A 187025-nucleotide genomic window follows, 5' to 3' on the forward strand; every position below is an offset into this window, starting at 1 on the left:
GGAACAGGCCTTTCAACGGCCTCCAAGTGCCATCGAAATTGCTAGGGAACTTGATATCAGTACCGCGCAGGTTAAACTCGCAATGAAAAATTCAGGAAAGCATTTATCTATGGACGCTCCTTTTCAAGAAGGGGAATCTAGCAACCTATACCATGTACTGGCATCGAAAGATGCACCTAGTCCTGATGCCACGATGATGAAAGATTCCCTCAGAACGGATATCAATCAAGCATTAAAGGTACTTCCCGACAGGGAAAGTGAAATTGTACGCTTATACTATGGTATTGGAGAGCAGACCCCCAAGAGCCTGAGCGAAATTGGCGAACTTTTTGACATCACCAGGGAGCGTGTGCGACAGATAAGAGAAAAAGCAATTCGCATTTTGCGGAACAAATCCAATAATGCAGTCTTGCAGGGCTATTTGTAAGATTAGGGTAAATCACTCATTTTTAAAGAAACAAGCACAAAAAAAGCCGTCTCGTTTGGTTTCGAGACGGCTTCTTAAATGAAAACCACTTATAGTTTTATACTTATTTTTTGGCAATAAGTACATCATTGATTACGTGTACGATTCCATTTGAAGCCTCAACATTTCCAAGGACTACTTGGGTCTTGTTGCCCTTTTCGTCCTTAAGTATAATCTGATCCCCTTTAAGGCCAGCCTCCAATTCTTTTCCACTTACCGTCTTGAACTTGTATTTTCCTTTGGCCCCATTGATGGCTTTTACCAGCTGGTCGGACGTGATTTCGCCGGCTACAACGTGATACTTTAAGATATTGGTCAGTAGCTCTTTGTTTTCCGGTTTTGCTAGCTCCGCAATGGAAAGATTTTTCGGTAATTTTTCAAATGCATTGTTTGTCGGTGCAAACACAGTGTAACTTCCCGGTTCGGAAAGCATTTTGTCAAGCCCTGCGGCCTTGACCGCGGATACTAGGGTGGAAAGCTCGGCATTTTTTCCGGCTACCGCTGCGATACTGGTCGCCATCATTTCTTTCTTTTTGGCTTCTTCCTTTGTTTTTTCCGCTTGCGCTTCTTCCATGGCGATTTTATCCTCCGCAGCTTTTTTATCGGCATCTAGCTTGGCCTGGTCTTTACATGAGACCATCGCGAGAACCGTACAGAAGGTTAAAAATAGGATTTTTGTGTTTTTCAGTTTCATAATTAATTGATTAATCTATTTGTACCTAAAGTAGTTCGATAAATCTTCCTTTGAGTCCTTAGTCTTATTAAAATTATGTTAAATATAGGGCCGGTATCCGACAACGATATGACCGTTGGGTTTATTATGAATTGCAAAAGAATTAGTCTTTCACAAAAACCATACAATGCTGCCAAGGCAAATTATCGATATTCCGTTCCAGCTTCATTCCGGCGGCTTTCATTTCCTTTACAGCCTGCGCCTCCGTCATTTTGTGGAGTTGTTTGATGGGTACGCTCTCGTCTTCGCCGCGATATTCGATCAGGTAGAGCTTCCCGTCAGGGCGAAGGGCCTTTTTTACGGAGGCTATCATGGCTACGGGATAATTGAATTCGTGGTAGACATCGACCATCAATACCTTATCTACTGAGTTTTCGGGGAGGTTGATGTTTTTTTCGCTTCCTTTTACGATGGATATGTTTTTGCTGGCCCCGGCTTCCTTTTTATCGCGGAGGGCGGCCAACATTTCATCCTGTATATCAACGGCATAAATCAATCCCTTATCGGCCAAGGTTGCCATTTTGAACACGTGATAGCCGCTGCCCGCACCGATATCGGCTATGGAGTCGCCGGATCGAATGGCCATATCACGCAGTAGTTTCGTTGTATTTTCTTCTTCCTCACGATTGGAACGTTCCAACCAACTCATCCCTTGAAAACCCATTACGTGGGCAATTTCCCTCCCCATATACCACTTGCCAATGCCATCGGGATCCCCAGTTTTGTAGGTATACTTTACGTTGGTTTTATCGTCTTTACCAGACTGACCCATACACTGATAGAGCGGCAGTGTAATTACCAATAAAAATAGGAAGCGCAACATTTTTCGAAGATGTATCATAGCATTTGAAGTTTTTACAGGAAAGATAACAAGAAAAATTGCCCCTTCCCCTACTCCTGCTTAATAACCTTCTCGAGAATCTGTGCATGGGTCGCTCTCTAGTACTAATTCAATCTTCCCGAAAGGCATCCTGCTGCATCAATACTTCCCCAAAGGAGATTTCTTCCGCGGCCAAGACCATTACAGTGGTGGGCAATGATCGAATACGCTGCTGCAGCTTCGTGTAGTAGTCTATAAAATGAGCACCCGGAAGGGCCATTCCCATAAATATAAGATCTGCATCGGCGGAAGACTCGTGTAACACGGTGTCAAATGAACGTCCGTCGGATATGATCACTTCAAGTACCGCCCCGGTCCTTAATTTCTTGATTACCGCAGATAAATTACGACGTGCGTCTTTGGCCGCTTTTTCGTTGGGAACCATCATTTTTATTCTCACCTTGGCATCGTACCAAGCCAAGCTGCTTTGCATAAGATAGGCCAGCAGCATTAGCAGCCCGCCATTTCCCTTGAGGCCACCCCACCATAAATCGATACGCTCCCGGTTTCCAAATCCCTTTTCCTCGTTATCGTGTACGATGATTACATTGCGTTTCAGCGTATGGAATTGCGCAATCATATCACAATATTCTTGCCTGATGGCCTCATTTTCGCTATCTCCCAAGATAATGGTATTGGGCACGATACTGCCCAAGCCGTAGAATTTCACAAACTCCGCAGCACCTTTGAAAGGATTGGGAGCGGAGATGACACGGGCGAAGCCCCTCGCGCTGCGCTTGGACAAAAAATCCTGAATATTGTATTCCATCCTTTTTCGGCGTTCATTGTCGATCTGGTTTCCCGTGAGTACCGTGGCGACAGTCAAGATACCCCGGTTATGGGTAATGGAGGCCGCGAAATCGATCAAATGCCAACGTTTTGTGGGCGCTCCGGAAAGCACCAACGGATTGGGCCGCCAGGTTTTGGATTCCTTCTTTTGCCCCAGGCTAAGCAATCCAGCGCGTATAACGGCCATCCAGAGACCCCTGCGAACGTCTCCCCAAGCGGTTTTCATCTCCCTGCTTTGCAGCCAGAAAAAAACCACCAGTATAAAAGCGAGGGCCAGTGCCGTTGCCAGTGCATTAATTAGCAACATTACTGCAATACAGCCTAGCGTACCCAGCAACGAGAATATCCAATGCACCTTGAACGATGGCCGGAACGATGGACTGTCGAGCACGCCTTCTATGCCCGCTGCGGCATTTAAAATGCCGTAGGTGGTCAGAAAAAACATCGTTAAAACGGGGGCGAGAATGTTCAAATTGCCCATATAGACAGCGACCAAAGCAATGGCCAAAGTGAAGACCGTACCATAGCGGGGGGCATCGTCATTGGCGGATCCCTTGCCCAACCAGCCCAAAGACCTTGGCAGTACGCGATCTCGTGCCAAAGCCTGAAGTACCCGGGGGGCGCCAAGAATACTCCCTACTGCGCTGGATAAGGTTGCGCCCCAGACCCCTATTAAAATGGCATCGCCCCAGTACGCCATCTTGCGCATGATCATGGGATCATCTATTAGCGAAAGGGCATCGGCGCGGTTGGCGAGAATTATGGGCAAAATCATGTAAATGACATAGCCGACCCCAATGGCCGCAAAGGTGCCGCGCGGGATGGATTTTGAAGGATTTTTAAGGTCTCCAGACATGTTTATACCGGACATAATGCCGGTTACAGCGGGAAAAAATACGGCAAAAACGACCCAAAAGTCCTCTGAATTACGATCGGCGGCTCCCCACATCTCAATGGTCGTATCTTCGATGGGACTTCCGAAAAATAGGGATATCAGGGACAGTACGATACCGAACATGATAAAATATTGGGCCCGTATAGCCACTTTCGCCGATATGGTGGCCAAGGTGGCAACCCCTAAAGTAGTAACCAGACCTACGGTCTTAAAATCCAGGGAAGGGAACACACTGGTCACGCTTTCCGCAAAGCCGACGGTATATAGGGCCACGGAAAGGGCAAGCGCTATATATAATGGAATACCAATCGCCCCACCGATCTCAATACCCAGCGAACGGCTGATCATGTAGTAGGCACCGCCCGTCCGAACCTGTTGGTCGGTCGCAATGGCAGCTATGGAAAGTGCCGTTAAAAAAGTAATCGCGGTACCTAGGGTCACAATAATCAGGGTGCCCAAAAGCCCTACGTTTCCTACTACCCAACCAAAGCGTAGGTACATGATAACGCCGAGAATGGTAAGCAGGGAGGGCGTGAAAACACCTCCAAAAGTTCCCAGACCGGTCTTTACGGAGGGAACAACCTGTTCCCTATCCGGCGCATTTCGCCGAAAAGGATTTTTCATTTACTATTATTTGTTGGTTCGGTTCGGAAGTTAATTGGCATCAAGTTAGGGATAATAAAAAAGCCTTCCCAATGGAAGGCTAATTTTTTGCAAATAGTGTTCTATTTGATCCTGTATAATTCTTGAAGTTTCCGAGTGCTAGCAATATCGCAAGCGAGTGGATACTAGAAAAAAAAGACCTACATATCCTCGGTCACTATCTTGTTTTTGGCCACCCCCATTTTGCTTAAGCTACCTACAACGTCATCGATCATCTCTGGCGGGCCGCAGACATAAAAGTATTGGTCAACATCGGAAATTTGGGCCTTTAAAAACTCAAAATCCATTCGACCATGGGCATAGGCATCCGTTTTTTCTTCGGATAGGATGTTGACAAAATCATCTCCCAACCAATTCTCAAAATGATCTTTAAAGAATATATCGCGTTGTTTTTTGTTTGCAAAAAGGAGCTTATTGCCTTTAATATCCCCATTTTTGGCCAAATCTCGAAGAATGGCAATGAAAGGTGTTACACCTGCCCCACCGGCTATAAAAACACCGGGACCTTTATATTGGATAGTGCCCCAAGCATCGCCGATGATAAACTGATCCCCAGGTTCCAAAACAGGTATTTGTTCGGTTACTCCATGGTGATCGGGATATACTTTGATTACAAATTCAAGCGTATCTTCTTTTGGAAGGCCGGTAAAGGTAAACGGACGCTTTTCATTCCTCCATTTGGGATGCGTCAAGGCGAATTCGGTGGCTTGACCCGGCGTAAAGCTGAAATCTTTGGGTCGCTGGGCGACCAGATGTACTACATTATGATTCAGATAGGTGATGCTATCCAAGGTTATATTTCTTTCCATAGTATTTTTTTTAATTTTTCAATGAAGCCATATCGATTACAAAACGATACTTAACGTCATTATCCATTACCCGCTTATAGGCTGTATTGATATCTTTCATATCGATCATCTCAACATCGGAAACAATATTGTGCTCTCCACAAAAATCCAACATTTCTTGGGTTTCCTTGATACCTCCGATCAAAGAACCGGCGACACGTTTTCTGCCCATAATCAATCCGGCTCCATTGAAAGGATCCAAGGGTTCTACCGATCCGACCAATACCATAGTGGCATCCCTTTTAAGCAAAGCGATGTAGGGATCCATCTTATGACCCACGGGAATAGTGTTCAATATAAAGTCGAAACTGCCCTGATGTTTTTTCATGGCATCCTTATCCTTGGAAATCAAAACCTCATGCGCCCCCAAACGTTCGGCGTCATCCGCCTTATCAGGCGATGTGGTTATCATCACGACATGTGCGCCCATGGCATTGGCGAACTTCACACCCATGTGGCCGAGACCGCCCAGACCGATTACGCCTACCTTGTCGCCTTTCTTGACCTTCCAGTTTTTCAGGGGCGAATAGGTAGTGATGCCCGCACATAATAAAGGAGCAGCTGCTTTCTCATCGATATTCTCGGGAATGCTCAGAACGAATTCCTTATCCACTACAATAGACGTAGTATACCCGCCGTGGGTGTGGTCGTCCATGTGTTTATCCTTACTGCCGTAGGTCATGGTCGCCCCGTTTTCACAGAATTGTTCCATGTCGTCTTTACAAGCGGAACAGGTTTGGCAGGAATCCACCATACAGCCGACACCGACCAATTGGCCTTCTTTAAAATCGGTTACGCCATCACCTACAGAAACTACGCGCCCAACAATTTCGTGCCCGGGGATCATCGGATAGACTGAATTGCCCCAGTCATTATGAACGGTATGAATATCACTGTGACATACGCCACAATAGGTAATATCGATTTCCACGTCATCTTTTTGAATGTCGCGTCTATTTATGGTCATCGGCTCAAGATCTGCTTTGGAATCTTTGGCTCCGTATGCTTTTACATTTTCTTTCATAAAATTTTTTTATTTGTGTTATTTGTGTTGTACTTGATTTTGACGGATTTGCCTTAAACCTTCAATTTAGCATCCAAGGTAATCTCCGTATCCAATAATTTAGAAACGGGACAAACCTCTTTGGCTTTTTCCGCGATTTTTACAAATTCATCTTCCTTAATATTAGGGACCTTACCGGATACACTTAAGGCGATTTTCACGATTTCACCATCCTTGAAAGTCACCTGGGCATCGGTATGGAGTTCGTCGGGGGTATAGTCGTTCTCGCCCAGCAATCCACTGAGCTGCATGGTATAGCAACCCGCATGCGCCGCACCGATCAGCTCTTCGGGATTGGTGCCGTTTTCGTCCTTAAATCGGGTGCCAAAGGCATATACCGCTTTTTTCAAGGCTCCGCTGCCCGTAGTTATATCCCCTTTTCCTTCTTTTATACTTCCCTGCCAACTCGCAGAGGCGTTTCTTGTGAAATTCATAATGATGTATCTTACTAGTTAGTACTAATTGATCTGTAGCGCATAATGCCAAAATAAATGCAATGCGCCATTTGTAAGAACGATGCTTGGCGAAAACCGTTCAGCGCAGGGCATTCATCGCTAATTATGGGTTGCAAAGCGATGGATGAGAAAGCTTTAAACCGCTTTCATACCCGCTTCCGCAACGGCGTGATCGTCTTCGACGGTACTTCCGCTGACGCCAATGGCGCCGACAATATGCCCGTCTTCGTTTTCAATGGGAATGCCCCCCGGAAAGGTAACCAAACCCCCATTGGTATGTTCAATATTGAAAAGGGATTTTCCTGGTTGGGATATTTTTCCGATTTCCCCGGATGGCATATCGAAATATCGCGCGGTTTTCGCTTTCTTGATCGAGATGTCGATGGAACCCAACCAAGCACCGTCCATTTTCGCAAAGGCGACCAAATTAACGCCGGAATCTACAATGGCGATGTTCATCTTAACGTCCATTTCCACCGCTTTTTTCTGGGCGGCCTGAATTGCTCTTTCTGCTTTTTCTAGTGTTATATTCATTCTTACTATTTTAGTTACTATTTACTTTGGATATTTTTATGTATTCGGAATCAACTCCCGCGTTTTGGCTTCATAATCCGTATATCCTTCTTTTCCGGGCGTGTAAAAACTGTCCTTGTTCCAATCGGAAACGGGAACATTTTCGCGAAACCGTCCTACCAGATCGGGATTGGAAACATATAATTTGGCGAAGGATACCAAATCGGCATGGCCATCGTCTATTACCCTATTCCCTTTCTCTTGGTCAAAGCCGGAATTAATCATTAGGGTACCCTTATACTTGGGGCGATAATGCTCGGCGATGTTGGTCACGGCAAAATCCAAACCGGATACATCGGTAAAGGGCTCGGATAGATGAATGTACGCCAAATCATATTCCTTGTCCAACCGCTCTATAATATAGTCGAAGGTGGGAATTGTATCTTTATCCATGGTCATTCCGAATACACCGTGAAGCGATGGATTAAATCGGGCCCCTATCCTATTTTCAGGCATCACCTTCTTAATTTCATCCAAAACCTCGAAGAAGAAACGGGCCTTATTTTCTTTACTCCCGCCATACTGATCCTCTCGATGGTTGCTGGTGCCATTAAAAAATTGATGGAAAAGATAGCCATTGGAAGAATGGATTTCGACACCATCGAATCCCGCTTCCATCGCATTTTTGGCAGCCTGAACAAACTCGTTTTGTGTTGTTTTAATATCTTCCAAGGTCATGGCCTTTGGAGTAACCGTTTTCTTTTGACCTTCGGGGGTGAATACTTCGGCATCGGGATTCAAGGCCGAGGGGGCCCAAGGCAATTCCCCATTATGAAAATCAGGGTGCGAGATGCGACCGACATGCCATAATTGTGCAAAAATACGCCCGCCAGCTTGATGTACGGATTCGGTAACTTTCTTCCAACCGTCGATTTGTGCCTGGTTGTGCATGCCCCCCGTATTGATATAGCCCACTGCCCGTTTTGAGACTTGCGAGCCTTCCGATATGATAAGGCCTGCGGTCGCCCTTTGGGTGTAGTATTTTACGTGAAGGTCGGTCGGTGCATCATCATTATTTACCGCACGACTTCTGGTCATGGGAGCCATTACTACGCGATTAGGTAATTGAATATTGCCCATTGTGTATGGGGTTAAAAGGGATTGCTCTTTCATTAAAATTTCATTTTAAATTATACTATTTATAAATCATTTTAGAATTCATGTATGGCATGCTATCACATAGGATGTTGTTATTGTCAAATTGGAATTTAAAACAACTAGGCGCAATTGGAGGTTACAATCCAGAGGGATTTTGACGTGTTCGATATGGAAAAAACGAACTATCGACAAAAGGCACTATTTATTCTTAGGTAAATCTTTGATAGCCCCACTGTAGCGAATGGGAAACCGTTGCGAACTGCTTACGCTAATCATACTTGTAAGGTTCGGGAATAGCGTAATATTGAAGTTGAAATTTTCGGAATCGTCCTTCATCTTAAACCTGAGGTCGTATCGCTGTGTAACCTTATCTTGGGTGATTTCCATTTCTGTAGGAATTCCTTCGAATTCAATTCCCGCCCCATCGGTATCGTAACCCCCGCCCATCTGTCGTTCCCCATAATAAGGAAGATAAACGGCGACGCTATCGCCCAATATTCTAAGATAATTGGAATTTCCGATAAGGCTAATCTGCCCTGCGGAACTTCCTGGGGGTAACAATCCCGCGTTCGAGATGCTGTTCAAACTGGCAGTGGCTAAGGGAAACGCCCTATCCGATATAATTTCGAAATTTTTGCTCGATACTAAATCGTCCAATTGTTTGCCCTTGCTATCCGTGATTTGGGAAGAACTACTACACGAAAGCATCAAACCGGCCAAAACACAAACCACAAAAATACGGTTCAAAGATGCTATTCCTTTCATTTTCCATATTTTGACCAAGATAACGACAATCTTGTCAACGGCTGCTTAAAATTATCATAAACTGATTACATTCCTTTTATGATATTTTGTCCAAAGCCTCATCGATAAGAACATCACCTGAGACCATCTCGAAAATGGCGTTTGGACCCTTAGCATCATGTAAGGAGGCAACCAAAGTCCGGGCAACGTCTGCTCTTGGAATTTCCCCAGCGGATTCCAGTTCTCTCTTTAACTTGATTTTACCGGTGCCTTCATCATTGTTCAATGTGCCCGGTCTAACTATGGTATAATGGAGCCCACTATTTTTCAGATACTCGTCCGCATTGTGTTTCGCCTTGAGGTAATCCTTTAGCTGATCGGCTTTTTCAGGATGCCCTGCCCCGATAGAACTTAGCATCACAAACTTTTTTATACCTGCTTTCTTACTGGCATCAATAAGCCGCTTAGCACCTTCTTGATCGACCTCGACCACTTTCTCTCCCCCGGAACCGGCCGCAAAGATTACCTTATCAATATTTTTCACAGCCTGTGATAGGTCATCCTCAAGATTGGCCACTACCGTTTTTACATCCTGACTTTTGAAAAAGTCTACTTGTTCATTCACCCTGACCATCGCAATCGGTTCGAAATCTTCCGAATTCTTTAAAATCTTTATTATTTTCTGCCCTGTGGTGCCATGTGCACCAGCTACTAATATATTTTCCATATCTTCTTATTATTATTTGGCACTAAATTTAGGGCTATTGCTTATGATTTTGTAATGCAAACCACTTTAAGATCGACGGATATGGACGTGAAAGATCCACTGCGTAAATATCTCGACAAAAACACACACCTAACTGGTAGAATCGAACTCCCAATCCCTTGCGGGGAAGTTTATAGAGCGAATTTTACCAATTACTTAAAGCAAACCCGACTTTCATGCCAGATGAATATCTTTGCCAACTTAAAACTAGCCAAAACATGTTTTCTTCCAAGAAAAAGTTTCTATCCCTACTATTTTGCAGCTTCTATGCCATAACGAATGCTCAACTCGTCAATATCGAGTCTAAACGCATGCAAAAGGATTCGGTTCGCTTTGCGCTTAAAAGCGATGTACTATTCGATTATACGGACAATAACGGGGATTATATTATCGAGATAGGCACAAACCTGACCACTCAATTGAAGTCTAAAGATTTGAAGAAGATTTTGTTTTTTATCGGCAACTACGATTTGATCCGGAGTAAGGAACAGGATTTTCAGAATTCATGGTTCTTTCATTTGCGCTACAACCAGAAGCTATCCAATCTGTTCCGTTTGGAAGGCTTTCTACAAAATCAGAACAACACCCTGCTGACCATTACCTCCAGAAATCTCATCGGTGCGGGCGTTCGGCTAAAAGTTGTTTCTACCGAGTCTACCAAGTTGTATTTGGGCAATGCCTATATGTACGAAATTGAGAAAAATGATGCTACAAACGAACGTTTTTTCAATCACCGCAACAGCAGCTATTTATCGCTATCGCACGCCTTTGAAAAAATCAAACTCGATCTAACCGGAACAGTTTATTTCCAGCCTCTATACGACGATATCGGCAACCATCGCATTCTCAATCAAATAAAGGCGGAACTACCCATCTCGAAAATCGTTAGTCTTTCGGCCCTTTATAATTATTTTTATAGTAGTTTTTCGACCACAACGGCTATCGACCGGTCTTCGAAATTGAGCGTTGGACTTACTTTTGGTATTTGAAACGTATTTGTAGTTATGAATCAACTATCCCCACAATTTGTTTTCGAAGGAGTATCCAGCGTACAACGCCACTTTCGGCTTCCCATACTTCAATAATTCGTAGTGCTATTTTAACCATCATCGAAGGGTCCTTAGAGCGAAGGTCTATTTTTCAAATGCATAACCGCTCTTACGTACGGAAAAGCCTATTTTTACCATCTATTCTTTCTATCATTTATGGATTTACTAACGGCATTAACATTTGTATCTTCGATCTCATTTCTATGTTTTGGAGCCGCCTGTCTATTTGATGCACGCATGAAAGATGAATTCATTCGGTACGGACTGGCGGACCAGAGAAGGCTGACGGGATTTCTTCAAATTTTTGGGGGAATAGGGCTATTGACAGGATGGCTATTTTCTTCCCTACTGGCCCTTTTCTCATGCTTAGGCCTCACCCTGTTAATGGTTTTAGGTTTCGGGGTGCGAATCAAGATTAAAGATACGTGGCTACAAGCCATACCTTCGTTAATCTATGCTTTACTTAATGCCTATTTAGCTATAAAATACTTTTCTATACCCTGATTTAAGATAGGTAGATTAGGACCAAACACAGTATCAAAAAAAGAAAGGCAGGAAACGATTTTATCAAGGGGTCCTTGATTTTCAGGTGCATGATTATGGAGCCTAGAAGCAGAATCGCCAACGCAATTGCTGCCGGTTTAATTAAGAAGGGATAAAATATGCCGGCCAGTAAAACAAGGGAGAGGCTTACCTTTAAAAACCCTACGACGTAACACATCCAAACCGGTAGCCCGTAGACTTGAAATTCCTCAGTCAGGGTTGTGGCGTTGCCTCCCCTCCAGCGTGTGGGTTTTTTGTTCTGTAGGAGCCAAACGTTCAATAAACTCAATCCAACAATCAGTTGGAGTATAATTCTTACATATTCCATAACCTATTTTTGTTTAAAGTTAATGAACTCATTTCAATTTATTGTTTGGAACCGAAAATATTGGCTTTTGACGTCAGATAAGGTCAGTTTTTAACAGTATAACAGGGCCATGGTTATCAAAATGAGGAAATAAGCTATCAAAATGTGATATTCGTAGGTAAAAGAAAAAGTCAATATGAGTTCGATAGTAAGAGAAGTATTAGCATCGTTTTATGGAAGAAGTTTTGACGGTGTTCCTTTTCTCTTTCAAGCCTTATTCTTAACCTTTGTACTTCTATGAAACATCTACATTACAAACTCTACAAACCTTTTGGAATGCTGAGTCAACTCTATTCGAACGATGCGAGGCAGAACCGTAAAAAGCGTTTTTTGACGGAACTCCGTGATTTTCCGGACGGTATTATGCCCATAGGCCGATTGGACGAAAAATCGGAAGGTCTTCTTTTAATGACGACGGATGGAAAAATCAGTTATGCCATCAATCGCAACGGAGTGGAGAAGGAATACTACGCGCAACTTGACGGAGAAATATCCGATGAGGCCATTGCGTTGTTGTCCAATGGTATTGATATCGGACTTCAAGGTACAACCTATGCCACAAGACCTTGCGTTACACATCGATTGAGTGCAAATCCCCAACTTCCAGAACCGAATGCTACTTTGCGATTAGGTCGCCACCGCCCAACGTCTTGGATTTCAATCGCCCTAACGGAAGGCAAGTTCCGCCAAGTACGCAAGATGACCGCTGCAGTAGGTTATCCAACCTTGCGACTGGTGCGCGTGCGGGTGGGTACGATTTCAATAGATAATTTGGTACCGAGAGAGGTGAAAATGGTAACGCAAACTCAAATCGATGCTGTGGTGCAATCGATTTGAAAGCTACTTAACACCGGCGTAAATACTATATGCGCTTCACACGAACGGCATTCATGCCTTTCATACCTTTCTCGAGCTCAAAGGAGACAGCGTTGCCTTCGTCGATTTCGTCAATAAGACCACTTACGTGTACGAAATATTTCTCGTTGTTTTCGGAATCGATGATAAAGCCGAACCCTTTGTTAAAGTCGTAGAATGAAACTTTACCGTTTCTTACCGGGTCAAACTTTTCTTCGTCGCCTTCTTCCTTTTTGGGTATTCCCAGTATGATGTCGTCCGCATCTACTTTCACCTTTTTAGCGGGATCGGGTGGGGTGTCAACCAGGTTGCCCATGTGATCTACATAGGCAAAAGGTATACCTCCGCCACTATCTTTATCCGCCTTACGGGCTTCTTTTTTCTTCTGTTTTTCTTCACGCTTTTTCAAGCGTTTTTTTTCTTTTTCAGTTTTACTATACGTCTGCTGCGATTTAGCCATTCTTTATTTTATCCTTTTAAAATTTAGGAGGATAAGGTATGTATTTTATTTGATCCCCACTACAATAATCGGCCTTTTAGTCGTTTTTCTATTTTTTGCTTGATGGCGGTCAGGCGTTTCATCACGTCCATCAGCTGTTTGTCTTTCGTTTTCTTATACTCTTCATTGATCGATAAAATCAATTGCTTTGCCTCCCTTGCGGCGTTTACACGGTCACTGGTTGTCAATCCGGACCATTTTCTGTTTTCAAAATTGGAAGCTCTCTCTAATATCTCCATAGTACATAAAAATTTATAATAAAACTACTGATTTTCAATTTGCACTGTTTTAGCCGTGCTCAAAGAGAATATAATAATAATACAAAATTTGGAGATAAAAAATTCTGTTTATTGTTTTTAACAATAGTTTAAACAATAAACCCTCATCCAACGCGGATAAGGGTTCTTTTTCCATTATAATAATAGGATACCTATTTTTTCAAAGAAATATCCTCTTTACTACCATTAGGATAGGCCAATTCAGCTACGGTATCGCAACTGCCGTCGCCAAAATCTACGGATACTTCGAGGCCATTTTTGTTCAACAGCATGAGTCCCTTTCCAACATAATCACAACCGAAATTGGCTTCAAGCAGCTTGGGAACGCTTACAGCATAGGTATTGCCATCGGCCTTTAGGGTCCAATCACCCTCTAGAGTAAGCATTCCATCGCCGAATTGCTCGCCAAAAACGATGGCAAAGGTCTTGCTTCCCTTTTCGGAGATGACCCCACCATCGGCCATGGTGATCGTCATGTCACTAACGACATCAAAAACGATTGAATTTTCCTGTTCCAAATCGAACGCGAAACTTCGGGTACCGTCAATACCGATTTTGCCGACCATTAAATGGTCGAAATTTACGGCATAGGCGTAAGATTCTCCTTCCTTTCCATATACTACGGATAAGGAACCGTTTAAGATTTCCCCATTTTCTTCTACACTGCAATTATCAAAGGAGACAGAATAACCGGTTTCGGAATACACCGCTTGATAACAAGCGTCGACTTTTGCACTTTTCCCGGTTTTATTAGTATTGAACAAATCACGTACGATATTGTCGGCGGCACTGGAAACTTCATCGATTTCCAAAACCGTCTTCACTTCGGCCTGCGATAGCTCCGTCTCCTGTTCTACCGCGTCTTTATCATCTTTACTACAACTGTAAACGACCAATACCATACTGCCTAACAGTAAAAACTTTCCGATTGGGTTACTTACTTTTTTCATATTTAAAACATTTGGGTTTATATTGTATAAACGTAATGGCCAAGACTTTAGTGTTTGATTACCGTTTATTCGACAAACGGTAGTCCCATCGTTTTGTTTAAAATTCCACCAATTTTAAAAATAGAATATACTTTTTAAGATTTCGCTACGTTGTAGAATCGTATACGATATTCTATATTTACAACATGTCAAATAAGACCAACGTTAGGGACAAGGTTCGGGAACATCTTTTGGAACAAATGCAGGAGGGCAATCTAGAGGCCGGACAAAGTATAAGTTTGGCGGCCCTGGCCAGAAAGCTAAAGGTCAGTGTCACCCCAGTAAGAGAGGCGCTTACCCAATTACAGCAATCACAAATCGTTCAAGCCATACCCAATCGCGGTTTCAGTATTGCGAAGGTAAACCCCGAGGAGGCCAAAAACCTGTATGAACTCGTAGCCCATCTAGAACTGCTTGCTTTAGAGGAATCTACCTTCGATGAAGCGGCCATAGAAAGGCTGAAGAACCAGCGTGATGTGGTGGCCAAGGCCGAGGATTCCCTAGAACGGGTCAATGCATATATGGAATTCCATCGTTTATTGACCGATAACTATAACAATTCTGTGGTTCAACAGATTTTAACCGATCTCAAGACCCGTGTCTTTTTTTATGAGAGGGCATTTATGGCCAATGACTCCTTCCATTACAATTCTAATGCCCAACACGACGCCATTATTTCCGCCATTGAAGAGGATAATATTCCCTCTGCATCCCTTTTTCTTAAAATGAATTGGATGCTCATTCAGAGTTATATCGAGAAGCAGTTGGTGGTGTTGTAGGGAAAATGCCAAACTTTAAATGCCTCCCAAAATTTCGGGATTAAATCCATCTGCAAACATGGCGGCTCAAGATGAAACCCGCTTTATCGTATTAGGAGAAGGAATACACTTCAATATAGCATGAAGAATACACTTCAACCCTAATGTCATAATGAATGAAGTTGGTAATCCATACAGTTGTACTCCGGGTAGTCGGCGGCAGGGAAGACATGTGCTAAAGGCATGAACATATAAGCTCATTTATTTTTCTTGGAAATTGTAGCTATAAATTGCCGAATGGGCAGGGGTAGGTTCTTTTCGTCATAACGGGCCTCGTGTTCTTCTTCGCCGTCGATCAGTTTGAGGTGGTATTGGAAACCATCCCTTAACGCGGTGTTTACTGATTTCTGTTTACCTTCGAAGGCCTCAAAAAGGCTTTCTTTTGTTTTATCTTTCAAATGGATATCTCCTTTATATTCTTTGGGAATACCCGTAAAACCGCCTTCTATCAAAATTTCGTATTTCATCTTTCTTGTTCCGTATTTCTTAATTGTTAGCCGGAAGGATGGTTTTTAACTTCCCAATGCGCCCTTCCTATTTCTAATTTCATGGTTCCTCAAGCTATAATTGGGGTAAGTCCGACTTTAGAAAAACTTTTGGCAATGGCATCTACGGCCGTGTCGGATACTTTTTTCTCTTGGGTCAATCGTTGTGCGGTAGCTATCGTGGTCTCCAACATATCATTAAAATTGGCAGTCCGCCACAGCGCTTTTAAGGTGTCGAACCAAATCAACGCACATTCGTCAATTCCGATTTCTAGACAACTGAGATAAAATGCCTTATTGGGAATACCTGAATTGATATGGACTCCTTGATTATCGGAGGATCCTGAATAATAATTGTCCATGTGATCGGGTTGGGTGTCAAATTCGTTGGCGGTACCGGGCGCCTTCATCGACCGGATGGCCACCCCCGGAAAACCCTCGCTTACCACGGAATCTCCGATAAGCCAGTCCGCTTCAGAAATATCCTGTTTTAAGTATTTTTGCTTGATTACCGTACCGAATACATCCGAAAAATGCTCGTTCAAGGCACCCGGTTGGCTTTGATATTCCAGATTGGATAAAAATTGGGTCACCCCGTGCGCCAGTTCATGTGCCACTACATCGATGGCACTGGCGAAATCGGTAAACTCCTTACCATCACCGTCACCATAGGTCATTTCATCGCCGTCCCAAAAGGCATTGTTGTAGGCTTCGCCATAGTGTATGTTGGAGATAATATCGAGTCCGTTTCCATCGATGGAATCCAATCCGAACGTATCCTTAAAATAGTCCCGGACAAAGCCAGAGGTCTCATAGGCCTTGTTCGCCGTTTCGTCTTGTGTAGCGACATCACCTTCTTTACGTACCAAGACCAGCCTTTGTTCGTTTTTATTCTGGGAATCGTATATAAAACGCTCGCTATTCCCGTCTTCGAATTCCCGGACCAGAAGATTGTTGAGGATGGTACGCCGCCTTTCCAAAAAACGTTTGGAATCGTTAAGCGCCTGCTTACAACTAATATTTCCACGTTTGGCGAGTTCTTCTAGTATATGTGGCGGTACGATAAAGCAGTAATGTTTGTTACACATGGGAAATGGGTTAAAAGGTTACTGGCAAATCGGTTCGGGGTTTTGGCCGATTAACATTGGATTTTTACTAAAATTACACTTCTTTAGGAACGAATGCCAATTTAATCGCGTTAACGCTTTGCTAAAATTGAGGTGTTCTTTGAAGGGCTGCTTTATCAGCAGGATTTGAACAAAAGGTCTTCGAATAGGATACTATCCACAAAAAAAGCTCCCGTTACGGGAGCCCTCTTCTATTCATCGTTTGTTGTGTTATCCCGGTCTTAGCGGACCGGCACCCAGCCTTGTTCTATTTTGCCAGTTTGGCCTTTAAAAATAGCTCTGCTGCCAAGGTTGTGTTAGGTCATCTTTTAATGACCATCTGTTTCGTGAACTTGTTCCCGTTGTTATCCTCTGAATGTATAAAATACAGACCCTCTGATAACATCGATACATCGATGGGGTATCGGCCATCGGAAGGAACTACTTTCGGGTTCAACGTTTTCAACAATCTTCCGCCCCGGTCAAAAATTTGGATAACCGCTAACACGACCTCATTGGCAAAGCCCAAAGTAATCTCTGAAGAAGCGGGATTGGGAAACAATACGAGTACATTGTCTTCCACTGAAGGACTACCACCCGGCCCTGTCGCCTCGATAACGGTAATTGCTACCGTATCGGTTGATGTCTGGCCCTGCGCATCCTCTACCGTAAGGGTAGCCGTGTAGACCCCTACTTCGGTATAGGTATGGCTAACCGTCGCGCCGGATACATTGGGACTACCATCTCCGAAATCCCACATATAGCTGGTTATTTCCTGGTCATCGGCCGAGTCGCTACCATCGAAGTCCACTTTCAATGGCCCCTCCCCTTCCATTGGGGTCGCGTTCGCTATCGCTACCGGTTTTCCGGTGTTGTCAACGATCCAACTGAACTCCGTGGTGCCGGGATTATCCGGTAGGCTTGGATCGGTAACGCTAACCATTACCTGATACGGACTTTCACCGGAGGCACCCGCAACGATCGTACCGGTAATCAGACCGGTAGTGGCATCGATAGCTAAGTCTTCAGGTAGGCCGCTGGCACTGTACATCGAACCTTCGCCCGTACCGGACGCCTCTATCTGTAGGGAGATGACATCGCCCTCGGCGTTGTATTGTGTTGCCGGTTTGGTAACCGTCGGTGCCGACACCCCACTTCTTAAAATGATATCGAGCGTGGAATTCGCACCATAGTTTATGGTCAGCACCGCTTCGGCCCCTTCGCCATCGCCGTTTAAGGCAACTGTCACGGCTCGTGAATCTTGGCCGTCCAACAAGGCATTTTCCAATACCCCATCGGTAATACTAAAGTTGGCGGCATCAGCCCCGGTAATTTCCATGGAACGGATAATGATACCCACATTTCCGCCCGATACGTCCAGATTGAATTCCTGTGATGCGCCTACCCCAACGGCAACTTCCTCAGGGGCGGTTAGCGTGCTTGCCGTACTCGGTGTGCCCACAGGATTGTCCAAGCCCAGATATTCCATGTTTTTTTGGTTGCCCCCGCCCCGCTGTGGGGAACCCGCGGTAACATAAATACCGTTGCCGGAAACAATGGCCTGGGTGCCGTGTCTTTCGCTGTTCAGATCGGCCAGGCGCGTCCATTGCTGGGTCGCAGGGTCGTATTGCTCCGTAATTTTTAGGGCATCATCTACTATTTCACCGTAGACCTGTTGATTCTCGACTTCGCCGCCGATGACCACTAGTTTATTGTTAAAACTGGCCACGGCAGCTGCGCCTCTCGGGGTCGGGATATTCTGATCCGTTGGAAGGGTACTCCATGTATTGGTCGTGAAATCGTATACATCGACCTCGGCGATGGTAGGACTGAACGTGCCCCCGTCCCCGCCGGAAAGACGTCCCCCGGCCAAATACATTTTGTCGCCGATAAGGCCGGCATGAAAATGGTCCCTCGCCCTTGGGGCATCCGCCAATGGCGTCCATATACCCGTCGCGGGATCGTATTCGTCGAACCAGGCGACATAACCGCCATCATGGCCTTTGGTATTCCCTCCCGAGATATAGAATTTATCATTGTGGACGACCAGACCGGTGGATCCCCTTCTTCGGTCTTCCGGTATTTCGGGACCTTGAATCCATTCTTCGCTGACCGGATCGAACGCCCATATATTGTCCGCCGGGGCCTCGTTCGGGAAAACATTGGTCTTAAAGGCACCGATTACCCAGATCAACCCCTTATATTCCGTGGCCTGAAAATGGTTAAATTCCACTGGGGGGGAGTCCGGAATCTGCGTCCAAGTATTCGCCGTATAGTCATAGACATCGATGGTCTTGGCGTTCTCGCGCCCGCCCATTAGATAGAACTTGTCGCCTGCCTGTACGAACGAACATTCGTGGCGGGCGGTATAGTTTTCGGCTTCATCCTTATTGTTCCAGATCAATTCGGCTACAGTCCATGTAAATGCTATGGTGACCGTTTCCGACCCGGGTTGGGAGACCTCGACAACGACGTTATGAACGCCATCGGTGTTAGCACCCCCCTGAAGGGCCTGCTGTGTGATGGTACCAAATATCTGCCCGTTGGTCGGTTCGATACCGATGCCGTCCGGTTGCCCTGAAATGGCATACGTGAAATTGTTGGAATTTCCGCCACTGGCGCCTACGGCCAATTCGGACATATCGCCCACTTGGCTAAATTGATCGGCTATCGGCTGCACCGTAAACTGTCCGTTATCGGCACCGGCGCCCAATACTTCCAAGGCCTGCAAAACCGGGTTCTCTGCCCCGGCATGATTAAACAGCACGTTCAGTTCCCCATCGGCTACGGTCACATTGTACGAAATCATTCCGGCATGGAATTCGGTATCCGTAGCGTTTCCAAAGAGTTCCACCACGTCTATATCATCACCTTTCAACTCGCCTTCCAGAAGGATGTCGAAAATCCGGTCCCCCACACCGTTGGCGGGGGCGTAGGCATTACCTGTATAAATATTCACGACGTAATCGCCGTTGGGTACGGGAAGCTTAAATTCCATTTCCTCGCCACTGGAGGTATCGTACCGCTCTTTGGCAAAGAGGGTATTGAAAGTGCTTTCGTCGATATATGCGGGGATGGAGGAGTGCCTGTTCGCATATTGGAATTCATTGGTAAAGGCGGGTACCGTACCCGTATTTACGGAATAGCCCGTTCCATTGACCGGGCCGTTGCCTAAATTGGCCTCCCAATTTTTCTTGCCGTCGGTGGCAGTGACCATAGTACCTCCGGCATTGATCCTTGCGATCACATTGCTGACTGCGGCCCCCTCACCCAAAACGGCGTTCAATGGGACTATGTAAGGGGAATTGGCACCTGTATGTTCGATGACCAGATTGGCGGTCTTGGCACCATCAACGCTGTTCGGGGTAAACTTTAAGGAAAGATTTTTGCTCGTTCCAGGGCCGATGTTCAAAGGTAGGGTCGCGACACTTTCAAAAAGAGCGGCATCCGTGCCGGTTATTGAGATAGCGGTAACTTCAACGGCCCCAGCGGAGGGTCCGCCTTCGTTGGTCAGGGAAGGCACCAACTGTACCTGACCGGATCCCGCGGCCAAGTTTCCAAAATCCACAGGGTCTTCTGAAAGCGCAAGATTAGCTTCGCTGTCACTGATGATGTTTAAAAAGTCCCAAGTGGCGAAGAATTCGGGACCAGGTCCTGCGGAGGTAGCTATCAATCCGACCGCCAAGCCTTGGTTGTCGTTAGCATCTAAAAAACCGGTCGGCAAAGCAACTGGATTTCCCAAGGCAATCACGTTTTCACCTCCGTCGATGGAATAATAGGGTTGTGCCATGTTGGCCGCGGGATTTACATTGATATAAACATCTACCCCTGCTCCTTCAAGAACACCAGGTACATCATATGTTTGGGAGGAAAGATTCAGAGGGCCGTCTTCCAACAAGACCTCAAAACCATAGATATTGTCCGTATTGTTTGTGCCTTCCGTAATAGCGACTTTCAAATAGTTATCTTGATCACCGGAGCCGATATACATGCCAATGGAAAGGCCGGTAACCGGGGTTACGTTGGCAAAAGGGTCCTCGATTTTTGCATGTGCGGTAAAAGGGTCGGAATTGCTATCTACATTAATACCTACTTGAAATGCATTTTCCTGCGTGTTTGCAGTGCCCCTGGCATCACCTTCACTTATGGCATCGACCGTGGCCTTGCCACCTGCACCACCGAAGGTAAGATTGTTGGCATCAAATTGGTCCAAATAATCCGTATTGCCACTGGGGTCTAGCATCAGCCCCGTAAAACCAAGACCAAATAGGCCGGTTCCGGGATCGTTGTTCCAAAACGGGTATACGATGGGAAGATTGGTAGTAGTACCATTATCTGGATCCACGGCGAAGGTATCCTGTACATCAAGAATACCGTCATTATCATCATCGGGGTCGAGCAGATCGGATATCTGGTCTCCATCATTATCGGTGGGCTTGCTTCCACCCGAACAGATATCCGTTCCGTTGGCAACCTCGTCGTCATTGGTATAGCCGTCGGAATCATAATCTTCCGTACCGACATAGCCCGGTTCGTTAGGTTGGATACAGCCCGCAAAATCGGCGGGTTCGAACACGGTTATGTTCTTTGCGCCGTAAGTAGCGGCCCATATAGTTCCCGGAAAAGGATCCGTATCGCCCTGTGCGATAACATCAAGTGGCTGAGATCCGAATCCGGACAGGAAATTATTGTTTTTGCCGACCAGTCCGGTGCCGCTGGCATCGAGTTGATACCTATTTATATATCCTTGGTTCGCATAGGAAGCGGTCAGGATATCGCCTTGCATAGCCCCGTTGAAATTACTGGCGGTGTATTCACAAATACCGTTGGTGGAGAAATTAACTACGTCAAGGATATTAACCCGCGGATCGTTCTCGGCATTGGCAAGATATTCGCCCTGCCGCGGATCATTCGGAAAATCAGAGATGTTAAAGCTGGAGTTAAAATATCCTGATACTCCGACCAACAACTCCCCGAAATTAAAGTCGGAAGTTTCCTCCCACTGGGCATTGTTACCTTGGGTTACAAAGGAGTATACCTTTACACCGGCCCGCGACGGAAATGCCCGGGTCGGTACAGGATGCCCCCCGTAATAGGTGCCGTTCGGATCGTTTATAGTACCTACGTAGTGCAAGGCATCACCATGGGCGCCACTATTCGCCTCGTTAAAATCGTTTTTAACATAATCTCCGGCGGAAGCATTATAGTTTCCGGTTTTTGGATTGTCATTACTATCGTAAATCACGGGTGTTCCGCCCCAGTTCGTATTAGGGCCGTTGTCACTAGTATATATTCGTCCTTCGGAAGCGACCACTACATCGTAACCATTGCGATATCCGGGAGAAAAGATTTGAACTGGACCGCCCGGTTCCGTAAATGCTTGGTTCAAACTATTGTTTCCGCCGAAAGGATCACCGACATCAATGGTAGCAGTGAACAAGGGATGGCCTGCTTTGTAGGGAAAATTGGGACTTGCATTGGTTATATCGGGACGATCAGGATCATTGAGCGTAGGCAAATCGTAAATATATTGCGTGGTGCCTTGTCGGGTATCTACATACGGGCCACCGTTGGCGGCTTCCATTTGCTCTAATTGGGTCAGGTTGATTATGAGCATTGAGGCGGACAGAAAGGTTTCCGAAGTACCTGCAAAATTGTTGCTAGGTGCGCCTTTGTTGGCGTTGCCCCCCTGCTGAAGCAAAAGATAGGTATTGCCGCCGCGTTCAAATATATCCATACCGTTGGTGGAGTGGTTTTCCTCGCACCGGGGAAGGCCCCTAACGAGGTCGACCTTGTCCCAGGCACTTCCGGTCCAGGTCAAGCGGGAAAGTATCCCCGAACTGGTATCCAAATTGGAATCCCCCTTGCTGGGACCACCGCCGATTCTCGAATCCGAAGAGCTTACGTACAAAACAGGAGTTTCAGCCGTTCCGGTAGCCAAAAGGCCCGTCACCTGACGTGTTTTTATTGTATTTATAGAACCGTCATCATTGTGGTTCGGCACCCCGGTCTTTATAATATTAATGGTTTTTGAATCGCTAATGGAATAGGTACCCTGCCCGGCATCGGCACCGTCACGGGAAACGGTATATTCGAAAAGGGTGCCGTCTTGCTGAGAAACATACAGTTTGCCGTTGGGTCCGAAATCCAATGAGGTAGGGTTAACCAGGTTTACGCCATCCAGCCCAGAAGCACTGAAACTTTGGGCATAGGTAAAGCCTGAAAGACAAAAGGAAACGACCAAGCATGAGAATAGGCTCCCTAAAGAGTAAGCATTTTTCATAAAGCAAATTTTAAATCAGAAAAAAAAGGTCGGCCTGGTAGTGATGGCAAAATTAAACTTATTTGAGTAAATCGGTAATGGATTCCGTTAAAATCGTTCATTTCCAGCTTTTATCGCTAAGCGGTTAATTTCTGTAAGTCATCCTCTTGGATTTGTGGCCATAAAATCTTTTTTCTTCTACTGAATTTTGAAAATTTATTGTAAGATTAAGTTATCAGGGGTTGAACTTGCCGTCTTTACCGTTTGATGAGCATTGGGGCATGATACGCTTTGCCATCCATATCTTGAGAGCCTATAAAATATAATCCCTCGGACAATAAGGATACGTTAATGCGGTATCCCCCCTCGAACTTCACATATTCAGCGTCCAAAGCCCTCATCAACCTGCCTTCCATGTTGTATATGTATATATTTTGAAGTTCGATCTCCGGGTCAAGACCGAGATTTACTACCACAGAGGCAGGGTTGGGAAATATCCGAAATTCATCCCCAGTTTCCGAAGGCGCAGTTTCCGAAGGCGCCGTAACCGTTATTATCACCGAGACCGTCGAGGTTTCGCCTTCTGTGTCCGCCACGGTCAGCCAAACGGTATATTCGCCGGGCTCGTTGAACGTATGTTCTACTGTGGCACCGGAGGCTATGGGACTACCATCACCGAAACTCCATTCGTAGTTGGCGATGCCTTGGTCATCGGTAGAATCAGTACCATCAAAATTGACCGTAAACGGCGCAATTCCTTGGGTTCCGTCACTCACGGCATCCGCCTTGGGTGCCTCGTTGCCATCGACTATTACTACCTCCGCAAAGACGACCTCTAGGGAATGATCCTCCACCACATTGGTAAAGGTATAGCTATCGGCAATCGCTATGGATGTACCGTCGACCTTGATATCGGCGATCTCAAAACCGGTATCGGCCACGATAGAAAAGATTTGGGTACCCTCTTCGGTTACGGCGATACTTCCGTTGGGCGAAAGGGTACCGCCGGTAGTCGCCGTAGCCGTTATCGCATATTCCGTATCCGCAATAGGCCTGAAAATTGCCTCGATCGTATGGTTTTCGCCAAGGTTTTGAAACTCGTATTCCGAAACATCCGGTACGACAGCACCGTCTACCAAAAAGTAATCGAAGGTAAATCCCGTATCCGCCGTAACGGAAAATGATAGGGAACCGCCTTCCAAGACGTTAGTGGACCCCTCGGGGGAAATAGTTCCGCCCTCGCCGGCATTGGAAGTGATGGCGTACGTTGGTATTTCCTCAAAAATAGCCTGTATGGTGTGTGGCCCATCGACTTGTGTAAATTCGTAGGAATCAACAGCCCCTTGGGATACATCGTCCACTAGCACATCGAGGATACGGAAACCGGCGTCTGGCAATATACTATAGGGCATATCATTGCCATTCGTTATAAAGTTGGTACCCTCAGGATCGATACGTCCACCCGCTGTTGAAGAGGCGGTAATCACATACTCCGCGAGCCCAAAAGACGCGGTTATGGTATGCGGGGCGTCCACTGCGTTAAAAGTAAAGGTATCAATCGCACCTTGCAAAATTCCATCGATGCTTACTTCTGTTATGGTATACCCCTCGTTCGAGGTTATCGTAAACGCCTGATCGGCCCCTTCGATCACCTCGATTTCCCCATTCGGTGAAATGCTTCCGTTTTCACCTGCCACGGCGTTTATGGTGTACACCGGTTTCGGATCTACAACAATCTCGAGGCTTTCGATATCAGTATTCCCATCGGCATCGGTCACCGTCAGGGTTACGTTAAAGGTACCCGGTTCAGTAAACGTAAAAGAAGGGTCGGCCAAATTTGAGGAAGAAGCGGACTGATCACCAAAATCCCATTCATATTCGGCAACAGTTGCATCGTCTAAAGAACCGCTTCCCGTGAAGGAAACCGCTAAAGGTACCTGACCTGTCAACGGACTTGCCTCCGCCCGGGCGATGGGAATACCCGAATTATTGATGATCCACGTGAATTCCACCGTACTTGAATTGGCCGCGGTGGTATTGTCCGTAGCGGTAACCCTTACCTGATAGGGGCTGTTCGCCGCGGCACCGCCGCTGGAAGTGCCCCCGCCCCTAACCGATTCGGCTACGGCTGTCAGTTCGGTATCGGAATACTCCCGCCCATCGAGCTTGTAAAGTGCCATTTTATCGATGGTATGGCCGGCGGAACGTTCCGAAATTTCCATGGTATAGGTACCCGGATTTACGAACCGGACATACACATTATAAGGGTTATTATCAAAGGTCTTGGCCTGCCAATCATATGTTTTCGATTCACCACTGCTTCTGTAAATTTTGAAAAACCCTTGACTTCCAGCCCCATCCGGTGTGGTTTCCGAAGTAATTCTCGAACTACCTTTCGGGAAAACAATATCTTTTTGTTCGCCCTCTAAATTATCGATTACTGACGCCTCATCGCCCGGATTGCCTTTATATCCAAAGAACCAAACATCGGCGTTGTTCGGAAAACGGAGCCAGTTGTCGTTTTCTTCCGTGGAATTACTACCCGTAAAGAAACTTCGCCAATTGAAGTGGTAGATGCCCGGTGTAGTTACGGTAATCTGATAGGGAATGGTTCCCCCGCCTATACTATTAAAGCTATTCGTTCCAGCGGCTATTCCCGTAGCCCCGCCCTCACTGGTCTCCGTCCATCCGGGTACGATGTCGCCCGATTCGGCTTCGATGACCAAGAGTCCGTTTGCCTCTTGAAAGGCACCGGTAGCATTTTCTCCAGATGAAACCGTACCGCTGATCACACCGGTGGAAGCATTGATAGTCAAGTTAGGAGGCAGTACTGTTGCACTATAGGTAAATGCACCATTGTTATTTTTACCTTGTATAGGTAAACTGACGGAATCATCCTCCTTATTGTATTGGGTTCCGGGATTATCTATTCCGGTGGAAAGTTCACCATTTTTTAGGAGGATGTTTAATTCGGAAGAGGCTCCGTATGCAATGGTCAATACAGCGTTGTTATTCTGGCCTGAACCCGTGAGGGATACCGTAATCGTACGAGAACTTTCCGGATCTAAAAATGCATTTTCCAACGCCCCGGAAGTCAGGCTAAAGTTCGCTGCACCGGCGCCTGTCACAACCATGGAACGGATAAACATTCCCATGTTTCCACCCGTTACCCTCAAGGTAAATTCGGTCGATGCGCCAGGCTCGAGGTCAATGACATCAGGAGCCACAAGAGAGCTGGCGGTGTTCGGTACCCCGATCGGATTATCTTCCCCTAAATACTCCATGTTCATTTGATTGCCGCCTCCCTTATTGGGAGAGCCGGCGAGAACAAATATCCCGTTACCGGAAACAATGGCCTGGGTGCCATGCCTTTCACTGTTCAGGTCGGGCAGGCGTGTCCATTGCTGCGTGACGGGGTCATACTGCTCCGTTATTTTTAGGGCATCATCGACCGGTTCGCCATATACCTGTTGATTCTCCACCTCCCCGCCGATGACCAGCAGTTTACCATTAAAACTGGCCACTGCCGGGGCGCCCCTAGGGGTGGGGAGATTCTGATCGGAGGGGAGGGTGCTCCATGTACCAGTCGTAAAATCGTAGACATCGACTTGGGCAATGGTGGGCCTGAACGTGCCCCCGTCCCCGCCGGAAAGACGCCCGCCCGCCAAGTACATTTTAGTACCGATACGGGCGGCATGAAAATGGTCCCTTGCCCTGGGCGCATTGGCCAAGGGGGTCCAGGTGCCCGTGGCAGGATCGTACTCGTCGAACCAATTTACGTATCCTCCGTTATGGCCAATCGTGTTTCCCCCGGCGATATAAAATTTGTCGTTGTACACCACCAAGCCCGCCGATCCCCGTTTTCTGTTTTCGGGAATTTCGGGTCCTTGAATCCATTCCTCGTTCACCGGATCGAAAGCCCAGATGTAATCCGCCGGCGTCTCACTAGGGAAATCATTGTTCTTAAAGGCACCGATTACCCAGATCAGCCCCTTGTACTCCGTAGCCTGAAAGTGGTTGAATTCCACCGGTGGGGAATCGGGAATCTGCGTCCAAGCATTCGCAGTATAGTCGTATACATCAATCGTCTTGGCATTCTCGCGGCCTCCCATCAAATAGAATCGGTTTCCTGCCTGTACTACCGAACATTCGTGGCGCGGCGTATAGTTCTCGGCCTCGTTCTTGTTCCTCCATTGATCAAAACCCGTCGTTCCTTGCGCGTGCGAAAAAAAGATAAACAATGGGGAAAGGATTAGAAATGCAAGTACGTGGTTCCGGGAGTAGCATTTTTTCATACACTAACATTATGGGTTGAATATACTACCAAAACGGGTAGGTATAAGCGAGCAAATATAAACCGAGAAAAGAAAACCTCCTAAAACACGGTACTTTTATCGTCTATTCCCTGTTTTTGCCCGACCAGAGGAATGTTTTCTCGCCAATTATTCGATAAATAGGTGAAATTCGGCGAAACAAGTATCGAAGGATGGCTTATATTCCTTGATTTCTCTATATTTAGAGTCTATATACTTAAAAGTAAGGAATACCTATGGATATCAACAGACGAAATTTTGTAAAAGGTACTACGGCCGCCATGGTACTCTCTTCCTTTGGCGCTTACGGCATCGACCTGATAAACAGCGACAAACCGATACGGGTCGGATTGATCGGAACGGGATGGTACGGAAAAAGCGACTTGTTCCGATTGATTCAAGTAGCCAATGTGGAAGTCGTTTCCCTTTGTGATGTGGACAAAAATATGCTTGCCGAAGCTGCCGAACTCGTAAGCAAACGTCAGAAATCCGGTGCAACCCCCAAGCTGTATGGCGATTACCGAAAAATGCTCGCCGAAAAAAATCTGGATGTCGTGCTTATAGGGTCGCCAGATCACTGGCATGCCCTTCAGGGTATCGAGGCACTAAAATCAGGCGCACACGTATATCTGCAAAAACCCATCTGTGTCGATGTTATCGAAGGGGAAGCCTTGGTCGCCGCACAGAAAAAGTATGGAAAGACCATCCAGGTCGGCACCCAACGAAAGAGCACGCCGCATCTCATCGATGCCAAAAAGAATATCGTAGATGCCGGATTATTGGGCAAAGTATCGCATGTGGAGATGTGCTGCTATTACCACATGCGAGCCAACGGCAACCCGCCTATACAGCCCGTTCCCGACTTTCTGGATTATGAAATGTGGACGGGGCCCGCTCCCCTTCGCCCTTATGATGGCCTTCCCCATAGACGCTGGTGGCGAACTTTTATGGAATATGGCAACGGTATTACGGGCGATATGTGCGTACATATGCTCGATACCGTCCGTTGGATGCTTGATCTCGGCTGGCCGAAACGCATAAGTTCTACCGGGGGTATCTATGTGCAAAAGGATGGAAAATCGAATATATCCGATACCCAAACCGCCCTTTTTGAATATGACGAACTGGATTGTGTCTGGAACCACCGCACTTGGGGCACGCCCGCCGACCCTGATTACCCTTGGTCCTTTACACTTTATGGGGACAAGGGAACCTTAAAGGGAAGCACCATGCAGGCCGATTTTATTCCCGAGGGCGATAAGAACGGCAAACCGATACATTTCGATGTTTTATATGAAAAGGAAAAATACCCAGAAGACCTAACAGAAAAGGATATCGAGCTGAACGCGGCCCCCGCGACCCGTGGCCACATGCTCGATTTTCTTGCCGCAATCGATAAAGGCACACAACCGGTAGCCAGCATACAGGAAGGTCATATCTCGACCGCCAGTTGCATCTTGGCCAATATGGCGATGGCCCTAAAAAGGCCATTGGTCTATGATCAAAAATCCATGACCGTACTCGATGACCCCGAAGCGACGCAATGGTTGCAACGGAAGTATCGGGAGGGATGGGAGCATCCATTGCCGGGAACGATCTAGGGCAAGGGCTTGCCTTGTAATAAATACTTTGCCTCGCCTGCGGCGTTTTGCATACGAGGTGCCTTTTTTAAGGATATAAATCCGTTGTCACAAGATTGGCCAATCTTTCAGCCTTCCTAACCGACATCTTCGTGTTCCTGTCGTTATATCGAAGATCTATTTCCGTAGCACAATCGATTATTTCATAAAAAACACCTCTTCCAAAGCCATGGATACCGGGGAATTATCGGGATTCGTTTCCATAATGTCGGCCATAAACGCCCACCATTTTTTAACCAAAGGGTTACGTGCCAAATCTTGCGAGCCACCATCACCTGCTATTTTTTGAAAGGCGAACAGCGTATCGGTTTCCTCATCGAGAAATATAGAATACTCGCTTACGCCCGAATCTCTAAGCAGTTTCTTAAGTTCCGGCCAGATTTCGTTATGCCTTTTGATGTAGGCTTCCCTCTGTCCGGCATTCAGTTTCATTTTAAAGGCCAATCGTGTCATTGGTATACCTCATTTTGGGGATCAACTATACTTCCGTTGCGTTCGCTTCAGTAATGCATCGGCTTCCGCATTGTGTTTAAATTGCTCTTTTACCGGATCCCAATCCAATGGCTCTCCTAACCAATAGGCGATATTGGCCACATTACAGACTGTTGCCGATCGGTGGCCTGTCTCTGCGGGACAAATGGTTTCACCCCTGGTTTTGATGGCGGACAGCCAATCTTGATAGTGGTTGTTCTGGTCATCGAATTGTTTCGAAGGATTTTCGAACGGCTCTTCATATACGATATTTAGGGGGAGGGATTCTAAGAAGCTACGTCCGACATCCAAAATACCCTCTGAGCCGATAAAGCGAACGGACCAACTTCTTCCGAAATCTTCGTGTACCATCTCTATTCCGTTATCATATAACATTCGGAGGCCCCTTACGGCTTGAGGGTCTTCGGGGGGCATAAATTTTACCGGACCGGTTTTGTCCATTCCCAAACACCATTGCGCAATATCGAACATGTGCGCGCCCCAATCGGCAAGGATACCGCCACCGGTTTCCTTATAATCCCGCCAATCAGGATATTTATCTACTACTTGGGGGGCGATCTTGCTGTTATAGGCCAGCAAAGGTGCGGGGCCACACCACAAGTTCCAATCGATACCCTTGGGCATGGGTTCTTCGGGAAGATCGTACGCTATCGCCGGGTCACCAACGTTGACCAATACTTTTGAAATTTCTCCCAATTTTCCGGAGCTGACGATTTCCTGTGCCTTTTTAAAGCGGTCCCAAGAGCGCTGCATACTGCCGGTCTGGAAAACGGTTTTATTTTTTTCTACCGCATCGACAAGGGCCCTACCTTCGGCTACCGTATGGGTCAACGGTTTTTCGCAATATACATCCTTACCCGCATTCATGGCATCTATAGCCTGAATCGCGTGCCAATGATCGGGTGTGGCGATGACCACGGCATCGATATCCTTTCGATCCAGAAGTTTTTGGTACTCCAAATAGGTTTTCACGCCCTTATAATCCGCTTGTCTCCTTTTTTCAGCGTAGAACCCGCTTACAACCCCTTCGAATGCATTGCGCTTGGATTTCCAGACATCGCTGCCGGCAATGATTTGGGCATCGGTGTTGCTAATAAATTTATTGGACAAGATGCCCCCCTGCTTGCCTAAACCTATATAGCCTAAATTAATTTTATCGCTTGGCGGGGTAAAGCCTTGGCCCAAAACGTGTCTTGGGATAATGGATATGGCACCAAGCGTTAAGGCAGAATTCCTTACAAACTTTCTTCGGGATAATATTTTTTGATTCTTCATTTTGTTCATCTTTTTATTATATAGTTGTTACTTCCTTTTTATTTCTCAAGTTTTAGCATTTCACTTCCGGCCAACAAAAATGCACCGGTGCCGAAATTCTGCCAGCTGTCGGCACTGGCGGGTTCCGGACTGGCACCGATGTTCTGCACCCATCCTACCCTTCCATCCTCATGCTGGGAGGCACGAAGCGCGGTCCATGCTTTCTGTACTACAGGCGTATACACTACCTTATCAAGTATACCCTTATTGATGCCCCAAGCCAGCGCAAACGTGAAAAAACCGCTACCGCTAACTTCGCCGTGGTCGTAGGATTCCGGGGACAAAAGACTGGTACGCCATAAACCATCTTGCTGCTGTAGCTGCTTAATTTTTACCGCCATCTCCTTATACAGGTCCAAATAAAAGTTTCTATGCTTGTAGTCTTCGGGCATATCGTTCAAAATCAATGCTAAACCGGCAATAACCCACCCATTTCCGCGGGACCAAAAGATTTTTTTACCATTTTCCTCCCTTAAATCCTCCGAATTCCCTTTCCAGACAAAACGGGTGTCCCGGGCAAAAAGATGCTCATCCTTATTATAAAGCAGATCATAGGTTTGCTTGTAGTACTTGTGCATGGCATCCAAATACTTGTCATCCTTTTTAAGCAGGGCATACTCAACGATGACGGGCGGTGCCATAAATAGGGCGTCGCACCACCACCAAAGAATGCTCCTTTCTGCATCGCTACCGTCAGTCCATTGATTGGATTCAAAGAGATGCTTATCCAGAAATTTTTCGGTTGGTTTTAGGTCTACCAAATCCTTTCGTTTGCCATTGACGTAGAGATAGGAATAGGCTATGGCGATATCGTCTGCGTGATAGAATCTAGGTGCCGTTTGCCAATCATTTTGCCATCCCATATTTTTTAAAGCGGCCAGATACACTTCATCATTGGTGGTCTTGTGCGCTTGAACTACCCCGGTATAATAGGCGCCATTGGTCCAATCGGTCGGTGCCATAGCATAGATAGGATGGGCCTCTTGCCACTCGAGCGCTTTTATCATGGCCTGTTGATCTGATGTTTTAGTTCCTTGCGCGTTGGAGTTGTGTGGTGCCACAAAGGCCAAGGTCAAAAAGACGGTAAAAAGTAAAGTGGATTTTATCATGTGTCTGCGATGTTAAATGGATGTGCTATTCGTATAATTTTCCAAATTGCCATAAAGGGTCAAAATGAATTTACGACCAATTCGATTTCATGCTTCCCCGGGGTTAGGCGGATGCTCCCGAAAGCGGAGTCCACTTTTTCACCATTATGCTTCAATACCTTATCCGATGAAGCTTCCACTACAAATTCCGCCACCATGTTCGCGGGGATTTCGATAGTATAGCGTTGTAACCTAGGGTTAATATATTCATATTCCGCAAGTATGGGTCCTTTTATCGTAGGCGTTTTGATACTGCTCTTTTTCAAATCGCCCATCTGCGGTCTGATACTGGCCACGCCAAAACCCGGGGTCGTCGGGGTGATGCCCCAAAGGCCACGGGGAATGATATTGGCGGGTACCGCGCCCCAAGCGTGGTTCCAGTCCGCATTCGGCTTGTATTTCATATCCCAGGCTTCCATGGTCATGGTGGCGCCGACACGGATCATGTTGTACCAACTGCGGTCGGATTCCGAGGTCAGCAGTTCCAAAGCATAATCGGCTTCCCCGGCGTTGTACAGGCCTTCCATCAGATACTGCGCTCCATAGACACTAGCGGCCATACCTCGGGATTTGATGAATTCGACCACCGATGCCTGGCGCTCTTTGGGTACGATACCGAATGCCAACGGAAACATATTCGCATGTAACGATGCATGTTGGGTACCTATTCCATCGACGTAAGTGCCGGTGCTTTTGTCGAACATTTGTTGGTTAATTGCTTTTTTGGCCTGTGCCGCGCGAAGTTCGAAGTCCAGTTTTTCATCGTCCTTGCCCAGCACTTCGGCGAATTCGGCCATAATCTGCATATTCCTGTAATAAAGGCTGTTGATGACAGTATTATAATCCTCGAACACAAAACCGTCGCGCTCGCCTATAACATTCGGGTCACCGCCCCATCCCGATGGTGGCCAGTCCACGATATCTTTAAGCGCTTCATCCCTATCCCCAAAACCTAGGTTTTTCATGATTTCGGAGGTTACTTTGGATGAGGTAATCAGGCCATGGTCACCCTCCAGTTCCATTAGGGTCTTGTACTTTAAATCATCGTAGTATTTCTCGATGAGTTCGGTATTGCCCGTATACATATAATCGGCGTAGAACATAAGCGCTACGTGCTGCTGCCATTCGGTGGGCCAAGTAGGCATTTGCATAAAATACTCGATGGTCTGCCGGGCAATGGCGTATTCTTGATCGGTAGTGTAATGGCTGAGCTGGTTCAGATAGGCATCCGCTTCATAGGGGATGCGTTCACGGTCGCCGTCAACGTAAAGCCCGGCAAAAGTGGTGGCTTTGATGGAATACTTGCAAAGTTCCCAAACCTGGTTCAAAATATCGTTGTCACTATTGAAGCTGCTCGCATCATCTTCCCAATAGCTGTGGAAAGCGAGTTGGGTGAAATCTTCGGACTTGACATCACTTTTGGGACTCTCCAGTTCGACATACTGGAAAGGAACGACCACTGGAAAAGAATCCGGAAGGGCTATCGCCTTGTTGGGCAGTGTATTGCGTGCATCAACATGAACGGGAAGTTGATATTTTTTTTGGTCCGGGGTGACCGGAACCTCTATCCTCTGATAGCGAATATGGCTTTTTTCGGCAGGCTTTCTGTTCAGGCGGTTCCCGTTCAATTGCTCGCCCACATGAAAGACCAAGGTTTCCTTCTTTTTGGCGGTGTAGGTAAAATCCATTGTTCCGAAGGCATCCTTACCAAAATCAATAAAATAAGAATCGCCGCGTTTCTCGAATACTTTTGGCTTGATACTGTCGATTTGGAAACTATTGGGAGTGGTCATAGTTTTCCCTTGTTTGGAAGCCATGGTAAAGGATTGTTCTTCGGAATATTTGGAGAGCCGGTTGTCTTGGTCCCAAATACGGACTTTCCAAAAATAGGACTCCCCTGCTTTAAGAGCCTGCCCATCGTGCTCTATTTCGGAGGATGCATTGCTGCGTACCTGTCCACTATCCCAAATATCACCAATATTGTTATCGCTGTTATCTTCAGAGGATGCGACTAGTATCTGATAGGCGGATTGGGTTACGGCACCTTCGGGAACTGCCCAACCATATTCGGGTTTTGAATCCAGGATTTTTACCCCTTTCGGTTGTCGGATGAATTCGACAATCAGATTATCGGGCCCGTCGGAATAGGAATCACTGTATTTGCCGATCAACTGGTCTGTTTTCTTGCGGAACGCCTTCAGCTTCTCCGCGTATTTTGGGTTGTCGGCAAGATTTTCGATTTCTTGCGGATCATTTTTGAGGTCGTAAAGTTCCTCGAAGGATTGGTCGTTGACGTATCGAAAATATTTCCAGGCTTTGGCACGAACCCCTTCGCTGGGCGGGATATGCTCAAATTCCCAGATGTGTTCTATAAGTACGGTATCTCGTTCCAAACTGTTCGTTTTGCCCGATACCAGTGGCATTAAGCTTTTACCTTGCCAAGTTTTTGGAGGTTGCACTCCGGCCAGATCCAAAATTGTAGGAGCAACGTCGATGTTCAAGGCCATCTCCTTACTGTCCTGATGTCTATTGATCCGCGGGTCGTAGACGACTAGAGGTACTCGAACGGAATTGTCATATAACAACCACTTGCCCGCCAATTGCCTTTCACCTAAAAAGTAGCCGTTATCGCCCATAAAAATAATGACGGTGTTCTTGTCCAGTCCTTTTTTCTTAAGTTCGGCACGGATTTTCGAAATTTCTCGATCAATACCCGAAATCATCCGAAAATATCCTTTGACGCTGTGCTGGTATTTTTCGGGCGTGTCGTAGCGCCAGGTCCAGCGCAGGCGGTTAAAACCGTCCCTCACGATTTTCGGTTGGGCCTCAAAATATTTGTCCTCCCCAAGTTTCGGATCCGGCATGGTCGTGCCCTGCAAGAGCTTGTCCGATTCCGCTTGCCAGAAATATTGGTCCTTGGCGGAATCATGGGCGTGCGGCGCACTGAAACTTAACGACAGGCAAAAGGGTTGTGAAGTATCGGCCTTATCGATATAGTCCAAGGCCTGTTGCCCAGTATATCGGGTCAGATGCACGGTATCTTTCCCCAAGGTTTTGTAGTAATAGCCGCGTCTATCGGCGTATGCATTGTTCCGGTCATACGATTCGAAGTCATGGAACTGTTTGTCGAGATTATCATAGCGAACGCCATATTTTCCATAGAAAGCCGTTTTGTAGCCGTTATTCTTTAGGATGGTCGGATAGGAATTCTCCATATACGAGGCCCGGATATTGCCCGTTTGAAAGTTGAAGTTATGGGTGCGTTCGTACAGTCCGGTCAAGATGCTGGCCCTGCTAGCCGCACAAATCGGCGTCGTGACCATGGCATTACTAAAATAGGTGCCCTCTTTGGCTAGCTTGTCCATTTCAGGTGTCGAAATCAATTCGTTTCCAGCATAGCCCAGGGCATCGAAACGTTGGTCGTCGGTGAGGATAAAGATGATGTTGGGTCTGTTAGCGGTTGTATTTGAATTCCGAACCTGCGCGGAAATAGAGTAATATGAAATTAGGTTAGCGAATAGTATAACTAATAAAAAAAGCTTCTTCATGAATTGCTATTTGGTAGGAGTGTAAGTTAGATTTTTTGAGTACAAACCACAACAGGTTTAAACATTTCCTAAAAATAAACCCAAATACCACCGAAACTATCCTGTACCTACCTGTATTAACTAACGCTTAGGGGCTGTAGGGTACTGTACCAGTTCTATCCACCGGATAGCCCCATTTTTGGATATACTCCATCCCGGGAAGAAATTCGTCGCCGTTTTCTTTTAGTCGTTCGGTCAAAAGTCGGTCCAGCTCGGATTGTATGTCGCTATACTGGTCATTGCCTACCAAATTGTTCATTTGATAAGGGTCATTTTCATTATCGAACAATAGCCATGGGCCGTTCAAATCGCGGGTGTAGGTGTAGTCTTGCGTACGTAATCCACGATACTCCCTGCCATTGTGCTCTACCCTGTTCCATTGTCCGAAGGGTTGCACGCAGGTAATCAGGGCAGCTCGGTCTATGTCTTCCTTGCCTTCCAAATAGCTTTTGTAATTAATTCCTTCTACCGTTTCGGGAATATCAATAGTGCACAATGCCAGTAGGGTCGGCAGAATATCTTCGGAGTTCAGCAAGGCGTCTTTCACGGCCGGAGCGATACCCAAAGTTTTGGGAATATACCATAACATGGGTACCCGTATGGATTCATCGTAAGGCTGCTGCTTTTTATAGGCGCCGTGGGACCCGAGCAGATCGCCATGGTCGGAAGTAAAAACGATTATCGTGTTATCCAACTGTCCGGTATTTTTCAAATTGGACATCAAGTTGCCGATCATATCATCGAGTGCCCCAATGTGGGCGTAATAGCCGGCCAAATCTTTTTTGACCTGTTCTTTCATCTCTTCCGGAACGTTCTCACGCAATTGTATGCTATCCGGATGAAAACGCATTTGGTAGGCTTCGGGAGCTGTTTGATAGGGGGCATGCGGCGTTCCGTAGGATAAAATCAACGAGAACGGTTTTTTTTCTGTTGTTTGACCCTTCATATAATCAATGGCGGCATCGGTCTGGGCAAAGGTGTCGTAACCGTCCCAAATCTTTTTTTCAGGGTCGTTGTTGGCGTAATACACCGAGTGGTTATAATCGTGCGTACATTCATTGCCCTTCCAGAAATCAAAGCCCTGTCTTCTTTCTCCAGGTGGGATGAATGAAAGTCGGCCATGCCCGTCCAAATGCCATTTTCCGATATAGCCGGTATCGTATCCTGCTTTTGAAAATAGTTTACCGAAAGTGACCGCCGCCGTATCCAATTGTACATCGTTCATAAAGACGCCATGGGTGAGCGGTCGCTGCCCGGTAATAAGGGAAGCCCTGAACGGCGAGCAAACTGGCATACCGGATACGGCATTCTTGAAATTGACGCTTTTTGCGGCCAGACTGTCCAAATTGGGAGTGCTAATATTGGGGTCTCCGGCGTAACCGGTGGCTTGGGCCCGCCATTGATCGGTAAGGATAATTAGTACGTTGGGGCGTACTTTTTGGTCTGCACTATTTACGATATCTTTATTTTGATGATTGCAAGCAACCGAAAATACAATGAACAAGCCCAACCTCCCCATTAATTTCTCCATTTCTAATTGCTTTATAAAGTGTTATACTCTATTCTTTTATGATTTTCAGATCTTCAGTTGCTTGCACCTCAGTTTGAACTTTTCAGGAATTATCGCGAAATATAAAATCATTTGAGCTAACGGGCATCCTGTACCGTGCTGTTCGATGGAAAAAAGAAGGATTGGGAAGCAATCAGGTAGGCCCAGGATACCTATCCTAAAATTTAGTTTTATTCCTACTCCAGTTTCCGGGTTAAAGAAAAATGGTCAAAAAATCAAGGGTAGTTCAGATATCAAGGTCTTGTCATCTAACGATGATGAAACCGTTTTGGAAGTTGTCTCTGGCAGCTATTCTTTTGACGGGAATTTTTCTGGACAATCATAAATTTTCAATGAATTCCTTTCAAAACAGGACAGTACAGGATGGGGCTTTTTTAAAATTATGGTAATATAGTCCTATGGAGCCTCATAACCTCCAGGTTGTTTGAGTTAGTTAGTTTATAGGGGGCGAAAAGAAAAATTTCGCCCCTTTTTTTATGCCAGGTTTAAAGGTTCTTTAAACGAATGTTCCGGTACTCAACGGTCATCGGAGGCCCTACGTGTACTTGAACTCCCAAATATCCAGATGATTTTCGGTTGATGGCATCGTCATCGGTAACATCGCTCATCAGCACACCGTTCACATAATGCTGTAATCGATTTCCTTTAACAATCAGGTGAATTTTGTTCCAGTCCTCACTGTTAATTTTTGTTTTTAGGGAGTCTGATTCCCCAAGGGATGCGACCACTTCCCTACTCTGCCAACAGTTTTTTTGAACATTGGCGCGTAAGGATCCGGCTTCTTCTGGATTATCTTGTGAATGTATGATGACCTTCTCCCCCCGATAGGCCAATGTTGTCCTTTTCCTCTCCTCGTAGTTCTGTCCGGTATAGGTGTTTTTTCCGTCAATATCGGCCTGATAGCCTCGTAGGGCGTGGGGGATAGTATCGATCTGTTCACTGCGATAGTTGATACCACTATTGCCTGTTTCCGCAATTTTAACGTCCAATTTCAGTTCAAAATCGTCGGGTTGGCCACCTTGCCAGATGATAAAGGTGTTGTTCTTGAGCAGCGTTTCGGGAGTGACCTCACCCGTTAAATTACCGTTTTTTACACTCCAATAGGTAGGGTCGCCTTCCCAACCTTCCAAGGTTTTACCATCGAAGATTGTTGTGAAACCATCCTTATCCTCATTTGTGGCAACTTCAGGTTTTTCGGTTGTTTTATCCTTCTTATTTTCACCGCAGGCTTGCAGTACGAAGCATAACGAAATGGTAAACAGCATTTGCAGCGGAATATTCAGTTTGGATTTTTTCATCTTTTTGATTTCAAATTTCAAGTCAATTTTCGCATTGAAGTTCGTTCATGCGCTCAACTTCTTTTATATCTTTTATTTAATCTTTCTCCTTGTTTTTGTTTCTTGGCGCTTAATGCTTGATTCTCGGCCCATTTATGGTCATTTTTGATCTACCCGTTCATTGTAATAAACGACCAATCCATCCTTGCCCGCCACTATAATATCTTTTCTACCGTCATCGTTTAAATCGGCAACGCTAAAATAGACACCAGTACCTTTTCCCACTCCATAGGCCCCATAGTCGATGACCTGTTTGCTAAAATTCTCACCATTCCAACGAAAATAATAGAGGCCTAATTCGTCGTTTCCGCCGGGATCTTTACCGTTGTGGGCGCGGTATCGCTTGCCGGTGATCAGTTCGTTGGTTCCGTCTACGTCCAAATCGGCCCATTCCATGCTGTGGTATTGGGAATTGAAAGGGTCGATAGCATGTTTTAGCCATTTTTTATCCTTGGCTTCTTCGGGAGTCTGTTCGTACCAATACAGGCCATAATCGTGCCCTTGTCCCACAATCAAATCGTTCAGTCCGTCTTCATTGACATCCACCGCAAGAACGGGGACGCTGGCCGTACCCAGTTCAAATTCGGAATGGAATTTCCAAAGGGCTTCAAAAGGTTTTTTTGGAGCTTCCAACCAGCCTGAAGGTATGACCAGATCTCCCCTCCCATCGCCATTGATATCTCCAAAGCCCAGACCGTGGCCGTGTTTATCGGTAATCGCAAACGATTTGAATTTTCCGGTACCTTTTCCCTGGTTATCCAAGATGAGACGAAAGATTTTGAGAGAATCATTGGGCGTATTGGGAACGATCTCTACAACGCCATCCCCATCAATATCCCAAGAACGGGTAGTCTCAATATTACCTACTTCGGCAATAACATGGTCTGCCCACTCGCCTTCATCTCCGGGATTTTCTTTCCATACCAATTTGCCCCCGAACCATCCACCGGTAACAAAGTCCATATGGCCATCACCATTGACATCCAAAGGAATCGTGGAAAAATCATCGTAATATTCACCATAGCGTTTGGCCGCGCCTATGGCCTGTCGGATTCTATATTCGGGACCCTCATACCAAAATCCGCCCGAAACTATATCGGGCACCTTATCGTTGTTCACGTCGAATACTCCTACGGATTCATAACTTTCAGAGGCGATTTTTTTCTTGGTAAAACGTATGGGTGGTGTATTGTTTTTCTGAGGAACATGACCCGATTGACCGACACCATAATTTGTCAACATAAAAAATAATAGAACTAAAATCGCGGCTTTCATCGGCGGAGCATTTCTTATCGCGAAGCCTGTGCCTGATTTCCTCCTTTTGAGTACACAGGGTTATCGGGATTACCACCTGCCTTTAGATAGGCCAACAAATCTTTCAGTTCATCAGGATTCATTCTATTGATCAATCCCGCTGGCATGAGGGAAACGGTGGACATCTTTTGGCTCGTTACTTCGCTTTTGGGAATTTTCCGGGTCAAATCGGGCGCATAGGGGTTTTGGGAAATGACGTAATTGCTATCATCTTCACTGATCAGCCTTCCTACCACCGTTTGCCCGTTCTTTAAGGAAAACTCCGTTGCATTATATTGGTCCGAAATGGTTTTGTTGGGTTCTATGATAGCTTCCATCATATCCTCGGGCGTAAATCGCGTACCCAACTGGGTAAGGTCGGGACCAATATTTTCGCCTTCACCGCGCATGGCATGACAGGTAACACAGGTCGCTGCGGCATACATGTTTTTACCATCCTCAAAATTCCTTCCCTCAAGGCCATCGGCCAATAAGGATTCTACATCCTCAGGCTGCCAGTTTCTTCCGGGACCTTCGGGCTGCTCGGCTTCCTGCACCAAATCCGTACCGGAACTTCCGAGTAACGAATCCCCGGAAATGGTATTGTAATATTCGAATTTGTTTTTGGGGACCTGTGATAAGGCAGATTCCCTAGCTTTATCGATAAATCCGATATAGCTGCGGCCCGCCTTAAATGAAAAGGCCTTGTAAAACCATTTGAAATATTCGTCACGCAGTTCGGGAGTCCAACCTGCATTGACACTGTCAAGAACGATACCGTAATAGGTATGCTGGGCCAAGGGCATATTTTTCAAGGTACTGGCAATGTCCATTCCGTATTGTGGGTTCCTCAATATTAGGTCAGAGGCGTCCGTAGCTGTATTTGCCATGACCGAGGCGTTTTCGCCTTCCTGTGATTGTAACAAGGCCAAGGTTTTACTCACGACCTTCGGATCATCCAAATAGGCGAGCGTTTTGCTCAAGGATTGGTTCAGTACATCGGTCTTCGCCGGGTAATGGCCTTCTAAATACTGTACGACTTTGTTACTCATTCCGGATGCGGGCTTGCCAAAACGGGAGATGGTAACCTCAAAGGCCCGCAGCAGGTCTACTTGCTGTATATCCGAAAGTCCATCGTATTTTACCTCCATCATCGCAATCAACATCCGGTCACGTTGGGATGCGTTTCCATGTCGGGCCAAAGCTATCATGCCTTGAACCATCGCTTCGGGGTCTTTTTCGCTGTATACCCGATCCTGCCATTCCTTTACGGGCTGATGCTCTATTGCTATTCTGGCGGCATAGCGCACAAAACGGTCGGTATGTTTTAAGTTGGGCCAAGCGAAATCGACCGCGCCTTCTATTGGTCCCATATGATAGGTTTCCAATTTTTTACGTAGTGCGTTTTCCTCGGTCTGTTCCGGAGCCGAAGTGGAAGCCAAGGCAGCTTCCTTTCCTTCTTCATCCTTATAGTACACCCGATAAAGATCGGATTCCAACCGGCGGCCACCGGTCATAAAATACATGGCTCCATCGGGACCAATGACACCATCGGTCAAGGGAAGTGGTATGCCAGAAACAAATTCCTCCTTTATTCCGGAATAGGTAGCGCCTTCCGGCTTTAGTTCTATGGCGTAGATGATACCGAAGCTCCAGTCAAAGGCAAAAATGCTATGCTTGTATTTTTCGGGAAATTTGGCATCTTTTCCATAAGAAACGCTGGTCGGAGAGCCTTGGCCGATATTCAACACTGGCGGCAGGTTGTCTGGATAGGCAGCAGACCATTTTTGGTTGCCCGTACGCCATCCGAACTCGGCCCCACTGGGTACATGACAGATCCGCGTCGGCCGGTACCAGGGCATGCCCAGGTCCCATTCCATATCCGAATCATAGGTAAACATATCGCCCAATTCGTTAAAGGCCAGATCGAAAGGATTCCGAAAACCGGAAGCGACTTGCTCCCATTTTTTTCCTTCGGGATCTATATGGGCGATCCATCCGCCCGGTGCGCCACGATCATTGGCATGGCCACGCGGATCTTTGATCAACGGAAATAAATTGTCGTCTTCCCATACCTTGGGAAGCCGATACGAATCCATTTCAGGCATATCGGTATGGTTGCCGGCGATGACGTAAAGGGATTTTTGGTCTGGCGCCATGACGATACTATGGGGGCCATGCTCGCCTGCGCCGTCCAATTCTTTGAGCAAGGTTATCTTGTCGTATTGGTCGTCGTTGTCCGTATCCTGCAAGCGGTATAGACCGCTTCCCTTTTCAAACTCGTCATCACTGCGGTGGTTGACCATTACATACAGACTGTTGAACGCATAGAGCAAGCCTTGGGCGTACCCCATCTGGATTACCGAATCGGCCACTTGTTCCCCGGTTTGAATCTTTAGTTTTTCAATTTTCGGAGTTAGGTTTTCAGAGCCAATCGCCGGTATTTCCATCCGGTATAGCGCACCGTACTGATCTGAGGTAATCAAACGGCCCTTATTGTCGAAGGTCATCGCCACCCAAGAACCTTCTTCCTCGTCGCCGGGACTATAGAGATGCTCCGCCTTAAAGCCCGGCTGCAGTTTCAGCTTGGCCAGTTTCGGGGGCAGGTTTTCGGGGGTTTCATTTTTCGAATCGGAATTAGTAGTACAGGAAATTGCCAAAAAAGCAATACCTATTAAAATTAACAATCTTCTGTTCATGCTGTAAATATTTTTTAACTTTTTCTTCTATGCTCCTAAAGTACTAAAAATTTGGGTTCAATGAGGATTCGGCTGCAGGAAGCGCATATCGCAGACTGATATTCGAAAATGCATTTGCACGGGGTTCTACGCCTTCGGGATAGTAGTATTCGTTGGGTGTGGCCTTTATTCGGTTTCCGTAGGCCGTAATTACCTCCACGGCACGACCGGTCCTGACAAGGTCGAACCAGCGTTTGTTCTCAAAGGCGAGTTCTACCCTACGTTCCCTATAAATAGCATCCAATAAATCGCCCGAGGCGTCACCGAGTCCGGCACGAGTTCGCACTTCGTTCAAAAAGGTGGCTGCTTCCCCCGATTTGCCCTGTTCCTCCAGCGCTTCCGCCATAAACAACAGCACCTCCGAATAGCGATATACCGGCCAGTTCATTCCAGTATTTCCATTCAGCGCATGCGGCTCAACATATTTTTTGATGATGGGGTACACCCCGTCTCTCCAGAAACTTTCGCTGGCCGTAATATATTGAATGGAGGCCTCTAGTCTTAAATCGCCTGGCTCATAGGCCGCTATAATATCCGGTGTGGGGATATTATTACCTTCGCCGTTAAGCGGTTGGGGGTTTGAAGTACCCGTAATCAATCCCACTTCATCGGCCGTCAGTGGTCGTGGCAGAAAATTGTAGAGAAAACTTCCGTTCAATCCCTCGGCACCTTCCTTGTACTGTACCTCAAATACCGATTCCATATTGTTTTTGTTGTCGGTGGTACCGGAAAATGCATCGGCATAAATCGGCATCAGGGTATATTCGTTACTGTCGATAATAGCCCTAAGCTGAGTTTCGGCGCCCGCCCAGTTTTTTTGAACAATATAAGCATTGGCCAATACCGTACGTGCTGCCCCGGAGGTGACCCTTCCGGCCTCCTGTTCCGATTTTGGGGGTAATAATTGTGCGGCCTCCCCGGCATCGGCTATGATTTGCACATAGATTTCCTCTTCGGATGACAGCGGTAATGCCGCATCTTCACGACCGGCAACCGGAACCAAATGAAGAGGTACACTTCCAAAGAACTGCACCAATTCTAAATAGGCGTATGCCCTGAGAAAAAGAGCTTGGCCCTTGAGATTATTCTTGGCAGAGGTGTCAAATTCGGCATCGTCGATAGTAGCCAATATTTGATTTGCGCGGGCAATTATTTGGTAATCCAGCACGTATTGCTGTCCTACCCAGTTGTTGGCGGTGATTCCGTTATCGCTGGGGATGGCAAAGTCGGCAATATCCTCTTGTTGCTCGGTTGCCCCAAAAGCGGTATTTCTGGCATAATAGGTGTTATCGGAATGCATTTCGGCCAAATAGGGCTTTGCTTGGTTGTTTATCTGACGTAAGGGTACGTAAGCCCCGTTGACGGCCTGTTCAAAATCATCTGCGGTCTTAAAAAAGGTAGGCTCGCTTAATGAATCCTCTGGGAAAATCGTAAGCTCATCCTCACAACCAACTGTTAGGACGCCCAAAACTAGGAGAAATAGGAATTTATTTTTCATTTTATTTGTTTTATATAGTGATATAAAATGGTTTCAATTATTAAATCCGAAAATCAGTTTTTTTCCCTTAAAAATTAAGATTAAGGCCAACGCTGAAAATACGGGGTACCGGATATCCGGAAATATCGACACCTTGGCTCAGGTTTCCGCCGTCTCCGGTCCCATCAGGCTGTACGCTAATTTCGGGGTTGGGGCCACCCCAGTATTTGGTGAAGATATACACATTTTGGATGGAGCCATAGATGCGGGCGGATTTGAAAAATCGATCCACGCCATCAAGGGTATATCCTAGCGTAATGTTCCTAATATTGAAATAGGAAGCGTCCGCAATGAAACGGTCGTTTATCCAATCCCTTTCAATACCGGTAACATTCCCACCTCCGACGGTGGTTCCATAAAACCCCCTACCCGGATTTTCCACCGATCGGAAACGATATTTCACATCGTTCACCAAATTGAACACGCCGTCAAGATTGGCCGTGCTGTACAAATGGCGGACCAGCAATTGGTTGCCTTGGGAACCTGTGCCTATTACCGAAAAATCAAAATTTCCGTATTTGATAGTGTTCGTTATACCGTACGTAAAGTCGGGAAACGGACTGCCCATAATGGCCCTGTCATCGTCGTCTCCCCCATTGGTAATGATACCGTCACCGTTGAGGTCCAACAATTTTATGCTGCCCACGGTAGAACGACCGGGTACCTGGGGCGAACTGTCAAGATCTTGCTGATTTAAATAGACCCCATCGGAAAGATGGCCATAGAATTGGCCGAAGGGCTCGCCGACCTTGGTAATATGGAAACGACCGTAAACACGGTCAATACCTTCTGCCAAGGCTACAACCTCATTTCTATTGAACGAGATATTGGCATTGGTCGTCCATCGAAATTTTCCGGTAGTGTTTATGGTGTTCAGCGCAAATTCGTGACCCCAGAAATGAATTTCCCCAATATTATCGCTGAAGTTAGAGAAACCCGATTCTTGGGGTACTTGAACATTATATAATAAATTCGTAGTGTTCTTGGTGTAATAGTCGTACAAAAATGAAACTCTATCGTTGAACAAGCTTACATCAATACCGGCATCGAACTGTTTGGTCGTTTCCCAGCCCAAGTTAGGGTTTGCCAAGGAGGTCACCGCCGATCCGGGAGCAAGGTCGTTTCCAAAAGCGGCGTTCACAGTATTGTCGATAAGCGCATATTGGGTGTAATTACCAATGTTATTGTTTCCTGTGACCCCGTAGCTGGCTCTAATTTTCAAAAGGGACACCGGTTCTACACTTTCCATAAAACCTTCATCGGAGATAATCCAACCGGCAGATACCGATGGAAAGGTACCCCAACGATTCTCGGAACCGAATCGCGATGAACCATCGCTACGTACCGATGCCGTAAACAAGTACCTGCCTTTATAGTTATAGGTCAGTCTTGAAAGAAAGGAAACCAAACTCCATTCCTGCACTCTATCATAAGTACCGTTTCGATCAATGTTAGCGGCCCCTTGGATGGTTGGCAAACGGTCGTCGGCAAAATTACTGGCTTGTACCCTATTAAAATCCCTACGGAACTTTTGAAAGGTAAATCCTCCCAAAAGTGAAAAATTATGATCTCCAAAACTTTTGGTGTAGGTCGCCAAGTTTTCGTTCAGCCAAGAAAAATCGTTAGTATCTTCCCAAACTGCCCGCGAATCCGTAGGAATGGGAACGTTAATACTAGAAGTAGCCGTAGTAGGACTAAAAAGCTCGTACCTTGAATTATACAGCTCGGCATTCAAACTTGTTTTTATGATCAGACCCTCAATCGGTTCGTACTCCAAAAAGGCGTTGGTCAATAAATTAACATCTTTGGTTTCATTAACAATCTGTTTGGCCGAGGTAATCCAGTTGGCGTAGGAGAAAATGTTACCTGTTTCCGCGGGAAACCTATTAAACTCGGTCAAAGAACCATCAGGCTTGTAGATGGGCATGATGGGCCAGGTGTGTAAAGCGTTAAATAGAATTCCTGTTCCTCTTTCCCCATCCGTTCTTGGCGTGTTATCTTTTATGTAGGAAGGTGCCACATTGAGACCGATTCGTATTTTATCGGATATTAGATAATCCATATTTGCCCGAAGCGAATAGCGGCGATAATCTGAATTTATGACGACTCCGTCTTGTTTAAAAAAGCCTGCCACCATGGAGCTACGAAGTTTTTCTTTGTTTGAGGTAATGGTCAGGTTATAGTTTTGCACCGGTGCCGTTCTCAGCAGGGCATCATACCAGTCATTGGTCTTACCTTCATATTGCGATGGGTCCTGGAAAATTTCGGGAACTGGATCGCCTTGATCGGTATAGTACTCCTTTTTAAATTGAGCGAATTCAACGGCATCCATCATATCGATCCTGCCCCGCTGCGGTACCTGCTGAATTCCCGTGGAAGTGTTGAAGCTGATGTTAGTCTCACCGGGAACTCCCGTTTTAGTGGTAATTAAAACAACCCCGTTAGCAGCTCTAGAACCGTACAAAGAAGTAGACGCGGCATCTTTAAGAACTGAAATATCTTGGATTTCATCAGGGTTTAAAGCACCTATTCCGCCAGTGATGGGGAAACCGTCTACAACATAGAGTGGGTCGCTACCTCCCGAAACAGATAACTGACCTCTTATACGTACCGACATACCCTGACCGGGTTTGCCTGTGGTTTGATTGATTTGAACCCCGGCCAGTTTACCTTGTAGTTTCTGTGTAACCTGTGAAACGGGAATGTCCGCCAGCTCTTGAGCATCAATTGTCTGTACCGCGCCCGTTACCTGTCGTTTAATTTGGGTACCATACCCCACCAGCACCACTTCGTCTAGCGCAGTCGCATCTTCTGCCATGGAGATGTCAATCTGTGTTTTACCGTTCACCGGCACTTCTTGCATCGCAAACCCGACATAGGTAAATACCAAGGTGGCGTTATCCCCGGAAACGGAAATGCTGTATTTGCCATCAAAATCGGTAACCACTCCATTCGTAGTTCCTTTTTCGACCACATTGACACCGGGAAGGCCCAAACTGTCATCTGCCGAGGTGATAGTGCCGGTAATAGTCTTGTCCTGTGCATGCGCCGGTAACCACAGGAGCAAGGCAAAAACAACGCATAGTGTTTTTAGACTCGTGTAGATTTTTTTCATAATAGTGTTCAGTAATTAGGTTAGAAATCCTTTTTTATTGAAATAAAAATTTATTGGATTAAGTTCAAATATATTCGACCAATTGAAACTTCGCATCCTGTACTGTCCTGTTAAAATTTTAAGGAACAAGAAAGATGGAGAAACAAATAAGCCAAATCACCCCCCTTATTTGTCTCTCAACGACAGTTTTACCGGTCCTAATAATCCAGAAGGCATCAAGGGAGATGCTGAAAGCAAAATATTAGGACTCTTTGACACTAAGCCTGAAACCGGCTTTCTTACCCTTTTTTCGTCTTTCTTCGATATTTTTTGCCAAGGTAGCTCGCTATGTTTGGCGAAAACCGCTCTAAAATCTGAAAACCTTCCTGCCAACGGGCAGAATTAATGAAATGATCCGTGACTTCTGTTTAGTGCTAACAGGCTCTGGTTTACAGCGATTCCCTATCGATAAAATTAAACGGATTCTTTACCTTCCCCTTGGTTTTATCCAAAATCATACGCGCTGCAGTCTCGCCCATCATTTTAAAATCCGTAGAAATACAGGTAATGCCCAAGAGTTCCTTTAGAGGCGTATCGTTATAGGATATTACCCCGATATCACCGCCCAAAGAAAATTCCTTTTCGCGGATCTGGTTGACCAAATTGACAAGATCAGATTCCTCTATCGTGATAAAAAGATCTCCCTTTTTAAGGATGATATCGTCGTAAATCTCTTCGAGTATCTCAAAATCAAGGGAGAATTCAAGGCAAAATTTTCGAAATCCGTGTAAAATCCTTCTCGGATAGGGATAAACCGAGTTTTCAGGATAGACCAAAAACAATTTTTCGTACTTCTTAATTTTTTGCAGCCCGTGCTGTAATGCATTGTAGATATCATTCTCAAAGTCCTGATAAATTTCGATAAAGGCCTTTTCAATGGCCAGTTTGTTATTGTCCATGATTACCAATTTATCCTTCGCGATTTTATTGATGGCCGTTACCACCTCGTCCGTATAACTAATATGCTTCAGGTCTTCGGTCTTGAAATGAGGCATGATGATGTAATAGTCATAGGCATTCCTGTTTTTTTCCAGCAGATTTAGGAACAAAGAATTGTCACAATGGTAGATATGCAGGTCGGTGTGCGAATTACCGCCGATACTATTTACAAAGCTGTTGTAGATACGCATCTTGTACGTGCTCAACTTATTAATCATAAATAGGATGTTAACTTTCGATAGCAACTTCGTACGGGTAATATAATAGCCTTTTCCCCTGATGGAAGTGATTATCTGTCGCTCTTTTAGGATGGAATATGCTTTTTCAACGGTATCTCTCGAAAGTAGATATTCTTCGCTGAAACTATTGATAGAGGGTATTTTTTGATCTATGTTCAGCTTGCCGACCGAAATATTATGGATGATAGAGTCAACGATTTGCCTATATTTAGGAATTCTCGATTGACCGTCGATTTCTACATACTTAAAAATGTCCATGGTTCTCGTCTTAGGAATCGGTAAGGTAACGAACTCTTTTAAAATAATGCATTCTCCCTTTATTTTACGATTACAGTACAGTACAGGATACAAACCTTAATTTCACATCTTATTTTAGCGGAAAGAAAAAAAATTAAATTAGCATTATGGGCAATACGGTCAAACAATTCAATTACGTAGACTACTTATGGGATGAAAAGAAAGCGGCAGAACTGGGCAACGATCAGGTCGAGCTGTTTTTATACCGCTCCAATATACTTGGTGCCGATCTGAGGATAACCAATTATGGGGGCGGAAACACAAGTTGCAAGACCATAGAAAAAGACCCCTTGACCAATGCCGAAGTTGAGGTGATGTGGATAAAAGGTTCCGGTGGCGATATCGGCACCTTGACCAAAAAAGGGATTGCGGGATTGTACACCGAACGCCTCCGCAACCTGAAGGATGTCTACGGGGGCCTTGAAGATGAAGACCGCATGGTCGGCCTTTTCAACCATTGTATTTATGATTTGGAGAGTAAGGCACCATCGATCGATACGCCATTACACGGCTTACTTCCTTTTAAACATATAGATCACCTGCACCCCGATGCCTTAATTGCAGTGGCCGCTGCGAAGGATAGTGAAAAAGTGACCAAAGAAATTTGGGGCGATACGATGGGATGGGTGCCTTGGCAACGTCCCGGTTTTGATTTGGGACTGCAATTGGAAAAATGTTTGAACGATAATCCCGGTATCCGGGGTATCGTTCTGGGCAGTCACGGCCTGTTTACTTGGGGCGACACTTCCTATGAATGTTATATGAACAGTTTGGAGGTCATCGAAACGGCATCCGAATATGTCGCAAAAAGAATCGAAGAAAACGCTAGTGTTTTTGGAGGCAAAAAAATCGAAAGCCTGCCACAAAAAGAACGTAAGGAAAAAGCGGCGCAGCTTATACCCATATTACGTGGACTCTGTTCCGCTGAAAATAGGATGATCGGCCATTTTAACGATAGTGATACGGTGCTGGAATTTATCAACAGCAACGATATGCAACGCTTGGCGCCCATGGGCACTTCTTGCCCCGATCACTTTCTACGCACGAAAATCCAGCCGTTGGTACTCGAACTTGATGCCAACGCCGACCTTTCTAATACCGATGCGGTTTTGAAGCAACTAAAACCGGCTTTTGAAAAGTATAAAAAGGAGTATGCGGACTATTATTCTTCCCATAAACACCCGAACAGTCCCGCCATGCGCGATGCCAGTCCCGTAATCATCATCTATCCAGGAGTCGGCATGTTCAGTTTTGCAAAAAACAAACAGACGACTCGGGTCGCCAATGAATTTTATGTCAACGCCATCAATGTGATGCGCGGTGCCGAGGCGATTACCGAATACACATCTTTACCGAGACAAGAAGCCTTTGATATCGAATATTGGTTGCTGGAAGAGGCCAAGCTACAACGCCAGCCCCAGGAACAACCCTTGTCCCGAAAAGTAGCTTTGGTTACAGGTGCAGGTGGCGGAATCGGAAAGGCCATCGCTGATAAACTGGCCGAAGAGGGTGCTAACGTGGTACTTACGGATATTGCCGAAGACCGTTTGCAGGAAGCCCTGAAAACCTTCGGAAAGGATACCGCCAGCTATGCCGTCTGCGATGTGACCCAAAACGAATCGATTGCCGATGCGTTCAAAAAGGCCTGTCTCGATTTTGGAGGCGTCGATATCGTTGTGCATAGTGCGGGACTCGCCATCTCAAAACCGCTCGAGGAAACCACTGAAAAAGATTGGGACCTGCTGCAGAACGTGCTCGTGAAGGGTCAATTCGAACTCGCCAAACAGGCCGTTGCTATCATGCGCAAGCAGGATTTGGGAGGGGATTTCATCAGTATCGCCAGTAAAAACGGACTCGTATCCGGCCCAAATAACGTGGGCTACGGCACCGCCAAAGCGGCGCAGCAGCACATGGCGCGTCTCTTGGCCGCCGAACTGGGCGGGGATAAGATCCGCGTGAACACGGTAAACCCCGACGGCGTTATCGTCGGCAGTAAGATTTGGGAAGGGGATTGGGCCGAAGGCCGGGCCAAGGCCTATGGTATTACCGTTGAGGAACTCCCCGCACACTACGCCAAAAGAAACCTATTAAATGAAATTATTTATCCCGAAGATATCGCCAACGGGGTTTTTGCCTTGGTCGGTATTTTAGATAAAAGCACCGGAAATATTATCAATGTGGATGGTGGAATGGCGAATGCTTTTGTACGGTAATTTATTAATGTCTGGCATATTTCCGGGCTGTTTGGAGCAATAAAATCTAACTTGACTGCTCTATTCCAAATAGGATAACAGGACAACATGGATAAGAACAGGCTAAAATGAATGTATATGAAAATAGACAAACAACATATAGAAGAAAGGAACCAACAATCCCTTGACGACCACCTTGAAAGTTTCGATTATATCGCGAACCGATTGACCAAAAACGGAATCGAGGTCGAGAATGTCGTTCAAAAACTGGCGGATTTCCAAGTCGCCATCCCCAGTTGGGCCTTAGGCGCTGGCGGTACACGCTTCGGTCGCTTCGGCTTTCAGGGCGAACCGGGTACTCTAGAACAAAAAATAGATGATGTCGGTGCCATTCATGCGCTGACCCAGACTGCAGGTGCCATTTCCCTACATATTCCTTGGGACGTTCCGAAAGATTATACCGCCATAAAAGAATTGGCACAATCTCATCAAATCAGTTTTGATGCGGTCAACTCAAACACTTTTCAAGATCAGAAAAATACCACAAAAAGCTATAAGTTCGGCTCCCTGAGCAATATCGATGAAGCAATTCGGGAACAAGCGGTCGAGCATAACAACGAAGTTATCAAAATCGGGAATAAACTGGGTTCAAAGAGCCTTACCGTTTGGTTGGCGGACGGAGCTTCTTTTCCGGGGCAGACCAATTTTCAATCCGCTTTAAAGCAAACACAGAAAAGTTTACAGGAAATTTATGCCAGCCTACCTGAAGACTGGAAACTTTTTATCGAATACAAACCCTACGAACCCAACTTTTACAGTACGGTAATCCAAGATTGGGGTACCTCCTTTATGTTGGCGAACGAATGTGGCGAAAAGGCCTATACTTTGGTAGACCTTGGCCATCACCTGCCCAATACGAACATCGAGCAAATCGTATCGACATTGATGATGAAAGGTAAACTCGGCGGATTCCATTTTAACGACAGCAAATACGGCGATGACGACCTGACCGTGGGCAGCGTAAAACCCTATGCGCTTTTCCTAATTTTCAACGCCTTGGTCTATGGAATGGAGAACAACCCCCAGAACCCCTACCCTGCTTGGATGATCGATGCCAGCCACAATATCAAAGATCCTTTGGAAGATATTATACAGTCTTTGGAGGCCATTCAAGAGGCATATGCCAAAGCTTTGCTAGTTGACCAAAAGGCATTGAACGAAGCGCAGCAAAATCACGACGTGGTCAAATGCCAAGAAATTCTTCAGGACGCCCATCGAACCGATGTCCGGCCTTTATTGCAAAAAGCCAGGTTGCAAAACGGGGGGGCCTTACATCCGCTGAAAACCTATCGCTCGTTGGGTATACGAAAACAATTAGTTGCTGAGCGAGGTGCAAATTCCGTAGCTACCGGACTTTAAAAATAGGACTATAGGAACACTACTATGCAAGAGGTAACCGCCATATTCGACATCGGCAAGACCAACAAAAAGTTCTTTCTTTTTGATTCGGAGTATCAAGAGGTGTATCGGGAATATATGCGTTTTGACCTGATCGAGGACGAAGATGGCCATCCTACAGAAGACCTGAAATCCCTACAAGTTTGGCTAAAGGAAGTTTTCGATCGGATTCTGACCTCCAAGAAATTCAACATTACGGCCATCAACTTTTCTACTTATGGTGCCAGTTTTGTCCATTTGGATGAAAACGGGAAGGTATTGACACCCCTTTACAGCTATACAAAACCATTGGATGAAGCATTGATAGCATCCTTCTATACCAAATATGGTCCGGAAACCAAATTCTCGACCCATACCGGATCGTCGAATTCGGGAATGTTAAATTCAGGCATGCAGCTGTACTGGCTGAAGCATAACCGACCTGAAATTTTTAAAAAGATAGCCTTTTCATTACATCTTCCACAGTACATCAGCTATTTGTTTACAGGTATTCCCATCAGCGAGTATACGAGTATCGGCTGTCATACCGCGCTGTGGGATTACGGTAAAAAGGACTATCACGAATGGGTCTATAAAGAGGGTATCCACCACATCCTCCCTCCTATCGTTTCCACGGAAACCAGCATCAATATGAACTATAACGGCAACCATATTAAAATCGGTGTCGGTATTCATGATAGTTCGGCGGCACTTCTGCCCTACTTGCGCAGCATTAAAGAAAAATTTATCCTGATTTCCACCGGTACCTGGAGCATAGCTTTCAACCCGTTTACCGAAACGGCGCTTTCTGAAAATGAAATGCAAAATAACTGTATCAACTATATGCGGATCAATGGAAAAGCGGTGAAGGCCAGCCGGATATTTTTGGGCAACGAATATAGCCTTCAAGTGTCGGCACTATCCAAAAAATACAATGTCCCAGACGATTCCCATAAGACGGTGGCCTTCGATGATGAGGTATTTTACGAAATCATAAAGGATTTTGAATACGCCTTTCGATGGATAAGTATCAACGATAAAAACATGCCCGTCGAGACCCATTTTAAATTCGATCGGTTCGAACATGCCTACCATCAGTTGATGATAGAACTGGTCTTGATTCAAGTGGAAAGCATCAAGATTGCAGCCGGTGGAGATCACATCGAAAAATTATATATCGACGGCGGTTTCAGTGATAACGATGTTTATATTAAATTGGTCTCGCATTACTTAAGAAATATGGAGCTACGTACGACGGATTCGTCTTTAGGATCGGCATTGGGTGCCGCTATTGCAATCTCGGATACGAAACTGAACTCCAAATTTTTAAAAAAGAACTATTCGTTAAAAAAACACATTCCGATTATTCTTAATGAAATCATTTAGAGGTATTTTTTGGAACCGAGAATATCGGCTTTTGAGGTCAGATGAAGTCATTTTCTAACAGCATAGCAGGGCTAAGATTTTCAAAAATGAGGAAATAGGGCCTCAAAATGTGATATTCGTAGGTAGAAGAAAAAGTCTAAAGGAGTTCAATTACTAATTAGTGGCTAATAACTTTAAAAAATAAATGGCGATGGAATTTAATTCCGATTATCCTTCCGTAGATGATTTAAGGAACAAGGCTAAAACCCGTGTTCCCAGATTTGCATTCGAATATTTGGATGGCGGCTGCAACGAAGATGTGAGCATCTCCCGAAATACTTCGGAAATACGGGAGGTAGAGCTACAGCCCCGCTATCTGAGAAATCAAGGCATAAGTTCCACGAAAACCAAGGTGCTCGGCATGGAATTCGACGCTCCTTTTGGAATTGCACCCGTGGGACTTCAAGGCCTAATGTGGCCCAATTCCCCCGCGATTTTGGCCAAGGCCGCCCACAAACACAACGTCCCTTTTATTTTGAGCACCGTTACAACGATGGATATTGAAAAGGCCAGCGAACTTACCGAAGGAAACGCCTGGTTTCAATTATATAATCCGGTGGAAGATGAAATCCGCAACGATATCATTGATCGTGCCGCTGCTGCCGGATGCCCCGTTCTAGTTTTGCTTTGCGACGTACCGACCTTCGGCTATCGACCGCGGGACTTCAAAAACGGACTGGCCTTGCCCCCGAAAATGTCCGTAACTAACATTCTACAAATTTTAGGCAAACCGACTTGGGCGTTTAACACCTTAAGATATGGACAGCCCACTTTTGAGACTTTAAAGCCCTATACCCCCGAAGGCTTAAACTTAAAGCAGTTGGGTGCGTTTATGGACAAAACTTTTTCCGGTCGCCTCAATGCCGAAAGAATAAAACCCATCCGTGATAGATGGAAAGGCAAGCTGGTGTTGAAAGGTGTCGCCTCGGAACGGGATACCGAAGATGCCATCCGCATGGGTTTTGACGGCATAATCGTTTCCAACCACGGCGGAAGACAATTGGATGCCGCACAGTCGACCATCCGTTCCATGCAGGAAATTGCCGCGAAATACAGCGATCAAATTGAGATTATGATGGACAGCGGGCTACGCTCCGGTCCGGATATCGCCCGAGCAATGGCCTGTGGGGCTAAATTCACTTTTATGGGCCGGTCCTTTATGTACGGAGCCGGGGCCTTAGGGAATTCGGGGGGAGATCATACAATATCCATATTAAAGACACAATTCAAACAGGTCATGGACCAGCTTTGTTGCGAAAGGGTGGAAGATTTACCCCAACATTTGATCACCAATTAAAAACCCAACCACCCATGAGCCAAAACCAACACGAAGAAGAACTGATCGAAGAAATAGCGGGGGGGGAATTCGAACGCGAACCCGTTCCCACTACCAAATTAAAAGGCTGGAAAAGCTTTTTGGGGATGTATGCCGGAGAACACGCCGCCGGAACCGAGTTTGTTATCGGACCCTTATTCCTGACCACTGGCGTCAGCGCTTTTGATTTGATAATCGGTCTTTTGCTCGGAAATCTCATGGCCGTTTTGAGCTGGCGATTTTTAACGGCAGAAATTGCGGTCAAAAGAAGGCTCACCTTATACTATCATCTGGAAAAGATTTGTGGAAAAAAATTAGTGATCGGCTATAATTTGGCCAATGGCGTATTGTTCTGTTTTCTAGCTGGTGCGATGATCACCGTTTCCGCTACTGCTGTCGGAATTCCATTTGATATGGAAATGCCCAAACTGACCGACACCATGCCCAATGGGGTCACCTGGGTGGTTATCGTTATTGTTATTGGTGCTGCCATATCATTGATCGCCTCAAAGGGATATGATACGGTGTCAAAGGCCGCCAACTGGATGTCACCGGTAATCGTACTTGCCTTTTTGGCCTGTGGCATCGTGGCTTTGCAACAACTCGGTGTAGGTAGCTTTTCGGAATTTTGGGAAATATGGGGCGAAGGCGGGGACCCCTTCCCAGGACAGATCAAATACACGTTCTGGCATGTTTTTTTCTGGTCGTGGTTTGCCAATGCCGCCATGCACATCGGGATGTCGGACCTTTCGGTATTCCGGTTTGCCAAAAAACCAAGTTCAGGATGGACTACCGCCGCAGGCATGTATGTGGGCCACTATATGGCATGGATAGCCGCCGCACTGCTTTATGCTGTTTATGTTAAGACCCCTGAGGCCCAGGCATTTTTAGCGCAAGGCGAAGCTCCTACCGTTGCACCAGGTCCTTTGGCTTACAACGCAATTGGCTTTTTTGGAATTATTGCCGTTGTTTTGGCAGGATGGACCACTGCCAACCCTACCATCTATAGGGCGGGGCTTGCTTTTCAAGCGGTGATACCAAAAGCATCAACCTTTTGGGTCACCATCTTAGCGGGCAGCATCGCCACCATAGCCGGTCTTTTTCCCGCTTTTGCCATGAAATTATTAGATTTTGTGGCCCTTTACGGCTTTATATTAGCTCCCGTGGGCGCCATCATCGTTTTTGAACATGTCTTTTACCGGCAAGCTGGTATTGCGCAAAACTATGCCGAAATCGCAAATTTGAAATTTAACAGGTCCGTGCTCTTGGCCTGGGCCATCAGTTTCGGGCTGTTCTACTTTATCTCTATACAATTCGATGTGTTTCTCTCGTTCGTCACGCTTCCGGCGTGGCTGTTATGCGGAATTTTATTCCTCGCTTTCAGTAAACGGTTTCAAAATCGTCCAAATTAGACCTATTTAGGCATTTTAAATCCGTACGAAAGTTTCTGTCAATTAGTCATTCAACAATTTATGGCCTTAGTTTTTGAAAAATTTCACATAAAAACTTCAAAAAATTAACATTGAATTAAAGATTCTTGTTATTTTTGGAGGAGACCTTCCAAAAGAATGTCAGAATTATACAGAGTAACTAAATACACTATTAATCCTATAGGTTGCCACGTAAGTAACACAGATTCCATTTGTGTCCCCAAAATTTAACCAATCTATAACCAATAATTTAAATATCAGGAACACGATAGAACAGTATAGTACTTAAAAATTTCATTCATCAAAACCTCAACCAAAAAATTTTAATTATGAAAGTAAAGGATTCGTTTTTCAAGCTGTTAAACGGCATGTTCAAAAAAGTATCCAAATGGCAACTTTCGCTTTTAGTTTGTGCCTTGGTGCTAAACCACATATCGGCAACTGCCCCTCTACATAAATTCCATCCGCAGCAAACCCCGATGACCGGTATAATTCTGGATGATACGGGCGCCCCGTTGCCTGGTGCAAGCGTAGTGGTCAAGGGTACTACGGTGGGCACCACCACCGATTTCGATGGTAATTTCGAAATTGTACTACCGGAGGGCAACAACACCCTAGTGATTTCCTATATCGGTTTTAAGACCCAAGAAATCGATGTTGCGGATCGGACCGATATAGAAGTGACTATGGTTATGGATGCCGCGGGGCTCGAGGAAGTAGTAGTGGTAGGATACGGTACGCAGAAAAAAACTTCCCTCACTGGATCGATTAGTTCCATCAAAGGGGAGGACATAGCAGTAGTGCCTGCCGCCAATATCTCCCAATCCCTGGCAGGGCGAATGTCCGGGGTAAGTATGAGGCCCAATGGAGGTACGCCTGGCAACGACAATCCCGATATTTATGTTCGGGGCGTAGTGTCCACTGGAAACACCAATCCTTTGATAGTGGTGGATGGTATACGAAGGGACAACATTAGCCAAATAAATCCGAACGTCATCGAGAGCGTAACCGTACTTAAGGATGCCGCCGCTGTGGCGCCCTTCGGCATTGGTGGGGCCAACGGGGTCATACTGATTACCACCAAAAAGGGAAAAACGGGCAAGCCCCAAGTGAGTTTAAGCACCTCATTTGCCTTTCAAAGTCCGACCTATCTTCCCGATATGCTCAATGCCCAAGATTACATGTCACTGCAAAACGAAGGCTACTTTAACCTGAACCCCAACGGAACGACACCCCCCAGCGACCCCAATCTCGTGTCCAACTACAACGCACTCCACCGGGAAGACCCGTTCAGATACCCGGACTCCAACTTTCTGGATGTTTTTAAAAAGAACGGTACCATGCTCATCGACAACTTGCAAATTAGTGGGGGTACCGACAATGTTCGATATCATGCCGGGTTGGGGTATTATGACCAAAAAGGGATCTTCGAACCCGTGGGATACAAAAGATATACTTACGACCTTAGTCTCGACGTTGATGTAACGCCCACTACCAAAATAGGTATGTCCTTATACGGTTCTATCGAGAATACCGATGGCATCGATGCCGATGAAGCAATGCCCCACCTCTTCAGAAGCTTCTATAAATTCGTTCCAACCCAAGCTTTGCTGTATCCCGGTGGGGATAGATGGGGAGAATCATCCGCGAATAGTCCCGTAGGCGTATTACGTTCGGACGGATATCGGAGGGACGGGGACAATACCTTGCTCAGCTCCATTTCCGTAGAACAAAAACTACCATTTATTGAAGGCTTAAGCGTAAAAGGCGTATTTGCCTATGATAATCTGGAGCAGAACAATAAATTGTGGCATATTCCTTATAAATATGACATCATCGACCTGTCCCAGACGCCATATACCTTTACGGAGGCCGTATCCCTACAAGAAGGTAATGGACAGCCTTATACTTGGCTGCAACTCGAAAATTATCGGTCTAAAAAGTTTACCTATCAGGGGTATATCAACTACGACCGATCCTTCGGCGACCATGAAGTCTCGGCTCTGTTCGTCGCGGAGGCCCGGGAGACCATAAATGACTTTTTTACCACTAGAAGAAACAACTTCGCCATTGAAATCGATGAACTGAGTTTCGGCAGTTCAGACAAAGCGGATTATGACAATTCGGGATCCTCCAGTACCGGCAGCGAGATCGGTTATGTTTATCGACTGGGCTATACCTACAAAAATAGGTATATCTTCGAGGCATCAGGGCGATATGACGGGCACTACTCTTTCGCTCCAGGCGAACGATGGGGCTATTTTCCTGCCTTTTCGGCCGGATGGAGAATTTCCGAAGAAAGTTTCATGGAAAACCTTACCGCGATTAACAACTTAAAGCTAAGGTCCTCCTGGGGAAAATCGGGTAACCTTCCTTATATCGATGGACAACTCGCCGCCTTCCAGTACCTCGCCGGTTATGATTTACGCGGCAACGCTTATGCGTTCGGAAACGGTTCCCTCGTGCAGGGCTCCCGAATACAAAATGAGCCCAATCCGAATATAACCTGGGAAATTTCCACTAAATTTGATATCGGATTTGACATGACCATGTGGAACGGACTGCTCAACGTAGAGTTCGATTATTTTCATGAAGACCGCACCGGGATGCTACTTACCCCGCAGGTTACTCTACCCGTGGAATATGGACTTGCCCTATCCCAAGAAAATAAAGGAGAGATGAATAACAATGGCTTTGAGGTAAGCATCGGTACCCAAAAGACATGGGATAGCGGTTTGCTGTTCAGTCTCTCAGCAAACATGAGCTATGCCGAGAACAATATGATAGAGGTGTTCCAAACCGATGCCCAAAGCAACAATCCTAATAGAACCCGCGTAGGACAACCTTTTGGCACCCCCTATGGTTATAAATCCCTAGGCCTGTTTTCCACTTCGGACGATTTGAACGCCGATGGTATTATCAATGCGGCAGATGGCTACGAGATTCAGCAATTTGGGGATCTTCACCCGGGGGATATCAGATATGCGGACCTAAGCGGACCTGACGGTGTACCTGACGGCATAATCGATTCGAACGATGAAACGGTGATCGGTTACCCGGTTTACCCCGCGATTACCTACGGTATGAACACTTCGTTAAAATACAAGGGATTTGATCTTTCCCTATTTTTTCAGGGCACCGCCAATTCCAACATCAATATTAGACAGTTTATGACTGTACCTTTCGAAAATAACGGAAGCAATACCGCCTATGAATATTTTGACAATCGATGGACGCCTGATCGTCAAAATGCACGATATCCCAGGTCAACCCCGTCCCCATACGCCAATAACACCCAGGGATCCGATTTCTGGATGGCAGATACCGATTACCTACGACTGAAGACAGCGACACTGGGTTACAGGCTTCCCAGCAGTATTACCGAAAAATTGAATATAGCATCCATTGGGTTTCATTTGACCGGCCAAAATCTGCTTACTTTCAGTTCCCTCGACCATATTGATCCGGAATTGGGTTACGATGACCGTGAGAATTCGTATCCGGTAATGAAGTCATGGGCTTTTGGAATGGATATTTCATTTTAATATAAAATTGTACATTATGAAAAGGTTATTTAATAAAAATTGGGTTACTCCCGCTTGTTCGATGCTACTATTGCTTTCCTTATCCTGTGAAAGCGAAACCTTTCTTGAGAACGAAGATAAATCAAAACTTACCGACGCTACCCAGTGGCAATCCGAATCAAACGCAGATATCTTTATCAACGATGTTTATAGCGAAATACCCAGGATTTCTACACTGGCCGAACAATTGGACTATTATACCGACGATTATAACATAAGCCATTACTATACGGCCTCTAACTGGCGAACAGGTATCTCCCAGGCCCCTGCACAAAGTAATGATAGCCCCTGGGGAGGCACCTATGGGCCTACCAACGCTTACACTTGGGAATCCTTTTTCGTAAAGATCAGGAAATGCAATACCGGAATTCAAAAACTGGAAGAAAACAAGGACAACTTCCCTGCGGAATACACCAATGCGCGCATCGACGAGCTACGGTTTTTAAGGGCTTATTTTTATAGTGAATTCTTTATGCAGGTCGGCGGACTTCCCATCCTTACCATACCTTTGGACCGCTCGACGATGACCGAGGAAGAGATGCTGATTCCAAGGAGCAGCTTTGAGGAGACTTTCAACTTCATGACGGACGAGCTAGGGGAAATAGTGGAAAATAATTATCTGCAAACAAAATACAACAATGGGGACGGTGATGCGGGGCGCGCTACTTTGGGCGCTGCCTTGGCTTTAAAAGGATGGTTGGAACTATTTGCCGCCAGCCCGTTGTTCAACAGCGGATCAGGCTATCTTCCCGATGCCAGCAACTTTGTTCATTTTGCATCTGCGGATGCCGGCAGGTGGGCAACAGCCGCCGCGACCAATAAAAAGTTTATCGACGAGTACGGCGGTATGTACGAACTGTTTGACGACCTCCCCAATTTGTGGAGGGCTTCCAACGAATATAATTCGGAAGTAATCTGGGATCGCCAAATAGTCGCGAATATCCCTGGTATGGGTACCAACTACGAAAGACGTGGGGGCCCTACCTACGTGCTGGGCCAGTATATGACCTGGGGAAATTACAATCCCACACAAGAATTGGTGGACGAATTCGCCATGGTCGACGGCACGCCCATTACCGATCCCGCTTCTGGTTACGATCCACAAAATCCGTATGCAAACAGGGAGAAACGGTTTTACGATTTTATCGTTTACGACGGAGCGCCTTACAGGCTGGATTGGATGCCAGCAACGGATACAATCTATACCCGGATCGACGAAACCTATGAGAACCCCGATAAGACCAATCAAATAGACCTTGCAGGTTCTACCGATGTTGGTGATTCAGGCTATTACCAGAAAAAAAGGCTCAACCCGGATGCTGCTCCCGGAAACGACGCCAGCGGCCAGAACGACCTTTTTTACCGATATGCCGAAGTTTTGTTGAATTATGCGGAGGCCCAAAATGAGGCTGTGGGTCCTGATGCCTCGGTTTACGAGGCGATAAACAAAATCAGGAACCGTTCCGAATTGCCTGACCTGCCTTCTGGTCTTTCTCAAGAGGGGATGCGCAATGCCATTTACTCTGAACGTAGGGTCGAGCTCAGTTTTGAGAATAAAAGATATTGGGACAACAAACGTCTCATGCAACAGGAAGAAAAAATGGGTGTCCCCAGACACAATATGATTATCAGAAATACGGTACCTTCTAACAATTCCGGTGTGTGGGTCTATAGTGTGGAACCGGAGGTGAAATTTACCCCTAAGTTCGAAAAGAAACAGTATATGAGTCCAATACCACAGAATGTCATCGACCAGAATCCGAACATACAGCAAAATCCGGGATATTAAAAGACAGATTTGAAATTTGTGGGAGAGTTTTCATAACTCATTTTTATGCCCTTTTAGGCAAAATTTTCTAGCATAGCAGTAACTACGGTATAAAATTTTAACGATGAAGGGTATAAAAAAACAATCGGTATATTTCCAAATAATCTCCAAATAATCTCTAAGAACCTTTGCTTAATTGCTTCCATCCTATAAAAAGCCACTTTTAATTTAAAGCTTTCTAAAATAAAGTTTAATTTTAGGCTTTCAAAAAAGGCATCGTGGCTGAACGGCTAGGCGAGACTCCGCAAGAGTCTATATAATGGTTCGAATCCATTCGATGCCTCAAGTGTCATGGCAAATTAAAACCAACACCTATACCAAAGTATCTTTTGCACCAAGTCTTGGTTAAAACATAATTCCGTAGCTACGATATGCAATTATTTTTGTCTAGACCTGCCACAAAATCTACGATTGTCTTAGGTGTCCTTTTAACTTTGACATGACACACCATACCTTATAACTAAATTTTCTGTCATGGCTAAAATCGAAATCAAGGGAACTCCCGAAAAATTGGAGCGTATCGCCATCTTTTTAAAGGCAAACAATATTCAACACGCCATAATCGATGATTATGGGAACCACTCCCAAGAAGACCTCGCCAAATATCGCGAGTTAATGACAAAGCATAACGCTTAGACTTGTTTCTGTCGCACGGGCGGGCAAGTTCCAAAAATTAAAGAGGATGGATTCGGATTACGAAAAGAAAACGGCTGCGGCCAAGTCATTAGATTGGATTAAGGAGGGTATGCTTGTCGGACTGGGATCAGGTTCAACGGCAGCCCATATGATCCGGGGCTTGGGAGAAAAGGTCGCTGCAGGCCTTTCAATAAAAGGAGTGCCGTCATCCGATACGACCGCTCAACTCGCGCGGGAAGCGGGTATTCCCCTTATTACTCTAGAAGAAGCTGGAAAATTGGACGTCAATATCGACGGTGCCGACGAATTCGATGCCAACCTGCAACTGATTAAAGGCGGCGGCGGTGCGCTTCTAAGGGAAAAAATTGTGGCTTACAATTCCAAATTCAACATCGTAATATCCGATTCGAGCAAGCAAGTAGAACGTTTGGGGAAATTTAAACTGCCCCTAGAGACCATCCCTTTTGCTACTAAAAATATCATTACAGAGTTGGATGAAATGGGATTGAGTCCCGAACTTCGAAAAAAAGGGGATGAAATCTACAAGACCGATGAGCAAAACTATATAGTAGATGTCGATGTTCTTGAACAAAACGATTTAGTAGCATTGAACAATATCCTCATAAATATTCCGGGTGTGGTAGAAACCGGGCTTTTTTTGGATACTACGGATGTGATCATTATGGGAAAAGATGAGGGTACCGTCATTTTTAAAAAGTGACCCATAAAAGTAAAATCATTCACACGCTATCATTTCGAGCGCAGTTAAGACCTAAAAGGCGTCTGCCGGTTTGAGTTCTCGACTGCCTGGAACGGACATGACCTCGGTTCTCGAAACGCTATTTTTTATAATTTCAGCGTGTTTTTAGAAAAAAATCATCAAATCACCGCATCTCAACGACAAGCGGATTCTTCAATTTCTCAGAAAATGCTTCCAAATAGTTTTCCCATTCCGTCCGGTTCATGAACTGTGCGCTTTTTTTCCAACCAAACCCGGCATAATAAACGGCCTTACCATCCTCATTTAATTTGATATGTGCGTATAGATTGCTCCGGTCTGTTTCTTCGGTTTCGTATTTTTCATGCCCTAACATATGGCCATTCGGTACAACGATGCCCGTACCAATTTCCGAATCGAAATGGGGTTCCCAATAGCTTATCCAACCCTCTTCCCCACCAACACCTATGGTACCTTCGTTCTCATGTAAGGCGAGTCCCGCTGATATCGTATCGGTTCCTTTGATACTAATTTCGAATTTCGAAAGGTTACTACCATAATCCAATGAAATGTGTTTTTCTTCGGATATTTGTTTTCCGGCAGCATCCCAATCCGCATAGGTCAGTATGAAACTGGTACGTATCGGTCCGTTGTACAATCGTTTCCAAGCCGTGAAATTTTTGGAAATGGAATAGGTATCGCCATCTTTGGATGCAATGCCCCCTACTCCCCTACTACTACCGACATGAAAACTATCAAGGCCCTCACCATCATCTTCGTGATAGGAACCATCCGTCTCCAACTCCTTTTTATACCATTTGTTGATGATGGGATAATCCACACGTTTTAGCCAAGCATCGATACCGCTGGAAAGCGTACCGCCTTTTACATCATCCTCCACCATTTTTTGGGCGGTCGGACCGTAAGTCCGAAATGCGACCCGGTCATTTTCCCAAGCATAATCGTCGGTGCGTTCCGGCACGAAACGGGAGTAACACCGCGTAACGCTGTCATTAGCGGTTGCTGCCGTAGAATCGCTGCTGGACACGGAAAATACCATTTCGGATGTCGCCTTAATCTCAGGCTGAAACAAAACCATATCATCGGTGCCATCACCGTCGGAATCGATGGTTTGACTGAGTATGGGTTTTTGCGTCGCATCATCAATAATAACAATTCTTCCTTTTTTGTCATCGGTCGCGTCAATGTCTAGGGAATCGATGGGAATGGAAACGGTTTCAAATTCCCGGTTCGTGTCCATGGTATTGCTCACCACGATTTTTTTCCTTACAGGGGCTTCTTTTTCGGCACATCCCATAAAAAACAATCCTGTTAAACAAATAAAGGCTAGTTGTTTTGAGTTCATACTGCTGGTTATAAATGGTATCTTAATTCGATGATTTTACTACCGTAGTTCCGTGATTTTGGCAACATCCATATCACCATAGTCCAAATTCTCGCCGGCCATGCCCCAGATAAAGGTGTAGTTAGACGTTCCGGAGCCACAGTGAATGGACCATGGCGGCGAAATGACCGCTTCGTGGTTCTGCATCCAAATATGACGGGTTTCTTTGGGCTGGCCCATAAAATGGCAGACGGATTGGCCTTCGGGCACATCCAAGTAAAAATAGACCTCCATGCGGCGATCATGAACGTGCGCGGGCATCGTATTCCAAACGCTTCCGGTTTTCAGTTCCGTCATTCCCATCTGTAATTGGCAGGTGGTGACTATTCCGCCGATAATCATTTGGTTGACCGTACGGTGATTTGCGGTTTCCAGAGATCCCAGTTCTAATTTATTGGCATCTGCCATGCCCACTTTTTTAGTAGGATAACTTTTATGCGCGGGGGCGGAATTTAGATAAAATTTCGCAGGCGTACCGGAATCCTTACTTTTGAAAACGACCTCTTTCGCACCTTGCCCGACGTACAACGCGTCTTTATAGGCAAGTTCATAGGCAGTTCCGTCGACCTCGACCGATCCGTCACCGCCAACATTGATGACACCCAGTTCACGACGTTCTAGAAAATATTCAGCTTTAAGAGGGTCGATAGCTTCTAATTTCAAAGGTTGATCGGGCACCGCACCACCAGCCATATAACGATCGTAATGGGTATAGGTGAGGTTGATTTTACCTTTTTCCATAAGATTCGAGATAAGGAACTCTTTCCGTAATCCATCGGTATCCAGTTGTTTCGTAGCTTCCGGATTGGTAGCGTAACGTGTTTCGAACTTCGTCGGCATTTTTTTTGAAATTTAGATATTAAACGTTAGATTTTTTGGTGTTTATACTTAGCAATTTACTGTGGATTGTCCTAAATATAAGAACCAACCTTACAATAAGAACCAACCTTACAATTTCGAGGGTTAAGATCAATTGCCTGACCTGAACTAGTTAAGGGTAAAAACATCGTTGCAGGATGTTTAAACGAATTTCACAAATATAGTAAATTTAATACAATCGATTGTATTTAATATAAAATCCATAACTTTGAAAGCATACCTTCTCAAAATTATTTGGGAGTTTTGTCCACCAGTCCATGAAAAAAACCACCATCCACGAGATTGCCAAGGCGTTGAACATAGACAGTTCAACGGTTTCACGGGCATTGAACGATAGTGACCGCGTGAAGGCCAAGACCAAAAAGAGGGTTATGGATAAGGCTAACGAGTTAGGGTATACGCGAAATATGCTGGCCTCTAACCTACGCCGTAACAGAAGCAATACCATTGGCGTAGTCGTGCCGCGGATCTCGCGCTATTTCTTTTCATCAACCATTGCCGGTATCGAAGAAATGGCCTATCAGGCAGGCTATAACGTGATCATTTGTCAATCTTTGGAAGAAGTGGATCGCGAGCGAAAAATCATAAGTAACTTAATGGCAAACCGTGTAGATGGTATCTTGATTTCCGTTTCGATGGAAACGCAAGACCATTCCCATTTGACCGCATGTGTTGAAAACGGTACACCTCTTGTCTTTTTTGATAGGCATGTCGCCGGAATGAAGCACACGGGCAAGGTTTTGATCGATGATGTGCGGGGCGGTTTCGAAGCGACGGAACACCTGATACAAAAAGGATGTCAGAAAATTGTACATCTCACCGCACCTCTTGACGTAGAAATCTATAAAAACCGGCACGAGGGATATCGACAGGCATTGGAGAAGTATAATCTAGACTATGATAAAAACCTGGTATTGGTCTCCAAACTGTCCAAAGCCGACGGCAATCGTTTGGCTGCTAAGATCTTGAAAGAACTTGATGGTGTGGACGGTATTTTTTCTGCCAATGATTTAGCCGCTATCGGAGTGATGGACTATTTAAAAAGTACCGGCGTAAAGATTCCTGAGGATATCGCTATCGCAGGCTTCAGCAACGAACCGACTTCGGCGGTCATCGAACCTTCGTTGACCACCGTGGACCAATCCGGTGAGGAAATCGGACGTTTGGCCTGTAATCTGTTGCTAGATTACTTTGAAAACGGCAATACGCTGGTCAATGACCGGACAATAATGGTACAACCGAAATTGATTGTGCGAGATTCGACGAAACGAAAGTAAACATATCCCCCGAAATCGCTGAGCCCTCCCGAGGATTCGGAACCAAAACATGCAAAAAATGTCTTCAAAACATAATTTACTCATTATACTTTTCTTCACCGAAGATTCAAAGACTCCGATATCCTGTTCAAAAGATGCGATTTTATTGCTACATTCGGGCTAGGGAATAAAATGAAAGAACTCACTTAAATATATAGCGTATGCTACCTAAAGTAAATCCTACCGAGACTTCGGCATGGAAAGACTTGACCGAACATCATTCAAAGATGAAGGCACTGCAGATCAAAGACCTTTTCACCGAAGACCCAAAGCGTTTTGAAACCATGTCACTTGTCTTTAAAGATCTGCTATTCGATTATTCGAAAAACAGGATTACCGATGAGACGATGAATCTCTTATTCGAACTGGCCGAGGAATGTCATTTGAACACGGCCATCGAAGCTATGTTTAGCGGTGAAAAAATCAACGAGACCGAAGACCGCGCCGTGTTGCATACCGCCCTTCGGAATTTCTCGGGGAAACCGGTTAGTACCGATGGAAAAGACGTGATGCCCGAAGTCGAAGAAGTACGCCAGCGTATGAAGGCGTTTTGCGAAAAAGTCCATTCCGGAAAATGGAAGGGATATACCGGAAAAACTATTAGACATATCGTCAACATCGGCATCGGTGGCAGTGATTTGGGTCCCGTTATGGTTACCGAGGCCTTGCGTCCGTACTGGAAACAGGGAATAGAAGCGCATTTTGTCTCCAATATCGACGGAACGCAGATTTCAGAGACACTGAAACAATTAAATCCCGAGGAAACCCTCTTTCTTATTGCATCCAAGACCTTTACTACGCAAGAGACCATGACCAATGCGCATACGGCCAGGGAATGGTTTTTAAAATCCGCCAAAGCCGAAAAGTACGTCGCTAAACACTTTGTGGCCCTTTCCACCAATGAAGAGGATGTCATGGCCTTTGGAATAGCTAGGGATAACATGTTCGGTTTTTGGGATTGGGTCGGCGGTCGCTATAGCCTTTGGAGCAGTATCGGACTTTCTATTGCCCTGACAATCGGTTATGATAATTTTGAACAATTATTAAAAGGAGCCGAGGCTTCGGACGTTCATTTCAGGACGACCCCCTTTAAAGAAAACATTCCCGTCATCATGGGCCTTATAGGGCTATGGTATACCGATTTTTTTGGAGCCCAAACCGAGGCCATACTACCCTATGATCAGTACATGCACCGCTTTTCCGCCTATTTCCAACAGGGAAATATGGAGAGTAACGGGAAACATGTAGATCGCAACGGCCATCCGGTCTCGTACCCTACCGGCCCCATTGTCTGGGGAGAGCCGGGCACTAACGGCCAGCATGCCTTTTATCAACTAATCCATCAAGGCACACCCCTTATTCCGTGTGATTTTATTGCGCCGGCCATCAGCCATAATCCCATAGGGAAACACCATCCCATTCTGCTTTCCAATTTCTTTGCCCAGACCGAAGCGCTCATGAACGGCAAGGACGCGGAAGAAGTGGCCGAAGAATTGCAAAGTATGGACGAGCAAGAAAGGGAAAAATTGGTTCCCTTTAAGGAATTCGAGGGCAACCGACCTACCAATTCCTTCCTCTTAAAAGAAATTACGCCTTTTTCCTTGGGTGCCCTTATCGCGTTATACGAACATAAAATATTCACCCAGGGCATTCTCTGGAACATTTTCAGCTTTGACCAATGGGGGGTGGAACTCGGGAAACAATTGGCCAAAAAAGTACTTCCCGAATTGGATGGGGATAAAAAGATTGACTCTCACGATTCTTCTACCAACGGTTTGATCAACCAATACAAAGAATGGCGGAAGTAAGTATTTTTTTAGTCCGCCAATTTTTTAAAAATTTGAAAGCAGAACAAGAATGAAGTATATTGTATGTGAAAAACCGGGTGAATTTGTACTAAAGGAAAAGGATACCCCCCGAAAAAAGCCAACAGAAGCTTTACTAAAGGTCAAAAAAGTGGGTATCTGCGGTACCGATTTACATGCCTATGCCGGCAATCAGGCCTTTTTTACCTATCCCAGAATATTGGGCCACGAACTGGCGACCCAAGTAGTGGAAATCGGCGAAAATCCACAGGGCATCAAAGTGGGCGATAATGTGGTGGTCATGCCTTATGTAAACTGCGGCAAATGTATCGCTTGCCGAAACGCCAAGCCAAACTGCTGTACTAATTTAAAAGTTTTAGGCGTACATACCGACGGTGGCATGCAAGAGTATATTAGTGTTCCCATTGATTTGCTGATACCGGCAAAACAGCTTGACAACGATCAAATGGCGGTGGTAGAGCCGTTGGCCATCGGGGCACATGCCATTCGCCGGGCCGCATTGAAATCTACTGAAACCATTGTGGTCGTCGGGTGCGGCCCCATCGGAATCGGGATTCTAAAACTCGCGCAGATTGCGGGCGCCACGGTGATTGCAATCGATATGAACGAGCAACGGCTAGCCTATGCCAAAAAAGACATAGGAGTCGATTACATAGTGCAGGCAGGTACGGAAGCCGTACACAAAGTCGCTGAAATAACAAATGGCGATATGGCCACGGTAGTGTTCGATGCCACCGGTCACAAAGGGGCCTTAGAAAGCGGGCCGGACTATATGGCGCACGGCGGTCGGTATGTGCTGGTGGGACTATCCAAGGGGGAACTTAATTTTAACCATCCTGCCCTACACGCTAAGGAGACGACGCTACTGTGCAGCCGCAATGCGACCTTGGAGGATTTCAAGCATGTGATTTCCGTCTTGGAAAAGGGAAGATTCCCCATTGACTCATTTATCACTCATAATGTCGGCTACAACGATATGATTGACAATTTCGACGGTTGGCTTGATCCCGCGAACGGGGTAATCAAGGCCACTGTAGATTTTTGAACCTGTAAAATTTGAATTATCATGGATTTACACTTGAAAAACAAAGTAGTCGTCATCAGCGGGGCGGCTGGAAAGGAAGGGAGTATCGGAGAGACCATACTGCAACGCTTGGTCGAAGAAGGTGCCATTCCCGCGGTTATCGATAGAAATGAGCGTGGGGGGGAGTACGTGGAGGAAATAACGAAAAATGGCATTGATGCGATTTTCTGCCAAACCGACGTCATGCGACCAGATGAGATAAAAAAAGCGCTGGATACCATTGCCCAAAAATATGGGCGTATCGATGTCGTACTCAATAACGTAGGAGTTAACGACGGTGTGGGCCTTGATGCCACTTACGATGAATTTATGGATTCCCTAAAGCTGAACCTGGTGAGCTATTTCCTTGTTGTGAAGCATGCCCTGCCCCTATTGAAAAAATCGAAAGGAAATATTTTGAACATCGGTTCCAAGGTCGCCTTGACCGGGCAAGGAAATACATCGGGCTATGCCGCCGCCAAAGGGGGCGTTCTCGGCCTGACCCGCGAATGGGCGGTCGATTTAGTAAAATATGGGATACGTTCGAACGCCATTATCATTGCGGAGAGTTGGACGCCCTCGTACGAAACTTGGATAAATAGCTTGGAGAACGGAGAGGAAAAACTGAAATCCATAGTTGATAAAATCCCGTTGGATAACCGGATGACCACCACCCAAGAAATTGCCAACACTTGCCTGTTTACCATTTCGGACCGTTCGTCTCACACCACCGGCCAGTTTATTTTTGTCGATGGTGGCTATGTCCATTTAGACCGCGCATTGCTGACAAAGTAAGTCCGATAACGGATTAGACCTGACGGAATGCCTTTATTGTACAACCTAACCTCCACTGACCACTGACTTCCAATGCGTAAACCATCTAAAATTCCCGTAGTAAGTAAAGAACTATTATTTCCATTTATCATCATCACTTCGCTGTTCGCCCTATGGGGCATCGCCAACGACCTCACCAACCCTATGGTCTCGGCCTTTAAAAAAGTGATGCCCGAACTTTCGAACGTACAGGCATCCTTAGTGCAGTTCGCGTTTTATTTCGGATATTTTTTTATGGCCCTTCCCGCAGCCCTATTCATCCGAAAGTTCAGCTATAAGTCCGGCATTATTGTGGGATTGGTGCTCTACTCCATAGGTGCCTTTTTGTTCTATCCTGCGGCGGCCTACGAAGAATATAGTTATTTTTTGATTTCGCTATGGGTGCTGACCTGTGGATTGGCATTTCTAGAAACCACTTCCAATCCCTTGGTATTGGCCATGGGCGCTAAGGAAACTGCAACAAGGCGATTGAATTTGGCACAGGCGTTCAACCCTATGGGATCTCTGACCGGAATGATTATTGCCCAAGTATTTGTAATCGGTGCCCTACGTTCCGATGACTATGCGCCCGATGCCTATGCGGCGCTTTCATCCGTAGAATTGTCCGCCATTAGAGAAAACGATCTGGGTATTATTAGCATTCCTTACATCGCTCTTGGAATTTTGGTGTTGGTCATTATGGGCATCATCCTTTTTACGAGAATTCCCAAAACCCCGGACCAAGAAAAAATGTCCGTTTCCAAATCCTTTAAAAAATTGCTAGGCAACAAAAACTATATCATGGGGGTTGTTGCACAAGCCTTTTACGTGGGTTCCCAAATCATGTGCTGGACCTATATTTTTCAATATGTCGACAATCTGAATGTGGGCCTTCCCGAATCGGAACAATTGACCGCCACTTGGTTCAACGTAACCGCCATGGTGCTCTTTCTGACAGGAAGATGGATCGGGACCTTGCTGATGAAAACGATCGACCCGTCCAAACTTTTGATGTACTTCGGTATTGGCGGGGTTATCATGTCCGCAGGGGCCATTTTGCTTCCGGGAATGATCGGACTTATATCGTTAGTAGGGATATCGGTCTTTATGTCGATCATGTTCCCGACCATCTACGGAATTGCGTTGAACGATATGGGCGAGGAGGCTAAAATCGGTTCCGCAGGTCTGGTCATGGCTATTGTAGGCGGCGCGTTGATGCCCGTTTTACAGGGAAGCATCCTAGATTGGGGCGGTGATGGTTTCGCGGATGTACAGGTTCTCGGATTTATCCCCGAGGTCAAATTTTCCTTTATCCTGCCTCTGATTTGCTTAGCTGTGGTCGCTTGGTACGGATACAGCAGTTTCAAATTTTCACAAAGCAACATCGAAGTTTGACCCAAGCGATACTTTTTTCGAACTCATTTAGAGGTATTGTTTGGTCCCAAGAATATTGGCTTTTGAGGGCGGATAAAGTCATTTTTTAATAGCATAACAGGGCTACAGTTTTTCGAAATCAGAAAATAAGGCCTTATGACTCTATCATCGTAGATAATAGAAAAAGTCTAAATATGCTCTTCATGAATTAAATATCAATTAGGCCAATCCGCATGTCTTTAATGATGTTCAGGGGGAACTCCTAGATACCCCGTAAGCCTGATATCAGCATTCCCATTAAATACGAATCAGCAAATAAAATTTGGATTACCGACCACAAAATCATATTATTTGGCTTATATTTTAGCCTAAATCTAATTTCAAGAAATCATACCTATTTTCAAATGATAAAAGAATTGACTAAATCACAGGAGCTCCTTAATAGAAGAAAGGAGGCTGTGGCAAACGGTGTCGGTGTGTTTAATACCGCTACGGTGAGCGAAGCTAAAGGGGCTATCATCATTGATGCCGATGGTAGGGAGCTTATCGATTTCGCAGGAGGAATAGGCGTTGTTAACGCAGGCCATTGTCCCGAGCCCGTTGTTGCGGCAATACGCGAACAGGCCGGAAAATACTTGCACACCAGTTTCAACGTAGTAACCTATGAACCCTACATACAACTCTGTGAGGAACTGGCAGAGATTTTACCGCATGGGGAAAAAACTAAGGCGATGTTGGTCAGTACCGGTGCGGAGGCAGTGGAGAATGCTATCAAAATTGCACGGCAAGCTACTAAAAAACCTGCGATACTTTGTTTTACCGGGGCCTATCACGGGCGCACGATGATGGCCATGACCTTGACAAGTAAAGTGAGTTATAAATATGATTGTGGCCCTTTTGCCCCAGAGGTATACCGACTTCCTTTTCCTAATTTTTATAGGTATCACGGTGCCCGTGATATGGATACATTTGTAGACGACGAACTCAAAAGGCTGCATGAGAGCGCGCTAAATTTGGTGGATATTAAGAGCGTTGCGGCCGTGATTATAGAGCCCATCCAAGGTGAAGGAGGATTTAATCCAGTGCCTCAAAAATATCTGGAAGGATTAAGGGCTTTCTGCGACACCCACGGAATTATACTGATCATGGACGAGGTACAGAGCGGATTCTGTCGCACCGGGCATTGGGCCAGTTGGCAACATTATGGCGTACAACCGGATATTAGTACGTATGCCAAATCCATGGGCTCCGGTTTACCCATTGCTGCCGTAGTTGGGCGGGCAGAAATTATGGACGCTGCGGCAATAGGCTCTATCGGAGGCACTTATATTGGCAGCCCCATTTGTTGTGTTGCCGCATCTGCCACCATCAAATACATGAAAGAAATTAATTTGAATGAAAAAGCCGTCCAAATAGGCAAAGTGATGATGGATAGGTTGCAGCATTTAATGGGGCAACATTCCGAGATTGGTGATGTTAGGGGCGTAGGCGCCATGATAGCCATCGAATTTGTTAGAAACGGGGATGCCACACAGCCAAATTCCGAAATCTGTCCTCAAATCGTGAAAGGCTGTGCTGAAAATGGGCTGGTCATTCTAAGTGCTGGGACCCATAAAAATATCTTGCGGATTTTATCCCCTTTAGTTATTACGGACAAACAATTAGAAAAAGGGCTATCCATTTTGGAGTCCCAAATAAAGAAAGCGATACATACTATATGAAACCATTTGCAATAGCAGGAATACAAATGAAAGTGTCGGCAGTCGCTTCCAATGTGGAAATGATGAAGCTGAAAATCGATATTACCATGAATCTTTACCCATGGATCGAAATGATCATGTTCAGTGAACTTTGCGCATTTGGTCCATTGACCCACACAGCACAACCCATTCCCAATAGCTTTGAATCAGAAATGCAGGCCATGGCCAAAAAATATGGCATTTGGCTGCTGCCGGGATCCATATTCGAAAAAAGTGAAGGGAAAATTTACAATACCGCTACGGTAATCAACCCTAAAGGGGAAATCGTAACGCGATACCGCAAAATGTTTCCTTTTTATCCTTACGAAGTGGGCGTAACCCCGGGAGAGGCGTATTGTGTTTTTGATGTGCCCGGTGTCGCCAAATTCGGAGTCTCCATCTGTTATGACATGTGGTTTCCCGAAACTATCAGAACATTGGTAACCATGGGTGCCGAAGTTATTATGCATCCAACCATGTCGGGTACCATCGATCGTGATATCGAACTATCCATTGTAAGGGCCATGGCCTCTATCAACCAATGTTATTTATTCGATGTAAACGGTCTGGATACAGGCGGTTGTGGCCGTTCTATTGTTTGCGGCCCCGATGGGCGTGTCTTGCATCAATCGGAAGGTACCGAGGAAATCATACCCCTCGAATTGAATATTGAAAGGGCAAAAAGAAGCCGTGAACTAGGTATACTGCGTTTAGGACAGCCCCTTAAAAGTTTTAGAGACCACCTACATGCCGGTCAATTTGGAATTTACCAACCCAATGTTCCTACGCCCTATCTTGATTCCTTAGGGCCGTTGATAAAGCCTTCACGTATAGATGCCATTACAGAATTAAAGATAAAAGAAGATACATTAGAGCAAAAAGGCTCGCCCGTTCACTATAAAGGGGATGGGGTAATTTAAACCAACAAATATGGGTGGAAGTCCACAAAATAAAAAGAAAAAAGATACGGCACCGACCGATTTTGTAAGTTGGTTTGAAATACCTGCACTCGATTTTAACCAAGCGGTACAATTCTATAACCACATTTTTGGAATTGAAATGGAGCAAAATATTACGGACGTGAATTCAATGGCCTTTTTTCCGGTCACTTCGGGTATTGGTGGCGCCGTAATTTCAGGCCCTGGCTCCATACCTTCCCCTATAGGACCATTAATCTATTTAAATGGGGGTAACGATCTTAAAAATGTACTTAACAAAGTAGAGCAGGCAGGTGGACGCATAGTGATGCCAAAGACCCTTATCAGTGAAGATGAAGGTTATTTTGCCATTTTTATAGATTGCCAGGGGAACAAACTGGCCTTACACTCAAAAAATTAAAAAGTGACTAAAATTAAATCAAAAAGTGCACCTTATTATAACATCGGACAACTTCGGGTCGATTTTTGGAACAAGTTAAAAATTGAAACTTCAGAATTAACTCGGTGTCGTAAAGGGTCAACAAATGAAAAAACGCACAAACAGAAGATAAAGGAGTTACTAAAAGACCTCAAAGGGGTGGAATGCTTTTTCGCATCTCCTGGAAAAGAGCGCTTGCGAAAGCTCGAAAACGCTTTTGCAAGCCATGAATACGCCTCGTTGTCCCATGCCGTATTGGAAACCACAAAACAGCTTTTCGGGGATAGTTATAAAAGTAATCCCGAATTCATCGATTTTGATGAACATAGCATAGATGCTGCCGAGGAACATGACCAACAAAACGGTGTCAGAAAAAATCATTTTGAGGTCTTGTTTATGGACAATATCTCTGAACAGGAAGAGCATAAATTAAAGCATAATCTAAAAGCCCTACGGACACCGAATGACAAGTTTACCTATGGCGTTGTTGTACAACGCTCTTTTCAGGATGCCCTGATTACCTTGTTGTTCAATCACAACATACAGGCCGTTGTCGTACGTTATGCACCCTCGTATCTTTCAAAGCTTAGTACACCGCTTATAAAACCTTATATCGACGAGCTTACTGAGCATGATTTTTCCTCCAAACCGGAAACGGATCTCGGCCCTATCTTGGGAGAGTTGATCAAACAACTACGTCCTGAGCTAGATACCTATTATGTTACCGATACTTCTTTGGGTCATCTAAAGGACAATACCATCAAGGGTTTTAGACGCATATTCTATCAAACGGAAGATATTCAAGAACTGCACCTCACCATAATGCGGGGTATTGAAGAACGGTATTGCACTCCTTTCTTTTCCGCGTTGGTAGAATACAGTCAAAAGCCAACCGGTGTTTTTCATGCCATGCCTATCTCCCGTGGAAATTCGGTTTTCAAATCAAGATGGATCCACGATTTTGGAGAATTTTATGGTCGTAATATGTTTTTGGCAGAAACCTCCGCAACTACCGGGGGACTTGATTCCCTACTACAGCCGACCGGGCCACTTAAAAAAGCCCAAGAGATGGCACGCGATGCGTATGGCTCCCAATACACCTATTTCGTGACCAACGGAACATCTACCGCCAATAAAATAGTGATGCAGGCCTTGGTAAAGCCCCAAGACGTCGTGCTTATAGATCGGGATTGCCATAAGTCACATCATTACGGCTTGGTTTTGGCAGGTGCCTATCCCGTTTATTTGGATTCCTACCCCATTGAGGAATACTCTATGTACGGTGCGGTTCCTTTAGCGCAAATAACCACCAAAATGTTGCAATTGAAGGAGGCAGGAAGGTTGGACAATGTGAAAATGTTACTCCTGACCAATTGTACTTTTGACGGCCTGGTCTATAACGTAGAACGTGTAATGGAGGAGGTACTGGCCATTAAGCCGGATATGATTTTTTTATGGGATGAAGCTTGGTTTGCCTTTGCAGGATTTGCTTATAACTATAAGCAACGTACCGGCATGTTCACCGCAAAAAAGTTATATGAAAAATACAACAGTGAGGCGTATAGGAAAAAATACGAAGAGCATATAAAAGGATTGAAAACGGGAGATCGTTCCGAATTGCCCGATCCGGATAAGGTCAGAATACGGGTATATGCCACACAAAGCACTCACAAGACCTTGAGTAGTTTTCGACAAGGTTCCATGGTTCATATTTGGGACGAGGATTTTAGGAGGAAAACTGAAAACACATTCCTTGAAGCGTACATGACCCATACGTCAACGTCCCCGAACTACCAAATGTTGGCGTCGCTGGATGTAGGAAGACGGCAAGTGCAACTGGAAGGTTTTGAATTAGTAGAGAAAAGTATTGAATTGGCCATGGTACTGCGAGCAAAGGTGAACGACAATCCCCAATTGAGCAAGTATTTCGATGTGCTTACCGTTCACGATTTTATTCCCGATAAATTCCGTGAAACCGGCCTAAAGGAATATTACACCAAACGCGAAGGGTGGAATCGAATGGACGATGCCTGGCAGAAAGACGAGTTTGTTCTCGATCCAACTAAAATCACCTTATATATTGGAAAAACGGGTGTGGATGGAGACACCTTTAAGAACAAATATTTAATGGATAAATTCAATATCCAAATCAACAAAACGTCTCGCAATACGGTTTTGTTCATGACCAATATCGGAACGACCAGAGGTAGCGTCACCTATCTGGTAAATGCACTTTTAAAAATTTCGGATGAATTGGATGATGAATTAAAGGCGTTAAACGACAAGGAAATGGAAATACGCGATAAAAGAATCTATTCCTTGACCCAAGAAGTGCCGCCATTACCTGATTTCAGTTATTTCCATCCATCATTTCAGGCCGTGCCCGGAGTCCCGGGCGGCAATTTAAGGGAAGCCTATTTCTTGGCGTATGATGAAGAAAATTATGAATATATTCCCCTGAACGAATGTTTAGCGACAATGGGCGAAGGCAGAAAGCTGGTAGCATCCACTTTTGTAATCCCTTATCCCCCCGGTTTTCCAGTATTGGTTCCGGGACAAGTGGTGAGCGAAGAAATTATCAATTTCATGACGGCATTAGATGTTAGTGAAATACATGGTTACCGCGCTGATCTAGGTCTTCGGGTATTTAAGGAAACCGTGTTGAACAGGCATAAAATTATTACTTCAATAGGCGGTATGTCTAAGGGAAAGCAGAAAAAACAATTAATATAATTATTGAAAATCATTTATATGACAGCTAAAAAAACAACACTAAATACAAAATCAACTAAAAACGTAAGCAAAAAAAAGGCGCCCGTAAAAAAAACACCGGTAAAAAAGGCAGCTAAGACCGAAGTGCTTGATGGCGTGTCGGATATACGACGTTTCTTCCATAAAAACGAGACACCGCTATATTTTATAAGTGCTACCAATTTTAATATGCTTGGTGCCGATGAATGGATAAAAGGCTTCAAATTTATCAGTCATATCGAATGCTTTGGCGGACAACATCCCAATGTATTTTCCCCCAAGGAGGAAATTCCCCATGACGACTTTACAAGTATCGAAGATATCAATAATTACCTGCTTCAACATCCTGAAGTCCAAGATTATCTGACGACCAGAAAAAAAGGACGGTCCGTCGGAAAGGCCATGTTTCTCATGTTCAATGAACAGACGGAGAAACTCGCAAAAAAATTAGGATTGCAGATCATGTTCCCCCCTGCAAAGATGCGGACCCTGATGGACAACAAAGTAAATACCAACCGGATTGCCGAAAAAGCCGGGGTATCCTGTGTGCCCTATGTGCTCTCGCCAGTTTCAGATTATGAACACTTGAATAAAGTCTCTAAGTCTCTCGGCACCGACCTGGTAATTCAAACCCCATTTGGCGATTCGGGCCACACCACCTTTTTTATCACGAACGAGGAAGAATTCAAAAAACATGAAGAGGAAATCGTAAAGGAGAAGGAAGTCAAGATAATGAAACGCATCAATTGCAAAGGTTCTGCTATTGAAGCCTGTGTCACGAGACATGGTACCATCGTTGCACCATTGATGACAGAACTCGTCGGTTTTAAGGCATTGACCCCCTACAAAGGAGGCTGGTGCGGCAATGAAATTTATCCCAACGCGTTTACTCCGGAAATCCGCGAAAAGGCTACAAAATATACCCAGTTATTCGGGGACCAATTACGTAAGGAAGGCTATAAAGGCTATTTTGAGCTGGATTTTCTTATCGATCAAGACAACGGCGAAGTGTATCTGGGTGAATTGAACCCTAGGGTAACGGGTGCAAGCTCTATAACCAACCATGCCGTATTTGCGTTGGCAGATGCCCCCTTATTTGTATTCCATATTATGGAATGGATGGGCGTGGACTATAAACTGAACGTAGAAGAGATTAATAATCGATGGTCCAGACAAGAAAATATAGACGGGTGGAGCCAATTGATCATCAAACACACCGAGGATACCATTGAATATGTATCGGAAGCACCACGATCTGGAATTTATAAGATGTTCGACAACGGCCATATCCAATTTGACAGAATGGATACGCATAGAAGGGCCGTGGAGACCGAAAATGAAGCATTTTTCCTCCACATTGCCAAAGAAGGAGATTATTTGTACGAAGGGGCCGACATGGGTATTTTAGTCTCAAGAGGTCGTATGATGACGGATGATTTTAAGCTTAATGCCCGTGCAAAAGATTGGATCAACGCCATACGCGGAAAATATACTTCCCAGATTGTAGAAGATAAGCGTGAACAAGTCGTACTTACCGGTAGCTTGACCAAATAATCCATATAATTTGATTAAAATACACTATGCAATTAAAATTTAGTACGGTCTCCGAGCCATCGATAGCAGGGGCCAAATGGAAAGGATTATTTGATGCCTATTGGTCAGGATACCGAACATGGTTTTTGTCGAATAACACCGCGTACACACCTGATTTAAAGACATCACAAGATGCCCTAAAAAAATACATGCCTAAAATGTGGGCCACTTACCAACAACTCTGCACGTTGACTAATGCCGACCCTGTTATAGCCAGATTTTTTACAGGGTTTCAGCCACCTGCGTATATTAGTGCCTGTGCGCAAGCGGTTATCAAAGCAGATGAAATTCAACTGGTCCGTAATTATGATTACCATCCTGATTTGCTCGAAGGTACCATACTATTAAGTAAATGGAACGACCATAGAGTAATGGGTATTTCTGATTGTTTGATCGGCTTGGTAGATGGCATGAACGATGCCGGACTTTGTGTTTCCCTCACATTTGGGGGTCGTAAAGAAGTAGGGTACGGCTTTGGCATCCCTTTCATTTTAAGATATGTCCTAGAATTTTGTACGAATACTGCGGAAGCCGTAAAAACATTGAAAAGTATTCCATCGCACATGTCCTATAATGTGACCGTTGTGGACAAAACAGGAGCTTCAAAAACGGTCATGTTAGCCCCTGATAAGGCAACATTGGTTACGAACGATGCATTCGCTACCAATCATCAGGGAATTGTAGATTGGCCGGAAAATGCCCGATTCAATCAAACGATAAAGCGGTACAATTTTATTAAAAACTACTTGAAATCGAAAAATATTAAGGCAAGTGAATTAGCAAAGGCCTTCTTGCATTCCCCGTTGTACAATACCAAGTTTACGGAGGGGTTCGGAACCTTATATACCTCGGTATATCAACCCAAAAACTTGATTATGAAAGTACTATGGCCCAATGAGGCTATAGAAAGGAGTTTCGATAATTTTGAGGAAGAAAATATTCTCATAGATTACAATGCTGCGGAACGGTTCATTATTCCTGATGATACCGAAGAGCAGGCGCCTGTAGCAAGTAATGAAAACCGATGGCAGGATGCCGTTGTGGATTCATTGGTGAAGGGAATGGCCGGGAAAAAAACAAAACAGAAACAACAGGAACTTCGCGAGCGTCTAATGCCCGATGGTGAAATAGCTTGGGAAGTTTTGATAGATTATTGGAACGAGCCCGTCGAGTATTAATAAATTTATAGATAAAAATGGAATTCAAAAGTATCAACCCTTATAATGGAGAGCAAGTTGGCTCATACACAGCACTAACGGAGGAGGCTTTGGTTGAAAAGCTGAACAAAAGTCAATCCGCTTTTGAATCTTGGAGAAAAGTGCCACTTGCCGAACGCTGTCGTCTTCTTAAAAAAGCGGGACAAGTATTGCGGGATAATGAAGAGGAATATGCCAAAATGATCACGTTGGAAATGGGGAAACCCATATCGGAATCCAGGTCGGAAGTAAATAAATGCGCATGGGTGTGCGACTACTATGCCGAAAATGCCCCTACATTCCTTGCGGACGAATACATATCCACCGACGCTGATAAAAGTTTTGTTCGGCATGACCCCATCGGAAGTGTCTTTGCAGTTATGCCCTGGAATTTTCCGTTTTGGCAGGTTTTTCGATATGCGGCCCCGACCTTGACCGCAGGAAATACAGGATTGTTAAAGCACGCTGCGAACGTTTTTGGATGTGCTGAGCAAATTGAAGGCGTTTTCCTTAAAGCGGGATATCCTTCGTACGTTTTCCAAAACCTGATAGTCCATCACGATCAAACGGAACGCATAATTGAACACAAGGGTGTAAAGGCGGTAACCTTAACGGGAAGCGAAAAGGCAGGTTCGGCCGTCGCCGAAATAGCTGGTCGCCACATCAAAAAATCCGTATTGGAACTCGGTGGTAACAACGCCTTTATCGTTTGGGAGGATGCTGATATTGATCAGGCAGTGAAAACTGCAATAACTGCCCGGATGCTTAATTGTGGACAAAGTTGTATTGCGGCCAAACGCTTTATTTTAGTGGAAGGTATCTACGAGGAATTCGTGACTAAATTTACCGAAGCCGTTAAACTACTGAAATCCGGAGACCCCTCAAACGAGGATATCAACATAGGGCCGCTAGCGCGACCTGACCTTGCCGATCAGTTGAACAAGCAAGTGAACGATTCGTTAAATAAAGGGGCTAAACTAGTATTGGGAGGGCATCGGAATGACTGCTATCACGAGCCGACCATTTTGGGAGATGTTGTACCGGGCATGGCCGCTTTCGACCAAGAAACTTTTGGACCTTTAGCGGCCATGATCAAAGCAAAGGATATTAACCATGCCTTTGAACTTTCCGAAAAATCCAAATATGGACTGGGGGTTACGGTATGTACCAAAAACACAGAGGAGGCATTGAAATATGCAGATCGGGTAAGTGATGGGGCCTATTTCATCAACGAACTGGTAAAATCAGATCCAAGATTACCCTTTGGAGGCACCAAAAAATCCGGATACGGCCGTGAACTCGCAAAAGATGGGATAATGGAGTTTGTAAATCGAAAAACGGTTTATATGAAGTCCTAATTGAAACGGTAACCCCCCGAATAATTTAAAACAGACACCAGAATCCGAATAAATTTTATCTAAAATGAGACAATATACCAAAGGACAGCTTAGAATGTTCCCGCTTTAGAACATCTTTAGATTTCAAATCTACTTTAGCCATTTGAAATTTAAAGTTTCATGCATGAAATTTATAGTCCTTTGGATACTGGTATTTTTTACGGCCGCCTCATTACATGCCCAAGAGGCCGATTTGGACTATTTCCTAAAAACGGCACAAAAAACGGACGATTCACTTTATAACACGGTAAACCTTCAAAAAATCGGGCAATTGCAGCAGCAAATCATCCTTGCCCAAAACAAGGCTCCACAGATAGATGCCCTGGCGAACGTAGTGGTCTCGCCCTATTTCAACAACAATGGCAAAGCGGTCGACATTACGACCAATCCATCGCCCGATGCCTTCGGTTACGATGTTGGCATCAGCAATGGTGGGCTTTATGCCGCACAGATAAAAGTAACGCAGCAACTTTTTAATCAGGCAGTCGTTGATAACCTCCAGTTTCAACAACGGATCAAGAACGAGGCCCTAGCTTTGACCTATGAAGCGGTATACCATAACCTTAAGAACAATATTACCCGGGTGTACGTGACCGCCTATGGATATCAACTGCAGCTTGCGCTCAACGAAAGCCTTATCGCCGAACTGGAAAACCGTTTAAAGGTAATCGAGGTACTTGTAAAGAACGGAATTCTACTACAGAGCGACTATCTTTTGCTGCGGGTCACTATTGACCAGAACAAAATAAACGGCGAACAGGTACGCAATACCCTTCGGGAGTCCCTCAGGCAGCTTTATGCTATTTGCGCAGTACCGCTTGTGCAGAACGTCGCCCTCACCTACCCCGGTCTGGTGATAATGCCGGAAAAGAAACAATTTTTTTATCAAAAACGCTTTGCCAACGACAGTTTGCAACTCGAGGCCGACCGCAAGGTTTTCGACAACAAGTATAAACCCAAGATCTCCGCCTATGCCGATGGTGGCCTGAACGCTGTGCAAATTCCAGGTATCGCCCACCGGATAGGGGCCAGTGCAGGCCTACAGCTTACCCTGCCCATTTACGATGGGCACCAGAAGCAAATCAATGCCGAGCAAAGCATGCTGCAACAGGAAAACCTGCAGAACAGCTTAAAAAACAAACGGCAGGTCAAGCAAAATGACCTGCTTAGCCTGACCGAAAGAATCGCCGCCCAGAACGAAAACCTGAATCTCATGGAGCAACAGCTGAAAAGACAACAGATCGTGCAGCAACTCTATAAGGCCAAGTTAGTGCAGGGCCAAGTATCCGTAATCGATTACCTCACCGTCATCCAAAATTACCGGATGATGGAAAACGCAAGGATACAGATGCAGAGCAATCTTTGGCTCCTCCAAAATCAATATAATTATTTAAACTGGTAATATGAGGCTTTTTAAACTTTGTAATCTATTCCCCGTTATATCGGTTCTGACTTTGGTTACTGCCTCGTGTGGCGGAGATAAAAATCAGGCCTCAAACAGCGAAAAACCAGCCATCGAAGTCGAGGCCGTCCTCGTGAAGATTCAGGATATCAGTGAATATCAGAATTTTAACGGAACGACCCAATATCAAAAAAAAGAAAGCCTGCGCGCCAATGTTACCGGCTATATCGCCTATCTACCCTACGAGCGCGGCAATGAAGTACAAAGAGGCGGTACGTTTGCGACCGTACGTACCATGGAGCAGAACGCTTTGGCCGATGCGGTAAAAATCGATAGTTCTCTGGCACAATTTGTTAAACCCTTGAGCATAACCAGCAATGCCTCGGGCATCATAACCAAACTCAACGTGGTCAAGGGCGATTATGTGGCCGAAGGGGATGTACTTGCGGTCATTGCGCAGCCCAAAACTCTGGTGGTAAAGGTGAATGTACCCTTTAGCGAAAAAAACGATATGGAAGTGGGGACGCCCTGCCAGATTATGATTCCCGGTCAAAATACAATTCAGGCCCAAGTCACGAGCAGGCTCCCGGTTATCGACTCGGTCAACCAGACGCAGGCTTTTCTCATCGCACTGCCGAACAGCCAATTGCCGGAACGGCTCAATGTAAACGTCAGGACAGTGCTCAAGCAGGACAGTACCGCACTGGGCATACCACATAAGGCTCTACAGACCAATGAGCTCATGACCGATTTTTGGGTGATGAAAATCTTTAATGACACCTTGGCCATCAAAGAAACGGTAAGACCGTTGCTACAGAACGATTCCGTAGTACAGTTCAGTTCCAAGAACGTAAAAAAAGGAGATTATGTGGTTACGGAGGGTAGTTACCAGATGCAGGATTCTACCAAAGTGAAAATCATGAAGTGATGAAAAATAAGTTCAGTAGTTATAAGTTCCCTTTACTCGCCATAGGGATTATGCTCTTGGTCGGAGGGTTCTTTGCCTACCAGAACCTGAATACAGGACTGTTCCCTAATATTACCTTCCCCAAGATCAAGGTGATTGCCGACTCCGGCCAGCAACCGATCGACAAGATGATGGCGGCCGTCACCATACCATTGGAGAACGCGATACGCAGAACCCAAGGGCTCAACTACATAAAGAGCACCACTTCGAGGGGGAGCTCGGAAATTTCGGTTTTCCTGAATTGGGACATGGATATCGACGTGGCCCGCTCCCAGATCGAATCCTTTATAAATCAGGCCAAGCCTAACCTATTGCCCAACACCAATTTTACAGTGGAGAAAATGAATCCGTCCATTTTGCCGGTGATGGGGTACTCGCTGGAGGGCGATATGTCTCAAGTGGATTTAAAGGTCATCGCAAAATACCAGATTAGGCCCTACCTCAGTGCCACTCCAGGCGTATCCGATATTGCTATAATCGGGGGAAAGGACAAAGAATATCGCATCATACTCAAGCCTGAGGCACTGAAAAATTTGGGGATTAGTCCGGCTACCGTGCAAAACGCGGTAAAGAATTCAAACATCATTCAATCTGACGGCTATCTGACCGATTACAACCGCATGTACCTCACGTTGACCGATAACTCGGTGAAGGGCTTGAAGGATCTCCAAAACCTGGTCATTAAAAATTCACCCACGCGCCTCTTCCAGCTGAAGGATGTCGCCGATATTACGGTCGATGCGGCCAAACAATATGTAAAAATCAATGCCAATGGCAAGGACGTACCCTTAATTGCCGTAATCAAACAGCCGGGCGCGAACCTAATCGCGGTGAACGACAGCATCGAGAAAAAAGTGGATGAGCTTGCCAAGATTCTGCCCAAGACGGTCAAGCTAGTGCCCTATTACAAGCAAGCGAATTTTGTGAATACGAGTATCAAGAGCATCAAAGACGTTCTTTGGATAGGTTTGGCACTGGCGTTGCTTGTGGTCATTGCCTTTTTGAGGTCCTTTTCATCGAGTATGGTGGTTCTTTTTACCATTCCAGTTACGCTGGCGCTCACCTTTATCGTGCTGGACGGTATAGGTTACACCTTCAATATAATGACCCTCGGGGCCATTGCCGCGGCCATAGGGCTAATGATCGATGACGTAGTAATCATCCTAGAGCAGATCTATAAAATACGGGAGGAGAAACCACAAGAGTCGGTATCTTCTTGCGCCCGTGAGGCCATCTCTAAATTGTTCCCCGCTATGGTCGGGTCTTCCTTGAGCACTTTGGTCATCTTTATCCCCTTTGTGATGATGACCGGCGTTGCCGGGGCCTATTTTAAGGTGATGGCATTTACCATGATCATTGCCTTGGCCTGTTCCTTTTTCGTTACCTGGTTTATGGTGCCGGTTCTCGCTATTTTGTTTTCACGGAATAAGCCCGTGGGCCACAAACATGAACCGAATACCAAATGGATACATCATATACTGGAGAAGCCCTTCATCGGAATCGTATTTGCGGCTATCTGTGTGGCCCTTATCGTGATTCTTCCTTCCAAGCTGCCCTCTGGCTTTTTACCTGAAATGGACGAGGGAAGCATCGTGCTCGATTTTAACAGTCCGCCGGGCACGACCCTGGAAGAGACAGGGAGGATGCTATCCATTGTGAACAATATCCTGAGCGATCAGCAAGAAGTAGAGGCGTTCTCCGCAAGAGCGGGCACACAGATGGGATTTTTCATTACCGAGCCGAATCGTGGCGATTATCTGATAAAGCTCAAAGATTCGCGCTCGAAGACCACTACCGAAGTCTCGGACGAGATACGCACAAAGATCGAGCAAAAATTGCCCCAGCTTACTGTGGATTTTGGGCAGGTAATCGGCGATATGCTAGGCGATCTGATGAGTTCGGTACAGCCCATCCAAATTAAAGTTTTCGGTGACGATAAGGCTAAATTGAGGCAGATATCCCAAAAAATCGCTTCAGAAATCGAGCAGGTCAAGGGCACGGCAGATGTATTTGACGGCATCGTAATCGCCGGCCCCGAGATCGAGATACGGCCCAAGGTTCCCGCACTGGCACAGTTCGGACTTACCCCCGCAGATTTTCAGTTACAGTTGCAGACCCAGATTACTGGTACGGTGGTCGGTAGCGTAATCGATAATATTAGGGTAATAGACATTCGTATGCTCTATCCGGATACCTATAAGACATCGGTACAGCAGTTGAAGGATACAAAATTACTGTTGCCGAACGGATCCAGCGTGCCCATTTCCCAAATGGCCGAGGTCGTGCTAAAAAAGGGAGTGGCCGAGGTGAACCGCGAAAATGAAAAAACGGTCGACTATATCACCGCCCGCCTTGACAACCGGGACCTAGGCTCCACATTGGCAGACATTAAGGACAGATTAAGCAAAAACCTCAGTCTACCCAGTAATTTCCATATGGAATATGGGGGTTCGTACGTACAACAGCAAAAGGCCTTTCAGGAGCTACTCATTATTTTGATATCGGCCTTCCTGTTGGTTTTTGTCGTGATTCTTTTCCTCTTCAGAAAACTGAAAATCGCCGCGGCTATCGTTTTTATCGCCATTTTTGGTGTGGCCGGTTGTCTTTTGAGCTTGTTTTTAACGGGTACGCCCCTCAATGTGGGTAGTTATACCGGCATAATCATGATTGTGGGGATCATAGGGGAAAATTCCATTTTTACCTATCGGCAATACCAAGAAGTGGATGAATCCCTTAGCCATGAAGAAAAGATAGAATATGCTATTGCGGCACGCCTGCGACCCAAATTAATGACCGCTTTTGCGGCGATCATGGCCTTGGTACCTTTGGCACTCGGCATCGGTGCGGGTGCCCAGTTGCACCAACCTTTGGCCATCGCGGTCATCGGGGGAATGGTATTCGCCCTGCCCTTGCTATTGGTGGTATTGCCTACGCTATTAAAGTTAATCAAAGAATAATTTCCTATGAATAGCATACTCGATTTTCTATTGCACCTTGACACCCATCTGTTTACCATGATCGTTGATTATGGCCCATGGGTCTATGCCCTATTGTTCGGTTTCATATTTATCGAAACGGGATTTGTGGTGATGCCCTTTCTGCCAGGGGATTCCCTTTTGTTCGCGGCGGGGGCTTTCTGTGCAGGCGTACAGAACGAAGCAGGTGAAACCGCACAGCTAAGTCTGGGAATTATCTTTGTATCGCTTAGCGCAGCTGCCATTTTAGGGGATAGCCTTAATTATTACTTCGGAAAGACTATCGGGCTTAGGGTTTTGGGATGGAAGATTGGCGGAAAGCAGCTGGTCGGGCAAAAAAACATCGAAAAGAACCATGAATTCTTTGATAAACATGGTCCGAAAACCATTATCATCGCCCGTTTTGTACCTATAATTAGGACATTTGCCCCTTTTGTAGCGGGTATCGGTGATATGCATTATAAGAAATTTATCCGTTTCAACATCATCGGGGGTACCGTATGGGTATTACTTTTAACGCTCGTGGGCTATTTTTTCGGGAACCTTCCCTTTGTGAAAAATAATTTTGAAGTGGTCGTTTTGGGTATCATTATCTTGTCTTTGGTACCGATTACCGTTGAATTCATCCGTAACAAGTTTAAAAAATAAAAATCCTAAGTGAGCGTTGCCGACCAAGGTTCTTTGGATCGCCCGCCTTTCGAATACGGTCCTAATTTTATCCTGTTGAACGGTTATAAAATGAATAAAAGATCTGAGAGGAAAGGGGTTTTTACAACTCATTGACCAATTATAATACAAGTTCGCTTAAGAATTTCCTTAGATTCGAATACTAATTTTATCCTTAAATTTATAGAGATGAAAATCTTGATCGCCGAAGACGAAATCGCCTTGCAGCAATCCATTGTTACCTATTTGGAAAAGGATGGCAACGTCTGCGAAGTAGCATCCGATTATAACGATGCCATTTACAAAGTGGACCTTTACGATTACGACCTGATTATTTTGGATATCAACTTAGCTACCGGCAGTGGCCTGGACGTCCTCAAAAAACTGAAAAAAGAAAATAAAGAAGCAGGGGTCATCATCATTTCAGCCAATAATTCCTTAGACGATAAATTGGACGGTCTCGACCTTGGTGCGGATGATTATATTACCAAGCCCTTTCATTTGGCCGAACTCAATTCACGGATCAAGGCGGTGCTCAGACGTGGCAAATTCGGGGGCGACGATACCATAACTTTCAACGAGATCAGTGTGGACACCAAATCAAGAACGGCCTATGTAAACGGCAAGGCCATGGCGCTGACCCGTAAGGAATATGATTTGTTGGTGTTCTTTATGACCAATCAGGGCAGGGTACTATCCAAAGAAATCATCGCCGAACATTTATGGGGCGACAATAGCGATTTGGCCGATAATTTTGATTTTATTTACGTACACGTCAACAACTTACGAAAAAAATTGACCGGCGAAGGAGCCAAATATATCAAGACCGCCTATGGTAGCGGCTATAAATTCATAGAAGACTAAATTGACCAAGACCACCAAAAAGGTTAGATTGAGCAGAAAAACATCCCAGAGCTTTCTCGGGATCAGTCTTATTTTGATGGTCGTAAGTACCATAGTATTATATTTTTACGTTAGCAACCTGCTACAGGACGAAGTGGAAGAGGCTCTTTTTTCTACGGAGGCGCGTATCGAGACCGCCTTAAAATCAAACTATGCTCCCTTTGACCTACCGCCCATCGTCGAGATAGGGACCGTTGCTGTACTTGGTGTTGAAAAAATCAAGGATACGATTATCTACGACCCCTCACAAGATGAGATGGAGGAATTTAGGGAACTCACATCGTTCAAGGAAATCAATGGTAAAAACTATCGTATAACGGTGCGTGACCTTGTGGTTGAATCAGAAAATATTTTGATGGCCGTAGTGGTATCCTATATTACCATTATTCTTTCGGTATTCGTATTCCTTTTCTATTTCAGCAAAGCGCGAAACCAAAAACTCTGGCAGCCATTTTTCACCAATTTGGAAAAGATGAAAAGATTTTCGTTGACCTCTGATAAACCGATAGGGTTGATGGACAGTGAAATTTTGGAATTCCACGAGCTGAACAAAGAAATAAAGACCTTGACCGGTAAGGTAAAGTCCGACTACCTGAACCTAAAACAATTTACCGAAAATGTATCCCACGAACTTCAGACCCCGCTCGCCATTATACAGGCAAAAATCGAGAACATAATCAACGGAGATGATCTGAACGATATCCAGTATGGGCATCTGACTTCCATCCAAAAAGACATCCAGCGATTGACCCAGATGAACAAGCGCCTTACGCTGTTGACCAAGATAGAGAACAAGCAGTTCCTAAATATTGAAAAAGTCTCCCTTGCCGAGCTGATGGGAGAAACGATCCAAAGCTTCCATGAAATCTCCGTTACCGAAATCAAGTACCATCGAAAGGATGATATGTGGACCAAAATGGATTCTTACCTTGCGGAAGTACTATGTACCAATTTACTTTCCAACGCCATAAAACACAATACGGGAGAAAGCGATATCGAGATCGTGGTCGAAGATGGAAGGCTATCGATTTCCAACCATGGCACGAAGCCATTGACACATCCCGAAAACCTGTATACCCGTTTCTATAGGGAAAGTGAGGCCGAAAAATCCACTGGCCTCGGTCTCGCCATTGTAAAACGTATCTGCGTACTTTATGGCTTTTTGATCAGATACGAGTTCGCGGAAGGCAGGCATGTTTTTTCAGTGACGGTTGAATGAATACGGCCGGCCATATCCAATCTTTTCTTCGATTAGGCAGTGATTATTTACTGGTTTTGGATAGCTAAGTTTTTCCGATTGGCATATCAAAAGGTTTTGCCGATACTATGACAAGCTAAAGCAAGGGATTTTTTGGAAAGCGCTCCCATATTTTGGGATATAAATTAAGGATTCCTTTAGATTTGACAAAGGATTTACTTAGAATCTCTGCTTATTTTTGGTCTTTTATTACTGCAAAAATTTGATACTTCATAAAGATGAAAAGCAAGCGAGATGTTATCCTGGTAAACCTATCCATCGTTTTTTCCACGATCGTATTTTTACTGGCCTGTTCAAAGCATGAAATAGACCCGAACGACCCTGTGAAGATAGGAACTACAGAAGATTCCGTCCCGACCCCCTCTCCGCAGGACTCACTACCTCCAATTCACCCGCAGGATTCCATCCCCCTCACATTCGATAGGACGACCGTATCCATACGTGGCGAGCAGTTCTTTATCAACGGCAGACCGACTTATGAAGGAAGATATTGGCAGGGCAACAAGATCGAGGGCCTGTTGCTGAACTCGAGAATGGTACAGGGCATTTTTGACGACCTGAACCCTGACACCAGCCAACTATTTGCCTACCCCGATACCCATAAATGGAACGCGGATAGAAATACTGACGAATTTGTAGCCTCGATGGCGGAATGGAAGCGCAATGGATTACTGGCGTTTACCCTGAACCTGCAAGGGGGAAGTCCCACCGGCTATGGTAACTCAAAATCTTGGAAAAATTCCGCATTCGATAGGAACGGGATATTAAGGCCGGCCTACACCGAGCGGTTAAAACGTATTCTCGATAAGGCAGATGAACTGCAAATGGTCGTCATACTGGGGTATTTTTATTTCGGTCAGGACCAAGTACTTGAAAACGAGGCCGCGGTTATCAATGCGGTGGACGAAACCACCCATTGGATCCTGAACAATGGATACCGAAACGTCGTTGTCGAAATCGCCAACGAGTGCGATGGGCCGTATGACCATGACATCCTTCGTCCAAATAGGATACATGAACTTATAGAGCGCGTCCATAACATACAAAAGGACAGGTTCAGGTTGCCCGTAAGCACCAGTTACCAGGGCGGTGTAATTCCTTCACCGGAGGTGGTAAGGGCGTCCGATTTTATCTTGCTACATGGAAACGGCATACGAAATCCTGCAAGAATAAGGGATATGGTCGCCACCGTCAGAAATGTCGACGGTTACATACCCAAACCGATAGTTTTCAACGAGGACGACCATTTCAATTTTGAAGCCCAGGACAATCATTTGGTTTCCGCGGTGCGATCCTATTCTTCTTGGGGATATTTCGACTTTCGGATGCAGGGCGAAGGTTTTAAATCGGGCTACCAAAGTGTTCCAGTGGATTGGGGTATAAACTCCGACCGAAAACGGGGGTTCTTTTCCAAAATGAAGGAGATTACTGGGTATTGACGCCAAATTTATGAAGAACCGGTATGCATTAGGTTCCCTCCATAATGCAGATTGGAAACGATTAATATCGGGTAATGATTGAAGATGGCAACGGCGATTATCCGGTAGAGGTAAACTTTAAATTATAAGGGCATCCACAGAAATGAACACAAATAACTATTATTTCTTTTTTTTATTTTTATCCTGCTTATCGGCATTCGGTCAACATGATATAAGTATCGACGCCTATTTGGATGCCGAAAGCCACAGCTTGGAAATCAAGCAAAGCATCCGCTATAAAAACACGACCGGCCAAACCTTGGATACGCTTTACTTTCTGGACTGGGCCAATAGCTTTTCTTCAAAAACCACGCCCTTGGGCCTTCGTTTTAATGAAGATTATAGGCGTGATTTTCACTATGCCAATGACTCGGAAAGAGGGGCGACCCATATAGGGAGCTTCACCAACGAAGCTGGCGAAAACCTGAAGTACACCAGACCTTTGGGAATGCCCGACATTCTTCGGGTCGTGCTGCGCGAACCCCTACTTTCGGGGGATAGCCAAATACTAAATCTAAAGTATACGGTACAAATACCGAGCAGCAAGTTTACCAAATACGGCTATACCCCGGACGACGAATTCAATCTGGAATACTGGTATATCGCTCCCGCGGTACATACCGACCGGTGGCACATCTATAGTAACAAAGACTTACAGGATATTTTTCTTCCCCCTTCCGAATATACCATCGATCTGGACCTGCCCACGGAATATGCCGTAACCTCTATACTGAAGCAACGTACCCTTGAAAAAAATGCTAAACGCCGAAAGCTACATCTATCGGGAAGAAACGAAAAAGAAGTAAAACTGTACCTTCAAAAAATAGATGATTTTTATACGATTGAGGTAGATTCGGTACAGCTCATATCCAATGTTAGGGTGGGGCAATTGCCCGAAGCGGCCATGCAGGCAAAAATAGCGGCGATTCTTCGGTTTTTAGAATCGAACCTGGGGACATATCCGCTACGCACCCTTCTGATAAGCACAATCGAAAGCAACAAAAATCCGCTGTACGGGCTGAACCAGCTTCCCAATTTCTTACGGCCTTTTCCCAATGATTTCCAGTATGAGATTCAAATGCTCAAAAGTATAACTTATGCCTATTTGGAGAATAGCGTTTCCCTGAATCCAAGAACTGAAAAATGGGTCGTTGACGGAATCTTGGTATATCTGATGATGGACTATATGGATGCCCATTATCCCGATATGAAACTGGCGGGAAACCTCGCCCATTATTTTGGCCTCCGCTGGTTTCACGGGGCCGACCTTTACTTCAACGAACAATACTATTTGGGCTACAAGAACATGGCCCGAAACCTGATCGACCAGTCGCTCGACACCCCAAGGGATTCCCTTTTGAAATTCAATTATAATATCGCCAACCCTTATAAAGCGGGATTGGGCCTCAAATATTTGGAGGACTATCTCGGGGATGCGGCCGTCCAAAAATCCATCGAGGAATTTTATGACCGGTATACCTTGAAACCTGTGACGGCCCTTGACTTTGAGCGCATCCTGAAAAGCAATGCAAAAAAAAATATCGATTGGTTCTTCGAGGATTATGTGGGCACCAATGAAAAAATCGATTTTAAGATCGAACATGTCGAAAAAGCGGAGGATTCCCTTCGGATAATCCTAAAAAACAAAAGGGACAACACGATGCCTGTATCGATCTATGGCATGAGGGGCGATTCGATTATTTCAAAACATTGGATAGATGGTTTCAAGGCCACGAAGACCGTAAGTGTCGCAAACAAGGGCGAGGACAGATTGATATTGGATTTCGAAAAAAAAATCCCTGAAATCAAAAGGAACAACAACTATAAAAACCTGAACGGCATCTTGAACAAGCCCATACAGTTCCGATTTATCAAGGACATCGAAGACCCCAGTCGCAACCAAGTGTTTTTTATACCCGTTTTGGAGTTCGATAATATCTATGACGGGATAATCCTTGGCGGCAAATTTTATAACAAAACGGTGCTGAAAAGACCGTTCACCTATAAAATTACCCCGACCTATGGCTTTAAATCGAAGACCCTTATAGGTTCCTTGGGGTTCGGGGGCACCTATCAGTTCAGGGAATCAGGATTATATTCCCTGTCCGCTGGACTTGGCATGAGCAAATCAAGCTATGCCGAAGACCTGTTCTATAAAAGTATTACGCCCTACCTTCGTTTGAATTTTAGGAACAAAGATTTGAGGAGCAACGAATATCAGTACATCAATCTACGTAGCGTGAATATTTCTAGGGACAAAAGTCCAGATGTGCCCCTGGAAACTCCCGATTACAGTATCTACAATGCCCGGTATGCCTATTCCAATTCCAATTTTGAAAATGCGTTCACATTTTATGTGGATAGCGAACTGGCCAAAAAATTCAGCAAGGTTTCGGCTACCGCCAACTATCGCAAGTTGTTCGTCAACAACCGACAGATCGACCTGCGCTGGTATGCCGGAACGTTTTTAAAAAACAACACCCAGGCAGATAATCGCTTTTTTGATTTTGGGTTGGACAGACCTACCGACTATCTATTCAATTATGGCTATCTTGGAAGGTCGGAAAGCAAAGGACTGGCTTCACAACAATATATTACGGCGGAAGGCGGGTTCAAGTCCATTTTGAATACTCGATTTGCCAATCAATGGCTAACCACCATAAACGCCGAAGCCAGTATCTGGAACTGGATCGTCGCCTATGGGGACGCGGGCTATATAAAGAATAGCGGAAGCAGACCGCAATTCGTTTGGGATTCGGGCATCAAACTGAGCTTGGTCGCCGATTATTTCGAACTTTATTTTCCGGTCGCGTCCACCAATGGTTTCGAAATGGGACAGAACAATTATGGCGAAAAGATTCGGTTTAAGGTTACTCTAAGCCCGAAGACGCTTCTAGGGCTATTTACGCGAAGGTGGTATTAACAAAAAACCATGAAATCTTCTATAACACTTCTTGCTATACTCTTTTTTTCAGTTGTTTTAACTTATGGGCAACAAAAAAAAGATACTGTTCGAAATATTCAAACCTTTGAGGTTTCGGAAGCCTTGAGTTACCAATATCACAAGCCCAAGTTTTTTGATATGTTGAAATACATCCCAAAGGACATCACTGAGTTCGGGAAATTTACCGTGCAAAAGGAAAACCTGATTTGGACCGGCTCTGCCATAGGTGCCACGGCCGCCATCGTCCCCTTTGACCAGCAGTTGGTCGACGAATCCATCAAGTTCGGAAGTAATTTCAATTTTGATGGAAGGCACTCCTACAGCAATATCGGGCCTTTGCGTGTCATTCCCAACGATATCCATTCTGCCGTTTATTACGTCGGGAACGGAGGAACAACGCTGCTTTTAAGCGGAGCCTTTTATGCCTTCGGTGCCTTTGGAACGGATTATCGGGCGTTGAACACCTCAAGTGAATTGGTGGAAGTGCTTTTATCGACGGGCATAATTAACCAGACCATCAAAAGAATAACGGGAAGGCAAAGTCCCGGTCCGGCCTCTGATAGCGGAAATCCCGGTGGCCATTGGACTCTCTTCCCAAGTATCAAGGCCTACCAAACAAGAACGGGAAACTACGATGCCATCCCGTCTGGTCATATGGCTACGTTTATGGCAACCATTACCGTGATTGCTATCAACTATCCCGAAATAAAATGGATAAAGCCGATAGGATATACCTTAATGGGCATCATGGCTTTTGAAATGATGAGCAGTAAGGTACACTGGGCATCAGATTATCCATTGGCCTTACTGATAGGGTATGTCGTCGGCAAAAACGCTGCGAATAGGCGAATAAGGAAAAAGAACAAAAACGAGACTTGGGGTCAAAAGTATCGACAACAGATCAACACCGACTTCAATTTTGGACAATTGGGGCAGTACAAAACTCTTGGGGTCACATTGAGGTTTTGAATATGTTAACCGGTTCGACATCCTTCCGCGGCTGATGAAAAAAGGGTTTGCTCGTCGGTAGGCATGTTTTTCATGAGTATTGAATGAAAAAAGTCGACGATATGGAATTTTATCATAAACAGAAGCCAACTTTAAATTTTCTTTAGGTTTACATCGTATTTTCCGGCCTAAATCAAAAAATTGACTCCCTGATGCCTGAAAAACTAGTGTTGCGATTTCTATTTTTTATAACTACCAATCTATTTGCCCAAGAAACCGTAAGCGTTAGCGGACAGTTATTAGATGCCGAAACCAAGGAAACCTTGGCCTTTGCCAATGTCGCCGTCCACTCCTTTGAAGATAACGTATTGGTCACCGGTACGATTACAGATGCCGACGGCAGGTTTGAGATACCGGAAATAGCCGTAGGTAAATATGAACTCTATTTTTCTTTTATAGGATATACAGGTGCACAACAGACGTTGATTGCCGGTGGGCTGAACAGCATTTTCGATTTGGGAAAAATTGAACTGGCACCTTCAGCAGAAGCTTTGGAAGAGGTAGAGGTTGTAGGTCAAGAGGCCACCACAAATTCCGATTTGAACAAGAAATCCTTTAGTCTTGAAAACAACATCGCCCAATCCGGAGGTTCCGTTTTGGACGCCATGAAAACCATGCCCGGGGTCGCTTTTGATCAGGAGGGCAAAGTGGTGCTCCGCGGTAGCGATAAGGTGGTCGTACTGATCGACGGCAAGCAAAGTAGTTTAACAGGTTTTGGGAATCAAAAAGGATTGGCGAACATTCCCGCCTCCAATATCGAGAAAATCGAGATTATCAATAACCCGTCTTCTAAGTATGATGCCAACGGTTTTGCCGGTATCGTAAACATCGTGTATAAAAAGGAAAAACAAACGGGACTGAACGGTGATATCGGACTATCCTTCGGATTGGGTGCCCTGGGCAAGCGCAAAGCCGATACCAAGACCGATTTGGGCTCTTTTAGCGTAAACCCCAAATTGATTCCGAGCATCAACCTGAACTTTAAAAAGGATAAAGTCAATTACTTTCTTCAATCGGAATTTATCGTTCAGGAAGCGCTGCCTAACAACGAGTTTACGACCCGTAACTATGATGACGGGCGAAATATTATTTCGCAAGTCCCAGAAAACCGGAAGCAGTTCCGTTCCATCATCAACGGCGGAATAGACTATGATCCGGACGAGAACAACAGCTTTACCTTTTCCGCGCTGTACGACCGCGAAAAACATATAGATACGGCCCAAGTAGCCTTCATTAATTTAGACAACGATATTCGAAACCGTTTCTACAATTGGCAAGAGGAAGAAGTGACCCGCTACATCAATGGCGCAGTAAACTATCGCCATACCTTCGAACAGGCCGGACATACCTTGAGCGCCAATGCCCAGTACACCCAAGGTCTGGAAGACGAGACCTATTCTTTGAACGATAGTTCTGCGGTAAGAATCGGAAGGGACAAGACTAATATCCGTGCCATCGAGAATACCACTAGCCTATCTTCTGATTATGTCCGCCCCCTGAAAAACGGGCGCATCGAACTCGGCGCCAAACTCCGTATCCGGAGGTTACCAGTGGAGTATACCATTACTCCCGGAAACAATTCCATTATCTATCCCGGTTTGGGCACTTTTTCCGATTGGGGAGAGAACCTTTTTGCAGGCTATGCCAACTATTTACTCGAAAAAGAAAAATACGATATAGAGGCGGGACTTCGGGCCGAGCAAACGGACGTCTTTTATGATTTGGATGCTTTGAACAACTATTACCCCAATAACGATAACTATGACTATTTCGAGCTGTTTCCGAGTGTGCGGTTTACGTATAAGCTGAATAAAACTAATAAACTATCCGCTTTCTATAATCGAAGAATCGACCGACCCGGCGAACCTGAGTTGCGCATTTTTCCCAAATACGACGATCCCGAACTGCTAAAAGTGGGCAATCCCTATCTACGTCCACAATTTACCGATGCCATCGAACTTGCCCATAAATATTCTTGGGGAACAGGTACAATTTTTTCCGCCATTTATCATAGAATGATCCAAGACCAGTACATGCGAATATTCAGTATCGATGACTCCAATCCCGATTACGATATTGTAAACCGTATTTATCAGAATACTGGGAGTGCCATGAACACGGGATTAGAGCTTCTGTTCAGTCAGGATATTACGAATACATTTAAGGTGTCGGCAAGCTTTAACGGCTACAGGAACTCCATTGATGCATATCAAGGCATTCTATTGTTTCCTTTTGAACGGTCGTTTAGTATCGGCAAATCTACCGATGACGTTTGGAATGCCAAGCTTACGAGCGAGTTCGTATTGCCCTGGGAGGTTTCTGCACAGCTGACCGGGGTTTATTATTCGAACATGAACATCCCACAGGGAGAGCAATTGGCACGCTCCTCGGTCGATTTCGGACTCAAAAAAACAATTTGGATCGCTAAGGGGGAACTGACCCTTGCCGCTACCGATATCTTCAACACCTTCGGCATACGCCAGGAATTGGATGGCGAGGGTTTTGATGCATTTTACGAAAACTACTACGAGACCCAGATTATAAGGGCAGGCTTTAAATATCGTTTCTAGTATTGCCAATCGAAATTCTCTTTAGAATTGCTTCAAGTTTCCTTTAGAATCGGATAATACCTTTAATGCTTTATACTTAAAGTCGTAGCGATGTGGCATCGAAGGCAGGGAATTACGTGGTAGGCCAGAAAGGCGTTACCCATCATCGTGGGGATAATTTTATTTGCATCGTTTAGAGTCCTTTTGTATTTGCTCTCCAAGGAAAACGATTTGTAATTAGTTGAAAAGCGAATTTTGGAACGCATTTTAAAGGCAATATCTCATCTACTACCCCCTTAGATTTCCTTTGCAAAATCTTTAGATTTGGATAGTATGTTTATGCTACGGGGCCCTTTAGACTTTTTGTTTGGAATCGAAAATATGCTGCTTTTTTACCTTATGATGTCCGTTTTCACTTGGATAGCCCAAGCTACGGAACTAAAAAATACGAAATTAAGATTAAAAATGTGAATATCGTAGGTAAAAGAATAGGTCTAAACAAATTCTATAATTTAAACGGAATACAAGTAACTTAAAATAGAAGAAATTATGAAAAGAACAAAAATTTTTGGAACCTTGGCTTTGGCGCTAACAATGAGTACCGGTATCTACGCTTTTGGCCCAGGTGACGATGCCCCTAAAAAGGTAAAAGAAGCCTTCGCCAAAAAGTTCCCTACTGTGAAAAAAGTGAAATGGGACAAGGAAAACGATATGGAATGGGAAGCCGAATTTAAAATGAAAGGCACGGAATACTCGGCTAATTTTATGGAAGATGGTACCTGGAAGGAAACCGAGCACGAAATCAAAAATAACGCTATTCCGGCAAATATAAAAACCGCCCTTAATACTGAATTTGCGGAGTATAAAATCGAAGAGGCCGAAATCTCCGAAACCTCGCAAGGCTCGGTATATGAATTCGAGCTTGAAAAAGGTGAACAATCAATGGAAGTGGTTATCGATACCAACGGCAAGGTCGTAAAAAAAGGGATGATAGAGGAAGGAGATGAGGATAACGATTAGTTTTTATCATAATTAGGTATATTGTTTTGTTAAGTGGTCGGATCAAAAGTTCCGGCCACTTTTTTCTTGTACCTACCAAGATTTCTTTTAGACTCCCTTAAGATTACCTATAAGATCTCTTGAGAATCCCCAAAAAATTTCAATAGAATCGAAGTCTATTTTTGGGAAGTTAAACCCATGAAAATATGAAAAACATCAGACTTTCAAGTCATTTTTCCGCACCTCGTCACTTTAAAATCTCTTTAGAATTGGGTAGTATTTTCGTCTAAAATTCTACTCTGGAAATCTGTAAAAATTTGAGTTCTTAATGCGTTAAAATCAATATATGGCAGTTGACAAAACCATTTTTCAAGGGATAAACGGTATCAAGGTGAATTTTCCACTCTGGGTTTTAATTGTCCTTTTCTATTTTATAACCAGTACTTCGTTCGGGCAGGTCAAGGCCATTCAGACCGCAGGAGATGTCCTTGCATTTACCCTGCCTGCCACTGCCCTGACCAGTTCGTTGGTTATCGGCGATTACAAGGGCACCTGGCAGTTTGCCAAAGGAGCAATGCTTAATCAGGCCTTGACCATTGGCCTAAAATATGCAATCGATAAAAAGCGGCCTTACAATAATGGCGATTTGGCCTTTCCTTCGGGGCATACGTCCACTACTTTTCAAAGTGCCGCCTTTATCCAAAAAAGATACGGTTGGAAATATGGAGTACCCGCCTATCTCTTGGCCGGATTTACGGGCTATAGTCGAATCAATGCCAAAAGGCACGACGGATGGGACGTTCTCGCGGGTGCCGTAGTAGGTATAGGCAGTGCCTATCTGTTCACCACACCGTATCAAAAAGAACACATGGAACTGACGTTTGCAAACGATAGTGACAGCTTTGTCCTTGGGTTAAACTATAGATTTTAAAACCGCAAAAACCGATGGCAAAAGGAGAATTGGTCAAAGCAAACGATTCGTGATATGGAGACGATTATAAGAAAAACGAAAATTCACTGTATAGGACTATTGCTCAGAAGCCGTTGCGGATCTCTTCCGTTCCATAATGTGGGACATACCGTTGAGGTGTACGAAAATGTTCTGAAAATAGGAATGTACGGAGGTAGGAACCTTGAAGATTTAGAACCGGTACTGTTGGCGGCCCTTTTCCACGATACGGGCTATACCACCGTGTTCAAGGGCCATGAGGATATGAGCGTGATAGAGGCCAACCATTTTTTGGCGGCGAACAAGTATCCCGTTCCCCAAACGGTTTCCGTGATAGGCTGCATCAACGCCACCAAAATGCCCCAACAGCCAAAGATGCCATTGGAAAACATCATCTGTGATGCCGACCTGTTCCATTTGGGGACGGGCTCCTTTTGGAAGAAGAATAACATGCTTCGAACGGAACTGGCCAAATTTCAGGGACTCAACTATTCGATCAGTGATTGGAACACCTTGAACATCAAATTTTTGGAGAACCATCGATTTTGTACCTCATACGGTGTAGATATTCTGGAACCGGTAAAACAAGAACACTTGAAGGAATTAAAAAGTAACCGCGAGAAGATTCAGCACCCATAGCTGCCTAAACGGAGGGCAGAATTTTATAATGAGATCGGCCGGGCGTAAAAAACTGGTTTTGGGCATGGCCTAACCTACCGAAAGCATCGTTTCCCTTGACGAAAAGAATTACTTTTTGCTACTACAATCCCTAATAAAGAGTACCTACGGCTTCAAACACAGCGAAATCATATCAGGGGATACTGTATCTTTAATATTTCTATAGAATTATCCATTACTTTTGGCGCGCTAAACAATCAATTATGTCTAAACTATTTCCAAGTCGCTTTACCTTGTTAAAGGCATTCGTACTTCTGTTTCTATCAATTTCCCTTTTCGTAAGAATTAGTTTTATGGTTTGGGATTTTGCGGAGGTGGATAAGAGCATTTTAGACCTTCTAGGTACTTTCGGTACCGGGTTCTTATTTGACATCGGAACCGTTTCTTTTTTTACCATTCCCTATCTGCTGTATCTATTGGTGGTACCGGTAAAATGGTACGGTTCATTCATAGACAGGATTATCACGGCCTTCGGATTTTTCTTGGGCATATTGATCATCTATTTCTCCTTTTTCGGGGAGTTTACTTTTTGGGACGAATTTCAGCGACGGTATAATTTTATTGCTGTTGATTACTTGATCTATACCTATGAAGTCGTTAAGAATATCAATGAGTCCTACCCTTTGCCTATTTTGATTGGGTCGCTACTTACCTTGGTCGCCTTGACCTTGTTTATTGTCTACAAATATGGAGGTTTTCAAAAAACGTACTATAGCGAAACTAGCTTCAAGCAGAAGTTTGTTGCCTCCCTGCCCTGGTTTGCCATAGCCATCGTTTGCGGACTGTTGGTGACGAACGACCAAGCGGAGTGGTCAAAAAACCGCTATAACAACGAACTGTCAAAAGCGGGTATCTATTCCTTTTTTGCGGCCTTTCGCAACAACGAACTGGCCTATTCTGAGTTTTATAGGACCATCGACGATAAAAAAGCATTTGCCGATGTCAAGGGAGAATTTGTCGATAGCGGTGATACTTTTTTACACCCCTTAAAAAATGAAATCCTACGCAACACAAAGAATACCGACAGTATAAAAACCGAACAACGGCCGAACGTCATATTTATCTGTATCGAAAGTCTGAGTGGCAACTATATGAATGCATTGGGAAGTGATCTCAATATTACCCAAACCTTGGATTCATTGGCGAACAAAAGTTTATTTTTTACCGATTTCTTTGCGACCGGTACCCGAACCGTTCGTGGTATGGAAGCAATAACCCTGTCCATTCCCCCTACACCCGGTCGAAGTATCTTGAAGCGTAAGAATAATACGGGTTTGTTTACCATAGGGGAAGTTTTCAAAGCAAAGGGATACGACCGTAATTTTTTCTACGGCGGCGATGGTTATTTTGACAATATGAATACTTATTTCGGCGGAAACGGTTTTAATATTGTGGACAGGGGCCGTGGTTTTCTTTTGGATAAAAGTATTACAACTACCCGCACCAACATCGAAGATGACGAGGTCACTTTTGAGAACGCATGGGGTGTCTGCGATGCGGATATTTACAACAAGGTCATCAAGGAAGCGGACAAGGCCCACGAAACCGGAAAGCCATTTTTCGATTTTGTGATGACGACTTCGAACCACAAACCCTACACCTACCCGGAAGGAAAAATCGACATTCCCTCCGGAACCGGCAGAAATGGGGCCGTAAAATATACCGATTATGCTATTGGGGAATTCCTAAAAAACGCCCGTACCAAACCCTGGTTCAAGAATACCGTTTTCGTGATTATGAGCGACCATTGCGCCAGTAGCGCGGGCCGATGGGAGCTGGATGTTCAAAACTATCATATTCCAGCATTGATCTACAATTTGCCGAATGCCGTTCCACAGAAAATAGATAAGTTGAGTTCGCAGATAGATATGTTCCCTACGCTTTTCGCTTCCCTCGGATGGGATTACAAGACCAATCTTTTCGGCCGGAACATCCTTGAGATGAAACCCGAAGACGAACGTGCCTTTATCGGTAATTATCGAAAATTAGGCTATTTAAAGGATAATAAAGTCATGGTCTTGGGAGACGGCAATACGGCCAATTTTTACCAATGGAATCCGGCGGACAATAGCCAGAAGGCCCTGCCCATGGATACTGAGTTCTTGGAACGCGCCATATCCAATTATCAAGTCGCCGACTATCTCTACCGCAACGGGGGACTTCAACTGAATAACCTCAAAAAATGATCCAAATACATTTTATCGTTAATCCCGTCGCGGGCCATGGAAGATTGCCATTGACCAAAGAATTTTTTGAGCCGTATTTCGTCGGAAGCCTACATCGGTTGACCGTAAAACACTCCGCCTTCAAAAATCACGCGACGCAATTGACCTTGGATTCGATTTCCGAAAATGCGGATATAATCGTCGCATGCGGGGGAGATGGCACGATCAACGAAGTAGCGTCTTGCCTGATCGGTACCGATATTCCTTTGGGAATTGTTCCCATGGGATCCGGCAACGGACTGGCCTCGAACCTGCGCATCCCAAAAAACCTTAGGAAGGCCCTGGCCATAATACGAAGTCAACGAACCGTAAAAATCGATGTAGGCCAGGTAAACGACCGCCATTTTTTCAGCAATATGGGTATCGGCTTCGATGCCAGCGTCATCAAACATTATGAATCCTCACAAAAAAGAACGCTTTACGGCTACGTCAATGCTTGCGTCAGCTCTTTTCGCCATATGGGTAAAAATAGGAGTTTGGTAGTACAGGTCAACGAAATGAACCGTTTGGTCGATCCGTTCATCATTTTGATATCCAATTCTAACGAAATGGGGTATAACCTTAGTCTTACCCCAAAAGCATCTTTACAAGATGGACTATTGGACGTACTAATCATATCGAAAATAAGCAGGCTAAAAATGATTTGGTTAGGGGCTTTGATACTGTTTAAACGGGTATATTGGCTAAAGGAGGCCAAGAGTTTTCAGACCACGGAACTCCTCTTATCCAGAAACGATAACGCCAGTTTTGAATCCCAGATCGACGGGGAACTGCACGAAATCGATACTGGGATGCTACACATTTCCATCAAAGAAAAATCACTACAAATTTTGGTCGCTGAATAAGTGGGGTCACTTTTATCATTTCGCTCAAATTCCTCAATGTGCCGACAGCTTAACCACACCTCTAATTCCTGTGCGAATACTCAAGTTTTTCATGGTTGATTCCCTCCATAATTTCACCAAATAGTCGAGTGGACTTTATTCGGTCTTTAATTGAATACATGGTAGAGACCGCGATAATCTCATTGACCCCGGTTGCTTCCAAAAATTCTTGCGTTTGGTTTTTTACGCTTTTTTTGCTGCCCACAAAAGAATATTTCAACATTTGGCGTATGGAGGGATGATCGTATATTCCCTTTAGTTCTTCAGTCATTTCCGATGGTGGTTGCAGGGCATCTTTTGCTCCGGTAAGTACCCCAACGAACATCCTTATTGCCGTCGTGAACAACCTTGCCGCTTCTTCATCGGTATCGGCTACGAAGACATTGACGCCGGCCATTGTGTAAGGCTGTTCTAAAAATTCAGAAGGTTTGAATTCCTGCTTATAAATCCGTAAAGCGTTGTGTAAATGAGTGGATGCAAAATGGCTGGCAAAGGCATAGGGCAATCCTTTTTCTGCGGCCAGATGGGCGCTATCGGTACTGGAACCCAAAATGTACAAGGGTACGTCGGTTCCCTCAGCAAGGGTGGCACGCACCTTTGAAGTCTTATTTTCCGGTGAAAAATACTTCTGGATTTTCTCTATTTCCAGAGGAAAGGAATGCGCAGCCTCCATAAAGTCGGCGCGAATAGCTCGGGCGGTCTGTGGATCCGTACCGGGCGCCCTTCCCAATCCGAGGTCGATGCGATCGGGGTATAAATGGGACAATGTTCCAAACTGCTCGGCTATAATCAAAGGAGAGTGATTGGGAAGCATTATTCCACCGGAACCAATACGCAACTTTGTGGTGTTTTCGGCAACATAGCCTATAAGTATCGAAGTGGCGCTACTGCCTATATACTCGGCATTGTGGTGCTCTGCGAACCAAAAGCGCTTGTAGTTGCAGGATTCAGCCGTTTGGGCCAGAGCTAATGAGTTGTTCAGGGTTTCCTTTATAGTGCCCCCTTTAGGAACAAGGGCAAGTTCTAAAATTGAATAGGCAATCTTTTTGGTATTCATATATCTATATCTATCAATGTGCTATTGAAATAAAAAAATCACACTTTTATTAATGCGCTTACATAGCGGCTAATGATGGAAGGCTGGGTTAGGTTTAGGAATGACGTAATGGCCGAGCTTTCCAGTTTATTCTTTAGATACTGAATGGTCTTCAAATCTTATGCCGATTACAAGGTTTCGGGAATAAATATGAAAAACTTGACTTAATCGAGTCTAAACTTTAAAATTTGATGAACGCTATTTCTAGATAGGGGCTTATCGTAAAACCCCTCTACCATGGAATGATTCTTTGCCCTATCCCGATCAACTGAGCTGGTAAATGTGGAGAGAATAAAAACTTTGGTCCTATTAGCCATATCACCAATAGTACGGTATCGATCAAGAAAATCCCACCCGTCCAAATCGGGCATATCCAAATCAAGGAAAATACAATCCGGAAGATTTTTCCCTGCTTTAAGGAGATTGGATAAGATACCCAAACCTTCTTGAGCTCCATCACAAGTCAATACCTCGCAGTCACTATTTGCTTGTTGTATCGTATATCTTAACGCGAATTGAGAAACTATGTCGTCATCTATGATAAGTATGTTTTTGCTCAATATGGACTACGATTAAAGATTAGAAAAAGGAAAAAGAACGATCACTATATTCCGATTTGGATAAGAGCATGTTTAAAAACCCTGCTTTCTCAAAACCGGTAATTCGAGAACCTTGGAATCAATTTAACTAGGTTCCGTAACCTGATATGTAGCTTATTTAATTTACAGTCAGAACCAGAAACTACTGGCTGTCAGTTTGCTTTGCTTGTAAATGAAAATGGCAATTTATCAGCATTTAAATAATAATATGCCTAGCTATAAAATACAATAATAATGCATATTACGGTATCCGTATTGGAAATAATGGAATTGTAAAATTACAATTTCCGGTGACACCGCCGTTAAATTCAATACCTTTAAAGACTATTAATCATAATCAACAGTATTCCTCAATGAAATCACCAGAATTTCCTGCCAACGAAAAGAAAAGACAAGCCGCAGTAGAAAAATATCAGTTGCTCGATACTTTGCCAGAAGATCAATATGACGACATAACTTCGTTGATGTCTTATATCTGTGACGCTCCTATTTCATTGATAACGCTCTTGGATAAAGAAAGGAATTTCTTGAAGTCGCACCACGGTGTACCTTTTAATGAATCGCCCAGGGAATTCTCTTTTTGTGGCCATGCCATAAATTCCGAGGACCCGGTTACGATAATAGAAGACGCCAGAGTGGATGATCGTTTCTTTGACAACCCTTTGGTCACAGATTATAATGCAGTATTCTATGCGGGAGCACCATTAATAGACTCCGAAGGTTTTAAATTAGGAACATTATGCGTTTTTGATCAGAAACCCAGAAAATTAACTGAAAAACAACTCAAAGCGCTTACTTCAATGTCAAGACAAGTGGTGCAACTCTTTGAGCTCCGCTATCAAAATTTTAAACTCATACAGGCTCAGGATAAGTTAAAACTAAAAAATGAAGACCTGAGAAAATTCGCTGGTATCGTATCCCATGATCTAAAATCCCCATTGGCCAATATTATTTCATTGACCGAGCTTTTGGAATTTGATAGTGATAAACTTGACGAAAAATCACTACAGTGCCTGACCTATTTAAAAACATCTTCCAACTCCTTAAAAAACTATATCGATGGTATTTTGGAATTCTATTTAACTGATCATCTGCTTAATTGTAAGCAAGAGCACATTGATTTCGAATCATTGATTCTTGAGCTCGGTAAAATTACCAAAACAGATAATTGTACTATTCTTAGCAACGCAAAGGATAATGTCGAACTAATAGCCAATAAAGCAGCTTTGATGCAGATCCTCATTAATCTCATAACTAATGCTATCAAGTATAACTCTAAACCGGAGACTAGAATAGAAATACGCTTATCGGCGAAGCATGACTTTTATGAGTTCTCCGTTAAAGATAATTCCGACGGTATTCCAAAGAAAGAATTAAGTAAAATCTTTGATCTTTTTTCAGTAGTCGGTGTTGCGGATAAATATGGAAATATGGGCACCGGAATCGGTTTGGCCACTGTTAAGAGGCTGATTCAAGATCTTGGGGGAGATATCAATGTTTCTTCAAAGGAAGGGCACGGAAGTACCTTTACGTTTACAATAGCCAAAATAGTAAGTCCACGATTACATGTGGAAGCTTAGTTGTTTTAAGAAATCATATGATCGGTTTTTTACGGTCATTTTTATACTTGACAAAACCTCCAATCGTTTACCTCCGTCGACTGTTGAAATCAATTCAGATGGTTCCGGAAAACAATTGAGAGCCATTCATAAATGCCTTCGCCATCAACTCTTGCCCTGCCCTAGAAATCTATAGAAGGATTTATGTCTTAGGCTTTCGACACTAACCCATCTTAAACGTAACCACCGGTAGCTTGGAATGATTGGCAATATCCTCTCCTATACTGCCTACCAAGAAGTGGGAAAGCCCTTTACGACCATGTGTCGGTATACCGATAAGATCGGCGCTGACCCGCTCGCTATAGTTCAAAATGCCCCTTTCAACACTATAGTCGTTGTAGATTTCAACTTCTTGTCCAACGCCCGCCTTTTGAAGGAATTTTGATATACGGTCATAGGCATCGCCCGTGGCCATAAAATCATCGCCTTGGGTATTGATGTAGACCAAATCCAATTTGGCACCGAGCAAATCGGCAAAGTCCTTCGCCTTTCTGAAAGCCAAGAGGCTTCCATCCTTAAAATCACATCCAAAGACAAAATCTTTGACCTTGAAATTGGGAATATCCTTTTTTATAATCAGAACAGGGATATCCGAATTTCGGACCACCTTCTCGGCATTGGAACCCACAAACATTTCCTTAAAACCATCCGCGCCGTGGGAACCCATGACCACTAAATCGGCGTTATGCTTTTTTGCCACCTCATTGACTTCGGAAAAAACCTTAAAATGTTTTACGATCGGCACGACGTCGATTCCCTTCAAATAAGGTTTGCCCATCATATCGGTCAGGCGTTTTTCCGCCATTTTGATTAAAAAGACGGACTGTTCAGGGTAGAATCCTTCAGCGCCGGAAATAAGGGCCTGGTTCAGCTCTAACATATGAAGCAATATAATTTCAGCTTTGTGTTTTTTAGCTAGGGTTGTTGCCACCTTCAATGCATATTCCGATTGTTGCGAGAAATCCGTAGGTACTATTATACTTTTCATAGTTAAATTGTTTGTTGATAACCCCAGCGATCTACGTAATCTTGTTATACTTCAATTGAATTTATACTGTCTTCGACAACACTAAAGTGTCCGGTTTTTTTTCGAAACCGATACAATGCATGAACTAAATTGAACTCGTTGGTTTCCTTCTGGCACATGTGGTCTCGAATAGGCATATCAATCTTTACAAATACTTTGACATAATGTGGCCAATGGAGGTTGTACTTTTGGCTTAAAGTGCACATTTGTGGGGGTATATTTCTGTAAAGCTACATCGCTACCTCCGCGTGAACTATGACAAATATCATGTATGGAATCCTGTCGACGGCACACCCCTAATGTCCATACTCATAAATATCCTTAAAAACGGATACCACAATCCCTTCTAAATATGTTTTTAAATCATATCTGATCTTTACTTTGGTGCCAATCGGGGCATAGTAGTAAATAATCCAGGCATCTGCCTCCGTAGTGCCGATACAGCCGTTGGAATAGGCCTTTTCCAAAGTTTCGGGGTTCGTGGTGGGGTGTATCATCTGTCCGTTTCGGATGCCGTTTATCTCAGTCTCTATCCATGGTATTTGTGGCATCACCGTAGTCTTTCCGTCATCTCTTTTCGTGAAGTAGAATTGTTTGCCGTCCACGGGATTGAAGAACTCCGGGTCTTTCGCGTGGGCCACGATCTTTCCTTTTCCCGTTTTGGTGCGTAGGTCCATTATGCGGTTACTCAATTTGAGATACCGTTCCCTATTCTGCCCGACCCGGACAGGAAAGCTGTGTACTAAAACGGAATCCTGAAAAATTCGCAATTTGAATTCAGGAATGTTGATGTCGATCTCGGTTTTCGTAAATTCCTCCAGCATCCGACAGGTATTCAGGGAATCCGGAATTCTTAGGATGCTTCCTTTCGGCAATACGATTTGCTGCCTTTGGTCATACACAAACGAATCCCTTTCCATCCTTCGGTAATAATCCGTATTCGCCAGGGTATCGATAATCCATGGATTGTAACGCACCAGAAGATGTTCCGATAGCGGATAGGGCAGAATGGAATCGTAGCGTTGCACCAACGAATCGAGGTATTGAAAATAGTCGCTTACTACGATATTCTTAGAGACCTTTATTCGCTTTGGCGATGTATCGATCTGAATACCGTTTTTCTGAAAATCGGCTTTTGCCAGTTCCCTGTCCGCCAGAGCCATATTACGCCTATTGCAAGAACACAAAAGCGCAAGCGACCCTACGGTTAAAAAAATTAAATTTGTCAATTTGAATCGTTTCATATTAATTTCCCATTTTGCCGATGGCACAACTCACGTAGGATTTTGCCCTTCTGACAAAGTTCCTTGAACCGGTTGCGGGGGCCATCTAAAAAAGCACGCTCCTCACTTAGAAAAAATGGATCTACCTCCTCTTTTGAATCATCTCGCATAATAAAAGGGTATCAATTCTAAAGAAAAATAAAAGTAGCGGATTCGATTGTCGCTAAAAATGATAATTCTCATATCCTCTTTACGATATTGGTGTTTAGTTGATGTGTAAAGGAAAAACCAATCGATAGATGAGTATTAAAATGGACCCGCCGAATATTGAGGTGTAAATCAGTTTAGTGTGCCTCGCTAACCAATTCGGCAAGAAAATATCAAAGTTATCTTTTGTGGAATCCGAAAATTTACGGGCCATTACCGTCAATGGACAAAGCCATTTGAATGCCAGTAAGACAATGCCTTCCGCAACTATTAATCCGATGCAAACCCAGACCCATTTGTCGATTGTATCGGCAATAACTGCATATAATAGGTAGAAGATGACCATATTGAAGAAAAGCCAAATGATCGAATGCACACTCTTTATAACCAATAGTTCCCTGTTCTTCATCGGATGTTGATTTTATCGTATTTTTCTTTTTCCTATTTCTGAGTTCAGTTTTTCGGATATAGGTCTACAATTACAATTTTCCACGTGCTCCAAATGCCATTTGATACGCTTTTCCAAGGATGTGTTTTGGGCATTTTGTTGGCTGCGTGCCATGTCTTGTTGGATTTCATTTCATCAGCGTTTTGAGTCTTCAACATTGTATTGGATGCTTTTGACATTGAATTTCCCATAAACGAATTCCCCATCCGGATAGTGCCAGATAGCCTCGCCGTAGGTCGGCAGATGATAACCGTTTATGTTTCGATACGTACTGGCCGGAGTGGAAAACGGGAAAGCTTTCATTTCATTGACCGAATAACGGTCATTGGAAACAAAATTGACCAATTGTCCTTTTTCGTTAAAATATAAAATGGCTGAGATGCTGGTAGCGTTGGTCGTAAAAGTTGCTCTGACCGATTGTCCGTCGATAGCTTTCCAGCGTATACGCTCATCGATAAGTGCAGCCGGGGCAAAAAGACAGAGGTCGTTAAAAAAAGTGACCGTTTCGGTGGGGAACAATTCCGGTCTATCATTAGTTACCACCGGAAACAAGGATAGCAACTTGATACGCATAAACGCTCCATCTTTAGTGTATTTGTGATAGCCGTTCGCAGGCAACTTTTTGACCTTGGCTTTCATAAAAAATAACCGGGTGGGCACCTCGAAAAAGTTGTACTGTTCCGAAGTGAATTTGAACCAATCTTTGCCCCTGTCCCGCATTTCGCCCTCAAATTCAATTTTGACATTGTACACTTTTGGCTTGCCCACTGCGCCAACGTATCTCAAATACTTTTGTACGACTGCCGGGAGAGGTTCGAGGTCCTTTTCCGTTATAAGTTCATCGCCGATTTCGGTCAATGCCATGGCCGTGCGAACATCCTCTTGATACGCTTTTTCAAAGCGTTCCGTTGCGAAAGAGATACTGGCGGCGATTAAGATGATGATGTTCGAAAGCGTCCCATATTTGGCATCCGACCATACCGTTAAAATCAAAAACTGGGATACGATTACGGTCAAAATGGCGATAACGGGCCATCCTTCTCTTTTAAGGAGTATCATGATGGCCGAAGTAATAAAGAGTAAACCCGTTAACAACCAGACCAGTCCGATGGGTTTTGATAATTCTTTGGTGAATTCCGCCATATTTCCCATGGCAAAAGCTCTGAAAAAACCCATAAAATGGATTAGCCCGTGAAGAAAAATCAAAAGTATCAATACAACTCTCATAACAGAAGGTTTTGATTTAAGGCTTACGGGTCAAAAGTAGTTTTGGTGTGCAGCATTGGCAATGATCTAAATCATCTTGTGGTAATTTTAAACATCCTAAGCCTTTTCATATGGCTTTCCATCAACTCGAGGTATTTTCGGGCTTGGTCCAGCGCTTTGGATTGTGTTTTAGCATTCGTCGCATTCTTTGCACTAAGGCTGTTGACCTTGGAGCGGACGTTGACCCGATAGCTTTTATAGCCCATCCCCTGAAATGACTAAAATCATAATCTCCGAAAACGGGGGCATGATATTTATCATTTGTAGGGTTATAGGGTATCGCTAGTTTCACCACGGAAACCTAAAAAACGATTTTGATGAAGACCATTCTCTATGCTACCGACTATTCCGAAAATTCTGTACCGGCACTATGGTCGGCCTTTTTATTGGCGGAGAAATTCGATGCCAAACTAATCGTGATGCACGTATTCGATATACCCATCTTCTTGGCCAGCCCCGTTTCGGTTACCCACATGAACAATGAGAAAAAACGTATTGTCGAAAACCGGGCCAAGCTTAAGAATTTTATCAAGGAATTTTTGGGGCATCCCGAAGACAAAATCGATATGAGTTTTGTGTTCGTCGAAAACCGCTCGGTTTGGAGCGGTATTCAGGAAAAGGCGATAAAATTCAATGCAGACCTCATCGTGGTAGGCACTAAGGGAATCAGCCCTGTTCGCGAATTCTTATTGGGAGGTACCACAAAGGCACTTATCAAAAATGCAACGTGCCCCGTGTTGGCGGTACCGGAAGGAGCCGGAATCGAAAACCTCAACACCATGGTCTACGCTACCGATTTTGAACAGGCCGACATTTTTGCCATCAACCGCTTGGTCAAGATCGCGGAAAAATTCGACGCCGCAATCAAGGTGTTGCACATTACTACAAAAAAGGAATACGCGGGCGAGGAACTGATGGAATGGTTCAAGGATATGCTCGAACAAAAAACAAGCTACGAAAATATGGAATTCGAGCTGATTTTTTCGGATGCGATATTCAAGGAATTAAATGAATATCTGAACCATACCAGTGCGGACCTACTGGTCATGTTGGAACGGAAGGGTAGGAATTTCTTCGAGAAATACATCCAGAAAGATATGGTCAAAAAAATGGTGTCGGAAATTACCGTGCCACTATTGAGCTTTAATAGTTAGAGTTATAACTATTCAAGTTCACGGCGTCCTTAAATGACCAATATCATATTCCCTTCCCTTTGTTTTCGATTACTTTGAGGAATATGATTCGAAATATCCGGTTATGAAAATTCGATTAGGCATTCTTGTGCTGTTGTTCGGTCTTACCCTTTCGGCCCAAGACACTAGCACGTTCAGTTCTTACGAGACTTTGGAAGGTGTTAAGATCATCCAAATTCAGGATAATCTTTGCGCCATACTGTACCCGACCCACTTTTTTGGGGTACAGATCAAAGGCGATAAACGTCTAAAGGATATCATTAAATGGGATTTCAAGGATGCTGTTCTGAAACTCTATACCACAGAGGAGAATACTACGGCAAGCTATGCGGAAATAACACTTTATGTAAAGGATTTTGAGGAATTACGACTTTCGGGGAACGCCTCGGTACAGACCGATGAAAAAATGGTTATGGAAACCTTTATTTTGAACTCAGGTGGAAATAGTAGTTATAACTTTCCGATGGAATGCACCGACTTTACCCTAATTTCAGCAGGGGAAAGCACCGGTTATCTTGACCTTACGGCGGAGAGCGTACACGTACAAACCAAAAACAACGCAAGTACATCTATAAAAACGCTGGGGGGCAGAGTCAGTGTGGAACTAACCGATAACAGTATCGTAGGTCTGAGGGGAACCGCGCATGCCTTAAGCGCAACAGTGAACAAAAAGGCCAGATTGACGGCTTGGGCGCTGAAGGCGGAAGACGTATACCTCTTTTCTTCCAGTACGGCAGATATCGAAATTTATGCGAAAAACAGATTGAAAATCAATGGACAGGCAAACTCGAAGATATATGTGACCGGTTATCCTCGGCAAATAGATACTATCAATATCAATAAAAAAACGAATATTTTTTACCACGCACGAAATTGATTTGCCCCTGATATCGGTCAATTTAGCTCAATACTTTGGCGAGAAAGCGCAAGGGGTGCGCATCACGCTCCTTGAAATAGTCCTCGGTATGTTTGGGCAACCAGTCGTTATCCACAAAGTTGATAAACAAGTGTAGCATCGTGTTCGGATACTTCTTTGCACGCACCTGGAAGACCATTTTATCCCTTTATTTCGTTGTGCTTACTTTTATTAAACCTTTCAATTACCCGTTGGAAGACGTGGCCGATGCACAACTATATTTCGATAAGGGACATAAAAGTGGGAACATACTGGTAAGCGTAGCATGAGGAAAACTAAAATCATAAAATTATCGCAAAACAATACCTTTTATAACATAGTACTGTAACATAAACGATTGTCCCTCGTCTCCTTTATATATAACAATAATATTCATCAATTAAAATCAAATCATGAAAGCAACACTCTCGGTATCACCAACTGAATCAAGGAAGTATTCAGTTTTTTCCAACTTCAGAAATAGCAAAAGAGTCCGTTGGGCGGAACACAGGAACTTCAACCGTTGATACGGTTTTTATTACACTATTCATTAATCTTTTAAAACAACAATCATGACAACTTTCATCAATCAATCGCCGACAGAATCTAAAAGGTTTACTTTTTTTACCAACTCTAAAGACAGTAAGCGAATCCGTTGGTCGGAATCACGTCAGTACCTACATTAACCGGGCTATCGGTTAAATGCTATTTAAATGGGATAAACCTTCATCAAGTTTATCCCATTTTTTATTTCCTTATCCCATCTCGACCTTTTTAACGACGTGAAGTCCCAAAACTGACATAAATCATATTTGCTCTAGCGCCACTACCCTACCTTCGACCAAAATCAGTATAATGAAATTACTTTCAACCCTATTTTTTTCCGTAATGCTGCTGATCTCCCCATTGGGACAAGATGAGTTACAAGCCGTGGAGGCAACTTACGACGGACAATCCGGGGGCGTTTTTTATTTCGTGGATATGGAAGGTTCTTCATATGCATTCAACGATCTCGAGCCCAAGGCCAAAGAAAAATACGATCTTACCAACACCCGTTTTGAGGGAAGAAAATTTACGGTAATATACCGAATCGTTTACCAAATTGAAAAAGACAAGGAACAGCAAGAGGAAGAACAGGAAGCTATAGTTGACGATGATGAAGAAAGTGAAGAAGAATACGATTATGGGGAATGTATCATCGTGGACCTAGAACCTGTTGGGTAATACTAACACCCTATCCAGAACGCTGAAATTCGACAGCAGGTAGTGGAACTGAAATACAATGCCGATACTCTTTTTACGTATCCGAGACAGTACTTGATGCGGGCGACCGGTAACAAGTTTTTTGTTCAAATAGAGCTTGCCAGTTTTTTAGGTATCCATGATGGATAGAATATAGAGCAAGGTGAACTTTCCGGAACCGGATTTTCCCATTATGGAGGCGAATTCCCCTTCATGAAAGCTAAATGAAATATCCTTGAGCACATGAAAATCCTTTAACTTTAAAAAGTATTTGTTGATATTTTTTGTCTCTAGAACCTGTTTCATAAGCCTTCTTTAAGTCCTACGGATAATGCGTACCGGATCGATATGTTTTGCCCGCGTTCGACGGTAGCCATCTCGCCACAAAAGTCGATAATAGTGCGAACACTATTGCTATCACCTAGTAACCGATATTAAAATGAACAGGATAAAATCGATGTCCGGGATATAATCAAAATCATTTTTGGGGAAAAATATGGGAGTCAGAGTCCACCTAGAAATATCATAAACCAACTAATTAACCAAAACTGACCAATGTCATACCCCCTTGAGGCCACTTCCTTTAGTTTTGAGCTAAAAACTAGAAAAACATCATGAGAAGAAACTTAGAAAAGGAAGAAGGTATCCAAATTTTGACCGAGAATTACATCGGCCATTTGGGATATATCTCCGGTGGCTATCCACACATAGTTCCTATCACCTACTATTACGACGCCGCTACCCATACGATAACGAGCTACTCCTCCGAAGGCCATAAGATTACGGCGATGCGAAAAAACCCTGCGGTCTCCCTCTGTGTTGACGAGATTTCTTCGGTAGCCGATTGGCGATCGGTCTTGGTTCACGGTACTTTCGAGGAACTTTCAAATATCGATGCCAAGCACATGTTACGCCAATTTTCGGATGGTGTGAAGGGTATCATCGAACGGTCACCGGAAAAGAACGCTCGGTTTATAAGTGATTTCTCGGCCCGTATTAGCAAGAACCAAGCACCGCTAGTTTTCCGGATTAAAATCGAAGAGGTCACCGGTAAGAAAAGGATATCGTAAGTATCGGGCGGCTGTGACGGACCTACCCCTTTCATGCAACAGTTTAAAACAAATCTAATTTCATAAAAAAATTTCGACATTCTTGTCAAAAAATTCAATACCATCGGTATGCCATAAGCATACCTGTTTCTGTTTTTAAAAAAACGGTTTCAGACAACTACTGACCGATGTCATATTTTACCCCTCAGGCAGGTGCTAGCTTTGGCGTTATAATAACCTCCAAATGTATTTATAATATCTCGGCGGTTAAAAAGCATCGAATTCGCACAAATAAATCCAAAAAAAGACACCATGACAGATTTAACCAGCAGTGAAGTTCTCAACATACTCAACGATAATTATACCGGCCACTTGGGTTTTACCGTGGAAGGCAACCCATTTGTACTTCCCATCAGCTATTATTATGACAAGGAAGAGCACGCTATTATCAGCTACTCCGCCGAGGGTCATAAAATCGATGCCATGCGGAAGAACCCATCGGCATCTCTATTTATAGCGGAAGTGCAATCCGTTTACAATTGGCAATCGGTATTGGTTCACGGCACATTTGAAGAGCTAAAGGGCACGGATGCTAAACAGCGATTGCATCAATTTACCGAAGGGATTCAAAGTATTATTCAGAATAAGGAGGATAGGGAGACGGAATTTATCAGCGAATTTTCAAGTAAGGGCTACTCCCATGGCGTTCCCGTAGTCTATCGCATCAAAATTCTTAAAATTACAGGAAAACGCAAGGAAACTTAGCGTAAAAAACACTGAACCGAACCTGCGGAAATTACTGCTTCCGTTTCGGATATTCCGCATTTTGCCAAATTCTAAATCATACTAGAACAGGAGGCGAACAAACCTATTAGGAACAAACTGTCAACAGTATCCTACATGCCGTCTGGATTTTCTTTCTGCGGGCAGCTGCTCTTTTTCACTATGTAGCCATTTTGTTGGCAGTTTAATGGGATAAAGGAAATGGCCCGAAGATAGATCGGGGTAGAATATCGGTTTTCTGTTTTCGTTCCTGAAACATGGTTACTATTCGACCCTGTAAAACTGAGGGCTACATGTAATACAACGAATGAAGTGCCCATGTCCCTTTCCCAAAATGACATTTATCATTTCAGGGATTCCTGCACTGACCTAGTTTTGTAGATTATCAAATTACACCAAAGATCAAAAACGATGGAAAAGGAAATCATCTACAACGAAAACCTGCATTTCGAGCATCAGCTCTGGAGGCACGAACTATTCTTCTGGCAAGACGAGCTAAAGTTTTTCAAAAATAGGCTCAGCGAACTGGTTACGCGATGGACTTCCAAAAAGGTACTTGTAAAATTGGAGCATTATCAAAACGAATTCATCTTGCACGGTGGGGTCATCGAGGACCTATTGGAGGCGATAGAAATCCACGAGACTAGAATTGCCGGACAAGACCAAGACGGTCAAGATGCACTGGATACCATTTTGGTCCAAAAACACTTGGAATTCCGAAATAAAATGGAGATGCAGCGACAAATCTATGCAGATCTTAAAAAAGAGTTCTTCCGCTTTCTTAGCGAGTATCTATAAAACGTATGTTAGGGCTAAAACTTCCGAAAAAGCAGCATCTTAGAAGGTACTATAGCGTTTTTGGCGTGCTCGCCAAGTATGGATTTGAAGACGTAATGGCCAGCAATACGGTCAAAAAACTCATTCCAAGAAACTATCTCAAAAAGCATCCCGATACCGAAAAGTTGCTTTCGCTGTCCACTTTTGAGAGGATACGGATGGTCTTGGAAGAGCTGGGGCCTACCTACGTCAAAATGGGCCAGCTCGTGAGCAATCGCGAAGATCTGCTCCCCCCTGAGCTGATTGAGGAATTGGAAAAGCTACAGGACCAGGTTCCCGCCCTAAAAAACTTCGAGGTAGAGAAAGTGGTCGCCGAAACCTTGAAAATCAATTGCGCCGATCATTTCAGGTCCATCGAACCGGAACCGCTCGCCGCCGCCTCCTTGGCACAGGTGCATGGGGCCCAATTGCACAACGGCGACCGAGTGGCCCTTAAAATTCAGCGACCAGGGATCGTCGAGGTCATCGCATCCGACATCGGAATTATGAAAGACCTCGCCGAAAACTTGGAAAAATACAGCGCAGAAATACAGGCTTTTCAGCCCGTTCAACTTATAGCATCCTTCGAAAAAAGTATTAAGGAAGAACTAAGTTTTTTGAAGGAAATGGACCATATGCAGCGTTTTTCCTCAAATTTTAAGGGAAACAACGATATTTACGTCCCCAAAATATATCGCATACTGAGCAACGACCATCTTATCTGTATGGAATTCGTAAATGGTATAAAAGTCTCGGAACTTGACAAGTTACTAGCGTCGAAAATCGATTCCAAAAAAGTCGCCAAGCTCGGGGTAGACCTGTATCTCGAACAGGTCTTGGAACACGGGTTCTTCCACGCAGACCCGCATCCGGGAAATATATTCGTACTACCCGATACTGAACAGATTTGCTTTATCGACTTTGGTATGATGGGCACCATCATGCCGAACGACAAAGACGCCCTGATAGGATTGATGGATAGTTTCTTGAAAAAGGATGCCCGAAAAATCATTCCCATTCTCGAAAAAATAGCGGTAAAATCTACCATCCCCGATTACAAAAAACTAGAATATGATCTTTACGAGCTGATGGAGGGGGTCAGCAATACGTCCATCAAAAATATTAAACTGGGCACCACGCTTACCCAATTCAAAAATGTACTCTACGAGAACGAAATTATACTTCCCCATTATCTGTACATGCTCATCCGTGCTTTGGTCATCATAGAGGGCGTCGGGCTTAAGTTGGATCCCCAATTCAATATTACCGATAACCTAAAGCCGTATTTGACGAAAATTACCCGCAAGCGTATTAGCCTAAAACATATATTCAAGAAGAACGTAATCCGTTTTCAAGAGTACAATGCACTATTGGATACCTTGCCGGACGACATCAATGACATCGTGCACAAAATCAAGAACGGCAAATTGGTGATCGTTCACGAGCACAAGGGCCTCAACGAATTTAGAAATTCGCTGAAAACAGCTTTCAACCGTTTGGTGTATGCAGTCATTATCGCTGCCTTGTCCATCGGCTCCGCCCTTCTCGTCATTGCGGACATGCCCCCGAAAATCCATGGAATACCGATATTGGGTGCTATAGGTTTCGTTCTTTCGGCCGTCTTAGGTTTCTTTATCCTCATCTCTATTTTTAGGAACAAGGGAGGCAAAGCATCAGATATGTAACCAAAAAAAAACGTACAAACTGATCTCGGTCATTTTCTCCCTAAAACGGATGACTTATTTTAACATCATAATTTGTAGTCATCTAGTTCTTCAAGATTGAAAAGAGACGGGTTTCCTGGCGTAGGAATATGATCAGGAACCCAAGGGAAGGTGCAGTAAATGCTTGAGACCACATGATTTTCCGAACGGCTAGCTATAGACAATTAGGCCTGATTATGGTAAACGTTGCAAGAAAATGCAATACCTTCTTTGAAACCGGAACATTTCGGTGTTCCGGTTTCTTCAAAAATACATTTAGATTGGTTCTAGTAGATCCAAAGATCAAAGAAACCATTGTGACGGGGGCTATGACGACCGAATCAAAATCGACCTTTAGGTCATTTTGGCGATAGCTATCGAAAATCCGCTATACTTTGAAGTTCTTCCTTTTTTAAGATAATGATCCTGCGACCACTATCGGTGGTAATCAATCCCTCTTCCTTAAAATCGGATAGGGTTCGTATGGCTGTTTCGGTGGCGGTACCGATCAGACCGGCAAAATCTTCCCGGGGGATGCCCATGCCTTCGCTTGCATAGTCCTTAATAATGCCCTTATCGTAGAGATCCAAAAGGGTCTTGGCCGCCCGTTGCCTGACCGATGCGAAGGCCATGCCGACCAGTTGCGCCTGTACCTCGATCAAGTTATTGGAAATCATTTCGATGAACTTTTGCGACACGGTATGGTTTTCGTTCAGCAATTTCGTGAAATCCCTTTTAGGTATTGCATAGAGTTCGGCGTCCTCCAGAACGACGGCATTGTCTATATAGGTGCCTTTTGGGCCTAATAGCGAAAGTTGCCCGATAAATTCCCCAGGACCACAAATTCCGCTGACGAATTCCTTTCCCGATTCCGTACCCTTATAGGTCTTGACCCTGCCGCTTTCGACAAAGAACATCGAATGCGCCGTATCGCCCTCCCAATACAACATATCCTTTTTATCGTATTTTTTAAGGGCCTGACCTTTTGAGAGACTTTCGAGATCCATGTACTGCGACGCTTCCTCCAAAAAAACGTTGAGGTCCTTCACGTTTTTGGCAAATTCCTTTTTTAAAAATTCGTTTTTGCGCAGCCGGGAGGAAATGGCCTCCAAGAGTTCCTTTTCATCAAAGGGTTTCGTCAGGTAATCGTCGGCACCCAGGTTCATGCCCGTTCGCATATCGGCCCTGTCGGTCTTTGCAGTCAAGAAAATAAAAGGGGTGCTGGCCGTTGCACTGTTTTTGGATAATTGTTCCAAGACCCCGTACCCGTCCATTTCGGGCATCATGATGTCGCAGACCACTATGTCGGGATGAAATTGTTTGGCCTTTTCAACCCCTATTTTCCCGTTCTCTGCCATCTCCACTTGGTAGTGGGCCAACGCTAAGATATCCGCCGTGTTTTCGCGTACATCCTCGTTATCCTCTATCAATAGTATTTTTTTCATGTTCTTTTAGGTTTAAGGGGAGTTTAAGGGTAAAGGTGCTTCCTTTTCCCACTTTACTTTTGAAACCAACGATGCCACCCATAAGTTCCGAATATTGTTTTACGATATGCAGCCCCAGTCCCGTACCTTGAATGTTGGTTACGTTCCCCGCTCGAAAAAACCGCTCAAACAGGCTTTTTTGTTCCGCTTTCGGAATGCCGATTCCCTTGTCCACCACATTAAAAATCACTACCTCGCCGGATACTTTTAGTTCTAGGATGATTTCCGCGGCCTCATCGGAATATTTTAAGGCGTTCGACACTAGATTGATCAAAATATGACTCATTAGTTTCGAATCAAGAAATACGGGAATAGCTGCCTGAGCATGTGTAAACCGGATACTCTGCCCGTCTTTTTTTACCGATTTCATTTCTTCGACCAACAGCTTTGTAAACTGCACCAATTCAAAATGCTGCGGCTCTGCCCTTACCTTGCCCTCCTCGAGCTTGCTCAGCGACAGAAAATCGTTCAGGATGACCACCAGGTTTTTTACGTTGTTGCGAATGCGGACCACATGTTTCATCCGACGTTCTTCCCTGCCGGGGCCGTTCTGCTTCCCGATAAGGATGGCAGAGGACAGAATGGCGCTCAGCGGCGTTCGGAACTCGTGGGAGGCCATGGAGATAAAACGGGATTTCAGCTCGTTCATTTCCTGCTCCACCTTCAATGCCACCGATAGTTTTTCCTGTGCTTTTCGTTGATCGGTAATATTGTGGTAGACGAACAGCGACCAGACAATAGTTTCGGCATCTGAATGCAAGGGGGTCGAATTGACCGCATAGCAATTCTTCTGAAATTCCACTTCGAAGGAAAGGCTATCGCCTCGTATCGTTTTTTTTATATCCCGCTTGATAAGTTCGATCTGGTCCGCGGAAAAAATAGAAATATCATCGATGCGTATTCCCTCGAAATCTTCTTTTTTAAAGTCGAGCCGTCGCAACTCCTCCCCTTCCACGTAAACCAGTTCAAAATCGGCGTTGAAGACCACGATAAGGCCCTTGGGAAAATTCTTGGCAATCGCGGCGAACTGCGACTGGCTCCTTTGCGCTTTGCTTTCCGCCAATCGGGTCACCTGAATCTGATCTTCGAGATTTAGGTTGGTTTCAACTAAACGCTGCACGGTAAATTCTAGTTCTAGCGTACGTTCCGCTACTTTTTCCTCAAGTCGATCGGCATGGTCTTGTAACTGTTTTCTCGCTTTATTGATCTCGGTAACGTCCACCCCTGAACTGATCAGGCCCGTAACATTACCATTTTCATCTTTTAAGAGCGCGTTTCGCCATTGTATCAGTTTCCTTTTATTTCCTTTTGCCAATACCCAATTTTCATACACATCGGGCGGTTCAACGGTTCCAGCGAAAACTCGGTCAAAGAATAGGGCCAGTTCCTTTTTTTTCTTTTTAGGGATGCAGCTATGGAACCAATTCTTGCCGATAATCTCATCGCGACGGTAACCCAGCACTTCGCAGCCCTTCCGGTTGATCAGTTCGATGGAATGGTCACTATTGATAACCATAAAGATGGACGCTGCGACATCCAAATACTGGAAAAGGTTTTGGTTCTCTATGTTTGTGGATGCATCCATAATTTGCGTAGGTTACGTGCCAGCGGGTTTAAAGTATGAAACCTTCAAGGTTCTTTCATTCACCAACGTCAAAAATCCAGAGGCAAGACAATTCCTGTTATTCTTGGTAAATGTATGACACGGATTTTCTTAGAAAAATGATATCGGTCATGCCGTACAACCATTCCCTAAAATGCACATAGAAATACCCTCAAACCAACCTGTTTCAAATGGATGCAATGAGGTATTGGGAGGAAGGTATTGCCGCCTTGGCCATCGCCAAGCAGATCGGTTTCAAAGGATACGAAAAATGCATGTCGGGCGACGAACTAATGTAGTTGCAGGATCCTGAGCTCCAACAAAAGGTCAAGGAAATCCAAATTTTTACCCGGATGTTTCCCGATGCCAAGTTGTGCATCATCAATACTTCTAAGGCTAACAATGAGGTAGTGGTCAGGATCGGTGACGGGGTCAACGACGACCTGGCCCTAAAAGCCTTCCATTTTGGAATCGCCGTGGGCCAAAAGGGAACGGAAATCGCCGATAGTCTCCTTCACTCTCAGGCGGTCAACATGCCCCCGTCTACCACGTGGGTACATCCGGTAATGTATTTGCTTTCGTCCGAGGCCAAAAACAAGGCCATTTCGGCGAGCTCGTTGGATTCGGCATAGCGGCCGAAAGGCACGACGGATTCAAAGCCTTTCAGTACTTCCTTCGGGTTCTCGGGGGACACATCCTTTTCGATCCGCCGCATCATGTCGTTGTTCACGGGACCGGGATGAATGGTGTTTACCCGAATTTTACGTTCTGCATTTTCTAGGGCCGCCACTCGCATAATACCGACAATGGCATGTTTGGTCGCCACATAGGCCCCAAGACCTGCAAAGCCTTTAAGTCCGGCTACAGAGGAAGTTATTATCACGCTACCCCCTTTCTTCATTTTGGGGATAACGTGTTTACATCCCAGCCAAACCCCTTTCAGGTTCACGGCGATAACCTTATCAAATGTTTCTTCGGGATATTCCGCAATGGGTCTCGAAACCCCTTCGATACCAGCATTGGCGAAAAAAATATCGATTTTGCCGTGCACTTCTAAAGTATGCTCCACGTAATTTTCATTATCCTCCGCTTTTGAGATATCGGCCACGCAATAGGAAAGGTTTTCATGGTCTAATTCGGAGCTGGTTTTTTCCAACACCTCTTTATTGATATCCACAATAACAACCTTGGCACCCTGTTCCAGAAATAATTTCGCCGTAGCTTTTCCTATGCCGCCGGCTCCACCAGTGATGATGGCTACCTTGCCATTTAATCGTTCCATTTTCTTTTATTCTTTAGGTAAGCTGTAAAGTTTAGAATTCAAAAATGGATACGAAATGATGAATGTCATTTTGTGAAAACAATTTCATTCCTAGTTTTGACCCATCCTAAAAAAACAAAGCCATTATGATATATATTCCATACCTGCAAATGACGAAGAGCGAATCGTTGAGCGAAATCCTTACCCGAAATTTGAGAAAATTAGCCCTTAGATAACAGTTCCTGATTGGGGCCAACGTTACTTTCAAATTGGGAAACACCTGGGACGGCAACAACAAATTCTGCGAATTGGAACTAAGCGCACCCGCCCCGGTATCTTCGCCAAATCGACCGAGGATAATTTTGAAAAGGCCGCGGCGGATAACTTGAGCGACTTGTAAAGACAGCTCAGAAAGCGTAAGGAAAAGTTTCGAAAACGTAAAAAAAAATGACATAGCCATGAAAAAAATTCTTGTACCCATAGACTTTTCGGAACCCTCGGCCTATGCCTTGGAGGTTGCCGCAAAGATCGCCAAACTACAACAGGCGGAAATCGTTGTACTGCACATGCTGGGGCTGTCGGAAGCGGTGCTGACCAAAGACGAAAGCCAAGAATATGAAGAGGCCAAATACTATATGGAACTGGCCAGAAAACGCTTTCGGACCTTTTTGGACAGACCCTATCTAAAAGGCATCAAAATCAGGGAAATCGTCCAGAATTATAAGATATTCAAAGAGCTGAACACTATTGCGAAAGAACAGGGTATAGCGCTTATCGTTATGGGTTCACATGGTACCAGCGGATTTAACGAAGTCTTCGCCGGTTCCAATACCGAAAAAGTGGTGCGCACCTCCGATGTGCCCGTTCTTGTCATAAAAGCGCCCATGCCCGATTTTAATATCAAGAACATAGTGTTCGCCTGTGATTTTGAGGACGAGGCGATTTTGGCCTTCAAAAACGTCAAGGAGTTTGCCGAACTATTTTCAGCGAAGCTACAACTGGTTTATGTAAATACACCCTATGAGGCTTTTATCTGCAATTCGGAAATCGAGAAACGCATCTCCGATTTTCTTTATAAAGCAGGGGAACCCGAACTAAAAGTGACCATCTACAATGATTACAGCATTGAAAAAGGCCTAATGAACTACAGTAAGGAGGGCAAGTTCGACGTGCTTTCCATACCTACGCATGGGCGAAAACAATTCTCCCAATTTCTTTTGGGAAGTATCGGGGAAGATGTCGCCAACCATGCCAATTTACCTGTCCTGACTTTTAAAGTTTGAGCTTTGAGCAAGTTGGACTAAGGGATGTTGTTGGCCAGTTTTTGACGACGGGTATATAGTATTAGATCGACATCAACCGAAGTCTTGTCCTGCGATCCTTCAATCGGTCAACAACAATTCCAGCTCGGACAGCATACTCAACTCCGATTTGTTCTTTCCGGCAAAGGAATTGGCGATGGCACTTGCGGTCATTTTGGTAAGGGTCTTGATTTCCTTTGAAAACGCATGCGGGTGCTCTTCGTAAAAATCCTTGAACTCCTGAAAGCATTGCTTGCCGGTCTTTCCGTATTCCATGAGGCCATCGAAAACGATTTCGATCTGGTTGGCGGAGTCGGTACCGTACCGGTCGGTAAATTCGTCGACGTACAACCAATCGGCCTTTACGATTTCTTTGACTTTATCCCATTCCTTTACGTGAACATGGCCATCGCTAATGGCGATTGCGTAGAATAACTTCCCCAGATGCTCATAGAGCTCGTTCATCGTTTTCGATGTATTCTTCATTTTTATCTTTGTTAAGTGTAATGGGATAAAATTAATGTAGTGCCATACCCGATTACTATGATATTAATCAGTTTGGAATCTTTATTTTTGACTCATGAGGGTCTTTCAAAAAAACAGTAACATTTTCAATTTGCTTTCAGAAGGGGTTTCCGAGGGCATCATCGTGGTCAATACCAAACAGGAAATCGTCGCAACCAATTCAGCGGCGGAGGACATGTTCGGATATGATGATGACGAGCTGCTCGGAAAGCCATTGGATACCCTCATCCCCCGCCGTTATCACGGGCACCATGATCAGCATGTCGCCCATTTTATCGATAAAAGCGAAAAGCGCCAAATGGGCCACGGGCGCGATTTGAACGGCATTCGCAAGAATGGGGAAGAATTTCCGGTGGAGGCGGGCCTGAACCCTTTTAAACTGTACGGTTCTACCTACGTTATGGCTTTGGTAATCGACATTACGGAACGTAAGATAAGGGAAAAAGAACTGAGTCACTGGGCCCGAATTTTCCAGGAATCGCTGAACGAAATCTTTGTTTTCGATGCGGAGACTTTCAATTTTATCAATGTAAATAATGAGGCTCGGCGCAATATCGGTTTCAATATGGCCGAACTAATCGGCATGACCCCCGTTGACATCAAACCTGAATTTAGCCTGCACAAATTCAAAAAATTGGTTAATGCCCTTTTGACCGGAAAGAAAGAAAAAGTCAAGTTCGAGACCTTACATCGAAGAAAAGATGGCTCGTCCTATCCCGTTGAAGTACATCTACAACCATCCGCTATGGGCGAAAGGCAAGTTTTTGTGGCCATCATCCTAGACATTACCGAGCGTAAGAACTATACCGAAAAATTGGAGAAAACGGTAGAATCCCGAACTAAACAGTTGACCGAGGCCTTGGCCGTGGAAAAGGAACTCAACGAACTCAAGACCCGTTTCCTGTCCTTGGTTTCCCATGAGTTCAAAACGCCCCTGAGCAGCATCCTTACATCCATAACCTTGGTGGGAAAATACACCCAGACCGAGCAACAACCCAAACGGGACAAACATGTAACCACTATCCGCAACAAAGTAAAATATTTAGATGCCATACTGAACGATTTTCTCTCCGTAGAACGCTTGGATTCCGGAAAAGTGAACTATCATTTGGAAATGTTCCATTTGAGCAAAGTCATCAACGAAGTTGTTTATGATGCCAATATGCTGCTCAAAACGGGGCAAAAAATCCGATATCCCGAAGATATAGATGATATCGTTATCGAATTTGATGAAAAGACCTTGGAGCTGGCTCTATCCAACCTCATCCATAATGCCATTAAATACTCTCCGGAAGACTCCATCATCGACTTGGTGGTCTCGAAAAAAACGGATACTATAGTGTTGAAGGTCATTGACCAGGGCATCGGGATACCGGCGACCGAACAAAAGCACATCTTCGACCGCTATTTCAGGGCAGAGAACGCCCTATTGACCCAAGGTACGGGTATCGGACTTAATATTGCCAAACAGCATTTAGAAAACCTAGGGGCCACCTTGGAATTTAGCAGTAAGCAGAATGACGGGTCTACCTTTGTAGTACACCTACCCCTGAAACCTATTAAAGTTTAGCATATGAAAAAAATACTATTAATCGAAGACGACAAGGCCTTACGCGAAAATACCGAAGAGCTCTTAGCGCTATCAGGCTACAGTGTAGTGACCGCGCCGAACGGAAAAATCGGCATCGCAACCGCCAAGGGCGAGATGCCCGACCTCGTTGTCTGTGATATTATGATGCCCGAAATCGACGGTTATGGGGTGCTACAGAATCTCTCCTCCGACGAGAAGACCAAGCATATTCCCTTTATTTTCTTATCGGCCAAGACCGAGCACAAAGAAATCCGAAAGGGCATGGACCTGGGCGCCGACGATTATCTGACCAAACCCTTCGAGGAGGAAGACCTTATGAGTGCCGTGGAAAGCCGATTGGCCAAGGCCGAACTTTTGAGCCGAATGTTGGGCACCCCCATTAAAACGTCCGAGGTTTTGGAGGATGAGATGCGCACCCTGCACGAGCTGAAAAACTTTTTTGACGATAATGGGGAGCCGATATCTCTTGGCCAAGGGGAAAGTGTCTTTCAAGAAGGTTCGCGCTCCAACACCATTTACCTTATTTTAAAAGGAGTCGTTAAATGCCACACGATGGACGGGGACGGTAAAGAGCTGACCACATCCCTTTATCGGGCCGATGATTTTTTAGGATTTACTTCGTTTCTGAATAACATTCCCTATAAAGAGTCCGCCACCGCCATGGAACCGGTAGAACTAGCCGGTGTCTCTAAAGAAAGCCTGAAAAACATCCTCCAAAAAAATAAAAATATATCTTTGGAGCTTATGGAACTTCTTTCCGATAACATTACAGAGATTAAGGCCCAATTACTTCAAATGGCCTATAGTTCCGTCCGTAAAAAGACGGCCCAGACGCTATTGCAGTTTGCCGAGGTTATGAATACCAAAAGCGATGATGCCATCAAAATATCGCGCAACGATCTGGCCAGCGTAGCCGGCATCGCTACGGAAAGCTTGATTCGCACCCTTTCGGGCTTTAAAAAAGAGGGACTTATCGCCATCGAGGGACGGAACATCCGAATAAAGGAACTGAAGGCCTTGCAATATGTCAGCTAATTTACGGTAGTAAATTCCATCATATATGATAATTATCATATTCCGCCTTCGGCACTAAAACTATTTTTGAATGTAGTTTACAGTGTATGAAAACCATTCTAATACCCACCGATTTTTCCGAAAACGCTTGGAACGCCATCGAATATGCGGTTACGCTTTTCGACGCTGTACCCTGCAATTATTGCATCCTTCATGTGGGGAGCTTGTCCGAATCTTCAGTTCGCGGCAACAGTTTCAGCTTTCCCAAAGAAAAACTACACCCCTCAATCAGAGCGAAGATTAAAATGCTATTTGAGCGTATCGAACGCTTGACCTGCAACAAAAAACATCGCTTTACAGCCCTTCAGGAATACGGGAATTTTATTCAAATTGTAAGAAAAACAGTAGATGTTAAGCACATAGATTTGATAGTCATGGGCACCACTGGTGCATCTGGTCTCAAGGCCTCTATCGTAGGGAGTAACACGGGCGACGTCATTACCAAAGTGGCCTGTAACGTATTGGTGGTTCCCGAGAAGGCCGAAGTAGAAATCCCAACGGAAATCGGGTTCCCGACTGATTTTAACAGTTTCTATACGCACTCCATATTAGAAGGTATTTCCGCAGCAATGCAGCTCACCAAGGCGAACTTACGGGTTCTGAACGTTTCGGGGGTAGATGAACATCTTACCGAAATACAGGAACAGCACCAGGAATACCTATTTGACTATTTGCATGAAACTTTCCCCGAACGGAATACCTTTCACACGCTGACCCATATCGGTATCGTTGAGGCGATACAACTTTTCGTAGAAGCCGGAAATATCAATCTTATCGTGATGGCCGCCAAGCATTTAAACTTTTTGCAGCAGATTCTTTTTGACACGACCATTGAGAAAATAAGTTTTCAGACCAAGATTCCCCTATTGGTATTGCATGAATAGAATGTCGTCATCTCTCATAAAATCGAGGACGGGGTCCGCATTTTTGCCAAAAGCGTAAAGGCCAATCTAATCATCAGGGTATTAAAGGACTAAGGGCTGCTGCAAAAAGCGTCTTTGGATACGACCGTTGAGGAGGTAAATTTTGAAATGAGCATTCCGCTTTTATCGCTGCAGGGATAGGCAACCATGGTTCGTTCCATTTGGTTTCGATGATGACATATATCATAGTTTTTGAGAAGGGCTCCCGCTATTTTTGGAGGGTCATTAAAATCATATCCATGAGAACCGTACTAATACCTACCGATTTTTCAAAGAATGCAATGCATGCCATTGATTATGCCTTGAAACTCTACAAATGCGAACGCACCAACTTCTACTTTCTACATGCGTTCGCCGACGAGGTTTACGGTCCCTTTAAGAAGAGGGATGCATCCTTCGAGGAACAGAATGCTACGGTCAAAAACAATGTGGAAAAAAAGCTGGACGAGCTCGTCGAAACCGTAAAGCAAAAACAGCAGAATCCGAAACACGCCTTCGAATCCCTTTCGGCCTTCGAATCCCTTGTCGATGCCGTCAACGATTTTGCGAACCAAGTCAATGTGGACCTGATTATTATGGGGACACAAGGGAAGACCGCCAGTAAAAACATCACTTTCGGTAGCCATACGGTACAGGTATTCAAATATGTTCAGTGCCCTGTGCTGGCGATTCCCGAAAACTATGAATACGAACAACCAAAAAAAATACTGTTCCCCACCGATTATATGCTACCCTATAAACGCAGGGAGCTAAAACTATTGAACAGCCTGGCGTCGGAATTTAAGTCGGAAGTGCACTGCCTATACCTCTCCGATTTCGAGGATTTGAGCCGCAGGCAATTGGATAACAAGCGCTTTTTAAGCGAATCACTGCCCGATGCCTATTTATATTTCGAAAGTGCACCAATCAAGAACAAAGCGGAGGCCATTTTGGAAAACATAGCGAGCAATGCCATCGACCTTTTGGTCATGGTCAATGCCCGGCATTCCTTTTTTGAAGACATGCTGTACCGGTCAACGGTCGATGAGATAGGCCTGCGGCCCAAAATTCCCTTTTTGGTCATGCAGAACCTGCGGAGATAACCTATTAAAGTAGCACCGATGAAAAATATACTCTTGCCAACCGATTTCTCCGACAACGCCTGGAACGCCATCTTTACGGCCGTAAAACTGTACGCCGATGTCGAAAGCCGGTTTTACCTGCTGCATGCCTATGAGCCCAATGCCCTGAACATGCTCGGCAGAAAAGACCAGAAACGCTTAGGAACCATCTACGATTCCCTTTCTCAGTATTCCGAACAGGAGCTGGGCAGGGTTCTGGGCTACCTCATCAAGAACCATGGCAATCCAAAACATCGGTTTGAGACTGTATCAAAACCAAATACGCTGCAGGATGCCATACTGGAAGTCGTTTCAAAACAAGACATCGACTTAATTGTAATGGGTACACAGGGCGCGACGGGTGCCAAACAAGTATTCATGGGAAGCAATACCGTTAAGGTCATGAAACTAGTAGAAAATTGCGCCCTGCTAGTGGTGCCTTCGGAGTATAATTTCCAAACATTGAAAACCGTCGTATTTCCGACCGACTTTATGAAAAAGTATGAAAAGTACCAGCTAAGTCCCCTGACCGAACTGGCCTTGCTCTGGAAGGCCGAAGTTAAGATTATGCACGTCGCCGTCGAATATCGTTTTAACGATCAGCAAAAGCTCAATCAAAAGCTTTTAAAAGAACGCTTTGAAGGTTTGGCTCTCGTCTTTCACAATCTTGATTTTGAAGGCGACATAGCCCCTACCCTGCAAAGTTTCATTAAAGATGCACAAATAGACCTATTGTCCCTAGTGCGCTACCATCACACTTTTTGGGAAAAGTTCATCGGCGAGCCCGTGGTCAAAAAAATGGCATTTCATACGGAAGTGCCACTCTTAATTTTACCTGAATAAGTTCCCCTAAAACGAAACCTAAGAGCATTGATTATATCTTTAAGGGCCCGATGATAAAGAAAGAGGTAGATACTCTGACGGGTGAAGGCGAATTTTTAAAGGATTATTTCACAGACACTGAATGTTCTTTCCATACCCTCACCGGACAAAAATTGGATGAGGCCGTACAGTGTTTTAAGAAGGGCAAAAATCTGGATATTCTGGACATGGCCGCCAAAAACCTGAATTTTTTGAAAGGTATACTTTTCAGGCCTACCGTAGAAAAAATATGCTATCCTACCACGGTTCCGTTTTTGGCGCTGCACAAATAGAAGACCTAGAAGACCTAGGGCCTATGCGTTTGGTCATAAGGTAAGTTTTGAACTTTGGCCTTACATATGTGGTTTTAGAACACCCATAATATCCTTCTTCTGCAAAACTCCTGACTGCCGCCAAACCTGCTTCCCTTTCTTGAAAAGTAGCATGGTCGGCACTCCCCGCACTTGGTATCGAGAGGCTATCGCCTGGTTTTTGTCCACATCAATTTTGACAATCTTTAGCGCATCCCCCATTTCGTCCTTTACCTGTTTTAAGATAGGCGCCAACATTTTGCAGGGGCCGCACCAGTCCGCATAAAAATCTACGAGCACCGGGGTCTCCGAAGCTATAATTTCTGAAAAACTACTTTTCATCCGTATCCCATTTAAAAAAGCAAAAATACCAAAAATAGCAATCCGGCGAACTGACCAATGTCATGGTTTTCAAAATTCTTCTCCCTTAGATTTACCCCATACTAAAAAACAAAGATTATGACACGGATTCTATTGCCCACCGACTTTTCGGACAACTCCTTTGAGGCTATCCGGTACGCGCTTTTGGCCTATAGGGACATCCAGTGCACCTTTTATCTCTTACATACTTACACCCCGCCCGTCTATCAAACGGAATACCTTATGGGAAGTCCCGGACTGATCGGTCTGGGCGATGTAATGCGCGAAACCTCGATGACACAGTTGGAGAAACTGAAAAGCCGTATGGAAGACCAATACGGAAACGACCAGCATACTTTTGTCGTACATACGGTCTTCAACACGCTTTTGGGCGAGATATCGGAAACCGTGGCCAACGAAAGCATAGACCTCATCGTGATGGGAACAAAGGGGGCGACGGGTGCCAAGGAAATTCTGTTCGGCACCCATACCGTACACGTTATCAAAAAGGCCAAATGCCCCGTAATTGCGGTACCTCCTAAATATGAATACGAAGCACCCATTGAAATATTATTTCCTACGGACTTCGAAATCGAATACGGGAAAGATACTATTTCGCAGGTACTGACTATGGCCAGACAGCACAAGTCCCGAATCAACGTCATGCATGTCCATACGGGGTACGACTTGAACGCAGCACAGGAAAGGCACAAAGGCCAGCTTGCAAAATTGTTGGGCAATACTGCATTGTTTCACGAAGTTCCAGACAACGGCATTATCGAAGCGGTCAATGCGTTTCAGGTCAAGAATAAAATAAACCTGTTGGTCATGGTACAGAACAAACACACTTTTATGGAGCGGTTATTTATGGAGCCGGTCATCAAAAAAATAGGTTTTCATTTAAGCCTGCCTTTTATGGTGCTTCCACAACTCTAATATGACCGCCATGAAAAACATTTTGGTGGCCACCGATTTTTCGCACGAGGCATACTGCGCGCTTTTCTACGCCACTAAGTTGTTGGCATCGTTGTTCGATGCCTCGATCCGTATCATGCACATCACAGAGGAGGAAATGTTGAACAGCAAACAGGAATCGAACCAAAAATTGCTTGAGGATTGCCTCAACGCTACGGTCCACAGTTATCATAAGGTTAGGGAGTTCGACGATAAGGCCCTGGTCATCGAATCTTTTTTGGAGAAACAGCACATCGATCTGTTCGCCATGGTACACCACAAACATAGTTTTCTAGAGATGCTGGTCCGCGAACCGGTTATCAACGATATAAGTATTTATGCCGCCATTCCGATGTTGATACTCCCTGAGCAGAACTGACCATTGTCATAGGTGGCGCATCCCACCCAAATTATCTTTGCACAGAAACCTGAACTCAATACCATGGACAAAAGAATATTGAATTTAAATTGCGTTGAAGATAAAATCCTTAAATAAGTAAATTATGAAACAGATAGGTATTTGGCTGGATAAACAACAGGCCCACATCGTTCGTTTGCACGACGCAGGAGAAACACTAGAAACAATCCGCTCCGAGGTGGAATTTTTTAACCGAAAAGGGTCTTCGGGATCAAGGGTCAAATGGGGCGGTACGCAGGATATCAGCCACGAAAGCACTTATCTTGAAAAGGAAAAGCATCAATTAAAGGCCTATTTCAATCAGTTGGCCGATGCTATCACCGATGCCGATGTTATAGCCCTCTTCGGGCCTGCCGATACGAACGAAAAATTCAGGGCTGCCTTGATGGCCGATCATAAAGCCTTGGCCGCTAAGGTAAAGACAGTTGAAAAAGCAGACAGCATGACAGAAAATCAGGTGAAGGCCTTGGTGCGGGACTATTTTCGGGACAAGAAGTAGTCCTTTCGACATCCGAAAAACTAGGGATTGAAAGTTTACCTCGGTGGTCTTTCGTTTCCAAACCGGCCGCCTCTGCAAATCTAAACTATGGACGAACTACTCGATTTTTTTAACCACGACATGGTGGTAAAGGCGGCAAAGCTTTTATTATGGATACTGTTCATTATCATATCTATACGTTTATTGCGAAAATTGCTTAAACGGCGCATAGCCGATACAAGTATTCGGTACAAGGCCCAGAAGGGGGTCGAGGTCGTAGGCTATGTACTGATCGGCCTATTGATCCTCGTTTCTTTTACGCTCGAGAATGTTCAAGACTACACCATCATCATCGGCCTTTTTACGGCAGGCATCACTTTTACTTTACAGGAACTTATCTTGAGCATCGCCGGCTCGTTCTACATCTTTTTCGTACGGGTCTACGAACCGGGAGACCGTATAGAGATCAATGGTATCAAAGGCGATGTCATCGATATTGACAGCATCTATACCACGATCATGGAAATGGGCGAATGGGTCAGTAGCGATAACTATTCAGGTAGGATTGTTAAAATTAGCAATGCTTTCGTCTTCAAAGGGCCTATTAAAAACTATTCCATGGATTTCCCATTTGTGTGGGACGAACTGAACGTACTTATTACCTACGGCTCCGATGTTGAACTGGGCAAAAAAATAGTGCTGGATGAAGCAACGGAACTCTTATCGGACTATACCGAAGATTCCATGGCCAAATGGTCAGCCATGGTCGAACGGTATTACATCGAAAATGCCACCATCGCTCCGACCGTGGCCATCAACCTTACCGATAACTGGATAGCCTTAAACCTTCGCTATATATCGGACTATAAGCTACGACGTGGTACAAAACACCAATTGTTCGAACGCATCGAGCAGGCCGTCTTACTGACCGAGGGAAAGGTAACTCTGGCATCCAACACTTTGCAATTATTGAAAATACCGGAAGTCGACGTACATCTAAAATGATAGTTTGAAAAAAGAAAAGGACATTGAAGTTATAAAATCCTCGGGGGAAAAGGCAAGATTTTCCTTGGACAAATTACGCAATTCACTAAAGCACAGTGGTGCTGACCACAATTTGGTGGAACAGATCGTTGAAAAGGTCAAAGAAGAGCTTTTCGAAGGCATATCTACCCATGAAATCTACAACAGGGCCTATGCTATTTTGAAAAAGAACAAATCGGTCTTCGCTTCAAAATATAAACTGAAAAAAGCGATTTATGAGTTGGGGCCTACCGGATTCCCGTTCGAACGCTTTGTGGCGGCCATTCTGGAATACTCGGGTTACGTTGCCCATGTGAACGAAATCTTGAATGGCATCTGTGTGACCCATGAAATCGACGTGCTAGCGGAAAAAAACGGGTCGGTAACGGTCATCGAATGTAAATTTCATTCGGAAGAAGGGCGTAACTGCAATGTCAAAATTCCGTTGTACATCCACTCCCGATACAACGATGTGAAAGCACATTGGGCGACAAAAATAACGGAAACCAAAACAATGGAGGCCGGATGGGTAGTAACCAATACCCGTTTTACGGAAGATGCCATCAAATACGGAAAATGTGCCGGACTGTATCTCTTGAGTTGGGACTATCCCCTAAACGATGGTCTCAAAGACCGCATCGACAGGCTCGGCCTTTATCCTGTTACCGTATCCACTTTATTAAGCACACGCGAAAAGCAATTTTTGTTGAGTAGGGATGTGGTACTCTGCCGGCAACTTTTGAAGGACAAATTCTTCTTAGACCATTTGGGGATCTCCCAAGACAGAAAAGAAAAAATTCTCGGAGAAATTGGGCAACTCTTTAACCATTAGATATATGGACACTATCAAAGTACACTTTTTGGGCGCCTCGGGAACCGTGACCGGATCCAAGTTCTATCTGGAAACCCCGGAACTGAACATTATGGTAGACTGTGGGATGTTCCAAGGCCTAAAGGAACTTCGTCAGCTCAACTGGCAATCCCTGCCCCTTGATGCCTCCAAAATCGATTTCGTATTGCTGACCCACGGCCATTTAGACCATACCGGATACCTGCCGAGACTGGTTAAAGAAGGATTTCATGGCAAAATCATTGCAACCGCCCCTACCCTGGCGATAACCCGTATCATTTTGTTGGATAGCGCCAAAATACACGAGGAGGAAGCCGAACGAGCCAATAATGAGGGCTATAGCAAACACCATCCAGCAGTAGCCTTCTATACAATAAAGGAAGCCGAACGAGCCATCGACCTGTTCCAATCCCAAGTGAAGGATGAATGGATAGGGCTATCGGAGCACATCCGGTTTAAATTCAGGTACAACGGCCATATCATCGGGGCGACGTTCATAGAACTGGAAATCTTCGGGAAACTATTCGTTTTTTCAGGCGATATCGGGCGACAGAACGATACACTTTTGGCTCCGCCCGAATATCCCCAATGGGCCGACTATCTTTTTGTGGAAAGTACATACGGCAACAAGCTACATCCCGAAGAAGACGTAGAACAAAAAATAATTGATTTGGTCAACAGAACCATCAAAGAACGGGGCAGCCTGATCATTCCTTCCTTTGCGGTCGAGCGGCTGCAATCGTTGATGTACCTTCTTTGGCAGCTGTACAAGAAAAACAAAATCCCCAATATTCCCATCTTCATCGATAGCCCCATGGGCAATAATGTACTGTCCGTTTTCGAAAGTTTTCCCGCTTGGCACGAACTCCCGATGAAAGAATATCAAGCGATGTGCGATCATTTCAACATCATATCATCCTTCGCCGATACTTGGAAAACCATAGACGACCTCAGACCTAAAATCGTAATCGCCGGCAGCGGAATGGTTACCGGGGGCCGGGTCTTGACCTATCTAAAGCAACTGATAGACAAGACCGCCACTACGGTACTCATTGTTGGCTATCAGGCCGAAGGCACCAGAGGAAGACAGCTTCTGGAAGGGGCACATGAGCTTAAACTATTCGGAAAATACGAGCCCGTCAATGCGAAAATCGAACACTTGGAAAGTCTCTCAGCACACGCCGACCAAAAAGAGCTATTGCAATGGTTAAAAGAAATAAAGAATATCCCCGAAAAGGTGTTCCTGATTCATGGCGAACCAACTGCCCTAGATGCTTTTAAGGTAAAAATCAGGGATGTATATGGCTGGAAGGCACATATCCCCAAATTGAACGAAACCACCGAATGGACACTGTGATATAAAAGTCACGGGATGATAAATATCCTTGCCGCTCTCTCACCTGAATAGTTGATTTGAACAATGACTATAAAAGTCGGCATGGAAAAGAAAAAAATGGCATCTTGAGAAAATGCAAAGCGCAACATAGCCAACTGATCAATGTCATTTTTCTTTTCGCCTACTTCGTTTACCTTTATACGCTATTCCATAAAGAACCTAAAATAGTACACCAATGGATACACTACAAAATCCCCGTAATACGGAATGGTTAGCACCTGAAGAGATGCACGAACAATCTAAAAGATGGTTTTCAGAACTCTCCTTTATCAAGGACGAGCAGCAGTTCTTGAACAATCTGATCCAGTCGTTCTCTATCAAACCTATTGAGGTAAAGGAATTTGCACTGATCAACGATTTTAAGATGGCGATCGCCGAGAATCAACATAGACTAATCCCTATTTTAAAGCAGGTACAAAAACATAGGAACCAATTGGAGATTATGTTGGATAGCGTAAACCAACATGAAATGGAAAAGGCCTACAAAAAGACCCATGAAAACCTGTACAGAAAGTTGAACAAATACTTTTTGGATTATCGGACGGTCAAGGAAAGAGGGTTCGCAAAACTGACCCACATTTTGAAAAATACTAAAAAAATAGCTTTGGGCAACCCGGAATATCGGCTTAGTTCGACAGAACAACCGAAAATGCCCAAGCCCGATTTTGGAGAAGAATAATCTAGATGCCGGCACACTTTGAAGCGTGTCGTTAAACGTAACTCAATAAGATGAAAAAACTACTATTAGTATTAACCATAGCGATTTGTGGTTGCTCCTCGGCCGAACTGGTCGAGAATTATAAAAATCCCGATATCGTTCTCTTTGATGCCAACAAGGTGTTGGTCGTAGGAATGACCAACAGTGAGGCCGTTCGTACCGACTTTGAAAACAAACTGACCAAAGAATTCGAAAAACGAAACGTAGAGTCCGTAAGGAGTTTGGACGTTTTTGACGTCAATTTTACCGATTCGAGAAGGACCGAAAAAGAACTGGATGCCTTCGAGGAGAGCCTTTTGGACAAAGATTTTGATGCCATTCTGCTTACCAAGATCACCGGTTCGGAGAACAAAAAGACATTAATGAGAACGATGAACGAACTGTACAAAAGTAAAGACGGTTTCAAAGAAGATTATAGGCGCCATCAGAATATCTATTATGATGACGATTACTACCGTCAGTTCACAGTGTACCACGCCGAGACCTCGTTGTATTGTATCTGTATGGGCAAAGAGCGTTCGTTGATTTGGCGGGGAAGCATAGATATCTCTGACCCCAAGGATATTCAAAAAACTGTGGATGATTATGTGAAATTGGTCGTTCTTGCTATGGAAGAGCAAGATTTAATTTTCAGAAAACAAACGGACGATGACGTTACCGGTCTATAGTGCCAAGAATTTTGAAATTCCCTTTTTGAAGGCGGCCAACCAAGTTAAGTATAAGGTCGCTTAAATCAAAGTATTGTAGGCGTACGCTCCAACTCACGATTTTCTTCTTGGCTTTCGTAACCCTGAGATTCTATAGATACAAGGTAGCACAGCTTGAATAATACTATTGTGATATTGGTCAGTTTCGGATGGAAAGTTCAATAGATAGGAAGAAACATCCAAATCATTTCATCTTCTTTTTTTGAGTATCAGTTGTAGCATTCGACTGCTTCTAACCTCATTAAGTTACAGCATAAATTCCGCCCGGTCATAAATTAAATCCCCAAGTCGCAGGACAAGCCCGTTTTTTCCGCAAACTCAAAGAACAGGTGGAAACTCATAACGGGAATGCAAGATTCCCGTGATTATATATCGTGGTCTTTTAAATTCGAAAAGAAATAAAAGTTAAGAATAAGGATGGTCAGAGCATTAAGCTTCTAGTCAGTAGAAGCAACAAATGTAATGTACTAGATTACTGCTGTTGCGTTAAAAAGCTTTCCATCTGCCATTTCTACAATGGCTAAAGTGTATACAAGGGGTTTTATCATTTTTCGATTTGAAATGGCTTGGGAGTTTTTTTGACAACCACCAAAATTTCAATTTTTACAATTATCTGTATATCTGCATTTTAAAAATTAAGGGCTCCGTACATTTTACAAATGAGCCTATCTCGATATTTTAACGCTACAGTACTAATACTAGATTTATAAAAATTACGTTTTAACTTTTCATTATAAATTATTGAATTCAATATTAACCAAATCAAACCTATTTTATGAAGATGTATTTTAAATTTATTGCAACTAGTGTAATGACCGCCACCTTCGTGTTGTCGTCCTGTTCTGTTGACGACGGAGCCGAGGGTCTTATGGGACCTCAGGGCATCCAGGGAGAACAAGGGTTTCAAGGGGAGCGAGGACTCCAAGGAGACCAAGGGGAAAAAGGAGATCCAGGTGTCGATGGCAAAGACGGTGATAACGGTACGGACGGACCGGATGGCCTGGATGGAGCCGATGGTAAAGACGGAGCCGATGGCGCGGATGGTCTAGCTGGATCAGATGGTGCAGATGGAGCCGATGGTGCTAACGGACAAGATGGTGCTGATGGCCAGGGTGCAGAGGTAGTCGCCAGTAGTTGGATTACCTTAACGGCAAATGATTTCTTATCCTCTCAAAAACCAGATGGTATGGGTGAAATGTACGACGCTACTTATACCACTCCGCTGTTGACCCAAGAAGCTTTGGATCAGGATGTGGTTTTGGTTTATCTTAAGTTGAACTCAGGACAAATTGTTCTAATGCCTTATGTCTACCATTCGGATGATCACATGGCAGTAGCCTATACCGCTTTCCTTGCGCAGAATAATTTGGGAATCAATATGACCCCATCATCTTACATTTATAACAATGAATCATTAGAAATAAGCGTTAGGTTCGTTATTATTCCGGCAACCACTTTGACCCTACCGGATAAATCACTTCATAAAGATTTTAAAAAAATGACCTACGAAGAAGTAATCAGTTATTTTAATTTACAATAAGTAACGCTGGTTTTAAAAAAAGAGACGTTCTATCCAATTGTGGGTAGAACGTCTCTTTTATACATATATCCTTCCTTATATATTCGCAATCATTATTGCCTAACTATAGACAAAACTTCTATTATTCCAATTGTTTTTAATTTTCTGAAGTATCTCCTCCAAATACCAATTCATCAAACGCTACGGAATTCGTAAAGGTGGATCAACCCAAGAACATTTGCAAAAACCCATTTTCTGGCGTTCATTCATGTGGCTTTCGCAACAAGTATTTTCAACCCATAAATAGTGTTTGTGAGGTATGGAACCTTAAAAAGCGGTACTAAACGCAAAATTCAAATTCCGACAGTCGTTCTTGATCCACGGTTCTGGCTTGGGAACGGAGCGTTCCTTCCCAGCGTAGCGGGAAGGATTAGCACGGTGGAAAGCCAAAATTGGGGATTAGGTCCAAGACGTTTAGGGAAGCGCTGCCGCCCGGAATGGAGCCTTCCCTGCCCGTCCGGTAGGCGAGCGCGAAATGGAGCGCCAATTTGCTGACCGGGTTATAAGCAGATTTATTTTTTGTATCGTAAATTGCAATAAAAACCGTCATGTGTTTTCATGCAAGAATTGTTCTGGAAGCGAAAGATATAGAGGCCCTCTATAACGTTACGCGTTCAGTCGGGGATACCGAACCCGGTAGGTTGGTCTATAACCATGCCAACGGTTTCTCCCATCCCTTAATGTGGGCGATACCGCAGGAAAAACCCAAGCACATGACCCCAATGCTCTGGGGATTACTTCCGTTTAACAAACAAGGGGCTGACCACGAAAAATACTATCGGGATTCCATCCGTTACGGCGCCGGCCTGAACGCACAGGCGGAAAAGCTCTTCGATTTTTATATGTACAAGCCAAGTGCTTTGACAAGGCGCTGTATTGTACCGGTCAGTGGTTTTTTCGAGCCACATACGTGTCCCAAACCGAAAAATTTCAAGGTGCCCTTCTATTTCGAAGCGGAAGAAAGCAAATGTTTGAACCTTGCCGGTATATATTCGATTACCCCCGATAAATATGTCTCTTTTGCGCTACTGACCAAGGAGGCGGAGCAAGGGTCGAGATACGCTAAAATCCACAATAACAAGAATCGGGACGGGGAACACCGTCAAGTGATTCCGTTGGCGGACAATCAAATACAGGCCTGGTTATCCGATGATTTAAAGCAGGACGACGTTTACGAAATAATGGACAACGACCTCCCGGAGGATAGGTTACAAGCATATCCAGTCAGCAAAGACCTCTTTTCCCCAAAAATAGATTCGGATAGGCCGGACATTATTAAGAAAGTCGACTATCCACAGATTCAGATTGAGTATTAAGGTAGGTGTTTTTGGATATGTTTAGTCAACTTACGTTCAGTTATTTAGATAGTCTTCAAGCGGCCAAAACGAGCCTTCAGGCTAATTTTGTTGTTGTCTTAATCTAAAGACCCGAACTTCAAATGATACATCGCAATAAATTGTCTTAATTTTGCAACTGTATTATGATTTCAAAAACTTTCCAAGAAAAATTTAATCCCTCCCAACAGGCAGCGGTCAGCTTCACCGGCCAGCATGCGCTGATTCTTGCAGGTGCCGGGACGGGCAAGACACGGACCATCATCGGAAGGGCGGCATATCTAATCGAAAGTGGAGTGTCCCCTTCCAAGATCCAGATTCTGACCTTCACGAAAAAGGCCGCGAACGAAATCGTGGAACGCGTCCGATCGCAGTTCCCGGAATCTACCGCCATCAGTTTAAAAGGCTCCACGTTCCATTCCTGGTGCAACCAGTTGATCGTGAAATACCCGAACCTGTTCGGGGCGTCGACGTATACGGTAATCGACCAGGACGACCAGCTTTCCATCATGAAAATGGTTTGCGGGGAATATAAGGAGGACTTCGGCCGGTTACGGTTGAAGCCCCAACAGCTCATCGACCTCTATTCCTTCGCCAGGAACACCCGGAAGAACCTTACCGAGTCCATCAGGATACTGTTGTTCAAGGATCGAAAGGACAGGGAGACCGAGTACGAAATCACCCAGCAACGTCCCTATATCGGAAACCTGCTAAAAGCCTACCAGTCAAAAAAAGGCAACAGCAAATATCTGGACTACGACGATCTTTTGCTGGCCGTATCGACACAGCTCCACCAAAACGAGGAAGCACGGCGAATACTTGCCATGGATCTGGAACATCTGCTGGTGGACGAGATGCAGGATACCAATCCCCTGCAATGGGAGCTTCTAAAACCTTTTGCCCAGGTCTGCCGCCTGTATTGTGTTGGTGACGACGCACAGTCCATCTATTCCTTCCGGGGTGCGGATTTCAGAAACGTCCATAGCTTTAAGGAGCGGGTACCGGATTCCACCGTCCTCAAACTGAACATCAACTATCGTTCGACCCAACACATCCTTGATCTGGCCAATTGGCTACTCGCCAGATCTCCGATCAAGTATGATAAAAAGTTGGTCTCCAATATTACGGAAGGGTCATTCCCGGTCGTCATGAACGTATCAGACCAATGGCAGGAATCCAGTTGGGTCGCGGAGGAAATACTAAATGGTTTTCAGCAAGACGATAAATTCTTTGGTGACCACCTGGTCCTTTCAAGGTCACAATATTACACGAAGACCCTGCAAGCGGTTTTCATCCGAAAGAAAATTCCCTTTGTCACCTACGGGGGCCGGAAATTTTTGGAAGCGGCCCATATCAAGGACGTTGTCGCGGTTCTCCGCATTCTGAACAACCCTTTCGACGAGATCGCATGGGTGCGTTTTCTTACCTTTTGGGACGGTATCGGGGACGTTCGTGCCTCAAGGGCCCTTGGTAATATCGTTGCCGGTGACGGTTCCCGACCCATTGGCACTCTGGTCAAAGATGCCCTACCGGGACAAGATGGCGAGAAGATAGGCGATCTGATCGGCGAACTTGAGCTTTCGAAGGGCGATGTGGGCCAATTGGTCACAAAGACCTTTGAGGCCATGGAACTCGGCCTGGCCTATAAATATCGGAAGGATTGGCAGGAAAAACGTAAGGCGGACTTCGAGGTGCTCCAACTTTTGGCCAAGAGTTACGGGAGTCTTGGGGAGTTCATCGGCGAGGGCCTATTGGACAATGCCGCGAACCTGAACAAGTCCCATGTGCTGAGCGGTAGCGAGCTCAGTCCTTCCGAGGACAGAGATCACGTTATTATTTCCACTATCCATTCGGCGAAGGGATTGGAAGCGGATACCTGTTTTGTGCTGAATGTTTCGCCCAAGGTTTTCCCGTCCACCCGAACGCTCCACGACCCGGAAGCGATCGAGGAGGATCGACGGTTGCTTTACGTGGCCCTCACAAGGGCAAAGAACAGGCTTTTTATAACGAGGAACATCGATAGTATCCAAGCCCTCACCAAAGGGGACGAGATAATAAACGAAGCAAAGGATATCCCGACGGAATCCTATTTTCTTTCTGACCTTCCCGATTCGCTGGTAGAGCAGCGGACCTATGAACATACCTTTGATAAACCCCGCGATGTCGGCACGCCGAATACAATGGACCTGTCTTCCGGAATGGATTTCAGTTGACCCGCATTTCGAAAGTTTACGCTCTACTTTACCGGAGCACCCGCTGTAGCTTCGGAAAAAACTATCTTGACCGTACCGGGATTCGCGTTGAGGTAGCTTGCGATTATCCTTGTTGTATGATAGGTATTCCTTTTCAATATAACATAGTTCTCCACATCTTCCAAGGTCTGTACGGATTCCTCGCTGCCGAAAAAGCCATAACCCCTATACAGTCCGTCCGTCACCAGTACAAAGCTGTACTCCCCTTCCCTCCTGCCCTTTTCCATAATGGCATAGTTTAGGGGATTCCGTCCGATTTCCTCGATGGCCATGGCCGTTCTTTGGTTGTACGCCGATACATCTTCCCTTCCATCACAGATCCCGTTACACTCCGTGATCTTATAATGCGAACAGCTGCCATTTGTACGTTGCAATCCGGTGAAACGCGGACACAGGACATATTTCTCACAGATTTGCTCCAATCTGGCAACGGCCTCCTCCCTTCTCCAATAGGTGACCGTCCCCAGATCCGTAGCGGATTTCCGGTCCAGTCCGAATTGGACGATGCCCTTCCGGTTTATATAATGTACGATACAATAGGGTGCCCTCAATTTTTTTTGGGTGGTATTGAATCTGGGATAATGCTTCTGTATCTCGTCAGCCTCGTGCAAGAGGGCGACCAGTTCGGAGCCGGATTCCACAAAATCAACCGAGGCGGTCTCTTGGCAAAGCTCGTATTCCTTTCCCTTTGCGTTATAGAAATGGCTTAGTACCCTATCCTTGATGCGCAGCGCTTTGCCGACATAGATAATTTTCCCCTTGCCGTCCTTGAAATAATAGACCCCCGGGACCTGCGGCAGGATAGCGATGGATTCCCTCGGGATGTTCGGTGCCAGCTCGGTCCTCCGGGCGTTCAGGCATCTATCGAATTCCGTACCGTCCGCATCCAGGTCCATCAAGCGCTGAAAAAGGATTACGGTAGCATCCGCATCCCCCTCTGCCCTGTGCCTGTCGATCAACGGAATGCCCAATGTGGAGCAGAACCGTCCGAGACTATAGGAGAACTTCCCCGGCATCAGTTTCTTGGCAAGCTTGACAGTGCACAGTTTTTTGCGCTTAAAATCGTAGCCGAGATACCGGAACTCCGAACGCAGCACCGTGTAATCAAAGTTTACATTATGGGCCACGAATATCGCTCCTTCCGTTATCTCTACGATCCGGGCCGCTATTTCCTCGAAGAGCGGGGCTTTCCTGACCATATCATCATCGATTCCGGTGAGGCCCGTAATAAAACCGGGAATCCGTCTTTGGGGATTGACGAGTGATGTAAACTTGTCGGTTATTTTTTCACCGTTCAATCGTACGATACAAATTTCTGTAATCCGGTTGTCGCGTACTCCCTTTCCGGATGTTTCGATGTCCACTACGGTAAATTCCATTTCAAATTATTTATTCACAAAATTCGGTTCCGGTTTCAAAAATAGGATAATTTCCATAATTTTGGACGATTTCCAAATCAGAAAATATTTTAATCTCATGTTGATTATGTGGGCATCCACCCTGGAGGTAAGGTCCGTAAGAAGCAATCGCAACCCGTTCAGCGGCGAACCGCCGATCGTCCTGGCCCATCGTAGACAATAGAAACCGAACCTTATCCATGTATACCAATTGCCATTCCTATTATTCCCTCCGCTACGGCATTCTGTCCGAGATCCAGCTTTTGGACCTGGCCAAGGCGAACGGCGCAGGTTTCGTGGCCCTGACGGATATTAACAGCACATCGGCCGCACTGAACTTCCTGAAGTTGGCGGCCAACTATCCGGTATGGCCGGTTGTCGGTGTCGACTTCCGTAATGGCGTTCATCAGTTGTACGTCATCTTGGCTAGGAACAATAACGGCTTTATGGAAATCAACCGGTTCCTGACCCATCACCTACATGAAAAAAAGGAGTTTCCCGATACCGCCCCGACCTCGGAAGACACCTATGTCATCTATCCGTTCGAAAGGGCAATGGAGCAAGAAAAGAAGGATTTTCGCGAAAACGAGTTCATCGGTATTTCGGTCAGGAACCTTTCTAGGCTTATGTTCACCGATTACATTACCTACACCGATAAACTGGTCATCCAGCAGCAGGTCACCTTCAGGAATAGAACGGACTTCAATACCCATCGGCTTTTGAGATGTATCGGCCTGAACATCCTATTGAGCAAACTGCCTAAATCGGAGGAGGGGTCCACTGAATCGGTAATGTACCCCAAAGCGGAGCTGTTGGACCATTTTGCGGAATACCCATTTATCAAGGAGAACACGAAACGGCTCATGCAGGGCTGCAAGGTCGTCTTCTTTTTCGACGACCAGAGGACCAACCAGAACCAGGAACATTACTACGGGAGCAGGGATGCGGACTATGAATTCCTAAAAAAGGAATGTTATCGGCGGATACCGGTTAGATATCCGAACGCGGGCAAAAAGGTAACGGAGCGGGTAGCCTACGAACTCGATTCCATAAAGAGGATGGGCTTCGTTTTCGATTTCGTGGCCAACTACATTACCATCGAGGATGCCAAGGCGCATAACCGGCCCCATATAGGACGGGGATCCGGTGCCAACAGCGTTGTGGCCTATATCCTGGGTATCACCAACGTCGATCCGATCAAGCTCGACCTGTATTTCGAGAGGTTTATCAACCCCTATCGGCTTTCGCCACCGGATTTTGACATCGACTTTTCGTGGCGCGACCGGGACAATGTCGCCCAATTTATGTTTGATACCTTCAAGAACGTGGCCCTGATGGCCACCTACGTTACCTTTCAGTACAGGGCCGTAATCCGGGAGCTGAGCAAGGTGTTCGGAATGCCCAAGGAGGAAACGGATAAATTTTTGGCAGGCCAGTTCATCGATCCGGAAAAGGACAAGTATTTGAAACTGGTATGCAAATATGGCAAACGAATCCACGGTTTCCCGAACTACGTGAGCGTACATGCTTGCGGAATCATTATTACGGAAAAGCCCATTGAGTATTTTTCGGCAACTTTTATGCCCCCAAAAGGTTTCCGGACCGTTATGTTCGATATGAACATCGCAGAGGACGTGGGGATTTTTAAGTTCGATATCCTCTCCCAACGTGGACTGTCAAAGATTACGGACTGCCTCGAGATTATCGCCTACAACCGACCGGATTCGGAGGTAAAGGATATCGATGCGGTTTACGAGTTCTATGAAGATGATAAAATCAATGCCCTCTTGAGCGTAGGCGATTGTATCGGCGGATTTTACGTTGAATCCCCGGCGATGCGCGTGCTGATGACAAAGCTGCGTACGAACGACTATCTCGGGCTGGTGGCCGCAAGTTCCATTATCCGTCCCGGACCCGGTAACGGTGGGATGAAGAGCGAGTACATACTGCGGCACCGATACCCGGAACGCAGGGCGGAGGCCCATCCCGTGATGCACGATATTTTGGAGGATACCTATGGGATCATGATCTATCAGGAGGACGTCTTAAAAGTGGCCCACCATTTTGCGGGGATGAGTCTTGCCGAGGCAGATGTGCTGCGAAGGGGCATGCGGGGAAAAAAAAGAACCAAGGGGGTATTGGTCAAGATGATGAACAAGTTTAAGGACAGTTGTCGTAAAAAGGGATATCCCGAGAAGACCATAGAGGATATATGGGGGCAGGTGGAGTCCTTCGCCGGATATGCCTTCGCCAAGGGGCACTCTGCCTCCTATACCGTCGAAAGCTATCAGAGCCTGTACCTCAAATGCTATTTTCCCATTGAATATATGGTAGCCGTACTTAATAACGGCGGAGGGTTCTATAAGGTGGAAACCTACGTCAACGAAATAAAAAAGTACGGGGGTATAATTTCCCCGCCCTGTATCAACACGAGCGACCATCCAAACATCGTCGTTCGGAAAGAGGTTTTCCTTGGATTCGGAATGGTCAAGTCCATCGAGGACCGTACGACCGAGAAGCTGTTGACCGAAAGACAGCTATATGGCAAATTCAAGGACCTGGCCGATTTCTATGACCGCGTGCCCATTGGCGTGGAACAGTTGATCATCCTGATCAAGGTGGGCGCCTTCCGGTTTACCGGTATCGGGAAGCACCGTCTAATGTGGGAAGCCTACCTAAAATATAATAAGGGCGCAACGAAGGATAGAACGCCAGTGCTATTCAAGAGCCCCCACGTCGATTACAAAATCCCGGATATCGAAACCAATTTCTTGATAGAGGCCTATGACCAAATGGAATTTTTCGGCTTTCCGTTCATCTCGAGATTTAAGCTCTTAAAACATCCTCCTGAAAGCTACCTCCTGGCAAAAGATTTGCCAGACTACAACAAAAAACGAATTACGATTTACGGCAATCTGGTCACTTTCAAAGGCACGGATACCACCAACGGCCAACACATGTTCTTTGGGACCTTTGCCGATGCAGGGGAGGCGTTTTTCGATACCGTCCATTTTCCCAGGGTCGCCGAAAAGTTCCGCTTCCAAAGCCGTGGCAGCTATAAAATTATCGGCACGGTAACGGAAGAACTGGATTATTACAGTATCATCGTAGACGAAATATATTTTCAGGAGATACTACCGGACCCGCGCCACCACCAACCGGAAAACTTCAACAAGGCACTTCCAAAATTTATCAAGTCTGTATAACTGACCTCCTCCCATTAAACAGTTCGGTTTTTGATAAAGGTGTTGAGCTGTTCTTTGAACAGGTCCGCCCGTTTGTCCCCACTTTTGGCGTTGTTGATCTTTTAGTAGGTCTTTTTGGCACCTTTGGTATAGTCCCGGTAATCCAGGCCATTGACCTCCGCGGCAGGGTGCCCCAGCAACCAGTGGCTTTCCTTGATACAGTCCCAGACCTGGGAGTTGTTGGTGGTAAAGTGTCTGTTCGTCTCCACCACCGGGCTGTCCTGCCGGACTTTCCCCAGGTCTTCCAACCCCTCGCCAATGGCTATTTGTTGAGCTCGACCAAATAGTCGTAGATTTTGGGCGATTTTTTGCCGACCAGATAATTTTTTTTCATGCGAAAGTATTGAAGATTTTAAAATATCCACAAAAAGTAAAACTTCACCAATATACCCTAAACAAAACATTTGGTGTAATCCGTAATGAATAATAGTCTGCAACAAGAATGGGATCATTGGGTACACTGTTCCCTGTGTATTCCCTAATTAAAATGTTTTCCCGATTGTATAAATTCCTTATTGATAATCCTACTTTTCCCTTTATGCCAAATCTTTTTGAAAGAGAAAAATTATAAATGGAAGATACGTCCAGACTGTGATAAATGGGAAGTTTTTCCATATTTATCCCTGAAAAGCCAATTGTATTATCATTTGTTTCTGTTTTGAACAGGGTATAGGGCCTGCCTGTATGCCACTTCCAGCCCAAAGCAATTTGAAATTGTTTTAATTTATAAGAGATTGAAGTTGAAATGACATGATTTATTTCATTGCTGTCCGTAAAATAATTAGCATTGTTTACACCATCAATTTTATCATCTGTATCGTTAATGGAATAACTTACCCATGTTTTAATTCTATCAAAATCTTTCTTTACATAAAAATCGATTCCAAATATCCTTTGTTCACCCGTTAAGTGCTTGTTTCTGGTTTCATTTAAAAAGGGGTATGATAGGAAGCTAATTCCCGTATTTTTTTTATAATAAGAATCAAAATCAAAACTCCAACCATCTTGATGATAAAGTGCACCAAGAGAAACATGATTACTTCTAATTATAGGTGCTTCCCTACCATTTGCCAATCGCCAAAGTTTATTTTCCAAAGATAGGTCACCCGGTGTGGATTTTTCTATTTGATAAATAATTTGATTTCTTATCTCTCCTGTTGCTTGTATCTTTAAATTATTATTTAAATTTTTAACAAGTACTATTCTAGGCTCCAACCTAAAACTATTTAACTTATCGTAGTAATTCGCCCTTATGCCAATATCGAAGTTCCATTGTTTTGAGTTTCTGTTCGAGTAGTTTAAAAACAACGAATGTGAATTAATACTGGAATCGTTTTCATCGAGGGAACTAATGGAATCCTTCACTTCAAGAAATGCATAATTGACATTTTTAAAAGTGGTTTGGTAGCCCAAATTCAATTTGTTATTATTTGTGGGAATCGAAACTTCCGTAGAAAAATCGTAGTCCTTAATTTGATTGTTTTTATCGAATCCTGAAATTTTATTTTCTAGCCCGTTATATGTAAAACGATAATTTAGCCTATAGGAAGAATAACTTAATTTGGTGACCTGATTTATTTTATTATCCCATTTTTTGTTCCAGTGAATACTATAGCCTTCATTTTCAGAGTCCATTAAATTTCGAGAATCCGTATTGTTTTCAATATAGCGATAAATGTGGTTTAGGTCATTATCAATATGTATAAAGCTGGCCAATAGGGTATTTTTTTTATTTAATTTATAATTGACCTTTATATTATAATCTTGAAAGGAAAATTTTTCTTCCGAGGTACCATTATCCAATATGGAAGAATTCTGAAATACTTTTTGTTCTATTTTTTGAAATGTGCCCGATTCAAATAAACCTTGATAAGATTTTCTGTAGGACATGGAAAGGCTCAATTTGTTTGTAATAATAGGTGTTTCAAAATATGCGTCCGCGCTAGTTCCGTTCAAACCAAAACCTATATTTTTTTTTACTGGAATGTCGTTTTTTGTCCTAATATCTATAACGCTAGAAATTCTTTCCCCATAACGCGGATTTGTTCCTTTGTCGTAGAAAATAACATTTTGGGCTATGTTGGGGTTAAAAGGGGATATCATTCCAAATAAATTTCCCCTGTGATAAATCGTAATCCCGTCCCAGATGATCTGGTTTTGATCGGGCGTACCTCCCCGAACATCCAATTCCGTGGCAGTTTCATTTGGGCTGATTACTCCCGGAAGTTCTTGTATACTTGTCAATATGTCCGCTTCGGTCAGTCCGGGTAAAATTTCAAGTTCCTTGGGTTTTATAGTAAACGAACCGTTCCAGTTTTTCGAAATTCCATGGGTAAGGTACCCGGTAATGACAACTTCATCAAGGTTCTGGACATGGAGTGGTTTTTTGATGTCTTCTAGTACGATGTAACGATTACTGATAAACTGAAAGGCAACATCGCATTGGGTCGAAATTTCATCCAGTACTTCAGTCAAGCTACGCGATTTCCTTTTTAAAAAAATTACTTTATTATCGACAAACTCGTTGGCGTAGGATATTTTAACATCATAACTTTTTTCAATAACAACAATGGCATCCGATAAGGAAACCGATTCAAAATAAATTGTGTGGAATGGTTTGTCCTGGGAAAGTGCGCTTATAGGAACTAGAGCTATATGTATTAGGACACACCAATTTAATGGTCTATTTGTGCAAAACAATCTTATTATCGCGAACAGTATATTCAATATCGATTGTCTTAAAAATCGAAGCCAAGGCCATCTCTAGATTATCATTAGTAAAACTACCAGTATAAATAATGGAGCCATCAATCCCGTTGAGATTTACTTGCACGTTATATTGGTTTTCCAGTGCACGTATTACATTCTTTAACGGGGTCTTCCTAAAACTGCTCTCCCCAAAGACCCAAGAAGGAACGTCTTGAGTCATAGATAGGTTTTCGGTACTAACTGCTCTTCCAACATATTTCACTGCCTGCCCGGGCAATATGATGACTTCATTTTCATTGTTATTGTCAACGACTTTCACGCTGCCTTCGAAACATGTCACTTCAAAAAAATCATTGAACGAATTTACATCAAATTGCGTTCCTAGGACGGTAACACTTCCATTATTTGTTCTTACGGTGAAGGTCTTTCCCTTTTTTACCTTAAAAAAAGCTTCACCTTTTAAATAGAGTTCCCTGTTTTTATCCCAGCTCTTGCTGTTATAGGTCAGTTCTGACTTGGCATTGATAATCACCCTTGATCCATCTATTAACGAAATTGATCGTTGCTCGCCGAATCCGGATTGCTCAGTCACCTTATTGCTATCTAAAAAATAGCTTAGCCCCAAAAAAAGGAGTACAGTAGCTGCCACGGCCAATGCTACTTTAGCAAAAAGCGGGATAGTTTTGATGTTAGTTGATTGCTTTTTTCTTTTGGAAATGTCATTTTTAATTCGATCGAACAATGGGTCAATAGGAACCTCCAAATACCTATAAAGATCGGTACCGGTTCTAAGTTCCAGGAGGATTTCAAAATCCTCTTCAGAAACCAATTTTTTAAGATCGGCATCTGTTATTTCTCCGATGATCCATTTTGCCAGAAAGTCGGGCTTATCTTTTTTAGTAGTTTTCATTTCCACTTCATCTAATTAAAGTTCTATAATTATAATACAACCCTATCAAACAAATCCCTACTTTTTTTTAAAACGATGGACAAAGTATACCATTTATCGATTACACTTTTCCGACTTTTCCCTTCAGGTTCAAAAGTGCATTGTGCATCCTCTTTTCTACGGCTTTTACGGATATTCCTAAAAGAACTGAAATATCCTTATATTTTTTTCGCTCTATTCTATTTAATAAGAATACTTCGCGCTCTTTTTCGGGCAAATCGGATATTGCTCTTTCAAGTAATTCGAAAAACTCCTGCTCCAGCATTATAAATTCAGGGGATTCATGGGTCCGGTCCTTTACATTTAATTTCCGGTGCTTCAATACCACATTTTTGTGTTTTAGGACATTCAGGAAAAGATTGTTGGCCATAGTATACAATAAACTTTTGACCGTACCATAGTAAACGTTGGCACAATCTTCCCACAACTTCACAAAAACTTCTTGTACAATATCTTCCGCCTCGTCCAAATTTCTGGTCTTAAAAAAGACAAACTTTCTCAAATCTCTGGCGTAGGTGGTAAAAATGCTTTCAAAAACTTTGGGCTTACAAATGTCTTCAAAATCATCGATGTCCGAATCGACCATATGGCTTACGGTTAGTAAAAACTCCAAAGCTATAAAATTTAAATTGTTCTTGGCCGGAATGAAATCAAATAGATCGTTGCAATCCCCACAACGAAATACTTTTAAAATAAAATTCAACTTTTACCTACCGGAATCGAAAAACCTGACGAAAATAACAGTCCGCTCGGTTGCCAAAAATTGCCGCTGGGCCCAATCAGGAAATACTTTCCAAAATGTTAAACATTTTATAAAAGCCCATTTTCCTTTAGGGCTAAAACCTTTATTGTTGTAGTAGTCAACAAGCAATTCATCTCTATCACAAAACCATTAAACTCATTTTATGGAACGTAAGGAATTTTTAAAATCCATTGGATCTGGTGCTGCCTTGGCGATTACCTTTACCTGCCTTGGTGGTTGTACGAAAAGTAATCTCACTACGGATAGCCCGGTTGTTGCTGACCCCCAAACCGGGGAAATTTTTACCATTGACCTTACGGCATCATCGTATAGTGAATTGGCGAACAACGGGGGATATATATTAAAAAGTAATGTTGTTGTGGCCAAGGATTTAAACGGCGACTATGTCGCGGCCACCGTTGTATGTAGCCATGAGTTTAGGCCGGACGTGATTTACAGAAACGATGAATTCTATTGTAGGGCGCATGGGGCGAGGTTTTCACTCACGGGAAAAGGATTAAATAGCTATGGAAGTAGAGGCTTAAAGGTCTATAAGACTTCCCTAGACGGCAACATGTTAACTATTTCGGTATAATTATTTGGACAAAAAATGAAAAATCTACTTTTTGGTATTGCCTTTATTACTTCTTCTGTCATGTTCGCTCAGCATTGGGAAACCCATTGGAAGGAGGCTACCTCCAAGGCAGCAAAGACCGATCACAATATAGTTTTAGTCTTTTCTGGGTCTGATTGGTGCGGGCCTTGCATTAAGTTGGACAAAAACATATGGCAATCCCCGGAATTTCAAAAATATGCCGATTCGCATTGGATATTGTTACGAGCGGATTTTCCTCGTAAAAAAGGTAATAAATTTTCTGCAGAGCAGACTGCCGAAAATGCAAAACTGGCCGAGAAATATAATCAGAACGGCTATTTCCCATTGGTGCTAATTTTGAATTCCAATGGCAAAGTATTGGGTACAACAGGATATAAAAATGTATCGGCAAGTGAATACATAAAATTATTAAAAGATATGGAAAGTTGAGAAAGATCATAATTGCGCTATTCGCCCTTATTTCATTTTCACCACTCTTTTCTCAAACGGTAATACAGCGTCGCGCAGTAAAATTAATGGGAAGCAGGTTTGACCTGACCATAGTAGCCCAAGATACCGCTACCGCCAATTCCTATATCGACGATGCTATATCGGAGATTACCAGAATTGAAAGATTAATATCCTCTTGGAATCCCAAATCCCAATGTTCCGAAATCAACAGAAATGCTGCAATAAAACCTGTTAAAGTCGATTTGGAATTGTTTCAATTGATCCAAAGAGCCAATGAAATTTCAAAAATCACAAATGGTGCTTTTGATATTTCCTTTGCCTCAGTCGATAAGGTATGGCATTTTGATGGCACTATGACCCAAAAACCTACCGAGGAGGAAATTGCCAGATCGGTTTCCAAAATCGGATATCAGAATATCATTCTGGACAAGGAAAATCAGAAGGTTTTCTTGAAATTGAAGGGTATGAAAATAGGATTTGGGGCCTTGGGCAAAGGATATGCGGCAGACAAAGTGCGTGCCATGCTGAAAGCCAAAGGTGTCAAGGCAGGTGTTATTAATGCTTCGGGGGACCTGACCACTTGGGGGAAACAACCTGACGGCTCCGATTGGACCGTGGGCATTACCAATCCCTTGAACAAAAACAAAGTGTTTTCATGGTTTCCAGTTGTTGATGCTGCTGTAGCTACATCGGGAAATTATGAAAAATTTGTGGTGTTTAACGGTGTAAAATTCAACCACATCATCGACCCTAGAACGGGCTATCCATCCTCTGGCCTTGTCAGTGTAACTATTTTCGCTAAAAGTGCCGAATTGTGCGATGCCCTGGCAACCTCGGTTTTTGTTACCGGGTCAGAAACCGGGCTGGATATTATAAACCAGATCAAAGGTGTAGAATGCATCATTGTGGATGATAGGAACAAAATATTTACATCGAATCACATTCAACTCACTTCAAATTCATCAGAATGAAAAGAATTATTATCTGTAGTGCGCTCTTTATCTCTTTCACTTCTTGTGCCACGATAAAGGAGTACGAAAAGGTATATCTAAATGATGACCAAATGAACCTGTCCTCCAGAGATTTGGAGCGGTTCGAAACAAATTTTCAAACCTATCGTGAAGGTTCTTCCGGTGCCAATGGCGGAAAGACCGGAGGTGGATGTGGATGCAATTAAATTATGAAAATGAAAGATATACTGCTTATAATTCTCCTATTAGGAATAGCGGGTACGACACTGGCGCAAGAAAACAAGTCCAAGGAATACGTTAAAAAAGTTTTGGATAACACAGAGGTAGATCTCTTGTACAGTTATTATAACCAGGATGGCAGTCATGCCTCGGTTTCCGGTGGGGAAGGTTCGGAAAAACTTACGGATATGACCCCGACCATTATCGTAAGTATCCCCGTAGGAAATAATACTGTTGTAACGGTCGATGGTGGACTTTCTGCCTATACATCGGCCTCATCGAGCAATATAGACCCCTTTGACGGCAAATATCCGGCAAGTCCATGGATCGAGTCTTCGGGAGCCTCAAGAAGTGATGTCCTTAGTTACATTCATCCCTCTTTTTCCCATAGTTCAAAAGATAGAAATACCATTATAAGCGGAAATGTTTCCTTTTCCAATGAATTTGATTACACATCTTTTGGTTTTGGTGGTGGTTATACCCATTTATTGAATCAAAAAAACACGGAAATTGGTATAAGTGCCAAGGTGTACTTGGACAAGTACAATCCGCAATATCCCATAGAGCTAAGACCTGGCTTTACACAATATTACAGTAGCTCTATTACGGGCGATGGAACCTATTCTCCCCAATTTTTACCGTTTTCACAATTAGGACGAAACTCGTACTCCACCTCCCTTAATTTTTCGCAGATCTTATCCAAGAGATTCCAATTTTCCCTATCCATGGACTTGGTATTGCAGGAAGGTCTACTCTCCACGCCCCACCAACGGGTTTATTTCGCGGATCGGAACGACTTTTTTATTGAGGATTTTCAATTGACAGATGCTGTTGAACAATTGCCTAATAGTCGCTATAAAATCCCCATTGGTGGCCGCATTTCCTATGCTATAAGCGATATGTTTATTTTTCGGGGCTATTTCCGATATTATTTTGACGATTGGGGAATCAATTCATATACGGCAAGTGCGGAAATACCGATTAAGATATCCGATAAATTCACTATATATCCAATATACAGGTATTATACACAAACCTCTTCTAAATATTTTTTCTCAAAAGACGTCGCACTTTCAACCAATCAATATTACACATCGGACTACGATCTATCTGCCTTTAACGCCAATCAATACGGATTTGGTATTAGTTATAAAGATATTTTCACTTCGGCCAAAGTGTGGAAATTTGGACTGAAATCAGTGGATCTCAGATACAATAATTATCAAAGGAACATAGACTTCAATGCAAATATTTTTGAACTGGGTTTAAAGTTTATCATAGATTAAGTTAGTCTCAAGAACAATCCATGAAAAAAATAATTTTTTGTGCCATTTTACTTCATCTCGGTGCGCTAAGGTCCCAGACAATCGACCCCGTTCAATGGAACTCGAGCATCATCAAGATATCAGATACCGATTACAATCTTATTATTGAGGGAACCATTGATAAAAACTGGCATCTCTATTCGCAATTTACGGACGAGGGAGGATCCCTACCTACAGAATTTGATTTTTTGGACGACGAAGGAAACTACGAGACGGTAGGAAAAGTACAGGAGAGCAAAACCGAAACCGCATATAACGATACATTTGAGGTAAAAGAAACATTTTTTACAGATCAGGCAAAATTTACTCAACATATCAAATTAGTAAATCCTGAGTTTACCAAGATTGAGGTACTAATGCATTATCAGGTCTGTAATGATGTTTGTATTAGCAAAGAAAAAAAATTCGCGTTTTCCCTTGGCGGGAGTTCGGTAGCCCAAGAAACGGCAAAAATAGATGATAAGAGCATAATGCTTGCCGAAAAATTAAGATTGAACCTGAAAAATAAGTCTTTGTTATTGTCTTCGAATGGTGCACAGGTTAAGGAGGTAAGTATGTTGCGTATTTTTATTCTAGGCTTTTTGGGTGGTCTTGTGGCCTTGTTCACCCCCTGCGTATTTCCTATGATTCCCCTTACCGTTTCGTTTTTTACAAAACATAGTTCCAACAAGAAAAAAGGCATTACAAATGCCATGTTCTATGGCTTCTTTATTGTCCTAATCTATTTGGGCCTAAGCATTCCTTTTCATTTTTTGGATTCCTTGGATCCCGAAATATTGAATAGTATTTCCACGAATGTCTGGTTGAATGTCTTTTTCTTTATAATTTTTGTGGTTTTTGCATTTTCCTTCTTTGGGTACTATGAAATTACCCTTCCCCATCGCTGGTCCAATAAAATGGACTCTGCTTCTCAAGTTGGGGGCTTCGTGGGCATATTTTTTATGGCATTAACGCTCGTCTTGGTCTCCTTTTCATGTACTGGGCCTATTTTAGGGTCTTTATTGGCCGGGTCTTTAACTGCCAATCAGGGAGCTATGCAATTAACAATTGGTATGGGCGGTTTTGGCATGGCATTGGCCCTCCCGTTTGCTCTATTTGCATTGTTTCCGCGTTTACTGGAATCCTTGCCGAAATCTGGTGGATGGCTTACCACGGTAAAAGTGGTCTTGGGATTTGTGGAATTGGCATTGGCATTCAAATTTTTATCCAATGCAGATCTTGTGGCGCACTGGGGGTTCTTAAAACGTGAAGTATTTATCGGAATTTGGGTTGTAATATTTTCGCTATTGGCACTGTACTTTTTTGGGTGTATCAAATTTCCACATGAAAGTCGAAAAAAATTAAATTACAAAACAACATTTCTGGGAATATGTATAGGCGGTTTTGTGATTTACTTAATTTCCGGAATACAAAAAGATGCTACGTTAAAACTGTTGAGCGGCTTTCCTCCGCCCTCCTTTTACAGTCTATATACGCAGCCATCCGATTGCCCCTTGGGACTAAATTGTTTTAAGGATTTTGATAAAGGACTGGCCATTGCCAAAGCAGAGGGAAAACCAATTCTCTTGGATTTTACCGGATGGGCTTGTGTCAACTGCCGAAAAATGGAAGAAAATGTATGGAGCGACCCCAGAGTTTATAGCATGATAAAAGATAATTATGTATTAATTTCTTTGTATATAGACGATAGAAAGGCTCTTGAAAAGAAGGATAGATTTCGCATAAATATAAATTCCGACTATTTAAAATCCATTAACACGGTCGGCGACAAATGGGCCACTTTTCAATACTTGAATTTCGATACGGCATCACAGCCCTATTATGTAACCATGAGTCCAGATCTCAAAATACTGAATAGTCCAAAACAGTATGCTAATACTGAAGAATATTATAGCTGGTTGAAAGAAAGTTTGTAAGACAGGGGAACTCGGAGCATAATCCTTCTAACTGATTGTGTAAAAGTGCATCATAAATTTCCAATGCGCTAATTTCATTGAAATAGTTTAAAAAAAAGTTATTAATTGATACTAGGAGTACCGATAAACCAACAAAAATAAACCAATTATTGAGCGGAAATCCTTCGGCTTTCTACCTTTCTTCATGCTTGGTCAGCAAAGGATATAGCCTCAATTTACAAAAACGGTATCGAAATAGCGATTGGCTAAATATTATCGGTATAGGTGCCATGATACGTTCCGGTCATGATGTAGGATACGAAAATGCCATCAATGCTTTTCAACAACAATCAGGGCTATTTATACACCCATCTGGTAAGACCGCCCTCTCCTTACTCGGAAAATTGCATTATTTAGAACTTTCCCAAAAAAAGTAACGCTCTTTGGTGGAAAAAACGAAAAAGCTGCCCACTGGGTGCTTAAAGCATGATTGAGGCGTTACCCTGGACTATCATAGTTCTTCCTTGCTATCAGCAGAAATAGGACTTACCGAAGTGGAGTTAAAAACCTTCTCCATAAAAGTTTCCAGTGCCGTAAGAGCAAAGCTAGCATATCTTTTTCTAGTACCGAAAAATCAAGAATTGGTAGCGTGCTACCAATTAATGGAAGGGCTAAATAACCTTTGGTCCAATCTCGTTCAAAATTTATTGGAAAGCTGCACGTCTAGAAAGGTAAAACGCTTGTTTCTATTTTTAGCTGAAAAGGCAAACCATAGTTCGGTAAAATATATAAATCCCGAAAAAATAAATTAGGGAAGTGGTAAGCGAAGTATCCTAAAAAACGGTGTTTACAATATAAAATCACAATACCCGCAGAACTAGCAAATGACGAATTATAAACAAAAGAAGTCATTCTTTACCCTTCATCGTTAAAAATTAAAACTATGGAACAGAAATTGTATATTTATCCTTAAAGAAAGAAGATATGGCAACACTAGATTTGAAAAAAAGTGTGCTCAACTATATCGACAATGCGGACGATCGCTTGTTGAAGTTAATAAAAGCACTTGTAGAAACATATCAAGAAAAGGAATCGGATTACGAAATCTCCGAAGAACATCGGAAAGTTCTCGACCAACGTTTGGCCGACCACAAAGCCAATCGCGATTCGGGAAAGGATTGGAAGGTTCTAAAACCCGAATTGCGCAAGAAATATGGCGCATAAAGTCATCATTAAACTAGGGGCTGAATTGGATGTTATGGAAGCCCTGGAATGGTACGGGGAAGAAAAAGAAGAGTTGGCGCTGGACTTCATACAACGGCTGGATGATGAGCTAGATAGAATTTCCAAAAATCCCGAACATTTTCAAAAGGGTTATCGCAATATTAAAATCGTGTTTACAAGACGATTCCCCTACGGAATACACTACACTCTGGAAAATGATATCGTATTTGTGCATGCGGTCATGCACATGAAAAGAAAACCAAGAAAATAATTGTCTTGACTTTCCCATTTCCATCATGAAGCAGTTGCTTTAAAATGATGAGGTAAGACATTGGGTTTCTCTGTCCCAAATCCTTACGGAAAAACAACAAGAAAAATACCTTCAAAAGCTACATCATTATGCCCACTAAAATCCAAGTGGATCCCGAAATGTTAACGGAAAAATTGATATCTGAAAACGAGGAACTTACAAAACTGATAAATCTCCGATTCTATATGTAGGCGGGGTAGACAAAGCTTGTGAAAGTTCAATTACTAACAACAACAATCGCTTTCCCTCGTTTAGTGTTTATTATAAATATTTGAACTATCATATTCCCCCTAAAGACCATATACCAAACCGGCCCACTATATAATAGACATTTCAAAAGTAATGTGCATAATAAAATGGATCGCTTAGGCATTAAAACGAACCTTTAGTTGGAGGCTTTCAAGTAATCGGCAATTTTATCGGCATCCGAAACAGTAAGCCCACCAACTTTTTGCATGTGGTTGACGATCGCATCCCATTCATTGTCGTTATAGGCATTAGGGGGCGGGCTATTGTGGCAACGAATGCAATTGTTTGCCCATAACTGAACCCCGCCTACTTCCATCACAGCGGTCTGCGGCTGGTAGGTAGAAGTCACGGTTTTTTTAGGGGTGTTGCAATTCACCAAATTTAAGATGATAAATATACCGGTGATAAGTATGGCGAAATATGAGATTGTTTTTTTTCATCGTTTTATTTTTTATGTTATTTTAAAGACCCATTGCAAAAGTAACGCCAAGAACATTGTCATCGTTGTTGATAAAGTCGTAACCCACTTTTACCACAGCATTCCAATTGAGCCAGTAATCCAAAGTTACGGTGTACCGTGTTTGGTCCGCACCCCAGACCACTTCATTGGGTACGTTAAGGTTAGAGATTCTGTTCGCCAGTTCAAAATTCGAATCAGGGAATCGGTATGCCAACTGTAAATAGGAGGCAGAAGTATTGTTATTGAAATCTTGCAAGGTAATTACCGTTCCAGGATATACCTCGTCACTTACCTTTTGGTTGTTATATTGCCCTTTCAGGTCAAAGATGCCGAAGGTCGTCTGCTTTATATAACTTAAATCGATTACAAAAAGGGTCACTTTGGCATTTGAAAAAGCACTTACATCGCCCGCTCTACCGGTATAGCCCGAAAGTCCCACTTCAAAGGTGGAATTCGCGAAAGGTAAAATACCAAACCTGCCACCAAAGGCAGGGGCATTATTATTATCGCCACCCGAACTGTCGAAATCTACCGACCCATCGTCGTTCACTTTTGGTCCATTGGTAAGGTAGACATCATAATTTAAGCGCGCACTACCTACATTTAAACCGCCCCTTAACCCAAAACCAGTTCACTATCGCCCTGTAAACGTTTGACACCGTTGAGTTCGTTCTGGATTCCAATGGGATTGTTGATCGATTTGTTGATCCATGCCGGATGTAACCTGCTTTGGTAGGCGCCAAGGGGCGAAAGGAATTTACCCTCATAAACAGCCAGATTATTATTTATCTGGTAGTTGAATTCTGCAAATTCGAGGGCGAGTGCTCCGTCCTAAGAATCTTCCACTTCCAATTCGAGTTCGGCGTTGAACGATAATTTATCGTTCACTTTGTATACGAATATTGGGTTGTAGGTCGCGCTTATAAACCCACCGTTGCCGTTGCTGGATTCATAATTTAATGTGGCATATCCCACTAGGGCAAATGTTTTTTGGTTCTTGACCTGCTTGTCAATGGTGGCCTTATCCTGGGACCGCAAACCAAAGGTCGTTAGGACGACCATTAATAGATAAGCCAAATTTTCCAAAAAAATCTGAAACAAGTTTTTTCATTGTTTTATTTATTAAACTAATTGTGCTCCAATTTTCTAATGTAATTGACCAACTTCCATGCTAAGAAAGAGTTCAAATTACACCTTCTCCGCCTTCGGGGTGATTAACGGTAGCGCGTAGGATACCTATTTGACCCGAGCTATTTTACAAATACATCTTCGCTTTTTCTATTGCTTTATTAATATCATCTACAACAAAATCATTTTCCAAAAATTTGAACATTTCATTCTTTTCAAAATCTTTTCTAAAAGTTGGTCTAACACCAGAAATTATCACTTTAATCTTTCTTGATCTGTAGGTCTTAATTATTTCTTTAATGCTCTGATAACCAGTTGCATCAATGAACGGAACATAGCGCATTCTTATTATGATGACTTTTGGTTGCAAATGTGCATTGATAATGGTTTCCTGGAATTGTCGGGCAGCCCCGAAAAACAAGGGACCATTTATCTCATATAGAATGACATCATTAGGGATATCCAATAGTTCTTCATCAAAAAGATACTCGTCATTTTCATTTTCGGATGAAAAGCCCTGAATATTAACGGATTCACTCATTCTTTTCATAAACATAAAACTTGAAAGCACTATCCCAATTTCTATCGCGATTACTAAATCAAATATGACGGTGAGAAAAAAAGTGGTGAGCAAAATAATAATATCCATCCTATTGCCTTTTAAAATAGATTTGAATTGCCTCCATTCACTCATATGATAGGCAACCACTATCAGAATGCCGGACAAACAAGGAAGGGGTATCAATTTAGCATAGGGAGCAAACAAGAGCATAATAGCGAGTAGAACAAGCGAGTGAACGATACCTGAGATAGGTGTCCGACCCCCGTTTTTTACATTAGTCGCCGTTCTTGCAATGGCGCCTGTAGCTGGGATACCGCCAAAAAGGGACGAAGCAATATTGGCCGCGCCCTGTGCAATCAGTTCCATATTGGAACGATGTTTTCCTCCAATCATCGAATCGGAGACAACGGCAGAAAGTAGTGATTCAATGCTACCTAAAATAGCAATCGCAAACGCTGGTTGAATAAGAGCCTGAATGGTATCAAAGTTCATATTTGGAATATGAGGTAAACTTAAATGATTGGGAATTTCCCCAAAATTGCTTTCAATAGTATCCACGGGGATATTGAAAATTTTTACTAAGATCGTTGCTAATACTATCGCAACAATGGACCCAGGAATATTTTTGATAATTTTCTGAAAGTAGAGAGTAATAATAACAGTGGCCCCTGCAATACCAATGGCATACAAATTAATATGTTGGAAATTATTAAAATATACGCTCCATTTATCTATAAAATCAGCGGGAACTTTATCAATATGTAGTCCGAAAAAATCATTGATCTGAGATGAGAAAATGATAAGCGCAATGCCACTTGTAAACCCAACAATTAAAGAGTATGGTATATATTTTAATAAATTCCCGAGACGTGCAAGCCCAAGACCTATGATAATGAAGCCTGCCATAAAAGTAGCAATAGTCAAGCCATCTGTACCGTATTGTTGGACAATACCATAAACAATTACAATAAAGGCGCCCGTAGGCCCGCCAATCTGTACACGGCTACCTCCAAAAGTTGAAATTATGATTCCTGCAATTATTGCCGTTACAATTCCTTTTTCAGGAGAAACCCCTGAAGCGATGGCAAAAGCAATGGCCAATGGGAGGGCTACTATTCCAACTATTAAACCTGAAAGAATGTCTTTCGTTAGGGTTTCTTTGGATATTCCTTGTTTTAAAAGGGAAAATAATTTAGGTGTAAATTCTTTTTTCATCTTAATCCTAATTCTCCGCTTTCCGTTTTTGAAAAAGCCAAGGATTTATTGCGTGCCCATCATGTAATCCGGCTGAACCTCGTTTCTTTGTATTCATTTGTTATTTAGTTAGTGAAGTGCCACAGACCACGACGTATTCTATTCAAATTTTTGATCTACTATCTAGTAGTCAAAATTGAGGGATGCGACATATTTTTAACAACTGCCTGGCCAAATTCTGAACATTTGAGCAAGGTTGCCCCATCCATCAACCTTGCAAAGTCATAAGTAACTGTTTTATTCGTGATTGTGCGCTCAATAGCTTTTACTATCAAATCGGCAGCTTCTTGCCATCCAAGATATTCTAGCATCATTACTCCTGAAAGTATTTCCGAAGAAGGATTTACTTTATCTTGATCTTTATATTTCGGCGCGGTACCGTGCGTGGCTTCAAATATGGATACGCCAGTGGTATAATTTATATTGGCTCCCGGGGCAATACCAATTCCACCAACGATAGCGGCCAGGGCATCGGAAATGTAATCCCCATTGAGGTTCAGGGTTGCGATTACATCATATTGGGATGGTCTCAAAATAATCTGTTGCAGGAACGCATCGGCTATTACATCCTTTATAATAAGCTTATGCCCATCCTTCTCGATTATTTGCCATGGTCCTCCTTCGAAATCCTTGGCGCCGAATTCATCTTTGGCCAATTGATAGCCCCATTCCTTGAACTTCCCTTCGGTAAATTTCATGATATTGCCTTTATGCACGATGGTAACCGATTTTTTTTCTGTGTCCAAAGCGAATTTGATAGCAGCTCTTACCAAGCGCTCGCTACCTTCTTTTGAAACGGGTTTTATTCCTATGGAAACCGTGTCTGGAAACCTGATGGCGGTAACCCCCATCTCATTGATCAAAAAGTTTTTTACCCTTTCAAGTTCCGGTGTCCCGCTCATCCATTCGATTCCAGCATAAATATCTTCTGTGTTTTCCCTATAGATGACCATATCCACTTTTTCAGGATGTTTGACAGGGGATGGTACTCCTATGTACCATCGTACCGGTCGAACACAGGCATATAAATCGAGTTGTTGTCGCAATGCCACGTTTAAAGATCTCATACCCCCTCCGATCGGCGTAGTCAATGGCCCTTTTATAGCTACTAAATATTCTCTGATATTATTTAATGTGTCTTCCGGTAACCATTCTCCGGTTTTTTCATACGCCTTTTCACCGGCATAGATTTCTTTCCATTCGATTTTTTTGCTTTCTCCATAGGCTTTTTCAATGGCCGCGTCCATAACTTGCTTGGTTGCCCTCCATATATCGGGACCTATACCATCCCCCTCAATAAATGGGATTACGGGATGGCTTGGAACATATAATTTACCATTTTCAAAAGTTATTTTATTTTCATTCATTTGATATTTCATTTAATATTTTCGATGATTTTCCATTAACTTTTTACAACTGCATTGATTGTCTGAATAAGAACCTACAAACAGGTTGGACAAATGGTATTGCAAGTGTCCGTCTTTTTGAATTCAAATGGGGCTGCACATCATTTTTATAGATTTTTATTACGAGTGCCCCCTGTACTTTCATTTAACGATAAATCGTTAACCTGTTAAAGCTGCGATATAATGGAAGTGCGAAAAGTGAAACATGAAATCATTGTTAGAATAATTTGATGTAAATATATAACATTTGTTATTATTTTAAATACTAATTGTTACATATAAATATATTATTTATTACATTTGAATTTTATTCATTTATGAAGAATTTTTTTGATCAATTTGATTTTCAGAGCAACAGACTTTTCGGGGAATTAAATTCAGCGGAAACAAGATTTGTCCACAAGGTGATGGAAACATTGCCGATAAAAAAAGGGGGAATGCTCTTTTACGAGGAAGGTATTCCTACAGGAGTTTTCCAATTAAAGAGTGGAAGAGCCAAGAAGTTCAAACGTGGCTTCAGTGGTGAGGAACAGATTTTCTATATCTATACCAAAGAGGATGTATTAGGCTATCATGCCTTATTGGGCGAAGAAAGATACCAAGATTCTTGTGAGGCATTGGAAGACCTGGAAGTGAATTTTATTTCCAAATCCAATTTTTTAAAACTTCTAGATGATATTCCCAGATTAAAACAAGCGGTAGTTAAAAATATTAGCCATGAGTTTGGGGTGCTTGCAAATACCATTGCGGTTCTTGCACAAAAAGACCAAAATACACGCTTGGCTATTTTTCTTTTACTTTTAGAGAACAAGTTTAATCAATTTAATGGGTATTCGGCCGGTATTGATTTGACCCGTGAGGATTTATCAAATTTCATAGGCACCTCACCTGAAAGTTTGGGAAGAAGCCTAAAACAATTTAAGGATGACGGTATTATTGAAATCGAAAAGAGGATTATTTATATAAAAAATAGAGAAATGTTGTTGCAATTTCTGAATCTTGACTTGACTATGTTGTAAGATTTGGGATAAAAAACTGAAGGTTATAATGAACTGAGCTCGAAGACACGTAAAATCCAGCTCAATCTGCCTCTTATTGTCAATTTTTATATAGTCACAAAAAACGAACGTGGCCGTTGCAGAACTCCAATAAACATCAATTTTCGCTTCTATAAATGTGCGGAAATCCGTAAATTGAGGGTATGCAAGGCAAAAAGAACTATACCGAAAAACTCTTCCCCGGTTTCCAGATGTCGGACCGGATCCCAAAGGAAAATCTTTACAGAAGGCTCCGCGAAACCCTTGACCTGAGTTTCCTTTACAGGGATACGAAAGAACTTTACGGCAAGACCGGCAACCCCTCGATCGACCCCGTGGTCTTTTTCAAGCTATTGATCACGGGTTACCTCGAGAACATCACCTCCGACCGAAAACTGGTGGAGCACTGCGGTATGCGAATGGACGTGCTCTACTTTCTGGGCCATGACCTGGACGAGGAGCTGCCATGGCATTCGACGATAAGCAGGACGAGGCAACTCTACCCCGAATCCCTTTTTGTGACCTTGTTCAACAAGGTATTCGCGCTGTGCGTCGACAGCGGGATGGTAGCCGGCCATACCCAGGCAGTGGATTCGGCCCCGATAAAGGCGAACGCGTCCATGGAAAGCGTAGTGCCGAAAATGCCGGCCGCCCCGATGGAGAGCCACTTGAAGAAAGTGTCGGAAGAAAATCGGGAAACTACTAAAAAGCACGGGGGGACCATATCCCCGGTACAGATTTCCGCTCCCGAACATGAGCTCAAGCGCGTGGAGAAACACCACCGGAATTTACAGGAAAGTCCGGTACGGCCGGCCGGTGCGACCCATAAAAAAGCACGCCTGCTAAGCAACAAGACGCACTATAGCCCCCACGATCCGGATGCCCGTATATCGGTAAAGCCGGGCAAGGCCAGAAAACTGAACTACCACTGTAGTATGGCGGTGGATACCGCGGAAGGGGTAATCTCGCATATCCAGGCCGACTTTGCCGACGGTAGGGACAGCCAGTACTTGAAGGATATCAGCCTAAAGGTGCAGGACCGTTTAAGGAAGAACGAGCTGACAATGACCGATATCCTGGCGGACGCGGGATATTCCAACGGGTCCAACTACGATTTTCTGGAACAAAGGAAGGTCACCGGGTGGATACCCGTCTTCGGGAAATATAAACCCTGGATAGAAGGTTTCCCGTACAACAGGGAAAAGGACGAGTACAGTTGCCCGATGGGCAGGCCCCTTCCCTTCAAGGGATTCAGCACCAACAAGGACGGTACCGTTCTCAAAAACTATTGGGCGGCACCAAGGGACTGCAAGGCCTGCCCTATGAAATCCAGCTGTGCGCCAAATAGAAAATGCAAAAGTATCACTAGAACAATATACGACGAACCGTACCTGAGGGCCTATGCCCGGCAGCATAATGGAAGGGGCGGGCAAATGAAAAAACTCAGGCAAAGTACGGTCGAACCGGTGTTCGGCAGCCTGACCCAGTTCTACGGCCTTCGGAAAATAGGCGTGCTGGGCAAGGCCGGTGCACATAAGGTCATGCTCATGGCCGCGGTCGCCTTCAACTTGAAGAAGTACCTTAAGAAAGGAGGGAAGAAGCCCTCCATTGGCATTTTCGAGGCCATTATGGATGCCCTCCAAGGCCACCTGACCACTTTTTACCGGCACATCCGACCGAGACCGGTTCTCCAAATGGCTCCGTAAAAACAACCTACTCGGGTCGATATCTTACGTAAAGAGTACTTCTGCAACGACCACGGCCTTTTTATAGGACTATCAGAATTCTTGTCTATTTATCTAATTATTCCCTAACATCAAAATAAAACATCACCCTCCATTAATGGTAACTGTCTAGCACAACAAGCCGGTCATCTACTTCTTGTTTACCCTAAAATGTCTAAGGTCATACTTGAAGCCCAGCATAAAATATTGTTGGAGCACGTTCGTTTGTATGTCCTCGATATAGGTTTCTGTTGCATTTCGGGTAAGGCTGTTGTTTTGGTCCAATAAATCGAAAACCGAAAGGCTGATTTCTCCCCGGTCGTTCTTGAACACTTTCTTACCGATACTCATGTTCCAGAGCAGGTAGTTTTGGTCAAATGTCTCGTCGAGCCCAGTATACCATTGGTGCGTCAGATCCGTGCGGAAAACGAAGCCGCTGTCAATGATCGCATTGAACTTCAATCGTGTATTCTGGTTGAAATATTGGGTGTTGCCCGTCGCCACCAAAGAATTGCCTACCGTATTGTAGTTGCTCCTTGAGGACAGGGTAAAATCTAACCGGTCGCTAAAACTGCTGCCCAGGGTAAGCCCTGCGCCCACCGTGGTATTGTTCGAATAGTTCAGGGCATCGTTGACAAGGCCAGGGGTACGGCCGAAACTGGAGGTTAGGTCGATGTTTAAGTTCGATTTTAGGGCCGAGACCGGAAAACCATAGGTCATAAATGAACGTAATGACCACTGTCCATCCAAATTTATGGGCCGGGTCAATTGTGCTCCTTCCTGGGCTTCAAAACCCTCCAGTTCGGGAAGATCGTAGCCCGACAGATAGGTGCTATTGGCAATGTAACCGTTCGTTAGGCTACCGCCCACCATGGCGAAGAATACGGATGCCCTTTCCGTATTCGACTTTGTATAACGTGCGAAAAGATTGTGCCCGTACGACTGTACGAGATCGGGGTTGCCCACGGTCAATTGCAAGGGATTGTTGTTGTCTACCACATTTTGCAATTGTTCGATGGAGGGCAGTTGAGTATTGGTACGATAAGACAGCCTTAGGTTTTCCTTTCGGGAAATAGTGTAGCGCAGCATCGCCATGGGAAGCACGTTCCAAAAAGTATTCTCATAGGTGTTTTCGAACGGGGAGGTCTGCTCATTGAGCAGGTTTGCCCACTGAAGGTTTGCCCGTGCCATCAAGGTCAGGCCGCCCGAACGGTAATTGTATCCGCCCCCGGCCTGTTGGGTAAAATAGTCGTTGGAAAATACATTGCTAAGACCCTGGTCGAAAAGGTCATACTGGGTCGTTTCTTCGTTAAAATCAAAGGTCTCCTTATTACTCTCCTCCTGTTGATAGCTGGTGCGGTAGTTCAACATGAGCATGCTCTTTTCCCCCAGCGGTTCGGTATATTGAAGGTTTGCCGAAGCGTTCCAACTGTTCAGGTCAAGGGTCGCATATTGGTCGATCAGAAGTGTATCGGCCGGTTGGTTCCCGAAGCTGTTCTCCGAAAATAGATAACTCTCGCCCTTTTTCGGCGAAAACCCCGTATTCAAACGAACGGAGAGGGTCCGGCGCGGCTTGGTGAACTTGTGTTTCCAAATGAGATCGTTGCTAAAGCTCAGGGCGGAAAGATCGGCATTAAAGTCATTGTCCGTTTGGTTCAAAACGTCAGCGCCGAGCAAGGTCTGCCCAAAAATGGACTGTAATCCATCATTGGTCTGGAAGGATAGTTTAGGCCGCCAGGTCAGGGAGTTAAGGCTGTCGATCTCAAAATCAAGCTGACCGTTGAACCGGTGGTTGATATTGTTGCTTTGTGAACTGCTACTTTCATCGTATATTTCGTTGATGCCCCCTTCATCGAAAAATTGTTGGCTCATCAGTTGGTCGCTAACGTTATCGGAACGGTTGAAAAAATAACTGGCGGATACATCCACCTTGTCGCCCCATTCATCGGTAAAATTGATACCGCCCGATTGGGAGTCGGTAATTCCCGCTTGTTGACCTACCAAAAAATCGTTGGCCGAGGCGCCGGAGCTGTTGCCGCCCCGTCCGCCGCCTTGGCCACCATCACGGCCGCCTTGGCCACCACCACGGCCTCCTTGACCACCCCCGCGACCACCTCCGGAGCTTCCCACCACGCCCAACAGGTCTTCGGTACTGAAATTTTGCTGGTTCACGTTATTGGCCATCCCGATGATCGAGATACGTTGATCTCCGCTGAAAAGATTAATGTTGCCGCCTGCTTGGTACTTGTCTTCCGAACCATATCCGACATATATTTTCCCGAACTGCCCGTTTCGCCTATCTGCCTTGGTCACGATGTTGATGGTCTTGGAAGTCTCGCCGTCATCGAAGCCCGTAAACTCGGCCTGGTCGCTCTGTTTGTCGAATATTTCGATTTTGTCGATCACCTCGGCGGGCAAGTTTCGTATGGCAGCGGTGGGGTCGTCTCCAAAAAAGCGTTTCCCATCCACAAGCACCTGTTTTACGTCCTCGCCCTCGGCCTGTACCTTGCCGTTTTCTATGACAACGGTGGGCATTTTCTCCAAGAGATCCTCGGCACTCGCATCGGGCAGAGTCTTATATGCGTTTGCGTTGTATTGCAAAGTGTCCCCTTTTTGAAGGACGCGTACGGCCTGGCCGGTGACTACGGCCTCATTCAGTTCTTCCACCTCCTCCTGCAAGGGGAGGATTCCAAGTTGTATCGGCCGACCGTTAACTCGTATTTTCCTTGTAAAGTCCTGGTATCCTACGTAAGAAATTTTCAACAAAAAGGCCCCGTCCGTTACATTGTCGAAACTGAAATTACCGTCAAAATCGGCGATAACGCCACGACCTTTGTTCGAATCGTTTTTTGTCAGCACGATATTCGCCCCGCTCAGCGGTATGCTATCGGAGGCATTGGCCACCGTTCCCGAGATCGACGAGGTCTGGGCAAAGGAGATTATGGCGAACAACTGGGCCGCAACTAAAAAAAGAAGCTGTCTCATAGTTGGTTTGATTGTAGTACTGCCAAGAATAAAATTCAGATTATCCTAGCAATTAGGTTGTGGAAAAGCTTTGGGTTTTGGGTAGTGATCCTTTTATTTGATAGGGGACCGGGATTATGGTATTGTGCCAAGCATGTCCCGGCCGGTCCTTCTTATTTTTATTGTTTCCTTTTTTTGCGTCTATCGGTTTGGTATACCTTGAATTCCTCAAAAGTGATAAATCCGTCGGAATCGGCATCGACCGTGTCGAAGTTTTCCGCCAGATTTCCCCTCTCGACCTTGGCGACCTCTTCTTTGGATAATTTTCCGTCTTTGTCGGTATCGAGCCGTTCTATCATTTTTTCGGGTGAACCGCCTTGCCGGTCACCTCTTTCTTGAGCGTAAGTATTCACGCCCAATAATAGGGCGGCCGAAAAAATTCCAATGTTAAAAATCTTAGTTTTCATCGTTATCTGTATTTAAATTAATTATTGATCATCTTTTAAATTTGCCTCGAACCAAAAATCTATATTTTCGGTCGTTGGACGTTCTTTTTTGTTGGAGGAATCTCTTTGCCCTCCCTGTCTGCCTTGACCACGGCTCCCACCGCGACCACCACCTCTGCCCCCGCGACCTCTACCGCCCATCCCTATCGATGGTGCCGAACCGGCGGCCCCATCAGCCTTCTCCCTTGCTTTCTGTCCGCTACTGACCACCCCAATGCTCAAACGGGATAGGTCGGTAGCATCATCGACCGCAATTTTGTCTTTGGGAATTTTTATTCGGTAAATCAGTCCCTGGCTTTCGGTGCCTTCGGTTTCAGTTTCTGTGGTTTCAAGCCCGATTTCAATGCCAAGACTGTTTAACATGGGGTGAAATAGTTCGGTTTCGCCTTTATGCCCATATTCCCCTTCTTGGGGCAAATCGGCCAAGAGTCCGTCCAAATCGGGCCTACCTTCTCCAGTAGCAGGTTTTATTCCCCTTTCCGCAGTTTCACTCCTGACAGGATAGCTGACATATACCTCTTTGTTCTTTTTTCCCTTGATATCGAAATAAAAGGTCGTGCCCAGCCGTAACAATCGCTGAATAGTCGCCATATCGGTTGTAAAAAGGGTTACGGAAATATCCTTTCCTTCATCAAAGAGTTTGTAAGTGAGTTTTTCATGAACTCCCGTTACCGTGTCCAAAACTATAGTTTCGGCTTGGGCCGCTTGAACAAAACATAGGGTCAAAAGCAGCCGTAGATATTTTTTTTTCATTCTTTCTAGTATTGTTTTTATTATTCAACGATTCCTACAACTTCATAGGCTCTGGTACCATCCACATGTATTTTTTCATAAAGTACGTTGTCGGACTCATAAAGAATAGCACCATCTACCTCTACTTTCTCGTAATCTTCGGGCAATTCGTATATGATGGCACCTATTTCGGGGCGTACTACTTCATAGTCATCATCTGCGGCCCGATAATAGATACCATCATAATAGAAATAATTTCTTGCTCCTACCACTATACGACTGTAGCCGATTGGCAAGGTGCCGATCCGTAACCCAACTGCTGGGGCTACAGGTAAGTAATGCCCGCCGTAGTACCGAAAGAATTTGTTATTGACATAGGTATATGACAACCCCTTGTGGTTGATTACCGTTCTATTGCTCGGTAAGGTCCTTACCGAAACGACTTTGGTCGTGGGTCTTTTGTATATTACTTTGGCTCTGGGTACCCGTACCACTTTTTTGGTCGTGACAACCTTTTTTCTTACACTTCGCTGGGCGATAGCCCCTTGGGAAAAGGCGGTGATCATCAGTATACCCATAATCAGAATTGCTATTTTTTTCATCGGATTCGATTTAAGTTATAATTTGGTTTTGTCTCTTTGACTTGATTTCCTTTTTTGGTTTAATATGATGAAAACGGTTTAACATATATTTATAAGAATTCCTTCTTAAAAATTTTGTCAATCGATCTTTCGTTTCTGGAACCAGAGGTCTTCCATACTAAGGTTCAATGTGAGTAGGTGAAAGTTCTCTTTGATGAGTATATTCTGGATTTGGCCTTTTGATCCGTAGCTGTAAGAAAGATTGATCATTGATTTTTGCCCTTGGCCTATGGGGAAGCCTACTCCTGCGGTAAGGCCATAACCGTCTATTTTGGTTCCGTTAACCGATAGGTAGCCGGTATCATAATTGAACCCTGCTCGATATTGAATACGATCACCGTATTTATAGCTCGTCCGGTCCTTGGCAAATTCTATTCCGATGGCATAGATATCTTGGTCGGAGTAGCTGCCAATGTTCTCTGTCTGTCCGGTATCGTCCCAATAATTCTTTTTGTAATCCGCACTTAGGGTCAATGATTTTCTAATTTTTGCACTAAGACCCAAACCAAGTTCAAACGGCATGTTAAAGTCGGCCGTAGAATCTGCTTCTTCATCTTCTACGGTAATGTCCAATCCGTCTAGATTTTTAAGCACGGACCGCTTTAAATTGCCTTTTAGAGCGGTCGGAAATTGAACGGTACTCCCTAGGGTAATGTTATCGGTCAGGTCGAATTGCATTCCGAGGCCGAAGCGCAGCCCCGTATAATTTGTTTTTTCGGATAAATTAAAACTGCTATTGCTGATCTGAAATTCCTCTTCTTCCTCTATATTTCCGAAAAGTATTGAGGCACTTGCCCCGACCCGGAGGCCTTCGATTATGCGATAACCTAAATTCACGCGGAGGTCGCTCAATCCGCCGATACCGGTCACGTTACTTTCAAAGGTTTCGTTTGTGCCCTCAATATTGCTCTGTATACCGACCAATGAATACCCAACATCACTGTAGGGTACCATTACGATACCTGCACCCAGCCCCTCGGCAATTCGAAATGCCATGGCAAGGTTCGAAAAGTTGATGGTGGTCATCGTTTCACTGTCGCCTTTGTTGCTGTAATTGTTGTATTGCCCTTTTAATCCTACATTGTAGAAAAAAGAGTTTTGCGGTATCAACGCAAAATTGGCCGCGTTCAGGTTATCGATCTCATCTTCTGTCTTCAACCCGATACCCGAATACCCCATTCCGTTGGTTCTGCCGATACCCGTCTGGTTGACCGAACCTAGCCCGTACAGACTATAAGGGGAACTGGTCAATCCTTCAGATTGGGCAAAACCAGGAGCTAGAGGTAAGACCAGCGTTAAAAAAAAAGCAAAAAGAGCCTTATTCATCTTCGTTATAGATCGCATACGTAATTTCCAGAGTTATAGGGTAATCGTCGTTGTTGCTGCCATTGAGCACAAAACGGTCAACTGTGGCGTTGTAATTGTCGGGCAATAGCATAAGTGCTTCGCCGGTTTCCCTATCGGTCAACAATAATTTTTCGATATAACTACCCAGATGGATCTCATAATAAATGTCATTGAACTCTTGGTTATCACGGTTCAGTATGGCCTGAAGTGCCGTACCGGTTGTGGAAACCAGTTGTTCGGTGAGGTCGTTGTTCTGGTCTACCAGAAATACCGATAAGCTATCTCTCAATAAAAGTTCATCACCGTAATTACCTATTGTGGGCTTAATTTTCAGAACCGCATCTAACAGCGTACCTTCCCCATTGATATCGTACACGGATTTAATATGGGGAAATTGAATTTTTGTTGCAATACCTATACCCGATTGAATGAAACTTTGATTGCCGCTATCGGCACTATTCAGGTCAATTTCTTGATGCGTCAACGTTTTTAGGTAATCGATAGGTTCATCCGCCGTAATTCGGTTGAAGAACGGAGTGGGTGTACCTACGGTGTTGACGGCAAAATCAATATAGGTTTGCACCTGTTCACTTTCCTCGGATGTGGTAAAATATAGTCGCATGCCACTTGCCGGCGCCGAAAAACCGATAATGGCCCCGTTGTCGCTCTCGTCGGGCAGTACGGCCATCCCTTTAAAAAAATCCTTGAATTCGTCTGAGTTGGTAATCAGTTTTTCCTGTAGACTTTGAAATAGTTGCGACCCCAGGCTATCGTTCATTTTGATCACTAAAGAGTCGGTTTCTAGCGGTCTTGGGGCGTAGGTCAAAATACCCAGATCCTCATCTTCGAAAGCTATAGCACTGGTGTTGTAGAACGAATCGCCTTCAGGCTTTAAATTTCCTGTAAGTTGCCTCAGGTGAACGGTACTATTTTGAAGGGTATCGTTGTAATAATAGTTGTCGTACTTTAAAAAGAATATTAGACTGTCGTAAACCGCCTCGGAACTTATACCGTATGTTTCGGGCAATAGCTGGATATAGCTCGTGCTTTTGACCGTACCGAAAACGGGGTCGGTATATTTGCCTACTAGCATTCTCGTCGTCTGCGAGGTCTCGATACTGTCGAACTTTATGGTCGAGGTCTCGACCGTTAGGGTGTCGATAAGCATTACACGAATATTACTGTCGGTAAAGGTGTCTCCCGCCACGAAATCGGAATCGTTCAAGGCATCGGTACTACATGAGGCGCATAGGGCAACCAACCCTGCCAGAAAGAGCTTTTTAATCATTGGTCGAAAAGTTTAAAGGCAAATGTAGCGTGGGAGTTCGATCCTAAAAACCGTAATGGACAAACTGGAAAAGTTACAAGACCAATCCCCAAATTATCACTACCAAACCGATATTGCCTTTTTGTAGATCAAAACGGCTAGTTGGTATCTTAAATCGGCGGTTTTATCTATTTCAGTTTTATTCTGAACGCGTCTATCATAGTTTTGACCTCTAATCGAACAAAAACTAGCGATATGAACCTAATTATATTTCAACGGATGTCCATAACGTGTCTCGCACTATTGACATTTACAAGCTGCTCGAACGATGGTGATGACGACGAAAACCTGGGTAACTGGATAGACCGCTCGGTCTTTGACGGTAGCCCGCGTAGCAGCGTTTCTGGTTTTACCATTGATAACATTGGTTATATGGGCGTCGGTTACGACGGTGACGATTACCTTAGTTCATTTTGGTCGTATGACATGGATGGCGATTTTTGGTCACAGAAAGCGAATTTTCCCGGGGCCGCAAGAAATGCGGCCGTAGGTTTTGAGGTTGACGGAAAAGGATACATCGGATCGGGATACGATGGCCATGCTGAATTGGCGGATTTTTACAGTTATAGCCCCACATCGAATACATGGACGGAAATAGCACCATTGCCATCTCCCAGACATAGTGCCGTTGCGTTCGGCATCAACGGTTTTGGATACTTAGGTACTGGTTTTGACGGTGATAACGATAGAAAGGATTTCTGGAAATACGATCCTTCGACAGACAGTTGGTCCGAACTTGTTGGGTTCGGTGGCGATAAAAGAAGAAATGCGGCTGTTTTTACCATTGGCGACAAGGTATATCTTGGTACAGGGGTGTCGAACGGTATTTTTTTAGAAGACTTTTGGGCGTTCGACCCGACTACCGAAACCTGGAGCAAAAAACTGGACTTGGACGAAGATGACGATTATACCATAACCCGGAGCAATGCCGTGGCCTTTACATTGAACGGTTATGGGTATGTTGCCTGCGGGACTTCTAGCGGAACCCTAAGCTCGGTTTGGGAATATGATCCGGGCACCGATTCTTGGGAAGTTAAAACAAGTTTCGAGGGAACCGCTAGACAAGATGCCATCGCTTTTTCCAATGGTTCATCGGCTTTTTTGGGTCTAGGCCGTTCCGGAAGCCTTTATTTGGACGATCTGGATGAATTTCTACCGTTCGATGAATATGATGAGGAAGACTAGAATTCTTTAACACAGAAGTTATAAGGTCCATTTTTCAACTTAGTCAATAAATTATGGAATTTATCAAAGGGGGTATCGTTTTGACCCTGTTTACAGTCCTATTTTTCTCGGTCGTTTCGCTATTTGTCCCGAAATCGGAACCACGTGTGCCTCGGCTCTTTTCCGAAGTCATCAAACTCGACGAGGGCTACGGATACCAAATCTCGGCGAACGGTAAGCTGCTCATCCGACAGAAACATATACCGGGACTTCAAGGAAAAATTCGCTTTGGGAACCCCAAAGATGCCCGATTGATCGCCGACCTGGTCATATACAAACTAACGACCGGGAAAAGTCCCGAGGTTGGGATTACGGAACTGAACGAATTAAATATCAAGACCTTAAATGGTAGCGGCTTTTAATCTATGGTCTTGGGAAAAATAAACCTTCGTCAAATTTTAGCACATATGGCGATATGGACCGGTTTTATTGCTTTTTTATTGTATCCCACAATTGTTCAAGGTAGGCGGGCACCGTCAAATTTTCCTTATAACCTGTGTTTGGCGATTGTCCTTTTTTACCTGAACTACTTTGTTTTAGTACCCAAGTTATTGCTCAAGAAAAGAACGATTATGTACGTTGCCCTATCGTTCACACTTCTTTTGCTCGTTTTATTCGTATTCGATTTTTATTTTAGGCCGCAATTCTCGGACAACCTTTCTACAACTTTTCGAAGACCTTCAAATAGGATTTCTTTCAGGCTACCGCTAATGTTCATAATGTTATTTTGTGTGCCTTTTACGGTCAGTACAGTAATAAAGGTGTACGGCGAATGGAGAAAGAATGAAGATCTAAGAAAAGCAACGGAAAAAGAGAAGATAGATTCTGAACTACGGTTCTTAAAGACACAGCTTAACCCGCACTTTTTGTTCAATTCACTGAACACCATTTATTCATTGTCGGTAAAGAAATCGGACGAGACACCGGAGGCGATTATGAATATTTCGGAATTAATGAGGTATATGCTCTATGAAGCGAACAGGGACAAGGTGCCGCTGGCCAAAGAAATCAATTATCTGAAAAGCTATGTTCAGTTACAGCGCCAAAGACTTTCTAGAGATGCAAATCTGAAATTAAAGATCAGCGGAAAGGAAGAAGGCAAAATGGTAGCCCCAATGCTCTTTATCGTCTTTATAGAAAATGCATTTAAATATGGTACCGATTTTCAAGGCAAAACGGACATAGAAATAAACCTTTCGATAAAGGATCGGTCTATTTGCCTATATGTCAAGAATATTATAGGTGCCCATCAAAGCAGAGAAGGTAGTTCTGGTATCGGTATCGAAAATGTCAGAAATAGGTTGAATCTGCTGTACCCCGATGCCTATGACCTAACCATTGGAGACAACGGCGTGCATTACGAAGTAAACTTACATCTAAACCTGAACTGAAATGAAGTGTATTATAATCGACGACGAGCCATTGGCCGTAGAGGTTTTACAGGATTACTGTAAAAAACTGGATTTTTTGGAACTTGAAGGTACCTTTAACAATCCTCTGGATTCGATACCCATAATTAATAGGAAAAATATAGACCTGATATTTTCAGATATTGAAATGCCACAAATGAACGGCATTGATTTTATCGATTCACTGGAAAACAGGCCGTTCTTTATCTTTACGACCGCCTATTCACATTATGCCGTTGACGGCTTCGAGCTCAATGCGGTAGATTATTTGGTAAAGCCCATTCCCTATGGCCGGTTCGTGAAAGCGGTATCACGTGTCCAAGGCCTTTTGACTAAAAATGGAGAAGTACGGGATACCAACATCTTTCCCTCAAGTGGGGGCAGCGAAAACGGCGACAATTTCATTTTCGTAAAAGCGGAATACGAAAACATCAAAATTAGAATAGACGACATTAAATACGTCCAAGGCCTAAAAGATTACCTAAAAATACACGTGGTTTCGACCAACAAGCCCATTCTTACCCTCATGAGCTTTAAAGAGCTACACGATAGATTACCTTCGAATCTCTTTGAAAGGGCCCATAAATCATTTCTCGTGAACGTGAACCATATCGGTTCGATTCAAAGAAATAGAATTGTAATAGATGACATAAGATTACCCATAGGTGAAAGTTATAAATCCACATTTCTATTTCGCCTAGGGCTTCGATAGCAAAAGAAATAAAAGACGGATCAAAGACCGCCGATAGATACAAAGCCCAAAAGACCATTTTTTAGTCCAAGCTGTTGTTGGAGATATAGTCCAAAAATTCCTGTTTATGGTTTTCCGAGACCGTGATGCGCTTGTCCCCGATAATGATCTGGCTTCTTTCAATGGTGTCGATGGCCTGCAGGGCGACGATGAACGATCGGTGTACACGCATAAACCTGTCTTTGGGAAGTTCTTCCTGTAGGCTTTTAAGGCTCATCAAGGTCAATATGGGACGGGAACGGTTTTTCAGCCAAATTTTTATATAATCCTTTAGGCCTTCAAAATACAGAACATCCGCCAGTTTAATACGTAGTTGTTTGTATTCGGATTTTACAAAAAGAAACTCCTTTTCCTCGGATACCCTGGTTTGTTCTTTCCCTCTTACCAGTTCAAGCCAAGTATTGGCTTTATTGGCCGCAACCAAAAATTCGGCGTAGTCAAAAGGCTTTAAAAGATAGTCCAGGGCTTCCACTTTAAAACCTTCCAAGGCATATTGATCGAACGCCGTCGTAAAAACAACCCGCGTTTCCTTGGGCAACATTTTTGAAAATTCAATACCGGTAAGATCTGGCATCTGGATGTCCAAAAACAACAGATCTACAGGTTCGGCTTTTATGAACTCCATCGCTTCTAAGGCACTAGCACACTTTTTTTTAAGTACTAAAAACGGTGTTTTCTGAACATAACTCTCCACCAGATTAAGCGCCATGGGCTCATCATCTACAATAACACAAGTGATTTTTAAGCTGCTCATAATTTATTCCGTTTCTACTTCTAATTGTACTAAAAAACGATTATCCTTTACACTCGTATTAAAACTATGTTTATTTGGGTATAGTAATTCCAAGCGTTTCGTTAAATTTTGCAGTCCGATTCCTGAACCACTTTTATCGTCTGTTTTTTTAGGGAAATTATCGTTTTCAATGGTAAAAAGAACTGTTTTATTTTCATTGGTCATTGAAATGTTAATATGACTTTCTTTACTTGCGGAAACACCGTGTTTAAAAGCGTTTTCAATTAATGAAATAAATAATAAGGGTGCTATGTGAATGCCTGTTTCTTCCGTTGGAAAATTATAACTGACTTTGGTTTTGTCCGATACCCTTAATTTCATTAGGTCGATATATTTTTTTATAAAATCGATTTCTTTTGAAAGTGGCAATATATCCATATTGGTTTCATAAAGCATATATCTCATTAATTTGCTTAAACTATGAATGGAAGATTTGGCCTCGTCTGGCGAAATATCAACCAAAGCATAGATGTTATTTAAGGAGTTAAAAAAGAAATGTGGTTGTAATTGATAATGCAAATGTTGAAGTTCTGATTGCAACTTGAAGTTCGTAGCTTCCTTACGCTCGGCTTCTGTTTTTGTCCATCGTTTTGTGGTTTTAATGGTCACTGAAAAAAGCACCGGTACTATATAGGATAACATTTGTACATAAATAATCATCTTAATAGGTGGCCTAGCACCTTCGATATTTGACGGTTTTCTTATTACATCAGTAAAAATAAAAGTATCAATTTGTGATTTTAGCACCAGAAAAAATGAAATAATGATCACATTTATAATGATGTACTTAACTGTTTTATTCTCAAACAGAAATTTGTCAATTAATACACCATAATTAATATAAAATAGGATAACATAAAAAAACAACGGTATCCAAAAACGAGACATAGTCCTGCTAATTTCTTGTTCTTGACCATAAGAAAGCACATATGGCATACTGAATAAGGCAAACCAAACCAGGATATGTGAAAAGACTGTTATTTTTTTATTTTTTTCCATCATAAATTTATTCATATCGCAATGCTGTAATCGGATCTAAAGCTGATGCTTTTCTTGCAGGATACCACCCAAAAAAGATACCAGTTACAGCACAAACAGCAAAGGAAATTACAATAGAATACATTGCTACACTTGTTGGCCAATTTAAGAATTTCTCAATAAATACCGTAGAAGTGAGTCCTAAAAGGACGCCTAAAGCACCACCAGATACACTAATTAAAATAGCTTCTATTAAAAATTGCATTAAAATATCTGAACCTTTGCCTCCTACAGCCATTCTTAATCCAATTTCTTTGGTACGTTCTTTTACAGACACATACATAATATTCATAATACCAATACCACCAATTAACAGAGATATACTGGCTACTGCAACTAATAAAACGGTTAACATCTCGCTGGTAGAACTAAATGTAGAAATAAGCTCTTCCATAGACTGTACACTAAAATCGTCTTTATTTGGATTAGATATTTGATGTTGAATTCTCATAATTTCTGAGACTTCAGTAACAGCATTTGGCGCATCGTCTTCACTTACTGCCGAAGCCATAATTTGATTGATATAATCAATAGCCAAAATACGTTTTTGTACGGTTGTATATGGTGCAATAACCACATCATCTTGGTCTTGACCAAAGGTGTTTTCTCCTTTTACTTCTAATACACCAATGACTTTAAATGGAATATTATTAAAACGAATCATCTGTCCAATAGGATCTTGCCCATCAGGAAACACATTGTCCACGACCGTTTGCCCAATAAGTGCCACTTTAGAAGCCGTTTTTACTTCGGCATCTGTAAACATACTGCCGCTTTGCAAATCAACTACTTTAATTTTGAGATAATCTGGATTTACGCCATATATACTTGATGGCCAGTTGTTAGAACCATTTATAACTTGTCCTTTACCAGTAACCAATGGTGTTGCATAACTTAAAAAGGTGGCTTGATCTTTAACGGCTTCATAATCTTTAAGGGTAAGTGTTTGCATCTCATCTGCACTTGCGCGAACACCACTACTTGAAGCAGAAGCAGGTCTAATAGTAATAATATTAGAGCCCATACTTGAAATGTTAGTGCGAATACTTTCTTTAGAGCCTTCACCAATAGCGAGCATTGCAATTACCGATGCTACACCTATAATAATGCCCAACATTGTAAGTAGCGTCCTCATTTTATTAAGAACAATGGCTTTAAAAGCGATTTTAAATAAATTTAATAGTCTCATAATTAATGATTTTCTTTAGGTAATTTTGCTAACTCTTCTTCTGCCGATTGTACATTTTCATTTTTGTAATCTTGAATGATATTTCCATCTTTTAAAACAATGGTTCTACTACTAAATGTTGCAATATCTTCTTCGTGCGTTACAAAAGCGATAGTAATACCTTGTTCGTTAAGGTCTTGAAAAATGGACATAATTTCGTAGGCAGTTCGTGTGTCCAGATTTCCAGTGGCTTCATCAGCTAATATCATTACTGGGTTATTTACTAACGATCTTGCTATGGCTACACGCTGTTGTTGTCCACCTGAAAGTTGAGACGGCGTATGATCCATTCTGTCTTCTAAGCCAACCATTTTTAGTGCTTTAATAGCACGTTCTCTTCGTTCTTCTGTAGATATTTTACTGTTATATATAAGTGGTAATTCTACATTTTCAAGGGCAGATGTCCTAGCCAATAAATTATAGGATTGGAAAATGAAGCCTATTTTTTCGTTTCTTATCGTGGCTAATTCATTTCGGCTTAAGTTTTTCACTTTTATACCATCTATTTCATATAACCCAGAAGTTGGTTGATCTAAACAGCCTAAAATATTTAATAAGGTGCTTTTCCCCGAACCACTAGATCCCATGATGGTAACAAATTCGCCTTCGTTTATAGTAAATGAGATACCTCGTAAAGCACGAACTCTTTCCGCTCCCATGGTAAAGTCACGCGTTATATCTTCTATTTTAATGATTTCTTTGCTCATCTTATTATCTTTTTCCTCCACCTCTTGTTGTTTGTGGCATAAATGGACTTTCGCTTTTATCAGCAGTTTTTGCTTCTGAATTACTAACGTCTTCTAAACTGTACACTAATTTATCACCATCAGAAATTCCTTCTAAAATTTGAACGTTAACACCATCACTTGCTCCCAAAGTGACTTTTTGAGATTTTATTTCTCCTGTACTACTATAAACCCAAACAACGCTACCGGTACTTCTTTCTGCCGGTCTTTCACTTGGTGCTTCAACAGTAATTTTTTGTTGTTCATTATAAGCTGTTAACTCTGGTCGTGTTGGTTTAAAATTAATGGCTTTGGCTTCGGCAGTTAACACATCTTTTAATTCCAAGGTGTAAATTGAAATGGTTGCGGTTAAGCCTGGCTTTAATTTTAAATCTGGGTTATCTGCTTTAATAACTACTGTAAAGGTTACCACATTTGAAATTACGGTTGGGTTTAAACGTACTTGGGTAACAACACCGTCAAAGTCTTCCCCTAAATAAGCGTCAACTGTAAAACTAACTCGTTGTCCTTCTTTAACCTGCCCTATGTCTGCTTCATCAACATCAGCTTCTACCTGCATTTCTTTTAAGTCTTGAGCAATTGTAAACAAGGTTGGTGTACTTAAACTTGCGGCTACAGTTTGACCTTCGTCAATGGCTCTCGATAATACCACACCATCAATTGGTGAATGAATATCGGCATAACTTAAATTGGTTCTCGCTTTTTGTAAATCAGACAAACGTTGAGTAACTGTGCTTTTTGCTGTTTCGTAATTGAAGTTCGCATCATCAAAATCAGATCTACTTATAACCTGACTGTCGTATAAGGTTTTTTGACGGTCGTAAATGGTTTTTGTGTAGTTTTTTTGATTTACAGCATTATCATAAACGGCTTGCGCCTGCGATAATGCAGCTAACAGATTGGTTTTATCTAATTCGGCAATTAATTGCCCTTCTTTAACTACACTGTTATAATCCACAAATATTTTCTCTACAACACCAGAAACTTGTGTACCAACATCTACTTGGTTTGTTGGTTCAATGGTTCCTGTTGCTGTTACCATTGTGGTAACATTCGCTGTTTTGGCTGCAACGGTTTTAGCTTCAATAACTATGGTATCGTCGCCTTTTATAAAAATGAATGCAGCAATAGCAATAGCGATTAAAACTATACTTCCTATTATGATTTTTGTCTTGTTTTTCATGACTGTAGTTATTAAAGTTTAATATCGTTTCCTTGATAAAATTGTAATAGTTGATGATATAAAATATTTAAGTATTTGGCTTGTAAATAATTTTGTTGAGCATTTGTATATGTGTTTTGACTAATCACTAAATCTGTAGTACTCAAAGCTCCTAATTCATATTTCTTTTGTGCCAGATTAAACGATTGTTCGGCTGCAGCTTTAGAAGCTTCTGCAGCAATAACTTGCTCTTGTGTTGAGAGTGCATTTTGGTAGGCAGTCTCAACTTTTCTATAGATTTCTTTTTCTGAATTTTGCTTCTGAATTTCAGCTTTTTCAATATTTAAAGTTGCTGTGCTTACAGCCGCTTTGGTCTGGTTTCTATTAAAGATTGGAACGTTTAACGACAGTCCTATTTTTTGATTGAAATTGACATTGAACTGGTCTGAAAATGTATTGTCATTAATACTTGTGTAGCCAGTTCCCATACTTCCAATTAGAGATAAGGTTGGTAAATATGCGCCTTTCGCGATGTCCAGTTCTTTTTCATTGACAGCGATATTTAAAGAACTCACTTTCATCTCTGGGAGATAGCCTAATGCATTATTATAAATAAGCATTTTGTCAAGTTCCAAATTGATTAAATCCATATTTTCATCAATGGTTTCAACCTCCATCTCTTGTGTAGGAGGCAATTCCAGCAATTGTTTTAGTGCAATGATGTTTTGTTGGTAATTGTTTTTTGCAGCAATTACATTGTACTTATTGGTAGCTGCTTGACTTTGCGCTTCGGTGTAATCATTTAGAGCAATTTCTCCGGCATCTAAACGTGCTTTGGCACGTAACACTTCTTTCTCTGAAGCCACCAAATTGTTTTCGGCTATGCTAATACTTTCTTTACTGTATAAACTTTGCAAATAGGTTTCTAAAATGCTGACAACAATATTGTTCTTGGCTATTTCTTCAATAAAGGAACTCTGTTCTAAAAGTAATTCACGTTGTTTTATATCATTATTAATTTGATTGCCTTGAAATAAGGTCATCGAACTATTTATGCCCACATTAGAGCTATAGATTTGATCTGACACAAAATCACTTGTAATTGGGTCTATTGAATTTCCGTTAGAAAAATTTTGAGAAGCATTACCAAATAAGTTAGGCAGTCTGGATGATTTTGCTCTGTCATAATTTACTTCTGCAATATTGGTATTTAATAATGCATCTTTAACAGTTATGTTGTTTTCTATGGCGTAGGCAATACATTCGTCTAAAGACCACACTTTTGGTGTTGAAGTATTATAAGCCTCTTGTGCATTTGAAAATTGCACAATTAAAAAGCTCGCTATGATGAGATATAATTTCATTTTTGTGTGTTTTACATTAACACTACAAATGTGAAACTAAATGCTACCTTAATAAAGTGTAATAGATGTTTGGGCTAATTGTCTATACAGAACGTCTTTTTTTATCGACGGGATTTTTTGGTTTTTCTTGGGGATAAAAAGTAGGGCACCATCATGCTATTTAAGATTTTTATATCTCAATGTATCCAAAAAAGAATGCATAAAATAACCGATTACAAGAATGTAATCGGTTATTATAAAAGAATCTAAAATTTAGTATTGTAGTGTTTAATCTTTCACTCTTACTTTTTATCATTTAAATCAAACCAAAAATCTATAGTTGCTTCCTGTACCAATTCCCTTGCTTGAGTCGATCCTCCTCTGTTTCCAGCACCTCCACGGCCACCTCCACCGCCTCTAGCACGTCCACCTTGACCACCGCCTTGTCTACCACTCCTACCCATATTGGCTTGTTGCTTGTTTTCCTTTTGTTCTTGCTTGGTAGAAACAACTCCAATAGATAATTTTGAGAGATCTTCATTTTCCTTTATAATCTTTGAAGCAGGAATCTTTAAATGGAATTCTAAAATTGGACCCACTTCCGTACTTTCTTCATAACTATAATTCATTTCAATTCCCAAACTATTTAAATCCAAATTAAAATCTTGAGATGAATCGTAACTTGTATAATTTGCCGTTTTTGGAAGGTTTTCTAGCATTTTATTGATATCCGGACCATTTTGCTCGCCATTTCCGCTACGCTCACCTCTTTCAGGCCTAGTACCTTTTTCTGGACGCTCTGTTTTTAAAGGGTATTGTATGCTTACATTTTTCTTTTTCTTCCCTTTTACATCAAAATATATTGTATACCCACGGTGAAGCATAACTTGCATGGTCTCTTTGAACTCTGCATGTAGTGTTACATACAAATCTTTACCATCAAAATTTGCTTTGTATTCAATATTATCTTCACTCCCCATAAACGTAGATTCATCCTGGGCAATAATAACACTACAAATTAAGAAATGTAGGATCGCTAATTTTATTTTCATAGTTATTGTTTTATTTCAGTCTCGTTAATTTTTGTTTTTCTTAGTCCTAATTATTTTAGTTCGCTACAAAACTTCTTTAACCATAAAACCTACCTCCATATTTTGGGAATTCACAGTGACATCGCCTTGAGGAAAAGAAAACTGACACTGAAAAAATCTGGAAGGATGAGCTATAATTTTAACTTTTAAATGAATTGATGTAACACTACAAAGGTGAAATTTTATTATATTTTACGATCAAGCGATAGACGTTTGGGGTAATTGTCTAGATCAGGGCGGTGATTTTATCGATGGAATTTTTTGAGTACAAGGTTTGAAGCAAAAAAAGGCAGGGTTAAAAATGTCAAAGAAAGATTGATACATGGATTCAGCCCTAAAGGTTATAGCTAGATTCGGCTAATAAAAACCACTTTTTAGAAAACAGGTGAAGTCCCTTAAAAAGAACGTTTTTTGGGACACGGCACAATCTGGCAAGGTGCATAAAATTTCACTTTTATCTGAACTTTTGCAGAAACCCTAAATTACCTATTACGCCGTCCCCAAATCTTACCCTTAAACTTTGCGCGTGGATCCTGTCCGGTTTTTGTAGCGATTCCGGTAGATTAGCGTAAAGCAAAAACCGGATAGGGCCTTCCTGCTTTTGCTTGTCGAAAGGCCGATCATTCGTTCCTGTTTAGTTCCTGCCGAATTCCGTCCAGTTCAGTTACATCTATTTCCACTTTAAAATAGGGCTTTCCAAAAGTGGGTTCTACTTTGACAATACTATCCAGCACTTTCGAAAAAGTCCGTCGGTCAGCGCCACTAGCCTTTATGACGTCATGGTATCTTTCGTAAGAAACCTTTCCTTCCTCCCTGTTCCATTCCTCCCTGGTCATTTGGATAGAAGCCTTCCCCACAATCATAGGTTGCTGCTCCTTCTTTTTTAGTGCCGTTCCATCGAACAGACTTTTGAGTATATCATGTGTCGGTTTTATGTGCTCCCTCTCCATGGTACGTAAGAGTTCATCTATATAATCATATCGCCCTATTAGGTCATTTTGGAATTTGATAAAACTGATCATCACCTCGCTTTTAGGGATGATTTTTGCTTTTTCGAAAAAGTCGATCATTGTATCGACCGTTTCGGAATGTGATCTGGAAACGGTCTTGGAATAGGCCCGAAATCGCTGGAAACCACAGTTCACGCACCTGATAATGTTTGGACAGATTTTGGATGATCCGGAAACTTGATGTTTTTCCCGTACCACAGGAACCAAAGACCATTAGCCCTTTTTGCAGTGAAATATTCTCCATGACCTCAAAAGCTGGGTCTTGGTTCCAATACCTACAAAAGTGCCCCAGAAAGTTTTTGTTTTTACTGTCGACATCGAAGTCGATATCGCTTTGGGCATGGAATTTTTGAGCGGCCTTAAAGAACACTTTTTTGAACATATCCGGATGGCACAAGGTATCTTTTGTGCCGTTTGATTTTTTTGAACGTGTAGCCTTCCCTAAAAATAGGACAGTTTAAAATTCGAATTTATTAATTTTAAATTTTAACTGTCACATGAAAAAAAGCAAGTTTAGCGAAAGCCAGATCATCAAGGCCCTCAAGGAGAACGAACAGGGTCGGACCGTTGGCGACATCTCCCGGGAAATGGG

At 43.9% G+C, this 187025-nt stretch carries 156 protein-coding genes and 1 tRNA gene (1 of these 157 cut by a window edge); 88 read left to right on the top strand and 69 right to left on the bottom strand.

What is annotated here, in order from left to right:
• Nucleotides 1–427 carry the 3' end of a sigma-70 family RNA polymerase sigma factor gene (locus BLT07_RS09150; protein WP_091867939.1) on the top strand. 434 nt of this gene lie to the left of the window's left edge, so only the last 427 of its 861 coding nucleotides appear in the window; its start codon lies beyond the left edge, outside the window; it ends in the stop codon at nucleotides 425–427.
• A gap of 103 nt (nucleotides 428–530) precedes the next feature.
• Here the strand turns inward: BLT07_RS09150 and BLT07_RS09155 are convergent, their stop codons facing one another.
• From BLT07_RS09155 to BLT07_RS09200, 10 genes are all read right to left on the bottom strand, one after another.
• A complete protein-coding gene (locus BLT07_RS09155; protein ID WP_091867940.1) occupies nucleotides 531–1160 on the bottom strand; it encodes a fasciclin domain-containing protein in 630 nt (209 codons plus the stop codon).
• 142 nt (nucleotides 1161–1302) lie between these two features.
• Nucleotides 1303–2040, bottom strand: coding sequence for a class I SAM-dependent methyltransferase (locus BLT07_RS09160; protein WP_317040750.1), 738 nt, complete (start codon nucleotides 2038–2040; stop codon nucleotides 1303–1305).
• A 109-nt stretch (nucleotides 2041–2149) separates the two neighbouring features.
• Complete coding sequence (locus BLT07_RS09165) at nucleotides 2150–4387, bottom strand: APC family permease (protein ID WP_091867944.1); 2238 nt, start codon at nucleotides 4385–4387, stop codon at nucleotides 2150–2152.
• Nucleotides 4388–4566: 179 nt separating this feature from the next.
• On the bottom strand, nucleotides 4567–5235 hold the full coding sequence (locus tag BLT07_RS09170) for a ferredoxin reductase domain-containing protein (RefSeq protein ID WP_091867945.1): 669 nt from the start codon (nucleotides 5233–5235) through the stop codon (nucleotides 4567–4569).
• A gap of 10 nt (nucleotides 5236–5245) precedes the next feature.
• Nucleotides 5246–6298 carry an NAD(P)-dependent alcohol dehydrogenase gene (locus BLT07_RS09175; RefSeq protein ID WP_091867947.1) on the bottom strand — a complete coding sequence of 351 codons (1053 nt, stop codon included), beginning with the start codon at nucleotides 6296–6298 and terminating at the stop codon, nucleotides 5246–5248.
• Nucleotides 6299–6351: 53 nt separating this feature from the next.
• On the bottom strand, nucleotides 6352–6771 hold the full coding sequence (locus BLT07_RS09180) for an OsmC family protein (RefSeq protein ID WP_091867949.1): 420 nt from the start codon (nucleotides 6769–6771) through the stop codon (nucleotides 6352–6354).
• A 156-nt stretch (nucleotides 6772–6927) separates the two neighbouring features.
• The gene (locus tag BLT07_RS09185; protein ID WP_091867951.1) at nucleotides 6928–7326 is read right to left on the bottom strand and encodes a GlcG/HbpS family heme-binding protein; all 399 of its coding nucleotides are present in this window, start codon (nucleotides 7324–7326) and stop codon (nucleotides 6928–6930) included.
• Nucleotides 7327–7362: 36 nt separating this feature from the next.
• The gene (locus tag BLT07_RS09190; RefSeq protein ID WP_091867953.1) at nucleotides 7363–8478 is read right to left on the bottom strand and encodes an alkene reductase; all 1116 of its coding nucleotides are present in this window, start codon (nucleotides 8476–8478) and stop codon (nucleotides 7363–7365) included.
• Between the two features lie 183 nt (nucleotides 8479–8661).
• Nucleotides 8662–9228, bottom strand: coding sequence for a DUF4251 domain-containing protein (locus BLT07_RS09195; protein ID WP_091867955.1), 567 nt, complete (start codon nucleotides 9226–9228; stop codon nucleotides 8662–8664).
• A 76-nt stretch (nucleotides 9229–9304) separates the two neighbouring features.
• Complete coding sequence (locus BLT07_RS09200; RefSeq protein WP_091867956.1) at nucleotides 9305–9934, bottom strand: SDR family oxidoreductase; 630 nt, start codon at nucleotides 9932–9934, stop codon at nucleotides 9305–9307.
• A 257-nt stretch (nucleotides 9935–10191) separates the two neighbouring features.
• Between BLT07_RS09200 and BLT07_RS09205 the strand changes: the two genes are divergently transcribed.
• Both BLT07_RS09205 and BLT07_RS21705 read left to right on the top strand, forming a co-directional pair.
• Nucleotides 10192–10962 (top strand): DUF481 domain-containing protein, encoded by a 771-nt coding sequence (locus tag BLT07_RS09205; RefSeq protein WP_175455290.1) that lies wholly within the window; start codon nucleotides 10192–10194, stop codon nucleotides 10960–10962.
• Nucleotides 10963–11178: 216 nt separating this feature from the next.
• Nucleotides 11179–11526: a DoxX family protein gene (locus tag BLT07_RS21705; protein ID WP_091867960.1), complete on the top strand. Its 348-nt coding sequence runs from the start codon at nucleotides 11179–11181 to the stop codon at nucleotides 11524–11526.
• Nucleotide 11527: 1 nt separating this feature from the next.
• On the opposite strand, the gene BLT07_RS09215 is transcribed toward BLT07_RS21705, so the two are convergent.
• Nucleotides 11528–11893 (bottom strand): DoxX family protein, encoded by a 366-nt coding sequence (locus BLT07_RS09215; protein WP_091867961.1) that lies wholly within the window; start codon nucleotides 11891–11893, stop codon nucleotides 11528–11530.
• 276 nt (nucleotides 11894–12169) lie between these two features.
• Here BLT07_RS09215 and BLT07_RS09220 point away from each other — a divergent pair, with 276 nt between their 5' ends.
• Nucleotides 12170–12769: a pseudouridine synthase gene (locus tag BLT07_RS09220; RefSeq protein WP_091867963.1), complete on the top strand. Its 600-nt coding sequence runs from the start codon at nucleotides 12170–12172 to the stop codon at nucleotides 12767–12769.
• A 25-nt stretch (nucleotides 12770–12794) separates the two neighbouring features.
• Here BLT07_RS09220 and BLT07_RS09225 read toward each other — a convergent pair whose 3' ends face one another.
• The 3 genes from BLT07_RS09225 to BLT07_RS09235 form a co-directional block, all read right to left on the bottom strand.
• The gene (locus BLT07_RS09225) at nucleotides 12795–13247 is read right to left on the bottom strand and encodes a cold-shock protein (RefSeq protein WP_091867965.1); all 453 of its coding nucleotides are present in this window, start codon (nucleotides 13245–13247) and stop codon (nucleotides 12795–12797) included.
• Nucleotides 13248–13306: 59 nt separating this feature from the next.
• Complete coding sequence (locus tag BLT07_RS09230) at nucleotides 13307–13525, bottom strand: hypothetical protein (protein WP_091867967.1); 219 nt, start codon at nucleotides 13523–13525, stop codon at nucleotides 13307–13309.
• 191 nt (nucleotides 13526–13716) lie between these two features.
• Entirely contained in the window at nucleotides 13717–14514 is a 798-nt protein-coding gene (locus tag BLT07_RS09235) for a hypothetical protein (protein WP_091867969.1), read from the bottom strand.
• 185 nt (nucleotides 14515–14699) lie between these two features.
• On the opposite strand from BLT07_RS09235, the gene BLT07_RS09240 reads away from it, so the two are divergent.
• Nucleotides 14700–15332 (top strand): GntR family transcriptional regulator, encoded by a 633-nt coding sequence (locus BLT07_RS09240; RefSeq protein ID WP_091867970.1) that lies wholly within the window; start codon nucleotides 14700–14702, stop codon nucleotides 15330–15332.
• A gap of 236 nt (nucleotides 15333–15568) precedes the next feature.
• Here BLT07_RS09240 and BLT07_RS09245 read toward each other — a convergent pair whose 3' ends face one another.
• From BLT07_RS09245 to BLT07_RS09260, 4 genes are all read right to left on the bottom strand, one after another.
• Nucleotides 15569–15838, bottom strand: a complete 270-nt coding sequence (locus tag BLT07_RS09245; RefSeq protein WP_091867972.1) for a hypothetical protein — start codon at nucleotides 15836–15838, stop codon at nucleotides 15569–15571.
• An 89-nt stretch (nucleotides 15839–15927) separates the two neighbouring features.
• Nucleotides 15928–16944, bottom strand: a complete 1017-nt coding sequence (locus tag BLT07_RS09250) for a M4 family metallopeptidase (RefSeq protein ID WP_091867974.1) — start codon at nucleotides 16942–16944, stop codon at nucleotides 15928–15930.
• Nucleotides 16945–17284: 340 nt separating this feature from the next.
• Nucleotides 17285–23245 (bottom strand): Kelch repeat-containing protein, encoded by a 5961-nt coding sequence (locus BLT07_RS09255; RefSeq protein WP_091867976.1) that lies wholly within the window; start codon nucleotides 23243–23245, stop codon nucleotides 17285–17287.
• A 236-nt stretch (nucleotides 23246–23481) separates the two neighbouring features.
• A complete protein-coding gene (locus BLT07_RS09260; protein WP_091867978.1) occupies nucleotides 23482–27519 on the bottom strand; it encodes a PKD domain-containing protein in 4038 nt (1345 codons plus the stop codon).
• A gap of 254 nt (nucleotides 27520–27773) precedes the next feature.
• On the opposite strand from BLT07_RS09260, the gene BLT07_RS09265 reads away from it, so the two are divergent.
• Nucleotides 27774–29138 carry a Gfo/Idh/MocA family protein gene (locus BLT07_RS09265; protein ID WP_091867980.1) on the top strand — a complete coding sequence of 455 codons (1365 nt, stop codon included), beginning with the start codon at nucleotides 27774–27776 and terminating at the stop codon, nucleotides 29136–29138.
• A gap of 177 nt (nucleotides 29139–29315) precedes the next feature.
• On the opposite strand, the gene rhaM is transcribed toward BLT07_RS09265, so the two are convergent.
• The 10 genes from rhaM to BLT07_RS09315 form a co-directional block, all read right to left on the bottom strand.
• On the bottom strand, nucleotides 29316–29630 hold the full coding sequence (rhaM, locus tag BLT07_RS09270) for an L-rhamnose mutarotase (protein WP_091867982.1): 315 nt from the start codon (nucleotides 29628–29630) through the stop codon (nucleotides 29316–29318).
• Nucleotides 29631–29651: 21 nt separating this feature from the next.
• Complete coding sequence (locus BLT07_RS09275; protein ID WP_245726484.1) at nucleotides 29652–30944, bottom strand: Gfo/Idh/MocA family protein; 1293 nt, start codon at nucleotides 30942–30944, stop codon at nucleotides 29652–29654.
• Between the two features lie 38 nt (nucleotides 30945–30982).
• Nucleotides 30983–32092, bottom strand: a complete 1110-nt coding sequence (locus BLT07_RS09280) for a glycoside hydrolase family 88/105 protein (RefSeq protein WP_175455291.1) — start codon at nucleotides 32090–32092, stop codon at nucleotides 30983–30985.
• A 59-nt stretch (nucleotides 32093–32151) separates the two neighbouring features.
• A complete protein-coding gene (locus BLT07_RS09285) occupies nucleotides 32152–35679 on the bottom strand; it encodes a sulfatase-like hydrolase/transferase (protein WP_091867986.1) in 3528 nt (1175 codons plus the stop codon).
• A gap of 127 nt (nucleotides 35680–35806) precedes the next feature.
• Nucleotides 35807–37249, bottom strand: a complete 1443-nt coding sequence (locus BLT07_RS09290; protein ID WP_091867988.1) for a sulfatase family protein — start codon at nucleotides 37247–37249, stop codon at nucleotides 35807–35809.
• A gap of 524 nt (nucleotides 37250–37773) precedes the next feature.
• Nucleotides 37774–38586 carry a 3-keto-disaccharide hydrolase gene (locus BLT07_RS09295; RefSeq protein ID WP_245726485.1) on the bottom strand — a complete coding sequence of 271 codons (813 nt, stop codon included), beginning with the start codon at nucleotides 38584–38586 and terminating at the stop codon, nucleotides 37774–37776.
• 138 nt (nucleotides 38587–38724) lie between these two features.
• Nucleotides 38725–39867, bottom strand: coding sequence for an FG-GAP repeat domain-containing protein (locus BLT07_RS09300; protein ID WP_091868259.1), 1143 nt, complete (start codon nucleotides 39865–39867; stop codon nucleotides 38725–38727).
• 47 nt (nucleotides 39868–39914) lie between these two features.
• A complete protein-coding gene (locus tag BLT07_RS09305) occupies nucleotides 39915–42617 on the bottom strand; it encodes a c-type cytochrome (RefSeq protein WP_091867990.1) in 2703 nt (900 codons plus the stop codon).
• A 43-nt stretch (nucleotides 42618–42660) separates the two neighbouring features.
• Complete coding sequence (locus tag BLT07_RS09310) at nucleotides 42661–44154, bottom strand: RagB/SusD family nutrient uptake outer membrane protein (RefSeq protein ID WP_091867992.1); 1494 nt, start codon at nucleotides 44152–44154, stop codon at nucleotides 42661–42663.
• Nucleotides 44155–44221: 67 nt separating this feature from the next.
• Nucleotides 44222–47308, bottom strand: a complete 3087-nt coding sequence (locus BLT07_RS09315; protein WP_091867994.1) for a SusC/RagA family TonB-linked outer membrane protein — start codon at nucleotides 47306–47308, stop codon at nucleotides 44222–44224.
• An 82-nt stretch (nucleotides 47309–47390) separates the two neighbouring features.
• Here BLT07_RS09315 and BLT07_RS09320 point away from each other — a divergent pair, with 82 nt between their 5' ends.
• Complete coding sequence (locus tag BLT07_RS09320; RefSeq protein WP_091867995.1) at nucleotides 47391–47693, top strand: hypothetical protein; 303 nt, start codon at nucleotides 47391–47393, stop codon at nucleotides 47691–47693.
• 43 nt (nucleotides 47694–47736) lie between these two features.
• Here BLT07_RS09320 and BLT07_RS09325 read toward each other — a convergent pair whose 3' ends face one another.
• Nucleotides 47737–48783, bottom strand: a complete 1047-nt coding sequence (locus BLT07_RS09325) for a GntR family transcriptional regulator (RefSeq protein WP_091867997.1) — start codon at nucleotides 48781–48783, stop codon at nucleotides 47737–47739.
• Between the two features lie 146 nt (nucleotides 48784–48929).
• Between BLT07_RS09325 and BLT07_RS09330 the strand changes: the two genes are divergently transcribed.
• The 10 genes from BLT07_RS09330 (at nucleotide 48930) to rpiA (ending at nucleotide 63390) form a co-directional block, all read left to right on the top strand.
• Entirely contained in the window at nucleotides 48930–51035 is a 2106-nt protein-coding gene (locus BLT07_RS09330; protein WP_091867999.1) for a bifunctional aldolase/short-chain dehydrogenase, read from the top strand.
• A gap of 117 nt (nucleotides 51036–51152) precedes the next feature.
• On the top strand, nucleotides 51153–52433 hold the full coding sequence (locus BLT07_RS09335; RefSeq protein ID WP_091868001.1) for a sugar isomerase: 1281 nt from the start codon (nucleotides 51153–51155) through the stop codon (nucleotides 52431–52433).
• Nucleotides 52434–52457: 24 nt separating this feature from the next.
• Complete coding sequence (locus BLT07_RS09340) at nucleotides 52458–53837, top strand: FGGY-family carbohydrate kinase (RefSeq protein ID WP_091868003.1); 1380 nt, start codon at nucleotides 52458–52460, stop codon at nucleotides 53835–53837.
• Between the two features lie 184 nt (nucleotides 53838–54021).
• On the top strand, nucleotides 54022–55173 hold the full coding sequence (locus BLT07_RS09345; RefSeq protein WP_091868005.1) for an alpha-hydroxy acid oxidase: 1152 nt from the start codon (nucleotides 54022–54024) through the stop codon (nucleotides 55171–55173).
• Between the two features lie 14 nt (nucleotides 55174–55187).
• Nucleotides 55188–56603, top strand: a complete 1416-nt coding sequence (locus BLT07_RS09350; protein ID WP_091868007.1) for a purine-cytosine permease family protein — start codon at nucleotides 55188–55190, stop codon at nucleotides 56601–56603.
• A gap of 347 nt (nucleotides 56604–56950) precedes the next feature.
• On the top strand, nucleotides 56951–60166 hold the full coding sequence (locus BLT07_RS09355) for a SusC/RagA family TonB-linked outer membrane protein (RefSeq protein ID WP_217633304.1): 3216 nt from the start codon (nucleotides 56951–56953) through the stop codon (nucleotides 60164–60166).
• A gap of 16 nt (nucleotides 60167–60182) precedes the next feature.
• Nucleotides 60183–61994, top strand: a complete 1812-nt coding sequence (locus BLT07_RS09360) for a RagB/SusD family nutrient uptake outer membrane protein (protein ID WP_091868009.1) — start codon at nucleotides 60183–60185, stop codon at nucleotides 61992–61994.
• 251 nt (nucleotides 61995–62245) lie between these two features.
• A tRNA-Cys gene (locus BLT07_RS20945) sits at nucleotides 62246–62316 on the top strand.
• 191 nt (nucleotides 62317–62507) lie between these two features.
• The gene (locus BLT07_RS20950; RefSeq protein ID WP_175455292.1) at nucleotides 62508–62669 is read left to right on the top strand and encodes a hypothetical protein; all 162 of its coding nucleotides are present in this window, start codon (nucleotides 62508–62510) and stop codon (nucleotides 62667–62669) included.
• Nucleotides 62670–62715: 46 nt separating this feature from the next.
• Entirely contained in the window at nucleotides 62716–63390 is a 675-nt protein-coding gene (gene rpiA, locus BLT07_RS09365; protein WP_091868011.1) for a ribose-5-phosphate isomerase RpiA, read from the top strand.
• A 163-nt stretch (nucleotides 63391–63553) separates the two neighbouring features.
• On the opposite strand, the gene BLT07_RS09370 is transcribed toward rpiA, so the two are convergent.
• The gene (locus BLT07_RS09370; RefSeq protein ID WP_245726486.1) at nucleotides 63554–64753 is read right to left on the bottom strand and encodes a DUF4861 domain-containing protein; all 1200 of its coding nucleotides are present in this window, start codon (nucleotides 64751–64753) and stop codon (nucleotides 63554–63556) included.
• A 39-nt stretch (nucleotides 64754–64792) separates the two neighbouring features.
• Nucleotides 64793–65632, bottom strand: a complete 840-nt coding sequence (kduI, locus tag BLT07_RS09375; RefSeq protein WP_091868015.1) for a 5-dehydro-4-deoxy-D-glucuronate isomerase — start codon at nucleotides 65630–65632, stop codon at nucleotides 64793–64795.
• Nucleotides 65633–65928: 296 nt separating this feature from the next.
• On the opposite strand from kduI, the gene BLT07_RS09380 reads away from it, so the two are divergent.
• From BLT07_RS09380 to BLT07_RS09510, 27 genes are all read left to right on the top strand, one after another.
• A complete protein-coding gene (locus tag BLT07_RS09380; RefSeq protein ID WP_091868017.1) occupies nucleotides 65929–66948 on the top strand; it encodes a LacI family DNA-binding transcriptional regulator in 1020 nt (339 codons plus the stop codon).
• 200 nt (nucleotides 66949–67148) lie between these two features.
• Nucleotides 67149–68795, top strand: a complete 1647-nt coding sequence (gene pgi, locus BLT07_RS09385; RefSeq protein WP_091868018.1) for a glucose-6-phosphate isomerase — start codon at nucleotides 67149–67151, stop codon at nucleotides 68793–68795.
• A 49-nt stretch (nucleotides 68796–68844) separates the two neighbouring features.
• A complete protein-coding gene (locus BLT07_RS09390; protein WP_091868020.1) occupies nucleotides 68845–69858 on the top strand; it encodes a zinc-binding alcohol dehydrogenase family protein in 1014 nt (337 codons plus the stop codon).
• A gap of 21 nt (nucleotides 69859–69879) precedes the next feature.
• Nucleotides 69880–70671, top strand: a complete 792-nt coding sequence (locus BLT07_RS09395) for an SDR family oxidoreductase (protein WP_091868022.1) — start codon at nucleotides 69880–69882, stop codon at nucleotides 70669–70671.
• A 72-nt stretch (nucleotides 70672–70743) separates the two neighbouring features.
• On the top strand, nucleotides 70744–72084 hold the full coding sequence (gene fucP / locus BLT07_RS09400) for an L-fucose:H+ symporter permease (protein WP_091868024.1): 1341 nt from the start codon (nucleotides 70744–70746) through the stop codon (nucleotides 72082–72084).
• Nucleotides 72085–72467: 383 nt separating this feature from the next.
• Nucleotides 72468–73784, top strand: a complete 1317-nt coding sequence (locus BLT07_RS09405) for an aspartate aminotransferase family protein (protein ID WP_091868026.1) — start codon at nucleotides 72468–72470, stop codon at nucleotides 73782–73784.
• Complete coding sequence (locus BLT07_RS09410) at nucleotides 73781–74722, top strand: carbon-nitrogen hydrolase family protein (protein ID WP_091868028.1); 942 nt, start codon at nucleotides 73781–73783, stop codon at nucleotides 74720–74722. Before BLT07_RS09405 ends, BLT07_RS09410 begins: the two co-directional genes overlap by 4 nt.
• A 10-nt stretch (nucleotides 74723–74732) precedes the next feature.
• Complete coding sequence (locus BLT07_RS09415; RefSeq protein WP_091868030.1) at nucleotides 74733–75140, top strand: VOC family protein; 408 nt, start codon at nucleotides 74733–74735, stop codon at nucleotides 75138–75140.
• Between the two features lie 3 nt (nucleotides 75141–75143).
• Nucleotides 75144–77891, top strand: coding sequence for an aminotransferase class I/II-fold pyridoxal phosphate-dependent enzyme (locus BLT07_RS09420; RefSeq protein ID WP_091868031.1), 2748 nt, complete (start codon nucleotides 75144–75146; stop codon nucleotides 77889–77891).
• 18 nt (nucleotides 77892–77909) lie between these two features.
• Nucleotides 77910–79463: a biotin carboxylase gene (locus tag BLT07_RS09425; protein WP_091868033.1), complete on the top strand. Its 1554-nt coding sequence runs from the start codon at nucleotides 77910–77912 to the stop codon at nucleotides 79461–79463.
• A 26-nt stretch (nucleotides 79464–79489) separates the two neighbouring features.
• Nucleotides 79490–80680: a C45 family autoproteolytic acyltransferase/hydrolase gene (locus BLT07_RS09430; RefSeq protein ID WP_091868035.1), complete on the top strand. Its 1191-nt coding sequence runs from the start codon at nucleotides 79490–79492 to the stop codon at nucleotides 80678–80680.
• Nucleotides 80681–80697: 17 nt separating this feature from the next.
• Nucleotides 80698–82056: an NAD-dependent succinate-semialdehyde dehydrogenase gene (locus BLT07_RS09435; RefSeq protein WP_091868037.1), complete on the top strand. Its 1359-nt coding sequence runs from the start codon at nucleotides 80698–80700 to the stop codon at nucleotides 82054–82056.
• A 163-nt stretch (nucleotides 82057–82219) separates the two neighbouring features.
• Nucleotides 82220–83497, top strand: coding sequence for a TolC family protein (locus BLT07_RS09440; RefSeq protein WP_091868038.1), 1278 nt, complete (start codon nucleotides 82220–82222; stop codon nucleotides 83495–83497).
• A 1-nt stretch (nucleotide 83498) separates the two neighbouring features.
• Entirely contained in the window at nucleotides 83499–84425 is a 927-nt protein-coding gene (locus tag BLT07_RS09445) for an efflux RND transporter periplasmic adaptor subunit (RefSeq protein WP_091868040.1), read from the top strand.
• The gene (locus BLT07_RS09450) at nucleotides 84425–87421 is read left to right on the top strand and encodes an efflux RND transporter permease subunit (RefSeq protein WP_091868041.1); all 2997 of its coding nucleotides are present in this window, start codon (nucleotides 84425–84427) and stop codon (nucleotides 87419–87421) included. Before BLT07_RS09445 ends, BLT07_RS09450 begins: the two co-directional genes overlap by 1 nt.
• A 6-nt stretch (nucleotides 87422–87427) precedes the next feature.
• Nucleotides 87428–88087, top strand: a complete 660-nt coding sequence (locus BLT07_RS09455) for a VTT domain-containing protein (protein ID WP_091868043.1) — start codon at nucleotides 87428–87430, stop codon at nucleotides 88085–88087.
• Nucleotides 88088–88294: 207 nt separating this feature from the next.
• A complete protein-coding gene (locus BLT07_RS09460; RefSeq protein ID WP_091868045.1) occupies nucleotides 88295–88969 on the top strand; it encodes a response regulator transcription factor in 675 nt (224 codons plus the stop codon).
• Between the two features lie 28 nt (nucleotides 88970–88997).
• Entirely contained in the window at nucleotides 88998–90227 is a 1230-nt protein-coding gene (locus BLT07_RS09465; RefSeq protein WP_245726487.1) for a sensor histidine kinase, read from the top strand.
• A gap of 257 nt (nucleotides 90228–90484) precedes the next feature.
• Nucleotides 90485–91705, top strand: a complete 1221-nt coding sequence (locus tag BLT07_RS09470; protein ID WP_217633306.1) for a hypothetical protein — start codon at nucleotides 90485–90487, stop codon at nucleotides 91703–91705.
• A 142-nt stretch (nucleotides 91706–91847) separates the two neighbouring features.
• Nucleotides 91848–94667: a gluzincin family metallopeptidase gene (locus tag BLT07_RS09475; RefSeq protein ID WP_091868046.1), complete on the top strand. Its 2820-nt coding sequence runs from the start codon at nucleotides 91848–91850 to the stop codon at nucleotides 94665–94667.
• 159 nt (nucleotides 94668–94826) lie between these two features.
• On the top strand, nucleotides 94827–95657 hold the full coding sequence (locus tag BLT07_RS09480) for a phosphatase PAP2 family protein (RefSeq protein WP_175455293.1): 831 nt from the start codon (nucleotides 94827–94829) through the stop codon (nucleotides 95655–95657).
• 191 nt (nucleotides 95658–95848) lie between these two features.
• Nucleotides 95849–98266: a TonB-dependent receptor gene (locus BLT07_RS09485; RefSeq protein WP_091868050.1), complete on the top strand. Its 2418-nt coding sequence runs from the start codon at nucleotides 95849–95851 to the stop codon at nucleotides 98264–98266.
• Nucleotides 98267–98794: 528 nt separating this feature from the next.
• Nucleotides 98795–99265 carry a PepSY-like domain-containing protein gene (locus BLT07_RS09490; RefSeq protein WP_245726488.1) on the top strand — a complete coding sequence of 157 codons (471 nt, stop codon included), beginning with the start codon at nucleotides 98795–98797 and terminating at the stop codon, nucleotides 99263–99265.
• A 325-nt stretch (nucleotides 99266–99590) separates the two neighbouring features.
• Nucleotides 99591–100175, top strand: a complete 585-nt coding sequence (locus BLT07_RS09495; protein ID WP_091868052.1) for a phosphatase PAP2 family protein — start codon at nucleotides 99591–99593, stop codon at nucleotides 100173–100175.
• A gap of 54 nt (nucleotides 100176–100229) precedes the next feature.
• The gene (locus BLT07_RS09500; protein ID WP_091868054.1) at nucleotides 100230–100832 is read left to right on the top strand and encodes an HD domain-containing protein; all 603 of its coding nucleotides are present in this window, start codon (nucleotides 100230–100232) and stop codon (nucleotides 100830–100832) included.
• A gap of 242 nt (nucleotides 100833–101074) precedes the next feature.
• A complete protein-coding gene (locus BLT07_RS09505; RefSeq protein ID WP_091868056.1) occupies nucleotides 101075–103057 on the top strand; it encodes an LTA synthase family protein in 1983 nt (660 codons plus the stop codon).
• Nucleotides 103054–103941, top strand: coding sequence for a diacylglycerol/lipid kinase family protein (locus BLT07_RS09510; protein ID WP_091868058.1), 888 nt, complete (start codon nucleotides 103054–103056; stop codon nucleotides 103939–103941). The genes BLT07_RS09505 and BLT07_RS09510 overlap by 4 nt, the downstream gene beginning before the upstream one ends.
• Before the next feature lie 61 nt (nucleotides 103942–104002).
• Here BLT07_RS09510 and BLT07_RS09515 read toward each other — a convergent pair whose 3' ends face one another.
• On the bottom strand, nucleotides 104003–105037 hold the full coding sequence (locus BLT07_RS09515; RefSeq protein ID WP_091868059.1) for an LLM class flavin-dependent oxidoreductase: 1035 nt from the start codon (nucleotides 105035–105037) through the stop codon (nucleotides 104003–104005).
• Nucleotides 105038–105240: 203 nt separating this feature from the next.
• Complete coding sequence (locus BLT07_RS09520; RefSeq protein ID WP_175455294.1) at nucleotides 105241–105636, bottom strand: response regulator; 396 nt, start codon at nucleotides 105634–105636, stop codon at nucleotides 105241–105243.
• A gap of 392 nt (nucleotides 105637–106028) precedes the next feature.
• On the opposite strand from BLT07_RS09520, the gene BLT07_RS09525 reads away from it, so the two are divergent.
• Nucleotides 106029–107255, top strand: coding sequence for a GAF domain-containing sensor histidine kinase (locus BLT07_RS09525; RefSeq protein ID WP_091868063.1), 1227 nt, complete (start codon nucleotides 106029–106031; stop codon nucleotides 107253–107255).
• A 202-nt stretch (nucleotides 107256–107457) separates the two neighbouring features.
• On the opposite strand, the gene BLT07_RS09530 is transcribed toward BLT07_RS09525, so the two are convergent.
• From BLT07_RS09530 to BLT07_RS09545, 4 genes are all read right to left on the bottom strand, one after another.
• Entirely contained in the window at nucleotides 107458–108282 is an 825-nt protein-coding gene (locus tag BLT07_RS09530) for a universal stress protein (RefSeq protein ID WP_091868065.1), read from the bottom strand.
• A 335-nt stretch (nucleotides 108283–108617) separates the two neighbouring features.
• The gene (locus BLT07_RS09535; RefSeq protein WP_245726489.1) at nucleotides 108618–109484 is read right to left on the bottom strand and encodes a L,D-transpeptidase; all 867 of its coding nucleotides are present in this window, start codon (nucleotides 109482–109484) and stop codon (nucleotides 108618–108620) included.
• A 325-nt stretch (nucleotides 109485–109809) separates the two neighbouring features.
• Nucleotides 109810–110160: a hypothetical protein gene (locus tag BLT07_RS09540; protein WP_091868069.1), complete on the bottom strand. Its 351-nt coding sequence runs from the start codon at nucleotides 110158–110160 to the stop codon at nucleotides 109810–109812.
• 174 nt (nucleotides 110161–110334) lie between these two features.
• The gene (locus BLT07_RS09545) at nucleotides 110335–111426 is read right to left on the bottom strand and encodes a DUF6544 family protein (protein ID WP_091868071.1); all 1092 of its coding nucleotides are present in this window, start codon (nucleotides 111424–111426) and stop codon (nucleotides 110335–110337) included.
• Nucleotides 111427–111782: 356 nt separating this feature from the next.
• On the opposite strand from BLT07_RS09545, the gene BLT07_RS09550 reads away from it, so the two are divergent.
• Together BLT07_RS09550 and BLT07_RS09555 are read left to right on the top strand one after the other, a co-directional pair.
• Complete coding sequence (locus BLT07_RS09550; RefSeq protein WP_091868073.1) at nucleotides 111783–112619, top strand: universal stress protein; 837 nt, start codon at nucleotides 111783–111785, stop codon at nucleotides 112617–112619.
• Between the two features lie 103 nt (nucleotides 112620–112722).
• Nucleotides 112723–113535 (top strand): GIN domain-containing protein, encoded by an 813-nt coding sequence (locus BLT07_RS09555; RefSeq protein WP_091868075.1) that lies wholly within the window; start codon nucleotides 112723–112725, stop codon nucleotides 113533–113535.
• Nucleotides 113536–113557: 22 nt separating this feature from the next.
• Here BLT07_RS09555 and BLT07_RS20955 read toward each other — a convergent pair whose 3' ends face one another.
• On the bottom strand, nucleotides 113558–113701 hold the full coding sequence (locus BLT07_RS20955) for a BstA C-terminal domain-containing protein (RefSeq protein WP_175455295.1): 144 nt from the start codon (nucleotides 113699–113701) through the stop codon (nucleotides 113558–113560).
• A gap of 707 nt (nucleotides 113702–114408) precedes the next feature.
• Here BLT07_RS20955 and BLT07_RS09560 point away from each other — a divergent pair.
• Nucleotides 114409–114777, top strand: a complete 369-nt coding sequence (locus BLT07_RS09560) for a hypothetical protein (protein ID WP_091868077.1) — start codon at nucleotides 114409–114411, stop codon at nucleotides 114775–114777.
• A gap of 147 nt (nucleotides 114778–114924) precedes the next feature.
• Here BLT07_RS09560 and BLT07_RS21615 read toward each other — a convergent pair whose 3' ends face one another.
• Nucleotides 114925–115101 (bottom strand): ATP-binding cassette domain-containing protein, encoded by a 177-nt coding sequence (locus BLT07_RS21615; protein ID WP_217633307.1) that lies wholly within the window; start codon nucleotides 115099–115101, stop codon nucleotides 114925–114927.
• Between the two features lie 308 nt (nucleotides 115102–115409).
• Between BLT07_RS21615 and BLT07_RS09570 the strand changes: the two genes are divergently transcribed.
• The 4 genes from BLT07_RS09570 (at nucleotide 115410) to BLT07_RS09585 (ending at nucleotide 119128) form a co-directional block, all read left to right on the top strand.
• Nucleotides 115410–115865 carry a pyridoxamine 5'-phosphate oxidase family protein gene (locus BLT07_RS09570; RefSeq protein ID WP_091868078.1) on the top strand — a complete coding sequence of 152 codons (456 nt, stop codon included), beginning with the start codon at nucleotides 115410–115412 and terminating at the stop codon, nucleotides 115863–115865.
• Nucleotides 115866–116156: 291 nt separating this feature from the next.
• Nucleotides 116157–116609, top strand: coding sequence for a pyridoxamine 5'-phosphate oxidase family protein (locus tag BLT07_RS09575; RefSeq protein WP_091868080.1), 453 nt, complete (start codon nucleotides 116157–116159; stop codon nucleotides 116607–116609).
• A 429-nt stretch (nucleotides 116610–117038) separates the two neighbouring features.
• On the top strand, nucleotides 117039–117425 hold the full coding sequence (locus BLT07_RS09580; protein ID WP_091868082.1) for a hypothetical protein: 387 nt from the start codon (nucleotides 117039–117041) through the stop codon (nucleotides 117423–117425).
• Nucleotides 117426–117430: 5 nt separating this feature from the next.
• Nucleotides 117431–119128, top strand: a complete 1698-nt coding sequence (locus BLT07_RS09585) for an ABC1 kinase family protein (RefSeq protein ID WP_091868084.1) — start codon at nucleotides 117431–117433, stop codon at nucleotides 119126–119128.
• A 392-nt stretch (nucleotides 119129–119520) separates the two neighbouring features.
• On the opposite strand, the gene BLT07_RS09595 is transcribed toward BLT07_RS09585, so the two are convergent.
• From BLT07_RS09595 to BLT07_RS09610, 3 genes are all read right to left on the bottom strand, one after another.
• A complete protein-coding gene (locus tag BLT07_RS09595) occupies nucleotides 119521–120591 on the bottom strand; it encodes a response regulator (protein WP_091868087.1) in 1071 nt (356 codons plus the stop codon).
• Complete coding sequence (locus BLT07_RS09600; RefSeq protein ID WP_091868089.1) at nucleotides 120563–122215, bottom strand: sensor histidine kinase; 1653 nt, start codon at nucleotides 122213–122215, stop codon at nucleotides 120563–120565. The genes BLT07_RS09595 and BLT07_RS09600 overlap by 29 nt, the downstream gene beginning before the upstream one ends.
• A 538-nt stretch (nucleotides 122216–122753) precedes the next feature.
• Nucleotides 122754–123515, bottom strand: a complete 762-nt coding sequence (locus tag BLT07_RS09610) for an SDR family NAD(P)-dependent oxidoreductase (RefSeq protein WP_091868091.1) — start codon at nucleotides 123513–123515, stop codon at nucleotides 122754–122756.
• A gap of 437 nt (nucleotides 123516–123952) precedes the next feature.
• Here BLT07_RS09610 and BLT07_RS09620 point away from each other — a divergent pair, with 437 nt between their 5' ends.
• Nucleotides 123953–124777 carry a universal stress protein gene (locus BLT07_RS09620; RefSeq protein WP_091868094.1) on the top strand — a complete coding sequence of 275 codons (825 nt, stop codon included), beginning with the start codon at nucleotides 123953–123955 and terminating at the stop codon, nucleotides 124775–124777.
• A gap of 99 nt (nucleotides 124778–124876) precedes the next feature.
• Here BLT07_RS09620 and BLT07_RS09625 read toward each other — a convergent pair whose 3' ends face one another.
• Entirely contained in the window at nucleotides 124877–125281 is a 405-nt protein-coding gene (locus BLT07_RS09625) for a hypothetical protein (RefSeq protein WP_091868096.1), read from the bottom strand.
• A 94-nt stretch (nucleotides 125282–125375) separates the two neighbouring features.
• Between BLT07_RS09625 and BLT07_RS09630 the strand changes: the two genes are divergently transcribed.
• The 6 genes from BLT07_RS09630 to BLT07_RS09655 all read left to right on the top strand — a co-directional run bounded on the left by BLT07_RS09630 (nucleotide 125376) and on the right by BLT07_RS09655 (nucleotide 131162).
• A complete protein-coding gene (locus BLT07_RS09630) occupies nucleotides 125376–126890 on the top strand; it encodes a sensor histidine kinase (protein WP_091868098.1) in 1515 nt (504 codons plus the stop codon).
• Nucleotides 126891–126893: 3 nt separating this feature from the next.
• Nucleotides 126894–127946 carry a response regulator gene (locus BLT07_RS09635; protein WP_091868100.1) on the top strand — a complete coding sequence of 351 codons (1053 nt, stop codon included), beginning with the start codon at nucleotides 126894–126896 and terminating at the stop codon, nucleotides 127944–127946.
• An 86-nt stretch (nucleotides 127947–128032) separates the two neighbouring features.
• Nucleotides 128033–128869, top strand: a complete 837-nt coding sequence (locus BLT07_RS09640; RefSeq protein ID WP_091868102.1) for a universal stress protein — start codon at nucleotides 128033–128035, stop codon at nucleotides 128867–128869.
• Nucleotides 128870–129147: 278 nt separating this feature from the next.
• A complete protein-coding gene (locus BLT07_RS09645; RefSeq protein ID WP_091868104.1) occupies nucleotides 129148–129990 on the top strand; it encodes a universal stress protein in 843 nt (280 codons plus the stop codon).
• Nucleotides 129991–130008: 18 nt separating this feature from the next.
• Entirely contained in the window at nucleotides 130009–130851 is an 843-nt protein-coding gene (locus BLT07_RS09650; protein WP_091868106.1) for a universal stress protein, read from the top strand.
• Nucleotides 130852–130901: 50 nt separating this feature from the next.
• Complete coding sequence (locus tag BLT07_RS09655) at nucleotides 130902–131162, top strand: hypothetical protein (protein WP_091868108.1); 261 nt, start codon at nucleotides 130902–130904, stop codon at nucleotides 131160–131162.
• Between the two features lie 60 nt (nucleotides 131163–131222).
• Here the strand turns inward: BLT07_RS09655 and trxA are convergent, their stop codons facing one another.
• The gene (gene trxA / locus BLT07_RS09660) at nucleotides 131223–131522 is read right to left on the bottom strand and encodes a thioredoxin (RefSeq protein ID WP_091868109.1); all 300 of its coding nucleotides are present in this window, start codon (nucleotides 131520–131522) and stop codon (nucleotides 131223–131225) included.
• A 117-nt stretch (nucleotides 131523–131639) separates the two neighbouring features.
• On the opposite strand from trxA, the gene BLT07_RS09665 reads away from it, so the two are divergent.
• The 11 genes from BLT07_RS09665 to BLT07_RS09720 all read left to right on the top strand — a co-directional run bounded on the left by BLT07_RS09665 (nucleotide 131640) and on the right by BLT07_RS09720 (nucleotide 143210).
• Nucleotides 131640–132476, top strand: a complete 837-nt coding sequence (locus BLT07_RS09665) for a universal stress protein (protein ID WP_091868111.1) — start codon at nucleotides 131640–131642, stop codon at nucleotides 132474–132476.
• A 10-nt stretch (nucleotides 132477–132486) separates the two neighbouring features.
• The gene (locus tag BLT07_RS09670) at nucleotides 132487–132873 is read left to right on the top strand and encodes a universal stress protein (RefSeq protein WP_175455296.1); all 387 of its coding nucleotides are present in this window, start codon (nucleotides 132487–132489) and stop codon (nucleotides 132871–132873) included.
• A 124-nt stretch (nucleotides 132874–132997) separates the two neighbouring features.
• Nucleotides 132998–133411: a hypothetical protein gene (locus BLT07_RS09675; RefSeq protein WP_091868114.1), complete on the top strand. Its 414-nt coding sequence runs from the start codon at nucleotides 132998–133000 to the stop codon at nucleotides 133409–133411.
• An 87-nt stretch (nucleotides 133412–133498) separates the two neighbouring features.
• Nucleotides 133499–134395 (top strand): mechanosensitive ion channel family protein, encoded by an 897-nt coding sequence (locus BLT07_RS09680; protein ID WP_091868116.1) that lies wholly within the window; start codon nucleotides 133499–133501, stop codon nucleotides 134393–134395.
• Nucleotides 134396–134399: 4 nt separating this feature from the next.
• Nucleotides 134400–135245, top strand: coding sequence for an ATP cone domain-containing protein (locus BLT07_RS09685; RefSeq protein WP_091868118.1), 846 nt, complete (start codon nucleotides 134400–134402; stop codon nucleotides 135243–135245).
• 4 nt (nucleotides 135246–135249) lie between these two features.
• Nucleotides 135250–136620, top strand: a complete 1371-nt coding sequence (locus BLT07_RS09690; protein ID WP_091868120.1) for an MBL fold metallo-hydrolase RNA specificity domain-containing protein — start codon at nucleotides 135250–135252, stop codon at nucleotides 136618–136620.
• A gap of 214 nt (nucleotides 136621–136834) precedes the next feature.
• On the top strand, nucleotides 136835–137338 hold the full coding sequence (locus BLT07_RS09695) for a hypothetical protein (protein ID WP_091868121.1): 504 nt from the start codon (nucleotides 136835–136837) through the stop codon (nucleotides 137336–137338).
• Nucleotides 137339–137388: 50 nt separating this feature from the next.
• The gene (locus tag BLT07_RS09700; RefSeq protein WP_091868123.1) at nucleotides 137389–138045 is read left to right on the top strand and encodes a hypothetical protein; all 657 of its coding nucleotides are present in this window, start codon (nucleotides 137389–137391) and stop codon (nucleotides 138043–138045) included.
• An 814-nt stretch (nucleotides 138046–138859) separates the two neighbouring features.
• A complete protein-coding gene (locus BLT07_RS09705) occupies nucleotides 138860–139624 on the top strand; it encodes a collagen-like protein (RefSeq protein ID WP_091868125.1) in 765 nt (254 codons plus the stop codon).
• 587 nt (nucleotides 139625–140211) lie between these two features.
• Nucleotides 140212–140979, top strand: coding sequence for an SOS response-associated peptidase (locus BLT07_RS09715; protein WP_091868129.1), 768 nt, complete (start codon nucleotides 140212–140214; stop codon nucleotides 140977–140979).
• 164 nt (nucleotides 140980–141143) lie between these two features.
• The gene (locus tag BLT07_RS09720; protein WP_091868131.1) at nucleotides 141144–143210 is read left to right on the top strand and encodes an ATP-dependent helicase; all 2067 of its coding nucleotides are present in this window, start codon (nucleotides 141144–141146) and stop codon (nucleotides 143208–143210) included.
• A 23-nt stretch (nucleotides 143211–143233) separates the two neighbouring features.
• On the opposite strand, the gene BLT07_RS09725 is transcribed toward BLT07_RS09720, so the two are convergent.
• Entirely contained in the window at nucleotides 143234–144628 is a 1395-nt protein-coding gene (locus BLT07_RS09725; protein WP_091868132.1) for an exonuclease domain-containing protein, read from the bottom strand.
• Nucleotides 144629–144846: 218 nt separating this feature from the next.
• On the opposite strand from BLT07_RS09725, the gene dnaE reads away from it, so the two are divergent.
• Nucleotides 144847–147852 (top strand): DNA polymerase III subunit alpha, encoded by a 3006-nt coding sequence (gene dnaE, locus BLT07_RS09735; RefSeq protein ID WP_091868137.1) that lies wholly within the window; start codon nucleotides 144847–144849, stop codon nucleotides 147850–147852.
• A gap of 101 nt (nucleotides 147853–147953) precedes the next feature.
• On the opposite strand, the gene BLT07_RS09740 is transcribed toward dnaE, so the two are convergent.
• The 4 genes from BLT07_RS09740 to BLT07_RS09755 form a co-directional block, all read right to left on the bottom strand.
• The gene (locus BLT07_RS09740; RefSeq protein ID WP_175455297.1) at nucleotides 147954–148256 is read right to left on the bottom strand and encodes a hypothetical protein; all 303 of its coding nucleotides are present in this window, start codon (nucleotides 148254–148256) and stop codon (nucleotides 147954–147956) included.
• 13 nt (nucleotides 148257–148269) lie between these two features.
• On the bottom strand, nucleotides 148270–150618 hold the full coding sequence (locus tag BLT07_RS09745; RefSeq protein WP_394331311.1) for a FecR domain-containing protein: 2349 nt from the start codon (nucleotides 150616–150618) through the stop codon (nucleotides 148270–148272).
• Entirely contained in the window at nucleotides 150575–151510 is a 936-nt protein-coding gene (locus BLT07_RS09750; protein ID WP_091868142.1) for a FecR family protein, read from the bottom strand. The genes BLT07_RS09745 and BLT07_RS09750 overlap by 44 nt, the downstream gene beginning before the upstream one ends.
• 100 nt (nucleotides 151511–151610) lie before the next feature.
• Nucleotides 151611–152162 carry an RNA polymerase sigma factor gene (locus BLT07_RS09755; protein WP_245726490.1) on the bottom strand — a complete coding sequence of 184 codons (552 nt, stop codon included), beginning with the start codon at nucleotides 152160–152162 and terminating at the stop codon, nucleotides 151611–151613.
• A 292-nt stretch (nucleotides 152163–152454) separates the two neighbouring features.
• On the opposite strand from BLT07_RS09755, the gene BLT07_RS09765 reads away from it, so the two are divergent.
• The 10 genes from BLT07_RS09765 to BLT07_RS09805 all read left to right on the top strand — a co-directional run bounded on the left by BLT07_RS09765 (nucleotide 152455) and on the right by BLT07_RS09805 (nucleotide 159262).
• Complete coding sequence (locus BLT07_RS09765) at nucleotides 152455–152886, top strand: QcrA and Rieske domain-containing protein (protein ID WP_091868145.1); 432 nt, start codon at nucleotides 152455–152457, stop codon at nucleotides 152884–152886.
• 15 nt (nucleotides 152887–152901) lie between these two features.
• Nucleotides 152902–153336, top strand: coding sequence for a thioredoxin family protein (locus BLT07_RS09770; RefSeq protein WP_091868147.1), 435 nt, complete (start codon nucleotides 152902–152904; stop codon nucleotides 153334–153336).
• A complete protein-coding gene (locus BLT07_RS09775; protein ID WP_245726491.1) occupies nucleotides 153333–154328 on the top strand; it encodes an FAD:protein FMN transferase in 996 nt (331 codons plus the stop codon). Before BLT07_RS09770 ends, BLT07_RS09775 begins: the two co-directional genes overlap by 4 nt.
• Nucleotides 154325–154534, top strand: coding sequence for a DUF4266 domain-containing protein (locus tag BLT07_RS09780; RefSeq protein ID WP_091868151.1), 210 nt, complete (start codon nucleotides 154325–154327; stop codon nucleotides 154532–154534). The genes BLT07_RS09775 and BLT07_RS09780 overlap by 4 nt, the downstream gene beginning before the upstream one ends.
• A 9-nt stretch (nucleotides 154535–154543) precedes the next feature.
• Nucleotides 154544–155833 carry a DUF3570 domain-containing protein gene (locus BLT07_RS09785; protein WP_091868270.1) on the top strand — a complete coding sequence of 430 codons (1290 nt, stop codon included), beginning with the start codon at nucleotides 154544–154546 and terminating at the stop codon, nucleotides 155831–155833.
• 20 nt (nucleotides 155834–155853) lie between these two features.
• Nucleotides 155854–157788: a protein-disulfide reductase DsbD family protein gene (locus BLT07_RS09790; RefSeq protein ID WP_091868153.1), complete on the top strand. Its 1935-nt coding sequence runs from the start codon at nucleotides 155854–155856 to the stop codon at nucleotides 157786–157788.
• A 137-nt stretch (nucleotides 157789–157925) separates the two neighbouring features.
• Entirely contained in the window at nucleotides 157926–158204 is a 279-nt protein-coding gene (locus BLT07_RS21195; protein ID WP_262503242.1) for an AbiEi antitoxin N-terminal domain-containing protein, read from the top strand.
• A gap of 66 nt (nucleotides 158205–158270) precedes the next feature.
• Entirely contained in the window at nucleotides 158271–158579 is a 309-nt protein-coding gene (locus tag BLT07_RS21710; RefSeq protein ID WP_394331312.1) for a type IV toxin-antitoxin system AbiEi family antitoxin domain-containing protein, read from the top strand.
• A gap of 172 nt (nucleotides 158580–158751) precedes the next feature.
• Nucleotides 158752–158991 (top strand): addiction module protein, encoded by a 240-nt coding sequence (locus BLT07_RS09800; RefSeq protein WP_091868155.1) that lies wholly within the window; start codon nucleotides 158752–158754, stop codon nucleotides 158989–158991.
• Nucleotides 158981–159262 (top strand): type II toxin-antitoxin system RelE/ParE family toxin, encoded by a 282-nt coding sequence (locus tag BLT07_RS09805; RefSeq protein ID WP_091868157.1) that lies wholly within the window; start codon nucleotides 158981–158983, stop codon nucleotides 159260–159262. The genes BLT07_RS09800 and BLT07_RS09805 overlap by 11 nt, the downstream gene beginning before the upstream one ends.
• Before the next feature lie 424 nt (nucleotides 159263–159686).
• Here the strand turns inward: BLT07_RS09805 and BLT07_RS09810 are convergent, their stop codons facing one another.
• The 5 genes from BLT07_RS09810 to icd all read right to left on the bottom strand — a co-directional run bounded on the left by BLT07_RS09810 (nucleotide 159687) and on the right by icd (nucleotide 164321).
• Nucleotides 159687–159899, bottom strand: a complete 213-nt coding sequence (locus BLT07_RS09810) for a c-type cytochrome (RefSeq protein WP_139205129.1) — start codon at nucleotides 159897–159899, stop codon at nucleotides 159687–159689.
• A gap of 112 nt (nucleotides 159900–160011) precedes the next feature.
• Nucleotides 160012–160560 carry a porin gene (locus BLT07_RS09815; RefSeq protein ID WP_091868161.1) on the bottom strand — a complete coding sequence of 183 codons (549 nt, stop codon included), beginning with the start codon at nucleotides 160558–160560 and terminating at the stop codon, nucleotides 160012–160014.
• Between the two features lie 281 nt (nucleotides 160561–160841).
• Nucleotides 160842–161111 carry a hypothetical protein gene (locus BLT07_RS09820; RefSeq protein ID WP_091868163.1) on the bottom strand — a complete coding sequence of 90 codons (270 nt, stop codon included), beginning with the start codon at nucleotides 161109–161111 and terminating at the stop codon, nucleotides 160842–160844.
• Nucleotides 161112–161265: 154 nt separating this feature from the next.
• A complete protein-coding gene (locus BLT07_RS09825; protein ID WP_091868164.1) occupies nucleotides 161266–162915 on the bottom strand; it encodes a SulP family inorganic anion transporter in 1650 nt (549 codons plus the stop codon).
• Between the two features lie 158 nt (nucleotides 162916–163073).
• The gene (gene icd, locus BLT07_RS09830) at nucleotides 163074–164321 is read right to left on the bottom strand and encodes an NADP-dependent isocitrate dehydrogenase (RefSeq protein ID WP_091868166.1); all 1248 of its coding nucleotides are present in this window, start codon (nucleotides 164319–164321) and stop codon (nucleotides 163074–163076) included.
• A gap of 356 nt (nucleotides 164322–164677) precedes the next feature.
• Between icd and BLT07_RS09835 the strand changes: the two genes are divergently transcribed.
• Together BLT07_RS09835 and BLT07_RS09840 are read left to right on the top strand one after the other, a co-directional pair.
• A complete protein-coding gene (locus tag BLT07_RS09835; protein ID WP_091868167.1) occupies nucleotides 164678–165379 on the top strand; it encodes a Crp/Fnr family transcriptional regulator in 702 nt (233 codons plus the stop codon).
• Nucleotides 165380–165561: 182 nt separating this feature from the next.
• Nucleotides 165562–167103: an IS1182 family transposase gene (locus BLT07_RS09840; protein ID WP_091868169.1), complete on the top strand. Its 1542-nt coding sequence runs from the start codon at nucleotides 165562–165564 to the stop codon at nucleotides 167101–167103.
• A 168-nt stretch (nucleotides 167104–167271) separates the two neighbouring features.
• Here BLT07_RS09840 and BLT07_RS09845 read toward each other — a convergent pair whose 3' ends face one another.
• The 6 genes from BLT07_RS09845 to BLT07_RS09870 all read right to left on the bottom strand — a co-directional run bounded on the left by BLT07_RS09845 (nucleotide 167272) and on the right by BLT07_RS09870 (nucleotide 174599).
• A complete protein-coding gene (locus BLT07_RS09845; protein WP_091868171.1) occupies nucleotides 167272–170106 on the bottom strand; it encodes a TonB-dependent receptor in 2835 nt (944 codons plus the stop codon).
• A 158-nt stretch (nucleotides 170107–170264) separates the two neighbouring features.
• Nucleotides 170265–170552: an EF-hand domain-containing protein gene (locus BLT07_RS21205; protein WP_217633310.1), complete on the bottom strand. Its 288-nt coding sequence runs from the start codon at nucleotides 170550–170552 to the stop codon at nucleotides 170265–170267.
• A 21-nt stretch (nucleotides 170553–170573) separates the two neighbouring features.
• Nucleotides 170574–171344, bottom strand: coding sequence for a hypothetical protein (locus BLT07_RS09855; protein WP_091868173.1), 771 nt, complete (start codon nucleotides 171342–171344; stop codon nucleotides 170574–170576).
• A gap of 20 nt (nucleotides 171345–171364) precedes the next feature.
• Nucleotides 171365–171925, bottom strand: a complete 561-nt coding sequence (locus BLT07_RS09860) for a DUF6515 family protein (protein ID WP_091868175.1) — start codon at nucleotides 171923–171925, stop codon at nucleotides 171365–171367.
• A gap of 117 nt (nucleotides 171926–172042) precedes the next feature.
• Entirely contained in the window at nucleotides 172043–173215 is a 1173-nt protein-coding gene (locus BLT07_RS09865; protein WP_245726492.1) for a BamG family beta-barrel-assembly machinery protein, read from the bottom strand.
• Nucleotides 173216–173282: 67 nt separating this feature from the next.
• The gene (locus BLT07_RS09870) at nucleotides 173283–174599 is read right to left on the bottom strand and encodes a DUF4270 family protein (RefSeq protein ID WP_091868178.1); all 1317 of its coding nucleotides are present in this window, start codon (nucleotides 174597–174599) and stop codon (nucleotides 173283–173285) included.
• Between the two features lie 234 nt (nucleotides 174600–174833).
• On the opposite strand from BLT07_RS09870, the gene BLT07_RS09875 reads away from it, so the two are divergent.
• The 4 genes from BLT07_RS09875 to BLT07_RS09890 all read left to right on the top strand — a co-directional run bounded on the left by BLT07_RS09875 (nucleotide 174834) and on the right by BLT07_RS09890 (nucleotide 177983).
• Nucleotides 174834–175823: a Kelch repeat-containing protein gene (locus BLT07_RS09875; protein ID WP_091868180.1), complete on the top strand. Its 990-nt coding sequence runs from the start codon at nucleotides 174834–174836 to the stop codon at nucleotides 175821–175823.
• Between the two features lie 53 nt (nucleotides 175824–175876).
• Nucleotides 175877–176224 carry a DUF4907 domain-containing protein gene (locus tag BLT07_RS09880; protein ID WP_091868182.1) on the top strand — a complete coding sequence of 116 codons (348 nt, stop codon included), beginning with the start codon at nucleotides 175877–175879 and terminating at the stop codon, nucleotides 176222–176224.
• Nucleotides 176225–176572: 348 nt separating this feature from the next.
• Entirely contained in the window at nucleotides 176573–177253 is a 681-nt protein-coding gene (locus BLT07_RS09885; RefSeq protein ID WP_245726493.1) for a sensor histidine kinase, read from the top strand.
• Between the two features lies 1 nt (nucleotide 177254).
• Nucleotides 177255–177983, top strand: a complete 729-nt coding sequence (locus tag BLT07_RS09890) for a LytR/AlgR family response regulator transcription factor (protein ID WP_091868186.1) — start codon at nucleotides 177255–177257, stop codon at nucleotides 177981–177983.
• A gap of 61 nt (nucleotides 177984–178044) precedes the next feature.
• Here the strand turns inward: BLT07_RS09890 and BLT07_RS09895 are convergent, their stop codons facing one another.
• The 9 genes from BLT07_RS09895 to BLT07_RS20960 form a co-directional block, all read right to left on the bottom strand.
• Entirely contained in the window at nucleotides 178045–178776 is a 732-nt protein-coding gene (locus tag BLT07_RS09895; RefSeq protein WP_091868188.1) for a LytR/AlgR family response regulator transcription factor, read from the bottom strand.
• Nucleotides 178777–178779: 3 nt separating this feature from the next.
• Complete coding sequence (locus BLT07_RS09900) at nucleotides 178780–179829, bottom strand: sensor histidine kinase (RefSeq protein ID WP_245726494.1); 1050 nt, start codon at nucleotides 179827–179829, stop codon at nucleotides 178780–178782.
• Nucleotides 179822–181042: an ABC transporter permease gene (locus BLT07_RS09905; RefSeq protein WP_091868190.1), complete on the bottom strand. Its 1221-nt coding sequence runs from the start codon at nucleotides 181040–181042 to the stop codon at nucleotides 179822–179824. The genes BLT07_RS09900 and BLT07_RS09905 overlap by 8 nt, the downstream gene beginning before the upstream one ends.
• A gap of 2 nt (nucleotides 181043–181044) precedes the next feature.
• Entirely contained in the window at nucleotides 181045–181788 is a 744-nt protein-coding gene (locus BLT07_RS09910; protein ID WP_091868275.1) for an ABC transporter ATP-binding protein, read from the bottom strand.
• A gap of 4 nt (nucleotides 181789–181792) precedes the next feature.
• Nucleotides 181793–183010: an efflux RND transporter periplasmic adaptor subunit gene (locus BLT07_RS09915; RefSeq protein ID WP_091868192.1), complete on the bottom strand. Its 1218-nt coding sequence runs from the start codon at nucleotides 183008–183010 to the stop codon at nucleotides 181793–181795.
• An 11-nt stretch (nucleotides 183011–183021) separates the two neighbouring features.
• A complete protein-coding gene (locus BLT07_RS09920) occupies nucleotides 183022–184353 on the bottom strand; it encodes a TolC family protein (protein ID WP_091868194.1) in 1332 nt (443 codons plus the stop codon).
• A gap of 281 nt (nucleotides 184354–184634) precedes the next feature.
• Entirely contained in the window at nucleotides 184635–185384 is a 750-nt protein-coding gene (locus BLT07_RS09925) for a hypothetical protein (protein WP_091868196.1), read from the bottom strand.
• A gap of 659 nt (nucleotides 185385–186043) precedes the next feature.
• Nucleotides 186044–186568 carry a BfmA/BtgA family mobilization protein gene (locus tag BLT07_RS09930; protein WP_139205130.1) on the bottom strand — a complete coding sequence of 175 codons (525 nt, stop codon included), beginning with the start codon at nucleotides 186566–186568 and terminating at the stop codon, nucleotides 186044–186046.
• Nucleotides 186456–186815, bottom strand: a complete 360-nt coding sequence (locus tag BLT07_RS20960) for a hypothetical protein (protein WP_091868200.1) — start codon at nucleotides 186813–186815, stop codon at nucleotides 186456–186458. Before BLT07_RS20960 ends, BLT07_RS09930 begins: the two co-directional genes overlap by 113 nt.
• Nucleotides 186816–186930: 115 nt before the next feature.
• Between BLT07_RS20960 and BLT07_RS20725 the strand changes: the two genes are divergently transcribed.
• Nucleotides 186931–187025 (top strand): transposase (locus tag BLT07_RS20725; RefSeq protein WP_139205131.1); only part of this gene is annotated, 95 nt, incomplete at its 3' end.

It is taken from the genome of Pricia antarctica (assembly GCF_900101815.1).
Taxonomy (GTDB): Bacteria; Bacteroidota; Bacteroidia; order Flavobacteriales; family Flavobacteriaceae; genus Pricia; species Pricia antarctica.

Coding starts and splice junctions, on each gene's coding strand:
- BLT07_RS09155 (WP_091867940.1), bottom strand. CDS start 1,160: ATGAAACTGAAAAACACAAAAATCCTATTTTTAACCTTCTGTACGGTT.
- BLT07_RS09160 (WP_317040750.1), bottom strand. CDS start 2,040: ATGATACATCTTCGAAAAATGTTGCGCTTCCTATTTTTATTGGTAATT.
- BLT07_RS09165 (WP_091867944.1), bottom strand. CDS start 4,387: ATGAAAAATCCTTTTCGGCGAAATGCGCCGGATAGGGAACAGGTTGTT.
- BLT07_RS09170 (WP_091867945.1), bottom strand. CDS start 5,235: ATGGAAAGAAATATAACCTTGGATAGCATCACCTATCTGAATCATAAT.
- BLT07_RS09175 (WP_091867947.1), bottom strand. CDS start 6,298: ATGAAAGAAAATGTAAAAGCATACGGAGCCAAAGATTCCAAAGCAGAT.
- BLT07_RS09180 (WP_091867949.1), bottom strand. CDS start 6,771: ATGAATTTCACAAGAAACGCCTCTGCGAGTTGGCAGGGAAGTATAAAA.
- BLT07_RS09185 (WP_091867951.1), bottom strand. CDS start 7,326: ATGAATATAACACTAGAAAAAGCAGAAAGAGCAATTCAGGCCGCCCAG.
- BLT07_RS09190 (WP_091867953.1), bottom strand. CDS start 8,478: ATGAAAGAGCAATCCCTTTTAACCCCATACACAATGGGCAATATTCAA.
- BLT07_RS09195 (WP_091867955.1), bottom strand. CDS start 9,228: ATGAAAGGAATAGCATCTTTGAACCGTATTTTTGTGGTTTGTGTTTTG.
- BLT07_RS09200 (WP_091867956.1), bottom strand. CDS start 9,934: ATGGAAAATATATTAGTAGCTGGTGCACATGGCACCACAGGGCAGAAA.
- BLT07_RS09205 (WP_175455290.1), top strand. CDS start 10,192: ATGTTTTCTTCCAAGAAAAAGTTTCTATCCCTACTATTTTGCAGCTTC.
- BLT07_RS21705 (WP_091867960.1), top strand. CDS start 11,179: ATGGATTTACTAACGGCATTAACATTTGTATCTTCGATCTCATTTCTA.
- BLT07_RS09215 (WP_091867961.1), bottom strand. CDS start 11,893: ATGGAATATGTAAGAATTATACTCCAACTGATTGTTGGATTGAGTTTA.
- BLT07_RS09220 (WP_091867963.1), top strand. CDS start 12,170: ATGAAACATCTACATTACAAACTCTACAAACCTTTTGGAATGCTGAGT.
- BLT07_RS09225 (WP_091867965.1), bottom strand. CDS start 13,247: ATGGCTAAATCGCAGCAGACGTATAGTAAAACTGAAAAAGAAAAAAAA.
- BLT07_RS09230 (WP_091867967.1), bottom strand. CDS start 13,525: ATGGAGATATTAGAGAGAGCTTCCAATTTTGAAAACAGAAAATGGTCC.
- BLT07_RS09235 (WP_091867969.1), bottom strand. CDS start 14,514: ATGAAAAAAGTAAGTAACCCAATCGGAAAGTTTTTACTGTTAGGCAGT.
- BLT07_RS09240 (WP_091867970.1), top strand. CDS start 14,700: ATGTCAAATAAGACCAACGTTAGGGACAAGGTTCGGGAACATCTTTTG.
- BLT07_RS09245 (WP_091867972.1), bottom strand. CDS start 15,838: ATGAAATACGAAATTTTGATAGAAGGCGGTTTTACGGGTATTCCCAAA.
- BLT07_RS09250 (WP_091867974.1), bottom strand. CDS start 16,944: ATGTGTAACAAACATTACTGCTTTATCGTACCGCCACATATACTAGAA.
- BLT07_RS09255 (WP_091867976.1), bottom strand. CDS start 23,245: ATGAAAAATGCTTACTCTTTAGGGAGCCTATTCTCATGCTTGGTCGTT.
- BLT07_RS09260 (WP_091867978.1), bottom strand. CDS start 27,519: ATGAAAAAATGCTACTCCCGGAACCACGTACTTGCATTTCTAATCCTT.
- BLT07_RS09265 (WP_091867980.1), top strand. CDS start 27,774: ATGGATATCAACAGACGAAATTTTGTAAAAGGTACTACGGCCGCCATG.
- rhaM (WP_091867982.1), bottom strand. CDS start 29,630: ATGACACGATTGGCCTTTAAAATGAAACTGAATGCCGGACAGAGGGAA.
- BLT07_RS09275 (WP_245726484.1), bottom strand. CDS start 30,944: ATGAAGAATCAAAAAATATTATCCCGAAGAAAGTTTGTAAGGAATTCT.
- BLT07_RS09280 (WP_175455291.1), bottom strand. CDS start 32,092: ATGATAAAATCCACTTTACTTTTTACCGTCTTTTTGACCTTGGCCTTT.
- BLT07_RS09285 (WP_091867986.1), bottom strand. CDS start 35,679: ATGAAGAAGCTTTTTTTATTAGTTATACTATTCGCTAACCTAATTTCA.
- BLT07_RS09290 (WP_091867988.1), bottom strand. CDS start 37,249: ATGGAGAAATTAATGGGGAGGTTGGGCTTGTTCATTGTATTTTCGGTT.
- BLT07_RS09295 (WP_245726485.1), bottom strand. CDS start 38,586: ATGAAAAAATCCAAACTGAATATTCCGCTGCAAATGCTGTTTACCATT.
- BLT07_RS09300 (WP_091868259.1), bottom strand. CDS start 39,867: ATGTTGACAAATTATGGTGTCGGTCAATCGGGTCATGTTCCTCAGAAA.
- BLT07_RS09305 (WP_091867990.1), bottom strand. CDS start 42,617: ATGAACAGAAGATTGTTAATTTTAATAGGTATTGCTTTTTTGGCAATT.
- BLT07_RS09310 (WP_091867992.1), bottom strand. CDS start 44,154: ATGAAAAATAAATTCCTATTTCTCCTAGTTTTGGGCGTCCTAACAGTT.
- BLT07_RS09315 (WP_091867994.1), bottom strand. CDS start 47,308: ATGAAAAAAATCTACACGAGTCTAAAAACACTATGCGTTGTTTTTGCC.
- BLT07_RS09325 (WP_091867997.1), bottom strand. CDS start 48,783: ATGGACATTTTTAAGTATGTAGAAATCGACGGTCAATCGAGAATTCCT.
- BLT07_RS09330 (WP_091867999.1), top strand. CDS start 48,930: ATGGGCAATACGGTCAAACAATTCAATTACGTAGACTACTTATGGGAT.
- BLT07_RS09335 (WP_091868001.1), top strand. CDS start 51,153: ATGAAAATAGACAAACAACATATAGAAGAAAGGAACCAACAATCCCTT.
- BLT07_RS09340 (WP_091868003.1), top strand. CDS start 52,458: ATGCAAGAGGTAACCGCCATATTCGACATCGGCAAGACCAACAAAAAG.
- BLT07_RS09345 (WP_091868005.1), top strand. CDS start 54,022: ATGGCGATGGAATTTAATTCCGATTATCCTTCCGTAGATGATTTAAGG.
- BLT07_RS09350 (WP_091868007.1), top strand. CDS start 55,188: ATGAGCCAAAACCAACACGAAGAAGAACTGATCGAAGAAATAGCGGGG.
- BLT07_RS09355 (WP_217633304.1), top strand. CDS start 56,951: ATGAAAGTAAAGGATTCGTTTTTCAAGCTGTTAAACGGCATGTTCAAA.
- BLT07_RS09360 (WP_091868009.1), top strand. CDS start 60,183: ATGAAAAGGTTATTTAATAAAAATTGGGTTACTCCCGCTTGTTCGATG.
- BLT07_RS20950 (WP_175455292.1), top strand. CDS start 62,508: ATGGCTAAAATCGAAATCAAGGGAACTCCCGAAAAATTGGAGCGTATC.
- rpiA (WP_091868011.1), top strand. CDS start 62,716: ATGGATTCGGATTACGAAAAGAAAACGGCTGCGGCCAAGTCATTAGAT.
- BLT07_RS09370 (WP_245726486.1), bottom strand. CDS start 64,753: ATGAACTCAAAACAACTAGCCTTTATTTGTTTAACAGGATTGTTTTTT.
- kduI (WP_091868015.1), bottom strand. CDS start 65,632: ATGCCGACGAAGTTCGAAACACGTTACGCTACCAATCCGGAAGCTACG.
- BLT07_RS09380 (WP_091868017.1), top strand. CDS start 65,929: ATGAAAAAAACCACCATCCACGAGATTGCCAAGGCGTTGAACATAGAC.
- pgi (WP_091868018.1), top strand. CDS start 67,149: ATGCTACCTAAAGTAAATCCTACCGAGACTTCGGCATGGAAAGACTTG.
- BLT07_RS09390 (WP_091868020.1), top strand. CDS start 68,845: ATGAAGTATATTGTATGTGAAAAACCGGGTGAATTTGTACTAAAGGAA.
- BLT07_RS09395 (WP_091868022.1), top strand. CDS start 69,880: ATGGATTTACACTTGAAAAACAAAGTAGTCGTCATCAGCGGGGCGGCT.
- fucP (WP_091868024.1), top strand. CDS start 70,744: ATGCGTAAACCATCTAAAATTCCCGTAGTAAGTAAAGAACTATTATTT.
- BLT07_RS09405 (WP_091868026.1), top strand. CDS start 72,468: ATGATAAAAGAATTGACTAAATCACAGGAGCTCCTTAATAGAAGAAAG.
- BLT07_RS09410 (WP_091868028.1), top strand. CDS start 73,781: ATGAAACCATTTGCAATAGCAGGAATACAAATGAAAGTGTCGGCAGTC.
- BLT07_RS09415 (WP_091868030.1), top strand. CDS start 74,733: ATGGGTGGAAGTCCACAAAATAAAAAGAAAAAAGATACGGCACCGACC.
- BLT07_RS09425 (WP_091868033.1), top strand. CDS start 77,910: ATGACAGCTAAAAAAACAACACTAAATACAAAATCAACTAAAAACGTA.
- BLT07_RS09430 (WP_091868035.1), top strand. CDS start 79,490: ATGCAATTAAAATTTAGTACGGTCTCCGAGCCATCGATAGCAGGGGCC.
- BLT07_RS09435 (WP_091868037.1), top strand. CDS start 80,698: ATGGAATTCAAAAGTATCAACCCTTATAATGGAGAGCAAGTTGGCTCA.
- BLT07_RS09440 (WP_091868038.1), top strand. CDS start 82,220: ATGAAATTTATAGTCCTTTGGATACTGGTATTTTTTACGGCCGCCTCA.
- BLT07_RS09445 (WP_091868040.1), top strand. CDS start 83,499: ATGAGGCTTTTTAAACTTTGTAATCTATTCCCCGTTATATCGGTTCTG.
- BLT07_RS09450 (WP_091868041.1), top strand. CDS start 84,425: ATGAAAAATAAGTTCAGTAGTTATAAGTTCCCTTTACTCGCCATAGGG.
- BLT07_RS09455 (WP_091868043.1), top strand. CDS start 87,428: ATGAATAGCATACTCGATTTTCTATTGCACCTTGACACCCATCTGTTT.
- BLT07_RS09460 (WP_091868045.1), top strand. CDS start 88,295: ATGAAAATCTTGATCGCCGAAGACGAAATCGCCTTGCAGCAATCCATT.
- BLT07_RS09470 (WP_217633306.1), top strand. CDS start 90,485: ATGAAAAGCAAGCGAGATGTTATCCTGGTAAACCTATCCATCGTTTTT.
- BLT07_RS09475 (WP_091868046.1), top strand. CDS start 91,848: ATGAACACAAATAACTATTATTTCTTTTTTTTATTTTTATCCTGCTTA.
- BLT07_RS09480 (WP_175455293.1), top strand. CDS start 94,827: ATGTTGAAATACATCCCAAAGGACATCACTGAGTTCGGGAAATTTACC.
- BLT07_RS09485 (WP_091868050.1), top strand. CDS start 95,849: ATGCCTGAAAAACTAGTGTTGCGATTTCTATTTTTTATAACTACCAAT.
- BLT07_RS09490 (WP_245726488.1), top strand. CDS start 98,795: ATGAAAAGAACAAAAATTTTTGGAACCTTGGCTTTGGCGCTAACAATG.
- BLT07_RS09495 (WP_091868052.1), top strand. CDS start 99,591: ATGGCAGTTGACAAAACCATTTTTCAAGGGATAAACGGTATCAAGGTG.
- BLT07_RS09500 (WP_091868054.1), top strand. CDS start 100,230: ATGGAGACGATTATAAGAAAAACGAAAATTCACTGTATAGGACTATTG.
- BLT07_RS09505 (WP_091868056.1), top strand. CDS start 101,075: ATGTCTAAACTATTTCCAAGTCGCTTTACCTTGTTAAAGGCATTCGTA.
- BLT07_RS09510 (WP_091868058.1), top strand. CDS start 103,054: ATGATCCAAATACATTTTATCGTTAATCCCGTCGCGGGCCATGGAAGA.
- BLT07_RS09515 (WP_091868059.1), bottom strand. CDS start 105,037: ATGAATACCAAAAAGATTGCCTATTCAATTTTAGAACTTGCCCTTGTT.
- BLT07_RS09525 (WP_091868063.1), top strand. CDS start 106,029: ATGAAATCACCAGAATTTCCTGCCAACGAAAAGAAAAGACAAGCCGCA.
- BLT07_RS09530 (WP_091868065.1), bottom strand. CDS start 108,282: ATGAAAAGTATAATAGTACCTACGGATTTCTCGCAACAATCGGAATAT.
- BLT07_RS09535 (WP_245726489.1), bottom strand. CDS start 109,484: ATGGCTCTGGCGGACAGGGAACTGGCAAAAGCCGATTTTCAGAAAAAC.
- BLT07_RS09540 (WP_091868069.1), bottom strand. CDS start 110,160: ATGAAGAACAGGGAACTATTGGTTATAAAGAGTGTGCATTCGATCATT.
- BLT07_RS09545 (WP_091868071.1), bottom strand. CDS start 111,426: ATGAGAGTTGTATTGATACTTTTGATTTTTCTTCACGGGCTAATCCAT.
- BLT07_RS09550 (WP_091868073.1), top strand. CDS start 111,783: ATGAAGACCATTCTCTATGCTACCGACTATTCCGAAAATTCTGTACCG.
- BLT07_RS09555 (WP_091868075.1), top strand. CDS start 112,723: ATGAAAATTCGATTAGGCATTCTTGTGCTGTTGTTCGGTCTTACCCTT.
- BLT07_RS09560 (WP_091868077.1), top strand. CDS start 114,409: ATGAAATTACTTTCAACCCTATTTTTTTCCGTAATGCTGCTGATCTCC.
- BLT07_RS21615 (WP_217633307.1), bottom strand. CDS start 115,101: ATGAAACAGGTTCTAGAGACAAAAAATATCAACAAATACTTTTTAAAG.
- BLT07_RS09570 (WP_091868078.1), top strand. CDS start 115,410: ATGAGAAGAAACTTAGAAAAGGAAGAAGGTATCCAAATTTTGACCGAG.
- BLT07_RS09575 (WP_091868080.1), top strand. CDS start 116,157: ATGACAGATTTAACCAGCAGTGAAGTTCTCAACATACTCAACGATAAT.
- BLT07_RS09580 (WP_091868082.1), top strand. CDS start 117,039: ATGGAAAAGGAAATCATCTACAACGAAAACCTGCATTTCGAGCATCAG.
- BLT07_RS09585 (WP_091868084.1), top strand. CDS start 117,431: ATGTTAGGGCTAAAACTTCCGAAAAAGCAGCATCTTAGAAGGTACTAT.
- BLT07_RS09595 (WP_091868087.1), bottom strand. CDS start 120,591: ATGAAAAAAATACTATTGATAGAGGATAACGAGGATGTACGCGAAAAC.
- BLT07_RS09600 (WP_091868089.1), bottom strand. CDS start 122,215: ATGGATGCATCCACAAACATAGAGAACCAAAACCTTTTCCAGTATTTG.
- BLT07_RS09610 (WP_091868091.1), bottom strand. CDS start 123,515: ATGGAACGATTAAATGGCAAGGTAGCCATCATCACTGGTGGAGCCGGC.
- BLT07_RS09620 (WP_091868094.1), top strand. CDS start 123,953: ATGAAAAAAATTCTTGTACCCATAGACTTTTCGGAACCCTCGGCCTAT.
- BLT07_RS09625 (WP_091868096.1), bottom strand. CDS start 125,281: ATGAAGAATACATCGAAAACGATGAACGAGCTCTATGAGCATCTGGGG.
- BLT07_RS09630 (WP_091868098.1), top strand. CDS start 125,376: ATGAGGGTCTTTCAAAAAAACAGTAACATTTTCAATTTGCTTTCAGAA.
- BLT07_RS09635 (WP_091868100.1), top strand. CDS start 126,894: ATGAAAAAAATACTATTAATCGAAGACGACAAGGCCTTACGCGAAAAT.
- BLT07_RS09640 (WP_091868102.1), top strand. CDS start 128,033: ATGAAAACCATTCTAATACCCACCGATTTTTCCGAAAACGCTTGGAAC.
- BLT07_RS09645 (WP_091868104.1), top strand. CDS start 129,148: ATGAGAACCGTACTAATACCTACCGATTTTTCAAAGAATGCAATGCAT.
- BLT07_RS09650 (WP_091868106.1), top strand. CDS start 130,009: ATGAAAAATATACTCTTGCCAACCGATTTCTCCGACAACGCCTGGAAC.
- BLT07_RS09655 (WP_091868108.1), top strand. CDS start 130,902: ATGATAAAGAAAGAGGTAGATACTCTGACGGGTGAAGGCGAATTTTTA.
- trxA (WP_091868109.1), bottom strand. CDS start 131,522: ATGAAAAGTAGTTTTTCAGAAATTATAGCTTCGGAGACCCCGGTGCTC.
- BLT07_RS09665 (WP_091868111.1), top strand. CDS start 131,640: ATGACACGGATTCTATTGCCCACCGACTTTTCGGACAACTCCTTTGAG.
- BLT07_RS09670 (WP_175455296.1), top strand. CDS start 132,487: ATGAAAAACATTTTGGTGGCCACCGATTTTTCGCACGAGGCATACTGC.
- BLT07_RS09675 (WP_091868114.1), top strand. CDS start 132,998: ATGAAACAGATAGGTATTTGGCTGGATAAACAACAGGCCCACATCGTT.
- BLT07_RS09680 (WP_091868116.1), top strand. CDS start 133,499: ATGGACGAACTACTCGATTTTTTTAACCACGACATGGTGGTAAAGGCG.
- BLT07_RS09690 (WP_091868120.1), top strand. CDS start 135,250: ATGGACACTATCAAAGTACACTTTTTGGGCGCCTCGGGAACCGTGACC.
- BLT07_RS09695 (WP_091868121.1), top strand. CDS start 136,835: ATGGATACACTACAAAATCCCCGTAATACGGAATGGTTAGCACCTGAA.
- BLT07_RS09700 (WP_091868123.1), top strand. CDS start 137,389: ATGAAAAAACTACTATTAGTATTAACCATAGCGATTTGTGGTTGCTCC.
- BLT07_RS09705 (WP_091868125.1), top strand. CDS start 138,860: ATGAAGATGTATTTTAAATTTATTGCAACTAGTGTAATGACCGCCACC.
- BLT07_RS09715 (WP_091868129.1), top strand. CDS start 140,212: ATGTGTTTTCATGCAAGAATTGTTCTGGAAGCGAAAGATATAGAGGCC.
- BLT07_RS09720 (WP_091868131.1), top strand. CDS start 141,144: ATGATTTCAAAAACTTTCCAAGAAAAATTTAATCCCTCCCAACAGGCA.
- BLT07_RS09725 (WP_091868132.1), bottom strand. CDS start 144,628: ATGGAATTTACCGTAGTGGACATCGAAACATCCGGAAAGGGAGTACGC.
- dnaE (WP_091868137.1), top strand. CDS start 144,847: ATGTATACCAATTGCCATTCCTATTATTCCCTCCGCTACGGCATTCTG.
- BLT07_RS09750 (WP_091868142.1), bottom strand. CDS start 151,510: ATGAAAACTACTAAAAAAGATAAGCCCGACTTTCTGGCAAAATGGATC.
- BLT07_RS09765 (WP_091868145.1), top strand. CDS start 152,455: ATGGAACGTAAGGAATTTTTAAAATCCATTGGATCTGGTGCTGCCTTG.
- BLT07_RS09770 (WP_091868147.1), top strand. CDS start 152,902: ATGAAAAATCTACTTTTTGGTATTGCCTTTATTACTTCTTCTGTCATG.
- BLT07_RS09780 (WP_091868151.1), top strand. CDS start 154,325: ATGAAAAGAATTATTATCTGTAGTGCGCTCTTTATCTCTTTCACTTCT.
- BLT07_RS09785 (WP_091868270.1), top strand. CDS start 154,544: ATGAAAGATATACTGCTTATAATTCTCCTATTAGGAATAGCGGGTACG.
- BLT07_RS09790 (WP_091868153.1), top strand. CDS start 155,854: ATGAAAAAAATAATTTTTTGTGCCATTTTACTTCATCTCGGTGCGCTA.
- BLT07_RS09800 (WP_091868155.1), top strand. CDS start 158,752: ATGGCAACACTAGATTTGAAAAAAAGTGTGCTCAACTATATCGACAAT.
- BLT07_RS09805 (WP_091868157.1), top strand. CDS start 158,981: ATGGCGCATAAAGTCATCATTAAACTAGGGGCTGAATTGGATGTTATG.
- BLT07_RS09825 (WP_091868164.1), bottom strand. CDS start 162,915: ATGAAAAAAGAATTTACACCTAAATTATTTTCCCTTTTAAAACAAGGA.
- icd (WP_091868166.1), bottom strand. CDS start 164,321: ATGAATGAAAATAAAATAACTTTTGAAAATGGTAAATTATATGTTCCA.
- BLT07_RS09835 (WP_091868167.1), top strand. CDS start 164,678: ATGAAGAATTTTTTTGATCAATTTGATTTTCAGAGCAACAGACTTTTC.
- BLT07_RS09840 (WP_091868169.1), top strand. CDS start 165,562: ATGCAAGGCAAAAAGAACTATACCGAAAAACTCTTCCCCGGTTTCCAG.
- BLT07_RS09845 (WP_091868171.1), bottom strand. CDS start 170,106: ATGAGACAGCTTCTTTTTTTAGTTGCGGCCCAGTTGTTCGCCATAATC.
- BLT07_RS21205 (WP_217633310.1), bottom strand. CDS start 170,552: ATGAAAACTAAGATTTTTAACATTGGAATTTTTTCGGCCGCCCTATTA.
- BLT07_RS09855 (WP_091868173.1), bottom strand. CDS start 171,344: ATGAAAAAAAAATATCTACGGCTGCTTTTGACCCTATGTTTTGTTCAA.
- BLT07_RS09860 (WP_091868175.1), bottom strand. CDS start 171,925: ATGAAAAAAATAGCAATTCTGATTATGGGTATACTGATGATCACCGCC.
- BLT07_RS09870 (WP_091868178.1), bottom strand. CDS start 174,599: ATGATTAAAAAGCTCTTTCTGGCAGGGTTGGTTGCCCTATGCGCCTCA.
- BLT07_RS09875 (WP_091868180.1), top strand. CDS start 174,834: ATGAACCTAATTATATTTCAACGGATGTCCATAACGTGTCTCGCACTA.
- BLT07_RS09880 (WP_091868182.1), top strand. CDS start 175,877: ATGGAATTTATCAAAGGGGGTATCGTTTTGACCCTGTTTACAGTCCTA.
- BLT07_RS09885 (WP_245726493.1), top strand. CDS start 176,573: ATGTTCATAATGTTATTTTGTGTGCCTTTTACGGTCAGTACAGTAATA.
- BLT07_RS09890 (WP_091868186.1), top strand. CDS start 177,255: ATGAAGTGTATTATAATCGACGACGAGCCATTGGCCGTAGAGGTTTTA.
- BLT07_RS09895 (WP_091868188.1), bottom strand. CDS start 178,776: ATGAGCAGCTTAAAAATCACTTGTGTTATTGTAGATGATGAGCCCATG.
- BLT07_RS09900 (WP_245726494.1), bottom strand. CDS start 179,829: ATGAATAAATTTATGATGGAAAAAAATAAAAAAATAACAGTCTTTTCA.
- BLT07_RS09905 (WP_091868190.1), bottom strand. CDS start 181,042: ATGAGACTATTAAATTTATTTAAAATCGCTTTTAAAGCCATTGTTCTT.
- BLT07_RS09910 (WP_091868275.1), bottom strand. CDS start 181,788: ATGAGCAAAGAAATCATTAAAATAGAAGATATAACGCGTGACTTTACC.
- BLT07_RS09915 (WP_091868192.1), bottom strand. CDS start 183,010: ATGAAAAACAAGACAAAAATCATAATAGGAAGTATAGTTTTAATCGCT.
- BLT07_RS09920 (WP_091868194.1), bottom strand. CDS start 184,353: ATGAAATTATATCTCATCATAGCGAGCTTTTTAATTGTGCAATTTTCA.
- BLT07_RS09925 (WP_091868196.1), bottom strand. CDS start 185,384: ATGAAAATAAAATTAGCGATCCTACATTTCTTAATTTGTAGTGTTATT.
- BLT07_RS20960 (WP_091868200.1), bottom strand. CDS start 186,815: ATGTTCAAAAAAGTGTTCTTTAAGGCCGCTCAAAAATTCCATGCCCAA.